162 protein-coding genes (1 of these 162 only partly in view) are annotated in these 192,478 nt (G+C 41.8%); 67 read left to right on the top strand and 95 right to left on the bottom strand.

Going from position 1 to position 192,478, the window contains the following annotated elements; genetic code table 11:
• Positions 1 to 254: 254 nt before the first annotated feature.
• The 6 genes from G399_RS0112475 to ampE all read right to left on the bottom strand — a co-directional run bounded on the left by G399_RS0112475 (position 255) and on the right by ampE (position 8,695).
• A complete protein-coding gene (locus G399_RS0112475) occupies positions 255 to 569 on the bottom strand; it encodes a hypothetical protein (RefSeq protein ID WP_006015691.1) in 315 nt (104 codons plus the stop codon).
• Between the two features lie 9 nt (positions 570 to 578).
• Positions 579 to 1,997 carry a dihydrolipoyl dehydrogenase gene (gene lpdA, locus G399_RS0112470; RefSeq protein WP_006015687.1) on the bottom strand — a complete coding sequence of 473 codons (1,419 nt, stop codon included), beginning with the start codon at positions 1,995 to 1,997 and terminating at the stop codon, positions 579 to 581.
• Positions 1,998 to 2,145: 148 nt separating this feature from the next.
• Positions 2,146 to 3,879, bottom strand: a complete 1,734-nt coding sequence (gene aceF, locus G399_RS0112465; RefSeq protein WP_006015684.1) for a dihydrolipoyllysine-residue acetyltransferase — start codon at positions 3,877 to 3,879, stop codon at positions 2,146 to 2,148.
• A 15-nt stretch (positions 3,880 to 3,894) separates the two neighbouring features.
• A complete protein-coding gene (aceE, locus tag G399_RS0112460) occupies positions 3,895 to 6,567 on the bottom strand; it encodes a pyruvate dehydrogenase (acetyl-transferring), homodimeric type (protein ID WP_006015681.1) in 2,673 nt (890 codons plus the stop codon).
• Positions 6,568 to 6,647: 80 nt separating this feature from the next.
• The gene (locus tag G399_RS0112455; RefSeq protein WP_006015678.1) at positions 6,648 to 7,424 is read right to left on the bottom strand and encodes an FCD domain-containing protein; all 777 of its coding nucleotides are present in this window, start codon (positions 7,422 to 7,424) and stop codon (positions 6,648 to 6,650) included.
• Positions 7,425 to 7,813: 389 nt separating this feature from the next.
• Entirely contained in the window at positions 7,814 to 8,695 is an 882-nt protein-coding gene (gene ampE, locus G399_RS0112450) for a beta-lactamase regulator AmpE (RefSeq protein WP_006015675.1), read from the bottom strand.
• A 192-nt stretch (positions 8,696 to 8,887) separates the two neighbouring features.
• On the opposite strand from ampE, the gene nadC reads away from it, so the two are divergent.
• The 8 genes from nadC to G399_RS0112410 all read left to right on the top strand — a co-directional run bounded on the left by nadC (position 8,888) and on the right by G399_RS0112410 (position 15,868).
• The gene (gene nadC / locus G399_RS0112445; protein ID WP_006015669.1) at positions 8,888 to 9,745 is read left to right on the top strand and encodes a carboxylating nicotinate-nucleotide diphosphorylase; all 858 of its coding nucleotides are present in this window, start codon (positions 8,888 to 8,890) and stop codon (positions 9,743 to 9,745) included.
• A gap of 212 nt (positions 9,746 to 9,957) precedes the next feature.
• On the top strand, positions 9,958 to 10,401 hold the full coding sequence (locus tag G399_RS0112440; protein ID WP_006015666.1) for a pilin: 444 nt from the start codon (positions 9,958 to 9,960) through the stop codon (positions 10,399 to 10,401).
• A gap of 83 nt (positions 10,402 to 10,484) precedes the next feature.
• Positions 10,485 to 11,693 carry a type II secretion system F family protein gene (locus G399_RS0112435; protein ID WP_026843698.1) on the top strand — a complete coding sequence of 403 codons (1,209 nt, stop codon included), beginning with the start codon at positions 10,485 to 10,487 and terminating at the stop codon, positions 11,691 to 11,693.
• A gap of 269 nt (positions 11,694 to 11,962) precedes the next feature.
• Positions 11,963 to 12,838, top strand: a complete 876-nt coding sequence (locus tag G399_RS0112430; RefSeq protein ID WP_006015659.1) for a prepilin peptidase — start codon at positions 11,963 to 11,965, stop codon at positions 12,836 to 12,838.
• A gap of 354 nt (positions 12,839 to 13,192) precedes the next feature.
• The gene (gene coaE / locus G399_RS0112425) at positions 13,193 to 13,801 is read left to right on the top strand and encodes a dephospho-CoA kinase (RefSeq protein WP_006015655.1); all 609 of its coding nucleotides are present in this window, start codon (positions 13,193 to 13,195) and stop codon (positions 13,799 to 13,801) included.
• Between the two features lie 40 nt (positions 13,802 to 13,841).
• Positions 13,842 to 14,594, top strand: coding sequence for a cell division protein ZapD (gene zapD / locus G399_RS0112420; RefSeq protein ID WP_006015653.1), 753 nt, complete (start codon positions 13,842 to 13,844; stop codon positions 14,592 to 14,594).
• Between the two features lie 39 nt (positions 14,595 to 14,633).
• A complete protein-coding gene (gene yacG, locus G399_RS0112415) occupies positions 14,634 to 14,873 on the top strand; it encodes a DNA gyrase inhibitor YacG (RefSeq protein ID WP_006015650.1) in 240 nt (79 codons plus the stop codon).
• Between the two features lie 95 nt (positions 14,874 to 14,968).
• Positions 14,969 to 15,868 (top strand): aspartoacylase, encoded by a 900-nt coding sequence (locus tag G399_RS0112410; RefSeq protein WP_006015647.1) that lies wholly within the window; start codon positions 14,969 to 14,971, stop codon positions 15,866 to 15,868.
• A 10-nt stretch (positions 15,869 to 15,878) separates the two neighbouring features.
• On the opposite strand, the gene G399_RS0112405 is transcribed toward G399_RS0112410, so the two are convergent.
• Complete coding sequence (locus tag G399_RS0112405) at positions 15,879 to 16,493, bottom strand: TetR/AcrR family transcriptional regulator (protein WP_006015644.1); 615 nt, start codon at positions 16,491 to 16,493, stop codon at positions 15,879 to 15,881.
• A gap of 326 nt (positions 16,494 to 16,819) precedes the next feature.
• Here G399_RS0112405 and G399_RS0112400 point away from each other — a divergent pair, with 326 nt between their 5' ends.
• On the top strand, positions 16,820 to 18,076 hold the full coding sequence (locus G399_RS0112400) for an efflux RND transporter periplasmic adaptor subunit (RefSeq protein ID WP_006015642.1): 1,257 nt from the start codon (positions 16,820 to 16,822) through the stop codon (positions 18,074 to 18,076).
• Between the two features lie 11 nt (positions 18,077 to 18,087).
• A complete protein-coding gene (locus G399_RS0112395; RefSeq protein WP_026843697.1) occupies positions 18,088 to 21,177 on the top strand; it encodes an efflux RND transporter permease subunit in 3,090 nt (1,029 codons plus the stop codon).
• Here G399_RS0112395 and mutT read toward each other — a convergent pair.
• From mutT to G399_RS0112295, 20 genes are all read right to left on the bottom strand, one after another.
• Positions 21,158 to 21,547, bottom strand: a complete 390-nt coding sequence (gene mutT, locus G399_RS0112390) for an 8-oxo-dGTP diphosphatase MutT (protein ID WP_006015638.1) — start codon at positions 21,545 to 21,547, stop codon at positions 21,158 to 21,160. The genes G399_RS0112395 and mutT overlap by 20 nt on opposite strands.
• Positions 21,548 to 21,703: 156 nt before the next feature.
• The gene (secA, locus tag G399_RS0112385) at positions 21,704 to 24,400 is read right to left on the bottom strand and encodes a preprotein translocase subunit SecA (protein ID WP_006015636.1); all 2,697 of its coding nucleotides are present in this window, start codon (positions 24,398 to 24,400) and stop codon (positions 21,704 to 21,706) included.
• Between the two features lie 160 nt (positions 24,401 to 24,560).
• Positions 24,561 to 25,433, bottom strand: coding sequence for a peptidoglycan DD-metalloendopeptidase family protein (locus tag G399_RS0112380; RefSeq protein WP_006015634.1), 873 nt, complete (start codon positions 25,431 to 25,433; stop codon positions 24,561 to 24,563).
• A 193-nt stretch (positions 25,434 to 25,626) separates the two neighbouring features.
• Complete coding sequence (gene lpxC, locus G399_RS0112375) at positions 25,627 to 26,541, bottom strand: UDP-3-O-acyl-N-acetylglucosamine deacetylase (protein ID WP_006015632.1); 915 nt, start codon at positions 26,539 to 26,541, stop codon at positions 25,627 to 25,629.
• A 151-nt stretch (positions 26,542 to 26,692) separates the two neighbouring features.
• Positions 26,693 to 27,850: a cell division protein FtsZ gene (gene ftsZ, locus G399_RS0112370; RefSeq protein ID WP_006015630.1), complete on the bottom strand. Its 1,158-nt coding sequence runs from the start codon at positions 27,848 to 27,850 to the stop codon at positions 26,693 to 26,695.
• A gap of 75 nt (positions 27,851 to 27,925) precedes the next feature.
• Complete coding sequence (ftsA, locus tag G399_RS0112365; RefSeq protein ID WP_006015627.1) at positions 27,926 to 29,155, bottom strand: cell division protein FtsA; 1,230 nt, start codon at positions 29,153 to 29,155, stop codon at positions 27,926 to 27,928.
• 17 nt (positions 29,156 to 29,172) lie between these two features.
• Positions 29,173 to 30,069 (bottom strand): cell division protein FtsQ/DivIB, encoded by an 897-nt coding sequence (locus G399_RS0112360; protein ID WP_006015624.1) that lies wholly within the window; start codon positions 30,067 to 30,069, stop codon positions 29,173 to 29,175.
• 4 nt (positions 30,070 to 30,073) lie between these two features.
• Entirely contained in the window at positions 30,074 to 31,033 is a 960-nt protein-coding gene (locus G399_RS0112355; protein WP_006015621.1) for a D-alanine--D-alanine ligase, read from the bottom strand.
• Complete coding sequence (gene murC / locus G399_RS0112350) at positions 31,030 to 32,460, bottom strand: UDP-N-acetylmuramate--L-alanine ligase (RefSeq protein ID WP_034897130.1); 1,431 nt, start codon at positions 32,458 to 32,460, stop codon at positions 31,030 to 31,032. Before murC ends, G399_RS0112355 begins: the two co-directional genes overlap by 4 nt.
• A 62-nt stretch (positions 32,461 to 32,522) precedes the next feature.
• Positions 32,523 to 33,725, bottom strand: a complete 1,203-nt coding sequence (gene murG, locus G399_RS0112345; RefSeq protein WP_006015616.1) for an undecaprenyldiphospho-muramoylpentapeptide beta-N-acetylglucosaminyltransferase — start codon at positions 33,723 to 33,725, stop codon at positions 32,523 to 32,525.
• Complete coding sequence (gene ftsW / locus G399_RS0112340; protein ID WP_006015613.1) at positions 33,718 to 35,016, bottom strand: cell division protein FtsW; 1,299 nt, start codon at positions 35,014 to 35,016, stop codon at positions 33,718 to 33,720. Before ftsW ends, murG begins: the two co-directional genes overlap by 8 nt.
• Entirely contained in the window at positions 35,016 to 36,476 is a 1,461-nt protein-coding gene (gene murD, locus G399_RS0112335; protein ID WP_244877400.1) for a UDP-N-acetylmuramoyl-L-alanine--D-glutamate ligase, read from the bottom strand. The genes ftsW and murD overlap by 1 nt, the downstream gene beginning before the upstream one ends.
• A gap of 12 nt (positions 36,477 to 36,488) precedes the next feature.
• The gene (mraY, locus tag G399_RS0112330; protein ID WP_006015607.1) at positions 36,489 to 37,577 is read right to left on the bottom strand and encodes a phospho-N-acetylmuramoyl-pentapeptide-transferase; all 1,089 of its coding nucleotides are present in this window, start codon (positions 37,575 to 37,577) and stop codon (positions 36,489 to 36,491) included.
• Entirely contained in the window at positions 37,571 to 38,980 is a 1,410-nt protein-coding gene (locus tag G399_RS0112325; protein ID WP_006015604.1) for a UDP-N-acetylmuramoyl-tripeptide--D-alanyl-D-alanine ligase, read from the bottom strand. The genes mraY and G399_RS0112325 overlap by 7 nt, the downstream gene beginning before the upstream one ends.
• Positions 38,977 to 40,542, bottom strand: coding sequence for a UDP-N-acetylmuramoyl-L-alanyl-D-glutamate--2,6-diaminopimelate ligase (locus tag G399_RS0112320; RefSeq protein WP_006015600.1), 1,566 nt, complete (start codon positions 40,540 to 40,542; stop codon positions 38,977 to 38,979). Before G399_RS0112320 ends, G399_RS0112325 begins: the two co-directional genes overlap by 4 nt.
• Positions 40,529 to 42,334 carry a peptidoglycan glycosyltransferase FtsI gene (locus tag G399_RS0112315; RefSeq protein WP_006015597.1) on the bottom strand — a complete coding sequence of 602 codons (1,806 nt, stop codon included), beginning with the start codon at positions 42,332 to 42,334 and terminating at the stop codon, positions 40,529 to 40,531. The genes G399_RS0112320 and G399_RS0112315 overlap by 14 nt, the downstream gene beginning before the upstream one ends.
• Entirely contained in the window at positions 42,324 to 42,656 is a 333-nt protein-coding gene (gene ftsL / locus G399_RS0112310; protein WP_006015595.1) for a cell division protein FtsL, read from the bottom strand. Before ftsL ends, G399_RS0112315 begins: the two co-directional genes overlap by 11 nt.
• Complete coding sequence (gene rsmH, locus G399_RS0112305) at positions 42,653 to 43,591, bottom strand: 16S rRNA (cytosine(1402)-N(4))-methyltransferase RsmH (protein WP_006015593.1); 939 nt, start codon at positions 43,589 to 43,591, stop codon at positions 42,653 to 42,655. The genes ftsL and rsmH overlap by 4 nt, the downstream gene beginning before the upstream one ends.
• The gene (gene mraZ, locus G399_RS0112300; RefSeq protein ID WP_026843695.1) at positions 43,588 to 44,046 is read right to left on the bottom strand and encodes a division/cell wall cluster transcriptional repressor MraZ; all 459 of its coding nucleotides are present in this window, start codon (positions 44,044 to 44,046) and stop codon (positions 43,588 to 43,590) included. The genes rsmH and mraZ overlap by 4 nt, the downstream gene beginning before the upstream one ends.
• A gap of 278 nt (positions 44,047 to 44,324) precedes the next feature.
• Positions 44,325 to 45,089, bottom strand: a complete 765-nt coding sequence (locus G399_RS0112295; protein ID WP_006015589.1) for a SapC family protein — start codon at positions 45,087 to 45,089, stop codon at positions 44,325 to 44,327.
• A 379-nt stretch (positions 45,090 to 45,468) separates the two neighbouring features.
• Between G399_RS0112295 and G399_RS0112290 the strand changes: the two genes are divergently transcribed.
• Positions 45,469 to 46,683: a dipeptidase gene (locus G399_RS0112290; RefSeq protein WP_006015586.1), complete on the top strand. Its 1,215-nt coding sequence runs from the start codon at positions 45,469 to 45,471 to the stop codon at positions 46,681 to 46,683.
• A gap of 85 nt (positions 46,684 to 46,768) precedes the next feature.
• Entirely contained in the window at positions 46,769 to 47,050 is a 282-nt protein-coding gene (locus G399_RS0112285; RefSeq protein ID WP_006015584.1) for an RNA recognition motif domain-containing protein, read from the top strand.
• A 31-nt stretch (positions 47,051 to 47,081) separates the two neighbouring features.
• On the opposite strand, the gene G399_RS0112280 is transcribed toward G399_RS0112285, so the two are convergent.
• The 4 genes from G399_RS0112280 to G399_RS0112260 form a co-directional block, all read right to left on the bottom strand.
• The gene (locus G399_RS0112280) at positions 47,082 to 48,170 is read right to left on the bottom strand and encodes an energy transducer TonB (RefSeq protein ID WP_006015581.1); all 1,089 of its coding nucleotides are present in this window, start codon (positions 48,168 to 48,170) and stop codon (positions 47,082 to 47,084) included.
• Positions 48,171 to 48,196: 26 nt separating this feature from the next.
• Positions 48,197 to 49,048 carry a hypothetical protein gene (locus G399_RS0112275; protein ID WP_006015578.1) on the bottom strand — a complete coding sequence of 284 codons (852 nt, stop codon included), beginning with the start codon at positions 49,046 to 49,048 and terminating at the stop codon, positions 48,197 to 48,199.
• 2 nt (positions 49,049 to 49,050) lie between these two features.
• On the bottom strand, positions 49,051 to 50,169 hold the full coding sequence (locus G399_RS0112270) for an alpha/beta hydrolase (protein ID WP_006015574.1): 1,119 nt from the start codon (positions 50,167 to 50,169) through the stop codon (positions 49,051 to 49,053).
• Between the two features lie 223 nt (positions 50,170 to 50,392).
• Positions 50,393 to 51,142 (bottom strand): glutathione peroxidase, encoded by a 750-nt coding sequence (locus G399_RS0112260; protein ID WP_006015570.1) that lies wholly within the window; start codon positions 51,140 to 51,142, stop codon positions 50,393 to 50,395.
• A gap of 173 nt (positions 51,143 to 51,315) precedes the next feature.
• On the opposite strand from G399_RS0112260, the gene G399_RS0112255 reads away from it, so the two are divergent.
• Positions 51,316 to 51,996 carry an AAA family ATPase gene (locus tag G399_RS0112255; protein ID WP_006015568.1) on the top strand — a complete coding sequence of 227 codons (681 nt, stop codon included), beginning with the start codon at positions 51,316 to 51,318 and terminating at the stop codon, positions 51,994 to 51,996.
• A 31-nt stretch (positions 51,997 to 52,027) separates the two neighbouring features.
• Here the strand turns inward: G399_RS0112255 and prsR are convergent, their stop codons facing one another.
• The 10 genes from prsR to G399_RS0112205 all read right to left on the bottom strand — a co-directional run bounded on the left by prsR (position 52,028) and on the right by G399_RS0112205 (position 66,605).
• Positions 52,028 to 53,392 (bottom strand): PEP-CTERM-box response regulator transcription factor, encoded by a 1,365-nt coding sequence (gene prsR, locus G399_RS0112250; protein ID WP_006015566.1) that lies wholly within the window; start codon positions 53,390 to 53,392, stop codon positions 52,028 to 52,030.
• Positions 53,393 to 53,403: 11 nt separating this feature from the next.
• Positions 53,404 to 55,440 (bottom strand): XrtA/PEP-CTERM system histidine kinase PrsK, encoded by a 2,037-nt coding sequence (gene prsK / locus G399_RS0112245; protein WP_006015564.1) that lies wholly within the window; start codon positions 55,438 to 55,440, stop codon positions 53,404 to 53,406.
• The gene (locus G399_RS0112240; protein ID WP_006015562.1) at positions 55,440 to 56,564 is read right to left on the bottom strand and encodes a beta-ketoacyl-ACP synthase III; all 1,125 of its coding nucleotides are present in this window, start codon (positions 56,562 to 56,564) and stop codon (positions 55,440 to 55,442) included. Before G399_RS0112240 ends, prsK begins: the two co-directional genes overlap by 1 nt.
• A gap of 191 nt (positions 56,565 to 56,755) precedes the next feature.
• Positions 56,756 to 58,573, bottom strand: a complete 1,818-nt coding sequence (locus G399_RS0112235) for a choice-of-anchor I family protein (RefSeq protein ID WP_006015560.1) — start codon at positions 58,571 to 58,573, stop codon at positions 56,756 to 56,758.
• A 303-nt stretch (positions 58,574 to 58,876) separates the two neighbouring features.
• Positions 58,877 to 59,788: a hydrogen peroxide-inducible genes activator gene (locus tag G399_RS0112230; protein ID WP_006015558.1), complete on the bottom strand. Its 912-nt coding sequence runs from the start codon at positions 59,786 to 59,788 to the stop codon at positions 58,877 to 58,879.
• Positions 59,789 to 59,813: 25 nt separating this feature from the next.
• Complete coding sequence (locus G399_RS0112225; protein WP_006015554.1) at positions 59,814 to 61,082, bottom strand: inorganic phosphate transporter; 1,269 nt, start codon at positions 61,080 to 61,082, stop codon at positions 59,814 to 59,816.
• A 208-nt stretch (positions 61,083 to 61,290) separates the two neighbouring features.
• Positions 61,291 to 62,004, bottom strand: a complete 714-nt coding sequence (gene phoU / locus G399_RS0112220) for a phosphate signaling complex protein PhoU (RefSeq protein ID WP_006015552.1) — start codon at positions 62,002 to 62,004, stop codon at positions 61,291 to 61,293.
• A gap of 20 nt (positions 62,005 to 62,024) precedes the next feature.
• Positions 62,025 to 62,831 carry a phosphate ABC transporter ATP-binding protein PstB gene (gene pstB / locus G399_RS0112215; RefSeq protein WP_006015549.1) on the bottom strand — a complete coding sequence of 269 codons (807 nt, stop codon included), beginning with the start codon at positions 62,829 to 62,831 and terminating at the stop codon, positions 62,025 to 62,027.
• A 65-nt stretch (positions 62,832 to 62,896) separates the two neighbouring features.
• The gene (pstA, locus tag G399_RS0112210) at positions 62,897 to 64,432 is read right to left on the bottom strand and encodes a phosphate ABC transporter permease PstA (RefSeq protein WP_006015547.1); all 1,536 of its coding nucleotides are present in this window, start codon (positions 64,430 to 64,432) and stop codon (positions 62,897 to 62,899) included.
• Positions 64,425 to 66,605 (bottom strand): ABC transporter permease subunit, encoded by a 2,181-nt coding sequence (locus G399_RS0112205; protein ID WP_006015545.1) that lies wholly within the window; start codon positions 66,603 to 66,605, stop codon positions 64,425 to 64,427. The genes pstA and G399_RS0112205 overlap by 8 nt, the downstream gene beginning before the upstream one ends.
• A gap of 93 nt (positions 66,606 to 66,698) precedes the next feature.
• On the opposite strand from G399_RS0112205, the gene G399_RS0112200 reads away from it, so the two are divergent.
• The 3 genes from G399_RS0112200 (at position 66,699) to ppx (ending at position 70,874) form a co-directional block, all read left to right on the top strand.
• On the top strand, positions 66,699 to 67,202 hold the full coding sequence (locus G399_RS0112200; protein ID WP_006015542.1) for a glycine cleavage system transcriptional repressor: 504 nt from the start codon (positions 66,699 to 66,701) through the stop codon (positions 67,200 to 67,202).
• Between the two features lie 72 nt (positions 67,203 to 67,274).
• The gene (gene ppk1 / locus G399_RS0112195) at positions 67,275 to 69,344 is read left to right on the top strand and encodes a polyphosphate kinase 1 (RefSeq protein ID WP_006015539.1); all 2,070 of its coding nucleotides are present in this window, start codon (positions 67,275 to 67,277) and stop codon (positions 69,342 to 69,344) included.
• A complete protein-coding gene (gene ppx / locus G399_RS0112190; RefSeq protein ID WP_006015536.1) occupies positions 69,345 to 70,874 on the top strand; it encodes an exopolyphosphatase in 1,530 nt (509 codons plus the stop codon).
• 96 nt (positions 70,875 to 70,970) lie between these two features.
• Here the strand turns inward: ppx and G399_RS0112185 are convergent, their stop codons facing one another.
• From G399_RS0112185 to tkt, 4 genes are all read right to left on the bottom strand, one after another.
• Positions 70,971 to 71,870 carry a fructose bisphosphate aldolase gene (locus G399_RS0112185; RefSeq protein ID WP_006015533.1) on the bottom strand — a complete coding sequence of 300 codons (900 nt, stop codon included), beginning with the start codon at positions 71,868 to 71,870 and terminating at the stop codon, positions 70,971 to 70,973.
• Positions 71,871 to 72,018: 148 nt separating this feature from the next.
• A complete protein-coding gene (locus tag G399_RS0112180) occupies positions 72,019 to 73,173 on the bottom strand; it encodes a phosphoglycerate kinase (RefSeq protein ID WP_425304083.1) in 1,155 nt (384 codons plus the stop codon).
• 44 nt (positions 73,174 to 73,217) lie between these two features.
• Positions 73,218 to 74,231 (bottom strand): erythrose-4-phosphate dehydrogenase, encoded by a 1,014-nt coding sequence (epd, locus tag G399_RS0112175; protein ID WP_006015529.1) that lies wholly within the window; start codon positions 74,229 to 74,231, stop codon positions 73,218 to 73,220.
• Between the two features lie 47 nt (positions 74,232 to 74,278).
• Entirely contained in the window at positions 74,279 to 76,273 is a 1,995-nt protein-coding gene (gene tkt / locus G399_RS0112170; protein WP_006015527.1) for a transketolase, read from the bottom strand.
• Between the two features lie 515 nt (positions 76,274 to 76,788).
• Between tkt and metK the strand changes: the two genes are divergently transcribed.
• Together metK and G399_RS0112160 are read left to right on the top strand one after the other, a co-directional pair.
• On the top strand, positions 76,789 to 77,940 hold the full coding sequence (gene metK, locus G399_RS0112165) for a methionine adenosyltransferase (RefSeq protein WP_006015523.1): 1,152 nt from the start codon (positions 76,789 to 76,791) through the stop codon (positions 77,938 to 77,940).
• A gap of 74 nt (positions 77,941 to 78,014) precedes the next feature.
• Positions 78,015 to 78,827: a M48 family metallopeptidase gene (locus G399_RS0112160; RefSeq protein ID WP_006015521.1), complete on the top strand. Its 813-nt coding sequence runs from the start codon at positions 78,015 to 78,017 to the stop codon at positions 78,825 to 78,827.
• A 103-nt stretch (positions 78,828 to 78,930) separates the two neighbouring features.
• Here G399_RS0112160 and G399_RS0112155 read toward each other — a convergent pair whose 3' ends face one another.
• The gene (locus G399_RS0112155; RefSeq protein ID WP_006015519.1) at positions 78,931 to 79,749 is read right to left on the bottom strand and encodes a mechanosensitive ion channel family protein; all 819 of its coding nucleotides are present in this window, start codon (positions 79,747 to 79,749) and stop codon (positions 78,931 to 78,933) included.
• Between the two features lie 397 nt (positions 79,750 to 80,146).
• Here G399_RS0112155 and G399_RS0112145 point away from each other — a divergent pair, with 397 nt between their 5' ends.
• From G399_RS0112145 to ruvX, 4 genes are read left to right on the top strand one after another with little or no spacing between them, the layout of a single operon-like run.
• Positions 80,147 to 80,875, top strand: coding sequence for a 16S rRNA (uracil(1498)-N(3))-methyltransferase (locus G399_RS0112145; protein ID WP_006015514.1), 729 nt, complete (start codon positions 80,147 to 80,149; stop codon positions 80,873 to 80,875).
• A gap of 59 nt (positions 80,876 to 80,934) precedes the next feature.
• The gene (gene gshB / locus G399_RS0112140) at positions 80,935 to 81,882 is read left to right on the top strand and encodes a glutathione synthase (RefSeq protein WP_006015511.1); all 948 of its coding nucleotides are present in this window, start codon (positions 80,935 to 80,937) and stop codon (positions 81,880 to 81,882) included.
• A 17-nt stretch (positions 81,883 to 81,899) separates the two neighbouring features.
• The gene (locus tag G399_RS0112135) at positions 81,900 to 82,526 is read left to right on the top strand and encodes a YqgE/AlgH family protein (protein WP_006015509.1); all 627 of its coding nucleotides are present in this window, start codon (positions 81,900 to 81,902) and stop codon (positions 82,524 to 82,526) included.
• Positions 82,527 to 82,946, top strand: a complete 420-nt coding sequence (gene ruvX, locus G399_RS0112130) for a Holliday junction resolvase RuvX (RefSeq protein ID WP_006015507.1) — start codon at positions 82,527 to 82,529, stop codon at positions 82,944 to 82,946.
• 17 nt (positions 82,947 to 82,963) lie between these two features.
• Here the strand turns inward: ruvX and G399_RS0112125 are convergent, their stop codons facing one another.
• Positions 82,964 to 83,299, bottom strand: coding sequence for a putative signal transducing protein (locus tag G399_RS0112125; protein ID WP_006015505.1), 336 nt, complete (start codon positions 83,297 to 83,299; stop codon positions 82,964 to 82,966).
• A 277-nt stretch (positions 83,300 to 83,576) separates the two neighbouring features.
• Between G399_RS0112125 and G399_RS22035 the strand changes: the two genes are divergently transcribed.
• On the top strand, positions 83,577 to 83,726 hold the full coding sequence (locus tag G399_RS22035) for a hypothetical protein (RefSeq protein WP_006015502.1): 150 nt from the start codon (positions 83,577 to 83,579) through the stop codon (positions 83,724 to 83,726).
• Between the two features lie 52 nt (positions 83,727 to 83,778).
• On the opposite strand, the gene G399_RS0112115 is transcribed toward G399_RS22035, so the two are convergent.
• Together G399_RS0112115 and G399_RS0112110 are read right to left on the bottom strand one after the other, a co-directional pair.
• Positions 83,779 to 84,894, bottom strand: coding sequence for a PilT/PilU family type 4a pilus ATPase (locus G399_RS0112115; RefSeq protein ID WP_006015500.1), 1,116 nt, complete (start codon positions 84,892 to 84,894; stop codon positions 83,779 to 83,781).
• Positions 84,895 to 84,913: 19 nt separating this feature from the next.
• Positions 84,914 to 85,957 carry a type IV pilus twitching motility protein PilT gene (locus G399_RS0112110; protein ID WP_006015497.1) on the bottom strand — a complete coding sequence of 348 codons (1,044 nt, stop codon included), beginning with the start codon at positions 85,955 to 85,957 and terminating at the stop codon, positions 84,914 to 84,916.
• A gap of 86 nt (positions 85,958 to 86,043) precedes the next feature.
• Between G399_RS0112110 and G399_RS0112105 the strand changes: the two genes are divergently transcribed.
• The 4 genes from G399_RS0112105 to G399_RS0112090 all read left to right on the top strand — a co-directional run bounded on the left by G399_RS0112105 (position 86,044) and on the right by G399_RS0112090 (position 88,671).
• On the top strand, positions 86,044 to 86,733 hold the full coding sequence (locus tag G399_RS0112105; RefSeq protein WP_006015494.1) for a YggS family pyridoxal phosphate-dependent enzyme: 690 nt from the start codon (positions 86,044 to 86,046) through the stop codon (positions 86,731 to 86,733).
• 74 nt (positions 86,734 to 86,807) lie between these two features.
• A complete protein-coding gene (proC, locus tag G399_RS0112100; protein WP_006015492.1) occupies positions 86,808 to 87,629 on the top strand; it encodes a pyrroline-5-carboxylate reductase in 822 nt (273 codons plus the stop codon).
• A 17-nt stretch (positions 87,630 to 87,646) separates the two neighbouring features.
• On the top strand, positions 87,647 to 88,189 hold the full coding sequence (locus G399_RS0112095; RefSeq protein WP_006015489.1) for a YggT family protein: 543 nt from the start codon (positions 87,647 to 87,649) through the stop codon (positions 88,187 to 88,189).
• A gap of 14 nt (positions 88,190 to 88,203) precedes the next feature.
• Positions 88,204 to 88,671: a DUF4426 domain-containing protein gene (locus G399_RS0112090; protein ID WP_006015486.1), complete on the top strand. Its 468-nt coding sequence runs from the start codon at positions 88,204 to 88,206 to the stop codon at positions 88,669 to 88,671.
• 104 nt (positions 88,672 to 88,775) lie between these two features.
• On the opposite strand, the gene yaaA is transcribed toward G399_RS0112090, so the two are convergent.
• Positions 88,776 to 89,591, bottom strand: coding sequence for a peroxide stress protein YaaA (gene yaaA / locus G399_RS0112085; protein WP_006015483.1), 816 nt, complete (start codon positions 89,589 to 89,591; stop codon positions 88,776 to 88,778).
• A gap of 158 nt (positions 89,592 to 89,749) precedes the next feature.
• Here yaaA and tal point away from each other — a divergent pair, with 158 nt between their 5' ends.
• From tal to G399_RS20655, 3 genes are all read left to right on the top strand, one after another.
• Positions 89,750 to 90,703 (top strand): transaldolase, encoded by a 954-nt coding sequence (gene tal, locus G399_RS0112080; RefSeq protein WP_006015480.1) that lies wholly within the window; start codon positions 89,750 to 89,752, stop codon positions 90,701 to 90,703.
• A gap of 255 nt (positions 90,704 to 90,958) precedes the next feature.
• Complete coding sequence (gene pgi, locus G399_RS0112075; RefSeq protein ID WP_006015478.1) at positions 90,959 to 92,608, top strand: glucose-6-phosphate isomerase; 1,650 nt, start codon at positions 90,959 to 90,961, stop codon at positions 92,606 to 92,608.
• Positions 92,609 to 92,781: 173 nt separating this feature from the next.
• On the top strand, positions 92,782 to 92,958 hold the full coding sequence (locus G399_RS20655) for a DUF3545 family protein (protein WP_006015476.1): 177 nt from the start codon (positions 92,782 to 92,784) through the stop codon (positions 92,956 to 92,958).
• 169 nt (positions 92,959 to 93,127) lie between these two features.
• On the opposite strand, the gene ung is transcribed toward G399_RS20655, so the two are convergent.
• From ung to G399_RS22575, 5 genes are all read right to left on the bottom strand, one after another.
• On the bottom strand, positions 93,128 to 93,862 hold the full coding sequence (gene ung, locus G399_RS0112065) for a uracil-DNA glycosylase (RefSeq protein ID WP_006015474.1): 735 nt from the start codon (positions 93,860 to 93,862) through the stop codon (positions 93,128 to 93,130).
• 21 nt (positions 93,863 to 93,883) lie between these two features.
• A complete protein-coding gene (thrC, locus tag G399_RS0112060; protein WP_006015472.1) occupies positions 93,884 to 95,167 on the bottom strand; it encodes a threonine synthase in 1,284 nt (427 codons plus the stop codon).
• Positions 95,168 to 95,268: 101 nt separating this feature from the next.
• Positions 95,269 to 96,222, bottom strand: a complete 954-nt coding sequence (gene thrB, locus G399_RS0112055) for a homoserine kinase (RefSeq protein WP_006015471.1) — start codon at positions 96,220 to 96,222, stop codon at positions 95,269 to 95,271.
• A complete protein-coding gene (gene thrA / locus G399_RS0112050; RefSeq protein WP_006015470.1) occupies positions 96,222 to 98,687 on the bottom strand; it encodes a bifunctional aspartate kinase/homoserine dehydrogenase I in 2,466 nt (821 codons plus the stop codon). Before thrA ends, thrB begins: the two co-directional genes overlap by 1 nt.
• A gap of 1,706 nt (positions 98,688 to 100,393) precedes the next feature.
• Entirely contained in the window at positions 100,394 to 100,546 is a 153-nt protein-coding gene (locus tag G399_RS22575; RefSeq protein ID WP_244877403.1) for a transposase, read from the bottom strand.
• Between the two features lie 319 nt (positions 100,547 to 100,865).
• Between G399_RS22575 and G399_RS0112030 the strand changes: the two genes are divergently transcribed.
• The 8 genes from G399_RS0112030 to G399_RS0111995 are packed head-to-tail and all read left to right on the top strand — an operon-like array spanning position 100,866 to position 109,555.
• Positions 100,866 to 101,264: a BlaI/MecI/CopY family transcriptional regulator gene (locus G399_RS0112030; protein ID WP_006013904.1), complete on the top strand. Its 399-nt coding sequence runs from the start codon at positions 100,866 to 100,868 to the stop codon at positions 101,262 to 101,264.
• Entirely contained in the window at positions 101,251 to 102,225 is a 975-nt protein-coding gene (locus G399_RS0112025) for a M56 family metallopeptidase (protein ID WP_006013902.1), read from the top strand. The genes G399_RS0112030 and G399_RS0112025 overlap by 14 nt, the downstream gene beginning before the upstream one ends.
• A 10-nt stretch (positions 102,226 to 102,235) precedes the next feature.
• The gene (locus G399_RS0112020; protein WP_006013900.1) at positions 102,236 to 103,549 is read left to right on the top strand and encodes a TolC family protein; all 1,314 of its coding nucleotides are present in this window, start codon (positions 102,236 to 102,238) and stop codon (positions 103,547 to 103,549) included.
• 11 nt (positions 103,550 to 103,560) lie between these two features.
• Entirely contained in the window at positions 103,561 to 104,796 is a 1,236-nt protein-coding gene (locus G399_RS0112015; RefSeq protein ID WP_006013898.1) for an efflux RND transporter periplasmic adaptor subunit, read from the top strand.
• A 9-nt stretch (positions 104,797 to 104,805) separates the two neighbouring features.
• Positions 104,806 to 107,955, top strand: coding sequence for an efflux RND transporter permease subunit (locus tag G399_RS0112010; protein ID WP_006013897.1), 3,150 nt, complete (start codon positions 104,806 to 104,808; stop codon positions 107,953 to 107,955).
• Positions 107,948 to 108,643, top strand: coding sequence for a HupE/UreJ family protein (locus G399_RS0112005; RefSeq protein WP_006013895.1), 696 nt, complete (start codon positions 107,948 to 107,950; stop codon positions 108,641 to 108,643). The genes G399_RS0112010 and G399_RS0112005 overlap by 8 nt, the downstream gene beginning before the upstream one ends.
• 19 nt (positions 108,644 to 108,662) lie before the next feature.
• Positions 108,663 to 109,190: a hypothetical protein gene (locus G399_RS0112000; RefSeq protein ID WP_006013893.1), complete on the top strand. Its 528-nt coding sequence runs from the start codon at positions 108,663 to 108,665 to the stop codon at positions 109,188 to 109,190.
• Positions 109,191 to 109,213: 23 nt separating this feature from the next.
• Positions 109,214 to 109,555: a DUF6488 family protein gene (locus G399_RS0111995; RefSeq protein WP_006013891.1), complete on the top strand. Its 342-nt coding sequence runs from the start codon at positions 109,214 to 109,216 to the stop codon at positions 109,553 to 109,555.
• 444 nt (positions 109,556 to 109,999) lie between these two features.
• On the opposite strand, the gene G399_RS0111990 is transcribed toward G399_RS0111995, so the two are convergent.
• Positions 110,000 to 110,209: a hypothetical protein gene (locus tag G399_RS0111990; protein ID WP_006013886.1), complete on the bottom strand. Its 210-nt coding sequence runs from the start codon at positions 110,207 to 110,209 to the stop codon at positions 110,000 to 110,002.
• A 388-nt stretch (positions 110,210 to 110,597) separates the two neighbouring features.
• On the opposite strand from G399_RS0111990, the gene G399_RS0111985 reads away from it, so the two are divergent.
• Together G399_RS0111985 and G399_RS0111980 are read left to right on the top strand one after the other, a co-directional pair.
• Positions 110,598 to 110,774: an SEC-C metal-binding domain-containing protein gene (locus G399_RS0111985; protein ID WP_006013884.1), complete on the top strand. Its 177-nt coding sequence runs from the start codon at positions 110,598 to 110,600 to the stop codon at positions 110,772 to 110,774.
• A gap of 133 nt (positions 110,775 to 110,907) precedes the next feature.
• Complete coding sequence (locus tag G399_RS0111980; protein WP_006013882.1) at positions 110,908 to 111,846, top strand: hypothetical protein; 939 nt, start codon at positions 110,908 to 110,910, stop codon at positions 111,844 to 111,846.
• A 26-nt stretch (positions 111,847 to 111,872) separates the two neighbouring features.
• On the opposite strand, the gene G399_RS0111975 is transcribed toward G399_RS0111980, so the two are convergent.
• Complete coding sequence (locus G399_RS0111975; RefSeq protein ID WP_006013880.1) at positions 111,873 to 112,754, bottom strand: alpha/beta fold hydrolase; 882 nt, start codon at positions 112,752 to 112,754, stop codon at positions 111,873 to 111,875.
• 321 nt (positions 112,755 to 113,075) lie between these two features.
• Here G399_RS0111975 and hpf point away from each other — a divergent pair, with 321 nt between their 5' ends.
• Positions 113,076 to 113,432 (top strand): ribosome hibernation-promoting factor, HPF/YfiA family, encoded by a 357-nt coding sequence (hpf, locus tag G399_RS0111970; protein WP_006013878.1) that lies wholly within the window; start codon positions 113,076 to 113,078, stop codon positions 113,430 to 113,432.
• A gap of 239 nt (positions 113,433 to 113,671) precedes the next feature.
• Positions 113,672 to 114,826 (top strand): flavohemoglobin expression-modulating QEGLA motif protein, encoded by a 1,155-nt coding sequence (locus tag G399_RS0111965; RefSeq protein ID WP_006013877.1) that lies wholly within the window; start codon positions 113,672 to 113,674, stop codon positions 114,824 to 114,826.
• 37 nt (positions 114,827 to 114,863) lie between these two features.
• On the opposite strand, the gene G399_RS0111960 is transcribed toward G399_RS0111965, so the two are convergent.
• Entirely contained in the window at positions 114,864 to 116,126 is a 1,263-nt protein-coding gene (locus G399_RS0111960) for a DEAD/DEAH box helicase (RefSeq protein ID WP_006013876.1), read from the bottom strand.
• Between the two features lie 314 nt (positions 116,127 to 116,440).
• Entirely contained in the window at positions 116,441 to 116,974 is a 534-nt protein-coding gene (locus G399_RS0111955; protein WP_006013874.1) for a DUF2937 family protein, read from the bottom strand.
• A 184-nt stretch (positions 116,975 to 117,158) separates the two neighbouring features.
• On the opposite strand from G399_RS0111955, the gene aceK reads away from it, so the two are divergent.
• Positions 117,159 to 119,036 (top strand): bifunctional isocitrate dehydrogenase kinase/phosphatase, encoded by a 1,878-nt coding sequence (aceK, locus tag G399_RS0111950; RefSeq protein ID WP_006013873.1) that lies wholly within the window; start codon positions 117,159 to 117,161, stop codon positions 119,034 to 119,036.
• 8 nt (positions 119,037 to 119,044) lie between these two features.
• Here aceK and G399_RS0111945 read toward each other — a convergent pair whose 3' ends face one another.
• A complete protein-coding gene (locus G399_RS0111945; protein ID WP_006013872.1) occupies positions 119,045 to 119,431 on the bottom strand; it encodes an MAPEG family protein in 387 nt (128 codons plus the stop codon).
• A 214-nt stretch (positions 119,432 to 119,645) separates the two neighbouring features.
• On the opposite strand from G399_RS0111945, the gene G399_RS0111940 reads away from it, so the two are divergent.
• Both G399_RS0111940 and G399_RS0111935 read left to right on the top strand, forming a co-directional pair.
• On the top strand, positions 119,646 to 120,329 hold the full coding sequence (locus G399_RS0111940) for a response regulator transcription factor (protein WP_006013871.1): 684 nt from the start codon (positions 119,646 to 119,648) through the stop codon (positions 120,327 to 120,329).
• A gap of 11 nt (positions 120,330 to 120,340) precedes the next feature.
• Positions 120,341 to 121,717: a sensor histidine kinase gene (locus tag G399_RS0111935; protein WP_006013870.1), complete on the top strand. Its 1,377-nt coding sequence runs from the start codon at positions 120,341 to 120,343 to the stop codon at positions 121,715 to 121,717.
• Positions 121,718 to 121,814: 97 nt separating this feature from the next.
• On the opposite strand, the gene G399_RS0111930 is transcribed toward G399_RS0111935, so the two are convergent.
• Complete coding sequence (locus G399_RS0111930; protein ID WP_006013869.1) at positions 121,815 to 122,372, bottom strand: DUF3833 family protein; 558 nt, start codon at positions 122,370 to 122,372, stop codon at positions 121,815 to 121,817.
• A gap of 133 nt (positions 122,373 to 122,505) precedes the next feature.
• The gene (locus tag G399_RS0111925) at positions 122,506 to 123,114 is read right to left on the bottom strand and encodes a chalcone isomerase family protein (RefSeq protein ID WP_006013867.1); all 609 of its coding nucleotides are present in this window, start codon (positions 123,112 to 123,114) and stop codon (positions 122,506 to 122,508) included.
• A 91-nt stretch (positions 123,115 to 123,205) separates the two neighbouring features.
• On the opposite strand from G399_RS0111925, the gene G399_RS0111920 reads away from it, so the two are divergent.
• From G399_RS0111920 to nspC, 4 genes are all read left to right on the top strand, one after another.
• Positions 123,206 to 124,186: a 1-aminocyclopropane-1-carboxylate deaminase/D-cysteine desulfhydrase gene (locus G399_RS0111920; RefSeq protein ID WP_006013865.1), complete on the top strand. Its 981-nt coding sequence runs from the start codon at positions 123,206 to 123,208 to the stop codon at positions 124,184 to 124,186.
• 151 nt (positions 124,187 to 124,337) lie between these two features.
• The gene (locus G399_RS0111915; protein ID WP_226989003.1) at positions 124,338 to 124,772 is read left to right on the top strand and encodes a hypothetical protein; all 435 of its coding nucleotides are present in this window, start codon (positions 124,338 to 124,340) and stop codon (positions 124,770 to 124,772) included.
• Positions 124,773 to 124,860: 88 nt separating this feature from the next.
• The gene (locus G399_RS0111910) at positions 124,861 to 126,063 is read left to right on the top strand and encodes a saccharopine dehydrogenase family protein (RefSeq protein WP_006013862.1); all 1,203 of its coding nucleotides are present in this window, start codon (positions 124,861 to 124,863) and stop codon (positions 126,061 to 126,063) included.
• Between the two features lie 14 nt (positions 126,064 to 126,077).
• Positions 126,078 to 127,217: a carboxynorspermidine decarboxylase gene (nspC, locus tag G399_RS0111905; protein WP_006013860.1), complete on the top strand. Its 1,140-nt coding sequence runs from the start codon at positions 126,078 to 126,080 to the stop codon at positions 127,215 to 127,217.
• 397 nt (positions 127,218 to 127,614) lie between these two features.
• On the opposite strand, the gene G399_RS0111900 is transcribed toward nspC, so the two are convergent.
• Positions 127,615 to 130,647 carry a TonB-dependent receptor gene (locus tag G399_RS0111900; RefSeq protein WP_006013858.1) on the bottom strand — a complete coding sequence of 1,011 codons (3,033 nt, stop codon included), beginning with the start codon at positions 130,645 to 130,647 and terminating at the stop codon, positions 127,615 to 127,617.
• An 834-nt stretch (positions 130,648 to 131,481) separates the two neighbouring features.
• Between G399_RS0111900 and udk the strand changes: the two genes are divergently transcribed.
• From udk to G399_RS0111875, 4 genes are all read left to right on the top strand, one after another.
• Complete coding sequence (udk, locus tag G399_RS0111890; RefSeq protein ID WP_006013854.1) at positions 131,482 to 132,117, top strand: uridine kinase; 636 nt, start codon at positions 131,482 to 131,484, stop codon at positions 132,115 to 132,117.
• A 24-nt stretch (positions 132,118 to 132,141) separates the two neighbouring features.
• Entirely contained in the window at positions 132,142 to 133,359 is a 1,218-nt protein-coding gene (locus G399_RS0111885; protein WP_006013852.1) for a NupC/NupG family nucleoside CNT transporter, read from the top strand.
• A gap of 158 nt (positions 133,360 to 133,517) precedes the next feature.
• Positions 133,518 to 134,357 carry a 2OG-Fe(II) oxygenase family protein gene (locus G399_RS0111880; RefSeq protein ID WP_006013848.1) on the top strand — a complete coding sequence of 280 codons (840 nt, stop codon included), beginning with the start codon at positions 133,518 to 133,520 and terminating at the stop codon, positions 134,355 to 134,357.
• A gap of 429 nt (positions 134,358 to 134,786) precedes the next feature.
• Positions 134,787 to 137,990 (top strand): TonB-dependent receptor, encoded by a 3,204-nt coding sequence (locus G399_RS0111875; RefSeq protein ID WP_006013846.1) that lies wholly within the window; start codon positions 134,787 to 134,789, stop codon positions 137,988 to 137,990.
• A gap of 237 nt (positions 137,991 to 138,227) precedes the next feature.
• Here G399_RS0111875 and G399_RS0111870 read toward each other — a convergent pair whose 3' ends face one another.
• From G399_RS0111870 to G399_RS0111855, 4 genes are all read right to left on the bottom strand, one after another.
• Complete coding sequence (locus tag G399_RS0111870) at positions 138,228 to 138,902, bottom strand: 3'-5' exonuclease (RefSeq protein ID WP_026843688.1); 675 nt, start codon at positions 138,900 to 138,902, stop codon at positions 138,228 to 138,230.
• Positions 138,902 to 140,734 carry a putative nucleotidyltransferase substrate binding domain-containing protein gene (locus G399_RS0111865; protein ID WP_006013841.1) on the bottom strand — a complete coding sequence of 611 codons (1,833 nt, stop codon included), beginning with the start codon at positions 140,732 to 140,734 and terminating at the stop codon, positions 138,902 to 138,904. The genes G399_RS0111870 and G399_RS0111865 overlap by 1 nt, the downstream gene beginning before the upstream one ends.
• A gap of 110 nt (positions 140,735 to 140,844) precedes the next feature.
• On the bottom strand, positions 140,845 to 142,551 hold the full coding sequence (locus G399_RS0111860) for a sodium:solute symporter family protein (RefSeq protein WP_006013839.1): 1,707 nt from the start codon (positions 142,549 to 142,551) through the stop codon (positions 140,845 to 140,847).
• Positions 142,552 to 142,554: 3 nt separating this feature from the next.
• Positions 142,555 to 142,821, bottom strand: coding sequence for a DUF4212 domain-containing protein (locus tag G399_RS0111855; RefSeq protein ID WP_006013837.1), 267 nt, complete (start codon positions 142,819 to 142,821; stop codon positions 142,555 to 142,557).
• Between the two features lie 254 nt (positions 142,822 to 143,075).
• Here G399_RS0111855 and G399_RS0111850 point away from each other — a divergent pair, with 254 nt between their 5' ends.
• Positions 143,076 to 146,513: a PAS domain-containing hybrid sensor histidine kinase/response regulator gene (locus tag G399_RS0111850; protein ID WP_006013835.1), complete on the top strand. Its 3,438-nt coding sequence runs from the start codon at positions 143,076 to 143,078 to the stop codon at positions 146,511 to 146,513.
• A gap of 278 nt (positions 146,514 to 146,791) precedes the next feature.
• On the opposite strand, the gene G399_RS0111845 is transcribed toward G399_RS0111850, so the two are convergent.
• The gene (locus G399_RS0111845) at positions 146,792 to 147,166 is read right to left on the bottom strand and encodes a VOC family protein (protein WP_006013833.1); all 375 of its coding nucleotides are present in this window, start codon (positions 147,164 to 147,166) and stop codon (positions 146,792 to 146,794) included.
• A 282-nt stretch (positions 147,167 to 147,448) separates the two neighbouring features.
• Here G399_RS0111845 and G399_RS0111840 point away from each other — a divergent pair, with 282 nt between their 5' ends.
• The gene (locus G399_RS0111840) at positions 147,449 to 148,483 is read left to right on the top strand and encodes an MBL fold metallo-hydrolase (RefSeq protein WP_006013831.1); all 1,035 of its coding nucleotides are present in this window, start codon (positions 147,449 to 147,451) and stop codon (positions 148,481 to 148,483) included.
• A 40-nt stretch (positions 148,484 to 148,523) separates the two neighbouring features.
• On the opposite strand, the gene G399_RS0111835 is transcribed toward G399_RS0111840, so the two are convergent.
• Together G399_RS0111835 and acs are read right to left on the bottom strand one after the other, a co-directional pair.
• On the bottom strand, positions 148,524 to 149,168 hold the full coding sequence (locus G399_RS0111835) for a response regulator transcription factor (RefSeq protein ID WP_006013830.1): 645 nt from the start codon (positions 149,166 to 149,168) through the stop codon (positions 148,524 to 148,526).
• 10 nt (positions 149,169 to 149,178) lie between these two features.
• The gene (gene acs / locus G399_RS0111830) at positions 149,179 to 151,122 is read right to left on the bottom strand and encodes an acetate--CoA ligase (protein WP_006013828.1); all 1,944 of its coding nucleotides are present in this window, start codon (positions 151,120 to 151,122) and stop codon (positions 149,179 to 149,181) included.
• Between the two features lie 240 nt (positions 151,123 to 151,362).
• On the opposite strand from acs, the gene G399_RS0111825 reads away from it, so the two are divergent.
• The gene (locus G399_RS0111825) at positions 151,363 to 152,532 is read left to right on the top strand and encodes a DcaP family trimeric outer membrane transporter (protein ID WP_006013826.1); all 1,170 of its coding nucleotides are present in this window, start codon (positions 151,363 to 151,365) and stop codon (positions 152,530 to 152,532) included.
• Positions 152,533 to 152,666: 134 nt separating this feature from the next.
• Here the strand turns inward: G399_RS0111825 and G399_RS0111820 are convergent, their stop codons facing one another.
• Positions 152,667 to 153,824, bottom strand: coding sequence for a Na/Pi symporter (locus G399_RS0111820; RefSeq protein WP_006013824.1), 1,158 nt, complete (start codon positions 153,822 to 153,824; stop codon positions 152,667 to 152,669).
• Between the two features lie 280 nt (positions 153,825 to 154,104).
• On the opposite strand from G399_RS0111820, the gene G399_RS0111815 reads away from it, so the two are divergent.
• Positions 154,105 to 155,247: an HDOD domain-containing protein gene (locus G399_RS0111815; protein WP_006013821.1), complete on the top strand. Its 1,143-nt coding sequence runs from the start codon at positions 154,105 to 154,107 to the stop codon at positions 155,245 to 155,247.
• Between the two features lie 60 nt (positions 155,248 to 155,307).
• Here the strand turns inward: G399_RS0111815 and G399_RS0111810 are convergent, their stop codons facing one another.
• From G399_RS0111810 to G399_RS0111790, 5 genes are all read right to left on the bottom strand, one after another.
• Positions 155,308 to 156,360 carry an aldo/keto reductase gene (locus G399_RS0111810; protein ID WP_026843686.1) on the bottom strand — a complete coding sequence of 351 codons (1,053 nt, stop codon included), beginning with the start codon at positions 156,358 to 156,360 and terminating at the stop codon, positions 155,308 to 155,310.
• 244 nt (positions 156,361 to 156,604) lie between these two features.
• The gene (locus tag G399_RS0111805; protein WP_006013815.1) at positions 156,605 to 157,522 is read right to left on the bottom strand and encodes a histone deacetylase family protein; all 918 of its coding nucleotides are present in this window, start codon (positions 157,520 to 157,522) and stop codon (positions 156,605 to 156,607) included.
• A complete protein-coding gene (locus tag G399_RS0111800) occupies positions 157,523 to 159,367 on the bottom strand; it encodes a bifunctional acetyl-CoA hydrolase/transferase family protein/GNAT family N-acetyltransferase (RefSeq protein WP_006013812.1) in 1,845 nt (614 codons plus the stop codon).
• 310 nt (positions 159,368 to 159,677) lie between these two features.
• Entirely contained in the window at positions 159,678 to 160,823 is a 1,146-nt protein-coding gene (locus G399_RS0111795; RefSeq protein WP_006013809.1) for a 2-hydroxyacid dehydrogenase, read from the bottom strand.
• A 151-nt stretch (positions 160,824 to 160,974) separates the two neighbouring features.
• Positions 160,975 to 161,469 (bottom strand): GNAT family N-acetyltransferase, encoded by a 495-nt coding sequence (locus tag G399_RS0111790; RefSeq protein ID WP_006013806.1) that lies wholly within the window; start codon positions 161,467 to 161,469, stop codon positions 160,975 to 160,977.
• Positions 161,470 to 161,957: 488 nt separating this feature from the next.
• Here G399_RS0111790 and hppD point away from each other — a divergent pair, with 488 nt between their 5' ends.
• The 3 genes from hppD to G399_RS0111775 all read left to right on the top strand — a co-directional run bounded on the left by hppD (position 161,958) and on the right by G399_RS0111775 (position 164,534).
• Positions 161,958 to 163,058: a 4-hydroxyphenylpyruvate dioxygenase gene (hppD, locus tag G399_RS0111785; RefSeq protein ID WP_006013803.1), complete on the top strand. Its 1,101-nt coding sequence runs from the start codon at positions 161,958 to 161,960 to the stop codon at positions 163,056 to 163,058.
• The gene (locus tag G399_RS0111780) at positions 163,055 to 163,606 is read left to right on the top strand and encodes a VOC family protein (RefSeq protein ID WP_006013801.1); all 552 of its coding nucleotides are present in this window, start codon (positions 163,055 to 163,057) and stop codon (positions 163,604 to 163,606) included. The genes hppD and G399_RS0111780 overlap by 4 nt, the downstream gene beginning before the upstream one ends.
• 193 nt (positions 163,607 to 163,799) lie before the next feature.
• A complete protein-coding gene (locus tag G399_RS0111775) occupies positions 163,800 to 164,534 on the top strand; it encodes a tellurite resistance TerB family protein (RefSeq protein WP_006013799.1) in 735 nt (244 codons plus the stop codon).
• 142 nt (positions 164,535 to 164,676) lie between these two features.
• On the opposite strand, the gene G399_RS0111770 is transcribed toward G399_RS0111775, so the two are convergent.
• From G399_RS0111770 to phoB, 13 genes are all read right to left on the bottom strand, one after another.
• Complete coding sequence (locus G399_RS0111770; protein ID WP_026843685.1) at positions 164,677 to 165,843, bottom strand: pyridoxal phosphate-dependent aminotransferase; 1,167 nt, start codon at positions 165,841 to 165,843, stop codon at positions 164,677 to 164,679.
• A 36-nt stretch (positions 165,844 to 165,879) separates the two neighbouring features.
• A complete protein-coding gene (locus G399_RS0111765) occupies positions 165,880 to 166,698 on the bottom strand; it encodes a sulfite exporter TauE/SafE family protein (protein ID WP_006013796.1) in 819 nt (272 codons plus the stop codon).
• A gap of 484 nt (positions 166,699 to 167,182) precedes the next feature.
• A complete protein-coding gene (locus G399_RS0111760; RefSeq protein ID WP_006013795.1) occupies positions 167,183 to 168,529 on the bottom strand; it encodes a tetratricopeptide repeat protein in 1,347 nt (448 codons plus the stop codon).
• Between the two features lie 7 nt (positions 168,530 to 168,536).
• Positions 168,537 to 169,145, bottom strand: a complete 609-nt coding sequence (locus tag G399_RS0111755; protein ID WP_006013792.1) for an energy transducer TonB — start codon at positions 169,143 to 169,145, stop codon at positions 168,537 to 168,539.
• 6 nt (positions 169,146 to 169,151) lie between these two features.
• Positions 169,152 to 169,553 carry an ExbD/TolR family protein gene (locus tag G399_RS0111750; protein ID WP_006013789.1) on the bottom strand — a complete coding sequence of 134 codons (402 nt, stop codon included), beginning with the start codon at positions 169,551 to 169,553 and terminating at the stop codon, positions 169,152 to 169,154.
• Between the two features lie 24 nt (positions 169,554 to 169,577).
• A complete protein-coding gene (locus G399_RS0111745; RefSeq protein WP_006013787.1) occupies positions 169,578 to 170,105 on the bottom strand; it encodes a MotA/TolQ/ExbB proton channel family protein in 528 nt (175 codons plus the stop codon).
• A 3-nt stretch (positions 170,106 to 170,108) separates the two neighbouring features.
• On the bottom strand, positions 170,109 to 171,503 hold the full coding sequence (locus G399_RS0111740) for a MotA/TolQ/ExbB proton channel family protein (RefSeq protein WP_034897110.1): 1,395 nt from the start codon (positions 171,501 to 171,503) through the stop codon (positions 170,109 to 170,111).
• A gap of 127 nt (positions 171,504 to 171,630) precedes the next feature.
• Complete coding sequence (locus tag G399_RS0111735) at positions 171,631 to 172,398, bottom strand: DUF3450 domain-containing protein (protein WP_006013783.1); 768 nt, start codon at positions 172,396 to 172,398, stop codon at positions 171,631 to 171,633.
• A 232-nt stretch (positions 172,399 to 172,630) separates the two neighbouring features.
• Complete coding sequence (locus tag G399_RS0111730) at positions 172,631 to 175,303, bottom strand: TonB-dependent receptor domain-containing protein (protein ID WP_006013782.1); 2,673 nt, start codon at positions 175,301 to 175,303, stop codon at positions 172,631 to 172,633.
• 149 nt (positions 175,304 to 175,452) lie between these two features.
• Positions 175,453 to 178,236 carry a hypothetical protein gene (locus G399_RS0111725; protein ID WP_006013780.1) on the bottom strand — a complete coding sequence of 928 codons (2,784 nt, stop codon included), beginning with the start codon at positions 178,234 to 178,236 and terminating at the stop codon, positions 175,453 to 175,455.
• A gap of 202 nt (positions 178,237 to 178,438) precedes the next feature.
• Entirely contained in the window at positions 178,439 to 179,599 is a 1,161-nt protein-coding gene (locus G399_RS0111720) for a PstS family phosphate ABC transporter substrate-binding protein (protein WP_006013778.1), read from the bottom strand.
• Positions 179,596 to 180,909, bottom strand: coding sequence for a phosphate regulon sensor histidine kinase PhoR (phoR, locus tag G399_RS0111715; protein ID WP_026843684.1), 1,314 nt, complete (start codon positions 180,907 to 180,909; stop codon positions 179,596 to 179,598). The genes G399_RS0111720 and phoR overlap by 4 nt, the downstream gene beginning before the upstream one ends.
• A 5-nt stretch (positions 180,910 to 180,914) precedes the next feature.
• Complete coding sequence (gene phoB, locus G399_RS0111710) at positions 180,915 to 181,604, bottom strand: phosphate regulon transcriptional regulator PhoB (protein WP_006013774.1); 690 nt, start codon at positions 181,602 to 181,604, stop codon at positions 180,915 to 180,917.
• Between the two features lie 416 nt (positions 181,605 to 182,020).
• On the opposite strand from phoB, the gene rdgC reads away from it, so the two are divergent.
• Positions 182,021 to 182,917, top strand: a complete 897-nt coding sequence (gene rdgC, locus G399_RS0111705) for a recombination-associated protein RdgC (protein WP_026843683.1) — start codon at positions 182,021 to 182,023, stop codon at positions 182,915 to 182,917.
• A gap of 372 nt (positions 182,918 to 183,289) precedes the next feature.
• Positions 183,290 to 183,745, top strand: a complete 456-nt coding sequence (locus G399_RS0111700) for a hypothetical protein (RefSeq protein ID WP_006013770.1) — start codon at positions 183,290 to 183,292, stop codon at positions 183,743 to 183,745.
• A 346-nt stretch (positions 183,746 to 184,091) separates the two neighbouring features.
• On the opposite strand, the gene G399_RS0111690 is transcribed toward G399_RS0111700, so the two are convergent.
• From G399_RS0111690 to folB, 5 genes are all read right to left on the bottom strand, one after another.
• A complete protein-coding gene (locus tag G399_RS0111690) occupies positions 184,092 to 184,925 on the bottom strand; it encodes an HDOD domain-containing protein (protein ID WP_006013767.1) in 834 nt (277 codons plus the stop codon).
• Positions 184,926 to 185,058: 133 nt separating this feature from the next.
• Entirely contained in the window at positions 185,059 to 185,421 is a 363-nt protein-coding gene (locus G399_RS0111685; protein ID WP_006013764.1) for a histidine triad nucleotide-binding protein, read from the bottom strand.
• Positions 185,422 to 185,467: 46 nt separating this feature from the next.
• Positions 185,468 to 186,268, bottom strand: coding sequence for an undecaprenyl-diphosphate phosphatase (locus G399_RS0111680; RefSeq protein ID WP_006013761.1), 801 nt, complete (start codon positions 186,266 to 186,268; stop codon positions 185,468 to 185,470).
• Positions 186,265 to 186,768 (bottom strand): 2-amino-4-hydroxy-6-hydroxymethyldihydropteridine diphosphokinase, encoded by a 504-nt coding sequence (folK, locus tag G399_RS0111675; protein ID WP_006013760.1) that lies wholly within the window; start codon positions 186,766 to 186,768, stop codon positions 186,265 to 186,267. The genes G399_RS0111680 and folK overlap by 4 nt, the downstream gene beginning before the upstream one ends.
• Positions 186,768 to 187,121: a dihydroneopterin aldolase gene (gene folB / locus G399_RS0111670; RefSeq protein ID WP_006013757.1), complete on the bottom strand. Its 354-nt coding sequence runs from the start codon at positions 187,119 to 187,121 to the stop codon at positions 186,768 to 186,770. Before folB ends, folK begins: the two co-directional genes overlap by 1 nt.
• Before the next feature lie 83 nt (positions 187,122 to 187,204).
• On the opposite strand from folB, the gene plsY reads away from it, so the two are divergent.
• Positions 187,205 to 187,807: a glycerol-3-phosphate 1-O-acyltransferase PlsY gene (gene plsY, locus G399_RS0111665; RefSeq protein ID WP_006013755.1), complete on the top strand. Its 603-nt coding sequence runs from the start codon at positions 187,205 to 187,207 to the stop codon at positions 187,805 to 187,807.
• 122 nt (positions 187,808 to 187,929) lie between these two features.
• Here plsY and tsaD read toward each other — a convergent pair whose 3' ends face one another.
• On the bottom strand, positions 187,930 to 188,943 hold the full coding sequence (gene tsaD, locus G399_RS0111660) for a tRNA (adenosine(37)-N6)-threonylcarbamoyltransferase complex transferase subunit TsaD (protein WP_006013752.1): 1,014 nt from the start codon (positions 188,941 to 188,943) through the stop codon (positions 187,930 to 187,932).
• 372 nt (positions 188,944 to 189,315) lie between these two features.
• Here tsaD and rpsU point away from each other — a divergent pair, with 372 nt between their 5' ends.
• The 4 genes from rpsU to rpoD all read left to right on the top strand — a co-directional run.
• Entirely contained in the window at positions 189,316 to 189,531 is a 216-nt protein-coding gene (rpsU, locus tag G399_RS0111655; protein ID WP_006013751.1) for a 30S ribosomal protein S21, read from the top strand.
• A 110-nt stretch (positions 189,532 to 189,641) separates the two neighbouring features.
• Entirely contained in the window at positions 189,642 to 190,085 is a 444-nt protein-coding gene (locus tag G399_RS0111650; RefSeq protein ID WP_006013748.1) for a GatB/YqeY domain-containing protein, read from the top strand.
• Positions 190,086 to 190,089: 4 nt separating this feature from the next.
• Complete coding sequence (dnaG, locus tag G399_RS0111645; RefSeq protein WP_006013746.1) at positions 190,090 to 191,859, top strand: DNA primase; 1,770 nt, start codon at positions 190,090 to 190,092, stop codon at positions 191,857 to 191,859.
• Positions 191,860 to 192,229: 370 nt separating this feature from the next.
• A protein-coding gene (gene rpoD, locus G399_RS0111635; RefSeq protein WP_026843682.1) for an RNA polymerase sigma factor RpoD crosses the window boundary here: on the top strand, positions 192,230 to 192,478 show its beginning. Its footprint extends 1,581 nt past the window's final position; 249 of the gene's 1,830 nt are visible here — the first part of the coding sequence; it begins with the start codon at positions 192,230 to 192,232; its stop codon lies beyond the right edge, outside the window.

The raw sequence follows: 192,478 nt of genomic DNA, 5'->3' as shown, positions 1-192,478 counted from the left end.
CGCAATCTACAGCAGAATCCCATGCGATTTCCTCATCGGGCATCGCTGGGGCTTTTCATGGGCCGCAATCTACAAAGGAGTCCCATGCGTTTGTCAAAATACGCTGTTCGTCATCCTGACCGCTTACAAAGGACGTCCTGTCCTTTGAAAATTTTGGCAAACGCATGGGACTCCTTTGTAGCTTGCTATTTATGTGCGCTGTTGTCGCTGCTGGGAGGTTTATTCATGCTGCGCTGTTGTCGCTGCTGGGAGGTTTATTCATGCTGCGCTGTTGTCGCTAGGAGGTTAATGTCATGCTTTGCTGCCGGAGCGGCATATTGCTGGTTGGATACAAAACTGACCTCAAACACTCCCTGTAATGCCAACGCTGCGCGATAAGGCGTAGAGCCGGCAGTGAGGGCGTTTCCCCTAACCGACCTTCTAATGGCAAGGACGCCATTAGAGAGCGGCCATGGATGGCGAACTGCGTGTCGGTTGGGGGAAACGCCCTCAATGCCGGCTTTACGCCTTTTTTCAAAGCAAAAAAAAGCCGGTACTTGAGCAGTATCGGCTTTATGTTGGTTAAGCAAAAAGCGAGTTTATTTTTTCTTTGCTTTAGGGTTTGGCATGTCTGTGATAGTGCCTTCGAATAACTCAGCCGCAAGGCCGATTGATTCATTCAACGTTGGGTGAGCATGAATAGTTAATGCAATATCTTCTGCATCAGCACCCATTTCAATTGCTAAACCGATTTCACCCAGCATTTCACCAGCGTTAGTGCCAACGATAGCACCACCGATAAGACGACCAGTGTCTTTTTCGAAAATCATTTTAGTCAAACCATCAGTTGCAGCACAAGCAATTGCGCGGCCCGAGGCAGCCCATGGGAATGTTGCTACTTCGTAGTTAAGACCTTGCTCGATAGCTTCTTTTTCAGTTACGCCAACCCAAGCAACTTCTGGTTCAGTGTAAGCGACCGAAGGAATACCTTTTGGATCGAAGTAATGCTTTTTACCGGCAACAACTTCGGCAGCAACATGACCTTCGTGTGAGGCTTTGTGAGCAAGCATGGGTTGACCGACAAGATCACCAATCGCAAAAATATTTGATACGTTGGTACGCATTTGTTTATCGACTTCAATGAAACCGCGATCGGTTACCGTTACGCCCGCTTTCTGCGCAGCAACGAGTGAACCGTTTGGCTTACGACCAACAGCAACCAGAACTCTGTCATAACGAACAGGTTCAGCTGGTGCTTGTTTTCCTTCAAATGTCACGTACAAACCATCGTCTTTCGCTTCAATACCAGTTACTTTAGTTTCAAGCATGGTATTGAATTTATTTTTAATGGTTTTCATGTACATTTTAACAATGTCTTTGTCAGCAGCAGGCATAAGTTGGTCAAGGAACTCGACCACATCAATCTCGGAACCCAAGGCGTGATAAACCGTGCCCATTTCAAGACCGATAATACCACCACCTAAGACCAGCATTTTGCTCGGGATATCGCGCATTTCTAATGCACCCGTTGAATCAATTACGCGTTCGTCCTTTGGGACGAACGGCAGGCTTACTGGTTCAGAACCGGCAGCGATAATGGCATTTTCAAACGTAATCGTAGTTATACCGTCTTTACCTTCAACTTCAATGGTATTTGGGCCAGTGAATTTACCATAACCTTGCACATGTTTAACTTTGCGCATTTTTGACATGCCAGCTAGGCCTTTAGTCAATTGCTCAACAACGCTGTCTTTCCAACTGCGAATTTTATCCAAGTCGAAAGTTGGCTCACCAAAAGTAACGCCATGCGCAGATAACTGCTTCGCTTCTTGAATTACTTTAGCTACGTGTAACAATGCTTTCGAAGGGATACAACCTACGTTTAAACAAACGCCACCGAGGGCCTCGCGAGCGTCTATTATAACTGTATCTACGCCTAAATCGGCTGCTCTGAATGCTGCAGAATATCCACCAGGACCTGCGCCTAGTACGACCAACTGAGTTTTAATCTCGCTCATTATGACCTCAAAATTTTATGATTAGATGCTTGCTTTGTTTGGATCTTACCGATTCACGCGCCAACCTGCAAAGCTTTTTGTTTCAATGCACTCTTCTAGCTCTGAAACACATTAGCCAAGAGTAATTTTACCCTTGGCGGGTTTGGTTTTATAACAAAATACGTCTCAGGTCTGACAACGCACCACTTACATGAACAGAGAAGCGAGCTGCTAGTGCTCCGTCAATGACGCGATGGTCGTAAGACAATGACAATGGCAACATTAAACGAGGTTCAAATTCTTTACCATTCCACTTTGGTTTCATCTCTGACTTAGAAACACCCAAAATAGCCACATCAGGTGCATTCACGATTGGTGTAAATGCCGTGCCACCTATGCCGCCTAGGCTAGAAATCGTAAAACAACTGCCCTGCATGTCTGTCGCCTTCAACTTGCCGTCTCTTGCTTTGGCACTAATTTCCATTAGTTCTCTGGAGATTTCCATGATGCCTTTTTTATCAACATCGCGAACAACTGGCACCATTAAGCCTCCTGGAGTATCAACTGCAATACCAATGTGGTAATACTTTTTCATTACCAACGATTCACCAGACTCAGACAAACTGCTGTTAAAAGCAGGATATTCTTTTAATCCATCTGCTACCGCTTTCATCATGAATACCAGAGGCGTAATCTTCACCCCGAGCTTACGCTTTTCAGCGATCGCATTTTGTTCCTTACGGAACGTTTCAAGGTCAGTAATATCCGCTTCATCAAATTGTGTAACATGTGGAATAGTTACCCAATTTCTGTGTAGGTTTGGACCAGAGAGTTTTTGGATCCGAGTTAATGGAACTTCTTCAATTTCACCAAACTTTGCAAAATCGACTTTTGGCTGTGCTAATACCTGTAATCCTCCGCCTGTGTTTCCACTCCCCGCCGAACTACCCGGGTTCATCTTCGGACGCGATAATTCATATTTAACAAATGACTGAACGTCATCTTTTTGAACACGATTTTTACGTCCTGTACCTTGAACCTGAGTGAGGTCGACACCAAACTCGCGAGCCAGTCGGCGAACCGACGGCGACGCGTGTACCTTACCCGTATTCACGTTATCACCCGCTGATGGATGATGTGGTACCGGCGGTGCTTTCGGTGCTTGAGGTGCTGGCGCTTGCGATGCTGACGCTTGCGATGCTTTTACTGGCGCTGGTTCACTTGGTGCTGGATCTGTTGCCGGCGCTGCCACCGGAGTCGGCTCAGAATCACTCTCATCCGATGCTGAACCCGCAACTTCTAAGGTTAGTACAAGTGACCCTTTAGATACTTTGTCGCCAACTTTTACCGCTAAACTAACAATTTTACCGGCTTCTGGCGCAGGCACATCCATTGTTGCCTTGTCAGTTTCAAGTGTAATCAAACCGTCTTCTGGTTCAACGATATCACCCACAGCAACTAATAATTCAATAATATCGACTTCAGTTGCATCGCCTATATCAGGCACGGTAACGTCGATAGTTTTGCTGCCACTTGGAGCCGCTGCGCTTTTTACCGGAGCTTCAGATTTAGCATCTTCAGCCTCAGGTGCTTCGGATTTATCGTCTTCAGTCTCAGGAGCTTTGTCTTCGGCTGCTGCAGGCACTTCAGGCTCTGACGCAGCAGCGCCAGATTCCATTTGACCTAAAACATCGCCTTGCTTAATTTTATCACCCACTTTTACTTTGAGTGATTTTATAGTACCAGCGTCGGTACACGGAATATCCATACTCGCTTTGTCACTTTCAACGGTTACGATCGATGCCTCTGCGTCTACCGCTTCGCCGACAGTAACGCAAAGCTCGATGACTTCAACTTCTTCACCGCCAACATCAGGAACAATAATGTCTATTAAATTTGCCATGTTCGTTCTCCCTAATTAAGCGTAAAGCGGATTAATTTTATCTGGGTCGATGCCCAAATCTTTAATCACTATTGCGAGTGCTTTTTTATCGATGCCACCTACTTTGTAAAGTTCATAGAGCGCAGCAAAAGCGACGTTATTTGCGTCTACTTCAAAGTGATTACGCAGGTTTTCACGACTGTCTGAACGCCCAAAACCGTCAGTTCCAAGCACGCGATATGAACCTGGTACGAATGCTCTTGCTTGTTCACCATACGCTTTAATGTAGTCAGTAGCGGCAATAGTTGGGCCGTCGTTACCATCAGATAACACTTCTGTCATGTAGGGCACACGAGATTTCTTATTGATATTTCGCATATTCCAGCGCTCACAATCAATGCCATCGCGGGTTAATTCATTGAAAGAAGTCACGCTATACACTTCCGACTCAACATCGTACTTTTTAGCTAGTAATGCCGCTGCTTTGCGAACTTCAACTAAAATTGTACCCGAGCCCAACAGTTTTACTTTTAATTTTGCTTTCTTGTCGCCAACCGTATCTATCTTGTAGATACCCTTGATGATGCCTTCTTCACAGCCTTTCGGCATTTCAGGCTGAATATAGTTTTCGTTCATTACCGTCATATAGTAGAACACGTTTTCTTGTTCTTCTAGCATTCTGCGACAACCGTCTTGAGTTATCACGGCCACTTCATAGCCATAGGTTGGATCGTAACTAATACAATTCGGAATTAAGCCTGCTTGCACATGGGAATGTCCGTCTTGATGCTGTAAACCTTCTCCATTTAAGGTTGTTCTGCCCGCTGTACCACCAACTAAGAAACCACGACATTGGCTATCACCTGCAGCCCATGCCATATCACCCACACGCTGAAAACCGAACATAGAGTAATAAATGTAAACCGGTAACATAGGGAAATCGTTGGTAGAATAAGAGGTACCTGCTGCCACGAACGATGACATTGCGCCTAACTCATTAATACCTTCTTGCAATACTTGGCCTTTTTTATCTTCACGATAATAAGCGACTTGGTCCTTGTCTTGCGGAATGTACTTCTGACCCGTATTTGAATAAATACCGACTTGACGGAATAAACCTTCCATACCAAAAGTACGTGCTTCATCAGGAATGATGGGGACCACGTTTTTACCCATCTGCTTGTCTTTTAACAGCACCGTGAGTACGCGAACAAAGGTCATTGTGGTGGAAACTTCACGCTCACCAGACCCTTTAGTAATCGCTTCAAATGCTTTTAACGGAGGAGCGGGTAAGTCATGACTACTTTTGGCCAAACGCACCGGCATGTAACCATGCAACGCTTCACGTTTTTCGCGCAGATACTTCATTTCTGGGCTATCTTCGTCAAACTTATAATACGGCAAATCAGTGATATTTTCGTCTGTCACTGGAATATTGAAACGGTTGCGATAGTGCTTAACGCTCTCGATATCCATTTTCTTGACGTTGTGCGCAATATTTTTACCTTCGCCTGCTGCACCCATACCATAGCCTTTAACGGTTTTAGCAAGAATAACTTGTGGACGACCAACTGTTTCAGTTGCACGCTTGTACGCGGCATAAACCTTGACAGGATCGTGTCCGCCGCGGTTTAGGCGCCAAATGTCATCATCAGACATATTCGCAACCATGTCTTTTAATTCAGGATATTTTCCAAAGAAGTTTTCGCGTGTGTATGCGCCGCCTTTGGCTTTGTAGTTCTGATATTCGCCGTCAACAGTTTCGTTCATAACATCAAGTAACTTACCTGACGTGTCGCGGGCTAAGAGTGAATCCCAGTAGCGACCCCAAATAACTTTGATGACCTCCCAGCCTGCGCCACGGAAAGTACTTTCAAGTTCTTGAATGATTTTACCATTACCACGAACCGGACCGTCCAATCGCTGCAAATTACAGTTGATAACGAATGTTAGGTTATCCAGACCTTCGCGAGAAGCGAGGCCTATAGCACCCAATGATTCAGGCTCATCAACTTCACCGTCACCCAGAAAACACCAAACGCGTTGCGCAGAACAGTCTTTCAAGCCGCGGTTAGTTAGGTATTTTAAAAAGCGCGCTAGATAGATAGCTTGCATTGGGCCTAGGCCCATCGATACCGTTGGAAATTGCCAGAAATCAGGCATTAACTTCGGATGTGGATATGAAGATAAACCTTCACCGCTTACTTCTTGTCTGAACATATCTAATTGATCTGCAGACAAGCGGCCTTCGATGAAAGCACGAGAATAAATACCCGGCGATACGTGACCTTGTACAAACAAGTAATCGCCGCCGTCTTTATCATTCGGTGCACGGAAGAAGTGGTTAAAACCGACATCATAAAGCATTGCCGCTGAAGCGAAGCTGGAAATATGTCCGCCTAACTCTAAGTCTTTTTTAGACCCGCGAAGTACCATCATCATCGCATTCCAACGAATGGCATTGCGAATTTTGGCTTCTATCGTTTGGTCGCCGGGCATGGTTGGCTCTTGGCCCGCAGGGATCGTATTAATATAAGCAGTGGTTGCGTCATAAGGCAAATAAGCCCCGCTGCGTCTTGCTTTTTCAATTAACGACTCAAGTAAAAAATGAGCACGGTCAACACCCTCTTCAGCTAACACGGCTTCAAGTGCGTCTAACCATTCTTTGGTTTCTGTTGGATCCACATCTGGATGCATCATATCGGTCATGGTGCTTTCCTATATTATGTTTTAACGATGAACGAGGCTAAATAAGGCCGCGCTCTGTTTGCTTAAAGTAAGACAGGCTCTCAAGAAACCGCCTTTCCGTTTTCTTTCACTTCAATTCTTCGCATCGCGCGTTGCAATTTAACGTCGCGTTTATTTATGTCTAATAGGGTACTCTCAACAAAACCCAAATGCTCGTTACTTGCTTTGCGAGCAGCTTCAGGGTCCTGTGAACTAATAGCCTGCACGATGGCATGTCGTTGCTCACGTATTTGAACTTCAACATCGGCGCCGTCACGCAGCATGTCTAAATTTCGTTTAATGTTGTCAACTAACATCACTTGCATACTGCGCATTACATGCAGCAACACCATATTGTGAGATGCTTTTGCCATCGTCAGATAAAACTCGACTAGCGCTTCAGCTTCTTGTTCAGTATCGGTTTTTACTTGGCTTTGTGCACCTGAGTTTTGTTTGACTGCAGCGCTCTCAGCTTGTGCTTGTGATTTATGCAAACTAGGTAAACTATTTAACGCGTTGTTCAACGCTCGATAATCTTCTGGCTGACCGCGCAATGCAGCATAGTATGCAGCCATACCCTCAAGCGCATGCCTGAATTCAAGCAAATCAAATTGTGTTTCTGGACGTGATGCGACAAGTGCTGACAAAGGGTCTGTCATTTTTGCACTTAAATTTTGGCGTATAAATGTGCCGCCGCCCTGTTTACGTTCAACAAGGCCTTTAGCTTGTAAGTTTTGAATAGCTTCGCGCAATGAAGGACGTGAAACTTGAAATTTTTCTGCTAACAGACGCTCAGGCAGCAGCTTTTCACCCGCAATCAAGGTTCCGTCCAAAATCATGGACTCCAGACGTTCGGTGATCACGTCAGACAACTTTTGGTGCTTTATGTTTGCGTGCACTTTTGTGTCCCGCCTCTGCTTTGTATGCTTTGTTGCTGTCCCGAGTTTATCACTCGTTTTTTGCTTAACTTGTTAACAAAGCGGTGTTATTTATTTACATTATTTAACAAATGGTAATACCAATTAACCAAACTATTGTAAGCAACTTTTATTCATTCGACAAGTGCTGTTTAGAACAAGGGGGTAAAGCCCAGCCTAAATGATCCATCATTGGCTAACTAGGTTTATCGTTTACATAGTCAAACGTGACTAACAAGATCGCGACAGCCCTTTAATAACAAAGGGTGTCACTGATGAAAAGAATAATTTACAGTGTATCAAAAAAAGAATTAAGCAACTGCTCCGACCATGGTCAGTATTGACACAATTACCAACATAAACAGCACATTTCGTTTTACTAACCGGACTAAAATACAAGGTTCGTCAATACAGTTTTTCTGATCAGCCTCCACTTCTTCAGCGGCAATTGCAACATTAGTTAATATTGTTTTTGTACTCGACTTGGTATCCACTAACGCCGGCAACCAAAAAGTCAGGGCTCTTGAAAAATGGCCAACAACCATGAAGCCAAACGCGGTTAAGCGCACGGGTAACCAATCAATTACGTGCATTATTTGGTCAATAATAAGCGCGGCATTTTCATTCGTACTTTCACCCATTACCTCTTCATCAACCGCTTGTGGATTATTCTCGCAGAGCCTCATTTTATGAGTATATAATTGTAGCTCTTTTGCAATTGAATAAATAATAACACCGGGCACGCCGAGCAAAACAAAAGCAACGATAACCGCTGCATATTGGCGATAATTAATAAAAACTAATTGTTGCCCTACCTTATCTAAGTCACCGCCCTCATTACCAAACGAAATACTATGCAGCGAGCACGCTTCAAAATCGGTGCGAACTGCAGCCTGTAAATAATTTTTATAATTTTTACGCGTAATAGGGCAACCCAAACAAATCCATAGCACAGCGAGCTGCAAGACAAAGGTCACTAACGCATTATTAAGCACAAGCTCAATCACGTATAGCAATGACGCGGGCAGTATAATGATAAGCAGAATAGAAAGCATAGATGCGGTGTCGCTGAACCAATTACGAGCTTGTAAAAATTGAATGTATTTACCTACTAATGCATGAATATGCCATTTCGGTGATTTTGGTGTGATACGTTCCAAAGCCATTACTATTAGCAGCGAGATTAGAGCCATGGGTCTTCCTTTATCTAATAAACTAGGCTAAGTATATGAGTGACAACGCAAACTGCAAAGCTATTTCACCGAAAACACAGTTCACGCGGTAAAACTAAACGCCTTTGAATATCGGTTTCAATCATGCTCATAAAGCAGTAAACTTGGGCCACAAGCGCCGTTTGCCTACTTTCAAAATAAGTTCTCACTATTATGTCACTCATAAATCAATACCAAATAAATATTTCAAAACATGTTGAAGACGCATTATTAGAAGACCTCGGCGGGCACATATCCGTACAAAACGATATTACGGCAATGCTGATCAATGCCGACGTTAGGATGTCAGCTAAAATTATTACACGAGAGAATTGTGTTTTATGCGGCCAGGCTTGGGTAAATGAAGTTTTCGCACAAATTGATAAAGACAGTAAACTTAATTGGCAGTATAAAGACGGCGATGAGCTCAAGGCAAACGACACCATCCTATATATTCAAGGAAACGCAAGATCAATATTAACCGCTGAACGCACGGCTCTGAACTTTTTACAGACTCTCAGCGGCACTGCGACAACCACCGCAACTTACGTAAAATACCTCAATAATACCAACACCAGACTGCTTGATACTCGTAAAACCCTGCCAGGCCTGCGTCAAGCACAAAAGTATGCAGTTGCATGCGCTCAGGGAATGAATCACCGAATGGGCTTGTACGACGCTTTTTTGATAAAAGAAAACCACATTAAAGCGTGCGGAAGCATTAGAAATGCGGTGTCCAAGGCACAGCTTATGCATCCAGGCTTGCCAATCGAAGTTGAAGTAGAGAATTTACAAGAGCTTAATGAGGCCATAAATTCGGGTGTCAATACCATAATGTTAGATAATTTCAGTACAAAACTGATCGAAGAAGCAGTCGTTATTAATGCAGGTAGATGTAAGCTAGAAGTGTCTGGCAATATTACTTTTGACAGACTGCAAGAATTGGCCACAACAGGCGTAGATTATATATCTTCAGGCGCATTGACTAAGCATGTAATAGCGATAGATCTATCCCTCGTTACGATTAGTTAGCAACTATAGACATAGCCCAAATCTACCCTAGCGTATGACTGGATGTGTCGGAACAAAGACTTAAGTATGCGCCTACATACTTCACATATTTCCCTCTCCTCTTATACTCGGTCTCGAGGTTAAGGAGGTAATGCTTGTTTTACCGCACTTACCTTTTTAACTTAATTTAAATCAAATATTATATACGCGTTGACCACGCTCGGAGAGACAAAATGAAAAATTCAGCTCAAAAAGGCTTTACATTAATCGAACTAATGATCGTTGTAGCAATCATCGGTATTCTTGCTGCAATCGCGTTACCTGCTTATCAGGGCTACACTCAGAAAGCGAAATTTACTGAAGTAACTAATGCAACTGCAGCAGCAAAGGTAGGTGTTGAATTGTGTATTCAGGTACAAGGCACGAATTCACTTGACGATTGTGATGGCGGATCCAATGGCATACCAGCAGACGTGACCTTAGTTGAAAAGTCAGCTACTTTGAATCAAGTCGTTGGTGTAGCTGCTGCTAATGGTGTAATTACAGCAACATCGCCGCTATCAATGGGTGTGGGTGCGAATGCAACTACTAGCGCAACATATTCATTAACACCAACAGTTGCTGATACAGGTGCTGTATCTTGGGCTATAGCTTGCGTTCCAACTGACCTTTGCTAATCAGCTAGTATGAACCGAAAAAAAACAAAGCCTGGTTTCTATCTAGGCTTTTTTTTCTAAATACTTAGATAGCAGAGAATACCATGGCAAAAACAGTAGTAACATACACGTGGACTGGCATGTCGAAAACTGGCAGATCAGGCAAAGGCGAAATAACTGCAGGTTCCTTGCAAGAAGCAAAAAACTTATTGCGACGTCAAGGTGTCTCTGCAACCAAAGTAAAAAAACTAGCCAAACCTCTTTTTAGTCGCCAAGATAAAGTCAACGCACAAGATATTTCAGTGCTTTCTCGACAACTGGCAACCATGCTTGGCGCTGGTGTTACCCTTATTCAAAGTTTAGAAATGATTGGCGCGGGGCATGCAAAAACTTCAATGCGAAAGCTATTAGGTGAAATCACCAGTGAGGTTAAATCAGGTAATCCACTTTCTTATGCCCTACGCAAACACCCTGACAAATTTGATGACCTCTATTGTGACCTCGTTGAAACCGGAGAACAAACAGGTGCATTGGAAACTATTTATGATCGTATTGCTTTGTATAAAGAAAAAGCCGAAGCGTTAAAATCAAAAATCAAAAAAGCCATGTTTTATCCGATCGCAGTGTTAGTCGTTGCTTTTATTGTTACCACCATCCTTTTAATATTTGTGGTACCTCAGTTTGAAGAAATCTTTGCTGGCTTTGGCGCCGAACTGCCTGTTTTTACACAGTTTGTCATTGCCTTGTCTAATGGAATGCAAAACTACGGCCCCTTTATTGCCGCGGGACTATTTATTGCTGCTGTGATGTTTAAGAAAGTGCATACAAAATCCATAGCCCTGCGAGACAGTGTTGATAAGAAAATTTTAAAAATCCCAATCATTGGCGATATATTAAAGAAAGCAGCTGTTGCTCGTTTTGCCCGAACCCTGGCCACCACCTTTGCGGCCGGTGTGCCTTTAATTAGCGCTCTTGACTCTGCAGCAGGCGCGTCTGGTAATGCGGTATTTCGAAATGCCATATTATTTGTGAAAAAGGAAGTGGCCGGGGGTCTACAAATGAACGTTGCCATGCGCGCTACCAATATTTTCCCATCAATGGTGACACAAATGATTGCGATTGGAGAAGAATCAGGCTCTGTTGACAGCATGCTCGAAAAAATAGCCACTATTTACGAAGCTGAGGTTGACGATATGGTTGACGGTTTAACCAGCTTACTTGAGCCCATGATCATGTCCGTATTGGGTGTGGTTATCGGTGGCTTAATTGTAGCCATGTACTTACCTATCTTTGAAATGGGTAACGTGGTGTAACAACAATACTATTATACGAAAGCCAGCGTGATGCTGGCTTTTTACTATTTGGAAATCCGTACCTGAAGAGTTTATCAAAAGACATTCTGGCAACGGTATAGAGGTTTAAGTTCGACAACAGCGACAGACTAGATCAAATATTTATGTGTTTGGTCTTTAGCATTTAACGCTAGTGAAAATAAAAGGTGAACGCTTTTATTAAACAAGCCGATATAATAGTATAAAAGCAAATATCAATAGCATACTTAAAAAGGTAAAAAGCCAATCCAATGGAAAATATTGCGTTGTTTGAACTATTAGCTGCATCTCCGCTAGCATTCATTATTACTACCTTCTGTATTAGTTTATTGGTTGGCAGCTTTTTAAATGTGGTTATTTATCGATTACCCATCATGATGGAAAAAGAGTGGCAACGGGATATTGAGCAATCTCAAAATCCTGACAAAGAACTGCCACCAGCGCCTATTTTCAATTTAGTTAAACCTGACTCCACATGCCCTAATTGCAAACATAAAATTCGAGCGTGGGAAAATATCCCTATTATTAGCTGGCTAATGTTGGGGCGTAAATGCAGTGGCTGTGCCAATCCAATTTCAGGGCGCTACCCTGCCGTCGAGTTGTTAACCGCGATAATGTCGGCGCTTGTTGCTTATCAGTTAGGTTTGGGTATGACTGGCGCTGCATTCATATTCGCCACATGGTTACTTGTAGCGATGACCTTTATCGACCTTGATAAAATGTTGCTGCCCGATTCACTCACCCTCTTATTGTTATGGGTAGGACTTGGCTTGAGTTGCTTTGAAAATACGATAGCCCCCATCGACGCTATTATTGGCGCTATAATCGGTTATTTAAGCTTATGGTCTATCTATTGGGCGTTTAAATTACTGACTGGTAAAGAAGGTATGGGCTATGGCGACTTCAAGCTACTTGCAGCTTTAGGTGCTTGGGTTGGTTGGCAACACTTACCGATTATCATATTACTGTCATCCGTGGTGGGCGCAATTGTTGGCATTACAATGATGTTTATCAATAAAAAAGACAGTAATTTAGCTATCCCATTTGGTCCTTATTTAGCCGCAGCGGGCTGGTTAACTATGCTGTTTGGCGACTCCATTGCTGACTGGTATTTATCCACGTTATAGCACACACTGCACCGACCTCGCCCACTCTTGACCAGTTATTATTCATCCTGTCTTTAATCTTACCAAGTAGAAAGAGAGAACAGAGAATGGATGAAGAATGGATAGAGAATGGATAGAGAATGGATAGAGAATGGATAGAGAATGGATAGAGAGCTTGAAACAAGTGCATTAGTTAAGGATGGGTATAAAGGGTATTAATTAAGGACGTGCATAAAGGGTATTAATTAAGGACGTGCATAAACGGTATTAGTTAAGGATGTGTATAAAGGGTATTGATTAAGGATGTGCATAAAGGGCGTGAATAAAGAGCGTGGATTGGTTAACCTACTATTAAATCTATAGCGAGAATAATAAATGAGCGAATTGGTAATAGGACTCACTGGTGGCATTGCCTCAGGTAAAACCACGGTCAGCGATAGGTTTGCTAGTTTCGGTATCGATATTATTGATGCCGATGTCATTGCTCGAGATGTTGTTGCCAAAGACACACCCGGATTAATGGCGATTATCGAGCAGTTCGGCGAAGACATCCTAACATCCAACTTAGACCTCGACAGACAGAAACTTCGCCGTATTGTGTTCTCAGACAACACCCAAAAAGAATGGCTAAACGCCTTGTTGCATCCGCTTATTCGCCAACAAATGGAGTTACAAACCAACCACGCTAAATCGCCTTATTGTATTTTAAGCGTCCCTTTACTGGTAGAGAACAAACTCAATAATATGGTTGACCGTACACTAGTAGTTGATATTGATGAGGCAACCCAACTTAAACGAGCAATGGCTAGAGATAACAGTGAACCAGGAGTAATTGAGAGTATAATAGCATCGCAAGCATCTCGGACAGACAGGTTAGCAATAGCCGATGACATTATATTGAATCACGGAGACCTCGATTGGCTAAATACACAAGTAAAGGATTTACATCAAATGTACCTAAACATTTTGAACAAAACCCTGTAAGCTGTGTCAAAAGTAAAATGCCGACAACTAGGAGAGCTAAATGCCCGTCGCAGTCTACGAATTTCCACTTTGCGAAAAAGTGCGAAACTATTTGCGATTAGAACAGCTTTTCAAACAACTGGATCACACTGCAACTTTCGATAATGAATTTGAAAGCTTGCATTTTTTCGATGTTTTTTTCACTCTGTTAGACCTACTGGAGCGTCTGGATGTGCGCACCGACTTTATACGTGATATCGATGTACATGAGAAGAATCTAGTACATTGGTCAAATCATCCAAACATAGATACTGGCGCCCTTGAAAGCGCTCTTAAAACCTTACATCGTCTATTATCAGAGCTTAAGCGCACCAATAAGCTGGGTTCAAATTTAAAAGACGACCGCTTCCTTAGCAGTATTCGACAGCGTTTTTCTATCCCCGGCGGTGCAACCAGCTTTGATTTGCCCCATTTATTTTGTTGGCTTAAACAAAGTAAAGACGTGCGTAACAAAGACATTGCCTCATGGGAAAAGCACTTGGTAATAGTACGTGAAAATATTACGCTACTTATGCAGTACCTGCGCGAACGCGGACGCTATGAAGAAGTTGTCGCTACCAATGGCTTTTACCAAGGTATAGTCACTGATAAAGTTGATCTTATTCGTGTACGTTGCTCTAACATTCAAGGTTATTTCCCTGTATTAAGTGGCAATAAATATCGATACGGTATTCGATTCATGCAGCTGGTTCCCGATGAAGGATCAGCCGGCGGCGTGAAAAGCGATATCAAATTTGAAATTGCCTGTTGTTAGCATATCCTCAACATTTCAACCAAATAGTTAGATAATCATATGAAAGTAAACTGCCCTACCTGTAAAAAAGAAGTTCAATGGTCAACTCAGAACGAGTTTCGCCCCTTTTGCACTAAGCGTTGTCAGCTAATCGATTTAGGTCAATGGGCTAACGAAGAAAACGCTATTCCCTCAGGCGCTAATAAAGATGCTGAAACCTCTGTACCCGATATGAATATAGATATAGAAGATATTGAGGAAATGCTTGCGCAACAAGAACAAGACTTTTTTAATAACTAACGCGTTAATCTTGTTCGTTAGGTTTTTTCCAACTAATGTCCTTACCCAACAAAACGCCTTCTTTAGCCTAATTATTTATCAAGGTAAATCAGTCAATGTCAGAACATACTGTAATAAAAAAAATCTTAATTACCGCGGGCACACATGGTAATGAAATGTCGGGTATCGAATACCTAAGAAACCTACAAAGCAATGCGCAAATACACGCTCAGTTAGTCGCGCAAACAACTGATATTGATATCGAATTGGCAATCGTAAACACACTTGCTGTTGCAAGACGAGCGCGTTATGTTGAGGAAGATCTGAATCGACAATTTAGCCAAGAAAAGTTGAGCGTATTGACCGGTGAAAATTTAGAGCATCAATTGGCTGTTGAATTCAACCTCGCCTTTGGGCCAAAGTATGAGCCAACCAGAGACCTTGTTATTGATATTCACAATACCACCAGCAACATGGGGCCAACCTTAATCATTTTACAATCTGATGAGTTTCATCAGCAAATGGCGCGATATGTGAAAGCCAATATGCCAGACGCGATTGTTCTTATTGAAGACCATATCCCCTATAAACAACACCCCTATTTATGCACTATTGGCAAAACCGGCATTATGATTGAAGTTGGTCCACAACCGCAGAACGTGCTTAGGCCTGCAGCCTATTTGCAAACTGAGGAAATGACAAAGCTGGTGATCACTTTTTGTGACCTTTGGAACAAGCAGGCACTTGGTGAATTAGACGTTGTTGAGGCTTTTCGCTTAACTGAAGAAGTTTATTTTCCATTATGTTCGGCAGGAAATAAGTTGGCAATGATACACCCCAGTCTGCAAAACAATGATTTTACGGTCTTAAATATTGGCGATCCTACCTTTTTAACTTTTGCAGGGACGACGCTAGGCTGGGAAGGCGAGGACCAGGTCTATCCCCACTTTATTGGTGAATCAGCCTATTATCACCTCAATATTGCCTTCGCACTATCTAGAAAAACGCTTATTTGAGCTTGAGGAACTATTCCGTGATATTGGGTAGTGGTGTGTCATTAGCACTAAATAAAATATTCAATACATTGACTACCTTCGCTTCAATATTATCTTTGGTAATTGGAAAACCAAACAGCGCTTTAGTGTAAGTTAACCCAGAAATAGAGGATAAAACCATATCAGCAATATCCTCAGCTGGTTGCGCCGTTTTCAAATACTGTTGCTTTTGCCCATTCTTTATCAAGCGAACGAGTTCTTGTATGGCGGGTAAATAACATCGCCTGTAATGCTCTTGTGACATTTCTTTATTCGACAATGCCTGACTGATCATCAACTGATCAAAGCGCACAATTTGTGGATCAAAAATAATATTAACCACGTTCACGCAAAATGATCGCAGCATGCTCTGATACTCTACTTGGCTGTGTACTTCCACTTTTGAGGGCTCGTAAATCCTAGCAACCTCTTGTGTTACGACCGCTTCTAACAACACTTCTTTATTCTCAAAATACTTATATAAGGTCATTTTTGAGGTTTTTGCTGCTTTAGCTAACATATCAGTCGTTACCGCTGGCACCCCAAATTCAAAGAATAGGCTTCTTGCAGCAGCTAAAATTCGGCATTCAGCGTCTTTACGACTCATATTTATGGCTCATATTTAAAACTCTCTTCATTATATTACAGATTTTCAAGTACACGTTCCTACCTTTATTATTGCCGCGTAGGCTCTTCAGTTGCGGATTATTAAATTTCCGTCATGTTACTTTTGTATGCTGACAAATGCAAAACCTTATGGTACTGTACTGTACAGTACTAATAATCAATATCAACAATTAATTTGAATTGCTTGTACATGCTAGGTTTAGAGCATACTCAACGATGACATAGAGTACGCAATAAACTCGATATATGATTAGCAGTTAATTGATATTAAAAGATAAAACAGCCGCTTTAGTTAAAGGAAAGATAATGCGTTTTACACAAATCGCCACACTAGTAGTCACTGCAATTTTTATGTTGAGTGCTTGTTCAGGATCTGAAAAAAATATGCAGCAGAGCAGCACGACTAAAAATGAGCTTCCTAAAAAAGTCTGGACCACCAAGCTATTACCCGCATCCGATGTCGTAAAAAGACACCTAACTGGTACTCTTCAAGCTGCAGACGCTGTATCGATTTCGTTTGAAGTAACCGGCGTTATTTCTGCAATGTATGTCGATCTGGGCCAATCTTTCAATAAAGGTGACGTGCTCGCTGAATTAGATAAAGCAGTATATATGCTGGCAGTTCAGCAAAACAAAAGCGTTTTAGGTGAAGCTAGCGCAGCATTAGTTGACGCCAGGCAGACATTTGAAAGAAACAAAACACTCAGGCGACAAGGTCTGGTATCACAAGCCGCATTCGACAATGCACTAGCTAACTTTGATATTGCCAAGCAACGCACCGAGGTGGCTGAAAGTTCGTTAGCCATAGCAACAGAGAACTTGTCAGACACAATCCTAGTGGCACCTTACTCAGGTCGCGTATCAGCGCGTTTTGCAGAACCCTCGCAGCAAGTTAGTCCTGGCACTGCGGTAATTAGCATTCAAGGCAATGCAAACTTAGAGGTTAACGCAGCAATACCTGAAGGCTGGATCAGTAAGGTTTCACTTTTTGACCAAGTAAGTGTGCTTGTGCCTTCCCTTAGTGCATCGACAACTTACCCTGCAACGCTCACCGAAATTGGCGCCCAAGCGTCTATTGCAAACGCATTTCCGATCACCATTACCCTGAATGACAACCACACTGGTTTTTATCCCGGTATGTCGGCTGAAATTATATTGTCGGTCAGCAGCTTGTTCGCAACTGACGAATATTATGAAGTGCCTTTTAGCGCATTCACCACCAACAAGTCCGGTCCCTATTTATACTTCGTCGCAATTGAATCACCAAAATTGACTGACAAGGACACACCTATCTACACCAAGAGCGCAAACCACAACTTAAGAAATAACAAGGACACACCTGTCTACGCCAAAGGCGTGAACAACGAGCTAAATGCGATAGCAAAGAAATACTATATTGAAATTGTTGAATTGAAAGCCGAAACCGCGATTATCAAATTCAAGCAGCAACCCGATATAGCCCTTCTTACTGAGTTGAGAATAGTGAAAACTGGCCTCGACTTTTTAAGACCCGAACAAGCTATTTCGGTGGTTGAAACCTCTACCCAAATATATAACCAATAGAAGTAATGAAAATGAATTTATCTGATATTGGTTTAACTTATAACCGTTTAGTGATGAGCGTAGTATTGTCATTAATGTTGTTTGGTGGTTTTAGTTACTTTTCATTGCCCGCGCAAGAAGACCCTTCAATTAAGGTTCGCGAAGCGGTTATCACCACTCATTTTCCAGGTATGCCGGCTGAAAGAATAGAACTCCTGATCACCAAAACAGTTGAAGAAGGGGTTCGCAATGTCGATGAGGTTGAAGAAATTCGTTCAGTTTCCATGCACGGCACATCCGTTGTTTATGTTGACTTATACGATCGCTATTACGACCTTGACCAAATTTGGGATAAAGTCCGAAATGAATTAGAGAAAGTAAAAAGCCAATTCCCTGACGGAACACCCCCGCATTTTATCAATGATAACTTTGGTGATGTTGCGATATTGACGGTTGCTCTGCAGGCGGATAAAGGCATTTTAATGGGCGATATGTTTGACATGGCGCAACATGCTCGGGATATGATGTACACGGTTGAAGGCACCCAATCGGTTAGTATTTTAGGGGCTCAACAAGAAAATATTGTAATTGAGGTTTCTGACGTTAAAACCGCGCAACTCGGTGTGTCTCCATCACAGTTAATTGATATATTGCAGCAACAAAACGTGATCCGATCTGGGGGTACAATTAATTTAAACGGCAAGAGCTTTAATATTGTTCCTAGCGGCGACTTCACGAGCATTGAATCAATCAAAGAGATTATTTTTACCCTGCCCAATACGAATAACTCAATACGCTTAGAGGATATCGCAACGGTATACCGAAGTGTTCAAACACCTGCATCTCAAACTGCCTATTTCAATGGTGAGCGCGCAATTGTATTGGCTATATCTAAAAACGATCGCTTCAGTGTGACTGAATATACGCCTCGCTTAGAAGATATGTTGCGTACCTTAGAACAACAAATGCCTGCCGGCATTAGCCTTAACGTGATTACTCGACAAGCAGACCAAGTCAATGCTGCTGTTAAGGGTGTGTCTATAAACGTGGTCCAAACATTATCTATTGTACTTGGCGTTGTTATCTTATTCCTTGGTTTTCGCATTGGGCTGATTGTTGGTGCAATAGTGCCTGCGGTTGTCTTAATTGTGCTCGCTGTGCTCAATTTCAGTGGTATGGCACTTGAACGCATGAGCTTAGCAACCCTTATAATCTCGCTTGGCTTACTGGTCGATAATGGTATTGTGGTTGCTGAAGACTTCAAAAAGCGATTAGAAAATGGTGAGAAACGTCGTCAAATTGTGTCTGAAATAGGACGTTCATTAGCAATCCCTTTACTAACCTCCTCTGTTACAACTATGCTGGTGTTCTTGCCGTTAATGTTAGCTGAGAGTGAATCGGGTGAATACACTCGTTCAGTGTCAATCGTGATCATTTATTCACTTTTCACTTCATGGTTATTATCCCTGATGGTGACACCTTATTTATGCTACTTGTTTATTACAGATGTAAAGGTAAAGAAGACCGGTATTCAAGTCAAAGTCGCTAATTTATTCAATCTTATAAACCCTGTGTATAAAGCGCTTTTGCATTTTGTGTTGAGATATAGAGCATTTACCATGGCAGTGACCATCCTGCTTTTTATAGGCGCAGGACTTGTAATGACGACGGTTCCAGTGAAGTTCTTTCCGGATTCAGATCGCGCTCAAGTATTAGCCTATATTGATTTACCTGCAGGATCTTCAATGCATGAGACAGAAGACGTATTAGAGATGGTATTTGACCTTCTGGACAATAAAGAGCGCTATCCTCATGTAGATAATTACGCAGCATATGGCGGTTTTGGTGGTCCGAGATTTGTATTATCACTCACGCCAATCACACCTGGATCTAGTAAAGCTTTTGTGATGCTTAACTTAAAAGACCGACAATTCCAAGATGAAACCATGAGGAAGCTTCGTGAAGATTTTGCTAGTGGTTTCCCAATGATCAATGCGCGTGTCACTAAAATGTTTTTAGGTCCCTCTGATTCGAATAAAATTGATGTGCAGGTGATAGGGCCTGACAAAGATTACATTTACAATGTGGCCTTAGAAATTGAAGCAATTTTCCGCAATTTGGAAGGTACGGTTGAAATTAAAAATGACTGGGAAAATAAAATAACTCAGGTTAATGTGCAGGTCGATCAGGCCAGAGCAAAACGCGCAGGCGTTACCTCAGCAGATGTGGCTAACTCCTTAGAAACCTTTTTCTCGGGCACTGTCGTGTCTGAGTTTCGAGACGGCGATGACTTGATACCCATCATTATTCGAGGCCAAGCCGAGGATAGGTATGATATTAGCCGTATCTACGGTATTAATGTTTTTTCTACAGCAAGAAACGTGAATGTGCCATTAGAGCAAGTTGCTGATGTTAACCTTAGCCCCCAGTACGCAAGAATTGCCCGCGAAAACTTATTCAGAACGGTTACCATTGAAGCTAAAAATTTAGATATGACGGCTGAAGATATGGTGCCCATCTTAGAGCCAGAGCTTGATAAACTCAGAGCGAAACTGCCGCCTGCTCACCGTATTGAATTTGATGGCGTGGTCAAAGATTCAAAGGAATCCCAGGCCTCTCTTAATGCCAATTTACCACTGTGTTTAGCGGTTGTAATGCTGGTACTAATAGCGCAATTTAATTCGTTACGCCGTGCCAGTATCGTTATTTTGACCGTTCCCCTTATTTTAATAGGTGCTGTCATTGGCCTACTGGCCGTGCAGGCAAACTTTGGATTTATGGTTATTTTAGGTCTGTATGCCTTGGCTGGGATTATTGTCAATAACGCCATTGTATTAATAGATAGAATCGATATTGAGCGCAAAGAAAATGTGGACCAGTATGAAGCAATAGTACAGGCCTGCCTTCGCAGATTACGCCCTATAGTCATGTCTACAGTCACTACGATACTTGGCTTACTGCCCTTAATTATTAGTAAGGACGCCTTGTTTTTCGGAATGGCAAGTGCACTGGCCTTTGGTTTGGCGATTGGTACGCTGTTAACGCTCGGCGTTGTGCCTGTATTATACAGTCTATTTTTTAATATTAAAAAAGAGCTTATTGCTAAAGAGTATCCAGAATAGCTTCAACGATAGCAACGTTAGCATCAGGAAAATCGATATCATTTAGTTCGCCTATATCCGCCCAGCGATGAATTTGACCTTCTTTACCGAAGGGTTCACCGCTGAACTTATGCACCAGCAAAACAGACAGTAGAACGCGTTTTTCGGTATATTCATGAGCTATTTCGATGAGAGGAGTAGACGCTGTAATACTGATGCCTATTTCTTCTCGAAGCTCTCTGTTAAGGGCCTGCTCAACAGTTTCTCCTGTCTCTACTTTACCACCTGGAAACTCCCATTTGCCACCTTGATGCTGATGGTCAGCACGTTTACATATAAAAAAAGTACTCTCCCTGCGCACAACACCTACAGCCACATGAACTTGTTTCATCGCTATCGCCTATTTTTTACCGCTTATTTTTTGCAAAAAAAACAGCCTTCAAGGAGCATATTGAAAGGCTGTTTTAATATTAATCTGATGTCCGTCAGAGCTTGTAAAGAGAGCTTGTCAAGAGAGCTTGTCAAAAGAGCTCGTCAAAAGAGCTTATTAAGACAGCTTACCATGACAATGTTTATATTTTTTACCAGAGCCGCAAGGACATGCATCATTCCGCCCTACTTTAGGGCCTGAACGCTGCACAGAATCTGGCTTTTGAGCATCAGGCTCAGTCACCGATTTATGTTCAAACTTCTTCTCAACTTCGGCTGCGCGTCGCTGTTCATCTACCGCCTCTACATCCGCTTGTTGTTGCACTTGCACACGACTTAAAATAGTGATTACATCAACTTTCAGAGTGTCTAGCATTTGTGAGAATAATTCGAAGGATTCACGCTTATATTCTTGCTTCGGGTTTTTCTGAGCGTAGCCACGCAGATGAATACCTTGGCGTAAATGATCCATTGCCGCTAAATGTTCTTTCCATAGACTATCCACGCTTTGCAGCATAACGGCTTTCTCGAAATTCCGAATAACGTCTGCACCTACCGTTTTTTCCTTTAACTCATAGGCTTTTACGATCTCGTCGTAAATACGCTCTCTGATTGTTTCTTCAAATAATTTATCGTCGTTATCAAGCCATTCTTGCACGGGTAAGTCGACCGCAAAGTCGCTCTTGAGACGCTCTTCTAAACTTTTAATATCCCACATCTCATCTAAAGATTGTGGTGCTATATATTGGTTAATTACCTGTGATACAACGTCTTTTCTAATGTTAGCAATCATTGAACCAATGTTACCGTCGTCTAATAATTCGTTTCGTTGTTCATAAATAACACCGCGTTGGTCATTCGCTACGTCGTCGTATTCAAGCAATGACTTACGAATATCGAAATTGCGACCTTCTACTTTGCGCTGTGCGTTTTCAATCGCACGTGATACCCAAGGATGTTCGATTGACTCGCCTTTCTCCATGCCTAAACGCTTCATCATATTGCCCATCTTTTCAGAGGCGAATATGCGCATCAATGCGTCATCAAGTGATAAATAGAAGCGTGAGGAGCCGGCATCACCCTGACGCCCAGAACGACCGCGCAACTGATTATCAATACGACGCGACTCATGACGTTCAGTGCCGATAATGTGCAAGCCACCCGACGCTAGCACAGCATCGTGACGCTTCTTCCACTCTGCTTTGAGATGCTCGAGTTGCTTCTCAGTTGGGTTTTTTAGCTTATCGACTTCAGCCTGTAAGTTACCACCCAACACAATATCTGTGCCACGTCCTGCCATGTTGGTTGCAATAGTCACTTGCCCTGGCATACCTGCGTTGGCAACGATATCGGCTTCATGTTCATGAAATTTGGCATTCAATACTTTGTGTACGATTTTTGACTTTTTCAATATATTGGAAAGCAATTCAGAGTTTTCAATTGACACAGTACCAACTAACGTCGGTTGACCGCGTTCAACGCAGCCCTGAATATCCAGCACAATAGCATCGTATTTTTCTTCAGTGGTGAGATAAATTTTGTCCGCTCTATCATCCCGTACCATTGGCTGATTGGTAGGGATAACGACTGTTTCTAAGCCATAAATCGATTGAAACTCAAAGGCTTCAGTATCAGCAGTACCGGTCATACCGGATAGCTTATCGTAAATACGAAAATAGTTTTGGAACGTGATTGACGCTAATGTTTGGTTTTCATTTTGAATGTTGACACCTTCTTTAGCTTCAATAGCTTGATGTAAACCTTCAGACCAACGACGTCCTTCCATCGTCCGACCTGTATGCTCGTCGACAATAATAATGTCGTCACCTTTAACGATATAATCGACGTCTTTGGAAAATAATTTGTGAGCACGTAATGCAGCATTAACATGGTGCAACAACGAGATATTAGCAGCTGCGAATAGAGATTCTTCTGCGCCCAATATTTCGTATTTTTGTAGCAATTCTTCGACAAAAATTTGACCTGTTTCGGTCAAGTGAATTTGCTTCGCTTTCTCGTCAATGGTGTAGTGACCGTCACCGATGTTGTCTTCTTCATCTTCTTTTTCCTGTTCTTGTAATTCAGGAATAATAAGATTAATTTTTCGGTATGCCTCAGAACTATCTTCCGCTGCGCCTGAAATAATAAGTGGCGTTCTAGCTTCATCAATAAGGATTGAGTCGACTTCATCGATAACGGCGAAATGCAATCCGCGCTGAACCCGGTCTTGCGGGCTGAATGCCATATTATCGCGAAGATAATCAAAGCCAAATTCGTTATTGGTACCGTAGGTAATATCAGCCACATAAGCAGCACTTTTTTCAGCAGGACTCAGACCTGGAATATTACAACCGACAGTTAACCCTAAGAATTCAAAAAGGGGTCTGCTCCAGTCAGCATCTCGTTTGGCAAGATAGTCATTCACGGTAATAACGTGTACACCTTTGCCTGAAATTGCATTTAGATAAGAGGGTAGTGTTGATGTGAGGGTTTTACCTTCACCGGTGCGCATTTCGGCAATTTTACCTTGGTGTAAAACCAAGCCACCTTTCATTTGTGCATCGAAGTGACGCATACCGAATACGCGTTTACTGGCTTCTCTGACTACAGCAAAAGCTTCAGCAGCGATAGCATCAGTCGACTCACCTTTTTCCAGGCGCTCCTTAAATATCGCTGTTTTACCTTTCAATTCATTGTCGGATAGCGCTTCGAATGCTTTCTCGTATCCGTTAACAACAACAACTGTCTTTTTTAATTTTTTTAGTAAACGGTCGTTACGACTGCCAAATACTTTTTTTAAGGTGCCTGCAAACATGCTATTTGATTTTCCAAAAATGACTAAAATAAAACGCATTACATAATAACAATTATGTGGCGAATAAACTACATGTACTAAATAATCTTAGCACACTACTGAGCTATTATTAATGAGTCAGAGGGTTTAGTGGACCGGAGAAAACTGAAAATCAGTTCTTTTAGCGATAGATGAATGGCAGTGGATCAACCTGTTGACCGTTTTTTAGAACTTCGTAGTGCACGTGGGCGCCTGTTGAACGACCAGTATTACCGACTAATGCGATACCCTGACCTTTAGTGACAACGTCACCAACTACAACTGTTAACTTGGCATTGTGACCATATCTTGTTCTTAAACCGTTTCCGTGATCAATTTCAACTAAGTTTCCATATCCATATCTGCTGCCCGACCAAGTCACCACACCAGCACCTGTTGCAATAACGTCTTCACCTTCTTTGCCCGCAAAGTCTATGCCTTTATGCATAGCTGGGCGGCCAGTGAATGGGTCTTTGCGAACACCATAATAAGATGACAACCAACCTTTACCGAGCGGACGTCCCGCTAACTCGCTCTCTCTTTCTATATTGAGGCCCATCATCAGAGATTCAAGGGCTGTGAGTTGCTGAATTTTAAAATCTAAGGTCTCAGCCATTTTATTTATTTGATTTGTTAAAGAAGATTCGGAGGCATCAAGCGTTTGCATTTCTTCGCTCAAAGTAAAGTCTTCTTTGTTAAGACCGGCATTTTCAGCCATGGTCGCCGTCAGCAACTCCATCTTATTAATTCGATTTTGCATGATAGCCACCTGATTAACGATACCGCCTACTTGCTCTAGGGTATTTGTTTTCAGTTGGTCAACTAATTTGGCTTGTTGCTCTAATCCTGTCTTTACAACATTAACGCGAACGTGATTTTCGTAGACAGATTCGGTGGAGCGGCTAGAAATAAGGAAAACAATAGAAGCTATTACAGACACGCTTAGCAATTTACGAGCAGATATCCGCTTCACAAACCTGCGGTTTTTGCCTTTATAAAGTATCGTAAAGCTCATTATTACCCTATTGTGGTTGTACATCTGTTAAATTAACGCCGTAAAACTGACGGTAATATAACCCTGATATCGGTAGTCTAACCCTGTTATCGGCACAAGGATACATTTTGTAAGCACACATACTTATCCATTTTAATACCTAAAGCGACCCTGTAGTAGTCACCTCGCTACACCAGAAGATATAAGAAGATAATCAGAATGCCAAAGAAGGTTCAATGTACCGGATGGGTAAACTGTCTTCATTTTCGAACTCCACGTACTTCCAAGCAGTAACGTCATCAAGTATAGCATTTAATAACTTATTATTTAAACCATGTCCTGTTTTGTATGCAACAAGCTCACCTATAAGACTGTGTCCGCCTAAGTAAAGGTCACCAACCGCGTCTAATATTTTATGCTTTAAGAATTCATCACTGCAACGCAGTCCTTCTGGGTTTATCACTCGATATTCGTCAAGCGCAACTGCATTATCCATGCTACCACCCAAGGCTAGATTCATCGAATTCATGAACTCTAAATCTTTCATGAAACCAAAAGTTCTAGCTCGACTGACTTCATCAACATAAGAGTCAACCGAAAAGTCTAATTCTATTTTTTGCCTGCTGGCTGCGATAGCAGGATGTTCAAAGTCAATTTCAAAATTCACTTTGAATCCGTCGTGGGGTCTAAATTCAGCCCACTTATCGCCGTCTTCAACGCGCACAGTTTTTATTACTTTAATGAATTTTTTAGGAACATCTAGTTCCTGTACCCCGGCAGTTTGCAACAGAAAGATAAAAGGAGAGGCACTACCATCCATAATCGGCAGTTCGTGACTATCCACTTCAACAATAATATTATCGATACCAAGACCAGACAACGCAGAGGCTAAATGCTCTACGGTATGAATTGAGTGACCATCGGCGTTTGTGATACATGTGCACAACGTTGTATCTCCAACGGCGTTAGCCTTGGCTTGAATGTCTGCGTGCGGCTGTAAATCAACACGACGGAAGACGATACCCGTGTTTGCAGGTGCAGGCCGAAGAGTCATTGTGACTTTGCGCCCCTTGTGCAAACCGATACCGGTTTCTTTAACAGACTCTTTAATAGTACGTTGTTTTATCATTTTGTTTTATTTACCAAACCAAAAATCGGCACGTATTATATTACTCAACCGGTTCATTGTCAAAGAGTTGCAATATTTCAAGCTTTTTTTTTAAAAAACAGACTGTTCAGACCACTATAATTAAACGCGGGTCTAATTATAGTTAATCGTTCTAATCAGCCTGCTTTCTCAAGAATGCCGGAATATCAAGATACTCTAATTCATTACTTGGTTGCGCTTCGTCATCTAACTTAAGCGCTTGGTTACCGTCGGTACCACCTGTCGATCTATGCTCTCTGGAACTGCTACCATAGTCTCTGCCAACGGCACTCACGCGCGCATTGTCATTAACTAAACTAATATCAGGCTTACGTTCTGCACCAATACCAGTTGCAACCACAGTGACGCGAACTTCATCAGTCAGTTCTGGATCGATAACGGTACCAACAACAACAGTCGCATTTTCAGAAGCAAATGCTTTGACAGCATTACCTATGATTTCGTACTCATCGATAGCAAAGTCTAACCCGGCAGTGATGTTAACTAATATGCCGCGTGCACCTGACAAGTCTATGTCTTCTAGAAGAGGACAAGCAATTGCAGCTTCTGCAGCTTCTTCTGCTCTGTCTTCACCCCGACCAACACCGCTTCCCATCATTGCCGTGCCCATTTCTGACATGACTGTTTTCACATCGGCGAAATCAACGTTAATCAAACCTGGGCGAGTAATAAGCTCAGCGATACCTTGAACAGCGCCGCGCAAGACGTCATTAGCGGCGATGAAAGCTTGCAGTAAAGGCGTACCTTTGCCCATTACTTTCAATAGTTTTTCATTCGGGATCGTAATCAATGAATCAACGTGCTTGGATAGCTCGGCAATACCTTGATTAGCAAAGTCAGAACGCTTTTTACCTTCAAATGGGAAAGGTTTAGTGACAACCGCAACGGTCAATATCCCCATTTCCTTCGCGATCCTGGCGACTTCTGGTGCCGCGCCTGTGCCTGTGCCACCGCCCATGCCGGCCGTAATAAATACCATGTCCGCGCCTTCCAGCGTTTGACGGATTTTTTCACGATCTTCTTGAGCAGCCTCACGGCCGACGTTTGGATCTGCGCCTGCGCCTAGGCCTTTAGTAACCTCGTTACCAATTTGTAGTTTAATGTGAGCACTTGACGTCTTCAATACCTGCGCATCGGTATTCATGGCGATAAATTCTACGCCTTCGATCATTTGCTTAACCATATATTCGACGGCGTTACCACCGCCTCCTCCGACGCCAACTACTTTAATGACGGCTTCGTCGCTTTGACTGTCCATTAATTCGAACATTCTGCTTCTCCGGTATACTGAAACCTATTTGTTTTTTTATGTCGGTTTCATATTGTTTTAGCGCTTAAAGGCCCCCTAAAATTCGCCCTTAAACCAGCTTTGGATGCGTTTTAACACGCTTTCTTCGCCTTTCTTTGAAGACGTTCTTTTATTGTTTATATTTTGCTTACCATACTGTAACAGACCCACTGCTGTAGCAAAACAAGCATCGTCAACATATTCAGCCAAACCCTTGACTGAATGAGGCTTTCCGACCCTTACTGGCATTTGGAATATTTCCTCTGCAAACTCTACTGCACCCTCCATTTTGGCTGTTCCGCCGGTAATGACAAGGCCTGCGGCAATTTGTTCTTCTAAACCGCTGGCTTTGATTTGCTCATAAGCTAATTCAAATAGCTCTTGGTATCTTGGTTCAATTACCTCAGCCAACGTGTGACGGGACATGACTCTTGCCGGTCGACCTCCAACACTAGGTACTTCGATGCTTTCTTCCATGCTCACCATGTCTTTCAGTGCACATGCATATTTGATTTTAATGTCTTCCGCATTGCTCATCGGCGTGCGGAAGATTTTTGCAATATCGCTAGTTATTTGATTACCTGCCAATGGAATAACGGCGGTATGCCGGATAGCACCGTCAGTATAAATAACGATGTCCATCGTACCGCCACCGATATCGACCACACAGACACCTAATTCACGTTCATCATCGGTCAGAACCGCATAACTAGAAGCCAGCGCTGAAAAGATGGTTTGGTCGACGCTCAAACCACAACTTTCTACGCATTTAACCAGGTTCTTAGCCATATCTTCGGCGCAGGTAATAATGTGAGCCGCGGCCTCCATTCTTACACCCGACATGCCTATTGGATTTTTAATTCCTTCTTGCACATCGATAACAAATTCTTGTGGTAGCACATGAAGTAACTTACGTTCAGCCGCCATTGGCACTGAACGCGCGGCGTGAATAACATTATCCACATCGTCTTGGGTTACTTCTTGGTTGTTGATAGGCACCATCCCACTCTCATTTTGACACTGAACGTGACGCCCTGAAATTGACATAAATACTGAAGATACACTGCAGTCGGCCATCAATTCCATCTCATTAACCGCTTGTCTTACTGACTGAACAACGAGGTTCAAGTCGTTCACACCACCCTTATCCATACCGCGGGACTTGTGCGTACCAACGCCAATAATACTAATACTGTCGTCGTCGAGTAATTCGCCGACTATAGCTTTGATTATGCTGGTTCCGATGTCTAAACCGACAATGAGGTCTCTTTCTGTAGCTTTAGACATGTTTCTTATCACTCATTTTAGTCATTATTTTGTCTAATTTCTTGTTCTTTTTTACTGTTTTTTTGCCAGCCCACTGCAAGTCCAATATCATACCGCAAATCTATGTAATTAATCGCCTTATTTTGCGCCTCTAATAGCGGAAAAACATCAATAAAATTTTGCAATCTATCGATAAACTGCTGACGCCCGATATTTAGTCGTATTCCGTTGCTTAATTCGACTCTCCAAGCGAACCTTTCACTCAAAAACAGCTCATTAATTGTCAGTCCAGTTGAGCTTAATAATGACTGCATCGCTTTAAATCCGGCTAATGCTGTTTTTTCGCTGCCGCCTGGCCCAAATAATTGCGGTAATTTTTTGTTTACATCACCGCCATCAAAAATATCGCCTTGCGTATTCAATAAAAGATCATCATTCCAAATCGCCACAGGCGCTTGTTCGACTAAATAAATATGCAAGCTGCTCGGCCAGCGTTTGCGCACTGATGCCCTGTATACCCAAGGCATATCCTCCAAAAGTTGATGCACTTTATTGACGTCCAGTGCGAAAAAACTGCCTTTTTGCTTGTTCCGAATAAGCGCTTCCATTTGTGAGTCGACTAAAACGCTTCTCTGACCACTAAAAATCACTTTTTGAACTGGCAATTGCTGTTCATCTTCAAGCCATCGTATAAGGTGTATTGCAGCATAAATAAAACCCGCCATGACGAACACAAAAACAACAAAACCGACAAGTCTATTTGGCTCTTGAGTTTCACCCGTTCTATCGTCATTATCAAATGGGTCTGTGTCATCGATAAATGCATCGTCTGCCTTTTTAGATTTCACTGTGCTTGGGCTGTGAACAATTTCACCAGTGCTCGGAGCATGTTTGCGAACATTGTGTCCTTGTGCTTTTAAATCGCCCTTTGTCACTTAGTTACTCCAGACTCGACGCTAGTACTTGCAATGCAAGTTGTTCGAAACTCAGACCGGCTTGTTTAGCAGCCTTTGGCACTAAACTTGTTTCGGTCATGCCCGGCACTGTATTTGATTCCAACAGCATAAAGACGCCAAGCTCATTTTGCATCAAATCTACTCTTCCCCAACCTCTGCCAGAAAGGCCATAAAATGCATTTAGCGAAAGCTCGCCAATCTGTTTTTCGGTAGCATCATCCAAGCCACTAGGACAATGATACTCGGTTGTTTTATCATTGTACTTGGCATCATAGTCATAAAAAACATGTGGTGTTGCCATGCGAATTGAAGGTAGCGCAACACCATTTAAAATAGTAACTGTGTATTCAGGACCATTAATATATTCTTCAACCAAAACATCGTCGTCATATTCAAGCGCTAGCTGCACCGCATTTTCAAGCTCTTGGGCGTCCTCCACCTTGGCCATACCAATACTCGAACCTTCGCGAGCAGGTTTAACCATAGCGACACCCGATAACTGCGCTAAAATCTCAGCATAATCAGGTTTTGTAGCTGAATTAACTCTGGCCTTTGTTACCACTTTGTAACGCGCAGTCGGAAGCCCTAGCGCAGACCAAACTTGTTTTGAAAAAACCTTGTCCATGGCTAATGCAGAACCCAATACACCGGTTCCGGTATAAGGAATGCCGAGTAGCTGCAGTGCACCTTGCATACTGCCGTCTTCTCCGCCTCGGCCATGCAAAATAATAAATGCGCGATCAAAACCTGATAACACCAAATCCCCAATGGGATTTTCTGCTGGGTCAAATTTATGCGCGTCTATGCCTGCGCTTTGCAACGCATTAAGCACGGCTGTGCCCGACGCCAAGCTCACTTTACGCTCCGCAGAATTTCCACCAAACAACACGGCCACCTTGCCAAACGCAGTGATATCTTGTGCGCTAACTACTTGTGTACTCATGCATCGCCTGCCTTTTTCAACAATGCTGCCTTATTCAATTCAGTGCTTGCAATTGATTGTGCTATATCACCAATGTTACCCGCGCCTTGCGCAAACAGAACGTCACCATCAGTCATGACATCAGCAAGTATTTTGTAGAGGTTTTGCACTGAACTCACATAAATTGGCTCTAACTTTCCGCGCTGACGGATCGACCGGCACAACGATTTGCTGTCAATACCTTCAATAGGTTCTTCGCTAGCTGCATAAATATCTAGCAGTAATAACACATCAACTTCTGACAATACTTCAACAAAGTCCTCGTATAAATCCCGTGTACGTGAATATCTATGTGGTTGGTAAATCATGACTACCCGTTTTTGTGGCCAATTATTACGAGCTGCGGCAATTGTCATTTTCACTTCTGTTGGGTGGTGACCGTAATCATCGACCAGGATTGTGCTGCCGTAGTCTTGGTTAAATTCCCCAAGCACTTGAAAGCGTCGACCGATACCTTGGAAGTTTTTCAAGGCTAATAAAATATCTTCATCGCTAATGCCTTCATCCGTTGCCACCGCAATGGCAGCTGTCGCATTCAACACATTGTGAATACCAGGCAAACTAAGTTTGACTTTTAGTGCAGTTTTGTCTTTACGCTTAACCGTAAAATGGCTGTAGTTAAGTTCATAAACAACATCAACTGCCTGATAATCACTGCCATCCAGTTGACCATAAGTCAGGTATTTACGACCTACTTTAGGTAGTATTTCTTGCACCACATCGTCGTCCCCAAACACAACCGCTAAACCATAGAAAGGTAAGTTATGTAAAAATTCAACATACGCATTTTTCATTTTTGAAAAATCACCTTGATAAGCTTCAAGGTGATCCGCTTCAATATTGGTGATCACTGATAGTGTTGGTTGCAAATGCAAAAACGAGGCGTCACTTTCGTCCGCTTCAGCAATAAGATATTTGCTTGCGCCTAATTTTGCATTTGTGCCCGCACTATTTAGCAGTCCGCCAATCACATAGGTAGGATCCAATTTCGCTTGTGAAAATATAGTCGCAATCAAACTCGTGGTCGTGGTTTTACCATGTGTTCCTGCCACAGCTATGCCGTAACGAAAACGCATTAACTCTGCTAACATTTCTGCACGGCGAATAATTGGGATACGCTGCTGTATAGCAATTTGAATTTCAGGATTAGTTTTATTAATTGCGCTAGACACAATTACTGCATCGACTTGTTTTATATTGTCAGTTGAATGACCTATAAAAATATCGGCACCTAGCTTGGTCAAGCGAGCAGTCATGCTGCTGTGCTTCATATCCGAACCAGAGACTTGATAGCCTAGGTTTAGCACAACTTCAGCAATGCCACCCATGCCTGCACCACCAATGCCAATAAAATGTAATTTTTGCACACGACGCATTTTGTGCGGCATCAATGCTGCAGTATTGTCGTTTTGCTCGGCAGTCGAATATGCCGACAATTTATTTTTAGTACTCACAATTTCTCCCTCAAGCCTTCCTGCACTACGGCAGAAATTACTTTGAGTGTGGCGTCTTGAATACAAAGCGCTCTGGCTTTACGCCCCATCTCTGTTATTTTTTGCGGGTTTGACAGCAACATATCTAGCTGTGAATATAAGTTATCAGCGAGTTTGTCTTGCCCAATAAGTATTGCTGCATCGTTGTCACTCAATGCTCTCGCATTGTAAGTTTGATGATCATCAACTGCAATTGGTAAAGGCACAAAAATAGCGCAGCTTTCTGTCGCTGCAACTTCCGCCACAGTAAGCGCCCCTGCTCGGCATATCACAATATCAGCTTGCGCAAATTGAGCTGGAATATCATCAATAAATTCAAGCACCGTACTGTCTGATTGCGATGCTAACTGCTTACTCAGCTTCTGGTCTGGTTCATTGCCCATTACAGACTTACGTGCTTGGGATTTGTGGGTCATTTGTGCATACTGTAGTTGCACCGGTTGAGCTTTACCCTTGCCAGCTTGATGCACAACGCTAATGGCGTATTTTTTCCGAAGTTGATTGATAACCTCTGGGATTATTTGATTTAGCGCTAACGCACCTAAACTGCCGCCCACTATCAAAAATCGAAACGTATCATTATGGCGTTGAGTTTTCGTTGTACTAAAAAATTCAGCGCGCACAGGATTACCAACAAACTCAACATTACTAGGTGATTGACTTGCCATTGCAGATGCGCGTAAATCGAAACCACAAAGCACACGTTTTGCGACTTTGGCCAACCACTTATTAGTCAAACCAAACACCGCATTTTGTTCGTGTATAACAATAGGAATACCTAATGTCCAAGCTGCAATACCGCCTGGACCGCTAGCAAACCCGCCCATACCTAACACCACATTAGGATTGAGGGTTTTGAGTACTTTTCTAGCTTGCCAAACAGCCGATATCAACATAGAAGGAGCGTATAGTTTAGCGATAATGCCTTTGCCTCGAACGCCCTTGACATCAAGGAAATGGATCACAAAGCCATTTTTAGGAACAAGCTCTGCTTCCATTTTATCTGCACTGCCAAACCATTCAACCCGCCAACTCTGTCGCGTTATTTCTTTTGCCACAGCTAAGCCAGGAAACACATGACCGCCCGTTCCTCCAGCCATGATGACTAGCAAGGGTTGGTTTGCTGATAAGACCTTACTAACATCGGTAACATCACGCATTTTCTGTTACCTCCGCTACCGCTTTAATTTTTGTCTGTTCGGTTTTTCTACTACTGCCTTTTTTATTGGTTCTTTTGCTACTTCCTCCGCGCTTGAGTGCTTGCACACCATCAACTCTAAGTTCAAAATCGATGCGCAATAGAATGGCAATAGCAACTGACATAACGATGAGTGAAGAACCACCATAACTCACGAACGGCAAAGTTAATCCTTTGGTCGGTAATATACCCGTACTTGCTCCCACATTTACGACTGTTTGGAAGCTGAACCAAATACCAATACCATAAGCTAAAAATGCCTCGAAAGTGCGCTCTTGAGTCATCGCTCTGTTGCCAATTCGAAGCGCTTTTATGACCATCGAAAGGATTAACAATAACACTACCAAGACCCCGATATAGCCTAATTCTTCAGCTAAAATCGCCATAATAAAATCGGTGTGCGCTTCAGGTAAAAATTCTAATTTTTGTAGGCTATTGCCTAAACCTTGTCCGAACCAAGATCCGCGACCGTATGCCATTAGCGATTGCGTTAATTGATAACCGGACCCGAAAGGATCGGCCCAAGGGTCAAGGAAGGCAGTAACGCGCTTAACCCGGTAAGGTTCAAAAAGAATTAATGCAACAACCGCTAACACCCCAGTAAATACTAAACCAAAGAATTGCCATAATTTTGCGCCGGCTAAAAACAACAAACCTATTGTGGTAGCAAACATGACAATAACCGTGCCTAAGTCAGGTTGATTAAGTAATAACAATGCCAGTAGGAAAAAAACAGCCAAAGGCTTTACGAAGCCTTTAAAATTTTCATTAATTTCTTCGTATCTTCTAACCAAATAACCGGCTAAATAGCAGAAGAAAAATAGCTTGGCAGGTTCCGCTGCTTGAATAGTCACTGGGCCAATAACAATCCATCTTGTACTGCCGTTAACCGAGCGCCCTATAATAAGGACTGCGACCAACAACACGATAGCCAGCAATAGTAAATAAGGGTTGGCGACACGCCAAAAATTCATCGGTAAATTAAGTACTATCATGGCCGCAATAATAGCGATACCGATGTAAATAGCATGACGAATAGCAAAGTGAAATGGGTTGCCATACATCCTTTCGGCAATCGGCATTGACGCCGAGGTCACAATCACGAAACCAATCGCAAACAAAGTTAAGGTAATTAAGACTAAAACAAGATCGTAAGGACGCTGTTGCGCTCCATCCTGATCCGCAAATAGGTCATGTCTAGCAGCAAACATGGCAGATAATTTATTGCTTGTTTGCAAGTTAGAGTTCGCCATTATGCCACTTGCTCATTAACGGCGCTGGCAAACATGTTGCCTCTATCTTGATAGTTAACAAACATATCAAGACTTGCGCAAGCCGGCGAAAGCAATACGACTGCATTTGCACGATCGGCTTTCTGTATTAGTGACAATGAGGTTGCAACCGCTTCCTGTAAATTTCGAACATGGATTGCATTGGGTATTAATTCGATAAATTTGTGTGCATCTTTGCCTAACACAATCAGTTGATTTACTTGGCTATCTATTATTTTTTTCAAAGGCGACAAATCCACACCTTTGGCGTCGCCACCTGCAATTAAGACAAGATAATCGTCGGATTTTGTAAAACAAGCTAAAGCGGCCTGACATGCGCCTACATTGGTTGACTTTGAATCATTGATCCATGTAATTGTTGAGGCTTTACCAGCAACCTCAAGTGTAGACACTCTAATCGTTTCAAAACGATGAGGTAATCCTTTGTAATCACAAATGGCTTTTATAGTAAGCTGTCTATCCAGTGATAATTGATCACAAATAGCCAATACAATCATGATATTAATGTAGTTATGCGACCCTTTTAGATGTAAGTCAGAAAGCGCAACCAGTGCCGAACCATTAAATTGAATGCAAGGCTCTGCTATGGACTGCGCCAAATGGCTTGAGCGACTATCGATACTTGAATTTGATAAGGAGTCAGATACAAGTATTTCGCCAACCGAATAACCGGTGAGGCTATTCAATAGACCCACTTCAGCACAAATTCGCGTGCTCATGTTGGTAATGCCTACTTCATTCAATTCCATGGCTAGGGGATAACTAAAGACTTCATCTCGGCAAACGACGATATTTTTGGCCATATTAAAAATACGTTGTTTGGCTGCTTTATAGGCCTCAAAACTACCATGACGGTCTAGGTGATCCTCGGTAATATTAAGTATGGTGGCAAACTCAAGTTGCAGTGATTCGGTCATCTCTAATTGATAGCTGGACAACTCTAACACCACTATGTCCATCGCTGGCGTTGCTGTGTGTGCTTGCTCTAGTAATAAATCAACGGCACACTTTCCGTAATTTCCCGCCAACTCAACATGTAAACCCGCGCTGTTGAGGACTTTACCTAACATGTCTGTGACCGTAGTCTTACCGTTTGAACCAGTAATCCCAATCAATGGTGTTTTATTAAACCAAGCGAACAATTCAATATCGCCAATTAATACGCCACCTTGTTCACGGTAAGTTGCAAAACAAGGTAAGTGTGGGCTAACACCGGGGCTAACAACCACAATTGAAAAGGAGGATAGAGACATATCCGGCTCGAAGACTGCGGCTTTGACATTGGTGTCACTCTTGACCGTTTCTTGAATATTCACATCACGGTCAAATACGCAAACTGTTGCCTGTTGAGAAAGCAAAAACCGGACACACGCGCGCCCGGTAATACCATAGCCTATGACGGCAATTGACTGATTTGCCAAGTCCCTATTCATTTATCTCAACTTCAATGTTGCCAGTCCAATGAGGACCAGAATTAATGAAATAATCCAAAACCTGACAATAACGCGAGGCTCTGGCCACCCTTTTAATTCATAATGATGATGTATTGGTGCCATTCTAAAAATACGTTTTCCGCGCATTTTAAATGACCCCACTTGCAGTATAACGGACAGCGCTTCAACCACGAAAACACCTCCCATCACAATAAAAACAATTTCTTGGCGAACCAGAATAGCCAATAGTCCGAGTGTTGCGCCTAATGAAAGTGAACCAACGTCGCCCATAAAAACTTGGGCTGGATACGTGTTAAACCACAAGAACCCAAGACCAGCGCCCACGATTGCTGTGCACACAATGACCAATTCACTGGTCATTGGAATAAATGGAATATTGAGATAAGCAGAAAAGTTAATATTGCCGGTGACATAAGCGAATACCGCAAATGCGCCCGCAACCAAAATGATAGGGACAATGGCTAAGCCATCTAAGCCGTCAGTTAAGTTCACTGCATTGCTTGTGCCCACTAATGCAAAATAAGCAATGACCATGTAGAAAACACCTAACTGGGGCATTACTTCTTTAAAGAACGGCACAATTAACGCAGTTTCAGCGACAATTTCTGGGTTTGCTGTATAGTACAGAAACGCCGAAACCACAACGGCAATAACCGATTGCCAAAAATACTTCCAGCGTGCAATCAGACCTTTAGCGTCTTTACGGATGACCTTACGGTAATCGTCAACAAAGCCAACCAAGCCGTAAGCTACGATCACCAGAAGAGTAACCAAAACATATTTATTAGTCAGGTCTGCCCATAACAATACGCTAATTAATATGGCTGCTAATATTAACAGCCCCCCCATTGTGGGCGTGCCTGCTTTTGACAAATGACTCTGTGGTCCATCGTCACGAATTGTCTGTCCAATCTGCATAGCTTGTAACCAGCGGATCATTTTTGGACCAATGAGAATAGCGATAAGTAAGGCGGTTAACGTGCTTAAAATTGCACGCAGGGTCAAATACTGCACAACGTTAAAACTGGCATCAAACTGTGTTAGCCACTCGGCTAGCCAAATTAACATGCAATACCCTCCCTACGCCTTTCGAACTTTCCCACGGGGCTTTCCTCTATTGCTTTTACAACTAATTCCATTTTCGAACTTCTCGACCCTTTTACTAAAATACTGATATCTCGTTGTTCGTCAGCAACATTTTGATTAAGCATCGCAACCAGTGCTTCTTTGCTGTCAAAATGAAACCCAGTGTCTTTGAACACATCACTTGCACATTGACTCAATACACCCAATGAATAGACTGATGTAATGCCCTTTGATTTGGCGTATTCGCCTACTTGCTCATGATAATATCGTGCCTTATCACCCAGTTCTGCCATATCGCCAAACACAAAAATACGATTACCAGAGAAGGTTGCTAACAAATCGATTGCCGCATTTACAGAAGCAACGTTTGCATTATAGGTGTCATCCAATAGACGAATTTGATTGCTCAATTGTTTAACATTTAAACGTCCGCCTACTTCGCGCATATTGAATAGCCCGAGCTGAACTTCTTCTAAATTTGCGCCGACAGTAATCGACAAAGCGGCCGCAAGTAATGCATTTCCGACATTGTGCGTACCTGGTATACTCAAGCGAATAGCGGCTCTGCCTGTTGGACAAACTAATTCGAATTCAGCGCATCCGTCCATCCCCATGGCAATATCTTCTGCGTGATAGTCGCCATATCCAGACTCCGGAGAGAACGTTAAACAATTCAAATGAGACGTTTTTCCTTCCCAAAATGAATAAAATTGACTGTCACGATTTAGGATTGCTGTGCCTTTTGTGCCCAGGCCTTTAAAGATTTCACTTTTGGCTCTAGCAACACCAAATAGACTACCAAAGCCCTCTAGATGTGACGCTGCTGCGTTGACAATGGTTGCCACATCGGGCTTGACTAAATTTGTGGTGTAGGCAATTTCACCTAAGTGATTTGCACCTAGCTCAATAACCGCATATTCGTGCTGTTTCTCAAGTCTTAGTAGAGTCAATGGCACGCCAATATCGTTGTTGTAATTGCCTTTGGTAAACAGCACTTTACCCTTCACGGATAGAATAGATGCAACCATTTCTTTGACCGTAGTTTTACCGCTACTACCAGTAATCCCGACGGTTTTCGGATTAACTTGTTGCTTGACTGCAGCACCTAATTTACCTAACGCGGTTTTCGTATCGTCAACCAATATCGACGGCAGTGGACAGTCCACAGGGCGACTAACGATGATCGCTGCAGCTCCTTTTTGCAGCGCCCTGAGAAGATGGTCATGGGCATCATGATTAGGACCCACTAATGCAATAAACAAGTCGCCTGGTTGCAGTGTTCGAGTGTCCGTACTAACGCCTTTAATTTGTAACTCTTCGACACTTTTTGTGTTTAATGTGCCTTCTACTTTTCCAGCAATCCAAGATAATGAAACGGAAATCATCCTCTTACCTCCATGGTTAACTGTTTAACATATTCCCTCTCGTTGTAGTGCTCGCGCACTGATTTTAACTCGAGGTACTCTTCATGGCCTTTTCCTGCAACAACAATCAAATCATCGGTACAACTATTCAGATAAGCCTGTTTAATTGCAGAGGTTCTTTCTAATTCTATTTTTAATTTTGATTTTTGATGTATCCCCTGTTGAATATCAGCAATGATATCTTCAGGTAATTCGTTGCGGCTATTGTCTTGAGTCAATATGACTTCATCTGCGCATAGTTCAGCAATTTTACCCATTTGGCTGCGTTTGGAATTATCGCGATCGCCACCACAACCGAAAATGACGGTCAGCTTTCCCGTCACATGCTGACGTGCTGCCAACAAAGCCTGCTCAAGCGCATCGGGAGTGTGTGCATAATCAACAATAATATTGCCATGCTTTATTGATTCGAAAACTTCCATTCGACCTGGCACACCGTTTAACAAAGGAACGGCATCAACTAAACGTTCAAAACTGACGCCTTGTAAAAGCAATGAGCTGAATGCGGTAAGTAAATTGGCGATATTGAATTGGCCGATCAATGGCAAAGATACTGATGCCTGCCCCCAACTTGATTTAATTTTGAAGGTACTACCGTTTGGCGTAAAACGCGGATTTAAAGCAATACAGTATTTATAATGTTGATTATGCTTTGCATATGCTTGGAGCAAAGACGCTGATGACCGCTGGTTAACCGAACAAAGACAAATAATCGTGTGCTCTGGCGCTTGCTCTACCCAACGATGGCTTTCTTTATCATCTGCATTTAATACCAAGTAACGAATCCCATCTTGTTTAAGTAACAGACGTTTGGCCTTGGCATACTCATTTAAACTCGGATGGTAATCTAAGTGATCTTGGGTCAAATTTGTGAATGCAGCGACGTCCACTTTGAAGCCGCTCAATCTTTTTTGATGTAGTCCATGTGAAGAGGCTTCAATACACAGGCGTCTGCCTCCAAGCTGTTTGACTAAATGCGCAAATTGGTGCATGCACGCGATGTCTGGTGTTGTATTTATTGTGTCTAAAATTTTAATAGGAGCTTGCTTTTTTGGATAAAAACCAACCCCCATCGTACCTATAGTGCCTGCATTTTCTCCGCACGATGCCGACAATTGGGCACAAATATGAGCAACCGACGTCTTACCGTTAGTACCCGTAATAGCGACACACTGAAGCGTATTTGAAACATGTTGGTGGAAGGCGCTGCAAATAAAGCCGATTTGCTTTTCTAATTCAAAAAAACTAATAATCAAGGCTTCACCAACACTGTCAACCTGACCATGTTGTTCCGTGTTGTTTGTGTTAACAAGTACTAATTTAGCACCATTATTGATTGCACCTTGCACATATTTAGCGCCATTATTGCTGGTGCCTTGATGCGCAATAAACAATGAGTTGTGTTTTGCGCTGCGGCTATCCAATACAATATTGTCAACCTCAGTAGCAGCAATCAGAATGTCAAAAATCGCCAGTATTGAGGCGATTGAACGAGTTTGCAGTTTATCTTCATTGGACGGCATCTTGACCCCCACTGTAGATTCTCGCTGTTTTACTATCGTCGTCAGGTGGTACATTCAGCATTTGCAATGTGCCCGAAACTATGGCGGAAAAGGTTGGCGCGGCAGTATCACCGGCGTAATATAAATCACCACTGGGCTCATTGATTAACACGACTACCGCTATTTTAGGGTCTGAAACAGGCGCAATACCGGCAAAAATATTGACGTATTCCTCACCATAACCACCCGCTACGGCCTTGCGACTTGTGCCTGTTTTACCCGCAATACGATAGCCAGGCACGCTTGCTTTTACACCAGAACCACCCGCTTGCGTCACGGTTTCCATCATTTCTAACACAGCCATTGCATTTTCGTGACTGACAACACGCTCCGGTAATTCTAAAGCAGGCTCATTCGACTTAATAATGGACAACGGTATTTTTACACCACCGTTTCCAATCGTTGCATACATTCTAGCAAGCTGAGCTGTCGTAACTGAAATATTGTAACCGAACGATAACGATGCAACCTCATGTTCAGACCAACGATTACGTTCATGAAAAATACCGTTAGATTCTCCCACCATGTTACTGCCAGTGGTGCTCATTAAGCCCATATTGTAGTAAGTGTCCATGAGGAAATTTTTGTCGACGGACAACGCCAACTTAGAGGTGCCCATATTGCTCGATTTTTGAATAATTTCGGTCACGCTAATTTTGCCATAGTTGCGCGGATCCTCCACTCGGCTGCCGCCTAAGCGCATCCAACCGGGAGAGGTATCAATGATAGAATCTTTTTGTACGGTGCCATATTCTAATGCAGCTAATATCGCAATCGGCTTTAATGAAGAGCCAGGCTCAAAAGCGTCGGTTATCGCTCTATTACGTAAGCGATGGTTAGACACAGTTTTGCGGTTGTTTGGGTTGTATGACGGCGTGTTAGCGAGTGCCAAAATTTCACCCGTATGCACATCAACAATAACTACAGATGCAGACGCTGCTTTAAAATACAAGGTCGCTTCTTTAAGTTCGCGGTACGCCAACGCTTGAATACGCTGGTCGATAGTGAGCATTAAATCGCCCGCTTTCTCCCCCGCATGTTGTTCAATAATTTCAACTTGACGGCCCTTCGCGTCGCGACGGATTTTACGTTTATCTGGCGTGCCCGTTAACCAATTATTGTATAACTTTTCAATACCTTCAATGCCTTTGTCATCAACATTCGTAAAGCCGACAACATGGGCAGAAACTTCCCCCGTGGGATAGTAGCGTTTGGATTCATTGCGCAAGTAAATACCGGGAATAGCCAGTTCTTCAACAAAATTAGCCATTGCGGGTGTGACTTGACGTTCAATGTATACAAAACGACGTTTCGGGTTATCTACCTTGTCATACAAACTTTGCACATCACGGCCTAGTACTTCGGCCAACGCCTGAAAACGGCGCTTGTCCAGGGCTTGCGTTTCACCGGTATCGCTGTCGAAGGAGTGAACCACTTTTGGATCGGCCCAAATAGCCTTTGAAGGCACGCTCACTGCAAGCTGTTCACCATGCCTATCTGTAATCAAACCACGATAGCTGGGATTGTCACGTATGCGAATAGTGCGATTATCGCCTTGTTGAATCAGCAGATCAGGTTCTATTACCTGAATGAAGGCGGCTCTGGCGGCTAAACATACAAACACCAATACAACGCTGTAAAGGACAGTGAGAAAGCGCCACTGCATGAGCATGGGGGATGTCTTTTGTTTGGCTTGGCGGTCTTTGCTGGTTCCTGTTTTAGCAGATGCACGCCTATTTGCGTTACCCGCCATTCGGTTTCCCTCGTACCAATACTTCATCTTCGGGACCAGGACGACGCATATTTAAATTTTCACGAACGATCTGTTCAATGCGGTTATGCTCAGTTAAGGAGCTTTGCTCAATGATCAAGTGACGCCATTCGACGTCTAACTCATCTTTTTCTTGAATTAACGATTCATGTTGCATCGACAATTGGCGATTGTGATGTACGCCTAGGACCACACCTATGGCTGTTGCAACCACAGCAATAAACAACACAACTTTAAATAAATTACGGCCTAGATCAGAGGTAATAAGTAACAATAGGTTGAAATTGGTACTGGCCATGTTCATAGTTTTTCTGCGACTCTAAGCACTGAACTGCGACACCGCACGTTGAGTGCAATTTCTTCAGCACTAGGCTTGATGGCTCTGCCCATGGCTTTCACCATTTTATCTGCATCTATCTCTTGTTGGGTAATAGGTAATCCGCGGGGGATCTCCTTGCCCTTGCTTAATTTTCTAATAAAGCGTTTAGCGACTCTATCCTCAAGCGAGTGAAAACTAATGACCGCCAGTCTGCCACCACTTTTGAGCACATTAACTGCGCCTTCTAAGCCTTGGTTTAATTGCTCGAGTTCACCATTAATAAATATCCTAACACCCTGAAAACTTCGTGTTGCCGGATGCTTAAACTTATCTTTTACAGGTACCGCTTTATCAATTAGTTGAGCAAACTCAGCAGTGGTTTCTAAAGGCTTTATTACCCTTTGTTCTAAAACAGCATGAGCAATTCGCTTACCAAACTTTTCTTCACCAAAGGTTTTTAACACCATCGTGATTTCTTCAAGATCCGCTTTATTTAACCAATCTGCGGCACTTATGCCTGAAGAACGGTCCATACGCATATCCAAGGGACCGTCTTTTTGAAAGCTGAAGCCCCGAGAAGCGTCATCTAGTTGTGGGGACGACACCCCTATATCCATTAGCACACCATCGATGTTGCACATCAGCTCAAGTTCGTTGACCACGTCTTCAATGTTTGAAAATGCGACATGATGTATGCTGAATCTAGGGTCGTCGATAAAACGTTGGGCGGACTCAATTGCTGTATCATCACGATCCAATGCAATGAGCCTACCTTTACTCGAAAGTTGTTTCAGAATTTCGGCGCTATGGCCGCCGCGTCCAAAAGTCGCGTCAATGTAAATCCCATCTGGCTTTATATTTAAGCCGGATAAGGATTCTTGTAGCAGTACTGGACGATGGGAAAATTTTTCTGAGGTCATAGTGAGAAATCCTGAAGACGTTCCGTAAGCTCAAATTGCCCTTGTTTCTCCGTTTCAATGTCTTCAGCGATTTGTCTATTCCAAACGTCTGTGTCCCAAATCTCAAATTTATTGAGTTGACCAACAAGCATAATTTGTTTATCCAAAACGGCGTGTTGACGAAGTGTCGGCGCAATTAGTATGCGACCACTTTTGTCCATTTCTCCTTCCATTGCATATCCTAGCAAAAGACGTTGAAGACGACGTTCTTGTGGATTAGTACTAGAGAGCTTACTGAGTTTAAGCTCAATTTCCTCCCATTCGGGGAGAGGGTAAAGTAGCAAACAGTTTTGAGATGTATCGATAGTGCATACCAGCTGTCCCTGGCAATCATCCAACAGCGACTGACGGTACCTTGTGGGTATCGTTAGTCGACCTTTGCTGTCCAGATTAATTGCGTTAGCGCCGCGGAACATTCCCCTAGCCTTTTCTTATTATTAGTAGCTTATAGTATTATTATTTTTATTTTTATTATTAAGCTGGTTGCACTCTAACGAAAAAACCATTTTTCGCCACTTTTACCCACTTCTCACAGTTTATGTACCATCATGCCCCACTGTCAAGCACATTTGTGTCAAAGCGGGTAAATAGTTCGAAACCTTGAACTGTATATAAACACAGGCCTCACTCGGATTTGAGACATAAAAAAACCACCTTAAGGTGGTTTTTACGTTAGTTTTTAATTGCTTGTATTTTAAGCAGTAGGCTGTTCGCCCTCGCCTTCTTTAGGCACAGGTCTAATTTGCACAGTTTTAATTGGCTTATCACCTTTATTAGACAATTCTACCAAACGGTTCAATTGTGCTAGTGACATCATAATTGCGTACATCGCGCCTAAGAAACCGGCTTTGTGTAATTCAAGAATAACCGCGTCATCTAGTGCATTAAGCTTCTTCTCGTCGATGCTCATGATGCCTGTTACATTGCGCGCAGTGCCATCTTGGTACTGAATACCAATTTGTATGTTGTCTAACAGGTCAAGTTCAACAACACGTTTTACGAAACGTTGATTAAGCATTTCACTGTTTGCAAGCTCAGCTAAAAATTGCTGACGATTTTTTAGGAAATCAGTCGGTTCACCGTCTTCAGCGAATAATGCTTCACCTTCGTCGGCAACTAAATGGCTGTTTTCATCAAAAAATACACCTAATTTCTCGCCATCCGGACGAATGTCAAAAGGGTAACGTTGTATGTTCAATGGCACATGCGGACCCTGCCATTTATCTTCTGCCCAAAACAAGTTAACGTTTTGGTCAACACCTAACATTGCTACAGTGTGAATATTTTTGTTAGTTGGATCTTCAATGAAAACCACCGGCATTGTTGATGCTAGATGCGCGAATTCACGGATGGTTGCTGCTGCAAGGTGAGTCTCTTTTGCAAAACTAAGATCTAACTGAGGAATTATTTTTAGATCTTTATGCTTATTTTTGTCCAGCGGGATATAATTAATAGCCATGTTGTTATAATTCTCTTACTTTAGTTTGATGCGGCTATTTCTAATCGTTAGCACTGCATCGTTCAGTCATGAAGCTGCCATGAACGGTTTACGAATAACCAGTTTCATGACGATGAAATTTGATTTTTTACCCAAAGGATAAACGCTGTTAGTATCGCCTAAACAAAATTGGAAGTCACTGCGTAACCTAATATTAACAACTAAAATTAGGCTTTTTTTCTATTAAGTTGCACAGTGGTGTACTGACAACCGTCATCGCCGAGTTGAAACGTACAATTTTTATTCTATTTGTGTTTTTAGCATAAATGGCGACCAAAACACGTCGATAACATCGAACAAAAATAACAATTAATAATTAACTATTCCAAAAGGACTGCTAATGCGAAAAAAATTCTGCGCTACTCTCACGATACTTTCTTCGTTAGTGCTAGCTGCTTGCAATACGACAAGCTCAGTACCAATAAATGAAACTAATGCTCAAGCAGCAAAACGGATCACTCAACAAAATATTATTGTTGACGGCCACATAGATGTGCCCTACCGAGTACAAAATCAATGGGTAGACGTAACAAAAAGCACAGAAAATGGCGATTTTGATTATCCACGTGCGGTCGAAGGGGGATTAAATGCGCCGTTCATGTCCATTTATGTTCCCGCTAGTTTAGATAACTCTGATCAATCCACGGCCTTGGCACACAAGTTAATTGACTCTGTAGAGGCCATTGTGGGACGCGCGCCAGACAAATTTGCGCTCGCCTATTCAGTAGCGGATGTAGAACAAAACTTCAAAGAGAATAAGATTTCTCTTCCAATGGGAATGGAAAATGGTTCTCCAGTACAAGGTTCTCTTGACACCTTGCGCGTCTTTTATGAACGAGGAATACGCTACATTACGTTAGCGCATAGCCAGAGTAATCACATCAGTGACTCGTCGTATGATTTACGCAGACAATGGAAAGGCCTGAGTCCTTTTGGTAAAGAGATGGTAGTGGAGATGAATAAACTTGGCATTATCGTGGACATTTCGCATGTCTCCGACGCCGCTTTCTATCAAGCCATAGAAATAAGCAAAGCCCCCGTCATTGCGTCACATTCTTCGTTGCGTGCATTCACCCCGGGGTTTGAGCGTAATATGGACGACGATATGCTCAAAGCCTTGGCTAAAAATAGAGGCGTTATTATGATTAACTTTGGTTCCGGCTTTGTCAGCCCCGTTGCCCGCAGTTGGCGTGATAACAGGACCAAGAAAGCACAAGAACTGGCTACAGTCTTTGGCGAAGACAGCCAAGAAGTAAAAGACTTTGTTGAAAAGTACAATACACAAAGTCCTTATCCATTTGCTACATTGGAAACCGTACTTGATCACATCGACCATGTGGTGACATTGGTGGGTATTGATTATGTCGGAATAGGGTCAGACTACGATGGTGTAGGTGACTCTCTGCCCATTAACTTGAAAGATGTATCAGCCTTCCCAAACCTTGTTGAAGGCCTTCTAGAACGTGGATATTCAGAGAACGATATCAAACAAATTTTAAATCAAAATTTACTGCGGGTGTGGCGCGAAGTTGAAGTTATTGCAAAAGCAGGGTGAAATTAGAGTGCCGCGTTAATTTTAGTTAAAACATACGCGCTTTGTTGAGGTATCATTGGACAAATTACTTTGACCATGTACCTCAATGAAACTAATAATACGAAACTTAGCAAGAACCACCACCCAAGAGTCACTTAGCGCTCTATTTACTGAAATTGGCTTAGTTCAATCTTGCACTCTAGTTATTGACAAAGTCACTGGCGCATCCAAAGGTTTCGCATTCGTTGAAATGCCCAAAAATGGCGAAGCAAAAATTGCGATCGGCAAACTTAATAATATTGAGCTTGATGGTAGTAAAATACGCGTTAAAAAGGCAGAACAGACGTCAACTGGTCCGGATAAAAAAGACAGAAGCAGCGAAGTCTAGTCGCATTAGTGCGTTTCTTATAAGTCGGCCTTTACAATGGGTCGTAAATAGCCGCTTCAGAAACGCTGACTAAACTCCCTTTTGGCGCCTGCAAAACCAATCTGCAGTTGTTCCAGTCAAATGGCATTTGGTATAAGGTATTTTTGGCATACTGTATTTGCACATTGAATTTACCGCAGCGCAATTCAGTGAAACTCACCGGATTATCTATATCTATTTTGAATACTCGGCGCGACAAGTAATGCGTAAAAAGTTCCGTGCCATCAATTTTAACCGTCGTAGCAATCGGCTCGCCTGAGGTTAGCTTGGCCATCACTTGTTCTACTGTAGCGGCTAGATCAGGCAATAAGCCCTCGCTAAACTCACTTCCACTTAAGTCACTGTGTTGAACTAACGCTTGACGATATTGATTATTTTCAGCATATAATTTGAATAAGCTTGCTTTAATTTTGCTATTTAGCTTTTGGGTTTTTTCAGCTCTTGGATTATCTTTAAGCGCATTTTCAAGCGCTATGATTTTATCTTGATCACTTCCTTTGGTCTTTTCCAAATAAGTAAACTTGACCAAAGACAATTGACGATTTTCAGAAAATCGAATAATGTTTGCTTTATCCATGATCGTCAGCATCTCACCTAGTTCTTCGTACTTCCCATCTTTCAATAATGTGCGCATATTCAGATACATATTAGCAAAGCTTCGGCGCATCAGTGGTTCGGGGAATTTGTTGGTGAGCTTTGTTAATGTGAAAGTAAATGTGCGTTGCAGATTTTTCTGGGTGATCGCAACACCGTGTACTTTTGCAGGTTCAAACTCCCAATCATCAAAATTTTTCTCTATAAGCGTTTCAAAAATTTCAAGACCGCTGATCCGATTGTAACGCAAATTGACCGGACTTCCCTGCTCGTTAACGTCGAAACTGACTTCAACGTAACCCTCAACATTGTTACGTCTGGCTGAACTGGGATAAGACATGTCGAATGATTGGATCACCTTACTAGGCTTATAAATAACGGCATCTTGTTGTAAGTCGATGATATTTTCAGATGCGGTGTTGGCAAAGACAATCGCTGATTGGCTGATAGCAGCAATCAGCAGGAGACGAGCAAAAAATGTTTTCATATATTCCTTTATATTTAGCAACGCTTTTAGAAGGCCGAAACTACCTTCAGTATTTTCGGTCTGCAAGCGTCGAGTGCATGTTGCAATTGAAACTCAAAAAAAACATCTTCTTCCAGATCCAATGTTTTCTCCAACTCTATTAATGTTGAATACAGCCGTGGGCTAGCTATTATTTCGGCAGCTTCTACACTCAAGATACTCACTTCTTCAACAGTTTTCCACTCATTTAGAAGTAACTCTACTATGCCACTATCCTTTCTATTTGCAAGCCCTACTAACGCCTCTCCTCTGATCTCACTATCTTCGTCAGACGTGCCTTTGAGTAGTGCCTGTCGGATTTCAGGTGAATCAGACGCAATTTGTGTACCCAGCCCAAACATCGCCCAATTCCTTGTGTCTATATCTTCATCGCAAGATAACAACACCATGACATCAATAGCCTCGGTTGATTCCTGACCTAACAAGGCAAAGACAACGCCATTGCGAATTTCTGTACTGGGGCTTTGCGCAAACTTAATGACGTGAGCAATCGCTTTTTCATCACAGCGGTGACCCAGTGCAATACAAGCACAATAAACAACGGTATCAACCTTATCCTGAAGGGCCGATATTAATAAATTAACACTGAGATCTAAAAAAGTTTTATCGCGCCAACCTAATTGGCCTAAAATATCTGCACCTACTCCTCGGTCCAGAGGATCATGGCTGTTTAAATAAGTTTTTCCTAACTGAAATTCCTCTTCACCGCCCCGATAATGAACAAGTCCGAGGTTAGTGTCCCAGTTATTTTGCTCAATTCCGCTTCTGTATCTTTCAACGACTGAGACACTGCTTTCACTTTTATTTTCATACTTTAAATCAAAACGAGTTTTTACCAAGATTAACTACCTTGCAACTGCTGAGCAAAAAAGTAGTCTAGCATCGCCATCATATTCTTAAATAAAGGGTTAGGTTTCGGGACCGCACAGCGCTCGCTAATGTTAAGTTGAGTTTTATCTATTTTGAAACCCACCATCGTAATGTTGCTCATCACCAAGTCTTGGTGGCAGGTGTCGTATGACTCCGCAATGGTTAGCACTTGATGGTTACCTTCGATCCTTTCCAGTAAATCCTCAACACCATAGTAGGGAGCAGTAATGTCGGCCAGTGAATGCGCAACAAAAATAGGCTTTAAAACTGTTGTTTGTACTAATAAATCGCGGACCTCAAAAATAACATCGGCAAACGTCAACGCGGCATAACCGGCAACATCTGGATAACGGTAAGGGTTTGGCCCCGTGCTAACAAAATCACCATCAACTATTTTTGCAATCCACTTCATACCCCAAATTTTAGCTAAATTTTCTGCACTATCGGATAAGGCTAAGGCAGCAGAGAACAGCAACAAACCATCAACCTCATCGGGGTGCAGTAACAGATACCTAGTAGCAAACGTACCGCCCGTTGAAAAGCCACCAATGTAGGTTATTTCTGAATATGGACGGACAAGGCTCATGATACTGTCGACGTGCGAATACCAGCGTTGTTGCAAATTAGGATCGCGCATATCGCTTGCCGCATTGCGTTTTCCATTCCCAGGCATTAATGGTGCAACTACAGTGAATCCGCTGTTATTAAGGTGCTCCGCTATTGAACGAATAAAAAAAGGCGAGTCTGATAAGCCATGAAACAACACAACAATAGGAGCTATTTGTCTTTTACCGTTCGCGCCAGAGCGGCCTTTAGAATATAAAATGAAAGGTGAATTACCCTCATTTCTAAGTGCGCTGGAACACACTTTGTATTCATACAATCCGATGTTGTCTTCGCAAGATCTAACACTGCCTAATTCGGCTTCATATAATGTAGAAAAGTCCTCGAAAAGTTGGAGGGGTAAAGCAAGTCGATTTGATTCAAGTTGTTGACCTTGAACTGACCATACACAAAGCAACATAAGGGGAACTAGGGCTCTGGTTTTAAAACGTTTGAATATAGCAATTTTAGCGATACCACCGTCCATCAATTCTCGTTCCTTTAAATCAAGCGCTGTTCACCAATGATGTTTACCAATGATGTTTATTCAATGCTGCTTTTTCAATGCTGCTTTTTCAATGCTGCTTTTTCAATGCTGCTTTTTCAATGCAATACCGAGTCTACGGCATTTTATGCTTTGCAAAAACAAAAAAGCACTGTTTTTCAACATGTGCCTTTGTACTCTATGTATTTCTTATGATTTGGTTTACTTAAACACCTTGAAGATAAGCTTCCAGCTCGTCACTTCCGCCAATCCGTTTACCGCCAATAAATACTTGTGGAACGGTATCATAACCAGACACCGCCTTTAATGAGGCTAAAGTGGCTTGTGTGCCTAATATAATTTCTTCATATTCATAGCCTGCATCTTTGAGCAAGGTTTTCGCTTTTTCACAGAACGGACAGTTCGGCTTGGTAAACAATGAGACGTCCTCTGGCACTTTGATTCCCGGCGCTAAGTAAGTAAGCATCGTATCGGCGTCAGACACTTCAAACGGGTCACCCGGCACGTTTGGTTCGATGAACATCTTTTCTACTATGCCATCGTTTACTAACATCGAATAGCGCCAGCTTCTTTTGCCAAAACCAATATCACTTTTATCCACCAGCATTTCCATACCGGCAGTAAATTCACCATTGCCATCAGGAATAACGGTAATATTTTCAGCTTCTTGATCTGCTAACCATGCATTCATAACAAATGTATCATTAACTGCCATACAACAAACTTCATCCACACCTAACTTCTTGAAGGTGCTAGCCAATTGATTGTAGCGTGGCAAATGAGTTGATGAACATGTCGGGGTAAACGCACCAGGAAGCGAAAATAACACTACCTTTTTACCCGCGAAGAGTGTTTTTGACGACATTTTACTCCAGTCATCTCCACTCCTCATTGGCCAAGTAACGTCGGGGACTTGCTTGCCTTCATGATTTGGTAAACTTGTTGGTTGAGCCATTTTAATTCTCTATTTAGGGTATTGAGTTACATGCGTAAATATTAATAGATATTCGCAATAATGTCAGTATAAGAGTAACTTTTATTAGCTGATATCGCATATGCAATTCGCTATAGGAGAATTTGGTTGGCTGACAACTTAGTAATCTTTATACCAATCTGAAAGGGTAAACTATGATAATTTTAGTCGGTGGTGAGAAAGGTGGCAGCGGTAAAAGTTGCATAGCACAGAACCTTGCTACTTATCTGGCAGTGGAGAAAGTGGCAACTGTGCTGCTGGTTGACTGTGATATACAAGGAACAACAGCTGATTGGACACAAGTGAGAAACAACAATCTGAATGCGCTACCAATTGATTGCGTGCAACTTAATGGCAAGATTCGAAATCATTTATTAGGTTACAACAGCCAATATCAATTTGTAATTGTCGATTGTGGTGCACAAGATTTATTGGCTTTACGTTCAACCCTCTCGACAGCTCACGTTGCGCTGTTACCCATGCGCCCTAAGCGTCGAGATTTAAAAACACTTGTTCATTTAGATGAAATGGTCAATAGTTGCAAACTGGTGAATCAACAATTACAAGCGCATATTGTGTTTACCCAATGTCCGTCGCAACCTAAGCAACAATCGCGTATTAGCAATGCCAAGCAAACAGCGAGTTTATATGACATTCCTATTGCAGCCGATATTTTGCATGAACGTCATATTTACGATGATAGCGAGGCATCGGGATTATCTGTCATCGAAAGTGAGCCTAAGGGCAAGGCAGCAGACGAACTACGCAATTTGTTTTCTGATGTTATTCGGCAGCATAGTGCACAATCACCAGAATTCAGCGTGCACTATGCATAGCGACTTATCAACATGGTATGTGTTTATACACTCACTGCGTATTAGTTTTTAAGTCTTCTAAGTGGTATTTATCAATCAACGAATAAAGCGTTGGTCTTGTCACCCCAAGCAACTCAGCTGTTTTAGAGATGTTTTGTTCTGACTGATGATAGGCTCGTCTAATGGCTTTGCTTTCAGCTTGCTCGCGCACTTCACGCAAATTCAGCACCATAGCTTCTGATTCTTTTACCTTTGCAACCAAACCCAGATCATCAGCGTTAATAACAGTACCTTCTGCCAACACGACTGCTGATTTTAATTTATTTTGTAACTCACGAATGTTGCCAGGCCAAGAATGCCTTAACATCGCCTCAATTGCTTCATCACTAAAGCCATTGGTTTTGGCTCCATATTCTTCTTTATATTGATTCAAGAAGATTTTTGCCAGTAACACCACATCATCATCACGGTCACGCAACGGTGGGATGGAAATAATAATTTCCCCTACCCGGTAAAACAAATCTTCGCGGAAGGTTTCTTCTTTAACCATATTTTGTAAGTCACGATGGGTTGCGCAGACAACTCGAATATCCACCGGTATCTCACTTCTTCCGCCGACTCGCTCTATTACTCGCTCTTGCAAGAAACGCAGCATTTTGGCCTGTAAACCTAAGGGCATATCACCAATTTCATCTAAAAATAAAGTGCCCCCTTGCGCTGTTTCGATCTTCCCTGGCGTTGTCTTATTGGCTCCGGTAAATGCACCTTTTTCGTATCCAAACAACTCACTCTCAAGTAAGTTCTCAGGAATTGATGCACAGTTAATCGCAACAAAAGGTTGTGTTTTGCGAGTGCTATGCTCATGTATACTTCTAGCAAATACTTCCTTACCGGTACCACTTTCACCTAATAATAGGGCGGTAATATCCGTCAGTGCAATTTTCTCAGCTTTGCGGCTAATAGCTTGAATAGCCTCACTATTGCCCATAATGCGGCCCATAGAAGGGGTAGACAGCGTTAACAGCCGGTTTTCGTTCTCTAGTTCAGCTAAATTTAACGCACGCTTAATGAGGATGTTGATAGTGTCGGAATCAATGGGTTTTTGATAAAAGTCGTAGGCACCCATGCTGATCGCTTTGAGCGCATTTTCTTTTTCATTATTGCCCGTCACCACAATCACTTTTGTGCGTGGCGATAATGTCATAATTTCCTGTAAGGTTTTTAAGCCTTCAGAGGCATTAGCGGGATCCGGAGGTAAGCCTAAGTCAAGTGTAACGACGGCAGGTTCAAATCTTCTAAGCTGAGCGACTGCTGAGCTACGGTCTGCCGCAAAAACAGTATCAAATTCAGACAATGCCCATTTGAGTTGTTTTTGAATGCCTATGTCATCATCTACTACTAGTACTCTATCCATCATAGCCCCTTGTGTTAATCCGTCACGGGTATACTTAGTGTAAATACCGTTCCTTGGCCAATTTCACTTTCAACAGCAATGATACCGCCAGTTTCTTCGATATAATTCTTAGCATCATATGCGCCGATGCCCATTCCCGCATTCCCTTTGGTGGTATCAAAAGGCTTAAATAGTCGGGTGTCAATAAACTCTGCAGACATCCCCTCTCCTGTATCAATAATCTTGACCACAATATAGTGGTGACCATTCATGTTAGTCATTGAGGCATTAATAACAACGCTACCATCATCTTTCGTTGCCTGCTGAGCATTACTGATCAGATGATACATGACATTAGCAAATTTTTCGGCATCTATTTGCACTAGCAGTGAAGACTTGCAATCTACTATCGGCAAGGGCAGAAAGCTTTGACAGCGTTGCTCAACCACACTGTGTAAAATACGAGCAATGTCGGTTTGTAGTTGTCGCTGACCCTGTGTGGTTTTCTTTTCGGTTAATTGCTTGAGCATATTATCCATTCGGCTTTTAGTATACTCAAGTGTCTCAAACGTATCATCAATAAATTCAGGATTAGATTTATGTTGCTTAGCGTTGGCAAGGATCAGGTCAATTTGTGCCATCACGTTTTTTAGATCATGTAATACGAAGGCTGACATGCGACTGAAAGCAGCAAATTGTGCGTTTTCAGCCAATGCCTGGGCTCCTTCAAACTGAAAAATATAGTTAGAAACCTGTGCCGTTACTGCGTTAATATAATCTCTTAATTCCCAGTTCAGTGGCTTTACATGTTCGCTTTCTGCATCCAGTAGCGCCATTCCCCATAATTTTTCTTGCCTAAATATAGGAACGATAAGCTGGTAGTCAAATGTATCCATAAAATAGCTTTTATCGCTAAGTTCTTCGTATTGGTGAGGTTTGACTCGCAACTCTCCAATGTCAATTATCCACGCTTTTTGGTCGAAAAAGGACTGCAATAGCCCCATTTTCACTAATTCATATTCACGACCCGTTCCGGCATTGATCTTCGCGACTTGTTGCCAACCATTTTTATTCAATTTAAGTAACACGCCACTTTCGTATTCAACCGCTTGCAGCATGCCGTTAAGCGAGGTTTGATAAACTTCATTCAAACTTACTTGTTGTTCACTTAAAACCTCGGTTAACTTTACCCATTCAACCCTGTAATCAAACTGATTAGCGTAGAAATGCTTAGTAATAAATACTTTAATTTTGGTACGAAAATTATGTGATAAAAATAAGCTGACTAACAAAATTAGCGATATACCAACAAGTACAAACTGCACAGGATAACTCCAAGAGCCACCCAAAAATTTGACCAAATAACCGACCAAAGCCATCAAGAACAGGTAGCCCCCCGCAACCAACAACAGGGTACTATGCAGCACGACGTCTCGACTTACAAAAATCGCAACCCCCCAATAACTGATGCGACGAATAGCAAGGATCAAAAATGGCAGCAGTGCTACGTATATGTAACCTCTGGCGTACACATAATTTTCGCCAATTTGGTTAATCATAGTGGCGTTTGCATATGTCACAAAATCAAATAAACTCAATGCACCTAAGTACAATACCAAGGGTTTGTAAGCCCATTTTTGTTCACCGGCCTGTCGATACACTAACTCCAACACGATGAGCATTTGCAATGCGATTAAGGTGTGCAGTGAATATTGCCATAAGTATGGTACGGTTGACGATGCGCCAGTAATAATGGCTATCGTCGGCAAAACTAATAATGATAAGGTAATGGGGCGAACAACAATTTCTTTGAATGAGCTGAAATCAGAGCGTAAACAAGAGGCAAGAAATAACACCCACACCCACTGACGAACAGCGTCAGCGGTAAAGAAGTGACTGATGTGGCTTTGCCAGCCCAACAAGCTAATATTACTCACAGCCCACAAGCAAGTGGTCAACGTTGCGGCTACTAAAAGGTATTTAGCAATACCCGATTTACGTCCTGTAAAAAGCAATAGTAACAGCGCAAAGTAGCCTAGCGCTGCAATTGCATATCCTAAGTCGGAGAACATTATCGTTTTTGTACTAACAAGCTACCAATTGAATAGCCTGCGCCAAAAGAACAAAGGATACCGAAGTCGCCTTTCACTAAGTCTTTATTGTAAAGATTAAACGCAATAACTGAGCCCGCAGAAGCAGTATTGGCATAACGGTCTAGGACAATTGGTGCTTCTTCGAGCGTTGCTACCCTGCCCAACAAACGTTTACTTATCAGCGTATTCATATTGATGTTGGCTTGATGTAACCACCAACGCGTTAGATCTTCAGGCATTAAGTCATGTTTAGCTAAATGCGCTCTAATGTGCTCAGCAGCTAATGGACAGACGTCTTTGAATACTTTACGGCCCTCTTGATTAAATAACTTATCTGCACCATAAGGGTCAGTGTCGTTGGCTCGGTTTAAATAACCATGGTTGGAGCGGATGTTGCTAGAAAATTGAGTAAAAGCTTTGGTTGATAGCACATTGAATGCGTTGTCACTGGTCACTGTATCTTCGCCTTCAAGAATGATGGCTGTTGCCACGTCACCAAAAATAAAGTGGCTGTCGCGATCAGTATAGTTAACTTGAGGTGAGACTAATTCAGGATTAATCACTAACACTGTTTTAGCCGTCTGCGCTTTTATCATTTCATAAGCGCGGTGCATGCCAAAGGTTGCCGCAGAGCAAGCTACTAGCATATCAAAACCAAAGCCCTTAATTCCCAACTCCGCTTGTACTTCAATAGCAATTGCCGGATATGAACGCTGCACGTATGCACAAGACACGATAACGGCGTCAATATCATCTGCCGTCTTGTTGGCCGCTTTCATTGCTTTTTTAGCCGCAGCAACAGCAATTTCAGCTTGATTGGAAATTTGGTCGTCACTACGCTCTGCGATAATAGGGCGCATACGATTAATATCAAGAACTCCATCTTTTTCATAAATATAACGGCTTTTGATACCCGACGCTTTTTCAACAAATTCAGCACTTGAATGGGGCTTTGCTTCTATCTCGCCCGCCGCTATTTTATCTGCGTTTTGCGCATTAAACTTATCTGAATAAGCGTTGTAACTATTGATAAGTTCTTCATTAGTAATGCTATGTTTTGGTGTCCACAATCCGCTACCACTCATAACCACTTGCTGTGTCATGTGTTCTGCCTTTTATTTTGCGCTTTTATTTTTTGCATAATCTTAGCGCTTTATTACATTTTTGTCATTATTGCATAAACGAAATTGAATACAACGCCAGCATTCTATTTAAGCATCAACAAAAAAGCGCAAGCCCTTGTTAAAAGGTTGCGCTTCTTTTTAGCTCTTTTGGCTTTTGTAGCGTGTCTTATCTAGTTTGGTGTAACTTGATAAACACTCACCGTGCCGCTAACTTCGTTGCCCACAATAATCAAAGCCTCACCTGTTGCGCTGTCTTCACTTGCCACAAACAAGATACTTTCTGGAGCAAGGTCACCAATCACATCATCGACAGTGCTGCCCTCAGTTAAATCACGATTAATCACGTAATCAGCAAAAAACGCATCAAACGGATTGGTGACATCATAGACGAATATGCCACTCATTCTTTCAGTACCGATAAACGCGTAAGTGCGTTCGCCGATTGTTCCAACCGTTAAGGCTTCAGGCTCAGGACCTTTGTTTTCGGAACGCGAGTCACCTGCGTTTTTATCGTTGTCATTATTGAATTTGGCACCGTGTACAGACGCCGAAATACGTTCTAAGTCATCACCAGAATCAAATACGACAAGACCGTTCTGATCCCAAATAGTAAATGAGCGAGCGCCGTAGGTATAAGCTGATTCATATTCACCATTCCCGTCAGTATCGCCCAACACGCTAGTTACGCGCAAGTCATCCAAACGACCGTCCATTTGTAAGGTTTCTAAAGCAGAACCTGCTTGTGCAGTTAGGTCTTTTAACTTAACTTCATCTGAATAAGATAAACAACCATCATCGACGTCGTATGACTGCCCCATAGCAGCTGTGCATGCTGCTTCGTCAGCAACATCAAAGAAATATTCTCTTGCGTCGCCTTCGTTCGCAGTTACTAGGAAAGTCGCTCCTTTCCACTCGTAATTAGAAATAGTGTCTGGCATGTAAACGCCATTCAAGCCTTCATATTTAGCAAAACTGACTGCGCCGTTTTCTTGGCCGTCAAAGTTTAAGCCAGACCAGCTCTTACTACCCAAACCGATAACTTGTATGGATAGATCTTCAAGATCTAATATTGCTAAACCATTGTTTTCTTGCAAAGTGATGTAGGCTTTACTGTTTGTTGTTGAAACATATTCTGGCTCAAGGTCTTGCGCTACCGTAATGGTAATCGCGTTACCATTGATGGTTGAGCCCGTTGGATTAGGAAAGTGCATACCTTGAGCTTCTAAATCAGCTTGGGTTCCATTGAGACTGGTAAAAGTGACCGTTTCAGCTGTTTCTTCTGGCTCGCCGTTCGCAAGAATATCAATGACTGATATTGTACCTTCGGGGTCAATTGAATAGTCGCCATTAGGCTCGCCCTCATTCGCCACAATTAGCTTTCCACCGTCTGGCGTAAATGCAATAGAGTCCGGCAGAGCGCCTACTTCAATACTGTCCAAAAACGCGGGTGCACTGTTGTCTAAACCATTGTAAAAAAGAATAAAACCATTATCTGTTTTCGTTGCCGCTGACATTGCTACTGCTAATAAATTACCCGAGATCGCGATGCTGGTAACACCACCTAGAGGCGCTGTTCCTAAAGTTGCTGGCAAGTTAATAGATGATGTCGTCAAATTAATAGAGTTAATCGGGTTGCTTAGTTCTGTGGATGTTATTGATGCCGCAGAGATTATGGCAATACTATTATTTGCCGAATTGGTCGCGTAAATAGTTTGAGTTGCTTTGTGATATTGAACAATTTCCGCTGCACCTTGTGCGCCAAGAGATGCTCTAGCGACTAGAGACAAGGAAACGCCGACTGACGCATCTTGTCCGTTTTGGCCATCTTGGCCGTCGTTACCATCGCCGCCATCAATGCCTGGATCGCCTTGTGGACCTTGAGTACCGACGTCACCGATGTCTCCATCATCGCCGTCTAATCCACATCCGGTCAGTACAAAACCCATAGCAATAGCTAATAGGCTAATCTTAAATTTTGACTGTAACATCTGTTGTTCCCTCAAATTTTTATTATATTAAAAGACGATACCACTAAATAGATTGTCTGTTCAATCACAACATAGCATGATTGTGCTCGTGATCTTGGCCTATGCCTTGGCTAAATGAGGCCCCGATAAATGACGCCCTGATAAATGAGCCCTTGATAATGAGCTTAGTAGAAGCTCTTCGCAAATTGTCTTAAAAAGTCAAACTCGTCGCTCATATTTACAAATCATCACGACAAATCATCACGGCAAATCATAATGACAAACCATCATGACACTTTCATGACGACAATATGCTTTACTCGTTTAAAAAATATCAACAGGTTGAGGAAGTAGCGGCGCTACAAGCTTACCAACATGCCGAAAAAGCTGAATACGAGTAGTTCCACTGCGCCAAGCAAGTCCAATGTCTCTGAAGGCATTGTCTTCTGCTGGCAAACTAACCACATTTGTGGCATTGAGTATATTTTGTTGCAATGCCATTTCAGGCAGAAAGGTATAACCCATTTCGCTATTAACTAGTGCTACCAGGGTATGTAAACTATTCGCAGTCAATGAACTGACTTGTTCTTTGTGTTTCAAACCGCAAGCACTCACCGCATGCTCTGTCAAACAATGTTCTTTTTGTAATAAAAAGATACTGTCTTTGGGTAACGAATCAACTGAAGGCGCTACTTTTAGGTCTTTAGCACTATTTTTGTGCGCTATTAAATGAAATGGGTCATGACCTAAAATGAGTTGACGACAACCAGGTGTTTGCATTGGTAGCGCAAGGATCAGTAAATCGAGTTCGCCATCATTCAGACTGCCAAGTAAGTTGTCGGTAGTATCTTCATGCAATTGCAGTTTGATATCTGGCAAATTAGCATGAATTATTCGAATAAGGCCTTCAAATAGAAAAGGTGCAATGGTGGGGATGACGCCTAATCTAAGCGTGCCTGACTTCCAATCACCCGCGGACTCAGCAAATTCCATCCATTCATGTGTTTGGCTGAGTAAGAGTTTACTTTTTTCGACCAGCGCTTCACCGAAATCGGTAAAAATAAAGTTTTTGTGTTCTCGCTCTAGCAATTGCTGACCAATGCCATCTTCAAGATTTTGCACCGCAGCGCTTAAGGTTGACTGACTGACGTTACATTTTTCGGCAGCTCGGTGAAAGTGCTGCTCTTTATGCAGCACCGTTAGATAATGTAGGTGTTTTAAATTGGGTAGTTTCATTTGGGTAGTCTATACCAACTAAAAACTATACACCAAACGCGAATGTTAAAATAAAGAAGAAAATGATAGATAATGAGGCACCAGCAGGAAGCGTTACTATCCAGGAAATAATGATGCTACGGATCACTTTGCCATTAAGTGCTGCAACACCTTGCACAATGCCCACACCTAAGACCGCACCGACTAAGGTTTGCGTTGTAGAAATAGGCAGGCCGGTTCCGGATGCGATAAGGACCGTTGTAGCAGCAGCTAGTTCAGCTGCAAAACCTTTGCTTGGGGTTAAATGCGTAATACCTTGACCAATCGTTTTCATTACGCGATGGCCGAATAAGGCTAAACCTGCCACGATACCCAAGCCACCTAGAGGAAGTATCCACCATGCGAGGTCTGCGTTATCTAATATAGCACCGTCATTACTAACCACACTAACAACCGCTGCTAGAGGCCCAATTGCGTTTGCCACATCGTTCGAACCATGTGCGAACGCCATACAACAGGCAGTTAGTACCATTAAAATCGCAAATATCTTTTCAACACTGGCCGTTTGTTCTTCTGTGGTTAATGCTTTTTCAACGTGTAGACGGCGAATTAATACCATACCGATTAAACCAACAACAACGCCAATGGCGATTGCCAACATATAGCCTTGTTCGGCAGGTAGGCCTAAGCCAACATGCTTGAGACCTTTCTTAATTGTCACTAGCGACATAATGAACCCGGCAAGACCCATGTAAATCGGAACATATTTCACTGCGTAGATAAGGGGTGTCGAACGCTCAAAAATAAGTTTCTTAGCACTCATGTAAATAAGTATCGCAATGAGACCAGATATCGCAGGAGTAATGACCCAACTAGCAACAATGCCACCCACTTTGGCCCATTCTACAGCATCAGGGCTAACACCTACGGCAGTAAAGCCAATAATGGCTCCAATAATCGAATGCGTAGTCGACACCGGCCATCCAAAATATGAAGCAACCGCTAACCAAATACCAGCCGATAGCAACGAGGCGATCATTCCCAAGACTAAGTATTCTGGAATATTAGTAAAATATGAGACATCGATAATACCCTTGCGAATAGTCGATGTAACTTCGCCGCCAGCTAGATAAGCTCCTGCAAATTCGAAAATCATTGCAATGACAATAGCTTGTTTGAGGGTGATTGCTTTTGAACCTACTGAGGTGCCCATTGCATTTGCAACGTCATTTGCACCTATGCCCCAAGCCATGAAAAAACCTACGACTGCAGCCATAACGACTAACAGAAAACCGTAACTTGTGATTATATCCATAAATTAATAAAGCCTAGAGGTGAGGATTTTACCGATGAATTTGTAGTGATCAACCTTGTACTGGCTGACCTGTGGGCAATTTGTCCGTGGACAAAACTGTTGAGACACGTTGAAATCATAGCTGTGATTCATTAGTAAGACGGCGCTATGGTACAAACATGAGAGAATGATCGCAAGCGTTCAAAAGTATAAAAATTTGTGAGCTGACTTATTTCATTAATTTTTTAACCACTTTTTTCATTGAAGAATGTCGGACATCTTTTCCATAGGTAAGAAAGAGTATGTATTCGCACAAGTTTTTACAACGATCCCCTATTCGCTCTAATGAACGAATTGCCCAAAGCACATCGAACCATTTTTGCATATCTGTATGATCATTTTGCATCTCATTTGCGGTTTGTTTGAGCAACTCTTTGTGTTTTTTATCAATCGCGTCGTCTTGCTCGTAAACGGCAACTGCCGACTTCTCATCCTGACGCGCGAAAGCATCGAACGTGCCACGCATCATAAACACGACCTTTTCAGCAATCATCAACATACCACCTAGCACAATGTCAGAAGGGGGTAATTTGTCTTTGGTCACTAATTTAGCAATACGACATATCTCATCACCAATACGCTCGATGTCAGTGGTTGCTCGGGACACCGTCATTATTAGTCTAAGATCACTCGCTGTTGGGTTTCGTTTAGCGATAATTCGCATGCACTCATCGTCTATCTGCACTTCCATCGAATTAATTTTTAAATCGTTTAGCAAAACCCGCTCAGCTAAACTGGCATTGTTTTCACGAATAGCAGTAATCGTATTAATTAACTGTTGTTCGACTTCGCCACCCATGGTTAAAACAGAGTTAGTCAGGTTCTCAAGTTCTTGGTTGAACTTGCCTGATATGTGCGTATTTAACTCTAAATGTCTTTTCATCTATTGTTACGTTCCTTTAACTAGCCATAACGACCGGTTATATAGTCTTCGGTTTGCTTTTTGGCTGGCATAGTAAAAAGCGAGTCGCTGTCTGAATACTCAATGAGTTCGCCCTGATGTAGAAAAACAGAATAATCCGATACCCTAGCCGCCTGTTGCATATTGTGCGTCACGATAACCACAGTTGTGGTCTTTTTGAGCTGATTGATCAGCTCTTCGATATGCAGGGTTGTTAATGGGTCAAGCGCAGACGTTGGCTCATCGAGTAATAATATTTCAGGTTTTAATGCGAGCGCTCGCGCAATGACTAAACGCTGTTGCTGACCACCCGACAGTAATAATGCCGAGTCAAATAATCGACCTTTAACTTCGTCCCACAGTGCCGCATTGCGCAATGACGTTTCAACAATATCATCTAGCATTCTGCGCTCAGTTTTACCTTGAATACGCAAGCCAAAACACACGTTTTCATAAATACTCATCGGGAATGGATTGGGGCGCTGGAAAACCATACCTACTTTGGTGCGTAATTTGGCAACGTTTTCTTTTTTATTGTAGATATCGCGACCGTCCAGCTCTACTTCACCACTAAACGCATACTTTTGATTAAGTTCATTCATTCTGTTAAAGCTGCTTAACAAGGTCGATTTACCACAACCACTTTGCCCAATCATTGCGGTTATTTTATTTTTTGGAATGCGCATATTTATCTTGTTCAATACAAGACTGTTATTCAACCATACACTGAAGTCCTTCACCTTGATGGCCGTTTGTTCATCGGTGAGTTTGTCTAACGAAAGAGTTTCAGTTTCAAAAAGCTTTAACATAAGCGTTGTTTACTATTCCTATAACTATTTATACTACGAGCCCTGCTGTAGCAAGAACGCGAGGACTAAATACGCACATATCGGTCGCGCAATTTATTACGCACGATAATAGCAAATAAATTTAAGATGAAAACGATTATCAGCAGCAACATACAACTTGCAAACATCATTGACGAGCCTTGCGTGTTTGTTTGATTATGAAATGCACCGTCATAAATGAACACGCCTAAATGCATAAACTGACGCTCCAAATGTAGAAACGGAAATTCACTATCCACTGGCAGACTAGGCGCAAACTTTACCGCGCCGACAAGTATTAAGGGGGCGACCTCACCAGCCGCGCGAGCTATAGCTAAAATAACGCCAGTCATTATACCCGGGCTAGCAAACGGAAGTACCGTTTTCCAAATAGTTTCGGCTTTAGTTGCGCCTAGCGCATAACTACCTGCTCGCAACCCTTCTGGAACCCGTCGCAGGCCCTCCTCGGTAGAAACAATCACCACCGGCAAAGTTAATAATGCCATGGTCAGTGCAGCCCAAAACAAGCCAGGAGTGCCAAATGTAGGCGATGGCAAGGCATCACTAAACAACAGTGAGTCAATAGAGCCGCCTAAGGTATACACGAAAAAACCGAGGCCGAATACACCATACACCACACTCGGTACACCAGCCATATTACTGACGCAGATCCGGATCACCGATGTGGTCATATTATTGGGCGCATATTCGTGCAAATAAATAGCCGCCATGGCACCAAACGGCGCGACGATAACAGCCATTAATAAAACCATTAGTACTGTGCCAAACAACGCTGGGAAAACACCGCCACTGGTGGATGCTTGTTTGGGAGATTCTGAAACAAATTCTATTATCTTATTGCCACTATATGAAATTTTATCAAACAGACTCATCACATTCGGTTGGAAAAGATGGTCAATATCTTTCACCAGAACATCAAAAGGTTGGCCTGCTGCATCAATAAAAATAAGGTTATAAGAAGCTAGCTTGTGACGCAAGGCTTCGGCTTTTTGCTGCCAGTAAGTAAACTGTTCTAGTTCTTTCAAACGCGCTGGCGCTTCCTCACCCACACCGGATTGATTCAATAGTGCAATTTTACGATGCAATACTGTTAAATAATTAGTTTGAATATCGTGCAGTTGATTTTGAAAAATGGCCACATCAGCGACCACATCATTTAACTCTGCAAGCTGATAACGTTCGCTATTAGGCGTATTAACCTGTTGGAATTTTCCGTACTGAATGGCGCCTAAATTCAAACTTATCTGATAAACCGCATCGACTTTTTCAACAACTATGAGCGGCATGGGCAAGGCTGAATTAGAAAACTGCGCATCGAGTTTATCGCTTAATGCTTGATTAAATTCGTCAATATTAACAGAACTGGGCACAAACACGCTGACTTCACTGTTTGGCGTATCATAGGTGGTGACTTTAAAAACCTGCGATGGCCAAAAATAAGCTGAGCCTTTTAGCACAATAAATAGCACTAAACTCATTAATACAATTAGCAAAATTGCTGCACTTAAGCCGCTCGCAAAGCTAGAAATTGTTTGTTGTTCAGGAGCGCTAAATTTACGCATCGGTATATACCTTGCGCAAACGATTACGCAAAATTTCAGCCGCTGTATTAACAATAAAGGTAAAGATGAACAAAATACTTGCGGTTAAAAATAAGGTATTAAAATGGGTGCTGTTGACACTTGATTCTTGCAGTTCTATTGCTAAGTTTGCTGTCATTGAACGTAAACCCTCAAGAATATTCCAGTCACTAATAGGCGTATTACCGGTGACCATCAGCACAATCATCGTTTCACCGAATGCGCGACCAAAACCCAACATAACGGCAGAAAGAATACTTGGCATTGCAACAGCAATAATGACTCGGCGCAGCGTTTGTAATTTGGTTGCCCCCAGCGCAAACGAGGCTTGTTTGATACTTTCAGGCACTTCGAACAATGCATCTTCAGCCAACGAATAGATACTCGGTGAAATAGCCACACCCAATGCAATGGCAACCACAATCGTGGTTTTCGATATATTCAATATATTGTCTTTTTGTTCGCCAACCTCAGCGCTGCCAAGCAACATAAAGCGCCACACGTCACTGAGAGAAAAACAAAATAAGCCTAGTAGCACGACGGCTAAAATAATAACAAGAATTTCCCAGCGGCGGTCAAACTTGTCTTCTAACACCGTTGCCACTCTTGATTGTAACAGTGCCGCGGTAACCAGCAATATAGGAAGAGACACAATAAATAAAATGACAGACAGCAAGAACTCTTCAGCTATTGGCACCATCCAAACCGCAGCAATAAAACCAATTACAACCGAGGGTACCGCTTCGAGCATTTCTATTGCAGGTTTGAGGTATTGGCGCACAGCAGGATCAGCAAAATATGATGTGTATATGGCTGCACCCAAGGCAAGTGGGATGGCAACAAACAGAGCCAGAAAAGACGCTTTTAAACTGCCCACAATCAAAGGCACAATACTGAATTTGGTTTCATAATTTTCAGAAGCACTGCTGGTTTGCCAAACGTAAGCTGGTTGTTCATAACCCTCGTACCATACTTCTGAAAAAAGACTTTTAAGCGTAGTTATGCCTTGCAAATTTTGAATTTCGAGGGAGTGCATTTTATGGCGTTCGAATACATAAAGACGAGCACCGAACCATTGCAGGCCTATCCCAGGTAGCCCTAAGTCTTGTACTCGAAACATTTCATTTGTCATTCGATTTAAAAAAGCGATATTACCGATTTTCGAGACAACCACCGCGGCATTAGAATCAGTATCGAAGGCCATATGCTCGATGGGTCCATCTAATTCACTAATATCCGTCTCGTTGTGGCGAAAAACAAAACTCCCTTGTTCGTTTAGCATTATCCATTTACTTAAAACATGTTGTCGGTCTTGAGTGAAGAAAGAGCGCTGACTTGAGGATAAAAAAATACGCATTACATCACGAGATAATAACTGTCGATCAATTACGTTATTTTCAGTGTCCACCAGCGACATTATATTCTTCGATATTGTTAGCAGTTGCCTTGACCTTGGTATGGCTTGATATTGTTCAATATCTTCATATATATAATGTTGAAACGCGGCGGGTTTTTTTTTATCAAACCAGTAAGTGCTGAGGCTTGAATTTTGGAACTGAGTTAACATCACAAAGTTGCCGGATTTTGAAAACTGCCATGCCTGTTTTTGGTCAGCTAGAGCATGCTCAGACAGATCGCTGTCAGACACTTTACGACGATCACTCATTTCTGCATTTATCCCGATAGAACTTTCGAGTATCAGGCTATATTGCTGTTTTTCGTAAGATAACTTATACAGCTCAAATAAATGATTTGGGGTAATAACACCTACATAGGTTAAATCGCCTTTTTCAAGAAAAAGAATTTGATGTTGGCAAGAAAACGGAAAGCGCTTGGTTTCGCTAAAGCCAAGCTGCTCATTATCTAAATGTTGTTTATTTAGCAAAATGAGATCGCATTTATCCACACCCATATAATGAGTGCCTGAGCTGAGCTCTACGATGCCCGACAATTGGCTTGATTGTGCAAGCAGCGAAGTGCTCTTTAATTCTAAATTGGGTGATTTAAATAGAGGGTAGGCGTTGCTAAAAATATGCCAAATAATTAATAAAAAAGTGGCTAATACCAGCCAACCGAAACCCGTCACGACTTTGCGCGTTATCCAGTCTTTGCGAAATCTACGGGCGTTAAATTGATGTTGTTCTTGCTGGTTCATTTGGAATATTAAATTGGGTAGAAAACACGGAATGACTTCAGTCTACTAAAGCACTATACTCAAGACAAATCAATAGTTAAGGCAAATTCTGTTATGCAAGTTATGGTACTCACATTAATAGGCAAAGACAAACCCGGATTAGTTGACGCAATCGCCAAATGTATTATGGATGCCGAAGGTAATTGGCTTAAGAGTAGCTTTTGCCACTTATCGGGGCAATTTGCTGGCTTTATCGAAGTGATGCTGCCGCAAGAGAAGCACAATGAATTAGTGCACGCTTGCCATCAACTTACGCATTTACATATCACTTTACAGCCTTCTAATACGCATGAAATCGTACTTGATGCAAAAGCAGTTATTCTAGTTACCGGCAACGATAGAAGAGGAATTGTCAGTGACATTACCTCTACCTTAAAAACCTTTGACATTAATATTATCGAAATGACCACACAGTGTGAAAGTGCGCCTAATTGGGGCAGCCCATTATTTACTGCAAAAGTTATTATTTCAGTATCACCCCAAATGGATTTAGATAATGTTAAATTAGCGATAGAAGATATCACCGACGACTTAATGGTAGAAATTGAAAGCGCGTAACAATGCGTGTCATATTGAACCATTAAAGTGTCTGTTTGCGCATTCGTTTACACAAGTATTTAAAGAGTAATAATGAACGAAAGAGAACTTTACTACCCAAAAGAGCTTAGCTGGTTGTCATTCAATGAGCGAGTCCTGCAAGAAGCGGCGGATGAAAATAACCCGATTATTGCGCGTATTCGCTTTCTAGGCATTTATTCAAACAACTTGGATGAGTTTTATCGTGTGCGCTTTGCAGACGTAAAACGCCAGATCACGATTTCTCATAATGATGGAAATGAAGAACAAGCACTGGTTTTTGAATCACTTCTAAAACGCATCCAAGATAAAGTACATCATTTATCAAAGCGCTTTGACGCCATCCACCGTGATATTACGAAGACACTAAGAAGATACAATATTCATATTCTTCGCCATCCAGAGTTGAGCGAAAGTCAACTCATTTGGGCTCGTAAGTACTTTAAGAGCAAGGTACTACTGCACGTTGCGCCGATATTGCTCGATAGCAAAGGGCATTTGATCCAGCGTTTAAATGATAGCTCAGTGTATCTCGATGTTGCCCTACGCAGAGAAGGTCGAAATACCAAATATGCGGTTGTGGAAATACCGACCAATGCCATTAGTCGCTTTGTTGTACTGCCACCTGAAAAAACCAAAATGAAAAAACAGATCATCTTAATTGATGATCTTATTAAACTCTGCCTATCTGATATTTTCACCGGTTTTGTCAAATTTGATTCCGCTGACGCCTATTCATTTAAAATAACTCGAGACGCCGAGTACTCAATTAATGATGAAATTGATGAAAGCTATGTAGAAAAAATGTCTGAAGGTATGAAGCAACGCCTTATTGCTGAGCCCGTCAGGATTATTCACGACGATGGTATGCCCGATGATATGATCAAAGACTTACGCAAACGCTTAAGAATTTCCTCGGAGGACACTATTCAGACCGCGGGTCACTATCGTAACTTTAAAGATTTTATTGGCTTTCCAAACGTTGGCCGTAGCTATCTTGAAAACCCAACATTACCCGAGATTTCTAACAAATCATTTTCAACCCACGATACAGTTTTTCAGGCCATCGCGGATAAAGATATTCTTTTATATTATCCATACCATGAATTTTTGCACTTCACTGAATTTGTTCGCCAAGCGGCGTTCGATCCTCAAGTTAAACATATTCGACTGAATATTTATCGCGTTGCATCACAATCGCGCATCGTTAACTCGTTAATTGATGCGGTCGACAATGGTAAAAGTGTCACAGTGGTTGTTGAGCTTCGAGCGCGATTTGATGAAGAGGCTAATATCGCCTGGTCTAAAAGTATGACTGACGCCGGTATTAAGGTTGTATTAGGCAACCCGAATGTGAAAATTCACAGTAAGCTTTGTGTCGTGTCGCGAGAAGAACGCGGGGTAATGAAGCATTACTCACACTTTGGAACCGGTAACTTCAACGAAAAGACAGCGAAAATATACACTGATTTGAGTCTATTTACCTGCAACCAAGAACTTGCTTTAGAGTGTATTCAAGTGTTTGACATGATCCAGAATCCGTATAAAAAGATGAAGTTTCAGCACTTACAACTTTCGCCTCTTAATGCTCGAAATAAAATACAATCCTTAATAAGACAAGAGATCCAACGTGTTAACGAAGGTCACGAAGGTCTAATAACGTTAAAAATCAATAATTTAGTAGACAAAGAATTGATCGACAACTTATATCACGCCAGTCAGTCTGGTGTAAAAATAAGGGCGATTATTCGTGGCATGTGCGCACTGATACCCGGGGTAAAAGGCTTAAGTGAAAATATTGAAGTCATTAGCATTGTTGACCGCTACTTAGAGCATCCACGCATCATGGTATTTCAGAATGGCGGCGATAAACGGGTTTACATTTCATCCGCTGATTGGATGACGCGTAATATGGAATATCGAGTTGAAGTTGGCTGCCCTGTTTACGATCCTGACGCCATCAAAATGATAGAAGACCTACTCGATATCCAGTTCAAAGACACCTTAAAGGCGCGCATCATTGACGAGCACCAAGTCAATAATTACGTTAAACGCGGTAATCGCAAAAACTTGCGTTCACAAATTGAAATACATAAATACCTCACAAAAAAGGAAGCACTTTAATTGCAGACCCTAGAAAATGTTTTTGAAGATGTCAAAACTCGTGATATCAACCTTTATGCTGCTTTAGATATTGGTTCTAATAGCTTCCATTTAGTTATTGCTAGAGTCGTTGCAGGGTCATTGCAAACGGTACAGAAAATAAAGCACAAGGTTCGATTAGCAGAAGGCTTGAACGATAAAAATATTCTATCTGACGAAGCAATGGAACGCGGTTTAACAACATTACAAAGTATGGCGGAAAGTATGCAAGGGCTTGAACCTTCGCATGTTCGAATTGTTGCCACACATACCTTACGCAAAGCACGCAATGCAAAAGTATTCTTATCCAAAGCGCGAAAGGTGTTCCCCTACCCGATTGAGATTATTTCAGGTCCTGAAGAGGCTCGTTTAATTTACACCGGCATTGCCAATACCACGCAATCTGAAGGTAACCGATTAGTGGTCGATATTGGGGGGGGGTCGACAGAATTTGCGGTTGGTGAGCACTTACTTCCCATGATGTGTAAAAGCGTACAAATGGGTTGTGTGAGTTATCAAAAACGTTATTTTTCTGACGGTGTTATTACTAAAAAAGCATTTCAAGCCGCTATTACTGGCGCTCGCCAAGAAATTGAATTAGTTGTTGGTAATTTGAAACGTTTTAAATGGGAAACGAATATTGGCGCATCCGGCACTATTCGCTCTATCTGCTCGGTACTGACTGCGCAGGCGCAAAGTAAGAGTGACGTCGCTATTACTAAAGCAGGCTTAAATGAGTTGATGCAAGCCTGCTGTGAAGTGGGTCGTTCAGAACAACTAAACTTACCCAGCTTGACCGAAGATAGAAAACAAGTCTTTGCTGCAGGACTGAGTATTCTCATTGCTATTTTTCGTAGTTTGAATTTAAGTGCGATGGAAGTCAGTGGCGCGGCATTGCGCGAAGGAGTTCTTTATGAAGCGCATGATAGCGGTGCGACTACAAATATCAGGGAACGCACTGCGCAAAGCCTAGCAACACGTTATGACGTGGACACGCTGTATGCTAAAAAAGTATGGGGGACTTGTATCAAAATTTATGAACAAGCTGCTGACGCTTGGGATATCAAAATGGGAGATTTACGCCATATATTGGGTTGGTCAGCATTGCTGCATGAAGTCGGCCTGCAAATTAACTCACGCGGCGTGCAACGTCACTCTAGTTATATTATTGAACAAAGCGATTTACCCGGTTTTAACCAAGAACAACAAAAACTGTTAGCAGCCTTAGTTCGCTTCCACCGCAAAAAAATAAAACTAGCAGAATTACCCTCCTTCGTTAACTACAGTGAAACAGTGGTGCTTAAATTATTGGTACTGCTGCGATTGGGTATTGTGCTTAATATTAATCGTCAAGAAAGCCAACTACCTGAATTTGGTTTGGAAATTGTTGAGCAAAAAATCATTCTCAGTTTTCCCGACAACTGGTTTGATTTGTCACCGCTACTGCTCGCAGATTTACAACAAGAAAACCAATATATTGAAGCCACTGGCATGCATATTCGTATAAAGTAACGAACTTTTAAGGCTGAACATTAATGACAAAAAAGGGAACATAAATAATGTTCCCTTTTTACCTAATGAGCTTGTCCTAAACTAGATTTTTATAGCTTAGGTATTTGATGCTTGATAAATGCCTTCAATTGCATTATTCAACGTTGCGTTAAACGCTTCATCCGATTGTTGAAAAGACACACCTTCGGTCAACGCACGCGAAAAGCTTGCAATCATGCCCTTGTTTTCACTTAACCGTTGATTAGCATTATCACGGGAATAACCTCCCGACAAAGCAACAACCTTGAGCACTTTTGGATGCTCAATACATTCTTTATAGAAATTGTTCGACTCTGGCAAAGTCAGTTTTAACATTACATGTTGGGCGTCAGATAAGGCATCAAGCTCAGCCAAAATGGCAGCTTTTAATAAAACTTCAGCTGGTGCTTTTTCTGGGCTATTGATATCCACTTCAGGCTCAATAATAGGCACTAAACCGGCAGCTAAAATTTGCTTAGCAACGACAAACTGCTGAGCAATGATAGCGTCGATGCCCGCTTTATTTGCTAGTTTTACAACAGAACGCATTTTGGTACCAAAAACATCTTGTGCATTGGCTTTTGCTAGTAACTCATCTAGCCCCGCAATTGGCTTCATTAACTGAACGCCGTCTGCTTCGTCTTCCAAGCCTTTGTCGACTTTTAAGAATGGAACAACATTCTTTTGTTGCCATAAATAATGTGCGCTAGATAGACCTTCAACATCACGATCCAATGTATTCTCAAACAAGATAGCGCCCAATACGCGCTCTCCTGTAAATGCAGGACTCGTCATAATACGAGTACGCATTTGATGAACACAAGTGAACATCTCTTCGTCATTGTTGTATGCTGACTCGTCAACACCGTAAAGCTTAAGCGCTTTAGGTGTGCTTCCACCGCTTTGATCTAATGCGGCAATAAAGCCAACTTCATTTTTTACTTTTGCCAACATGTCTTGTTGTGCTTGAGTTGTCATCTAACGCTCCTTTTCGTGTTTGTGAGCTATTTTTGCTCAGTATCGCTATGTTAGCTTGATTTTATGGGCCTTACCACTTCTCTGATCCGTTCGCTAATCAAGGCCTTACCTCGTCTTTAAGCAAGTTCTCAAGCAAGTAAGATCAACGTTAGTCTCTATCTAAAATAGCAACTGCCGGTAAGGTTTTACCTTCTAAAAACTCTAAAAATGCACCACCACCAGTGGAAATATAAGATATTTTATCTTCAATACCGTATTTCTCAACGGCTGCCAGTGTGTCGCCACCGCCAGCAATAGAAAAAGCATCACTCTCAGCAATAGCCATCGCCAATGCTTTGGTTCCTTCACCAAACTGGTCAAATTCAAACACACCGACGGGGCCATTCCATACAATAGTGCCAGCCTGCTTTATTATCGCAGCTAAGGTTTTTGCGGTTTCGGGCCCAATATCAAATATCATATCGGCATCATTAACCGCACTTACCGCTTTTAAGGTAGCCGGTGTCGATGCTGAAAACGCAATACCGGTTACTACATCAGTCGGCACCGGTATCTCGCCATTATTATCTTTGGCAGCTTGCATTAAGCGTTTTGCCTCTGGTATAAGGCTTTCCTCACACAATGATTTGCCCACGTTGTGGCCTTGTGCAGCAATAAATGTATTGGCAATACCGCCACCTACAATCAATTGGTCGACTTTGCTTGCCAATGATTCAAGTACGGTTAGCTTGGTTGATACCTTTGAACCACCAACAATCGCAACCAATGGCCGCGCAGGGTTATCCAAGGCTTTGCCTAAGGCCTCTAGTTCACCTGATAACAAAGGTCCTGCACAAGCTTCGGTAGCAAACTTCGCGACGCCGTGAGTTGATGCTTGGGCTCTATGCGCTGTGCCAAAAGCATCCATGACAAATACATCACACAAAGCAGCATATTGCTTGGCTAAGGCCTCATCATCCATCTTTTCACCTTGGTTAAAGCGCACATTCTCGAGCACAGTCACTTTAGCTGATGACGCATCTAAGCCTTGAAGATAGTCAGTAGCTAAAACAACACCACCATCCAAGGCTTTATTTAAATAATCTACGACTGGTTGTAATGAAAATGCAGGATCGGACTCACCTTCGGTAGGACGTCCCAAATGAGACATCAACATTACGCTTGCCCCTTTATTTAAGGCTAACCGTATGGTTGGGAGAGAGGCGCGAATTCGAGCGTCAGAGATTACAATACCGTCTTTTACAGGCACATTTAGGTCTTGCCTGATGAGTACTCGCTTACCTTGTAAGTCTAGCTCCTGCATTTTACGAATGGTCAAAAACTTCTCCTTTCAAACGTGTTAAAAAATTAATTGTTAAGTTTATGCATATACAGCGCCGTGTCGAGCATACGGTTTGCAAACCCCCACTCGTTATCGCACCAAACTAATGTTTTAACTAGTTGCATGTGACTCACCCTTGTTTGCGTCCCATCGACGATTGAAGAGTGCGGATCATGATTAAAGTCTATCGATACTAGTGGCTCTTCAGTGTAGTCGATGATGTGCTTTAGATCGCCATGCGCACTCTTTTTGAGTGCGCCATTAACATCACCAACCGTCACTTTGTCACGTAGAGTGACACTCAAGTCCATGGCAGTCACGTTTATAGTGGGCACTCTCACCGCAATTGCTTCAAATTTACCTGCAAAGCGCGGTAAAATTCTTTCAATACCCACCGCTAAGCGAGTATCCACAGGAATGATGGACTGGCTGGCAGCGCGAGTACGACGCAAATCGGAATGATACGCATCAATTACAGGTTGATCGTTCATGGATGAATGGATCGTGGTAATTGTGCCACTTTCGACACCAAAAGCATCATCTAAGACCTGAATAATAGGCACAATGCAATTCGTAGTACATGAACCATTCGACACAATCAGATCACTTGCTTTTAAACTTGTATGATTGATACCAAAAACAATCGTGGCATCCATATCTTGTCCACAAGGTTGTGAAAACAAGACTTTCTTTGCGCCATTCTTAATGTGTTGCTGGGCCGACTCTCTGGAACTAAATACACCAGTGCATTCCAATACAATATCTACATCGACTTTTGACCATGCTAGATCTTCAATATGACTTTCTTGAAAGAGTGGAATTTTGTCACCCTGAACAAGTAAACATTTGTCTGTATAGCCAACGGTGCCTTTAAAACGACCATGCGCAGTATCGTATTTCAACAAGTGTGCAACGCCCTCTGGCGATGCAATTTCATTGATGGCAACAACTTGAATTTGATCATTACGTCCAGACTCATAAAGTGCACGCAAGACATTTCTGCCAATACGACCGAAACCATTTATTGCGATGCGCAACATTATGATGCGCCCCTTAATCGGAACAAATTAGACTTGGATCTCAAACCTTATTTCAGTCCTTTTGCGACGGTATAAACCGCGTCTGTAGTAATATTGAAGTAGGTAAATAAGTCACTCGCAGGCGCCGACTCACCAAAACTGTCCATACCTACAACCGCGCCATCTAGTCCTACATATTTGTACCAAGTATCTTTGGCTAGTGCTTCAACAGCAACTCGTTTAGTCACGGCTCTGGGTAATACAGTTTCTTTATACTCTGCTGATTGACGGTCAAACAAGTCAGTACATGGCATTGATACAACGTGCGTTGGTATGCCTTCAGCGTGAAGCTTCGCTGCAGCCTCAACCGCTAAATGCACCTCAGAACCTGTTGCAATTAAAATAATTTGAGGTACAACATCGCTGCCGACTAATACATAACCACCGCGTTCTACGTCAGATAATTGCTGCGCATTTCTGGCTTGCTGTGGCAAACCTTGGCGCGTAAATATTAAGGTTGTTGGGCCATCTGTTCTCTCAATTGCAGCTTTCCAAGCAATTGCCGATTCAACCTGGTCGCATGGACGCCAATTGTCTAGGTTAGGTGTTGCACGTAAGGAAACGACCTGCTCCACCGGCTGATGCGTTGGACCATCTTCACCCAATCCAATTGAATCGTGAGTATACACAAATATGCAAGGTTGCTTCATAAGCGCAGCCATTCTGACCGCATTACGAGCGTATTCCATAAACATTAAGAATGTTGCGCCGTAAGCTTTAAAGCCGCCATACAAAGTAATGCCGTTCATCATTGCCGACATACCAAATTCACGCACGCCGTAGTACAAATAGTTACCTGATGCGTCCTCTTTACTGACGCCTTTGCTACCAGACCAAATTGTTAAGTTAGAGCCAGCAAGGTCGGCAGAACCGCCTAATAGTTCGGGTAATAATGGACCAAACGCATTCAATGTATTTTGCGAGGCTTTACGCGTTGCAATATTTTCTGGGTTATCTTGCAAACCACGAATATATTTAGCCGACTCATGTCCCCATGACTCAGGTAAGCTGTTATTTTTTCTGCGCATAAACTCTTGCGCTAACTCAGGATAAGCTTGCTGATAGCCAGCGAACAAAACTTCCCAAGCGGCTTCATCTGCAGCACCTTTGGCTTTAGCATCCCAGCCGGCATAGACATCAGCAGGAATTTCAAATGGCGCATATGGCCAGTTCAGTTCTTTTCTAACCAATTCAATTTCAGCATCACCTAGTGGTGCGCCGTGGCAATCTTCTTTGCCCTGCTTGTTGGGTGAACCAAAACCAATGACCGTTTTGCAACAAATTAAGGTTGGACGAGCTGTATCCGCTTTGGCTTGCTCGATTGCCGCGCTAATTTGCTCCGGATTGTGACCATCAACGCCACTGATTACTTGCCAGCCGTAAGCTTCAAATCGTTTAGGCGTGTTATCGTTGAACCAGCCCTCAACTTCACCATCGATGGAAATACCGTTATCATCCCAAAACGCAACTAATTTGCCCAAGCCTAGCGTACCGGCAAGTGAACAAGCTTCATGAGAAATACCTTCCATTAAGCAACCGTCGCCTAAGAAGGTATAAGTTTGGTGATCGACGATAGCAAACGCGTCACGATTGAATTGTGCGCCTAGCACTTTTTCAGCTATTGCCATACCCACAGCGTTGGTAAGACCTTGCCCTAATGGACCAGTCGTTGTTTCGACACCTGGTGCATAGCCATATTCTGGGTGGCCTGGAGTTTTGGAATGTAATTGACGAAATTGCTTTAATTCTTCAACCGGCAATTCGTAGCCTGAAAGGTGCAGCAATGAATAAAGCAACATTGAACCATGACCATTCGACAATACAAAACGGTCTCTGTTTGCCCAGTTAGGGTTTTGTGGGTTGTGCGACAAGAAGTCTGCCCACAATACTTGAGCAATATCTGCCATTCCCATTGGTGCGCCAGGGTGACCTGACTTCGCTTTTTGAACAGCGTCCATACTTAAAGCACGGATGGCGTTGGCTAGATGACGACGTGATGGCATGAGCTCTCCTAGAAACTTCGATTACTTATTGCGTATTAGACTAACTCCTCGAATAGAAGGCAATCTCAAAATAGAACGCGTATTCTCATACAGTAGGCCACTTTGTTCAATCATTATTCGGCGTTTGTGTCTGCATTTTTTGACTAAATCCCGTTTTATAAAATCCAAATTGCGCTTGAGGCCGTAAACAGCGTTAGAGTTGTTAGACTTTTAGACGTCTAGAAGTAAATATTGGTAAAATACAAAATTTGCTCTACAATACGACCACAAAGTCGCGAAAGTTGATTAGCTAAAAATATCTACCTTTTTTAAACCGGTACTAATGCACTTTTTAGAGAGAAATCACTAAAATTAAATGCACAAATATTCACGTTTATTAAGTAAAGATAGGCGCCAAAGTCGCTGGGTATTGTTAAGGGCTGAAATAGTTTTTAACACATCAATCGTTTTCGCTGTACTAGAATTAAAGTATAGAGCACAAGAGTATCTGTACTGAAACGAATATAGGAAAATTCATGGCAAGTCACTTATTTACATCAGAATCCGTATCCGAAGGTCATCCAGACAAAATTGCAGACCAAATCTCAGATGCCGTTCTTGATGCCATATTAGAAATAGACCCTAAAGCGCGTGTCGCTTGCGAAACATATGTGAAGACAGGCATGGTGTTAGTTGGCGGTGAAATCAATACAAATGCTTGGGTTGATATTGAAGAGTTAGCGCGTAAAACCGTGAACGAAATTGGCTACACACATTCGGATATGGGCTTTGATGGCAATTCGTGTGCTGTTTTAAACGCTATTGGTAAGCAGTCAACCGATATCAATCAAGGCGTTGACCGTTCATCACCAGAAGAACAAGGCGCGGGAGACCAGGGCTTAATGTTTGGTTATGCAAGCAACGAAACTGAAGTATTAATGCCTGCTCCCATTACTTATGCTCACCGCCTGGTTCAAAAACAAGCCGAACTGCGCAAAAATGGTAAACTAAGTTGGCTAAGACCCGATGCGAAAAGCCAAGTGACATTCATTTACGAAAATGATAAACCGGTTGGAATCGATGCGGTTGTCCTTTCCACACAGCATTGTGATTCAGTTTCCAATGAAGATCTTCGTGAAGCTGTCATGGAAGAAATTATAAAACCTGTTTTACCCGCACAGTGGTTATCCAATAAAACAAAGTTTCATATCAATCCAACAGGGCGTTTTGTCATTGGCGGACCAATGGGCGATTGCGGCTTAACCGGTCGTAAAATTATTGTCGATACATATGGCGGCATGGCACGTCATGGTGGTGGTGCATTTTCAGGCAAGGACCCATCAAAGGTTGACCGCTCTGCTGCATATGCGGGTAGATACGTGGCCAAAAATATGGTTGCCGCAGGTTTAGCAGAACGTTGTGAAATTCAGATTTCTTACGCTATTGGTGTGGCTGAACCCACCTCTATCAACGTTGAAACGTTCGGTACCGGTAAGGTATCGGATGAATTACTGACTGCGCTGGTAAGAGACCATTTCGATTTACGTCCTTACGGACTGATTAAGATGCTAGATTTAGAGCGCCCGATCTACAAAGCCACTGCTGCATATGGCCACTTTGGACGCGATGATTTTCCTTGGGAAAAAACAGATAAAGCCGGTGACCTTAAGCAGGCAGCTGGGTTATAGTACTTACCTAAGGTAATTGCATATATTTTATTGAATGCCTCCTTTTGGGGGTATTTTTTTGACAAGGAAATCGTATGACATTCACATCAAATCGCTTCGCATTGGCAACCTTGACCATTGCCACCACATTGACTATCGCTTCTTGTGCAACATCGCCAACCGGGCGTAGTCAAATGCTGTTGTTTCCTGAATCTCAGTTAAGTGAAATGGGTGTTCAAGCCTTTTCAAGCATGAAAGAGAATATCAAGATGTCAAATAAACCGGTCCAGAACGATTATGTGCAATGTATTGCAGACAGTATTACCCGGCATGTGCCCAAAGATGTATTCGGCGGCAAATGGGAAGTCGTTGTATTTGATGACGCACAAGTAAACGCTTTCGCTCTGCCCGGTGGCAAAATTGGTGTCTACACAGGCTTGTTGGACGTTGCCGTTAATCAGCATCAAGTTGCCGCTGTGATAGGCCATGAAGTAGGACATGTAATTGCGCATCACGGAAATGAACGTGTATCACAGAGCACCTTAATTGGTATTGGTCAAGAAGCAGTCAATGTTGCTTTGCAAACCAACGAGGTTGCCAGTAGTCAGTTGATCATGACGGGTCTAGGACTGGGCTTTCAGTATGGGGTCACCATGCCATTCGGTCGCACCCATGAAAGTGAAGCAGACGAAATTGGCCTAGAATTAATGGCAAAGGCAGGGTTTAATCCACAAGAGTCAGTTGAGTTATGGAAGAATATGGCGAAGGCAAGTAGCGGTCAGTCACAACCCGAATTCTTTTCTACTCACCCCTCGCCAAAAACCAGAATCGAAGATTTACAAGCGAACATGCAAGCGGCTTTAACGCTATATAAAGCGGCACCTAATCGACCTAATTGTCAGCAGTAATTAGAAATTAAAAAGGCCTATGATGACGTCACTCCGAAAGTTCTATCGCGCTTTCGGGAGGCATTTCATCGGGCCTTATTTTTATAGTTAATGGCATTCAATTTTACTTGTGTAAGTGCACGTCCATTTGTGGAAATGGAATTGATATACCTTCAGCGTCAAAACGTAATTTAACCGCTTCGGTGAAGTCAAACATGACCCCCCAGTAATCGCTCGAATTAACCCAAGGGCGCACAACAAAGTTAACACTGCTATCGCCTAGTTCAGCAACGGCAATTTGAGGAGCCGGTTCAGCCAAAATACGCTCATCAGCTGCAACCATTTCTTCTAGCAGCTTTTTGGCTAGTAATAAATCGTCGCCATATCCAATACCAAACTTCATGTCTACTCGACGTGTTTCTTTTGCAGAGAAGTTGATGATGTTGCCACTATAAATATTACCATTTGGAACAATAATTTCTTTATTGTCCGGCGTATTCATAATGGTAGAGAACACGCCAATACTTTTTACTGAGCCGGCAACACCGCCTGCATCTATAAAATCGCCCTTTTTGAAAGGCCTGAATACTAATAACATAATGCCTGCAGCGAAGTTCTGTAATGAACTTTGCAAGGATAGACCAATGGCTAAACCAGCAGCAGCGAGAATTGCGGCTAATGATGTCGTATTAATACCCAACTGATTAAGCGAGGCTATAATGACGAACAGCATTAATATTGCGTTAATAATCGATTTAAGGAAATTGATCAACATTTCATCATATTTCGATTTCGCCATTACCTTCCCAAAAGCAGACACCAAAATATTAACGATGACCTTACCAATTACATAAATAACCAGCGCCATGGCAATGTTGATTGCCAATGGAATAATGTAATCGTTAAAGTACTTCATCATATCTTCTTGAGTAAAATCAAACATCTTACGAATCCTATGTGGTTTTTTATTTTTAGTTTTATTTGCAATATTGCATAGCAAACTATCAGCAAAATAGCATTTATCTAAAATAAAACAAAATAAAATAAAATGCAGCCGTTCTATATTGCAACATGCATCCTTTTGAGTTTTTTTGATCGAAGTAGGATGAGTATTAATAATTGAATTTCATTGGTAACAGTGTTTATGACAATAGGGTCAATATTAGTAGTAATGCCTTATTATACAAACACCCAAAGCCAATGGCAGCAAATGCGATTAAATTAGCGAACTCGGATTTGCGACAGTAAACGTTGGCGCTTTTGAAATAATTTATAAAAACATCGCTAATAAACATGTTGTGATAGGATCGCGCGATTATTTCCTTGTTATTATGACTATTATGCGAATTTCCCGTTTTTACACACCTTTGCCGCTGCAAGTTGATGACGAAATTGAGCTCGACTCGCAACTCAGCCATTACATCAATAACGTATTACGCTTGAAACAAGCTGACCCCATTGTGCTTTTCAATGGTGATGGAAATGAATACAGTGCCGAAGTATTGAGCATTAACAAGAAGCAAGTCCTTGCGATTGTCAATTCGCAACTGTCAATGCGCAGTGAATCTCCATTACATATTCACCTAGCTCAAGGCGTATCAAAGGGCGACAGAATGGATTTTGCACTACAAAAATCAGTTGAACTTGGTGTCACCGAAATAACTCCCGTCATCACCGAACGCTGTGCGGTCAAACTGTCAGCTGACAGATGGCAAAAGAAACACGAACAGTGGCAAAAAATAGTTATCTCTGCTTGTGAACAGTCGGGCCGTAATGTGTTGCCAACGTTGCATCAGCCTCTCTCATTGAATAAATGGTTAGGTCAATCTACAGAGCAGCAAAAAGTTATGCTCACCCCCGGCAGTAGCAAATATATGTCGAGCTTAACCAGACCTGTGCATGGTTTTAGACTATTAATTGGTCCCGAGGGAGGACTCTCTGAACAAGAAGTATATACTTGTGAACAAACCGGCTTTGATTCGGTTAATTTAGGCCCTCGTATTTTACGTACAGAAACTGCCGCTTTGGCTAGTATTTCTATAATGCAGGCATTATTTGGTGACCTGTAGCTTGAAATTGAGTGACCCTGTAACAACATATACACTAAAGACAAGAGACCAAAAAGCTTATGACAATTAAACTTGGCATTGTGATGGACCCAATTTCCGCCATCAATATCAAAAAAGACACCAGTTTTGCTATGCTGACTGAAGCGCAAAAACGGGGGTACGAGTTGTACTATATTGAAATGGGTGACCTTTACATTTTAAATGGTGAGCCTCGTGCAACTAGCAAAAAGCTGCGCGTACAAAACGATAGTGCAAACTGGTATACGTTCGAGTCAGAGCAAGATATTTGTTTGGGTGAATTGGATACCTTGTTGATGCGCAAAGATCCACCTTTTGATAGTGAATTTTTGTACGCAACGCAAATTTTCGAACTAGCAGAAAATCTTGGCTGCTTAGTGGTCAATAAAGCCTCGGCGTTGCGAGACTTTAATGAAAAGCTATTTACCTCGTGCTTTCCAGACCTTATTCCTGATACTTTGGTTACCAGCAACAATAAATTGATAAAAGCATTTCACGCCAAGCACAAAGATATCATTTGTAAACCACTTGATGGTATGGGTGGTGCATCGATTTTTAGAGTAAAAGAAGATGGTAATAACCTAGGTGTCATCATTGAAACACTCACGGAATTAGGCACTCGCTATGCCATGTTTCAAGAATATTTACCTGAAATAAAAGACGGCGATAAGCGTATTTTGATTGTCGACGGTCAGGTTATTCCTTATGCTTTAGCCAGACTTCCTGCGAAAAACGAGACGCGCGGTAATTTAGCTGCAGGCGGAACTGGACGACCTCAGCCCCTATCAGAATCGGACTTTGCGATCGCTAACAAAATAGCACAAAATTTATCTGCTCAAGGTTTGTTATTTGTTGGCCTTGATGTCATTGGTAACAAAGTAACTGAAATTAATATTACCAGCCCAACGTGCGTGAAAGAAATAGAGGGCGCATATGACATTAACATTTGCGGTATCTTATTTGATGCTATCGAAAAACGAATTCAATAAGGAAGTAGTTAAGATAAATGAAAAGCGTGAATAGCTTGGAAAATAGCGTGGAAGATAGCGTGGAAGATAGCTTGGAAAATAAATTAGAAAATGGCTTAAAAAATCAGTTATTGGTCGCTATGCCTTCTCTAGAAGATGGCTTTTTTGAGCGCACTGTTATTTATGTTTGCGAGCATAATACAGAAGGAGCAATGGGTATTGTTATCAACCTCCCCTCAACAATGACGTTTCGAGAGCTAATTTCGCAGGCCGATGAGCACGCGATAGTTGAAGACAACAAAAGCCAACAAATCGTACTTTGTGGTGGACCGATGCATCAAGATAGAGGCTTTATTTTGCATGGATCCCAAGCAGGCTGGAGTTCTAGTGTCGCCCTTACACCCGCGATAATGGTGACAACGTCCAAAGATATTTTAGCTGTTATCGGAAACGATTTAGGTCCAGAAAAAGCACTTATTGCGCTTGGTCATGCTGGCTGGGAACCGGGACAACTTGAACAAGAACTAAAGGAGAATGTATGGCTGACCGTAGAGGCTGATGATGATCTCTTGTTTAACACACCTGTGCATTCAAAATGGCGAGCCGCTGTTAACAAATTAGGTGTGGATGTTTGGCAACTGACTCAAGAAATCGGTCATGCTTAAATGAAAAACAATACCACCATTGCATTCGATTATGGTGTTAAAAGCATTGGTGTAGCGGTTGGTCAAACAATAACAGGAACTGCGTCACCGTTGTTTGCATTAAGAGCAAATGATGGCATACCAAATTGGCAAACTATTGCGGATGTGTTTGCCGAATGGCAACCAGATAACCTGCTGGTCGGCTTACCATTGAATATGGATGGCACGGAGCAAGAAATAACGCAACGCGCGCGAAAATTTGCCAATCGCTTACATGGCCGGTTCGGTCTCCCAGTGCATACATTTGATGAACGCTTAAGCACTGTAGATGCAAAAGCACGTTTATTTGAGTTAGGCGGATTTAAAAAGCTAAGCAAAGAAAAAGTAGATAGCGTTTCAGCTTGTTTAATTTACGAAAGCTGGGTTATCGCGCAATATTAAATCCCCCAGCAGTAACATCAACAGGTGTCTTTGACTCTGGGTTCTTGGCACTTCCAACAAATTGCGAATTGAAACTCATTTATTTGTTCACAATGCAAACATGCCCAATCATTTTTATTGTCGGTGCTTATATCGGCTTGTTCTTGATAAAAGTTATCTAGTATTTTTTGTGCTTTAGACTGCCACTCGCTATCTTGGAGCCAAATTTCAGGTTCAGAATCCATCGGCGGTATTTCGCCAATAGCGCCTTGTACTAATTCATTTTTTACAAAACAAGGAATACCAGCATCATCTAAAATACTTTTGACTTGATAGACGTGAAAGCGGTCGTGATGACGAAAAAATCTCTGCATTAAATTCTCTTTGATAAATTATCCCCATTTTCACATCTACTTATATCAACGCACTATTGCATGGCAGACGGATCGTGGGTGAAAAATATGACTATGTGCTTTTGTTAGCAATACAACAAGCTAATCCTAAAAACCGATTAGAACGATTTGTTTTTATCGTTTTTAATGATTGTCGATACACTCTATTCTTCTGTCCCAACAAACATATAAGTAAATGACAGCGGCTGCCATTTGCGTATGAATAGCAATTTATGTTAACAATAATAAGGAACGCAGTATGCACGATATCATCATTCAGCTAAGTCAACGGCTATTACTAATCAAACAAAAAGACAATATTCAAGTGTGTAACTTTAAAGATAACTACTATGGCGACCAGCAATGCTGCGCAATAGAGCAGATAAAACTAAACAATAAACCCCGCTAAGAGCGGGGTTTATTAAATGCTATCAGTCAAACAGCGACTTTTTTCAGACTGTCTAGCCCATGTCTATCGACACATTGCTCAAACTACCAAGGCCACTGCCCACTTGACTATCAAGCTTTATCATTAAACGTAGGTCATTCGGAGAATCGGCGTTATGCAAGGCTTGCTCTTCGGAAATACGGTTTTCTTTATATAATGTATAAAGGGCCATATCAAAACTCTGCATACCCTGCTCTTTGCCCTTCACCATCGCTTCTTTTAACATCCCAATTTCATTTCGCTGGATCAGGTCTGACACTAAGGGCGTGTTCAACAGAACCTCTATCGCAGCAACTCTGCCCTTGCCATCAATGGTCGGGACTAGTTGCTGAGCTACAATTGCTCTAATGTTTTGACTTAAATCGAAACGCAGCTTCTGATGCATGTTTTGCGGGGCCAAATGCATTATACGTTCAATCGCTTGGTTTGCATTATTTGCATGCAAAGTTGCAACGCATAAGTGCCCAGTATCAGCAAACGACATGGCATATTCCATGGTTTCCATAGAGCGGATTTCACCAATTAAGATAACATCCGGAGCCTGACGCAGTGAACTCTTCAGAGCATCGTCAAAAGTATGCGTATCGATACCAACTTCGCGCTGAGTGACGACACAGTTATTATGCTCATGTACGAATTCAATCGGATCCTCAATGGTCAATATGTGCCCATGAGAGTGTTGATTTCTATGGCCGATAAGAGCGGCAAGTGATGTTGACTTACCTGTACCCGTGCCACCAACAAATAACACCAAGCCTTTTTTCGACATGATAATGTCTTTAAGAATGGGTGGTAAACCCAGTTCATCTGCATTTGGAATTTGCGTGACAATACGACGAATGACCATGCCAGGTTGGTCGCGTTGCCAAAAGGCACTGCATCTAAAACGACCAACACCCTCGATCGAAATCGCAAAATTACATTCCTTTTCTTCAACAAATGCCTTCTGTTGCTTTTCACTCATTGTATCATGCACGAGTTCGAGCGCTTCTGGCTCAGTTAAATTCATCGCGGTTAATGGCGTCATACGCCCATTAATCTTAGCGCTGACTGGCATGCCTACCGTAATAAATAAATCCGACGCACCATGCACAACCATATCTTCTAAACACTGGTGTAAACTTAACATACTTAATCCTCTGCTTTGCTTACATACCTTTGGATGGTGATTTATCTATCGACTTAGCTGCTGCATCGTTGGCTGAAATAACCCCCATAGCAACCAGACGTTGTAAACACTGATCCATGGTTTGCATGCCGTGCTGATGTCCAGTTTGGATCACAGAATACATTTGTGGCACTTTGTCTTCACGAATAAGGTTTCTGATCGCGGGTATACCAATCATAATCTCATGCGCAGCAACTCGACCACCACCCACTTTTTTCAATAAAGTTTGTGAAATTACCGCACGCAATGATTCAGACAGCATTGAACGAACCATTGATTTTTCTTCAGCTGGAAATACATCGATAATACGGTCAATCGTTTTTGGTGCCGAGTTAGTATGCAGTGTACCGAATACGAGGTGGCCAGTTTCCGCTGCAGATATTGCCAGACGAATGGTTTCTAAATCTCGTAATTCACCCACTAGAATAACATCAGGATCTTCACGTAATGCCGAGCGTAGTGCATTGTTAAAACTATGCGTATCGCGATGAACTTCACGCTGATTCATCACGCACATCTTGTTTTTATGTACGAATTCTATAGGGTCTTCAATGGTAAGAATATGCTCGCGTTTGTGTGTATTGATATGATCAACCATTGCTGCCAGCGTGGTACTTTTACCTGAGCCGGTAGCCCCTGTAACGAGTATAATACCGGTCGGCTGATTAATTATTTGTTTGAAAATTTCCGGTGCACCTAACTGGTCTAGTGTTAAGATATCACTTGGAATTGTTCGCAACACAGCAGCGGCACCGCGGTTTTGCATGAAGGCGTTTACCCTGAAGCGAGATAAGTCTTTTATTTCGAAAGAAAAATCGCATTCGAGGTTTTCTTCGTATTCTTTGCGTTGTTTGTCATTCATAATGCTGAAAATCAACTCATGCACTTCTTCGTGGGTTAGCTCGTTGATATTGAGACGACGCATTTCACCATCAACACGAATGATGGGAGGTAATCCCGCAGATAAATGTAAATCTGAGGCTCTATTGCTTACACTGAAAGCGAGAAGTTCGTTAATGTCCACTATGGGTCACTCCAAAAAGTAGTTGCTGATGCGAACGCTGATATAAATAATTAATTTTGTGTTACTAAAATTTGAGAAACCAACTTATGACAAATCATATCGCCGAAAATCTCCTGAGCGTCAGTGCTCAAATAAAACAATGTGCTTTAAAGGCTGGTCGTGATGCGAACAATATTGAATTGTTAGCCGTAAGTAAAACCAAACCCGTATCGGATATTGTGCTTGCGTATGAAGCCGGACACCGTTCATTTGGTGAAAATTATGTCCAAGAAGGCGTCGACAAGATAGCTGAACTAAAGCACTTAACTGATATCTCTTGGCATTTTATCGGCCCGCTGCAGTCAAACAAGAGCCGTTTAGTGGCAGAAAATTTTGATTGGATGCATTCGGTAGATCGCTATAAAATTGCAAAACGTCTGCATGAACAACGTCCAAATTACGCCAGCCCACTTAATATCTGTATTCAAATTAATATAGACGACGAAGATACAAAGGCGGGGGTATTGCCGCAAGACCTCATGCCGCTATTGTCAGATTGCGAAAAACTTAACAAATTAAGTATAAGAGGCTTAATGGCGATCCCAAAAGCGAGTAAAGTAAAATCCGAACAACTGGCCTCTTTTAAAAAAGTGCAGGATTTATTTGCCACATGCCAGCAAAAGTATCCACAATTTGATACTCTATCCATTGGTATGAGTGGCGATATATCTGCAGCCATCGAATGCGGTTCGACCATAGTTAGGGTCGGTACGGCTATTTTTGGCGCTCGCGATTAATTTTAGCACTGTAGCTTAATGCTGGTGCTATCGACTGCACACTCATTAATTAATAACAAATGTGAAGGAGCAATATGCAAGCACGTAAGTTAAGCTTTATTGGCGCGGGCAATATGCCCAGAAGTATCATTAGCGGTTTGGTAAATGGCGGTTATGACCCCAAACTAATCACGGCATCAAATCCATCGACGCCCAAGCTAGAGGCTTTAGCTAACGATTTTGGTATTAACACAACCCAGTCAAACATAGAAGCGTGCGAGGCTGGCGATGTTATTATTCTGTCAGTTAAACCACAGATCATGGCCCCAACTTGCGCAGACTTGATCCAAAAAACATCAATTGATGGAAAAATTATGGTGTCTATTGCGGCCGGTATCACCACCGACCGTATAATTGAGATGCTGGGTAATTATAATCAAGTGGTACGCACTATGCCAAATACGCCGTCCTCACTCAGCAAAGGTATGACTGGACTTTATGCCCCTGATTCAGTGACACAAGTTGATCGCGACTTTGTTGGGCATGTCATGGATCATGTTGGCAAAACATTATGGGTAGAAAAAGATAGCCAAATTAATATTGTGATAGCTGCCGCCGGAAGCAGCCCAGCGTATTTCTTCTTATTTGCACAAGCGATGCAAGATGAAGCCATACAAATGGGATTAAGCAGTGATGACGCTCGCGTACTTGTACAGCAAGCAATGCTGGGCAGTGCTGAAATGATTTGTCACAATCCAGACCTTGAATTAAGCGAACTAAGAACCCAAGTTACATCCAAGGGTGGTACAACACACGCGGCAATTACTGCCTTCCAAGAAAACAATTTAGAAGCGATTGTAAGCAAAGCTATGCAGGCTGCTGTTGCAAGAGCTGTAAAAATGTCGTCTGACCTTTAACTTAAACGGAATCCAAGATGTTAGCCTTCAATAATTTAATTACGCTGTTATTCGATACTTATGCCATGATTGTATTGGCAAGACTATGGCTACAATGGGCGCGCGCTGATTTCTACAATCCCTTGAGTCAATTTGTGGTCAAGGCAACCCAGCCTGCTGTTGGCCCTTTGCGTGGTATTATTCCATCGTTGGGCAAATTCGACACAGCCACTTTTGTGTTTGCATTTTTAGTTATTCTCACCAAGTTCATCGTGTTTTTTGTACTTACTGACTCAATGTTCCCAGTCCTACCCACTATTATTTTAGTACTATTTGGCTTACTTAAGAGTGCATTTTGGTTACTTTTCATTGTCTTAATAGGCAACATGATACTTAGTTTTGTTCCTAACGTCGGGCCTTCAGTTCGCTATGTATTGCATCAACTTACGGATCCCTTGTTGGCACCTATCCGCCGGTTCTTACCCTCGTTAGGTGGTTTAGACTTCTCTCCTCTTGTATTGATTTTAGCAATTCAATTTGCATTAGATCTAATCGGTCAGTACTTACCGTACTTAATGTAAATAGAGGAAAAATTATGAGATATTCAGCCAATCCGCAGTACTCAATGAAAGCATATCGGGGCTTAGCGTTCCTAGCGCTATTGATTGCTACCTTTTTAATGCAAGCGACAGTTAGCGCAGAAGAGAAGACTCAATTGGGTAACTGGGAGGTGCATCATATTGTACTAGCCACTTCGTTTTTAACTCCCCAAATAGCCAAAGCAAACTCGATAGTGCGTAGCAAATTTAATTCATTCGTTAATATTTCTGTATTAGATAGTGGTGACAAGAAAGCGCAAAATGTTTCTGTAACAGGCACGGCACGAAATTTGTTGGGCAACACCAAAAAGTTATTATTCAAAAAAGTGGTAGACGGAGAAGCTATATACTACTTAGCCGTTTTCTCTCATGCAAATAAAGAAAGTTTTCGTTTTGAAATCACTATCCAGCAAGGTAACCAAACTCAAATACTTGAATTACAGCAGTTGATGTATGTTGATTAGGGGCTAGTAAACACATTATTTAAGACCGTGATGAGCTAACATCGCAATAAAAAGGCGACTATTTAAGCTATTATAAATCGTCGCTTTTTTTGTATATTTTACCGCTAAGCTTGTTGTGCCCGCTTAAATACTAACTCTGTCGCCGTACTTTCTGAATCATTATACTGATAGCCGGCACTATCAAAGTCTTTCAGTGCTGATACACACGTAATACGATTCTCAATAATGTAGCGTGCCATTAAGCCGCGTGCTTTTTTCGCGTAAAAGCTGATGATTTTATACTTTCCATTTTTCTCATCTTTGAATTGAGGTGTGATAATGGTCGCGCCAAGAAGCTTCTTTTTCACCGAACTAAAATACTCGTTACTCGCTAAATTTATCAGGATGCTACTGCCTTCTGCATCAGTATTCACCAGTTTATTAGTTTGATCGCTAGCGTCCTTAAGTGCTTTATTCAATTCTTGGGTAATCGAGTTACCCCAGTATTCATATAAGGATTTACCGCGCGTATTTTCTAGCTTAGTCCCCATTTCAAGACGGTATGGTTGCATTAAGTCTAGTGGTCGCAGCAAGCCATAAAGCCCAGAAAGAATACGTAAATGTTTTTGCGCGAACTGAATATCATCCTTGGTTAAGGATTTTGCATCCAGCCCGGTGTAAACATCACCGTTGAAGGCGAATATCGATTGGCGCGCATTCTCAGGCGTAAAGGGTGTGGTGAAACTTGAAAATCGTTCAGCATTTAATATTGAGAGCTTATCGCTGATGTGCATTAAGCTAGCCAAATCGCTTGGCGCTAATTTTTTGCAGGTCTTCACCAACGCTATAGCGTCACCCAACATACTAGGTTGAGTAAAGTCTTGGGTAGGTAATGAAGATTCGAAATCAAGGTTTTTCGCAGGGGAAACGATCATTAACATAATAACTTTCTATCCTTTTTATTGTCTTGTATAACACATGGGGTCAATTTCATAAATGTCTATATCCTCACAATATAATATAAAAACAAACAATCTGTTATAGCCAGTTGCCGCGACAATCGGTAATCTAGACGTATTATTTAAACTAAGGCATAAAAATGACAACACAACTTGAATCATTGCGCACGCTAACAACGGTGGTTGCTGATACCGGGGATATCGAGGCGATTAAAAAATATCAACCGGTAGACGCCACGACTAACCCTTCATTGCTGCTAAAAGCCGCTTCATTGCCTCAATACGCTGAATTAATTAAAGAGTCTGTCGCGTGGGCAAAGACACAATCAAATAACGCCGCACAACAGCTTAACGATGCTGGTGACAAACTTGCCGTTGCGATTGGTAAAGAGATTGTGGGTGTTATTCCTGGCCGCATTTCAACCGAAGTAGACGCTAGATTAAGTTTTGATACCGCAGCAACCCTAAAAAAAGCGCATAAACTGATTAAATTATACGCCGATGCTGGTATCGACAAGTCTCGTATATTGATTAAGATTGCATCTACTTGGGAAGGTATAAAAGCAGCCGAAATTTTGGAAAAAGAAGGCATAAACTGCAACCTAACATTACTGTTTAGCTTCACTCAAGCCAGAGCCTGTGCTGAAGCGGGTGTATTTTTGATTTCCCCATTTGTTGGCCGAATCCTAGACTGGTACAAAGCAAGCACGGGTAAAATAGCGTATGTCGGTGATGAAGATCCGGGCGTTATTTCTGTGACTGAAATCTATAATTACTACAAATCTTATGGCTATAAGACGGTCGTTATGGGTGCGAGTTTCCGAAACACCGACGAAATACTTTACCTTGCTGGCTGCGACCGTTTGACTATTAGCCCACAGTTACTTGAAGAATTGCATAACACACAGGGCGAAGTAAAACCTTATTTGATGGATAATGGCAAGGTAAAAAATGTCGGTGATAAAATATCAGAAACCCAATATAGATGGGATATGAATGAAAATGCAATGGCAACTGAAAAACTAGCAGAAGGTATTCGTAACTTTGCAGCGGACCAAGCTAAGTTAGAAATATTGCTAGGAAAAATGCTATAAACGCAAATGCCATTCTAGCGTTTGATATTTTTACAGCAACTGTGTTCACTTGCGTCCAATATAAACAAGCATGTTGTGTTCGCAACGAAACAACGTAGCAGGCAATTTACAGGATCACCCTGCTGCGTTTTGAAAGCATAGGGCACGCGTAAATCAGACTCAGCTTTTATTGCTGTTAATCTGCGTTTTGCGTGCCTTTTGTGTGTCTTTTCTGTGGTTATCGTTAGGCTAAATTAAAAAATTGGAGACTCAATCGTGGAACGTATTCGTCATACTCAAGCATGGTCAACCCTCGAAGCACTCTCAACCGGTATAAAACGCCAACATATGCGAGACTGGTTCGCTGCCGACAAAAATCGTGCAAGCGAGTACACAACTAACGCTTGCGGAATTACCCTTGATTACAGTAAAAACCGGGTTACCGAAGAGGTATTAAAAGCGCTTTTTGAGCTTGCTGAACAACGTCAGGTGAGTAATAAAATTAATGCTATGTTTGCTGGTGGTCTTATTAATACCACTGAACATCGTGCTGTATTGCACACCGCATTAAGAAACTTCTCTGGTAACAAAGTGATGGTTGATGGCGAAGACGTCATGCCGAGTGTTTTAGCCACCTTAGATAAAATGAAAGCGTTCACACAAAGCGTCCAATCTGGCGCGCACAAAGGCTGCACTGGGAAACCAATTAAAAAAGTAGTTTGCATTGGCATTGGCGGCTCATTCCTTGGTCCAAAAATAGTCACAGAAGCACTTAAACCGTATAAAAATAAAGTGTTGGATGTGCGTTTTGTGGCCAATGTTGATGCGTGCCATATTCAAGACGTTCTATCCGAATGTAATTTTGAAGAAACCTTATTTGTAATGTCATCCAAATCATTTAATACCCAAGAAACACTGCAAAACACGCTTACCGCAAAAGCATGGTTTTTACAGCAAGGTGCGACTGTAACTGATATTGCTAAACATTTTGTAGCGGTGTCCTCAAATGTAAAAGCCGCAACTGACTTTGGCATGGCTGCTGACAATGTATTTCCTATGGCTGATTGGGTAGGTGGTAGATACTCGCTTTGGTCTGCAATCGGCTTACCTATTTGCCTTGCGATTGGTTTTGATAATTTCAGGCAAGTGCTGCAAGGTGCTTACGAAATGGATGAGCACACCAAAACAACTCCCTTTGAGTCAAATTTACCAGTGATATTGGCCGTATTAGGTGTCTGGTACCGTAATTTCATGGGTGCACAGTCACATGTGTTATTACCTTATTATCATTATCTGAGAGGCTTTCCAGCCTACGTTCAACAACTCGATATGGAAAGTAACGGCAAAACAACCACACAAAATGGGATGACGGTTGACCACGGCACAGGCCCTATTATTTGGGGGGGTGAAGGCACCAACGGTCAACATTCATTTCACCAGTTAATTCACCAAAGTAACCTGCCAATCCCTGCTGATTTCATGTTACCGATTAAAGTATTGGATCAAGATGACACGCATCACGCAATGTTGGCTTCTAACTGTTTTGGTCAAACTCAAGCCTTGATGCAAGGAAAAACATTTGAAGAGTGCTATCGAGACTTAGGTGATAAAGACTTATCTGATGAAGAACGCGTAAAGTTAGCCGCGCACAAAACAATGCCGGGAAACAAACCCAGTAATACGCTTTTGTTTGAGCAACTCGATCCGAAAACATTGGGCGCGCTAATCGCTTTATATGAGCACAAAGTATTAATTCAGGGGGCTATTTGGGATGTGAACTCGTTCGATCAATGGGGTGTTGAACTTGGTAAAGTGTTGGGTAACGATGTATTGAATGTCATTCAAGGGAACAAGAGTGATGAACATTTAGACGCCTCAACGGCGGCACTAATTGCTCAATTTAATCAGGCTCAAAAGAATAAATAGTAAAATAAGTCGCCGTTTATGTCATGAAAATGCAACTGCAGGTTAACAAATAGTTAATTAATGTGTTTTAATTTTGCAACGCCTATGGTACATATTAGTACGAGCGCTGAGGGTAGATGCTCTTCATTGAGTTAGTTGGTTATGTAGTAAACGGTTTCGATAAGGAGATACACGTGGAAAGAGCCGAGTTAATGTCAATAATCGATACAGAGTCCCGTCCAGTTAAAACTAAGAGCAAGAAGCGAAAATGGAGAGAGATTGAAGCTATCCAAGACAAGTATAAACTCGACAGAGAATTATGCGATTTGGATACTAGCTTAGAGAACGAATTAAACGAAATGATGCGATAACAACATAAAATGCCACTCCACAGATTACATCTTGGAGTGGCATTTTTGTTTTATGCTCAACTAATTTGTTATTGCACTCGACTAGTCTCGTTAATAAGCGCACAAAGCGGATTTAAGTAAAGTCAAAGTCTAAATCACCTGATTTTTACAAAGTGTACCTCAGTATTTATTAAGGCAACCAATCGATTGGCTGCTTCGCTAATGACTTTAAAATCCTGTTAGTCATACTGAAATGCCTACACCCAAAAAAGCCTCGATATGCAGACAAGGGTGACGGATGAACAGCGGTCAAAATAGTATGACGATTTTTATCAATTAGCGTCGCTTTTTTCTGTGCTGGAGCACCCCACAGTAAGAAAATGACATTATCAAATTCACTGCTAATGATCGAAATAACGCCGTCAGTAAACTGCTCCCAACCTACATTTTTATGTGAATTAGCGTGTCCCTGCTCTACCGTTAACACCGTATTTAGGAGTAATACGCCCTGCTGAGCCCAATGACTTAGGTTACCATGCTCAGGTTTTTCAAAATCAGCAATATCAGTGGCGAGTTCTTTGTATATATTACGTAAGGAGGGCGGGATTGTATTCCCTTTTAAAACCGAAAAACATAAGCCATGCGACTGATTTAGGCCATGATAGGGGTCTTGTCCCAAAATCACTACTTTCAAATTTTCAGGTGTAGTTAATTTGAAAGCGTTAAATACATCAGCCTGCACAGGGAAAATCACCTTGCCAGCAGCACGCTGATCCTCAACATGACTCAGAGCACTTTGCATACCTGCGCGCAAGGACGCGTTTACTGGCGCTGCTGTATTGCTTTTATCCACCTCATTGCTAACGCTCTTTGCAATGCCTTGCTGCAGATTATTAATACCAAAAAGTGTCTCCCAAGTCTGCATGTAAGCCACTCCTAAACTTACTTATTTTAAAATAGAAAACATGTGCGACTTTAGTGCTTCGTAGCTATTTTCGATATCCACAGAGAAGTCTGGTTTACCCACACAGTCAGCCAGCGGTTGCGGCAAACTAATGGGTTGCCCCAAGACATTTTCAACCGTTTCTCTAAATTTAGCAGGATGAGCTGTACCCAAGAACACGCCGACTTCATCGCCAGCTAAAGAGCGTGACAATGACCGGTATCCAATAGCTGCATGAGGCTCTGAAACATAGCCTAAGCTTGCTAATTGACGCATAGCTACCTGGGTGTACTCTTCGTCAACCGCCTCGCCTATTAAACTGTCTTTATCTATGTAGCCCTGTTCAATCAACGCTTCAATACGTGGCCAGTTATTTGGCTGACTAACGTCCATTGCATTAGATATCGTTGCTATCGTGGACTTTGGTGTCCATTCACCCGTTTTCAGATAACGCGGCACAGTATCATTCAAATTAGTCGCTGCAATAAAGCGCTTAATTGGCAGCCCTAGTGACTTACCAATCATACCTGCTGTTAGGTTACCAAAGTTACCGCTGGGTATTGAAAACACGGCTTTGTCTTGTTGTTTTTTAGGTAGTTGCGCAACTGCTTCAAAGTAATAACAAACTTGTGCAAGCAGACGGCTGATATTAATTGAATTCGCAGAATTTAAGTGTAAGCCATCACGTACTTCAGGGTCGTCAAATGCCGCTTTCACCAATTGCTGGCAGCCATCGAAGTCACCTTCGATAGCAACCGTGTGGATATTACCACCAAGCGTAGTGAAAAGTTTTGCTTGTAGCGGGCTAATTTTGCCTTTGGGGTACAAGATCACAACTTGAATATTGTTGATGCCATGAAATGCGTGGGCAACGGCAGCACCGGTATCGCCTGAGGTTGCCGTTAAGATAGTAATTGGCTCACCTTTACTAATATTGGCTAAGACTTGCGCCATGAAACGCCCGCCAAAGTCTTTAAATGCCAGTGTTGGACCGTGAAAAAGTTCTAAACTATAAATATTCTCAGTCACACTCACTAACGGCGCGCCAAACTGAAATGCCGTAGTGACAATTTTGCTCAGCAGCTCCTCAGGTAACTCGTCACCAATAAGTTGCTTGAGTATACGAATACTTCTTTCAACAAATGGCAAAGCCAACACTTCATCAATATTCTCAAAAGGAATGATTTCCTCAGGAAAATATAACCCTTGGTTTTTACCCAAGCCTTTTTTTACCGCTTCGGCAAAATTTACTTTATCGCTCGCATCTTTTAAATTAACTAAATTCACGTCTAAAACCTTTGTTATTTATTCGGCTAATGGCTTAATTAGTAATGCACGTTATCGTTAGGTGCCGTCTTCGCTATTTTCATTCTTTAGAATTAAATGGCTTAGGAGATAAGAGTTGTGCCTTTATCATCTAACTGGCAAATATGGCTAAAGCCATCGCTGTTTTGAATATACTCTTTTTCTAACCATGCCTGCATAGTTTTTGCTTCGTCAAGTTCTCTGGCAATAGCAAAAACCGTTGGACCCGACCCGGAAATACCGAATGCCAATGCATTGTTACTCATACAAGCCTCGCGCGCATCATCAAAGCGAGGCAGTAGCACTTTTCTGTGTTGTTCAGCAATTACGTCGGTCATCATTTTTGCTGCTAACGTTTCGTTTTGGGTATATAAGCAATGTACAAACACGCTAAGTTGACGACCAAAATCGAGGGTATCAGATAAGGCATATTGCTTAGGTAGCAATCGCCGAGCTTCAGCCGTCGACACCGTAATACCAGAATAGCACACTACCCAATACCAGTTGTCAAAGCACGGCAGTTTAGCCGCAATCGGTGAGGCCTGGCCTGTCATCAAGACAAGTCCACCGATATAACTCGGTGCCACATTATCGTAATGCACACTACCACTAATTTGACCTTCTAATTCGCCCATCATAGTCAAAAGAGCATCTTCAGAAAATGCCTTACCCGCATGTTCATTTAGTGCATAAAAAGCAGCAACTATCGAACTCGCGCTGGAGCCTAATCCGCTGCCGATAGGCAGTGCTTTGTGCAAATGCACTTTAACGTTGAGCTGCGCTTTATGTATAGATGTTAATTTGTTTTGAAAAAAAGTGTAGCACTTGGTCACAATATTGTTTTCAATGCCAGGGGGCAGTCTATCAGCAAAGTTGCCATCCACACTGAGTGAAAAAGCACTAGCGTCGGTTACCTCAACCCAGTCACCTAGTTGCGTGCCATCGATAGGTTGCAATGCTGCACCTAGCAAATCAAAACCAAGGCTGACATTACCAATCGATGCGGGTGCAAATGCTTTTGTTGTTTTTGCCGTCATTATCCGAAATCCTGAGTCCAAGGCATGGTGCGAAGCACATCAGCAAATACACCGGCAGCTGTCACTGTAGCACCAGCACCGTAGCCACGAATAACAAACGGAATAGGCTGGTAATATTTGCTATGAATAGCAAGTGCATTCTCACCGTCTTTTACTGTTGCTAAGGGATGGTTAAGTGGGACTTCTTGAATAGAGACTTTACATTTATTTTGTTTAATTGAACCGACATAACGCAACACTTTACCTGCCTCTTTCGCACTATTTACTCTGGCCTTTAAGTTTGCGTCCAAAGACGGTAAATTAGCCAAGAATACATCAATAGTGCCCGTAGCATCGAAGTTAGGCGGTAAAACAGATTCGGTTTCAATGTCACAAAGTTCCAACTCCATGCCGGATTCACGCGCCATAATAAGTAGTTTACGCGCCACATCCATGCCGGATAAATCGTCGCGGGGATCAGGCTCAGTAAAGCCATTCTTTTTCGCTATTAAGGTTGCTTCGGATAAGCTCATGCCCTCATCAAGCTTGCCAAATACGTAAGACAGTGAACCTGATAATATACCCTCAAAACTTTCTAGCACGTCACCCGCCGAAACTAACTTTTGCAAGTTATCAATGACTGGTAAGCCAGCGCCAACCGTGGTTTCATAAAGATATTGTCGGTTAGTTTTCTGCATAGTACGTTGCAGTTTTTTATATTGAGCCATGGATGCCGTATTCGCCTTTTTGTTCGGCGTAACAACATGGCAACCTGAATTCATCATTTCCACATACAAGTCTGCAATCGACTCGTTACTCGTGCAGTCAATAATCACAGGGTTTACTAAACTGTTGTCATTCGAGAACTGATGAATACGAGCGACTGAGAATGCTTCATCGGCCTTTTCTAACTCAGCTTTCCAATCTGAATTTAAATCAACGCCACTGTTATTCAGTAACAATTTTCGGCTGTTAGCGACACCAAATACTTCTAGCCTAATATTTCTAGCCATCAACGCCGGTTGTTGCTGTGCGATTTGCCGAAGTAACTCCTGACCAACGTTGCCACACCCAACCAAAAATGCATCAATGGTATGCTTTTTAGTAAAGAAGTTCTGATGTATCACCTTTACCGCTTTCTTGGCTTTCGAGTTTTCAATCACAGTACTAATTGACCTTTCTGACGAACCCTGTGCAATTGCCACATTATTCACTCTAGCTTGTGCTAATGCGCCAAAAAACTTTGCCGCCATCCCTTGTGACTGTCGCATACCATCACCAACCAAGGTGACAATAGCGAGTTCTCGGCGCACCTCAATTGGTTCGAGTAATTGATTAATGAGTTCAAGCGCGAAGCTGTCCTCTAACAACTCTAACGCGCGGTCGGCGTCCTTATTTTGAATACAAAAACTGATACTATATTCAGATGAACTTTGGGTAATAAGACTAATTGAAATATTACCCGTGGAAATGACATCAAAGATCCGGCTAGCCATGCCAACCATGCCCTTCATACCAGGCCCTGCAATATTAAACATCACTACATTTTCAAGGTGAGAAATTCCTTTCACACTTGTCCATTTCTCACTGGCTTCATGGCTAATTAAGGTACCAGGTGCACTTGGATTTAAGGTATTACGGATTAAACAAGGAATGCTGTATTGAGCAATAGGACCGATGGTTTTTGGATGCAGTACCTTAGCACCAAAATAGGACAGTTCCATAGCTTCTTGATAAGTTAATTTGTCCAGTAAAACAGCGCCATCTACTTGATTAGGGTCGGCATTATATACACCATCAACGTCGGTCCAAATTTCGCAACAACTAGCGCCAATGCAGGCAGCCAATATTGCGGCAGAGTAGTCCGAACCATTACGACCGAGTGTGACCTTTTCGCCGAGTTCATTGATCGCAACGAAACCAGGCATGATGATGAGCGAGGTGCCACTGGTATCGACATCAGAAAAACGGGCTTTGCTGGCACTTAAGTCGGCAATGCTGTCAAGATAATCACCGTGGGCGATAATATAATCGACAGGGTCAATAATGTTATTGCTGAGCCCCTTAGCATTTAAAATTTCGCTAAAAATACGCACGCTAACATATTCACCCAAACTCAAGATGGCTGCCGTGATTTGATCAGGACATATTTTTAATAGCGCAATACCTTTAAGTTGCTGTTCAAGCACTGATAACTTTTCAGTGATAAAATCGCTAAGGGGCTGATAAGAAAAATTATCTAGGCTCTCGTTCAAATCATCGGCAATCGCATGAAGGGTCATGTTTAACTTTGCAAAAAGCTCGCCGTAGTCAGCGCCTGACTGCGCTTGCTCACATAGTAACGAAAGAGCATTAGTCACCCCTTTGGGTGCAGATAACACGACGGCAGCACCTTCTGTTTGGTGTGTATCGGTACTAATCTCTAGCACGCGCATATATCTAGTTGCGTCTGCGAGACTCGAACCACCAAACTTTAAAACCTTCATGTATCTCTCCTATACTCAAATGAGCTTATATTTGCCACATACAAAAAAACCCGCTTTTGGCGGGCTTTCGTTAACTGCTTAATGTACAAAAGCTAACGACGGCCCCTCAGTGGCATGGTAATCATCATACTGGTCATTGTTTGCATTATTCTCGTTGTGATGATAATTGCTACAATATGACTCACAGCATTAAAGGCTGCGCGAGGTAATTTGTCACTAGCACGGGTAGCTGTATTGCCGTTTTTTCGTGCAATGTTAACCATGCGTAGTTCAACCCTCTCAGTTTAACTTTCTTGTCGTTAGTTTTATTTTTATTTTATGCCGTTAATTTGCCGTATAGACGTCTATATGTCAACCTTGATTTTAGGGTAAACGGAATATTTATGTGTTCAACATCGTTTAATTTGGGAATTCTTTCAACTTTGGGAATTTTAATAAAAACAAAATATTATAGAAAATAAGCATCATATCAACTTACAAAATCTGTCATCTGAGGTGGGAATTTGGGACTTCCTTGTATTTAAGTTACTCAATAAATAATTTTTATTTTTAGAAACTAAACAAATTTTCCAATTTTATGTTGTTTTAGAAAATAATGTGCCTGAGGAATTGCCTTACATTCCTTTAATTTCAGGTGTTATATTAGTATCCCAATGAGTTAAATAATGGCAGTTACACAGAATACGTTACAGGCTCGTGAATTGGCATCGTTCATCTTTTCGATGTTCTTTTAACGGTCAAGCAAACAATCTCCTTTGAGGATACTAGCGACGTTTAACTGGCTTGCCCAAGTCGAATCTTTCAACTATCCCCTCTATAAATGCAACTAAGCAGTAGCGTGCGATCGTATTAAAGTTAGAAACTGTGTATTAATGTTTGAAACTGGGTGATAAAGTTTGAAACGACACTTATGGACCATGAAGTGAAATTTACAACTGCACAGTATTTATCTGATTTTATTTTTTATGAAGTATTGATGGCTGTTGTGCGATTGTGTGCCTATAACTAGTATCTATCTTAATAGCCGTTTTCGATCCAGGCCGTGTGAAAACTCCAAATCATGGATTTTTGTCTTTAATTTTCCCTTAAAAACCTTCACTACAATCAATATAAATGGTCCTTTGCGGGTAATTCCTTTGTTTCGTTGACAAAGCGACGCATTGTCAACGGTCGCAAATTAGTTTTCACACGGCATGGACCCAAAGCGCAAGGTTCCACTAATTTATTGACGGGCAAGTAGGTGCCAATTATGGTCATTCGGATTTCGTTCAATTAAGCAGGTTTTCGGCTAAATTGTCGCAAAATTTTTTAGTTGTATGGGGCAAGAGCGCACACGTTTCGGATACAAATAGCGCTAGGTTACGGTAGCTTTTTAGTCGAGTTTTCGGCCACAATACTTTATTTATAATAGCAGTTACCGTTAACCCGACTTAGAGTAGTTCGGTTTATCAATATGCGTTTATACTGCCTCCCCAAAAAGGAAAAAACACCCATCATTGCCTGCTTTTTGGAGGTGCATTCCTATGTCATTAAGTCCAAGTTAAAGTTTCTTAGGACGACTGCCAGCTTGACATCCTCCCCGCCCTAAAGGGCGGGGATCCCTGCGGGTGAAAGCAACTTCTGCGCCCTACCTTCGGTGGGTTCCTGCTTCACAGAGCGGCCTGACTGCGCCGACTCTCCACAGGCTAACAAGCGATATCCTCGCTCTAAAACATTGATCGCGCCGACACATCGGCGTTATTTGCATAACCACAATCGACGCACAGGAACTGTGCTTGCGTGAGTCGATTGTCTTTACTGACATGCCCGCAGCACGGGCATGTTTGGCTAGTGTGGTGCGGCGGCACTGCAAGCAGCATACCACCGTTCCATGCCACCTTGTAGTCCAGCTGCCGCCTGAATTCTCCCCAGCCCTGATCGAGTATGGCACGATTTAAGCCGGACTTTTGTTTCACCATCTTGCCAGGCTGTTCGCTCGTGCCCGTAAAGTTACCAATAAAGCGCCTAACTTTTCATTGCGCTTAGCCACTTCAGAAACGCCAACAATAATAGCTGCGGTTATTAAATATTTTATGATCAACCAGCCCATCAATTACTCCATATTATAAAACCGATTGCTTATCGGTTTTCGTTCTGGCAGTATATGTTTAATCTCTAAATTAACAGTACGTATTTCAAATGTTTCTAGGTGAACTCGAAAAACAGGTCCTACAATATCTTTGGTCCTCGCCCAATGTCGATGCCAAACAGGTGCATGCGGCTCTCGCTAAACAGCGTGACAGTTCTCCTAATACTGTTCAAAGCGCATTGGAACGCCTTTTCAAAAAAGGGCTGTTAAGTCGCGAAAAGCAGGGCCACGCTTATCTTTACCGCGCAAAAATAAAACGGGAAGAATTAATCGCTAAGCTAATTGATAGCGTTGCCAGTGACTTTATCAGTCAAGGTGAAAACAGTCTTGTTGCTGCGTTCTCTTCAGTGTCATCAGACATGGATGAAGGTCAGCTTGACCAATTAGAGAAGTTGATAGAGATCCAACGCAGCCAACTTAAGCAGAGTAAAAGTAATGCTGATAAGTGACTTAGCGCTTGCCCTGAATCTTATGGCAATTGCCCTACTTGGGTTTTTCGTTGGCGCTTTATTGTTATCTTTTACTTGGTTTTTATTCGGACGATTTGTTAGCTTGTATTCCACCTCGTCACAGAAAATGTTGGTTTGGACTTGGCTATTAGGCCCATGGCTCTTAGGCTTAGTAACCATGCTTATTTTTAGCCCTTTGTTTGAACAAACTGCTTTATATGCTCGGATTGAACGGCTTGCACACTGGCATCACCTTTACGTTTTCCAATTAAATAGTTGGCACGGCGTCACTGTGATTCTTTTTATCGTATTTAGTGTGGGCTTAATCGTTATTAAAGGTTCGCAAGTTTATCGACAAGGTAATGCCTTATATACATTAAAACACTTTTCAAGCTCAGAGCACCTCACTAACCATGGCCAAAAAATATTGATAATAGACAGCGATGTTGCCACCGCGTTTACTTCCGGGCTATTGCGTCCGACCTGTTACATATCACAAGGGCTGATTGATAAACTGAGTGTCGCAGAACTCAATATTGTGATTGAGCATGAGCTAGCCCATACCCGCAATAAAGATCCGCTATTTATGTTATTAATTGCGTGCTTGTCAGCTTACTATCCGAAAAAGCTAGCGCTGCTTTTAAACGCGAAATATCGATTAATGACCGAGCACGCAGCCGACCAATCTACCGTGTTAAAACATTCAGCGGAAGATGTTGCTGCAACCATCCTAAAGGTCGTTAAATTACAAAAGTTACTGCCAGCTAAGGATACAAACTTATATCTGAGTTATTTTGGTGCCAATGATATTACGCTGCGAATACAGCAATTGCTAAAACCCACAAAAAAATCAATACCGATGATTATTCCCGTCGCGGTAATGCTAATTATGCTTTGCGTAACCATTGTTGCGGTAGATGCCACTCATCACCTTGTTGAATCTGTTTTTACCCATTCTTAAGGACTAAACCATGCAAAATCTGTTTCATTTTCACTTAATCTTAAAACCGATTGCAGCTCGGCTTTTGAATAAAAGGGCGAGATATTTATGTCTTCAACTCACCCTAGGCTTAATGTTGTTTCCACAACAAGCATTATCGCAAAATAACGTAAATTCAGAAACCTTAGCGTTATCTGAAGCCATTAGTCTTGCGCTTGCTGAGCATCCGGAAATGGCCGTATTCACTTATCAACGTGATGCGCTAAATGCGAGGGTAAAACAAGCGACGATTTTACCGAGACCAACAATTGGCTTTACTATTGAAGATGCCATGGGCACTGGCGAACACAGTAATTTTGGCGCGGCGCAAAGCACCTTGAACATTGGCTGGGTACTTGAGCAAAGAGCCATTGAAAGTCGTGTGAATGCAGCCAAAATCGCCGCAACACAGGTTGATTTTGACATCGAAATAAAAGCCTTAGATATCGCTGCACAAACGGCCACACTATTCATTGACGCCTTGATTTTAGATCAAAGATTGCAACTCGCCAAACTTGCCCAAAAACAAGCTAATGAGGTACTAAAAGTCATTGCGCGAAAGGTCATGGCAGGGAAAAGCTTATCTATTGAGCAACTTCAATCAGAGTCTGAATTAATTCGCAGAGCCTTGGAAGTTGAAGATCTCGAACACGAACTTGAGGCCAGTCGCTACAAATTAATGGCGCAATGGGGCGGTGAAGCAGACAGATACACACTTCGTGGCGATTTACTCAAAGTACCCGTTATACAGAATTTATCAGCACAGTTAGCAAAGCTTAATGAGCATCCTGCGCTGCTCGCATTTGCTAATCAGCAGCGCATCGCGCAATCAGAAATAGCGCTTACTCGTATCGAAGCCAGACCAAAATGGCAGGTGTCGGCAGGAATAAGACGCTATGAAACAAGTGATGATTTTGGTTTGGTCGCCGGTATTTCTATTCCATTTGGCAATGACGGGCGCAGCATGGGTGAAGTGCAAGTAATTAAGGCCAAGCAAGCTGAGTATCAAAGTCAAAGCGAGGTGCTAAAGCGTGCACTAAATACCCAGCTGTTTGTACTTTTGCAAAACATGAAACACAGTAAACATGTCATTGATACGCTAACCAAGCAAGTGATCCCCCTATTAGAGAAAGCCTCCATGCAGGCGAGTGATGCTTATGACATTGGTCGAATCGGCTATTTAGAGTGGACCACCATTAAACAAGAGCTGTTAAGTACGCAAGCGCAATTACTGGATGCTTATCAAGCCATCCACCTTCAACATATCGAAATTCAGCGCCTGACGGGTGCCACCCTTTCCAATTAAGTGAGAAAAAGATGAATAAACGACTCGTTATTTTAGTGTTTTTGTGTCAACTAGGGACGGCCTTTACGCTGACATCCAATGCCGTACAGGCAGCTTCCACCGCGATAAGCGAAGAAGCTGAGCCAGACAAAGGAATACATGGGGGCAGACTATTGCGCGACGGTGATTTTGCGGTCGAGCTGACTATATTTGAAAGCGGCGTGCCCCCTGAGTTTCGTATCTACGTGACACAAGGCGATAAGCTGTTAAGCCCTGAACAGGTTGATTTAAATATAAAACTAACGCGCTTAGGCGGCATTGTAGACGATATCAATTTTAAAGCAGAAGACGATTATTTACGTGGCGATACGGTAATTTATGAACCTCACTCTTTTGTCGTGTCCGTTAGCGCGCAGTATAAAGGCAAAAACTATACATGGCAGTACGATAACTTTGAAGGTCGTACCCTCATTGAAGAAAAAGTCGCACAAGCCATGGATATTAAAACGGAAACTGTCGGTTCGGCCACGTTGCATAAAACCGTTAAGGTGTTCGGCAAACTCGTATTGCCGGCTAATGCAAAGCGCACTATTCAGGCCCGATTTGAAGGTGAAATCAAACGCATGCACGTGGGTTTAGGCGACACGATTAAAGAAGGTCAGTTGCTCGTCACAATCGAAAGCAACGAAAGCTTGCAGTCATTCCAAATTAAATCACCGATTGCCGGTGTCATCAGTCAACAGCACGCAAATACCGGTGAGCAAACAGGCTCACGGACCCTCTTAGAAGTCACGCAAATAAGCAAACTTATTGCTGAACTGGCCGTGTTCCCCATGGATGCACCTTTGGTTAAACAAGCTGCACCAGTCACCTTAGCGATAAATGGTCAAGCTAGCACATTCCCCTCCGTTATTAACGGCGCCAGACTGCCTATGCGTGACGATCAAGCACGCTTGTTGTTAGCAGAAATAGACAACACCCATGGTCAGTTAAATGAAGGTATGTTTGTGAGTGCTCAGATAGAGGTGGACACATTTGAGGTACCACTCGCCGTTAAGCGGATCGGGTTGCAAAGCTTTAGGGACTTCACCGTCGTGTATGCAAAAGTAGGCGAAGAGTACGAAGTTAGAATGCTTGAATTAGGCCGTGAAGCGGGTGAGTGGATCGAAGTATTAGGTGGCATCGATTTAGGGACTGTTTACGTCACTGATAATAGCTACATAATTAAAGCCGATATTGAAAAATCCGGCGCATCACACGATCACTAGGAGCGCTGCATGTTAGATTTCATTTTACGTTTTGCCATCAAGCGCAACATTTTTATTATGGTGTTAGTACTTGGCGTTTCGGCGCTGGGTTTGTGGAATTTTACCAAATTACCCATAGATGCCGTGCCCGACATTACCAACGTTCAGGTGATGATAAACACAGACGCCCCTGGTTATACTCCACTGGAAGTAGAACAACGCATCTCTTATCCACTGGAAACTGCCTTAGCTGGACTACCGAACCTTGAAGGAACGCGCTCGGTTTCACGCTATGGTTTGTCTCAAGTTATCGCTATTTTTGGTGATGACACCGACATTTACTTTGCTCGCCAGTTGGTTAATGAACGACTCTCATCAGCTAAATCGTCACTGCCCGCTGGACTTGAACCTCAGTTAGGTCCAATAGCGACGGGGCTTGGTGAGATATTCATGTTCACGGTTGATGCACTGCCTGATGCGAGAGATAAAGACGGTGAGTTGATTACGCCGATGAACTTACGCTCCGTTCACGACTGGGTAATTCGTCCACAGTTAATGCGCGTGCCCGGTGTGGTTGAAGTCAATCCAATTGGGGGTTTTGAGCGCGAGTTAGTGGTCGCCTTTGAACCTGAAAAATTACTTTCATTTGGTCTTACACAGGCTGATATCGTTCGTGCCATAGAGAATAATAACACCAACCAAGGTGCTGGTTTCATTGAGAAAAATGGTGCTCAATGGTTGATCCGTATACCCGGGCAAATTGAAGATATAGATGCACTGAAACGTATTGTAATTGAAACTACAGACGGCGCTAGTATCCGCGTCAGTGACGTCGCCAATGTAAGCGAAGGGCATGGATTGCGCACCGGCGCAGCAACACAGGGCGGACGAGAGGTCGTCATGAGTACCGTGTTTATGCTCATTGGTGAAAATAGTCGCACGGTAGCATATGCCGTGGGCGAGAAGCTAAAGGAAGTAAACAAATCACTGCCCCAAGGGATCATCGCCACCGCAGTGTATGATCGAACTAAACTCGTCGACCAAACGCTCAACACGGTCAGAACTAACCTAACGGAAGGTGCGTTGTTAGTTATCGTTGTGTTATTCCTATTGCTGGGAAACTTTCGCGCTGCATTGTTAACCGCGCTGGTTATCCCCATCACGATGTTGATGTTGATCACGGGCATGGTAGAAACTAAGGTGAGTGCTAATTTAATGAGTCTGGGCGCACTGGATTTCGGTTTATTGGTGGATGGCGCCATTATTATTGTGGAGAACTGCTTACGTCGGCTAGGTCAAGCGAGTAACGCAAATCGCGACGGCCAGCAGTTAGCGTTAAAGCACCGCTTGGAAGTTGTATTTACGGCCACAAAAGAAGTCATACGCCCCGCCTTATTTGGCATGTTTATTATTACCGTTGTGTATATTCCTATCTTCGCACTTGAAGGCGTGGAGGGTAAGATGTTTCACCCCATGGCTACCACCGTTGTTATTGCATTATTATGTGCAACTATATTATCGGTCACGTTTGTGCCCGCTGCGACTGCATTATTGTTCAAAAAGCCGGTCAAAGAACGCCACAACTACATTATGAGTGGTGCTACCTTCTTGTATAGACCGGCACTTGGCTGGGTAATTAAAGCCAGATGGTTCGTGGTGATTGCTGCCATCGCCTTGGTGGGCATTATGGGCTACCAAGCTACGCGACTTGGTAGCGAATTCGTGCCTAACTTAGATGAAGGTGATATTGCCATGCATGCACTGCGCATACCGGGTACATCATTAAGTCAAGCGGTTGCACTTCAAGAAAGCTTGGAAGCACGCATTATGGAAATGCCGGAAGTAGAACGCGTATTTTCCAAAATTGGCACCGCCGATGTAGCGACCGATGCGGTACCGCCGAGTGTTGCCGACAACTTTATCATCCTAAAATCACGCGACCAGTGGCCTAATCCCAATAAACCTAAAGATCAAATCATTGAAGAATTAGCCGCATTAGTAGAACCGATACCCGGTAATCGATATGAATTCTTACAACCAATACAGATGCGCTTCAATGAACTTTTGTCCGGCGTGCGAGCAGAGTTGGCTATCAAAGTGTTTGGCGACAATTTTGAAGTACTAGACGCAGTAGGAAGTAGCATCCAAGATGCGATTGGTAGTGTAGAGGGTATTGCCGATATACAAATGGAGCAAACCACCGGTTTGCCTATGCTAACCATACAGCCCAAACTTGAGAAGCTTGCACAATACGGCATTTCTAAAGCTGACATCCAGCAGCAACTGTCCACGTCATTGGGCGGTCGCGTAGCCGGCAAGTTTTATGAAGGCGATGCTAGAGCAGACATTGTGGTGCGTTTGCAAGAGAGCATGCGCAGCGACATTGATGCCCTGTATCGCTTGCCTATCCATTTACCCGATGGGCACTATGTGCCGCTGCAAGAGTTAGCTAGCCTAGAGATGTTACTAGGTACAAATCAAGTGAACCGCGAAAACGGTAAGCGACGGGTAGTGGTGACCGCGAATGTTAGAGGTCGTGATTTAGGTAGCTTTGTTGCCGATATTCAAACCCAAATAAATGCAAACGTGGATATTCCTGCGGGCTACTGGCTTGAATATGGCGGTACATATCAAAAACTGCAATCAGCCTCAAAGCGCTTGTCGATTGTGGTGCCGGTAACCTTGTTCATGATCCTTGGATTATTAATACTCGCTCTAGGCTCATTTAAAGACGCCATGATCATCTTTACCGGCGTGCCACTTGCCCTAACGGGTGGCATTGCAGCGCTGTTGCTTCGCGATATTCCATTCTCCATTTCAGCGGCTGTGGGGTTTATCGCGCTATCGGGTATTGCGATAGGAAACGGCTTAGTTATGGTGTCGTTTATTCGTGATCTTCGCAAACAAAAGATCCCACTGGAAGAGGCTATATTTGACGGCGCTATCACGCGCTTACGCCCCGTTATCACTACCGCTTTGGTCGCTTCTTTGGGCTTCGTTCCTATGGCTCTCAACACAGGCATTGGCTCAGAGGTTCAACGACCGCTTGCGACGGTGGTTATTGGTGGGATTATTTCAGCCACGCTACTGACCTTGTTTGTTGTACCTGCACTATATCGTATATTACACAAAGATAAGTACGACCATGACGTAATTAATAAGGAGCATACTCATGCATAGTCAGGTGTTACGTTTTACCGCATTGTTATTTGCCGTGGCGTTGATGGGTATGTCGTTTGACATACTCGCCCACGGTGTTGACGACAAGACGCGCGTATTCTTGGAGCAAAATACAGGGGTTCAGTTTATTCCCTTCATTTACATTGGTGCAAAACACATGTTTACGGGTTATGACCACATCTTATTTCTAGTGGGTGTCATATTCTTTTTGTATCGAAGCAGAGACGTGTTGCTGTATATCAGCATGTTCACCATTGGCCATAGTATTACCTTGCTGTGGGGTGTACTTGGCGATATTCAGGTTAATCCATATCTTATTGACGCCATTATTGGTTTCTCGGTTATTTATAAAGGCTTTGATAACCTAGGCGGGTTTAAACGACTGCTGGGTAAACAGCCAAGTACGAAGCTCGCGGTATTAATATTTGGTCTATTTCATGGTTTTGGATTAGCCACCAAACTGCAAGAATTCGAATTGGACTCAGACGGTCTCGTTGCCAATATGATTGCGTTTAACATTGGCGTTGAGCTTGGCCAATTCATGGCACTCGCGTTCATCGTCATTGCGATTAATTTTTGGCGTAAGTCACCTTCATTCCAACGCTTTGCGATCACCACTAACACCATGCTTATGAGCGCCGGCTTAATGTTAGTTGGGCTGCAATTAACCGGTTATTATTTATCTTAACAATGAACGAGAAAACACAATGACACCACCTATAGTTAGCACTAAAACACTACTTAAATCGACGATTGTAGCCACGATAATCGCCCTAATTGTCCTTGTTGTTTTTATTCTGCCAGCAGAATACAACATTGACCCTACTCACATTGGTCATAGATTGGGTTTAACAGCATTAGCCCACCACGACGATGAAGCTGAGTCAAAAGCTGATATTATAGTTAACGCAAAGCAAGGACAGCAGGTGATTGAAGTGACCGTGCCTGCGGGTAAAGGTATCGAGTATAAATTTCAAATGGCTCAGTATGAAAAAATGACCTACGAATGGATAACCGACGGTGAGCCGCTCTACTTTGATTTGCACGGCGAGCCACAAGGAGATACCACGGGGTATTTCGAGAGTTACGCAATCGCAACTTTAAGCGCAATGAAAGGTAGCTTTACCTCACCGTTTGCGGGCTCGCATGGATGGTATTGGAAGAACAACAGTGACAAGCCCGTTGCCATTCAATTGATCGTTGAAGGGCAATATGAAGTCATTGGTCTTAAATAATAAATAAACAGAGGATTGCAGAAATGAAAAAAATGATACGCACAGCAATATCCACCGTATTCTTAATTACATGCATAGGAACAGGCTTTGCCATAGCCCATGAGGGCCATGACATCATCAGCAGTGAAACGGCACTCAGCATTGCCAATAAATCGGTCAAACAGCTTACGTTTAAGGACTTAGGCTATGATATAGGTAAACTTGATGCAAGTTGGAAGTCGTTAACTGATTCGAGTTTCAGTCTAATACAGGAATTAGATAAAACATTTATTGTCAGGGCCACAAACGCCACTAACACTAACGTTATCTACGTTGAAATAGCGAAGAACGGAAAAGTGCTTGGTGTTAAGCGTGGGCAAGAGTGAATTGAGTTAATGAGACTATTACCAAAGCTTATTTAGTCGCTTCGGACTCGGATGAAGTATTGGTTGTCAACATACTTTTATGACTGCTTTGTGGGAGGTAAAAAAGTGATTTCTGCTATTTCAAATTCTTTCGCGTTCTGCGGAACAGTTATAAGATATAGCAAGCCAAGGTCTCCAGTCATTTCATAGACAACACCAAAATCTATTAGCTTCTTTACTGTTTCAAACTGAAGTGTTTCAAACTGAAGTGTTTCAAACTGAAGTGTTTCAAACTGAAGTGTTTCAAACTGAAGTGTTTCAAACTGAAGTGTTTACGTCGCTGCTGCAAGTAAAGAGTAAGTTCTGTTATTTTCTAGCCAAACTCTATTAATACTGCCAGTAAACTTTTTTATTAACTCTTCAACAATATCAGGGTGAACTCTCGGTCTTTGTCGATTTCTTTAGTTATTCTTTGGTAATCATCACATATGTCGTTATCTTGCATTTTATTAGAAAATATAACGTTTTTTGTGGCTCTAGTCCTTGAGTGCTCTCTATAATTTTATTTTCACTCAAAGTATCCTTTTCAATATTAGTATCACCTTGGCTGAATATATAAAAACTAATAGCGCCTAAAAACCCAATAGCTAAGTATAATTTATAGACACTATTCATTTACTATTTTCCTTATAATCTACCTATATCTTAATTAGTTACAGACTGTGTTTCACAGAAGAATCAGCATAGGCGGTCAATGTTTAGTGGCAGATTCAAATTGCTTCGGTTTTTTGTTTTACATCCCCTCTTATACTCTACTGATTGACCGAATGCAGCGCTATTTATTACTGCTATTTATTGCTGCAATTTATTGCTGCAATTTATTACTGCTATTTATTACTGCTCTTTATTACTGCAATTTATAAATATCTTTTGTAAATATCTTTTGTAAAAGCTGCGAATACTCCCCATCATCTGAAATTATCTGACTTAATTCTTTTTTGATTTTTATCCGATCTGTTATTATGAAAAAAAAAAGATAGTTTATATTTAATCAGGAAAAAATATGCCAAGCAAACAGCAAAAAAATGACGACGAAGGTCATGTTCATGGTCCAGATTGCAACCATCACCATCATCACGAGCCACAAACTCCGATTATTAGAGAAGGCGCTAAAATCGGCCGTAACGATGCATGCCCTTGTGGTAGTGCTAAAAAGTACAAGAAATGTTGCGGTAAGTAAGAGCCGCAGTGTTTATGCTTTAGGTATCTCTGTAAATGTTGAGTAAGGCCATTTACAGACTAGTAATAATATCTCAGATTAGAATAAGCTAACTCTTTGAACCGCGCTAATTAAAGGTTTTTTATATATCGAGATGGAAAAATCGAAGCTTCATTTTATTAAAGAATTAACTGGGTTATTAGCACCATTTAAGCAATCACTAGAGCAACTTAAACTCCAGAAACTCAAGCTGGTCATCCATGTTGGCACACCAAAAACTGGCACCACTAGCTTGCAAACCTATCTTGATAAAAAACAACGTAAGCTCAGAGGAAAAGGGATCCTTTATCCACATAATCTTGATAAATTACAGAATACCGCAGCACCAAAACACCAATGGTTTGAGAAGAATTTAGTAACGGTAAATTTGGACAGCTTGCTAGAAAACTTTAAGAATATAATCTCACAAGTTAAAAACGACACCCACACCATTATATTGTCATCTGAAGGTATTTATAATTACTGGTGGGATTTTCCCAGCCAATCAAAAGATATTTTAGGTGAGTTGAGTAAACTCTTCGATATTGAAGTCTGGGTGTGGTTTCGTGAACCCTTAGGTTTTATTGAAAGTTACTATAAGCAATGTATTCGCAACCCCCAAGTTGTCGGCAACCCATGTTATGGCAAGGACTTATCCTTTGCTGAAATGTTAAATATCAACTGGTTTTTTCAACATTTAGACTATCAAGGCTTCGTTACAGAATGCCAAACAGTGTTTGGTATAAATAATATTTCAGTATTTCAATATGAAGGTGATGTGGTGCAAGAAGTCATACGGAAATTAGGGCTCGCGACTCCTCATGACAATCCGACCCCGAGACAAAATAGTAGTGTAAATAGTGCTTCAATAAAATTACTAAGAACCATAAACCACTATAATATTAAAGCAAAAGACAAAACACTTTTGATGCCTCATTTAAAAGCAATCAATTCGGTCCTTGAGAATTATGCAAATGACATATTGATTGATGAAGCATCTAAGAAAAGAGTCCTGCAGTTATCTAAGCCTATAAACTTTAAGTCAAAGGTCTAGGGGGCGCTCTCTTCATTACCTTCTGATTACATGTTAAGTGAGTCGAAAAGGTACTGAAAAACCTCATCTCGGTTTATTTCATTAAAGTTCTCATGCAGGTTATCTTCATAATAACGGTATTGCGCTAGCGGTGACTGGATGAGGTCCATTTGAGTCTTAGCAAACTGAGCGTCTGCCAGATGATCCATTCCAGCAATAGCCACAGCAAGAGGATATTCTGCCCAATTCGAGAGTTCTATTGCTAGTTTCGCTTGAGCCTGTTTGGAGACATTGGCGAAACGAGGAGTGGCAAATCCGCCTCGCAGTCCAGAGTCGATGTCTTGCTGATGTCGCTTCAAAACTGCTTGGTCATGAGTCAACTGGCTCAAATCAATTTTTAATGAAACTGGCAAAGTGGGGAGAAATTTTGCAAGTATATTTACAATAAATACTGGAATAGGTGGACCCGTCTTATTCTTGAGCCAAGGTGAAGAAATTCCAAAACCGCGGATGTTTTTTTGGTTTTTGCCTAAACTCAGCCCATATAGCAAAGCGATTAGTCCACCCATCGAATGGCCAAAAATATAGATTGGAAGATCCTGAGTATCGTTTTGTGAAGCGTTAACGAGATCATGAATATGCTGTAAATAAACATCAAATGTTTCAATATCAAGTAAGTTTCTTTTACCCGCATTTATTTCGGCGTAGGTTCCATGGCCAGGAAGGTCTATGGCATGCAGCTCATACCCCTTTTGATTATAGAACTGCGCCACCACATTCCAGTCTCCAGAGTGAGCCATTCCGCCATGGATCGCGATAATGATCCCCTTAGGTGTCTCTGCTGCATTCCATTTACGAACGAGGAGATCCTCATTGTTTTTGGTTGGGATAGTATACGTACTGTTTTCGCCAAATGCATGAGTAGTCATGAATGTCTCGCCTGTTGAATTTTGTTATCGCCGCAGTCATGCTGATTATTGTAGTGTTGTCGACGTTCTAAGATATAAAGAATAAACGCTATCCTAGATCTATACAACAGAACTGAGTTCAAGCAATACTCACTTCATGCGACTAACAACTTAAAGCGAGAAAACGATATAGACCCAATTATTGATCTAGCTTCCAACATCCATATGTTTTAAGTCACTGGCATAAAAAAAATGTTTAATACCTTGTGTTTTTCTTATATTGTCCCAAGCTATACAGTGATGCAAACAAAAAAAACGTAATCAAAGCAAAGAGGAAAACCTATGAAAATAAATGTTTCAGGTCACCACTGCGATATCTCAGAGTCAGCTAAAGCAGATATTCAGCAGAAATTCTCAAAAATAGAGAGCCATTTCCCGACCCTCATCGCCGTAGATGTGATTTTGACTAAAGAGCACAGAGAATACAGCGCCGAGGTTGCCACTAAATATGAAGGTAGCAGTATTGCAGTAAAAGGCAAGAATGACGTTATGTATCCGGCCGTTTCTCAAGCCATTAAAAAATTAGATGCAGCGCTTAAACACCGAAAAGGCCAATTAAAAGGTGACTTACATGAGAAACCCACAGTAACTACACCAGAAATTGCGCATGAAATTATCCAAGATATGGACCTAAGTTAAGCCATCTCTATTTAGCAAACGCGCTCAAGTTAACACTGAGAACTTGAGCGCAATAATAAAGAATGTTCATCAAAACCTACCTCTGACGGCACAAATGCAGCCCGCTTACTCGACTACTTGATATAATTGACGACTCAAAAATAAACTCATACGCAGCATTACTAGTATCATTGAACATAAAGCTACTATATGTAAAAGTTCATCAGTGTAGACTGCTCCCAAAAATCAAAGGATAAAAAGTGACAGAGGTCATTCTAGGTAAGCCACAAATCTCTCAAGAATTAATTGAATTTGACAGTGAATTTTACGAAATCACAAAAACAATCAATATTTTGAGCGCAGTAAATCCAACTAATTTTGACCAACAAAAAAAAACCTTCTTTGATAGCCACTTTTCGATTGAACCTGAGTTCACCTATGAAGGCAGTAAATTAGACGTATTTGCAACCAAAAGGAGGTTATTAAATTTACCCCTTGAAAAGGTCGTAGATGACGACCTTACGGAAATTTATTTTGACACCATTGATAGCTACTTAGACAAAGTAGATCAATTCAACTCTATTGGTACTAGTGACTTTATTTATGATTCTCTTCGTTATTTTGGTGAGCCCACACAAAAAGATATCGGCAACGCAAAATTCATCCTGCATTTACCCGGTAATCTAAATGAGGAAAATGAGGAAGTTTTAGTATTTGAGGAAATCAAAAAAATATTAGTCGATTTTGCTGAAAGTAATGGCTTACCCTACAATCTCAAGATCGAAGAAAACATGATCGCAAATGCCCTAATATCAGGTAATACACTTAAATTAAACAAAAATGCAAAGCTTTCATTAAGCGACACCAATGCCTTGGCACAACATGAAATTGGCGTGCACCTAGTAACCACGTTAAATGCAAGACAGCAACCGCTAAGAATATTAGAAATAGGTAACCCGCTTAATACCATGACGCAAGAAGGTTTGGCTATTTTAAGTGAATACTTGTCGGATAACTTAACCATCAAACGTTTGAAAATATTGGCCTTGCGGGTAGTCGCAGTGCAATCCATGATAAAGGAAAAAAGCTTCAGAAAAAGTTTTTTAATGCTTAAAGAAGAGTATGGCGCGAGCAATGATATTGCCTTCGCGGTATGTTCACGCATATACAGAGGTGGCGGTTTCGTGAAGGATTATTTATACATGCAAGGTTTTCATAAAATGCTGAATGCTTATGAAAACGAGCCTAATTTCAATTTACTATTTGCGGGTAAAACATCGATTGACTATTTGCCACAAATTAGCCGATTGATTACCAAAGGCATTTTAAATGAGCCTCAGTATGTGTCTGATATCTTCAAAAACCCAAATAGTTTAAGCGAAATTAAACAATACATTGCGCATGCAATAAGATAACGCATGCAATAAAAAAACGCTAAAGAATCGAAACGTACTACTTGCGTTTAGAAGTATTGCGTTTCTTCGCTTTAACTTTATCACCCGTGATATCTGTTTTACTCACTTTGTTGGTTTTGCTAGGGCGACCGCTCTTTGAAATGCTTTTCAACAAACTTTGACGATTGCTCACTTCAAACCCTTTCTTTACCACTCGCTTAATAGAAGAACCAATAAGCGTCTCAATGCGACTTATGGTGCGCTCTTCTTCACGACTCACAAATGAAATTGCATTACCTGAGTTTCCAGCGCGACCCGTACGACCAATTCTGTGAACATAATCTTCGGGTAAGTAAGGCAGATTGTAATTGACCACAAAATCCAAACCTTGAATGTCTAGTCCTCGTGCTGCAACTTCAGTTGAAATTAATACCTGAAGCTTGGCTGACTTAAAATCAGCCAGTGCGCGGCGACGTGAGCCCTGACTTTTATCACCGTGACAAACCGCAGCCTCAATTTTACTTTGTTTGAGTGCCGCCATGAGTTTGTCGGCCTGCTCTTTTGTGCTGGTAAAAACCAATACTTGGAACCAATTTTGTTCTTTCAGCAAGGCCTTAAATAAATCAATTTTGCGTGATTCTTCAACCGGGTACATTACATGGTTTACTGTGTCAGCAGCAGCATTAGCTCTGCTCACTCGAATTTCAGTGTGATTATTTAGGATCTTGTGGCACAACTCATTTACTGCGGGCGAACTGGTTGCAGAGTATAAGAGAGTTTGGCGTTTTTTCGCCGTGTGCTGCATAATTTTACTCACATCAGCGATAAAGCCCATGTCTAGCATGCGATCGGCTTCATCAAGCACAACAAACTCTGCGTTGGCCAAAGTCACGTTATTCAGTGCCATGTGTTCGAGTAAACGACCAGGCGTTGCAATAAGCACATCAATCCCTTGTTTTAATTTGCTCATTTGCCCAGCCATTTTTACGCCACCGTATAATGCCGTAACCGTTAATGCCGTGAATTGAGCATAACCACCGATAGCTTCAGCAAGTTGCTCAGCGAGTTCTCGGGTTGGGGTTAAAATTAGCGCTCTTGGGCTACTTGAAATAGTCTCTTTAGGCGTATCAAGCATTTGCTGCAAAACAGGCAATCCAAAAGCAGCCGTTTTACCGGTACCCGTTTGGGCATGGACAAGCAAGTCTTTACCGCGACGCGCTTTCACCATTGATAATTCTTGAACAGGCGTCATCTCGCTGTATCCGCAAGCCTCAATAGCTTGCTCAAGTGATGCGTGTAGGCCTAAAGTTGAAAATTTCATGTGGGGTCCTCTGTAGCGGTTTTCTGTAATGTAGTCGTTTAATGGCATGAAAGACCAATAACCACTGGCTACAGTCAAAAAATGAATGCGGAATATACAGTATTTTATACGATTTGGTGGGATTAAATGATGTTTTTCTGCTCAACACCGATATAAGCGCAAATACTAGGATATTAGAAGTTGCGGTTTTTCAAAACAAAACCTCTGGAGAGCCTGTTAGCTGTGCGTTTTATAACACTGTTTTATTAATAGCGTTTAAGCATAAAAGTTGATAATAAAGCGGAATTATAAAGCTTTATAAAAAAATTAAAAAGTTAGCTGTCTACAATTCCGTTTTTTAGTCCCTTTTGTTTTTTTCGCTCTCGACGTCTCTTTGCAATCATCGATGTTGGTGTGCTAATAAGTAGGTTCAAAAACAAGCCAAATAATACACCAAATAAAATACCTTCGGTTGTAATAGGTAAACCAAATGAAAAATTTTCTAAGGTATTGTCTATGTATTGCCAACCACTTGGGGACAGCATAAAGAACAACTTCTGAATTATATTGCCGCTTTGGAAAACCGCGAGTCCTTCACTCAACTCATTATACTTAATGATGGTTTGTTGTTTCTGAACTGCGTCATCGCGCACGCTAGGAACTGCATTTTGCAGATGATGTTCAATCATAGCGTCTACAGAGTCATAATTGTATTTTTTGGCAGTTTTTTGATACCCATCAATTTGCCATTGATTCGATTCATGCATGCCCGCTAAAAATTGCTGATAATGATCCGCCAACTGAGGCACTTGAAGAGCCAAAACTAATGTGACGCCAAAAAACAGCTTGTCGAGTGTTTTAAATATCAATGTAATTCCTACTTAACTTGAAGTGCACAGTTACTAATAGCCTTTTATCTGCACTCGCTTAATATAAAATATATAGTAAGGATTGGATTAATCAAGGTCGCGACAATGACAACGTGTTAGCAGAGTATAAAATACATGGTAATCTAGCATAAGTTAACGCAAGGCAATGAAGAATAGTTAAACGATGAAAAAAAAAACCGCTTCGCCAAAAAGTATTGTGCCTGCTGCGTCCATTCATTCTGCGAAGAATACGTTAGCGCCTATTAGCCATGAAGGTTTAGTTAGCACTTCTCCATTGAGCGACAACAAAAGTAAAAACGAAGCCAGCAGCAATCAGCAAGCGCTGGACGCAATTGCACGCCAATTTGCCTACCAAATCATCACTGGTTTTGATAAATCATATCGTTGGCATAGTCGTATTACAGCGGGGGCAAAAGAACGATTTGAGAATCAACAGTGGGCTGCATCTCAACGCGCTATTGAAGAGCGGATCGCTATTTATGAGCAGAGTTTAACGGATATAGTTATTGACTTATATCGACAAGTTCATCCTAAGCAACAAGATCAACGCTTTTGGAAAGCAGCCAAAAATCAATACTCTAAATTGCTTAACGGCCACCCACAATTTGAATTGGCTGAGACCTTTTATAATTCAGTTATCGGGCGTATTTTTAAACACAGTAAAATTGATGACAATATGATGTTTGTGCTGCCCAGTCGTTGCTATTTACCTGGCCAAGACCGGCATAAAGTTATTCATAGTTTTGACACTTCTGGCACTGTCAGAGCCATGCATGAATCTATATTTGATACTTATCGTTTCAAAACGCCTTTCGATAATCTAGATATCGATTTAGATAACATGGACAGGGCATTAAGGGCGCAATTGAATCGTGATAAATTGGCCAGCGTGCACGCTGTCGAAATGCTAAAACCTGTTTTTTATCGCGGAAAAGCGGCCTATTTGGTAGGCAGAATTTGTATGCCCGACGAAACATTACCTTTTGTTATCGCCATGCAGATGACGGATGATGGCAAGCTCATGGTCGATGCGTTGTTAACTGAGCGGCATCATTTAAGTGTGATATTCAGTTTTGCACGTTCGTATTTTATGGCCGACACGCAATATCCCGCTGAAGTCGTTGCCTTTTTGCAAGAGTTGTTGCCGCATAAAAAGAACTTTGAACTATATATGTCAATGGGTTTTTACAAACATGGTAAGACCGTATTTTATCGTAATTTTTTAGCCCATTTAGACGCTACTTCAGGTGATAATACGGCCGATATGTTTGAGCTTGCACCTGGTATAAAAGGACTAGTGATGACTGTTTTTCACTTACCCTCTTATGGCGTTGTATTTAAAGTGATTAAGGATGAATTTGCCGAAAGTAAAAAAATTACTCGCGAATACGTCAAAGATCGCTACCGATTAGTAAAAGCGACCGATCGCGTAGGCCGGATGGCTGATACTCATGAATACATGAACTTTCGTTTTCCGCGCAATCGTATCGACCAAGAACTCCTACAATACCTTCAGGATACTTGCGCGAGCAGTCTGACAATGACAGAAAGCGATGTGATACTTTCACACATGTATATTGAACGAAAAATGACGCCACTTAACCTATATCTGCAGCAGGAAACCGATCCAATTAAAATTCGTAATGTGCTTGATGAACTTGGTCTCTGTATTAAGCAAATAGCCCTAGCGAATGTTTTCCCAGGTGATATGTTACATAAAAATTTCGGCGTAACGAAAACCGGAAGAGTTATATTTTACGACTATGATGAGATTTGCTACATGTCCGAACGTCAGTTTCGTAGTTTACCTAAAAACGGCGACCCCTACGCTATTGATACTCTATCAGTGGGTCCTACTGATGTATTCCCTGAACAGTTTGAACACTTTATTGTGGGTAAAAAAGTATTTAAAGACATTTTAAAAGAACTACACGGCGACCTCATGACCACTGAATATTGGCTCGAAACTCAGCGCATAACCGCCCAAGGTGTCATTCAAAATTTCACACCTTACCCTGCGCGATATCGCTTTATTCGTTAATTGATTACTTAACTTAACAGCAAGTAATAATGAGCTGCGACTGTGAACATGCCAATACCCCAGAATAAACTTCTCAACAAATGCCAGTCGCCCCAATAACAAACTAAATAAGCCAGACGAACTACCACAAAAGTAATACACAAATAAGCGGTGGTATGATTAACGGCATTGAGTGCAAGCACCAACAATACGGTTGGCGCAAAAAATGTGGTCGCTTCAAAACAGTTCTCATGCGCCGCTTTTGACCTAGCGCCCAAACCCTCTAGGTTTTTTTGTTGTTCACGAGGTAACCTATTGTTATATCCTCCTTGCTTATTCATCATGATGGCCAAGGGCACTTTCGCCAACATCGGCATGAAAACCACTATCGCCATACAAATTACTACTATTGTCATACTTCTCTCCTAGTTTGGTTTCCCTTGAAAAAGTAAGGGGGATAGGTCTTTATTGTAAAATGTTACGTAAAAAAACTAATGCGGTCTATTTATGACTACAATAATATACGATTATGCGAAATAAGGTTTGTAAATCATTGCATGAATAATATGGATATTTTCAGGTAAGCAAAGATACAAAAATCGCCAATATGTCAAATGGAAAACGACTGAAATGAAAATACTTATCGTAGAAGACGACTCGACCGTTGCACAATACATTAACAAGGGTCTTAAAGAATCAGGCCACACCCCAGAGGTGGCAAACGACGGGAAACAAGGACTGTTATTGGCCACGACCAATAAATATGATGTGATTATTCTGGATAGAATGTTGCCGTACGTCGATGGCATTACGCTATTAAGCACCATTAGAGGGTCTGGTAATAAAACGCCTGCGGTTATCCTTAGTGCAAAAAACAAAGTTGAAGATAAAGTAAAAGGTTTGCGCTCGGGCGCTGATGATTACATGACCAAACCTTTCGCTTTTGAAGAGCTATTGGCGCGCATTGAAATTGTTGCCTCTCGTCAATCACCGGCAACGCCTAGCGTTACCGAAATTGTGTTGGGTGAGCTAAAACTCGACCTAATTAATCGACGTGTTACCCGCAACGATACTGTCATCGATCTACAATCAAAAGAATTCAAACTGCTTGAATTCTTATTGAAAAATAAAGGCAAGATAGTCACAAGAACCATGCTGTTAGAAAAAGTGTGGGAATATAACTTCGACCCTCAAACTAATGTGATCGATGTGCATATCAGCAGATTAAGAAATAAAATCGACAAAGGTTTTAGCTATCAAATTATTGAAACTATTCGCGGAGCGGGGTACTTAGTATCAGAGCCAACAGCTTAGGAGCCCAATAAGTGAGAGCAATCAGCGCATTTCGAAACAGCTCCAGTTTTACTCTTAGTATTGTATTTACCAGCTTGTTAATGATTGGAGTGGTGTTTATTACCTACTTCCTTATTATTTCGAATGACGATTTACTGATAAGAGAATCAGAAGCGGCCATCAACGCTGATATAAGAGGCTTTAACTCACTTTATAGAGCGGCTGGATCAAAAGCCGTTGAAAAAGCACTAAATGATAGAATTGCAGAAAACGGGAACGACTTTTTCTATCATCTCAAGAACGACAAAAACAAGTTTATCACTGGCAATATGCTGTTTTGGCCGAGCGATGGTACACAGAGCATCAAAAATGGCATGATATCATTAAAAATTGGTGACGCCGCATCCAAAGAATATGATGTTATGGCCAAGATAATGGTCTTGACTAACGGCCATCAATTACTTATTGGACGCAATATAGACGACATAGAAATTATTCAGTGGGTTGGCCGAACCTTTGGTTGGATAATGATATTAATTCTTTGCCTAATTTCAGCCACCAGCATCTGGGTAGCCTACTATGTTGTAAACCGTATTAATATTATTTCAGAAAAAGCTGATGACATTATTTCTACTGGTAAATTAACTGAGCGCTTGCCGGTCGATAGCAACTGGGATGATTTGAGTAAATTGACCATGGCGCTAAACAAAATGCTCGACCAATTTGAGTATTCTGTAGAAGGCATTAAATCGGTATCTGACAACATTGCGCATGACTTACGGACACCCTTGGCAAGACTCAAAACGCATATTGAAGTTATGCCTGAGGGCGATGATAAATATGCACTATTGAAAGAGTCTGACAATTTATTGTCTATCTTTAACTCATTATTAAGAATTGCAGATATTGAGTCCGAACGAAAAACCAGTGCGTTTGCTCAACACAATATGAAAAAAATTCTCGAGGACGTAATTGATCTGTACTCGCCCATTATTGAGGACAATAAGATTCACTTGACGTTGACCATCAACTTAAAAAACGAGGCACTGTATTGTGATAAAGATCTTATATTTCAGGCCTTCGCAAATGTCTTAGATAACGCGATTAAATTTAATCAAGTAGGGGGTCACATTATTGTAACCCTAGATAACGCGACCTTAGGCCAGCAAAAGCAAATGGTTTTCAGCGTATTAGACTCAGGCCCTGGCGTCACACCATCGGCTTTTGAAAAACTCACACAACGTTTCTACCGTGCAGATAGTAGCAGAAGTAAAAGTGGCAATGGTTTGGGCTTGGCGCTGGTGCTGGCGATTGTCAATCTGCACAAGGGCACCATTGGATTTATTGACAAGCCATTAGCAACATCGTCAGGCTTAGGCTGTGAGATTGTATTACCTCAACGTGGATAAATTTGGCAGCCAAGGGATGACGCGTCAATCATGCCCCGGCTACCAAATACGACAGTGTCGTTATTGATGCTTTATTCTGGTTCATTGCTAGGTTGCTTTATTGCTTTTGCATAAAAATCGTCACTTCAGCCATCACAATGCCGAATTTTCTGATATACGAACGATTCATCATTGTTTTATCATCAAAAGCAAAAAACCAGTCGTCAAAGTTAACTCGATAGGTAGAGCCCCCCACGGCTAGGTCCATTTCATATGCGAAGTTAAATGCATTACCATGCGGTGTGCCTTTGGCTGTGCCCACTATATCGCCGGCATTACCCGTGAAAGAGCCATCTGCATTTTTGCTCAAGGTCCAAACCCGTGTTTTTGGACCGTCGCCAAAACCATATTCAAAGCGTTCATCTAGAATTAAATTACCATCCTTTTTATAACCGTCAATATGCACGACGAAACGCTGAACGATATCACCATCTCGGTCTTGGACAATTCCCCACGCTTTTACTTTACCGTCAAAGAAACTTTCAATATCAAATTTAGGTTCCATTTGCTCATATTTTTGCGCATCCAACGATATTGAGCATGCGCCCAAAAAAATAATTGAAGCGGCCAGTGCTGCTAGCATGGTGATTTTTTTCGACAATTTCGACAAATTCATTTTTACTCCTTGTACACTCATCTTAGAACAGAATTGAGCTATTTTATAGCTTGTTAGCATTGCTCCTATATTCACTGCGACTCAAATGGCTACTCCTGTTTAGTTAGATAGTAGATACAAGCCGAGCAGCGTATTATAAAAGCCCTAACAACTGTTTACGCATTTTTGGCTCAGAAGTTTTTTCATTCAACCAGATACCGAAAAAAGATTGACCAAAAGATTTATCTTCTATACTACCTACCAGTTCGCCTTCATGATAAAAGTGCGTGTGCTGATTTTCATCCATCACACCGGTAATATTTTCACCCTCTTTCACATTCGGGAAAACAGAACGCATTTGTTCAAACCATTTGGCTAAGAGCACTTCATCCTTATAACCAATATCTCGCATCTCATCTACTGACCGACTGGCTATTTCTTCGCCATCAAAATCGCGTAAGTACGTCAGCGATAACGCAAAAGATGTGTCCTTTTTCCACTCGCCGTTAGCTGCCGATAGTTTGGCGTCATAAATGTTCCAAAACATGACCTTGAGTCGCGCTTCACCAACCACTTTTGGGTTTTGCATATACTGTGCAGAAATCTGCATAAAGGTTAATGGCGTATTGTCTACGGCGGCAGTTGACACACTCAATTGAGTTGGCGTTTCAAGTGTTTTCGCATGACCTACAGCAGTGTATATTACAGAAGTAAATGACAGCGCAAAAAGCATCGAAGATAATATTTTTTTTGGTAATTTCATAGTCGCTTCCTCATTATCTGTCGCATTACAGATGATATGTAAGTAGTAACGTCGTATCCTACAGCAAGAGATCAGTATAAAGGATTAAACTTTGTTAACCTATCCGCGCACAGAGAGTATCGAAACACGATTTTCAATTGTTACTCCTTCGCCTTTGCAAAAAATAGAAGCCGCCTGGACTCGTTTCTTTATCGATGATGATGATAGAGAAAAAAACGTTGAAGTTTGGTGTAAGCGAGATGACTTGCTGCATGGCATTATAGCAGGAAATAAGTGGCGTAAACTAACTAAGCCTTTGCAGGACTTTCAGCAAATTCCAGCATCACACATACTCAGTTTTGGCGGTCCATATTCAAATCATCTGCATGCACTTAGCTATTGCTGTAACCAGCTAAATATCAAGTTTACTGCGGTTATTCGCGGCGCTTATCTAAAAGACCAAGCGCTTAACCGCACTTTGCAAGACTTAAACAACTGGAATGCTAATTTAGTCTTTGTGGACAAGATAACCTACCAAAAAAAAACCGATCAGAACTACTTAGCAAAACTACGTAAAGACATGAATGCCGATGTTATTATTCCAGAAGGTGGCTCACAACAAGACGCGCTTTTTGGTATGCAGGCAATGCTAAATGAAATTAATCTAGCTAATTCAAGCAGACCCTTCGACGCCATATTACTCCCTGTTGGCAGCGGCGCGAGCATGGCTGGTGTCATTAAAAACTGCCCACCCAAACTCGCCAAAAATATAATAGGCATCGGCGTACTGCAAGGCGAGGGCTACTTAGAAGGCTTGGTAGATCAATTCCTAAACAAGGACACACCTTATTTACCTTGGCATATCAATCACCAATTTCACTTTGGTGGTTATGCCAAAAGTACAGCTGAGCTAGACACGTTTTGCAAAGAGGTCAATCAACAACAAGCGAAACAAGACACACCTATTTGCATTGAACCGGTCTACTCCGGCAAATGTTTTTTCGCCCTCAAAACGCTTATCCAACAGGGTTATTTTGCCCCCCATAGCAAAATCTTAATTATTCATACAGGCGGATTACAGGGGGCCCGCTAATAAAGTGATACATCCTTATAAAACCATCGCATTAGTAGATTGAACTATTTTGCCGTGCTTGCCGTTAGATTACCCATATGTAACATTCACATATAGATCGCAAATAAAGGTCTGTATACCATTAAAAAATATAGAAATTGAGGTGGACGACGTGAAGCACAAAATGATTCTGAAACAACAGGTGCAATATGCATCTATGATTGATAGAGCATTAAACTTGTGTGAAGTCATGCTCTCTCGATCAGAGACTTTGTATCCCTTTGCCGTTCTCTCAATCGAAAAACAGATCCAATGCATTTTTCTTGATGACGAGGACTACAACAATAAACATCCTAACGGCGCGCATTTTGGCATGATCGAAAAGCTCGAACATCAGTTAGCGATAGGTAAAAAACAAGCAAACTCGGCCATTGGCATGCTTGTTTATGCCGCTACCATTAGATCACCCCAACAAGCAGAGAACGATGCACTCATGTTTAGTATTTGCGATGCAAATGGTGAAAATACCTTAACACTCTATCCTTATGAGTTTGAAGTAAATTCAATCAAAATAGGTAAGCCTTTTACTTGTGATTTTTCAGACTGATCCTATCGCTCTCTGCGCTTTTCCATTAAACTTGCCAATTCAAAAATTGCTGTTACGATGCAGCCAAATTATTTAGTAAGGAATTCTTATGTCTCGTGTATTAATAATCGGCGCTGGCGGCGTTTCTTCCGTAACTGTTAAAAAGTGTGCTCGATTACCTGAAATATTTGACGAAATCTATTTGGCGAGTCGCACATTATCAAAATGTGAAGCGCTTCAAAAAGAAGTAGGTGGGGATCGCCTAAAAGGCGTTTTTACTGTTGATGCCGATAACGCAGACGCCGTCATCGAATTAATAAATAAAGTGAAACCTGACTTAGTGGTTAACCTTGCCCTGCCCTATCAAGATTTACCTATTATGGATGCGTGTTTAGCGACGAAAACTGACTATCTTGATACCGCAAATTATGAGCCAAAAGACGTCGCTAAATTCGAATATTCTTGGCAGTGGGCGTATCAGCAAAAGTTTCATGATGCCGGCATCATGGCACTTCTTGGCAGCGGGTTCGATCCCGGCGTAACTAACGTTTACACGGCCTATGCGGCAAAGCATTACTTTGATGAAATTCATTATTTGGATATTGTCGATTGCAATGGTGGTGACCACGGTCAGGCTTTTGCTACAAACTTTAATCCTGAAATTAATATTCGCGAAGTAACCCAGCGGGGTCGTTTTTGGGAAAATGGCGAATGGAAAGAGACTGACCCATTAACTGTCCGTGAAGATTTGGATTATCAAAACATCGGCGTAAGAGCGTCTTATTTGTTGTTCCACGAAGAGCTCGAGTCATTAGTGAAGCACTTCCCTACTTTAAAACGTGCTCGTTTTTGGATGACCTTTGGTGATGCTTACTTGAATCACTTAAAAGTGCTTGAAGGCATCGGTATGACAAGTATTCACCCTATCGACTTTCAAGGCCAACAAATAATTCCTCTGGAGTTTTTGAAGGCAGTATTACCTAACCCCGGCTCACTAGCCGAAGGTTATACCGGAAAAACCTGTATTGGTACTTACATCACGGGCATAAAAGACGGCAAAGAAAAGACTATTTTCATTTATAACAACTGTGAACACGCTGTTTGTTATGAAGAAGTTGGGGCGCAAGCGGTTTCTTACACCACCGGTGTCCCTGCTATGATTGGTGCAGCGCTGATGTTAAACAATACATGGAAAAAACCAGGCGTTTGGAACATGGAGCAATTCGATCCAGACCCGTTTATGGCAATGCTAAAGGAACATGGCCTACCTTGGCATGTTATTGAATGCGAAAGCAGCCCGTTTGCGAAGTAGTGAGATAATACTCAATGACAAATAGATATTTAAGAGATGATATCCCTTCTCCTTGTTACGTTTGTGACGAGGCGAAGCTTGAACAAAATTTGCAACTGATGCAATACGTCCAAAATAAGGCAGGCGTTGATATCATTTTGGCGCTCAAAGCCTTTTCGATGTGGTCAACCTTTCCGTTGATTAAGCAGTATTTGAAGGGTGCAACAGCAAGTGCTGTTTGGGAAGCAAAGCTTGCCAATTACGAAATGGGCGGCGAAGTGCATTGTTACTCTCCTGCCTATAAGCAGAAAGACATGGACCAGCTTTTAGATTTAGTGCATCACTTATCTTTTAACAGCATGGGCCAGTGGGATCAATTTAAAGAACAGGTTATACAAAGCTCGGTTTCTGCTGGCTTACGAGTGAACCCAGAGATTCAAGAGGCTGACACCCCCCTGTACGACCCTTGTACACCTGGTTCTCGCTTAGGAATTTTAGCGTCTCAACTTGAAGGTCAAGACTTAACTGGTGTTGACGGTTTTCATGTACACAATTTATGTGAGTGTGATTCATTTGCAACTGAACGCACATTGCATGCAATAGAGAAAAAGTTTTCAAGGTATCTGCCTAGCCTAAAATGGTTAAATTTGGGCGGCGGTCATTTGATGACAAAAGAAGGTTATGACCTTGAACATTTGATTAAGGCCTTGGTCACCTTTAAAGAGAAGTATCCAAATCTACGTATTATTATGGAGCCTGGCTCGGCTGTTGTTTGGCAAGCGGGTGCATTGGTTGCCGAAGTTGTCGACATCGTTGAAAATGAGCAACAAATTCTGATAATGGATATCAGTGCAACAGCGCACATGCCTGATGTACTGGAAATGCCATACCGACCTAAAATTAGTGATGCTGGTATGCCCAACGAAAAAGCATTTACCTACAAAATAGGTGGCAACTCCTGTCTGGCCGGTGACGTAATTGAAGAGTACAGCTTTGACCATGAATTGAAAGCCGGTGACCGATTAGTGTTTGAAGACATGCTGCATTACACCATGGTTAAAACAACTTTTTTTAATGGTGTGGAGCATCCGAGTATTGGGGTTTTACGAAAAGATGGCTCCTTTGATTTGATAAAAGAGTTTACGTACGAAGAGTTTAAAGCTCGCTTGTCATAATTGTTATTTCAGTACCGCCCAATTAACAAATCGCAGCAACAAAAACTCGAAGAACGCAGTAGCCCCAAAAGTTGAATATCACTTTTGGGGCGTTATGAACGAATCAAAACACACTCACCGTTTCAATAAAAACCTATCAAACACCGATCTGAAGGGACAAGTGCTCATACTGTTGTCACTTATTTCCGGTCTAGCCTAAGCAACTGCTCAGTAACCAAGACTATATGCGACTCACAGTATAGTGTTGTTAAGAAAGTCAATATGCTCGTTAGTAGCGAAAAAAAGGCTTGATTCCGGTACTATACCGAAATCAAGCCTCTGTAGTGGCCTTACTAAAGAGTCTCAATTAAAACAGGCTCTTCAAAAAGTAGGCAGTTCAACTAACCTAGTGTAGGTTTTAGAACTTGTATTGTACACCAAAACGAAGTTCCCACTGAGATGCATCACCCTGACGAGTTTCCGGTGTAGTATCACCAATACGAACTGTGTTAGGCGCTTCATACAAAACACCCCAGTCATCGTTTAACATATTGGTGAAGTTGTCGACAATAAAGTAAACATTAGCACTGTGGCCTTCAGCAAACGCTGGTATGTCTTGTCTTACACTGATATCGACTTTTGTCCACCATGAGCTTTCAAATGAGTTACGTGACGACCCAATTGGTAGCACTGCACCACTGCCGCTATCAAATCTTTCAAGGAAAGGTGTAAATCCAAATTCTGAGTTACCATTCTCTAGCACGCGGCTATATGGGCTACCAGATTGGCTTAAACCAAAGGCCGAGAAACGAGTTTGCAAACCATCAATTAGCTCAACCGTATAACGAAAATCAACGGTAATACGGTGCTCAATGTTCCAATCCGACAAAGAAGAAACTTGTTCGTTCGGATTAGTATAAGCACGGAACTGGTAGTTTGAAAACGCAACGGCGCTGTTCATTGGCTGTGAATCCTCAGCGTCACTGTAGGCATAACCTGTTGTTAACTGAATACCGTTATCCCAACTCTTGGTCATGCTTCCAGCTAGGCTCAGAGAGGTCGAATCAGCTGTGGAATTAGTTAGTTTAAACGAATCAATATTAGGACTTGCGTAGTCGATATAACCATTATCAGTTATACCTTCTTCCACTAAATCACCCTTCAAGATAATAGCTGCGTCGTAAGTGCGAGATATAATTAAATCAACGTCAAATACATAGCCAGAATCCGTTAAATGTGTCATACCGGCAGTCAGTTTCAGCTCACTTGGCAGCTTGAAACCAGGGTCTAAATAGTTGACCTCAAAGTTTGCACCAGTTCCACCTGCAACTGCATCAAACATCTCAGATGGCACACCATAGCCTGGGCCGTTTGGCACGCCCGCTTCAAGACCGGAGTAAACTACATCGGCATCGAATAAAGAGCGCGAACCGTCGGTGTAGCCATAATCCCTGCCTCGTGCACCAAATTGAGTTACGTTGGTGTTAGAAAAGTTGTTTGACAACCAGACGTTAGGGTTACCACCACTATATAAGGCAAGACCACCACGAAGTTCGGTGTTGTCGCTCAACGTGTAGTTCAAGCCAATTCGTGGCTGAAGAAGACCTTCGCCGTCAATCGTGCCGCTGTTGCTGAAACCATATTGCTCAACAAACTGTGCATTTTCTGCTGGCGCATCACTAGAGGTATACCATTCGTAGCGCAAACCCGCGGTAACTGACAAATCATCTGTTAGGTAGAAGTTGTCTTGAATATACAAAGAATTGACGGCATAGCCCCAATCCGCAGCAGCGTCGAGAGGATTGCCTGATGGAGCATTGTTGTAATAGATAGCATCCGCGAATCCGTTGCGGAAATTCTCAATACCGTCAAAGCGGATTTCAGTCTCCGTATGCTGCACAAATAAGTTAAACACGTCTAATTCATCGCGTTCATAACCGAACGTTACCGTGTGGTCATTGTCAAAATAATAAGTGCCTCGAAGGATAAGACCGAACTGTTCCCAATTTAAGTCATTAGCTTGACGACTGTCGTCCGATCCAAGGTATACGTCTACGTTGTCAAGTTCAACACGTATTTCACCGAAATCATTGCCACCAATAGTGCCATCTCCCGCACGTGAGTTTTGACGATTGTCTAGCTCTTGGTTAACGATGCGAATTTCAGTGGAGAAACTATCAGTCCAATCTGAGTATAAAGAGCCTACTAATGAGGTTAATTCTGCACCACGCTCATACAAATGCTTTTCAAATTCAAACTCACTGTCATCACCATCAGACTGGTTGAAATTCAAACCATCATTGTAATTATATGTGAATGAGGCACGATGTTGTTGGTTAATATTCCAGTCTAATTTAATCAGAAGTTTTTCATCTTCATTCGCTAAACTCGCAGGAATACCGCCTGGATCAAAACCATAAAGGGTGTTTGATATGGAAGCAATTTCATCTAGCTCCGCTTGAGTAAGCTCAACCTCAACTACCGCACCAGAACCAGTAGCGCCGCGTTCGAATAAATTATTACCTTCTAATTTTTCGTATGCAGCGAAAAAGAATAACGTATCTTGAATAAGTGGACCACCGACAGTGAAGCCGTAACGTTTCTCATTAAAGCTACTAAGGGCTATGTTATCACCCTCAAGCGAATCACCTTTTAGTGAGTCGTTGGTATAGTCGTAGAAGGCTGAACCGTGAAATTCATTAGTACCCGTTTTAGCTACAGCGTTAATATTACATGCTGTAAAACCACCATAAATAACACTCACTGGCGCTAATTCAACCGCAACCTGCTCAATAGCGTCGAAAGAAAAAGGCATTCTTTCGGTTGGATAGCCATTTGAATTCAAACCGAATGAATCACTCAATCGAACACCGTCTACAGTCAAACTATTAAAACGAGGGCTTTTACCCGCACACTGGATTGAGTTTTGACCCGCTTCATCCACATAAACTCTTGGGTCAATGCGCAGAATGTCAGTGATATCTCGGTTAATAGCTGGAACATTTTCTAAAGTATCAATTCCAAACGTTGTGGCAGGACTGTTTTTTCCAAAAGCAACGCTGCTCATGCGCGATCCGGTAACCGATATACGCTCAACATCTTGGTCAGATATAAGAGCAACTTCAATTGGATAATCCTCACCCAGGGTCAAAAATACACCCGTAATAGTCTCATCATTGAGAGACTCTGAGTCAAGCTTTATGGTGTAAGGTCCACCTACACGCAATCCAGTAAGGTTGAAAGTACCGTTTGCACTAACTGTAACAGTTTTAGTTGCGCCGGTAGGTTCATGAGTAACAGTGACTACGGTCCCTGCAGCTGGATTACCTTGAGGACCTACTATACTTCCAGTCATTCCTGAAGAAGTAACTTGCGCCATCGCCGCAGTTGACATACCAATCGACATAGCAACAGCAATCGCTGTGCGACTAAGTTTTGTATTTCTAAACATTATGTTTTCCTGTTTTATGTGAGTTTTATAATTTGATATAGGCTGCACTCCACATATTTAATATAAGAGTGCAAAGTAGTTTCTAATTGACAGTAAACTTATTCGCTGTGCGCACTTTTTTGTCAGATAGTTTATCAGATGTATTGTGACGCATCTATTACAAGATTACTTTTGTTGAATATTATGATAGGATAAAACTGCACTAATCGCACATAACGCTGTACATAAAGAATATACAAAAACCAGCTAAGAACGACAACATAACCGCGATAACTAAACTAACCATGCGACTGCAAAGATAGTCGCATGCAGGACGTTCAATAAATTAATTACGCGTAAAAATAGTTAACATTATGCGGAGCTTCTTAATTTTAAGTGGCAGTACCTAAATTTAACCGATCAGGCACCGCTACCGTAGTTAAAAAATGAAATTGCGTTTGGCCCACCAACGCCCAATCCTCGAGCTGCAGATTGACCATTACTTAAGCAATGCGGCTCAATTCCATCGTAGTAAACGTATCATAATTCCTGTGTTAGTTTTTAGTTTAGTATTTTTCTCGTCAGGCTTATTATCGTTTAGTTTAGAGGCTCGCTTCGATTTTAAGCATGATCTTGCAATCCTTGGCCCGATGTTAGCAAAGTAACTTTCTAAGCTTCTGCGCGAAATAGAAAAAATGATAAGCCGTTGATATAAACTAGCGTCAATTTTAAGGCATGACGGTATAATTAAGCAGCATCTTCATATAATACTGTCCACTATAAAAGCTTAAATTGATCGAAATGAATCGAAAGGGTATCCTATGGCTACTATCATTACCGACTTAAACTAGATTCATGCAAAAACCAATTATACTTGCAATATCAGGCGCATCAGGTTCTGGAAAATCACTTTTTACACAAAATATAGCATTAAAATTACGCCAACACGGTCGTGAAGTGCTTGTGCTGCAAGAGGATCACTACTATAAAGCTCAAGACCACATAGAGATGGGTGAACGTGTCAATACTAACTATGACCATCCTGATGCTTTTGAACACGACTTATTAAATCAACATTTACAAGATTTGAATACCGGTAGTAATAGCATTGAATATCCAAGTTATTGTTATGTTACGCATACGCGACTTCCCGACTTTGACGTTATTAGTCCAGCGCCTATTATTATTCTTGAAGGGATTATGTTGCTGACACAAATTCAATTATTCGACCAATTCGACATCAAAGTGTTTGTCGACACGCCCCTTGATGTCTGTTTAATGCGAAGAATGTTGCGTGATACTCAAGAGCGTGGTCGATCTATTAGCTCCGTTGCAAAACAGTATGAAGAGACAGTCAAACCGATGTATCATCGGTTCATTGAACCTAGCAAAACATTTGCTGACCTAATCGTACCCCACGGAGGTGAAAATCACTTGGCAGTGGATGTTTTATGTTCTTACTTACTGGAAGGCAAATCGGTAGTAGCGTAAAATAAAAAAAAAAGTGAAAATCAAATGACAGGATTATTAGGGATCGCCTTTTTATTAGGCATGGCGTTTTTGTTCTCTTCGGCAAGGAAAAGTATCAATTGGCGAACCGTCATTGGCGCTTTTGCTATTCAGGCCTTATTGGGTGCCTTTATATTGTATTCAAAAGGAGGTATCAACTTCCTCAATAGCCTAACAGTTTATGTGGCGAATGTTATTTCGTACAGCGAAGAAGGTATTCGATTCTTATTTGGCGGTTTAGTGGGCAGTGAGTCATTAGGCTTTATATTCGCCATCAATGTTTTGCCTGTCATCATATTCTTCTCATCATTAATTGCCGTTCTCTACCACCTTGGCATTATGTCTGTTGTTATTCGCGTAATAGGCGGCGCATTGCAGAAAATACTCGGCACCAGCAGGCCTGAATCGATGTCTGCAGCTGCTAATATATTTGTAGGCCAAACCGAAGCCCCGCTTATTATCAAACCTTTTTTGCCGACCATGACGCGTTCAGAATTGTTTGCAGTTATGGTTGGTGGTTTAGCTTCAATTGCGGGCTCGATCATGGCAGGTTATGCTGGTTTAGGGATAGAATTAAAGTACTTGTTAGCCGCTAGTTTTATGGCTGCTCCAGGTGGGTTATTAATGGCTAAAATGTTGGAGCCTGAAACCAACAAAACTAATGAAGGCTTGACCGATGTCAAAGCCGATAATGAAGAATATGCTAATGTGTTCGACGCTGCCGCAAGTGGCGCGAGTGCAGGCTTAAAACTGGCGGTGAATGTAGGTGCAATGTTACTCGCGTTTATCGCGCTAATTGCCCTGCTAAACGGTATGCTTGGTGGTATTGGCGCAATGTTTGGTCAACAAGAGCTATCGATACAGCTTATTTTGGGCTATGTATTTCAACCAATAGCGTGGTTAATTGGCGTGCCATGGAACGAAGCAAATTTAGCTGGCAGTTTTATTGGCCAAAAAGTGGTCGTGAATGAGTTCGTTGCGTATTCAGACTTTATCAAATATGCCGATGAGTTATCGCCCATTACTCAAGCTATAGTGACATTTGCATTGTGTGGTTTTGCTAACCTTTCATCAATTGCAATATTGATGGGTGGCTTAGGCGCTCTTGCCCCAGCCAGACGCAAAGAGATTGCGCAGTTGGGTTTGAAAGCGGTATTTGCGGCCACGTTAGCTAATTTAATGAGTGCCGCACTTGCTGGCATATTTATTACCTTAAGTTTGTAATATTTTATCCAAGAAAAAGCACAGTAGAAAACAAATAAAGTGAAATGACGCGTTCTCATCACTTGGAATATAACTAAAACAGAGCGAGTTTGATTGAATAAACATCAAGCCCAGCAGTTTCAGGTTAATCAATTAAACAGATATAGGTTCACGAAAATATGAAATTAGAAGCCGTTGATTTTACCGCATCCGATGCGCCGCAGAAATTTGTTGAATCATTGCGTCAGACAGGCTTTGGCGTTTTAAAAAATCATCCAATTGAGCAAACGTCAGTATCCAGTATTTACGCTAACTGGCAAACATTTTTCGATGGTGAATCAAAACACCAGTACCTTTACAATAAGGGTACTCAAGATGGTTACTTTCCACAAAGCGTGTCAGAAATTGCGAAAGGCTTTAAGAAAAAAGACATAAAGGAATACTTTCATTATTATCCGTGGGGTCAGTGTCCCGCAAAATTGAAGAGTGAACTCAGTAATTATTACGAAAACACGTCAGCGCTAGCCGCTCAGTTACTAAACTGGATAGAAAAAGAATCACCTGACGAAGTGAGCAAGCATTACAGCATGCCACTCTCACACATGATTGAGGACAGTGGGCAAACCCTCTTGAGAGTGTTGCACTATCCGCCCCTAGGTGGTGATGAAGAAATTGATGCCATTCGCGCAGCAGCGCATGAAGACATTAATTTAATTACATTGTTACCTGCTTCAAATGAGCCCGGCCTGCAAGTAAAAGCGACCGACGGCAGTTGGCTAGATGTACCCTGCGATTTTGGTAACTTGATTGTTAACATTGGAGATATGTTGCAAGAAGCCTCTGGCCAGTACTTCCCATCGACAACTCACAGAGTCGTCAATCCTGAAGGCACAGACATAACCAAGTCTCGTATTTCATTACCTCTATTCTTGCATCCACGACCTGATGTAAAATTATCCGAACGACATACTGCGGGCACTTACCTCACTGAGCGTTTAACTGAGCTTGGGGTTCTATGACGTTATTAACGACGCAACAACCTTAGAGAAAAAGTTGCTGGTCTTCTTTAAATAGAATAAAAACAAACAATGCCAATTAAACAAGTTGAGCGGCATTGTTATATTAGAAATTTTATTTTTCGTTCTTTACATATTCAGTGTATTTTGCGCTGGTGGACATTGCTTACGAGAACCACTCTGATAATTCGTTTGGGCTTAAGCACTGCATTCAAGGATTAATAAAGCGCTTATAACGCCATCTCACTCCGTATCGCTTCAAATAAAAGCTGCAAGAGTAATTTCGTAATAAAAGTGTCATAATTAATCTGGTACACTACGCTAGTAAATAGATGGATCGTTCTTCGAAAACGATTAAAAATAGCCTGTTGGTATATAAAGACCAGCGCATTGAATAAAAGTTCATAGCAAAGAACATTTAGGGATTAGACAATGTTTAAAAAAGCAAAACTCAATCGCATCGCGATTGCAGTAGCGATGTCAATTAGCTTGACTGGAATCGCCCAAGCCCAATCAACATCATCAGATATTCGCGGCATGATTACAACGCCAACAGGTTCACCTGCAGCGAATACTAAAATAATAATCAAACACATACCATCCGGCACCATTAAAGAAATGGAAACAAATGCCCAGGGTGCGTTTATTGCTAAAGGTCTTCGAGTAGGCGGTCCATACGAGGTGGTAATTGACTCCGACGTACATAAAGACACGACTGTGACTAACGTATTTTTAAATCTTGGTGAAACTTATCGCTTAGTACAAAGACTTGAACCAGATAGTGTTGAACGGATCCAAGTAACAGGCACTGCTGCTATTTTTGATGCTACGGGTGCTCGTTCATCCTATGGCCAAGAAGAAATAGCGAGAATGCCTTCGTTCAATCGAGATCTGAAAGATATTATTCGTAATAACCCATTGGCAGTTGTAGATGCTAGCGGTGACCTGAGCGTTGGTGGCCAAAACTCTAAATTTAACAGTATTACTGTAGACGGGATTGGCCAAAACGATGATTTTGGTTTGAACTCGGGAGGCTATCCTGCGCAGCGCTCACCTATTTCATTAGACGCCGTTGAGCAAATTTCGATCGACACTACTCCGTTTAATACCAGGCAAGGTGGTTTCTCTGGTGGTATCATAAATGTGGTTACAAAATCAGGAACCAATACTTTTAAAGGTTCTACATTTTACGAATTTAAGAATGATAATTTTTCAGGTGATCCTGAAAACAAAAGAACCGACGAAGATCCTCAATTCAACCCTGATGCACCCGTGGAAAACTTTGCAACGGGCAAAGAAAGTACATATGGTATAAGCTACAGCGGTCCAATACTTGAAGATAAATTATTCTTCTTCGTAAACTACGAGAACTTCCAAAAAGAGACTCCAGTTCTTTATGGCATCGGCAGTGGTGCAAATCAGAGTCAAATTACACAAACAGAAATTGATAGCTTCTTTCAAATTTTAGGTGACGTATACGGCCTGACGGATCAAGTATCTGGTGATCCGGAAGAAACAGATGAAAAGTTCCTACTGAAACTTGACTGGAATATAAACGACCAGCACAGAGCAGACTTTACTTTTCAATATCAAGACAATTCTGAAGATAGAAATAACACCGACGCTGATGATGAAATTATCATGAACTCGAATGTTTATGAGTTAAATACAAAGTCGACTAATTTTGCTGCTCGTGTATTTTCAGATTGGAATGACGGCTTTTCAACTGAAATTTCGATGAGCTATAAAAATACAGAAGCAAATTCATTAACTAATTCAAGTCTTGGTGAAGTTAATATTGCGTCAGATAATGGTGATATAGTTTTCGGTACTGATGCGTTTAGACACGCAAACAAAGCAGAAACTGAAACTTTACGACTTAATTTTGATGCTAACTATTTGACCGGCGACCATAGTATTAACTTTGGCTATCATTACGAAAACTTAAACTTGTTTAACTTATTCGCAGAAAGCTCTTTAGGGGTATGGTCATTTGATGATGACCGTTTTGACGGTACAACCGGTTTAGAGGATTTTGCAAACCGTACGCCTGACGACTTTAGAGGCCAAGGTTTTGCATATAAGAACGCGTTTACAAATGATGCAAACGATACTGCGTATGACGCAACACGTGAAACTCACGTATTTTATATAGAAGATAATTGGGCTGTTTCAGATGAACTAGACGTATCTTTTGGTGTTCGTTATGAATATTTAGCATCAAGTGATAAACCTACCCTAAACCCGAACTTCGTAGATACTTATGGGTTTGACAATACCGAAAATCTTGATGGTTTAGATATTATATTACCTCGCGCAAGCTTTAAATATTATCTAAATGACGATATGACAATTCGTGGTGGCGTTGGTAAATATAGTGGTGGTAAGCCAAATGTTTGGGTAGTTAACTCATTTACGAATGACGGTATTACCTTTGTTGAATTGCCAGCAAGTGTATCAACCGAAATAGCACGCGATCCAGCTAACGTTGACTTTACGCGTATACCTCAAGCAGCCTTAGATGCTCTTCAATCAGGTACAGGCAGCACGAACTATGTGTCAAAAGATTACGAAATGCCATCCGATTGGCGCTATCAGTTAGGTTTCGATTGGAATTTTGATCTTCCTTATTTAGGAGACGGTTTTGATTGGAGCACCGAAGTTAATTATGTGAAGCAATCAGATGCCTCTTTTTGGATTGATAGTTCTCGTGTAGATAGTGGTGAACGCACTTTTGATGGCAAACGTATTATTTACGAGAGCCGTTACGAGGGCGACTTAGCAGATAACTTCGATATAGCGCTTACTAATGCTGATGACAATGGCCGTAGCATTATCTGGACAACTAGCTTGAAGAAGAGTTGGGACAACGGCGTTCGTATGAATATGTCTTATACTAATCAAGATATTACAAATGCAAACCCTGGTTCAAGCTCACGTTCTATTTCTAATTACCAATTTAACGTCAACTTGAACCGAAATCAGCCGCTAATTGGTACTACTGATTTTGAAACTGAGCATAGATTTGTACTTAATCTCGGTTACAAAACTCAGTTCCTTGATGGATATGACACAACGTTTGATTTGTTTTTCTCACGTCGTTCAGGCCGTCCTTTGACATATACGCTTGGCCTATTTAGAGATGATGATTTCGGTGACCAACCATCACTGTACTCAAATTCTGTTTATCAAGTGTATTTGCCAAGTGGCCCAGATGATCCGAACATGGATTTTGACGGTGGTCGTCTAAGCTATGAAGAAATGAAAGTGATTATTGATGAAGCTGGACTTGCTGCTTATCAAGGTGGCTACGCTCCTAAGAATGCAACAACTCAACCGTGGGTAACTACGATGGACTTGAATATTACTCAAGAACTTCCTGGTTTCACTGATGGTCATAAGAGCATGGTGTATCTTACCGTTGATAATTTAGCGAACCTACTAAACGATGATTGGGGGCAGGTATATCAAATGCGTTTCCCTCAACAGTCTTTGTTTGACTTAAGAGGTCTTTCAGACGACGGACGCTATCAATATGAAGAACGCTTCAGAGGTTCAGACCTTCGTAATTGGAATGAGTTTAGACCTGAAGAATCTACTTGGCGTATCAAAGTGGGTGTTCGTTACACCTTCTAAGAGTAAGTCAAATAGTTATATTGTAGTTAATGCCAGTCAGATACTCTGACTGGCATTTTTTATATCTGATATGGTAAGCACGGCCGACTGATATATTACTAAGTTGACTATTTGTTCTCATTATTGATGAGTCCAGCACGACGTATTTAGTTTTCACTACACGCTCGACGACTACATTGTTACGCTCAAGTATTAATACTACAAAAACCAGTACACTACAAAAAATCGTGATCCAACTCACGCCTCTCCAATACGATATATTTTAATGGCCTTGGAATGCAACAAATCCGAAAGGGCCGCTGAGGACTGTTTATCAAATTTATACAATTGCGCAAAACTGAGAGAAAGAGTAGCAAGTGCATCATCCAATGCATTGTGATTTGGTGCTTCGGGTAAACCATATCGATGCCGGCAATTTTCAAGTGTGACTGCACCTTGCTTTACCATATCTTGGGTTTTATTAAGAAAATAAAGCTCTAGCAACATACTGTCAATGGTTGTAATTTCAATTTTAGGGATGCCGAGGTTATGTGCAACTCTGTTCAATACTTGCATATCTAAACTGGCATTATGCAAAACCCAAACATGCGAACTGGCAAATGCTTGCAACTGCCCAATCACCGTTTTGACATGCTCACCCTTTAGCAAGTCTCTCGCAGTTAAGCCATGTATAACCGGGCTTTGCTGCAAATCTCCCGAAGCACGAATAACAGTATAAAACGCCGAACTCAAATCAATACTGTGGTGCTCTCCCATAACCCAGCCGATAGACGTGATTTTAGCAATTTTTGTATCCAAGCTAGTAAGCTCTAAATCGATGGACAAAAGAGGTGTGTCCTTTATGCGCATTGATTTCCATCTATCAGGCAGGGTTGGCTGGCGTTTGAGTAGTTTGGAAAATAGTGAAACCATTACCCTATGCCACCAGAATATTTAAGCACTGCGGTTTGTTGTGCTCTGTGTATCGCCTGAAACGCAGCTTTCAATTGATGCTTTTCGATGGACGATAAATCACTCACACGAATAAAGTTATCTTGTACTTTATTATGGAGTTGATGACGCCACCTTAGTCGATTTAAAAATAACCAGATATCTTTTAAATTCTTAATATCTTCTGAAGAAACACCGCTATTTTCTGGTAATGCATTTAACCTGCCCACAGTCGACGGTATTGTAATTCCATTTGCCAGTGCGTGAATCCGCACTAAATTATTGATAATGGCAATGGCTGTGTGCTTCAAATCAATACTGTCTTTCACTTTCTTATCTTTTGCATAAACAAACTTTTGAAACATAGACAGCGGCACTGACCCTTCATTTGCTTGACGCGCTAAAGCGGCCAAAAACATAGATTGTTGAAACAATGTTTTGCGTTCTTCTTGCAAGCGCGAAAACAAGCTTAAATCGCCCGCCGCAGAACGAGCATCTAAGAAAATATTAAACGACAGCATAGCGTTAGGAGTCGGTTGGCGAACCCATGCTTTAGATTGTTCAATAGACGCTTTCAAAGACATGCGAAGCTTGGGATTTGATGCCATAATATTGCCATCACATAATTTTATGCCACATTTCCCCAATCCTAGACAAACGTATTTAGCCATTTTTTCAAAATATACAGCCTGCTCTTGATTTGGTTCATCGGCCAACAGTAAGGCATTGTCTTGATCAGATCCCATTGTTTGGTCTTCACGCGCTTGCGATCCATAAACCAACCAAGAATAAGGCATGGGCGCTTCGCCATTCTGCTGCTGAAAGAAGGTAATCAATTTACGCGTCATTACATCAGTAGCTTGGGAGAGTACTTTACCCACAATATCAAAATCGCCGGGACGCTTAGCACTAGAAGCAAAATAATGCGGCAATTGCCAAGAACAACGAGTGAGTTCGTACAGATTATTGGCTTTTGATATATCACTAATAACGAATAACACGTTGTTACGTTGTTGTTTGAAAATATCGGTTGCCGTGATCATACCAACCGGTGCATTAGTAATTTTATCAAGCACAGGCAAGTGATTAATGGATTTTTCATTCATCAAACAAACCGCATCAAATAAGGTTTTATTCTGAGTTAAATAGGCTGGATTTTCAGTCATTATTTGCCTTACCGGTAACTGCATATCGAGGCCGACTGCTACCACTCTGTTGCGCAAGTCACGGTCGGTTACTATACCGAGCAATTGATCATGTTCAATGATCAAAACTGATGATACGCGCTTTTGACTCATCAACGCCCCGGCACGTTGTATAGAGGCAGATTGTGAAATGGTAATAGGGAGTATTTCTATAATTTCAAATAGAGGCTTATGCAGCCACATCGAATTTGAGTCGGTCACCGCATCATGCTGCAAAACATCGTCTTTGGCCGCATTAAAAAACTGATTAATTCTGGGGTGCGACATGGCCTTATCAAACCACTCTTTTGGCATACAAAGGACAAGTCCAGGGCTGTCGACAGTAACATCAAGTTTATAGCTAACGTTATCCAATAAAGCAGCGTAGCCAAAGTAGTCACCGTCACTTAAATGCTTAAGTGCACCGTCACAATCCTTGACCGAAAACTGGCCGCTTTGAATCAAGTAAAGTGAGTTTTTATGCGTCGAAAGCATCTCTTGCTGGTTCTCAGCCGCTAAGTAAATAATATGAGAATGTCGAGCAATAGCATGAAGCTGTTCGATATCTAACATATCGAAGGGACCTGACTGTTGAAGAAAATCAGTCACCTGCTGGGGTACAGCATGCATAAATAACTCCTTATTGAGGTAACAAGTATAAGTACATTAATAAGCAAGGGGTTGTAGTTTACAGTGATAAAAAAGCCCAGCATAGCTGGGCTTTTGAATATTACATCATACTAGTGAGCTTGTGCTTCACCAGCCCCTTTAGGGAACCGAATACTTTCAACAAGATCTTGGATTTCTTGCGGTGCATCATCCGTAAACTTGAATACTACGAAGGCAACAGCAAAGTTTATTATCATACCGATAGTACCAATTCCTTCTGGAGAAATTCCGAATAACCAGTTATCCGGTTGGTTCATTTCAGGACTAACAAACTTAAAGTAGATTATATAAGCAGCCGTGAATACGATACCTGTAATCATGCCAGAAATAGCGCCTTTATCGTTCATACGCTTACTGAATATACCCATAATGATTACTGGGAAGAAACTGGAAGCAGCAAGACCGAAGGCAAAGGCGACGATGGCGGCCACAAAGTCTGGCGGATTTATGCCAAAGTAACCGGCTATTAGAATAGCTACCCCCGCAGCAATACGCGCTGACAGTAGCTCTTTCTTATCCGAAATATTTGGCATCAAGTTTCGTTTGAGTAAATCATGCGAGACCGACGTGGATATTACCAATAGCAAACCTGCAGACGTTGACAGCGCAGCAGCAACGCCACCAGCAGCAACCAATGCGATTACCCAAGCTGGTAAATTCGCAATTTCTGGGTTAGCCAAAACCATAATGTCACGGTCAATTGTCATCTCGTTACGCTCATCGCCTGAGTAGAACATTTTACCGTCGCCATTTTTATCGTCGTGCGAGATAAGGTTGGTTTTTTCCCAATTCTTAATCCAGCTTGGCGCTTCAGCATAGGACATACCCGTACCGTCAGGACCATTAATAGTTTCAATCATGTTCACACGAGCAAACGACGCAAGTGCAGGAGCAGTGGTATAAAGGATAGCAATAAACGCTAAAGCCCAACCCGCACTCTTACGCGCATCACTTACTTTAGGTACAGTAAAGAAACGAACAATTACGTGAGGTAAACCGGCAGTACCGACCATTAGAGCAAAAGTAATACAGAAAATATCTAAATACGATTTAGTATTTGAAGTGTATTCATTAAAACCTAAGTCGGTTGACAACATATCTAGCTTTTCGAGTAAAAACATACCCGAGCCATCAGATAATGTGGCACCAAAACCAGTTTGAGGCAGTACGTGACCTGTCAACATGATTGAAATAAAGACTGCCGGAACTATATAGGCAAATATCATGACGCAAAATTGAGCCACTTGGGTGTAAGTGATCCCTTTCATGCCGCCAAGTACTGTGTAGAAAAAAACCACACCCATACCGATAACAACACCCAGCCATAACTCAATTTCTAAGAAGCGACTGAAGACAACACCAACGCCACGCATTTGACCAATTACGTATGTAAAACATACGAAAATGGCACAAATTACTGCAACCGTTCTGGCTGTTTGCGAGTAATAACGATCACCGATAAAATCTGGCACTGTAAATTTGCCAAACTTACGCAAATAAGGAGCCAATAAAAGTGCGAGAAGCACATAACCCCCGGTCCATCCCATCAAATAAACTGCGCCATCGTATCCCATGAAAGAGACCAAACCTGCCATAGAGATGAAAGACGCTGCTGACATCCAATCAGCTGCCGTTGCCATACCATTCAATATTGGATGAACACCACCACCAGCAATATAGAAGTCATTAGTTGTTCCGGCACGTGCCCAAACGGCAATGCCCATATAGAGCAAAAATGATGCCCCAACAATGATAAATGTTAATACTTGTACGCTCATCAGTTATTCCTCTTCCACGCCGTATTTTTTGTCTATGGCATTCATTTTCTTCATGTAGATGAAGATAAGTGCAACAAACACGTATATTGAGCCTTGTTGTGCAAACCAAAAACCAAGTTTAAACCCGAAAAACTGAATTTGATTCAGTACCTCAACAAAAATAATACCGGCGCCAAACGAGACGACGAACCATACAATTAGAAGTTTAAACAGGAGAGATAAATTCTCGTTCCAGTAAGCCTTCTGATCCCCTTCATTTTTAAAAGCCATCTTTACGTTCCTCACCAAGTTAATAAGATGTATTTGTTTAACATTTTGCTAACGTAAGCCTTTGCTGTCAGTGATGTTGACTTGTATTTTTATACAAATTTGAGCCAAACCACTGCAAAACCTGACATTAACATTGTTAGGGGTACTGTATCTCTTAGCTAAAAAAGGTAAAATGAGACGATGGTCTTAGTGGTCTTAGGCCACTGATAGAATATGATACAGTTTGAATTGTTAATTTTTTGTTAGGAAAATACATGTCGTTTGGATGGCTTGCACTCGCACTAATTTATCTTTGTTTGTTATTCTGGATTGCCAAATGGGGTGATCGCAATACACCGACATCCCGATGGCTCACGTCAAATCCACTGGTCTATTCGCTTGCGTTAGGCATTTATTGCACAGCATGGACATTTTTTGGTGCCGTGGGTCAAGCGAGTCGAGACAACTGGTTATATTTACCTATATTGTTAGGCCCCATTATTGTTTACTTGGTGTTTTATCGGTTTATTCGTAAATTGATATTGGTTAGCAAAAAACAGCACATTAGCACCATTGCAGACTTTATTAGCGCTAGATATGGCAAACGTCAAATTGTAGCTCTGCTGGTTACAATCATTGCCCTGCTTGCGACTATTCCTTATATCGCTTTGCAATTAAAGGCCATTGGCTCCTTATTTACTTCTATCTCTGAACAGCAACACTCAAGTCTGGTTGTGCTTATCGCAACCGTCTTTGTCGCTGTTTTTGCCATGTACTTTGGTACTAAAAATACGGATGTAACGGAGTATAGACGGGGCTTAATGCTCGCCATTTCTTTTGAGTCATGTATCAAATTGCTTGCTCTCGTGTTGGTTGCAATTGTTGCATATCAATACTACGAATCGAATCCAAGCAATGATATCTTCGTTGATTTCAAAACTGATGCCGCAATCGATACATTTTATTCATTCACATTTTGGGCACAAACACTGATGGCAGCGGCTGCCGTTATTTGTTTACCAAGACAATTTCACGTTGCCGTTGTTGATAACTTAAACCTAGATCATCTCAAACAAGCACGCTGGGTATTTCCATTGTATTTATTCATTATTGCTTGCACTATTCCAGTTATTGCTGCCGCGGGTGATGCTATTTTTAGCCAGTCGAACATAAATGCCGACAACTATGTTTTAAGCCTGGCGCTATTGTCTGATTCTCTCTTATTGGAAATAATCGTCTTCATCGGCGGTTTGTCCGCCGCAACCGCAATGATCATCGTCGCCACGCTTACTCTGAGCACCATGATTACCAATGATGTTGTTTTACCTAAAGTACTTAAACGCATATCGAATGTAAAAACCAATAAAATTAAACGCATAAAGCTGCTGCGCCGAATCATTATTTTTCTTATTTTGACCCTCGCTTTTTTATACCAACAACAAATGACCCGTGACGCGAGCTTAGCTTCCATTGGTCTATTAGCCTTCTCCCTAGTAATTCATTTATTACCCCCCATTGTTGGCGGCCTTTATTGGAAACGCGGTCATGCACATGGTGTTTACGCCGGATTAACAGCTGGAATTGTGGTTTTTTTAATGTGGTTAATGTTGCCAATATTAGGTGGTTCGGGACCTGATATTGATCAATCAGAATTGTTAAGCAAAGGTGCTATGGTCAGCTTATTGGCAAATATCATTGCTTACATTACCTTCTCGATGATTACCAATTCTCGCTTAATTGACCGTATACAAGCCGAAGCTTTTGTGTCACCTGCGGACGTGCAATCGCCCTTAGCAACTGCACCTCCCCTCAGAGTAACAGTTGAAGACTTACACACATTAATTGCTAAGTTCAGCGGAGTTGAACGCTGTGAACAGCTGTTTGACGACTATTCAAGACGCACCAATATCGACGTAAAAATGCACGATTCTGCCAACGAAGAATTCCTCTCATTTTGTGAACGCGCGCTGGGCGGTGTGGTTGGTTCTTCAAGCTCAAAAGCTTTAATTGACAGCTTGGTAAGAGGCAAAAAGCTGGATATTTCAGAGGTGGTTAACTTCTTTGAAGAAAATGCACAAGCCGTCGAATTTAATATCAGTGCCTTAATGACCTCGCTTGAAAATCTAGAGCAAGGTATCAGTGTTGTCGACAAAAACCTCAATTTAGTCGCTTGGAACAAACGGTATAGTGATCTGTTCCATTTTCCGCTGGACATGTTATCAATTGGTGTGCCAATAGAGGAATTGATCCGCTATGACGTGGCGCATAGCGATGGCCCTCCGAATAAGATTGAAAACCGAGTTCAAAAACGAATTGAGCGCCTTAAATCAGGCCAATCGCATAAATTCACACGTAAACGTGATGATGGCAGGGTCATCGAAATGATTGGTAACCCTTTGCCAGGCGGTGGTTTTGTGACAAGTTTTCATGACATTACAGATCACGTTGAGTTACAGCAAGCCTTAAAAGAAACAAATATTTCGCTCGAGCAACGCATTCGTAAAAGGACTGAAGAAGTGCATTCAATTAATGCCGAACTGCGGCTAGAAATTGAACGCCGTAATGGCGCTGAAAAAGACTTAATCAGAGCGCGTAAAGAAGCTGAGGATGCCAACGCAAGCAAGTCTCGGTTTCTTGCCTTAGCGAGTCATGACGTACTCCAGCCCTTAAACGCGGCTAAGCTTTATTTGTCAGCATTGCAAGAAACTAAACTAGACGATGACACCACTAATATCATTAATAAACTGAATGACTCGGTAGTTTCAAGCGAAAACTTGATTAGCACTATTCTGGATATTTCACGACTTGATCAAGGTGAATTAAAACCCTTCATTGAAACCCTAAATGTGATCGAGATCCTGACGCCCATTATCAATGAAATGAGTATGACGGCGACAGAAAAACGCTTGATATTTAAACATAATGTACAAGACGTGTGGATAAGTGCTGACCGAACTTATGTTTATCGCATTGTACAAAATTTAGTTTCCAACGCTGTGAAATATACCCAAACAGGCACTGTCTTATTGACAGCTAGAAAACAAAAAAACAAAGTCGTTGTCGAGGTTAGAGATACCGGCATTGGTATACCTAGGATTCAGCAAGCTGCCATTTTTAGCGATTTTTATCGTGTGGGAAATAGCAATGAACAAGGTATAGGACTGGGTTTAGGTGTAGTGAAACGGCTTTCACAACAACTGCAATGCACCGTTAAGGTTATGTCTGAGGAAAACAAAGGAAGCTGTTTTTCGATTATGTTTAATTTAGTCGATGCGCCAGAGTTTGCAGGTGTCGTTGCGTACAGAGCCACGTCCGTATTTAGTGGATTACGTATTTTGTGTGTTGATGATCAGCAAGAAAACTTGGATGCCATGCAAACATTATTGACCAAATGGGGCATAGAAGTTCAAACAGCACAAGATTTTGAACAAGCGGTGATAGTCGCCCAACACTTTTTACCACAAATTATACTTGCCGATTATCATCTTGGTAACGGTCCAGATGGTTTAGCCATTATTGAAGCGATTAGAGCTAAGTTAAACATGATCATTCCTGCATGTTTAGTGACGGCAAAGCGTGGTGATGATTTAATTAAATTATGTAAAGAGCAAGGCGTCAATTATCTAAGTAAGCCAATAAAACCAGCCAAGTTAAGAACATTGATACAGAGTATGACTAAGTTTATAAGAGCAGCGAAGGTGAAAACCGATTAAGTAGGCTTACGCCATTTTAGCGTTAGTGTTCACGCTATTTTGGGATTGCGGATTGCGGATTGGGATTGCTGATCACGCTAGCGTTGTTTGATATTCACTCGTCGAAATAGAGCGACTGAGCTTAAACAGAACCCTGTTTTACAGTTTATTGAAGATTTTTGCATTTTTGCTCAAACCCTCAATATTTTTATTTAAGCAATTTGACTCTACTTGTGAATAGAATTTAGCGCTATTTATCAGCGCTATTTATCAGCGCTATTTATGAATAACCTTTAACGCTATCGATGTAAAACGCACATTTTATTGCCCGCAGGGTCGCGTAAATAAGCGAGATACAGCTTCTTGCTGCCACCTTCACGCCAGCCAGGAGGATCTTCACAGTCAATACCACCGTTTGCTAGACCAGCTGCATGCCAAGCGTCAGCTAGCTCAATTGTTGCGGCAGCAAAACCAATTGTCATGCCATTACCATGACTCGCAGGTTCACCATCAATCGGTTTACTTATTGAAAAAATACCTGTGTCGGTAAAGTAGAAGCAACGGCCCTTTTCATCAATAACACCGGGCTCGTGACCCAAAACACCTAAAATAGCATCGTAAAACTGTTTTGATTGTTGAATATCGTTAGCGCCCAACATGATATGGCTAAACATGTAAAAGTCCTTTAAAAATTAATGAACCCTGAGTGTACTACAGGTTTATCAAAAGCAGTACGCGGTCTTAATCGCAGTTGGTCCATAAGCAGGGCAAATAGATGTCGCAAATTCACTGCAGCCTATATTGGCCATAGGCCCATATAAGCAGGCCCATCTCGTTCATTTATATCACTCCCCTATTCAATTCTCTAATACTTGATAATTCATAATTGTGCTTGGTATTGCTCACCATTATTGTTTTTAATGGTAATACAACACTAATTCATATTGCGGCGAAACATGCTAACTACTTTTATAGACGTACCTATTCCAGAGCCAGGCACAGTGCAAAAAGTGGCTCCAGACATCTTTTGGTTGCGCATGCCGTTGCCATTCGACCTAGACCACATTAATTTATATTTGGTAGAAGATGGTAACGACGGATATGCCTTAATTGATACTGGTATTGGCACTAGTCGTGTTGAAGAATTATGGGATGTCCTGCTGGCTAAATTAGAAAAGCCCATTAGCAAAGTAATTGTCACTCATATGCATCCTGATCATATCGGAATGGCTGGATACTTAGTTGAAAAATTCAGAGTGCCGCTATACATGAGCCATTCCGAGTATTTTGTTGCTAGAGCTATATCGGCCGGTGGTAGAGGCGCTTCACACTGGCAGGATGATGAGTACTTGGTGCGCTGTGGGATGTCTGCAGAATACGTAGAAAAAACAAAACAAAATCGCAAAGAAAACAAAGGCGTTGGTCAGGTTATTCGTCCTATTCCGCTGCAGTATGAATGTTTAAGAGAAGGTGATTCAATTAGTATTGGCGATGATCAGTGGCGGGTCATGATTGGACGCGGACATTCACCGGAACATGTGTGTTTATATAGCGATAAAAGAGGGATACTTATTTCTGGCGACCATGTATTACCTGGTATTTCTCCTAATATAGGCGTTTACAGTACCGAGCCCAACGCAAATTCATTAGATCTTTATTTAACTACATTACCGCAATTTTTAACATTGCCAGCAAATACGCTGGTGTTGCCCTCGCATAAACAACCTTTTCATGGTTTGCACACACGCGTAAATGAACTCATTGAGCATCACCATGCCCATTTAAGACGTTTGCGTGAATTTTGTCAGCAGGAAAAAACTATAAACGATTGTTTGCCTGTATTATTTAAACGTAAACTCAATCCGCATAATATGTTTTTTGCCGTTGCCGAAGCTTTTGCACATCTTAACTATTTATATTTTGCAGGTGAGTTTAGTCGAGAAATTAATGCACAGGGGCAGCTCATATTCAAGGCAGAAACCAAGCTGTGAGAAAGGCCCTTAATGGCTTGTATTTAAAGTGACGAAGTAGCTATTTTATTGGCGGCTCGAGTTGCAGCTCACTGGCTATTAATACGGCTTGTGTACGATTGTTAATACCCAGCTTTCTAAATATTGCGGTGACGTGAGCTTTCACCGTAGCCTCGGCAATATCTAAATTGTAGCCAATTTGTTTATTGAGTAAGCCGTCTCGCATGTAACATAGCACGTTGTATTGGGCAGGTGTCAAACTAGCCACATTTTCAGCTAATTCAGAGAAGTGTTCGTCCATCTGCTCAATTTGCTGCCTCACGCTCTCTGGAACCCAAATATCACCCTCTAACATCGCGTTTACCGCATCACTTATGTTTTGTGCACTGGCGGTTTTGGGGATGAAACCCATAGCACCAACACCGACCACTTTAGAAATTAACGACACATCTTCGGTTCCAGATACAACCGCAATAGGAAGATCAGGGAATGTTTTTTGGATATGTAATAATCCAAATAAATCACTACTTCCTGGCATATGTAAATCAAGTAATAATAAATCAATAACGTGCTCATGCAGCACCTTGACCGTTTCATTTAAATTGCCAGACTCAAGTATTTCCAGATCACTAAACGCCATACATAATGCCCCTTTCAGGGCATCACGGTATAGAGGATGGTCGTCTGCAATAAGCAAGGTTACCATACCAATTCCTTTATTTATTCAATCGCTCCGTTATGAGTGTATCAACAACAGAAGGATCTGCCAATGTTGATGTATCACCTAAGTTTTCATGCTCATTCGCTGCGATTTTGCGCAGGATGCGACGCATAATTTTACCTGAACGGGTTTTTGGTAATCCCTTAGTCCACTGAATTATGTCTGGCATAGCAATTGGGCTTAACTCGGTGCGAACCCATTTACGTATTTCAGCAGTGAGTTGGTCATTCACTTCAATGCCTTCGTTTGGCGTTATATAAACATAAATACCTTGGCCTTTTATGTCATGTGGATAACCCACAACGGCAGCTTCTGCGACGTCTGGATGCGCTACTAATGCACTTTCGATTTCTGCTGTACCGAGTCTGTGACCCGATACGTTAAGCACATCATCGACTCGTCCTGTAATCCAAAAATAATCATCTTCATCACGACGACAACCGTCTCCGGTAAAGTATACATTTGGGTAGGCGCTAAAGTAGGTTTCAATAAAGCGCTTATGATCGCCATATACCGTTCTAGCTTGGCTAGGCCAGCTATCTTTGATTACCAAGTTACCTTCACCAACACCCTCTATCTCATTCCCCTCGGCATCAAATAATGCAGGCACAATACCAAACATCGGACGCGTTGCTGAACCGGGTTTTAAGGCATGTACTGTTGGCATCGGCATAATCATAATACCGCCGGTTTCTGTTTGCCACCAAGTATCAATAATCGGACATCTACTTTGCCCAATAGTACGGTAATACCAATCCCACGCTTCAGGATTAATAGGTTCACCTACCGACCCAAGAATACGTAATGACGATAAATCACACCCTTCAACTGGCTTATCACCGTGCGCCATTAAGGCACGAATTGCTGTTGGCGCTGTATAAAGTGTGGTTGCTTTGTATTTTTCAACAATTTGCGCAATACGACGTACATCAGGATAGGTGGGTACACCTTCGAAAAATATTTGTGACGCACCATTCGATAATGGACCGTAAACAATGTAACTATGCCCTGTGATCCAGCCCACATCTGCAGAGCACCAAAAGACATCGTCTTCGCGGTAATCAAATGCATATTTAAATGTCATGGTCGTATATAACAAATAACCGCCGGTTGTGTGAACCACTCCTTTGGGTTGCCCGGTAGAGCCCGATGTATACAGAATGAAAAGTGGGTCTTCGGCATTCATTACTTCTGGCTCGCATTGAGCAGAGCAATCTTCAACAAGATCATGCCACCAAACGTCGACATCGTTTGTTTTAACTTCACCACCAGTTAACTTATGCACAACGACAGCGGTAATTGACGGACAAGCGCCATTGGCTAGGGCCTGGTCAACATTCGCTTTTAACGGCACTGAGCGACCCGCTCTGCGACCTTCATCACAGGTAATAACTACTTTAGCTTGGCTGTCATTAATACGGTCAGCAATCGCATTGGGTGAAAAGCCGCCAAAAATAACAGAGTGGATTGCGCCAATACGGGCACACGCCAACATTGCATAAGCAGCATGAGGCACCATTGGCATATAGAGCGCAACGCGGTCGCCTTTCTCAACGCCTAGTTTTTTCAAGCCATTCGCCAGTTTACAAACTTCGTAGTGAAGCTCTTGATAAGATACTTTTTGGCTATCACTGGGAGAGTCACCTTCCCAAAATAAAGCGGTCTTTTTAGCACGCGTCGCTAAATGGCGATCAATACAGTTGTAACTTACGTTCAATTCGCCATCTTCAAACCATTTAATCGAAAGCGTGGAAGCGTCAAACGTTGTGTTTTTAATAATGGTGGGTTTTTTATACCACTCAATCTGAGTCATCTGCTCAGCCCAAAACGCATCAGGATCATTCACCGACTGCTGGTACATCGTTTCGTATTGCTCTGGCGTAAGTAGCGTATTTTCTTTATATGACTCTGGGACTGGATAAAGCTTCTTGGCCGACATTGTATCGTCTCCGTATTTGAGGTTCTAAAAAATTATTCTGACTAATACCATCACAATAAACTTATATGGGCAAACCAAAATGAGACTTTGGTATGACCCGACAATGACATCTTATCAATTCACTGCGACTTTAGTCTGATAGACCATGCGCTAATTTGCAATTTGATTGATTTACGTAAAATTACATCCAGTTAACTACAAATTTACACACTATTAACGTTTTAGCACATGGATACGAATATGAAAAATTCAATATTAAAGTCTGCATTAGCGGTTTCTTTGGCTCTTGGCGTATCAGCGGTATCGATAAATGCGCAGGCCGACATGCTGGCAGGCACCGATGTAAAATTTAGCGGCTATATAAAAGTCGATGCGATGTTTAGTTCGTACTCAGATGGTTCATTAGGAACCCAGAGTATTGGCAGAGACTTTTATCTTCCTGGCCTCACGCCTGTTGGCGGCGCCAAAGAAGATACACAGTTCGATGCACACGTTAAACAGAGTCGCTTTCGTTTCACTACAAACACAAAAACAGAAGAGGGTGAGAGCATAACAGGCGTATTGGAATTAGATTTCTTAGTCACTCCAGGCGGCAATGAGAGGGTAAGTAATTCCTATGTACCACGCGTTCGTCACGCTTTTATTAGCTATAGTGGCTGGACAGTAGGTCAAACATGGACGACCTTCCAAGACGTAAAAACGCTACCTGAATCACTCGATTTTGTGGGTGCAACCGATGGTGTCGCGTTTGCTCGTCAAGCCTTGGTAAGATATAAAACGGGTGCTTGGGAGTTTGCGTTAGAGAACTCAGAAACGACTATCACTCCTTTTGGTGGCGGTGGACGGATCGTGTCTGATGACGATCCAGTTCCCGATGCGGTTGTTCGCTACACTCACACAGCCGATTGGGGTCATGTGTCAGTAGCGGGTATTATCCGTCAATTAAAATATGACGACACAGTTGCAATTGATGATTCAACGTCATCAACGGGTGTCAGCATTAACTCAAAAATCAACGTCGGAGGGCAAGATGATATCCGCTTATCACTTACAACCGGTTCAGGTTTGGGTCGCTATGTAGCATTAAATACGGTCAATGGTGCTGTACTAGATGCCAATGGCAACTTAGAAACGATTGATTCAACAGCCTATTCAGTTGCCTATCGCCATGTGTGGAATGCTAAAATGCGCTCAAATTTTAGCTATTCATCATTGTCAGTTGATAACGATGTTGCCTTTACCGGAACATCGGCGACTGCAAGTACCAGTAGCATAAGCGCTAACTTGTTATATTCACCCACCAAGAAAATTACCGTGGGTGGCGAGGTTAAGCAAGCGACCAGAGAAATTGAATCTGGTGCTGAGGGCGATATGACAAGAGTTCAATTCTCAATGAAGTACGCATTCTAAAGTTTATGTGCAATTGCATAATTTACCTCTTAATATAATTATGCTCAGGGCTTAATATAAAAACCCAAAAAGTCTATGCTCCAAACGTATAGACTTTTATTCTTAAGCCAAACTATATGGCGTAGAAGTAGCCATTAAGAAACGATAAAAACCGCACCTAAGGGCAATAAAAAGAATAAACCGATAATGTATGCAAGCCCATATATTTTGCGGTCAGCAACTTTCAATGATAATTTATAAGACAAATTTGGTGGCCATTCACGCAATAAAGCAATACCGTAAATAACCACTACCGACAACACATTGTAGGCCAAATGCACAAAGGCTATTTGTAATGCAAGTTCAGCATTGGGTCCGACAATAGCAAGCGCTGCGATTAATGCAGTAATACAAGTGCCAATATTTGCTCCCAAAGTAAATGGGTAGATTGACCTTGCAGTAACAATGCCATTGCCCACAAGGGGAACCAAAAGGGACGTTGTTGTGGATGAAGATTGCACTAAGATAGTCATGATGGCTCCCGACGAAATGCCAGTAACAGATCCTTTCCCAAGTGCACTTTTTAGAATATCTTGAACCCTGCCTATCATTAACGATTTCATTATCTTTCCCATCCAAGTGATAGAAATAATGATCAAAGCTAAACCTAATATAATTTTTATAGAACCGCTATAAATATCATTAGTATTAACTAGCAGCGCTTTGACGAAGTCGATTACGGGTGCAGTACTTGCTTTAATAGGGTTGAAACCACCCAGCTCTGCAGTCGCCCCTGACGCGACTAAACTTACCATTGCGGCACTGATATGTTCAAAAATACCAAACATTATTTCTAGCGGGAGAAAAATAAGTACCGCAAAAATATTGAAGAAATCGTGAATAGTCGCCGCATTAAAGGCGCGTTGAAACTCAGCTTTATTGCCGATATGACCGAGGCTGACAATCGTGTTGGTGATGCTGGTGCCAATATTTGCTCCCATCATCATAGGAATAGCTATGCTGATGGGTAAGCCACCTGCAACCATCGCAACGATAATAGACGACACCGTGCTTGAAGATTGAATAAGCGCGGTGCACACCATACCGATAATGAGTCCCATGACCGGATTAGCTGCTAATTCAAATAGCGCTTTAGCTTGCTCTTGCGTTGCTTCTTTGAAGCCGCTACCAATGAGCCCAACTGCCAACAGCATCAGATACACTAAGAATACTAATAAAGACCAACGTAGCGCTTTAGGCAAGCTTGTTACGCCTTTAATCGTGCTGACGGGTGCAATAATTTCATTTTGCATAGTATGTGCTTTCACTCATAGAAATGGCGCTAAAGAAGCTAACAATTTTGCACTGATTATAGCCTTGTAAAATGACACTTGTATTACAAATGAATCGTTTTTTATTGTGCTATATGACGGTTTATTCGTGCGTAAATTCGACTTTATATTTGCTATCTTGCGAACGCAGTTCACATAATTGGTATTACAGAAACATACCTTTAGATCAAATTTTATGCATAAACTAGACTAATGACTATAGTAATATTGTTTTAAGAATCGAGCTTTTGCGAGGCCCTCTGTGCCCTTAGATATCATTATTAACTCAATTGCGATTGTAGGACTTATCCTTGTATTGTTGTTATATCGGATGAGTAAAAAATCGACTATTGCGACAAAAAATCCAAAGTTGAAAAGTACTATCAATACGACGACTTTTAGTGGACTTGGGGAGGCTAGTGAACCAAGCCCAAAACTTCGAAATCCAAAAGATGTGCCTGATCCATCAGAAGACTTCATCAATTTTATCTTGCTTGAAGATATTGTTGATGAAAAACAACGTAAGCAATTCGATTCAGCGACCGGCCTAAAAAAGCCACACCCTTTGCTGATGTCGCTTACACGCAATATCAACGACCCTAAAGAGTTATTAAATATTATTAAAAACGATCCTGAGCTGGTGGTTAAAGTTATCAATGTAGCCAATTCGTCGTTATTTGCTTTGCGTAAATCAATTACCACCATCAACCATGCCATCGTCTACTTAGGCGTACTTCAAGCAAAAAACATTGCAATGCAATTTGCACTAGATCGTAGTGCAGACTTTGTAAATGATGAGCAAAAACGAGCGTATCACAAAATTTGGAAAGCCAGTTTTCTTGCTAGCTCAATAGGTTTATTAATCGCTAAGGATCTGAAACTAGATAATTCAGCTGAACTATCGACGCGATGCTTACTAGATTATTTAGGTGATATTTCGTTACTCACTGCACAACCTAAAATTGCAAAATATTATTTGAACCATGCTACACACTTTGAGCGTGTTAAGGGCATTCAGAACGAATTAGGAACTAACACAGCAATAATGGGCAAAACCTTCGCAATAAACGCTCAACTGCCGGACCAAATTATCGACAGTATTGGGGCGAGTTTGCTTCCGATGCTCAATAAGTTGACAGATTCAGAGCTGTCTAAAGAACAACAAACGGTTGTAATTTTTAGTTATTATGTAAGTCGTATGACTGACCTGATTATATTTCAACGTTCTATGAAGCATATTGATTTAGACGAAATTAGCTTTGCAGAAACAAGGTGCGATAGTTTTTTTTACGCACAAGCTCAAATAGAGTATTACGGTTTAGGCAGAATCAATAGTACGTTGCGAAAAGCACGCTTTAAGCAAGAAGTGAGCGCACTGATAGAAAATCTAAGGTTAGATGAATAAATCAAACCGTAATTGAGCTAAACCAGTGGCCTAAATTTACCAGATTGGCAATTACTAAACTCAGAATGGCGCCGTAAATTGTTGTAATACCGCCTCAATATCCGCTAAACATGCATCCGATAGTGATACATCAAAAGCCTCAATATTCTCTTTTAACTGAAGCATATTTGTCGCTCCAATAATGGTAGATGTTACACCATCAATTTGATCACACCACGCGAGTGCCATTTGGCTGGATGTCATACCATGCTTTTTAGCCACATCGCAATATGCAACAACAGCTTGCTCTGAATAGATCGTGTTACGGAATAAACCTTGGCGTTGAGTCATGGTCCAGCGACTACCCTCGGGTCTTGCGCCACCAATATATTTACCCGACAACATACCACTCGATAAAGGAGACCAAGGTAGATAGGCGATATTCTCAAACACACACGACTCAATTAGATAAGGCCAGTCTTTTATTTGTAGTAGACTAAATTCATTTTGAATTGAAACGGGTTTGGCTACACCTAATTCTTCGCATAGGTTGAGATAAGTATGAATGCCCCAGGTAGTATCGTCTGATAGTCCCCAATGTCTAATTTTTCCGTTTTCAAGCGCTTTTCCTAAGCCTAAAACGATATCTCGCATGCGTTTCTTTTCAGCTTTTACTTTTTGCTGGGTAGCCATAACCTGGTTTGGCCAATGCTTACCAAAGTGTGGCGACGTTCTATTTGGCCAATGCAGTTGATACACATCTATGTAATCAGTTTGCAGTCGCGCTAATGAAGCATCTAATGCTTGCTCGATAGTCGCGCTGCTAATCATAGAATTACCACGAACATATGGAAAGCCGGGGCCAGATATTTTGCTAGCAATAATTAATTTTTCACGTTGCTCAGGGTTACGTGCCAGCCAGTTACCTATGCATCGCTCTGTATCACCGTAAGTTTCTTCTGAGGGAGGCACGGGATACATTTCAGCGGTATCAATGAAGTTAATGCCACAGGCCATTGCATATTCAATTTGCTCATCTGCATCCGCTTGTGTGTTTTGTATACCCCACGTCATGCTTCCTAAGCAAACACGAGACACAGACAAACTGGAACTTCCGAGGGGAGAGTATTTCATTATTGTTTTTTCCTTTTAAACCTGAACAAAGCGAAAAGCATTTGCTCACCAACGAGTTGCGGGCGCTAGCGTTCAGGTTTGTCAGCATAATATTCATTATGCTGTAGAGTATACATAGTTTTTAAAAAGTCGATTGTTACTTTATCTTGTCTTTTTTTACAAACGCGAGACACAGTGACAGAAACAAGCTAAATAAAAACCAGTATCGATGTATTTTACCGTTAACAACAGGCGGTGATAATACTTAGTTCATTAACGCCTTAATATGTGAAACAACACTGCGTGATAATGCGCTTAGCGCATACCCGCCTTCAAGCATAGACACTATTTTGCCACCACAGTGTTTGTCTGCAATATTCTTGATTTGCAATGTTACCCATTCATAGTCTGCCTCAACTAGGCGCAAATGCCCTAATGCATCTTCGGCATGCCCATCAAAACCGGCGGAGATAAAAATCATCTCTGGCACAAAATCATTTAGTTTATCAAACCAAGGCATTATCATTTGACGATATTCATCACCTTTGGTTCCTGCTGGGATTGGAATATTGAGGATATGCTGGTTGGTTGGCTTATCACCGCTAAAAGGATAAAAAGGATGCTGAAATGACGAGCAAAATAACACGCGAGGATCATCTTTAAAAATGTCTTCAGTACCGTTACCATGATGCACGTCAAAGTCAATAATAGCGACTTTCTTCATGCCATAGTGGTCGAGCGCATGCAAAGCTGCAACAGCAATGTTGTTAAAGATACAAAAGCCGCCAGACTTAGCATACTCGGCGTGATGACCAGGCGGACGCACTGCACAAAACGCCTTATTCGAATCCCCATTCATGATCAGATCTACCGCGTGAATACCTGCTCCTGCTGCGTGCATTGCGGCATCCAATGATTGTGGCATCATTAAGGTATCGTCATCTAACCATTTATGCCCTTCTGTTGGGGCCTCTTTGATTATCTTATCAACAAATTGATTATCATGAGCGCGGTAAAGTTGAGCCAACTGCACCGGCGGCGTATCTACAAAGTTAATCGCAAATTCAACGCCCGACGAAATTATCTGATCGTTAATGCTATGCAGCCTTGCGGGTTGCTCTGGATGTTCAGGGTCCATGTCGTGTAATAAACACTTAGGACTGCTTATAAATGTAATCGGCATTTAACTCTCCTGTAGAAATAATACCAGTTCAATTTCGGCAGGATCTGGATTGAATACGCGCTTGAATTTAAATTGCTCAAACACAGTTATCATCGGCTTATTTTCACTGCGCACGTAAGCTACCATTTTTGACACACCTCTTTGCTGGGCAATACTAATCATCAGCTTCATTAATCGAGAGGCCATGCCTTTACCTTGCTGATTTTCGCACGTAACGAAAGCCACTTCACAGGTACTATCAGCATTCAAATAATATCGTCCAACGGCTTCAATCTTAACGCTGGATCCTTGCTGGTTAACTATTGTAAGGGCGATATCCTTAGTTTGATCAACGCTCACCAAATCACACGAGTTTTGTCGACTCATACCTTGTGGCAAGTAGTTGTAACGCAAGCGCAGCGTTTCTTTGGTATGCGAATAAAAGAACTCCTGCAGGCGCCTTTCATCTGCGGGATTAAGCGGCCTCAAATAAAATACGTCACCTTGTATGTCTATTTCTTGCAGTTGCATTTCACCTAATTCAGGGATATCAGTAGGATATTTGGTTTGATAATCAGGTACCCAATAATGTTGCCTTACCGCTTCGAGTAATTCTTGTCTAAATTTAGGGTGTGCGATCCTAATCAATTCTAATGCACGTTCTCGGATACTCTTGCCTTTTAAACTCGCGACGCCGAATTCAGTAACAATGTAATGCACATTACCACGCGATGTTACAACGCCGGCGCCTTCCTGAATGTTGGCAACTATTCTAGAAATGGTGCCGCCTTTTGCAGTGGAGGGCAAGGCGATAATCGGCTTTCCGCCTTTACTAAGCGTTGCTCCTGTAACAAAATCAACTTGACCACCAATACCACTATAAAAATCGTGGCCAATTGAATCAGCAACGACTTGCCCAGTTAAATCGACTTCCAACGCACTATTAATTGAAACAAGCTTGTCATTTTTTGCAATATTTGTGGGTTTATTCACATAACTTGATGGATAGAATTCAACATGCGGGTTGTTATGTACAAAATCATAAAGGCGTTTTGTGCCCATACAGAAGCTCACTACTGATTTACCTGGATGAAAGGTTTTAGCACGGTTATTAATGACACCGTCTTGAATAAGTTCAATCACCCCGTCACTGATCATTTCGCTGTGAATACCAAGGTCTTTGTGCTTGCCCAAATAGCGTAGTGTGGCATCCGGTATTTTGCCAATACCTAATTGCAATGTTGCACCATCCTCCACCAGCATGGCAACGTATTGACCAATGCGCTCATAAATTTCATTCTTATCAGCGGGTTTTACCTCTGGTAGCTTTTGTTCGTGTTCAATACACGCCGCAAATTCGGAAATATGAATGAATGAATGTCCTGCTGTTCTTGGCATTTGCGGGTTTATTTGAGCCACTATCTTTTTTGCAGAGCGCGCGGCTGACATAACCACATCAACAGAGACGCCTAACGAACAGTAACCGAGTTCATCTGGGGGGCTAACCATAATTAGAGCGGCATCTAAGGGCAAAATATCATTGGCAAACAAACTAGAAATTTCCGATAGAAAACAAGGTGTGTAATCAGCTCTTCCTTCATCCACTGCTTGGCGGATAACGTTACCGTGGATAAAAAAAGTGTTCACTTTAAACTGTCGCTGGTGCTTAGGCAGGGCCCATCGTTCATCTGATAACGTACCTATATGGGTCACTTCAATGTCTTTAATATCTTTGCCATTTTCAATTAAGCTATCCACTAGAGCATTCGGAATTCCGGCATTGGAGCCAAGAAAGATGCGGTCGCCTGACTTAATAATGGCAGACCAATCAATGTAATTATGAGACTGAGAAACAACAGATTGCATGAATAATTTCCAGAAAAAGGAAGAAGAATGAAAACTTCCTATATATTAATAAATTGAGTGTCGCACGACATTGATCTAAACCAACGTAGTGCGCGAAACGTGTGCAATGTGCTGTCTATTTACCTGCTTTCTACTTAAGTTGAGTCTACTTAAATACGATCTGCTTAAATACGGTCTGCTTAAATACGATCCACTTAGATACAGTCTATCTAAATACGGTTTATTAAAAACCGTCTAGTTATCTAAAGTTCTTTAATTAAAGCGCTGCAAAAAAATACACCAGCACCCAATTGTCTACGTTGTTCAGGGCCTAATCGCTCACAACACATGTCAGCTCATCGCCTCTTTTTCCTTCAATAAACTCAGCAAAATTCTCAAGTGTGGTTTGCGCAATATTACTCAAAGCCTCTTTTGTTAAAAACCCTTGATGAGAAGTAATAACCACATTGTTGAATGTGGTTAGCCTTGCAAAGACATCATCGGTGATCACTTCACCGCTTTTATCGTGGAAAAAGATACTCGCTTCTTCTTCATATACATCTAGGCCTGCTGAACCAATCTTGCCTGATTTCAGTCCTTGAACCAAGGCCTTAGTATCAATTAACGCCCCTCTGCTGGTATTAATAATCATCACTTCTTGTTTCATTTTGTTAAGCGCGTTCTCATCAATCATATGATACGTTTGGTTTGTCAAAGGAGCATGCAGCGTAATAATATCACTAGATTCAAAAAGCGTTTCTAAAGACACAAAATCCACAAATGGATTAGCTTGCAGTGCTGGATCAAGCTCTATATCGTAAGCTAATACCTTGCAGCCAAAACCAAGTAAAATAGTAATTAAGCAGCGGCCTATTTTACCAACCCCGACCACCCCGACTGTTTTGCCATACATATCAAATCCAACCAGCCCGTCTAATACATATTGACCATTTTTATTGCGCATATAAGCTTGGTGTAGCTTTCGGTTAAGCATCATCATCAGCGCAACTGTATGCTCTGCGACGGCATGAGGTGAATATTCTGGTACCCTCACCACATCAATTCGATGCTGCTTACAAGCGCTTAAATCAACATTATTAAACCCGGCACAGCGTAAGGCTATGAGCTTTACACCATATGCAGCAAGTTTAGCTATCACCGGCTCGCTACAATCATCATTGACAAATACGCAAATAGCTAGACAACCTTTCGCTTGAATGGCAGACACCTCATTCAGCGAACTTTGAATGTTGATGGCATGAATATGTGCATGGTTTTCAGCGTTAAATGCTGCAATATCGTAGGAACGTGCGTCAAACATAGCAACCTTAAGCTGCTTTTTAGAATTGTAACCATAGGTTTCATGTTGCGTTTCGAGGACTTCAATAATTTGTTGGTAAATAGAAGCGGATATGCCTTCATGATCTGCCAATAATTGATTAACAACTTTGAGCCTATCTGTATCTCGATTGCCCATCATTATTCCTTATCCATTAACTGGTCTTTAATAGGCCTAGCAGCCTTTTATCGCTTTACTTTTATCATCGTGCTTTTATCATCGTGCTTTTATCATTTTATAAGTATAGACGGTTTTTGTCAGCTTAAAATAATAATCGAACAAAGCCATACTATGTAATAAAGCGCATCGCTACATTGCATCTTTCATAGCTTTGTCCGTAAGTTTGCATAATTTGTTTGTCGTGTTCAAAACCATTCTTTGCGTATAGATGAATGGCAGCTTCACATTTTGCGTTAGTGAGTAAAAATAAACATGTTACCTGCATCTCTTTCGCTTCTTGGATCACATAGCGAAGTAAAACCTCCCCCACTTTCAAGCCACGGGCCGTGTCTAATACGCCCATTTTAGTTAGTTCAAAATTACCATTACCTTTGTTCAGCAAAGCGCAAGCGCCAATAATGCCGAGTGTTGCATGTTTTACAAACCAGATTTTTCCACCTTTATCTATAATATGCTTACGCGGCTGCTGCAGTACTTGCTTATCAATATCTTCGAGGACGAACATGTCATTGATCCATTGTGCATTAATGCTCTCAAAATAAGAGGCCAATTCATCCTTAAAAGGGAGAATTTCGATATTGCCGTTCATTGGTGCTGTATCCATGTATTACTTGATCCGCTGTGATCTGTTTTTTCCCAGTTGTTCATTTAAGCACTTACCTAAGTCTAATTCTGCTAATTTGTTCAAAATGTGTTAGTGCCAGTTTATTCCACTGTTATCAATTTTGTTACTGCTTTTTAGAAAATAAATAAAAAGGCTTAAGCGGCGCAGCGAAGACTAGTTTGGTATAGATTTATACATATTTTTAAATCTATGAATGCAATCCTACACTCGCCAAGCAACTAGTGGACCCAATAAATGGTTTTTATAATGGAAGACGTGTCATCTATGATCGAAATAAAAACCAAAAAACGTGGCTTTCAACCACATTTCCGTATTTAATTATTTACACTTATATATTTTTCATTAAATCATGACTGAGCATCAATATCTCCTTCCCGAGTAATTTTTTGCTAAATAACCTAAACTGCGAGCATTAAAATTTGGCGTAAAATGCCTTTAAATTTATACATGACTAAAGAGAGTGAACAATGGCAGACTTATTTGAAAATCCAGCGGGCTTAGATGGATTTGAATTCATCGAATTCTCTTCTCCTGAAAAGGGTCACCTAGAAACAGTATTTACTGCTATGGGATTTAGCCTCATTGCAAATCACCGCACCAAAGACGCACAATTGTGGCGCCAGGGTGGCATCAATCTCATTGCGAACTACGAACCAAAATCTGCGGCTTGGTATTTTGCTCGAGAGCATGGCCCTGCCGCTTGCGGTATGGGTTTCCGTGTTAAAAATGCGGTAAAAGCTTACGAACACTTATTAGCCCAAGGTGCCGAGCCAGTGCAAGTCGAAACCGGTCCTATGGAGCTTCGTTTGCCTGCGATTCGAGGTATTGGTAACGCCATCATTTATTTGATAGACCGCTATGGCGATGAACTATCTATTTATGACATCGATTTTGACTACATTGAAGGCGTTGACCGCAATCCGGTAGGCGCTGGCTTCAAGGTTATCGACCATTTAACGCACAACGTTTATGGCGGTCGAATGAAGTATTGGGCTGATTTCTATCAACAATTATTTAACTTCCAAGAAGTTCGCTTCTTCGACATTAAAGGTGAATATACGGGATTAACGTCAAAAGCACTCAGTGCACCTGATGGTAAAATTCGAATTCCATTAAACGAAGAAGGTGAAGGCGGAAAAGGACAAATTGAAGAGTTTTTACGCGCATTTAATGGCGAAGGAATTCAACATATTGCCTTTAGTTGTGATGACTTAGTTGCCTGTTGGGACCGTTTAAAAGGCATGGGTATGCCGTTTATGACTGCTCCACCATCGACCTATTACGAACTATTAGAAGGCCGTTTGCCGGATCATGGAGAGCCTGTTGAAGAACTGCAAACGCGCGGTATTTTAATGGATGGTACTACCGAAGGTGGCCCAAGATTGTTGCTTCAAATATTTTCTGAAACACAATTAGGTCCAGTGTTTTTTGAGTTTATTCAACGCAAGGGTGATGAAGGTTTCGGTGAAGGTAACTTCAAAGCCTTATTCGAATCTATTGAGCGCGACCAAATAAATCGCGGTGTTTTAAACACTTCCAAGAAAATTGAGGAAAAGGAGGACGTATGAGCCATCCAATCCAACTAAATGGTTTTCATCATGTGGCCTATCGCTGCAAAGATGCGAAACAGACTGTTGAGTTTTACCAGAACGTATTAGGTATGGATTTCCAGCTAGCGATAGCCGAAGACCACGTGCCATCTACTGGTGCTTATGACCCCTATATGCATATTTTTATGGATGCCGGCAATGGCAACGTGTTGGCTTTTTTCGAGCTGCCACAGCAGCCCGATATGGATCGTGACCAAAATACGCCTAAATGGGTGCAACATATCGCCATGAAATTGGATAACTTAGAGGCTTTAAATGCAGCTAAGGTTTCGATTGAGAGTCACGGCATCAATGTCATTGGCCCAACTAATCATGGCATATTCAAATCGATTTACTTCTTCGATCCGAACGGCCATCGTTTAGAACTGGCAGCCAATACTCATACACAAGAGCAAATGCAAGAGCTACATAGAGTTGCACCAGAAATGTTAGATGAGTGGAGCAAAACTAAAAAAGCGCCGCGACATGCTGCTTGGTTACATGAACAAATTGCTAACGATAAGTAGCCATTAATGTTCTTATCTAAAGGCAGTATTTCTTTAAAGTATTGTCTTTTTTATTGTTAAGCCCACTAGTAAGCAATTCCTGTGCGCTTGGTTAATCAGTTTTTTACGATGATTAAGCCCCAATTATTCGTCTTTTGTTTGTGCTAGCTTGTTTTATACTCAATAAAACTAATGTGTCTATTGAGGTGAAATAATGATTAATATAAATAAGATGCTTGCCAGTTTAAGTCGCTCAGGAATGATGAAAGGATCGGGTGGCGCTTTATTGGGCGGTGGCATTGCTGGCGGAATTGCCGGTGGCCTTATGAGTGGCAAGGGTGCAGGGAAAACAGGGAAGAAAGCCTTACAAATAGGCGCTTTAGCAGCTGTGGGAGGCATTGCTTGGAAAGCATACAAGTCATACTCTGACCAACAGGCACAAGATCGCGCATTTGGTCGCGGTAAATATCAAGATTATTCAGATAGCCCGCAACCTCAGTCACCCCAGCAAGCGTCCCAATTTGCTTACGACCCACAAAGTTTGAATGAATCGCAATTCGATGCTGTGGTTAACGAAACGAACGCCCAAGGCCAGCTTTTATTACTCAGAGCGATGGTAGCCGCAGCGCATGCCGACGGACACATAGATCAAACTGAACGAATGAAGATATTCGACCAAGTTGACGCTATGGATTTGAGCACGGAAGACAAGTCATCGCTGTTTGATGAAATGCGCAACCCAATGAGTATTGAACAACTGGTTGCTAAAGTACCTTGTTCTGAAGCCGCCGCTGAGGTGTATGCAATTAGCGCTATTGCACTGGACTTAGGTCAAACCGACTCACGTATTTACCTAGATAAATTAGCTAGAATGCTGTGTATTCCTTCTCAGTTACAACATGCACTAGAGGAAACAGCATATGACGCGCGATTGTCAGTGCATGCTTAGGCAATAAAAATGAATCTACCTTTGCTGATTTCACTTTTGTCTTATGGCTTAACTAAAAACACGCTTTAAAAGCCTAAAGAAAGCCCATTCCTTGGGCGATTGGAGAGGTAAATTACTGTTTTGAGTGATTTACCATTATAAATTAAGACAATGCTAAGGTTTGCTCTAATACTCTAGGTAATGCATTAACATACTTTTGAACATCGGGGATCATGCCCATGCTGACGCGTGACCAACTGGTATAATCACGATAGATCCCGCGTATCAGCACATTTTGCTCTTCCATTTTTTGCCTAAAAATTTCGGCATTCCCTTTGCCTAAATCAACAAAAACAAAGTTAGTTGAGGAAGGGAGTGCGATCAGCCCATTTGCCTTAACCGCATCTACTACCATTTCGCGCCCCTCAATGATCTTGGACTTAGACATCTTCAAGAAAGCTTCGTCATTGTAGCTGGCTATGGCTGCGGCTAATCCTGCTTGATTCATTGCGTAACCGCCTAAACTATAGCGATTTATGTCATTTGTATTTTCTTCAGAAGCCAGCATGTAACCGACGCGCATGCCAGCGAGGCCGTATATTTTAGAGAAAGTCTTGGCCACTATCACATTATGTCCCTCCCTCACCAACGAAACCATTGAGTTTGTTTCAGGCATGTCTGTCACTTCATTATAAGCTTCGTCAACTAACACCAATGTTTTCTTAGACGCCTTAATACAAAACTCTCTTAATTTACCTGCGTCCAATAGTTGCCCGGTAGGATTGTTAGGGTTTGTCACATGCACCATAGCAACATTACCATCAATCGCAGCATACAAAGCATCCAGATCAATACTCAAATCTGCAGTTTTGGCAATTCGTTTAATTTTCTCTCTACCCATCCTCTCCGGTGCTTGTGCGGTTGTGTCCCAAAATAGGTCTGGACCTAAAATTTGGCCCTTATTTGATGCTGCAATAGCAGCATACGACAATACACCGCTTGACCCCGAACTCAATGATACTTGGGTTTTACTCAAGGCATTTTTCTCAGCAATCATATCAACCAATACTTGATATGGCTCAGCGGCATAGTATGCTCCCTTAGCAGTTGCTTGCATCATGGCATTCATTGCATCAGGACTTGGTCCGTAAGGATTTTCATTAGCATTAAGTTTGGCGATACCCGCAATCGGCCCATAATTAACCAAAGGGACGGTATAATTTGCCGCCAGTGCACTGCCTGATAAAGATACCAAGCCCCCGACAGCAAAAGCCGAAGCTGTTACCAACGTTCCTCTTAAAAATAATCGTCTACTTAAATTCTCTGTCATGTTATCAGCCCTTTACTTTTAGTCTCTAATTGATTTTTAAAACGCTTTGTAAAACATAGAAATAGATACTGCTATCAGGTAAAGCCCAAATATTTTCTTCAAACTTACCTCGTCCAGACTATGCGCCCATTTAGCTCCCAATGGAGCCGTCATTACAGATCCGGCGCTGATAGCGATAAGTGCCGGAATATTGATGAATCCAACGGTACCGTAAGGCAGATCCTGCACATTTTGCCCCATCAGTAAAAATCCAATTGAACCCGGTATACCAATAATAAAACCAACACCGGCAGCCGTTGCTATAGCTTGATGCACGCTGCGATTACAGATCACCATAGTCATCACCGTAATGGTTCCACCACCAATACCAAGCAATGCCGAAAAACCACCTAAGAAAGACGCTAGTCCGGCTTTAAATATACCTTTTGGCATGGTCAATGTGTTTGAGGTACCAGCAAAGAGTGCGGGGAATAAAAAGTAAATCGAGTACAGTAATACGCCAATAGCAAACACCAAAATAAGACTTTCTGAGCTTGTCTGTGACGCAATATATAGTCCAACGACTACCCCAACCACCAACCAGATTGACCAGTCTTTCAATACTAAAAAATCGACTGCACCTTTTTTCTTATGCGCCTGGACAGAGCGCGCACTGGAAACCACAATTGATGCTAAAGACGTGCCAATTGCAACCTTGATGAGCTCACCAGATGAGTCAGTAAAAAAAGGAAAAACAACCAAAAGAGCTGGCACGACGACAAAGCCTCCTCCGTTTCCGAATAATCCAGATGTAATACCAGCAATTGCACCCGCTAGACATAAGGTTATTACAAACCACAACAGCTCAACTTCCATAACACCCCTTAGAAATAGTTTAATAACTGGGAATACAGAAGAAAGTGCTGTACGTAAAAAACACAGCATAATCAGTGCCACATTGACAAGCCACTGTTTACGCGTCAGCTCAGTCATTATCTAAATGGCGCTGCACTAAACTGACTATTTGTCGCGCAAAGATGATGCAAAAATGGATAGCTAGGGATATTGATAGCAGAATACGAAGTCCAGAGAATTCATGTTTAATGGCTTGTACAAAACAGGAACGGGACATTTAAGCTGCATGTGTTAGACGTTGATAAAAGCAGTTGCTTATACAACGGTTTAATTTATTCAGACACTCTAATTAATTGGTCGCGCTGGCTCAAAATATTTACGATAAGCTGTAAAATCGCTGTACTAAGGATTCGAAGGTTACTCTGCATGAACAATCTAAATTGCCTTTAGTTTCAACGGAAAAAGGCGACTAAAGCCGCCTTTTTTTATATTATATTTAAGCAATTTACATACGATCCAACTCAGCTTGAAGTTGTTCAGTTTCACTCTTTTCTCTACCAACAAATTGCCTCCACTGCTGGGCAGCCGCTCTGCTTGACTTAAACTGTTCGGCTTTGGCAAGTTCATCTAGGGCGTTCACAAATTCTTTCTGATTATAATATGCTAAGCCCAGTAACATATGAACTGAACCTTGGTTGCTCAAGCCACCCTTCTCAAGCGCTTTACTTGATGAGGCTATCGCGCTTTCAAACTTATCATTGTTGTAATAAAGGTGAGCGAGTTGAGCGTCTAGTTCACCATTTTCGGCTAATTCAGCGGCTTCAATTAAGACAGGAATGGCTCTGTCTTGCTCTTTTGCCGACGTTAAGCAGATAGACAAGAACTTGAGATTGCGCAGGTTACGTTCTAACACGCCATTCTTGATAGCTTGCTCCATCAGTGCCGCTGCTTTGATTGGTGCTTCGTGGTAGTAATATAATTGTGCAAAGTTAAAAATATCAGACGCAGAGTCTACATAACCCAGTTGATAAGCACTTTCCATCATCGCTAGTTGACGTTTTTCTTGACCAAGCTCACCATACATTCCTGCCAACTGTATCCAGTATTTAGGGTTGTCATATAGGCGTATCATCTTCGCCAAAATCTCTTTTACTTTTTCTGGCTGCTTCATTTCATAATAAACAGCACGTTGCAAAATCAACCAACCTTCATCGGGCAAGTAACCTTCAGCTTCGTGACCGTCAATCGCTAACTCAATATATCGAGCTGACTCAGCATAGTTTTTATTTTGATAATGCGCTTGGGCTTTTAGAACAAAGTTTTTCGGTGGAATAACACCATTGTTTAAGGCTTCCCATTGCTCTAATTTCTCAATACTCTTTTCGAATTTACCCGTGGCCATATACAATTGCGCTAAAGTAAACAGGGTAGTTTGTTCAAACTTTTCGGGGATCGGTTCTTGAGCCACCGCTTGTTCAAAGCTTTCGATCGATTTTTCTAGCTGTTCATTATTGTAGTAGATGAACCCGTAGAAGTTATACATCATCGATTTTTCATAGCCGTTCATCGAACTGTCTTTATCTCGAACTTCGTCTAATATTTCGATAGCTTCGGCCACGTTGCCAGCATCACCAGCTGTTTGCGCCCGAGACAACTGATCATATACCTTTGAACGCAATGCCGGTACGCGGCGAGTTTTACGTTCGCCTGGTTTGATTGTTGAAGACTCAGTTACATCCGCGTCTTGGGCGAAAGCCAGATTAGTAACTGATGAGATCGTTAGCATAGACACAAAAACGATCATTAAGGATAAGACCACGTTAAATACCAAAGAGAGTTTATTTTTCATCATCGTCCCTTTATCCATCAATCTTAAAAGTAATGCGGTTTTGAACCCCAGAAACAGCCGCGGGCTCACCATTCACAACACGTGGTTTGTATTTGAATTTCTTAGCCGCATCCATCGCCGCGTCATCAAAAATGCCTTCTGGGTTAGCTTCAACCACAAAAATATCAACCACGGCGCCTGTTTTGTTTACCGTGAATTCAACAATTACGTAACCTTGAATACCACGCTGTAAAGCACGTCTCGGATACACTGGCGTTACTTTAACAATAGGTAAATATTCGCCATCGCCTGAACCTAAAGCTAAGCCGCCATCAAGCGCAATATCATTCGACATATCAGCACCAAAATCCATTGCAGCGCCTTCCCCATCAGGTGTAGATGAGTCCATTTTCGGTGCCTCCATTTCAGGTGGGGGCGCTTCTGGCTTTGGCGGACGTTTTAGTTTGTTGTCTTTCTTCTGTACGTTTTCTTCTTTTGGCACTCGCACAAAATCAAGTACCTTCCCTTCCGGTGGTTCAGATAACGTCTTATCACCGCTGGCTATCAAGGCTTGCATTAAAAAGAACAAGCTCAGTGTGATAACAGCAGCTAAGACAATAGCAATTAACAGTCTTAGCATAACAATCTACTCTTGTGCAGCGATGGAAACGTCGGATACACCAGCCGCGCGTGAAGCATCCATGACTTTAATTAGATACTCAGTTGTTGATTTACGATCCGCTTGAATGACCACTGAGCCTTGCGGGTTTTCAGCGTGTAAACGTTCAACGTTAGCTTGCACAGCGCGAACATCAATTCTGCGTTTATTGATCCAAATTTCGTTTTTATCGCTGATACCAATCAAGATATTGGCGCGGTCTTTTTTCACTGCAGTAGCCGCATCCGGACGGTTAACGTCGATGCCTGACTCTTTTACAAAAGACGCCGTAACAATAAAGAAAATCAACATAATGAATACAACATCAAGCATCGGTGTCATATCAATTGTTGCTTCTTCTTCTTCGACTAAGTTTTGTAAATGTTTCATAAGTATTCCTTAACCAACCAGCGATTATTCGCTGCGTTGAAGTTGTAATGCGTCTTCTAGATGCATACGTTCAGTTTTTGCGGTTCTGGTTAACCAAGTTGACGCAAATACACCCGAAAGAGCCCCGACCATGCCTGCCATTGTTGGAATAGTCGCTTGCGATACCCCTGCAGCCATTGAACGAGCGTTACCACCACCCGACATTGCCATAACGTCAAATACCATGATCATACCGGTCACCGTTCCCATTAATCCGAGTAATGGGCAAAGGGCAACCAAGGCTTGAATGATAGGCAAACTAAAACGCAATTTTAAACTCACTCGAGAAATCATTGCCTGGCGGATCTGCATCGCATTCCACGAATTACGTTCAGGGCGTGCATGCCATTGCGCAATAGTTTCTTTCATCATCAGCTTGTGATTATTGGTCACATATAGAATTCTCTCGAGTATCAATATCCACATCACGAAGATGAGTGCTCCAATAACCAGCAGAATACTTCCACCAGTTTCAGTAAAGTCACGAATTGACTCGAAAATATCTATAAACATGACTTACGCCTTGGCTTGCTGAACAGATTGCTTAGCAGCTTGCTTCTCAGCACGCTCCGCAATAACACCAGCAGACTGTTCTTGTAGAATCATCACAACATTTTTACTTTGCGTACTCAACAGTGCATAAAGCAGGGTTGTTGGAATAGCGACAACCAAACCGAGCACCGTTGTCATTAATGCCGATGAAATACCACCCGCCATAATTTTCGGGTCACCAGTACCAAACAAGGTGATTTGTTGGAACGTCACAATCATACCGGTTACTGTTCCCAGCAAGCCGCCCAAAGGCGCAACCACTGAAATCATTTTGACCAAGGTTAAGTAACGACCTAACTTGGGTACTTCACCTAAAATTGCTTCTGTTAAATGCAGCTCTAAAGCTTCGGTATCTACATCAGGGTAATTTTCTTTTATTTTCAAAACGCGGCCTAATGGATTGTTGCTCGATAACGTATCTGACTTCAATTGACGACTAACCGAAGCGGTGACTAGCGATAACACAATAAAGCGCCAGAAAGCGACCAAAATACCCACAGCACCAACAGCAATGATGATATAACCCACTAATCCGCCTTGATGAATACGCTCTTCTAATGAAGGCGCTTGAATTAGCAAGCCAAGAATAGAGCCTCCCGTTGGATCCAAACCAAAGGTGACCAATTCACCTGACGAATTTTGTAACTCAGTAGTTGAATTAACAAAACGGTCTTTTGGTTGACGTAGTAATTCAGAAACAACCCCTGTTGCACCTTGATATTCTAAGTACTTACCATCAGAAACCAGCGCAAATGGGCCGACTCTCACGACTTCTTTATTCACTTTCTGGCCACCAGCTTCAACCACATCGGTGTTAAAACGAGTGACTTTGCCTGACTCGGTCATTTCTCGTTGAATTTCAAACCAAACACGCTCAATTTCAGCAATTGATGCGAGTTTAGTGGATTTACCCATCGACTGAGCCATCATGTCTAAGAACTCCGAACGACCTGGAATTTGAGCTGAGATAATGGAGTTAGAAAGTTTATTTTTAGTGTCACCAGCAACTTGTTGCAATACACCAAATAATTCTTTTAATGAACCTAAGCGATTATCTAGAGCACCGTTTAAATCCGTAATTTTAAACTCATTCTCTTCAAATTGAGTTTCTAGCTTCTCAGAAGAAGCCAATTGGGCATCACGGAGTTTCAGCGTGTCACGCAAAATCTGATCTTGTTGCGTGCGCTTTGACATAAAGTCTTGTTCACGCGATCTGTTTTGCTCTGACTGTGCGAACTTACCATCTTCTAATTGCTTAAGAAGCGCGTCCAAGTCAAGTGCAGTGTCTGACTGTGCTTGCACAGAAAATGACAAAACCACAGCTGCCGTTGCCGCTAACAACGATTTTACAAATGTCATTGGCGTATTGGTATTATAAATAGCGTTGCTGCTGCTCTTACAAATGCGCTTACAAATGCGCTTACAAATGCGCTTACAAATGCTCTTACAAATGCTCTTACAAAAGAATGTTTTCATTATCTTTCCCTTAATCCGTAATCGCGACTGGAACCATTAATAGGTCCGGTGCTAGCTGTTTCTTCGCAATACGTAAACCTTTGGATATTTGGTTTTTGTAACTTGAATCAAGTTCTTCCCACTGCTGTGTTTGTTTGTTCCACGCACCTTGATAGCTGCCGTCACGCGTTTGATAAATCAATGACGTGCGACCAATGCGAAGAAATTCAACCGAGCGTTCTTGTCCATTAATGTCTTTCAAACCAGGGTAAGCTTCAATCGTTTTGCCGTAGTCCATTTCAACTTGATAAGCTTCCATAACGCGACGAAATTTTTCAGATGACGTGACGTCAGCTCTATCCATCATGTTTTGTAAATCTAAGATTCGGTTACCGCGTTCTTCGGCAAGGAAAGGCACGTCAAGTTCGACGAACTGAGATAAGCCGGTAATCATATTCAGCATCAAAGGCGTAATTTGACGCTCAATTACACTTACTTCGTCTATTGATTGGTTGAGATCTAACATCTCTTGGTCTTGGTTAGCTATTTGACGACGTAGTTGTTCGTTATAAACGTCTAAGCCTTCTATTTCTTTGCTTAGCGCTTTGAACTGCTGAAGTTTGTCATCAATTTGATCAGTGATGCTATTAATTTTAGTTTGCGACTTAACCGCAGATTCATTAATTTCAGTCGCCTTTTTGGCTGCTGGGTCAAGATATCTATCTTCTTGTGCAAGAGCCGCCGTGCTAAGTAACACTGACGTGACTGCAGTCGCTATTAACGTTTGAAAAACCTTCATATACGCATCCTAAGTTCAAAATAAACGAGCTAGGCGCTAGCAAAATAAACCAACGACAAGGCCAAAATCTGCGCAAAGGATAGAGGTATTCTATTACAGATTTATTACATAACTGTCATATTCGCGAAAGTCTTGCTGCATCTAGATAGAAAAAAGCCATACTATGTTTGTAAAGGGTCTACATAGTACAGCTTTGAGGCATTAACAGAGTTTTATGAACTTTTTGTGTCAGTTAAAAATTATACTTCACTGACAAACTCAATTTACGGCCCTTGGTTTCAGAACGCAATAACACGTTTTCAAATTCTAGCTTCTTGGATTCGCCAAATATATTTTGAATTTTGAACGTCATGGTGGTGTTGAAGTTAGGATAAAACTTATAAACTGTATCTAAGGAATGAAACGGTTGCTCGTAACTATCATCAAAACCGTCGATACCCGGTATCAGAATACGTTCACCAAACACGTTGTAAACAACAGAAAGGGAATGTTCACCATTGTCAGAGTCGAAGCCACCTTGTAAATTCATTACATATTGCGAGTGCCCTGTTAGGCGACGTTTTAAGTTAGTTACTGCAGCTGATACGCCAGTTTGTTCAACAATGCTCTGACGATCCAATAGAATTTCAGAATCACTCAGGGTTAGGTTACCTGACACAAATATATTGTCCCAAACACCTTTACCAATGAAATCTAAGCCTTGCAAGAATTCCACTTCGACACCATACAACTCACCTGTTTCAGCGTTAGCGATACGAATTAAAGGCGGGCCATCTTGCGCTGGCGATTGCACCGACTCAATTGGCGCATCCATGTCTTTATAGAACAAGCCCACTGACAAGTTGTTGCCAGCTTCGCGATACCATTCCCAACGCAAATCATAGTTAATAATTGACGTGGTATTAATACCCGGTGTACCCGCAATTGGAAACTCAGTTAGCGGGTCAATAAACGTCGAAGATGATACTTCGCGTAAATCAGGACGAACCACTGTTTGACCAATACTTGCTCTAAACTGCATGCTTTCATCTTTAATGTACGTCATCGCCAAAGCAGGATAAAAGTCATCTTCTTGAAAGGCTAACTGAGAACGGTCAGCTTCATCCGGCAAATCGAATTGATTGGTTCTTGGGTCGAACGGAGCAACAACTTGACGAAAATCTTCAAAACGCACGCCACCGCTGAAACGCCATTTATTCTTAAAGAATAAATCACCTTCAATATAATAAGCATCAACTTTCTGACCCGCAGCATAGTCATCTCCAGCAATCGTGGTGTCTCGGATAATAGCAGGACCGGCACCGGAAAAATTAGTTTCATCCGCTAGGACTTGATCACTGAAGATGCTAAAAAAAGAGTCTCCAACCAATAATTCTGATCCAGTAAATGCACGCGTATTGATATCGAAACGACGATTTTCAGCTGTCCGTGTTTTGCTTAGAAAATCAGCCCCGAATTTAAACTCCATTTCCCAATTGCCTATAGAATAAGGCAGTGAGACGTTGTAACCCGCATTTTCCAATCTATCGTGTAAGGTTTGAAATGAATATCGTGCAGCGGTAGTTGAGTTGTTCAATGCAATTTCGTTGCTTGCATCAAAAAAACCATCATTGTTCTCGTCACTGATGACAAAACGTGACTCGAAGTTTCCAGGCGCATTTCGCACCGAACGTCCTAAACTGTATTTCCAATCAACACCCGCAAAATTGAATTGAGGGAAAGTATGCATACCACGAAGTTGGTTAGTAAACATTTTACGTTCTTCATATTCAACTTCAACATCACGAATACGCAAGCCTTCAGCTTGACTTAAGTTTTCAGTATTACCAAATTTTTCGCTAATTTCATCGCGCGTATCGTTCAATAAGATCAAGCTATAATCAACTCTATGATTACGATTGTAATCAATACCTAAGTTAAGCATGTTTGACCATTTAACACTTGTCTCCGTAACTGAAATATCATCAAAGAAGCGCACTAAATTTATCGAATCTTGCACTCGATCAGCTTGTTGAAGCTCGTATTCTTGAGAGACGTTTGTTTTATTATCGTAACTACTTGTAAGCAAAAAACCGTACCGCCACTTGTCATCAATATCAAAACTGTTACCTAATGAAAAACTGAAGCCCATGTCGGGACCAATACTTTTTAAGAATGGGTCGTAGTCACGATTAACATCGCGCAATAACGAAAGCGCAACGTCTTGCTCAAGTGAATCTAGGAACTGTTTATTTTGCCAGCGAGAGCCGATAGAAGAAGGGACTGCACGAGTGCCATCATCGCGACCTTGCCAATCTTTATCTCCGCCGTTATAAGCTAGCGCATCGCCGGAGTTTTCGGTGTTGTAACCGAGACTACCGGATACGTTAAATATAAACTGAGTCGGGATCGTTTTTAAGCGAATATTAACATTACCACCACCAAAAGAAGCGGGCATAGAAGGCGAAAACGACTTCTGTACGGACAAACTTTCAATGATATCAGCTGGAAATAAATCCAACGGAATAACGTTTCTGGTTGGATCTGGGCTAGGTACAGCAGCCCCGTTCAGTTGCGTACTTGAATATCGTTCACCTAAACCACGAACATAGATGAACTTGCCATCAACCAATGTCAAACCGGTTACACGACGAAGCGCAGACGCGGCATCACTGTCACCCGTTCTTGAAATTTGTTCAGAACCCAAGATATCTGCCACAAAAGCTTGGTTTTTACGTTCTTCCAAAACAGCGGTTGCTGTTCCTTTTAATCTTGTTCCGGTGGCAACAACTTCTTCAATTGCCTCTTCTTCATCTGATTGCTGAGCCATTGCAGATTGCATAAAAATTGGCTGAGTTATCGCAAGCGAAGCCATCACGGCAAGTGTCACTTGTTTGATCGAAAACCTGTTTGTAGGCTGGTTCATTTTAACCTCATTAGCTGCTAATTTTTTTATAATACCTAAAATCAAGCAACATCTAAAACTGACTCTTTGAAACGCGACTGCGCTACCCTTCAGTAACGCACTCGTATCAATTTACTATCGAGCTAAACGCTCTCAAACCGTTGGAGTTGTTATAAACCTACTGTCCAGTTTGCAGTCCAGTCATTGTTTGCATCTTTAACCGCGCCAATGAAATCGACCGGAGTAAAGAAGCTATCTAAGGTTGTTACGTCAGTAGGAGCTGTAGCATCAATTGTAAAGATCCCGTTTAATACAGCGGCCTGGTCTGCTGCTATTGAGTTCCCAGCTTGACCTAAGAACCAGGTTTGTTGGTCGAAGGTACCAGAATCTTTAATATTTTCAGCACAAGCCAGTACCGAAGACTGAAATACTAACTGTGTAGCACTTGTTCCGTCCATGTTTTCTTCTAGCGTAATATCACCATCTGATAAATCAGATTCGAAACATTCGCCCATTCCTGCAGGACCGGTTACCACAAAGTTATATAGCTGCGCGTTAGTTTGGTCTCGCAACAAAACACCTTCAGAATCAGTGTCAGCGGTGTCAAAGGTATTACCAATAATCGTCATGTTAGCAAGCGTTGGGTTAGAAAAAGCAGTACCTTCACCGCCATCACCGTCACCTTCAATACCACGGTTCGCATCTGAGTTATCATCTGCGTGTTTTACCAGTACAAATTGCATTTTACCTTTATAGCCGTTGTCCCAATCAACTGAATCATCTTGAATACCAGTTAGAACTAGGTACTTAGCATTAACCGCACCGCCAAAGAACTCGACACCATCGTCTGCGTTTTTGTGCACTTGAAGATACTCAACAACCGTACCTGAACCGACTGCACCAAAAGTAATACCGTTTAATTCGTTATCAGGAGCAACTTCAAAACCACCATGCATAACTCGGACGTAGCGCAAGGTTCCTGAATTGTCAGCATCATTATCACCTCCGAATACAGCTCCTTCTTGCACGCCTTCCACTTGCAACGCACAAGCTGTGCCGTCTTGTGGACATTTGGTAGACTTACCGTTACCCAAAATAACCATACCGCCCCACTGACCAGCGGTACCATTTGCTAGACCGGCAGTTAGGCCATTAGCAACATGCTGACTAGATGTAAATGTAATTGGTGACGTTGCTGTGCCGTTCGCTTCAATTTTGGAACCACGGCTAACCACTAAATAATCCGCACCTGAGCTTCCGTAAACAACCACGCCTGGGTCGACTATTAATGTAGCACTGTCAGTATTATCGCCACCAATGAACACCGCTTCAGATAACGCGTAGTGGTTGCCCGCTGTTAAACGCAGGTTAGTTGTAATGCGACCAGACAACTGGCATGTGTTGGTGGTGCCATCTACTGCTGGAATAGTGGTTGTTCCTGCTGGACAACCTGACGCTGCTGTAACCACACCGACTTCACCACCACCAAAACCAAACGCCCAACCTTGACGCCAATCATCAGCGCCAATTGCGCCGATAAATGCATTAGTATCAAAATAGGTGTCTAAACTTGCTGGATTGCCACCAGACGTACGTAGTGAACTTTCCGCGGTCAAGGTACCGTCACTGTTGATACCAACGTTAGCGCGGTCAGCAAAAGCAATGATGCTATTTCCTTGTTGCTCTGTGCCGAACCAGATATTTAAGTCAACATCGGGTGCAGTAAAGTTAAATGCTTCCGCACAAGCGATAACTGAATGAGTAATAGTGATGTCACCGTCGGCCAAGTTACCTTGAACCGTTGCGTCATTATCCATTTCTAAACACTCACCCATACCCGCTGGACCAGTAATTAGCATGTTGATGATATTCGCACCGGTTTGGTCACGAAGTAAAACACCTTCAGAGTCAGCATCTGCAGTATCGAAGCCATTACCAATAATCGTAATATTAGCAATTTTCGGAAGTGAGAATGGGGTGCCGTCACCGCCATCGCCGTCACCTTCAATACCACGGTTAGCATCAGAGCCATCACTTGCATGTTCAACATAGACATACTGTAGTTTACCGTTGTAGCCATTGTCCCAGTCAACTGAGTCGTCTTGAATTGAAGTTAATACAAGGTGCTTAGCGTTCACTGAACCACCGAAGAATTCGACACCGTCATCCGCGTTTGCATGAACTTGTAAATAATCGATTTCTGTACCCGAACCAACACCACCAAAAGTAATACCGTTTAATTCATTATCAGGTGCAATTTCGAAACCTGCGTATTTAACAACAACATAGTTGAGTATACCCGAATTGTCAGCATCGTTTACACCACCAAATACTGCGCCAGTTTCAGCGCCTTCTACTTGCAGTGAACAATCAGTTCCGTCAATTGGACATTTGGTTGTTGGTGCATTACCAAGAATGATCATACCGCCCCATTGGCCAGCTTGAACTTCGTTACCGATAACGTCATTGTATGAAGTGAAAATAATTGGAGAAGCCGCAGTACCTAGCGCTTCGACTTTTGAATCTCGACTGATAACCAAATAATCGGCGCCAGCGCTACCAAAAATAATAGTGCCTGGTTCGATTTTAAGGGTGACGCTGTTTGCTTTATCATTACCAATGAAGACCGCTCCAGTTAATGCCCAGACGGTGTCGTTAGTTAGTGTGATAACACCGTTAACAGCATCTGCATCAGTAAGACGACCAACAAGCTCTCTAACTTCAATGGATTGACCTAACGCGGTCGATACTTGAGCACTTAAAGCGGTATCTACTGAACCTGGTTTTGTATCATCAGGAGTAGGAGTAACCGGAGTACCGCTATTGCTGTTGTCATTGTTTACAACACTATTATCAACAATATCGCCTTCAGAAATATTAATATCTCCGCCACATGCGCCAAGTGCCAAAGTAGCTGCAATTGCAGAAACTCTAAATAGTCCGTTCAAGTTCATTTTGCTCTCCAATGTTTCAAAAATAAGAAATTACTACTAAAAATTTTTAAAGCAGATTACTTGATGTAAATGACAGTTATGTTACACAGCGGTATTGTCACAAAAGTTTAATACAAGAGGATGGGTTTGAGTTTGAGTTTGAGTTTGTATTTGATATGTTTATGGTAGCCGTCGGGGACTTGTTTGACTCGTATTGCCCTAATTAACGTAAAATAGAGACCAATTGCTTGTCCCTGAGTTCTTTACTAATTGAATAGTAGCCATTTTTATTCACCATATCCTGCCCTTCATTCGATAAAATAAAAGTCAGAAATGCACGTTCCAAGACTGGTAAATGCTGATCGGGTGGCTTATTGACCACAATATATAAGTAGCGAGAGAATGGATATTTACCCGAGGTTACATTGTCGGTATTGGGTTCTATATAATCATTTTCACCATCGATTTCGGTGCTAATAGAAAGCGCTTTAACATTTTCGTTAAACTGCCCAAGCGCCGCATAGCCAAGCCCGCCAACGGATGATGCAATCGATAATACAACTGATGATGACCCCGGTAATTCATTAACCGTGGCCTTAAAATCACCTTCGCACAAGGCTTGTTTTTTAAATAAATCATAGGTCCCTGAAGCAGAATTACGGCCGTATAACAGTACTTCTCGATTTTCACCGAACTTGGTCACACCAATATCAGTCCAAGTGTCTATCTTCTTAGATGAACCACAGAATCTAGTCACCGAAAAAAGCGCATCCACTTCCTGTAGCGTCAGCGATTGTAACGGATTATTTTTTTCAACATAAATAGCAATTGCATCCACGGCAACAATAAGCGTTGTTGGTGGGTAGCCATATTTTTGCGTAAAGCGACTGATTTCAGTCGCTGTCAGCGCTCGCGACATTGGGCCTATTGTCGCGGTGCCTTGTGTTAAGGCTTGTGGCGCTGTGGCTGAGCCGGATGCTTGAATTTGAAATTTAACATGCGGGTAAACGGTTTTAAATTGCTCAGACCATAGTGAAATTAACGTGGCTAAAGTATCCGAACCTACCGAAGATATGCTGCCATAAACGCCGGCTAAACTCTCTTTTTTGGTCAAGGAGGCCAAGTCTACGGGAGTGGTATCTGGCAATTCTATGCTGTGTTCTTTGTTGGTTAATGTGTCTATTTGAGATGAGTTTGTTACTGCAGGTTTAACTGGTGATCTCTGTTCTTGCTCCTGCGCATTTAGGTGTAATGGGAAAAATACTAATAGTCCGATAAACAGACACATCATCCGACAGGCGAAGGAGCACAAAAGACGCTTACCATCATTTAGGCTGATATTAATTTTTTCAGAAATGGCTTGTTTAAGCAGTACGTTGATCACGAATCCAAACTATTTTCATAAATAAGTTCTGGGGGCAGTATAAATGAAAATTCACTGCCCTTACCAACTTTACTCTCAATATTTAAAAAAGAATTGTGATGATTGAGTACATGCTTGACAATGGATAACCCCAAACCTGAACCACCGGTTTTTCGCGAACGCGCTTTATCCACGCGGTAAAAGCGCTCTGTTAGTCGACGTAAATGTTTATCTTCAATACCATCGCCATTATCGATCACAGCGAAGCACGCCGCGTTACCCCGCTTTTTCCATATGATTTTTATATTACCGCCCGGTGGCGTGTAATAAATAGCGTTAAAGATAAGGTTCGAACAAGCGCTACGCATTTCAGTTTCAACACCAAATATGCGCAGTTCATTATCTACCTTAAACGTAATAGTGTGTTGTTTTTCGTTGTTCAAGGTTTTAGCTTCTGTTTCAACTTGCCTCAACATTGCCGTCATGTCGATAGTGTTTTCATATATACGCTCTGCCGATGCTTCAATTCGCGACAAAATAAGCAAGTCTTCAATAAGAGCCTGCATGCGCTTAGTTTGCGTTCCCATTTCCGTCATTGCTTTATTTACGAAAGGATTTTGTTCGTCACCGTCGCCAGTAAGTACTTCAAGATACCCGTTGATAACCGTCAGTGGGGTGCGCAGTTCATGGGATACATTGGCCACAAAGTCTTTGCGCATTTCTTCTAATTGAGACACACGAGAAACGTCTCGAACTATCAGTAAGAGTTGGTCTTCACCATACGCCATTATCCGATACTCAAAGGTTTTATTGGGATTGGTCGGAGCCGGAATTTCAATTGGATATTGATATTCACCGGAATGAAAATAGTCGATGAATTTAGGATGACGGATAAGGTTGTCAATTCTGCGTCCAGAATCGTCAGGCCATTTTAAGCCCATTTCAATCCTTGCATGACGATTACACCACACAATTTTCGCTTCTTTATCTACTACAACGACAGCATCTGGAAGTGCTTCTGAGCCCTCGCGGAAGCGCTTGACCAATTCACCTAGGTTACGGCGTTTATTCCTATTGCGGCGCTGCAAATAATAAATGCCTTCATATACATGTTCCCAAACACCGGGGGCTGATGGTGGTGACATTTTACGACTTTCCCACAGCCACTTGGTTAGCTGGTATAAGTGCAGATAGTTGAAAATAATGAGGGACACGGTTGCGATCAAAAGCACTAAAGTGACATTTTCTAAGTAAATGCCAATCAAGACAATGAAGGCTAGATAAATAAATAGCCTAAATATACTTTTGGTCCATGATCGCGGGTAATACATTACATTTAAATCTTATTCGAGAAGCGATATCCTGCGCCACGGACAGTTTGGATCATGGCATCGTGGCCATGTTGTGATAAGGCTTTGCGAAGACGACGAATATGCACATCAACCGTGCGGTCTTCCACGTAAACGTTAGTACCCCATACATTATCTAGTAACAACTCCCGGCTGTAAACGCGTTCCGGATGGGTCATGAAAAAATGCAATAACTTAAATTCGGTTGGCCCCATATCTAAAGGATCGCCATTGGCCGTTACGCGATGCGAAATAGGTTCCAATATCAAGCCATTAAACTCGATTGGCTCTTCTTTTGAAGTTGGAGTCACGCGGCGCATAACAGCCTTGATGCGAGCGACTAGCTCTTTTGGCGAAAACGGCTTGGTGACATAATCATCGGCACCCGCTTCTAAGCCTCTAATTTTGTCGTCCTCTTCGCCTCGAGCAGTCAACATAATCACAGGGATTTCACGTGTAAATTCGTGCTGTTTTAGTTTTTTTGCCAATTGAACACCACTACCACCTGGCAACATCCAGTCAAGGAGTATCAGATCAGGATACGGTTCTTTTACTTTTTCTAATGCAACATCGAAGTCTTCGGCTTCGACAACATTAAAACCAGCTTGTTCTAACACGAAAGTAAGCATTTCCCTGATGGGTGCTTCATCTTCAACTAACAAAATTGTGCGAGACATAGATTTAACTCGTGACATAATTAATTGACCGCCATTATTAAAGTATTCTGTGACAGTTTTATTAAATAACTAAAAGAATTAGCAAAACAACCAAATTATTCTAAAAATAATCAAAAAAACGTCCAATAGACACCATATTTTAGCGTTTAGTTGCGCCAACACCAAAATTTGTGACATCTGATATTACCCCACCACAAGAATAAGGACACACCTATTTCAGGCAAAACTAGCGTGACCAACTGAAATCTGCAATACCCATTCAAAAAGCACTGAAAAAGACACTGAAAAAGGACACACCTATTTGAACTCATATAGGTGTGTCCTTTTTCAGTGCCTTGCGGAAATTGCTTTTGACCATCGGCGTGCAGATTGGTAGAGTGCGTCCACTTTTTTTATCGGTAATTATTAGAATAACTATGTGGTTCAAAAATCTTAAATTATATCAACTAACAAACTCGTTAGAACTCACCGAAGAACAACTTCAAACTCAGTTAGAAAGTATGTCTTTTCGTCCCTGCGGTTCTCAAGATATTGCTACTATGGGGTGGACATCACCGTTTAGAAATAGCGACATGTTGTTTCAAAAAACCGCTAATCGTTATTGGTTAGTGCTCAAAAAACAAGAACGAATATTGCCAGCCTCAGTGATTAACAATGAATTAGCTGAAAAAGTAGCACAAATTGAGGCTGAAACAGGTTCACCTGTTCCGAAGAAATCCCAACAAGATTTGAAACAAGAAATTGTTCACCGTTTACTTCCTCAAGCATTCACTAAAAACAGTGTCACCCACGGGTTCATTTCACCCGAGAATAACCTTGTTGTCGTAGATGCCAGCTCTGATGGTGCAGCTGAAGCTTTTCTGTCTTGTGTTAGAAAGTGTATTGGCTCACTTCCCGTTGTTCCTTTTGCAAAAAGCAGCAAACAAGAAATTCTAACGTCTTGGGTTCTTCAAGACGCACCTGAGCAAATCGAAATACTGGATGAAGCTGAGTTCAAGTCACCGTCAGAAGATGGCGCCGTAATTAGGTGTAAATCACAAGACCTAGATGCGGCTGAAATACTAGCGCATTTGCAATCTGGTATGTTAGTTCAAAAATTAAGCGTTGCTTGGCAGGACCGACTCACCTGTATCATCGCCGAAGATTTATCTATAAAGCGTTTGAAATTCACTGATGTCGTAAAAGAACAAAATGAAGATATCCCTAAAGATGAACTCAACGTGAAGCTGGATGCTGATTTTACACTAATGTCTTCTGAAGTCGTCGAATTTGCTGAAGCTCTTCGCAAAATATTTGAAGTCGATTCGGAATAATAAAGATATAAGTATGAGGCTGATCGCTAGGTCAGCCTAAAAATGTAATTTTATTACACTTTTGTTTCAGTACTCTAAAATCACACCAATGTAGTGCAGAAAGAAAGTGTAAAACCTCACCAAAACAGCTCAAAGTCACTAAATACGTGCAGTAAAAAGCATTCGCATCTTATGTTTATATTGTTAAAACTTGGTGACTAATGAGTATCAATTGTTAAAATACAGTAATTTAATTACATTTTAACGTTAAATAAGATACGAAAATCAATTATTTTGTAATTTTATTACAAAATAGCTAGATCTCTTTATGTAAATCAGTATTATTTATATGGCAACAATGTTGTTGCACAATATTATTACTGGGATACTCATATGAAAACTTTATTCACCTCGATCGCTATTGCGACAATCACATTTAGCGCTTCTGTTTCAGCAACGAATGTGCAACTTCGTCCGGCAGACAATACATTTGAAACTAAAGTGTGCTACACCGCAGCAACTGAAAGCTTAAAAGCCGCTTACCAACTAGTGCGAGAGAGCACTGAAAACTTTGACCGTTTCACTGCTATTTTAAGTTGCAACGGCAAGTCGCTAGCTCGCACAGCAAGAACATTTAAACAAGCAGACCAAGAACAAACACAAAACATAAGAAAAGTTAAATTTGTTACTGATGAATCGCTTGAATCACAAATTTGTTTAGATGCAGTGCTGATTGGTGTTGATGTCGCTTTAGAGAAGCATGACATGCAAAGATTCAATATCATTTGCAACAATCAAGATATCAAAACATTTGCTAAACAATTTGCAGGGAAAGCCGTCTCTCTATAGAGCAGAAATTCGGAACAGGATAGTTCCCAGCAAATCCTGACATGGTGAGAGCTTGAGAAAGGCAGCTTTTTCTATCTCTCGCCATCCAGTGACACGCAAGTAATTAATATCAATACCAACAAGAACACTCCTCATTTATGCTCCCCGGAACTGACTAATAATCCCGTCTGTTTTTTCAGACCATGGATAATATATATGACTGTATTTTACTTTTCGGCTGCAAACCCTTAATGCAAAAAAAAACCCAACAGACGTTGAGCTTTTATAATTATATATTTTAAGTTCCTGAATTTATCAGTCAACGAATGTTCAGTTGATAATTCAAGATCCGACTCAGTAGAGGCATTTACGCGAAGATAGCTTTTGCATTATCTCTAATTTCCGCAAACTCAGGGGACTGGTAAATTTCAACATCAGCAAAAATACCTTTCTGTTGTGCTAGCGTTAGGATTTCATCACCATTGTCTGCTTGATTTGATAATGCCGCGCCTATACGAACGAAATCAATATAGTCAATGGTTGGTTCAGTGAACTCTAAGTTTCTCCAATGCTCTGCGCACTGAATAAAAACCTCATTAAATTGCCATTCACGCATAATACTGCCACCAATGCGACCGGACAGTTTCTGGATAGCTACATCAAGGAAAGTTGGATTGGCAAAAACACTGTCATGACGTTCGGCTTCAGTTAATACCGGTAATGCACCTATATTAGCTACCAATGCAGAAAGTGTCATGGTATCTAAACTCAGGTTCTTTTTACCTGTCGCAGCTTGATAAGTCAGCATAGCCGCCATCGCATTTGCTACAATATCGACAGTGTCATTCCACATTTTCGTCATGTATTTTTTAACAGTTTCATTTTTCGAAACAAACAGTTGTTCCATCGCCAAAGCGGTGGCAATATTCTTGACTTGATTTAGACCAATTCGAGTTACCGCTTGCGTGGTAGAAGTTACCTTAACGGTACGACCTAAATAGGCACTATTGGAAATTTTAATCATCCGAGCGCTCAACGACGGATCAAGACCTACTACGTCAGCCATGCCATTCAAATTGATATTGGGATCGTCAGCCGATCTTCTTACTTTCAATGCAATTGCAGGAAGCGTTGGTAACACCAAAGTATCGTTGTTAATTTTTTCGACTAAAATAGTTAACAGTGCATTTTGAGTTGACATGTAAATAAAACCTTATAATTTTATATTTTGCTTAACTACGTTAGCAAAACTCTGATGACATTTTACCGTTGGTTTGATTGCATCACTGTACAACTGAAAATTGTGACTAATCGCTTCAAACTGATGAATTAGTTTACCCTTTTAATCGTTCTTGATAAGGAGGCCATCCCAATGCTTTCCCTGCTAAAACGTGCAAATGAATATGGTAAACCGTTTGCCCGCCATCTTGATTACAATTCATTACTGTTCTAAATCCCTGCTCTGCGACACCTAAGTCTTTTGCGACATTTGCTGCAACGCGATGCATATAACCGATGAGTGCTTCGTCTTCAGCAACAATATCATTGGTGGTAGCGATCGCCTTTTTCGGGATAACTAAGAAGTGCACTGGCGCTTGTGGGTTAATGTCCTTAAAGGCGATGACCCTGTCGTCTTCAAACAATATATCGGCCGGGATCTCTTTATTAATAATTTTTGTAAATATCGTGTCATTCATACTAACAGCCCTTTTGGTAAACGATTGACTAATTTGGGTATATAAATTAACCCAAAACTATGTATAACAATACGAAACCTAATACCAATCGATAAATAACGAATGGCAACATTCCTATTTTAGAAATCCAATTTAAAAACAAGAATATACATAAATAAGCAGCAACAAAGGAAAAAGCAGCACCATAAAACAACTCATTCCAGTTGACTTTAGCGACACTTTCTAACAAGCCCAATACCGAAAACAAACCGGCACCTAAAATGATCGGTATGGAAAGTAAAAACGAAAATTTTGCCGTACTTTCTCGGTCCAGTCCAAGCATGAGTCCCGCGGTCATAGTAATACCTGAACGAGACGTGCCTGGAATAATTGCAACCGCTTGAGCCAAGCCAATGATAACAGCTTCTTTGAGACCAATATTTTCAATCTTTTTTGTTTGTTTTGCGGTTATATCCGCATACCAAAGTAATAAACCAAATACGATAGTCGTGATTGCGATGACGATTGCAACGCGTAAATTTTCGGCAATAAAATCTTTCATTAAGTAACCAAAAATGACACCTGGAATGGTAGCAACAATTATCCACCAAGCTAACTTACTTTCTGTTGTTTGTTGGCGACTAAAGCCAGTCGAAAACCAAGCAACAGTTAGCTTTGCAATATCACTTCTTAAATAAATCATAACTGCAAGTAAGCTACCCACATGCACAGCAACGTCAAACGCCAAACCTTGCTCGCGCCAACCTAGAATTTCGGCGGGTAAAATAAGGTGAGCGGAACTAGAAATAGGTAAAAATTCAGTTAAACCCTGAATTATCGCAAGAATAATTATTTCAAAAAACGTCATTTCCGGGTATTGCTCCACGCATAGTCAGCAACCCACAAGTTTTGTTTTTGCTTGTCGTACTGCTGCCATAGGGTTTGATAAGTTTTTTTCACCACGGGATGAATGTGCTTTGGTACTAAGTCAGCTAGCGGCCTCAATACAAAAGCATTATAGAGAATTTCATCACGGGGTAAAATAATAGGCTTATCGATGACACGCTCATCAAAGATCAATAAATCGAGGTCGAGGGTTCGCGGTGCAAATTTTTGCGTTCCTCGAATTCGACCATTTTCATCTTCAATTTTTTTTAGTATTTCACAAACTCGTTTAACGCTGGCATCAGTTTGAGCAGACACGACTAAATTAAAAAATGTATCGCCTTTAAAACCAACAGATTCACTTTCATAGACTGGCGAAAGCTGCACATTGTCAAAAGCCTCAGCAATGCCATTAAGCCCGGCATTGGTGTTCGCCGTTTTATCGATATTAGAGCCCACACTAATAAGTATAAAATGAGACACTAACTGCGCTCTCTGGTCATACTAATAGCGACATTTACCGCTTCTTTTAGAATATCCGGCTTGTTAACAGTGAGCGTGACTTTTTGCGGGTTGAATTCTGCAAATATCATATCGAGCATTTCTTTTGCCAACGCTTCGAGTAAAAAGTAGGACGACCCATCAGCGAGCTCAGCTAAGCGCTGAGCAACCTTGCCGTAGTCGATCGTATTGTTGACATCATCGGTACTGGCCGCCAACTCTAGGTCAGTAACCATATCGACATCCAGTATGAGCCTCTGTTTTGCGTGCCTTTCGAACTCAAAAACACCAATAAGTGCGTGGACGGTTAAGCCCTGTATTTTAACTAAATCCATGACAATAACTTAATCGGCTAGCGATTTTTTTCACCTTCTAGTAATGTATGATTAAGTGTAACCGCAACACAGGGACCAAGTATATGATTTCATTCACGCTGATGATGATTTTTGCCGCATATATGTTAGGTTCCGTGTCCAGTGCGATTATGGTTAGCTATCTTTTTGGTAAAGGCGACCCACGAACTCAGGGCTCAGGAAATCCCGGGGCAACTAATGTTTTGCGTATTGCAGGCCCTTTCGCTGCGGTTATCGTCTTAGTCTTTGATATATTGAAAGGAACCGTGAGTGTTTATGCGGCGTTTCTATTCGGTGTTGATGCTATATCGATTGGTGTTATTGCTATCGCTGCTTGCCTCGGCCACATGTACCCCGTATTTTTTAAATTCAAAGGCGGTAAAGGCGTAGCAACTGCCTTAGGATGTTTAATTTCCTTAGACTTTAATTTAGCTGGCCTATTGCTAGGAACATGGCTATTAGTCGTTATACTGACCGGCTATTCATCACTCGCTGCTATCGTTACCGTCACGCTTGCTCCTATTTACACCCTGCTTTTTAAGCCTGACTACGTCTATCCCGTAATCATGTTGTCGGCCCTGATCATTTGGCAGCATCGAGATAATATTAGACGCCTACTTGGCGGTAAAGAAAGTAAAATATGGAAAAAGGGCAACGTTAATGAATAATGTGAAAACAGTATACATACCGAAGGCAATTAACTAATTCACGTAAGATTGCGACCATATTTCATTAGTCATTTTAGCTCAATAATTTAAGCGAAAGCGTCTTGTGGTCCGCCTAAAATCTATTATATAGCTTGTAGAGAATCCAGAGGCCATCTTGGCATCGCTTTCGTATCCAAACCTTCAGACTCACCGGCTAATAAACGTTGCGCTCCTGCATACGCGATCATGGCCCCATTATCTGTGCAATATTCAAAAGCAGGATAATACACGTCGATCCCCTTACGGCGGTTCAAATCTTGTAACGTGGCTCTAAGCTGCTTATTTGCGCTAACACCGCCAGCAATCACTAAACGTTTTTGATTGGTTTGCTTTAATGCACGCTGACATTTGATCAATAACGTATCCACCACCGCGTCTTGAAATGCATAAGCAATGTTGGCTTTTGTTTGGTCGGCGCCATCACAAGCTCGAATTGTATTTGCTGCGAATGTTTTTAATCCACTAAAGCTCATGTCTAAACCAGGACGGTCAGTCATAGGTCTAGGGAACTTGTAGTGACCGGGTTGGCCTTTTTCAGCTAACTTTGCTAACAAAGGACCGCCAGGATAATCGAGGCCAAGGAGCTTTGCTGTTTTATCGAATGCTTCTCCCGCGGCATCATCTAATGATTCACCTAGAACGGTGTATTGACCAATCCCTTGAACATCGACAATCATGCTGTGGCCGCCAGACACCAACAAAGCAATAAAGGGAAATGGTGGCGGATTATCATCCAACATTGGGGCCAGTAAGTGTCCCTCCATATGGTGTACACCAACCGCAGGCACTCCCCAAGCGTAGGCTAAACTGCGACCCACTGAAGACCCCACAAGCAATGCCCCTACTAAGCCAGGCCCACGCGTAAAGGCAACACCGTCAATCTCATTCGAACTGAGTCCAGCGCTTGCAATCGTGCGCTTGATTAAAGGCACAATTTTTCGAACGTGATCGCGAGATGCTAGCTCAGGCACAACGCCCCCGTAATCAGCATGCAATTTAACTTGGCTGTAGAGTTCGTGAGATAACAAGCCACTGTCAGTGTCATAAATAGCCACACCTGTTTCGTCACAGGATGTTTCGATGCCTAGAATTTTCATGTAAATACTCAGTAAAAAAATAATCCTTTAAAAGACGTTTTGAAATACGCTTTTAAAATACCAGTTTGAAATACGCGTTTGAAATACGCGTTTGAAATATGCGCTTGAAATATGCGCTTGAAATAGCTTTGTAATGGTTTCAGTTACTTACGAAGTAACAATCAAAAAAGCGCTAAAATAGCCAACGATCACAGTGCAATCGGTGATTTGCTAGTATATACTGCGCATCGCTGTCGGAAAACCAAGTAACGCAAATATTTTTCTACTAAATCTCTTTACAAGTAATTGTAAAAGTTTTAGTATTCCGCACCATTTTTAAGCCCGGGTAATAAAACATACCTGGTAGATAAAACATCTTAAGGTGATGAATTAATGCCAATCGTGAAAGTAAGAGATAACGAACCGTTTGATATTGCGCTAAGACGCTTCAAACGTTCATGTGAGAAAGCGGGTGTACTATCTGAAGTTCGCCGTCGCGAATTTTTTGAAAAGCCAACTTGGGAACGCAAGCGCAAGAAAGCTGCTGCTAAAAAGCGTCACATGAAGAAGTTAGCTCGCGAGAACGCACGTCGAGTCAGATTGTACTAACTTGTAGAGCAGAACTTAACTGGTCTCGAACCAATTAAATTCAAAACGGGCGTCTTTATGACGTCCGTTTTTGTTTCTGCCAACCGCAAATATATCAGGGGAATATAACGATGACTTTATTAGAAACATTAAAAGAAGCTCAAAAAGATGCAATGCGCGCCAAAGACAAATTGACGCTAAAAACATTGAGAATGGCTCTTGCTGCGGTAAAACAACGCGAAGTAGATGAGCGTATCGAGTTAAACGATACCGATGTTCTTGCTATATTGACCAAGATGGTTAAGCAGCGCAATGAATCTATTACGCCATTCAGGGCTGCGGGTCGTCAAGACTTAGTAGACATTGAAGAAGCAGAGATCGTCGTTATAACGAAATACTTACCACAGCCATTAACTGCCGACGAAATCAATGCATTAATTGACGATGCAATGGCCGCCACTGGTGCTGCATCGATGCAGGACATGGGTAAAGTGATGGGTTGGCTAAAGCCGAAAGTAACTGGCCGCGCTGACATGGGTGCATTGAGCGGTAGTATTAAAGCTAAATTAGCTTAGATATATGGCTGGCCGTATTCCTCGCGACTTCATTGATGATCTTATCGCTCGAAGTGATATTGTCGATATTATTGATGCGCGGGTAAAACTCAAGAAAGCAGGTAAAAATCATCAAGCCTGTTGTCCTTTTCATAATGAAAAAAGCCCTTCTTTTTCTGTGAGTCAGGATAAGCAGTTCTATTATTGCTTTGGTTGTGGCGCAAAAGGCAATGTGGTGAGCTTCTTAATGGAGTTCGACCGCTTAGAGTTCCCAGAAGCAATAGAGGAACTTGCAAAAACCTACGGGGTTGATGTTCCGCGAGAAAAGGGCGGAGCACCAGCACCGACTGCCCAACAAAAAAGTCAGCGTGAACATGACTATCAATTAATGGAGTCGGTTACTCGATATTTTCAGCATCAGTTGAAGCACCATTCTCAAGCGCCTGAAGTCATCGAATACCTAAAGGGTCGAGGATTGAGCGGCGATGTTGTCAAAGCATGGGACATGGGCTTTGCACCACCCGAGTGGGATTCGGTATTAAAAACGTTTGGCACTGATGAGCATAAGCAATCACGGCTACTTGAGCTAAAGTTGATTTCAGAGAATGACAATAAACGTCGCTTTGATTTTTTCCGCAACCGCGTTATGTTTCCAATTAGAGATAAGCGAGGCCGCGTTGTTGGATTTGGCGGGCGCGTCATGCAAGACGATGGCCCTAAATACCTAAATAGCCCAGAAACACCCATATTTCACAAAGGCTTTGAGCTTTTCGGTTTGTATCAAGCACGCCAGAATAATCGCAAGCTTGAGCGCTTATTGGTGGTTGAAGGATACATGGATGTGGTGGCATTAAGTCAATTTGACATCCATTATGCTGTTGCCGCATTAGGCACCGCAACCACACCTGAACACATTCAAGCCATGTTCAAATCGACGGCTGAAATTGTTTGTTGTTATGACGGTGACAGAGCCGGTCGCGAGGCGGCATGGCGCGCACTTGAAAACGCCCTGCCATTTTTAAAAGACGGCGTGGGTATGAAGTTCTTATTTCTGCCCGATGGTGAAGACCCCGATACAATGGTTAGAAAGATAGGAAAAGAGGCGTTCGAGGATTTGTTAAGCAAGGCTGTACCGTTATCAAAATTCTTTTTTGATAATTTGTTGCAACGACATTCTGTTGGTTCTAATGAAGGAAAGTCTGCGCTAAAAGCAGAAGCAATGCCTTTGATAGGGAAAATTCAAGGTCAGAATCAGCGCGAATTATTGATGTTCGATCTTAGTAAATTATTTGGTGAAGAAGCTAAAGAAACATTAGCTCGAGACATTAAAAATGCGAATAGTCGCAAGGCACCACGAAAGATTGATTACCAAGCTCCTCAAAGAATAAAGCAATCACCGCTTCGTATGATGCTCAGATTACTGATGGATTCACCAAGCCTAGCCTCAGAGTGCCCGAATGTGAAACTAACACCACTTAAAAATACAGCAATTTCGGGGATCCCCTTACTGATTGATTTGCATTCTTATTGTTATAAAAACCCGAAGGCAAATACAGGTATGGTGCTGGAAGCGTTTCGTGAGCACCCGCATATCAAGCACCTTTCTCAGCTATTAGAGAGTGATGTTGTGGCTTTGGACACTAACGTAAAAATACTCTATAAGGATTGCTTTAAAAATTTAATTAAATGGCACTTCAGAGCACGCATTGATGAATTAAACGCAAAAACAAAATTTTCAGAATTAACCGAACAAGAGCAACAAGAGTTAAATTTGTTAATGAAGAAGTTGCATTAATAGTTCCAAATGCGCAGCTATTTTTAGTCCAATATAGATAGTCATTCTGTTTTGATTGAGATAGCTGATATATTAAACAAGTGCATAAATAATGTATCTGAAATTAGTGGGTTTGAGGCTTTTCACGTTCCAAAATATAATCAAGCATGCACTTGAAAAGAGCCAATTTGAGCCCATATTAATTGAAGCAAGAAAACAACAAGATGTAGTCAAAAGTAGTCGTTTCGTGTTAGACTGATGAATTCGCAAACGCTACGATAAAGTAAGCTGAGGGTTTATATCCTTGGTATCGTTTAACGGGTTGAAAATAAGCTAGTTTTTGTAAGGTAGCTTATTCGCGTTTAACAACTCCTAATTAAGTGTAAGGTATATTGTGCAAAGCAAGCAGTCCCAGATAAAACTCCTGATTGCAAAAGGCAAAGACCAAGGTTACTTAACCTTTGCCGAAGTAAACGACCACCTTCCTCAAAACATTGTTGACTCTGATCAAATTGAAGATATTATTCGCATGATCAACGATATGGGGATTAAGGTTTCCGAATCAGCGCCAGACGCTGACGAATTACTTATGCAAGAATCAACTGCCGACGAAGACGTTGCTGAGGCCGCTGCTCAAGCG

The sequence above is a fragment of the Brumicola pallidula DSM 14239 = ACAM 615 genome (assembly GCF_000428905.1).
Lineage (GTDB): Bacteria > Pseudomonadota > Gammaproteobacteria > Enterobacterales > Alteromonadaceae > Glaciecola > Glaciecola pallidula.
This window is presented reverse-complemented; position numbering and strand designations above follow the sequence as displayed.

What these genes read in the sequence shown, in the direction of transcription:
- lpdA (WP_006015687.1), bottom strand. Translation starts at nt 1,997, where the DNA reads ATGAGCGAGATTAAAACTCAGTTGGTCGTACTAGGCGCAGGTCCTGGT.
- aceF (WP_006015684.1), bottom strand. Translation starts at nt 3,879, where the DNA reads ATGGCAAATTTAATAGACATTATTGTTCCTGATGTTGGCGGTGAAGAA.
- aceE (WP_006015681.1), bottom strand. Translation starts at nt 6,567, where the DNA reads ATGACCGATATGATGCATCCAGATGTGGATCCAACAGAAACCAAAGAA.
- G399_RS0112455 (WP_006015678.1), bottom strand. Translation starts at nt 7,424, where the DNA reads ATGATTTTGGACGGAACCTTGATTGCGGGTGAAAAGCTGCTGCCTGAG.
- ampE (WP_006015675.1), bottom strand. Translation starts at nt 8,695, where the DNA reads ATGGCTCTAATCTCGCTGCTAATAGTAATGGCTTTGGAACGTATCACA.
- nadC (WP_006015669.1), top strand. Translation starts at nt 8,888, where the DNA reads ATGTCACTCATAAATCAATACCAAATAAATATTTCAAAACATGTTGAA.
- G399_RS0112440 (WP_006015666.1), top strand. Translation starts at nt 9,958, where the DNA reads ATGAAAAATTCAGCTCAAAAAGGCTTTACATTAATCGAACTAATGATC.
- G399_RS0112435 (WP_026843698.1), top strand. Translation starts at nt 10,485, where the DNA reads ATGGCAAAAACAGTAGTAACATACACGTGGACTGGCATGTCGAAAACT.
- G399_RS0112430 (WP_006015659.1), top strand. Translation starts at nt 11,963, where the DNA reads ATGGAAAATATTGCGTTGTTTGAACTATTAGCTGCATCTCCGCTAGCA.
- coaE (WP_006015655.1), top strand. Translation starts at nt 13,193, where the DNA reads ATGAGCGAATTGGTAATAGGACTCACTGGTGGCATTGCCTCAGGTAAA.
- zapD (WP_006015653.1), top strand. Translation starts at nt 13,842, where the DNA reads ATGCCCGTCGCAGTCTACGAATTTCCACTTTGCGAAAAAGTGCGAAAC.
- yacG (WP_006015650.1), top strand. Translation starts at nt 14,634, where the DNA reads ATGAAAGTAAACTGCCCTACCTGTAAAAAAGAAGTTCAATGGTCAACT.
- G399_RS0112410 (WP_006015647.1), top strand. Translation starts at nt 14,969, where the DNA reads ATGTCAGAACATACTGTAATAAAAAAAATCTTAATTACCGCGGGCACA.
- G399_RS0112405 (WP_006015644.1), bottom strand. Translation starts at nt 16,493, where the DNA reads ATGAGTCGTAAAGACGCTGAATGCCGAATTTTAGCTGCTGCAAGAAGC.
- G399_RS0112400 (WP_006015642.1), top strand. Translation starts at nt 16,820, where the DNA reads ATGCGTTTTACACAAATCGCCACACTAGTAGTCACTGCAATTTTTATG.
- G399_RS0112395 (WP_026843697.1), top strand. Translation starts at nt 18,088, where the DNA reads ATGAATTTATCTGATATTGGTTTAACTTATAACCGTTTAGTGATGAGC.
- mutT (WP_006015638.1), bottom strand. Translation starts at nt 21,547, where the DNA reads ATGAAACAAGTTCATGTGGCTGTAGGTGTTGTGCGCAGGGAGAGTACT.
- secA (WP_006015636.1), bottom strand. Translation starts at nt 24,400, where the DNA reads ATGTTTGCAGGCACCTTAAAAAAAGTATTTGGCAGTCGTAACGACCGT.
- G399_RS0112380 (WP_006015634.1), bottom strand. Translation starts at nt 25,433, where the DNA reads ATGAGCTTTACGATACTTTATAAAGGCAAAAACCGCAGGTTTGTGAAG.
- lpxC (WP_006015632.1), bottom strand. Translation starts at nt 26,541, where the DNA reads ATGATAAAACAACGTACTATTAAAGAGTCTGTTAAAGAAACCGGTATC.
- ftsZ (WP_006015630.1), bottom strand. Translation starts at nt 27,850, where the DNA reads ATGTTCGAATTAATGGACAGTCAAAGCGACGAAGCCGTCATTAAAGTA.
- ftsA (WP_006015627.1), bottom strand. Translation starts at nt 29,155, where the DNA reads ATGTCTAAAGCTACAGAAAGAGACCTCATTGTCGGTTTAGACATCGGA.
- G399_RS0112355 (WP_006015621.1), bottom strand. Translation starts at nt 31,033, where the DNA reads ATGAGTACACAAGTAGTTAGCGCACAAGATATCACTGCGTTTGGCAAG.
- murC (WP_034897130.1), bottom strand. Translation starts at nt 32,460, where the DNA reads ATGCCGCACAAAATGCGTCGTGTGCAAAAATTACATTTTATTGGCATT.
- murG (WP_006015616.1), bottom strand. Translation starts at nt 33,725, where the DNA reads ATGCGTGATGTTACCGATGTTAGTAAGGTCTTATCAGCAAACCAACCC.
- ftsW (WP_006015613.1), bottom strand. Translation starts at nt 35,016, where the DNA reads ATGGCGAACTCTAACTTGCAAACAAGCAATAAATTATCTGCCATGTTT.
- mraY (WP_006015607.1), bottom strand. Translation starts at nt 37,577, where the DNA reads ATGTTAATTTGGCTAGCCGAGTGGCTAACACAGTTTGATGCCAGTTTT.
- G399_RS0112325 (WP_006015604.1), bottom strand. Translation starts at nt 38,980, where the DNA reads ATGATTTCCGTTTCATTATCTTGGATTGCTGGAAAAGTAGAAGGCACA.
- G399_RS0112320 (WP_006015600.1), bottom strand. Translation starts at nt 40,542, where the DNA reads ATGCCGTCCAATGAAGATAAACTGCAAACTCGTTCAATCGCCTCAATA.
- G399_RS0112315 (WP_006015597.1), bottom strand. Translation starts at nt 42,334, where the DNA reads ATGGCGGGTAACGCAAATAGGCGTGCATCTGCTAAAACAGGAACCAGC.
- ftsL (WP_006015595.1), bottom strand. Translation starts at nt 42,656, where the DNA reads ATGAACATGGCCAGTACCAATTTCAACCTATTGTTACTTATTACCTCT.
- rsmH (WP_006015593.1), bottom strand. Translation starts at nt 43,591, where the DNA reads ATGACCTCAGAAAAATTTTCCCATCGTCCAGTACTGCTACAAGAATCC.
- mraZ (WP_026843695.1), bottom strand. Translation starts at nt 44,046, where the DNA reads ATGTTCCGCGGCGCTAACGCAATTAATCTGGACAGCAAAGGTCGACTA.
- G399_RS0112295 (WP_006015589.1), bottom strand. Translation starts at nt 45,089, where the DNA reads ATGGCTATTAATTATATCCCGCTGGACAAAAATAAGCATAAAGATCTA.
- G399_RS0112290 (WP_006015586.1), top strand. Translation starts at nt 45,469, where the DNA reads ATGCGAAAAAAATTCTGCGCTACTCTCACGATACTTTCTTCGTTAGTG.
- G399_RS0112285 (WP_006015584.1), top strand. Translation starts at nt 46,769, where the DNA reads ATGAAACTAATAATACGAAACTTAGCAAGAACCACCACCCAAGAGTCA.
- G399_RS0112280 (WP_006015581.1), bottom strand. Translation starts at nt 48,170, where the DNA reads ATGAAAACATTTTTTGCTCGTCTCCTGCTGATTGCTGCTATCAGCCAA.
- G399_RS0112270 (WP_006015574.1), bottom strand. Translation starts at nt 50,169, where the DNA reads ATGGACGGTGGTATCGCTAAAATTGCTATATTCAAACGTTTTAAAACC.
- G399_RS0112260 (WP_006015570.1), bottom strand. Translation starts at nt 51,142, where the DNA reads ATGGCTCAACCAACAAGTTTACCAAATCATGAAGGCAAGCAAGTCCCC.
- G399_RS0112255 (WP_006015568.1), top strand. Translation starts at nt 51,316, where the DNA reads ATGATAATTTTAGTCGGTGGTGAGAAAGGTGGCAGCGGTAAAAGTTGC.
- prsR (WP_006015566.1), bottom strand. Translation starts at nt 53,392, where the DNA reads ATGATGGATAGAGTACTAGTAGTAGATGATGACATAGGCATTCAAAAA.
- prsK (WP_006015564.1), bottom strand. Translation starts at nt 55,440, where the DNA reads ATGTTCTCCGACTTAGGATATGCAATTGCAGCGCTAGGCTACTTTGCG.
- G399_RS0112240 (WP_006015562.1), bottom strand. Translation starts at nt 56,564, where the DNA reads ATGACACAGCAAGTGGTTATGAGTGGTAGCGGATTGTGGACACCAAAA.
- G399_RS0112235 (WP_006015560.1), bottom strand. Translation starts at nt 58,573, where the DNA reads ATGTTACAGTCAAAATTTAAGATTAGCCTATTAGCTATTGCTATGGGT.
- G399_RS0112230 (WP_006015558.1), bottom strand. Translation starts at nt 59,788, where the DNA reads ATGAAACTACCCAATTTAAAACACCTACATTATCTAACGGTGCTGCAT.
- G399_RS0112225 (WP_006015554.1), bottom strand. Translation starts at nt 61,082, where the DNA reads ATGGATATAATCACAAGTTACGGTTTTCTGTTAGTCGTTATGGCTGCA.
- phoU (WP_006015552.1), bottom strand. Translation starts at nt 62,004, where the DNA reads ATGAAAAGACATTTAGAGTTAAATACGCACATATCAGGCAAGTTCAAC.
- pstB (WP_006015549.1), bottom strand. Translation starts at nt 62,831, where the DNA reads ATGTTAAAGCTTTTTGAAACTGAAACTCTTTCGTTAGACAAACTCACC.
- pstA (WP_006015547.1), bottom strand. Translation starts at nt 64,432, where the DNA reads ATGCGTAAATTTAGCGCTCCTGAACAACAAACAATTTCTAGCTTTGCG.
- G399_RS0112205 (WP_006015545.1), bottom strand. Translation starts at nt 66,605, where the DNA reads ATGAACCAGCAAGAACAACATCAATTTAACGCCCGTAGATTTCGCAAA.
- G399_RS0112200 (WP_006015542.1), top strand. Translation starts at nt 66,699, where the DNA reads ATGCAAGTTATGGTACTCACATTAATAGGCAAAGACAAACCCGGATTA.
- ppk1 (WP_006015539.1), top strand. Translation starts at nt 67,275, where the DNA reads ATGAACGAAAGAGAACTTTACTACCCAAAAGAGCTTAGCTGGTTGTCA.
- G399_RS0112185 (WP_006015533.1), bottom strand. Translation starts at nt 71,870, where the DNA reads ATGACAACTCAAGCACAACAAGACATGTTGGCAAAAGTAAAAAATGAA.
- G399_RS0112180 (WP_425304083.1), bottom strand. Translation starts at nt 73,173, where the DNA reads ATGCAGGAGCTAGACTTACAAGGTAAGCGAGTACTCATCAGGCAAGAC.
- epd (WP_006015529.1), bottom strand. Translation starts at nt 74,231, where the DNA reads ATGTTGCGCATCGCAATAAATGGTTTCGGTCGTATTGGCAGAAATGTC.
- tkt (WP_006015527.1), bottom strand. Translation starts at nt 76,273, where the DNA reads ATGCCATCACGTCGTCATCTAGCCAACGCCATCCGTGCTTTAAGTATG.
- metK (WP_006015523.1), top strand. Translation starts at nt 76,789, where the DNA reads ATGGCAAGTCACTTATTTACATCAGAATCCGTATCCGAAGGTCATCCA.
- G399_RS0112160 (WP_006015521.1), top strand. Translation starts at nt 78,015, where the DNA reads ATGACATTCACATCAAATCGCTTCGCATTGGCAACCTTGACCATTGCC.
- G399_RS0112155 (WP_006015519.1), bottom strand. Translation starts at nt 79,749, where the DNA reads ATGTTTGATTTTACTCAAGAAGATATGATGAAGTACTTTAACGATTAC.
- G399_RS0112145 (WP_006015514.1), top strand. Translation starts at nt 80,147, where the DNA reads ATGCGAATTTCCCGTTTTTACACACCTTTGCCGCTGCAAGTTGATGAC.
- gshB (WP_006015511.1), top strand. Translation starts at nt 80,935, where the DNA reads ATGACAATTAAACTTGGCATTGTGATGGACCCAATTTCCGCCATCAAT.
- G399_RS0112135 (WP_006015509.1), top strand. Translation starts at nt 81,900, where the DNA reads ATGAAAAGCGTGAATAGCTTGGAAAATAGCGTGGAAGATAGCGTGGAA.
- ruvX (WP_006015507.1), top strand. Translation starts at nt 82,527, where the DNA reads ATGAAAAACAATACCACCATTGCATTCGATTATGGTGTTAAAAGCATT.
- G399_RS0112125 (WP_006015505.1), bottom strand. Translation starts at nt 83,299, where the DNA reads ATGCAGAGATTTTTTCGTCATCACGACCGCTTTCACGTCTATCAAGTC.
- G399_RS22035 (WP_006015502.1), top strand. Translation starts at nt 83,577, where the DNA reads ATGCACGATATCATCATTCAGCTAAGTCAACGGCTATTACTAATCAAA.
- G399_RS0112115 (WP_006015500.1), bottom strand. Translation starts at nt 84,894, where the DNA reads ATGTTAAGTTTACACCAGTGTTTAGAAGATATGGTTGTGCATGGTGCG.
- G399_RS0112105 (WP_006015494.1), top strand. Translation starts at nt 86,044, where the DNA reads ATGACAAATCATATCGCCGAAAATCTCCTGAGCGTCAGTGCTCAAATA.
- proC (WP_006015492.1), top strand. Translation starts at nt 86,808, where the DNA reads ATGCAAGCACGTAAGTTAAGCTTTATTGGCGCGGGCAATATGCCCAGA.
- G399_RS0112095 (WP_006015489.1), top strand. Translation starts at nt 87,647, where the DNA reads ATGTTAGCCTTCAATAATTTAATTACGCTGTTATTCGATACTTATGCC.
- G399_RS0112090 (WP_006015486.1), top strand. Translation starts at nt 88,204, where the DNA reads ATGAGATATTCAGCCAATCCGCAGTACTCAATGAAAGCATATCGGGGC.
- yaaA (WP_006015483.1), bottom strand. Translation starts at nt 89,591, where the DNA reads ATGTTAATGATCGTTTCCCCTGCGAAAAACCTTGATTTCGAATCTTCA.
- tal (WP_006015480.1), top strand. Translation starts at nt 89,750, where the DNA reads ATGACAACACAACTTGAATCATTGCGCACGCTAACAACGGTGGTTGCT.
- ung (WP_006015474.1), bottom strand. Translation starts at nt 93,862, where the DNA reads ATGCAGACTTGGGAGACACTTTTTGGTATTAATAATCTGCAGCAAGGC.
- thrB (WP_006015471.1), bottom strand. Translation starts at nt 96,222, where the DNA reads ATGACGGCAAAAACAACAAAAGCATTTGCACCCGCATCGATTGGTAAT.
- thrA (WP_006015470.1), bottom strand. Translation starts at nt 98,687, where the DNA reads ATGAAGGTTTTAAAGTTTGGTGGTTCGAGTCTCGCAGACGCAACTAGA.
- G399_RS22575 (WP_244877403.1), bottom strand. Translation starts at nt 100,546, where the DNA reads ATGCTGCTTGCAGTGCCGCCGCACCACACTAGCCAAACATGCCCGTGC.
- G399_RS0112030 (WP_006013904.1), top strand. Translation starts at nt 100,866, where the DNA reads ATGTTTCTAGGTGAACTCGAAAAACAGGTCCTACAATATCTTTGGTCC.
- G399_RS0112025 (WP_006013902.1), top strand. Translation starts at nt 101,251, where the DNA reads ATGCTGATAAGTGACTTAGCGCTTGCCCTGAATCTTATGGCAATTGCC.
- G399_RS0112020 (WP_006013900.1), top strand. Translation starts at nt 102,236, where the DNA reads ATGCAAAATCTGTTTCATTTTCACTTAATCTTAAAACCGATTGCAGCT.
- G399_RS0112015 (WP_006013898.1), top strand. Translation starts at nt 103,561, where the DNA reads ATGAATAAACGACTCGTTATTTTAGTGTTTTTGTGTCAACTAGGGACG.
- G399_RS0112010 (WP_006013897.1), top strand. Translation starts at nt 104,806, where the DNA reads ATGTTAGATTTCATTTTACGTTTTGCCATCAAGCGCAACATTTTTATT.
- G399_RS0112005 (WP_006013895.1), top strand. Translation starts at nt 107,948, where the DNA reads ATGCATAGTCAGGTGTTACGTTTTACCGCATTGTTATTTGCCGTGGCG.
- G399_RS0112000 (WP_006013893.1), top strand. Translation starts at nt 108,663, where the DNA reads ATGACACCACCTATAGTTAGCACTAAAACACTACTTAAATCGACGATT.
- G399_RS0111995 (WP_006013891.1), top strand. Translation starts at nt 109,214, where the DNA reads ATGAAAAAAATGATACGCACAGCAATATCCACCGTATTCTTAATTACA.
- G399_RS0111990 (WP_006013886.1), bottom strand. Translation starts at nt 110,209, where the DNA reads ATGAATAGTGTCTATAAATTATACTTAGCTATTGGGTTTTTAGGCGCT.
- G399_RS0111985 (WP_006013884.1), top strand. Translation starts at nt 110,598, where the DNA reads ATGCCAAGCAAACAGCAAAAAAATGACGACGAAGGTCATGTTCATGGT.
- G399_RS0111980 (WP_006013882.1), top strand. Translation starts at nt 110,908, where the DNA reads ATGGAAAAATCGAAGCTTCATTTTATTAAAGAATTAACTGGGTTATTA.
- G399_RS0111975 (WP_006013880.1), bottom strand. Translation starts at nt 112,754, where the DNA reads ATGACTACTCATGCATTTGGCGAAAACAGTACGTATACTATCCCAACC.
- hpf (WP_006013878.1), top strand. Translation starts at nt 113,076, where the DNA reads ATGAAAATAAATGTTTCAGGTCACCACTGCGATATCTCAGAGTCAGCT.
- G399_RS0111960 (WP_006013876.1), bottom strand. Translation starts at nt 116,126, where the DNA reads ATGAAATTTTCAACTTTAGGCCTACACGCATCACTTGAGCAAGCTATT.
- aceK (WP_006013873.1), top strand. Translation starts at nt 117,159, where the DNA reads ATGAAAAAAAAAACCGCTTCGCCAAAAAGTATTGTGCCTGCTGCGTCC.
- G399_RS0111945 (WP_006013872.1), bottom strand. Translation starts at nt 119,431, where the DNA reads ATGACAATAGTAGTAATTTGTATGGCGATAGTGGTTTTCATGCCGATG.
- G399_RS0111940 (WP_006013871.1), top strand. Translation starts at nt 119,646, where the DNA reads ATGAAAATACTTATCGTAGAAGACGACTCGACCGTTGCACAATACATT.
- G399_RS0111930 (WP_006013869.1), bottom strand. Translation starts at nt 122,372, where the DNA reads ATGAATTTGTCGAAATTGTCGAAAAAAATCACCATGCTAGCAGCACTG.
- G399_RS0111925 (WP_006013867.1), bottom strand. Translation starts at nt 123,114, where the DNA reads ATGAAATTACCAAAAAAAATATTATCTTCGATGCTTTTTGCGCTGTCA.
- G399_RS0111910 (WP_006013862.1), top strand. Translation starts at nt 124,861, where the DNA reads ATGTCTCGTGTATTAATAATCGGCGCTGGCGGCGTTTCTTCCGTAACT.
- nspC (WP_006013860.1), top strand. Translation starts at nt 126,078, where the DNA reads ATGACAAATAGATATTTAAGAGATGATATCCCTTCTCCTTGTTACGTT.
- G399_RS0111900 (WP_006013858.1), bottom strand. Translation starts at nt 130,647, where the DNA reads ATGTTTAGAAATACAAAACTTAGTCGCACAGCGATTGCTGTTGCTATG.
- udk (WP_006013854.1), top strand. Translation starts at nt 131,482, where the DNA reads ATGCAAAAACCAATTATACTTGCAATATCAGGCGCATCAGGTTCTGGA.
- G399_RS0111885 (WP_006013852.1), top strand. Translation starts at nt 132,142, where the DNA reads ATGACAGGATTATTAGGGATCGCCTTTTTATTAGGCATGGCGTTTTTG.
- G399_RS0111880 (WP_006013848.1), top strand. Translation starts at nt 133,518, where the DNA reads ATGAAATTAGAAGCCGTTGATTTTACCGCATCCGATGCGCCGCAGAAA.
- G399_RS0111875 (WP_006013846.1), top strand. Translation starts at nt 134,787, where the DNA reads ATGTTTAAAAAAGCAAAACTCAATCGCATCGCGATTGCAGTAGCGATG.
- G399_RS0111870 (WP_026843688.1), bottom strand. Translation starts at nt 138,902, where the DNA reads ATGGTTTCACTATTTTCCAAACTACTCAAACGCCAGCCAACCCTGCCT.
- G399_RS0111865 (WP_006013841.1), bottom strand. Translation starts at nt 140,734, where the DNA reads ATGCATGCTGTACCCCAGCAGGTGACTGATTTTCTTCAACAGTCAGGT.
- G399_RS0111860 (WP_006013839.1), bottom strand. Translation starts at nt 142,551, where the DNA reads ATGAGCGTACAAGTATTAACATTTATCATTGTTGGGGCATCATTTTTG.
- G399_RS0111855 (WP_006013837.1), bottom strand. Translation starts at nt 142,821, where the DNA reads ATGGCTTTTAAAAATGAAGGGGATCAGAAGGCTTACTGGAACGAGAAT.
- G399_RS0111850 (WP_006013835.1), top strand. Translation starts at nt 143,076, where the DNA reads ATGTCGTTTGGATGGCTTGCACTCGCACTAATTTATCTTTGTTTGTTA.
- G399_RS0111845 (WP_006013833.1), bottom strand. Translation starts at nt 147,166, where the DNA reads ATGTTTAGCCATATCATGTTGGGCGCTAACGATATTCAACAATCAAAA.
- G399_RS0111840 (WP_006013831.1), top strand. Translation starts at nt 147,449, where the DNA reads ATGCTAACTACTTTTATAGACGTACCTATTCCAGAGCCAGGCACAGTG.
- G399_RS0111835 (WP_006013830.1), bottom strand. Translation starts at nt 149,168, where the DNA reads ATGGTAACCTTGCTTATTGCAGACGACCATCCTCTATACCGTGATGCC.
- acs (WP_006013828.1), bottom strand. Translation starts at nt 151,122, where the DNA reads ATGTCGGCCAAGAAGCTTTATCCAGTCCCAGAGTCATATAAAGAAAAT.
- G399_RS0111825 (WP_006013826.1), top strand. Translation starts at nt 151,363, where the DNA reads ATGAAAAATTCAATATTAAAGTCTGCATTAGCGGTTTCTTTGGCTCTT.
- G399_RS0111820 (WP_006013824.1), bottom strand. Translation starts at nt 153,824, where the DNA reads ATGCAAAATGAAATTATTGCACCCGTCAGCACGATTAAAGGCGTAACA.
- G399_RS0111810 (WP_026843686.1), bottom strand. Translation starts at nt 156,360, where the DNA reads ATGAAATACTCTCCCCTCGGAAGTTCCAGTTTGTCTGTGTCTCGTGTT.
- G399_RS0111805 (WP_006013815.1), bottom strand. Translation starts at nt 157,522, where the DNA reads ATGCCGATTACATTTATAAGCAGTCCTAAGTGTTTATTACACGACATG.
- G399_RS0111800 (WP_006013812.1), bottom strand. Translation starts at nt 159,367, where the DNA reads ATGCAATCTGTTGTTTCTCAGTCTCATAATTACATTGATTGGTCTGCC.
- G399_RS0111795 (WP_006013809.1), bottom strand. Translation starts at nt 160,823, where the DNA reads ATGGGCAATCGAGATACAGATAGGCTCAAAGTTGTTAATCAATTATTG.
- G399_RS0111790 (WP_006013806.1), bottom strand. Translation starts at nt 161,469, where the DNA reads ATGGATACAGCACCAATGAACGGCAATATCGAAATTCTCCCTTTTAAG.
- hppD (WP_006013803.1), top strand. Translation starts at nt 161,958, where the DNA reads ATGGCAGACTTATTTGAAAATCCAGCGGGCTTAGATGGATTTGAATTC.
- G399_RS0111780 (WP_006013801.1), top strand. Translation starts at nt 163,055, where the DNA reads ATGAGCCATCCAATCCAACTAAATGGTTTTCATCATGTGGCCTATCGC.
- G399_RS0111775 (WP_006013799.1), top strand. Translation starts at nt 163,800, where the DNA reads ATGATTAATATAAATAAGATGCTTGCCAGTTTAAGTCGCTCAGGAATG.
- G399_RS0111770 (WP_026843685.1), bottom strand. Translation starts at nt 165,843, where the DNA reads ATGACAGAGAATTTAAGTAGACGATTATTTTTAAGAGGAACGTTGGTA.
- G399_RS0111765 (WP_006013796.1), bottom strand. Translation starts at nt 166,698, where the DNA reads ATGGAAGTTGAGCTGTTGTGGTTTGTAATAACCTTATGTCTAGCGGGT.
- G399_RS0111760 (WP_006013795.1), bottom strand. Translation starts at nt 168,529, where the DNA reads ATGATGAAAAATAAACTCTCTTTGGTATTTAACGTGGTCTTATCCTTA.
- G399_RS0111755 (WP_006013792.1), bottom strand. Translation starts at nt 169,145, where the DNA reads ATGCTAAGACTGTTAATTGCTATTGTCTTAGCTGCTGTTATCACACTG.
- G399_RS0111750 (WP_006013789.1), bottom strand. Translation starts at nt 169,553, where the DNA reads ATGAAACATTTACAAAACTTAGTCGAAGAAGAAGAAGCAACAATTGAT.
- G399_RS0111745 (WP_006013787.1), bottom strand. Translation starts at nt 170,105, where the DNA reads ATGTTTATAGATATTTTCGAGTCAATTCGTGACTTTACTGAAACTGGT.
- G399_RS0111740 (WP_034897110.1), bottom strand. Translation starts at nt 171,503, where the DNA reads ATGACATTTGTAAAATCGTTGTTAGCGGCAACGGCAGCTGTGGTTTTG.
- G399_RS0111735 (WP_006013783.1), bottom strand. Translation starts at nt 172,398, where the DNA reads ATGAAGGTTTTTCAAACGTTAATAGCGACTGCAGTCACGTCAGTGTTA.
- G399_RS0111730 (WP_006013782.1), bottom strand. Translation starts at nt 175,303, where the DNA reads ATGAACCAGCCTACAAACAGGTTTTCGATCAAACAAGTGACACTTGCC.
- G399_RS0111725 (WP_006013780.1), bottom strand. Translation starts at nt 178,236, where the DNA reads ATGAACTTGAACGGACTATTTAGAGTTTCTGCAATTGCAGCTACTTTG.
- phoR (WP_026843684.1), bottom strand. Translation starts at nt 180,909, where the DNA reads ATGTATTACCCGCGATCATGGACCAAAAGTATATTTAGGCTATTTATT.
- phoB (WP_006013774.1), bottom strand. Translation starts at nt 181,604, where the DNA reads ATGTCTCGCACAATTTTGTTAGTTGAAGATGAAGCACCCATCAGGGAA.
- rdgC (WP_026843683.1), top strand. Translation starts at nt 182,021, where the DNA reads ATGTGGTTCAAAAATCTTAAATTATATCAACTAACAAACTCGTTAGAA.
- G399_RS0111700 (WP_006013770.1), top strand. Translation starts at nt 183,290, where the DNA reads ATGAAAACTTTATTCACCTCGATCGCTATTGCGACAATCACATTTAGC.
- G399_RS0111690 (WP_006013767.1), bottom strand. Translation starts at nt 184,925, where the DNA reads ATGTCAACTCAAAATGCACTGTTAACTATTTTAGTCGAAAAAATTAAC.
- G399_RS0111685 (WP_006013764.1), bottom strand. Translation starts at nt 185,421, where the DNA reads ATGAATGACACGATATTTACAAAAATTATTAATAAAGAGATCCCGGCC.
- G399_RS0111680 (WP_006013761.1), bottom strand. Translation starts at nt 186,268, where the DNA reads ATGACGTTTTTTGAAATAATTATTCTTGCGATAATTCAGGGTTTAACT.
- folB (WP_006013757.1), bottom strand. Translation starts at nt 187,121, where the DNA reads ATGGATTTAGTTAAAATACAGGGCTTAACCGTCCACGCACTTATTGGT.
- plsY (WP_006013755.1), top strand. Translation starts at nt 187,205, where the DNA reads ATGATTTCATTCACGCTGATGATGATTTTTGCCGCATATATGTTAGGT.
- tsaD (WP_006013752.1), bottom strand. Translation starts at nt 188,943, where the DNA reads ATGAAAATTCTAGGCATCGAAACATCCTGTGACGAAACAGGTGTGGCT.
- rpsU (WP_006013751.1), top strand. Translation starts at nt 189,316, where the DNA reads ATGCCAATCGTGAAAGTAAGAGATAACGAACCGTTTGATATTGCGCTA.
- G399_RS0111650 (WP_006013748.1), top strand. Translation starts at nt 189,642, where the DNA reads ATGACTTTATTAGAAACATTAAAAGAAGCTCAAAAAGATGCAATGCGC.
- dnaG (WP_006013746.1), top strand. Translation starts at nt 190,090, where the DNA reads ATGGCTGGCCGTATTCCTCGCGACTTCATTGATGATCTTATCGCTCGA.